Here is a 228627-nt window from a genome sequence, read left to right as displayed (position 1 = left end):
AGGAGAACTCGATGATCGGACGCGGCAGGCGCAGGCCCTCTTCGAGGCCCAGACGTTTCGCCATGGAGCCCGCAGCATAGTTGCGCACGATCACTTCGAGCGGAACGATCTCGCACTGGCGGATCAGTTGCTCACGCATGTTGAGGCGTTTGATGAAGTGGTTCGGAATGCCGAGGTTGGTCAGGCCGTTCATGAAGAACTCGGACAAACGGTTGTTCAGAACACCCTTACCCTCGATCGTCGCCTTCTTCTCGGCGTTAAACGCGGTGGCATCATCTTTGAAATACTGCACCAGAGTTCCCGGTTCCGGTCCCTCGTAGAGAGTCTTTGCTTTGCCTTCGTAGATTTTCTTGCGCCGCGCCATGGGGCCTCCAACCTTTTCTGGGACGGGAATCAACCGCCCGCGTCTCTTGAGAGCGCTCTTTAGGGCAAGGGTCGCTCAAGAGCAAGTTCGGCCATGATATCCCACCTTCAACACCCCCGAAAATAGCGAAAATTTCCGGCCTATTTGATCGATTCACCTTGTCCGCACCCGCGCGCGTGGGCATAATTTTTACAACAGCATGAGGAGGAGCCTGTTATGACCACATTCGACGAACGTGAAGCTGCCTTTGAGGCAAAATACGCGCATGACGCCGAAATGCGGTTCAAAGCCGAAGCGCGCGCAGATCGCAAGATCGCGCTCTGGGCCGCTGAAAAGCTTGGAAAAACCGCAGATGCCGCTGAGGCCTACGTGGTAGAAGTCATCCGCGCCGACATGGAGGAGGCAGGCGCAGAAGACGTGGTCCGCAAGATCACCGCAGACGTCGGAGCGATGACCACCGCAGACGAAGTCCGCGCCCTGTATTCCGCCTATCTCAAAGAGGCGAAGGCAGAATTGGTCGAGGCCTGAGATTGGCGGCTTCGAGCCGGTGAAAACCAAATGAGATCTAATTTGGCCCGCGCGTTCGTGCGGGCCTTATTTTTTGGCTGGCGACGTCGGAAAACCCCGAGTCTCTGACCGCGCAGACCACCGCCAATTCAGATTTGGCTCAACATCTTTATGACCTGTTTGAATTTGATAATTTTCGCCAGACGTGGCACACGGGCGCCAAATCCCCGCTCGGTATACTGCCGCGCGGCCTGATGCGCTGATCCAAGGTGCGCTTTTCGCACCCACAACTCCGGAGCCGAAGATGACCGACGCCCTCACGAAACTGCTTGAAACACGCGACTGGCTTTTGGCCGATGGCGCGACGGGCACCACCCTCTTCAACATGGGCCTCTCGTCCGGTGATGCGCCGGAGCTTTGGAACGTCGACAAGCCGGAGAACATCGAAAAGCTCTATCAGGGCGCTGTGGATGCAGGGTCCGACATCTTCCTGACCAACTCCTTCGGTGGCACGGCTGCGCGTTTGAAGCTCCACAACGCAGAAGACCGCGTGTTCGAGTTGAACAAAGCCGCTGCTGAAATCGGCCGTAAAGTTGCTGACGCCGCCGACCGCCCGATCATCGTCGCAGGCTCCATGGGGCCGACCGGCGAGATCATGGAACCGATGGGATCGCTCACCTACGAGAACGCCGTCGCGATGTTCAAGGAACAGGCCGAAGGTCTCAAGGCAGGCGGCGCAGACGTGGCCTGGATCGAAACCATCTCCGCCCCCGAAGAATACAAAGCCGCCGCAGAAGGCGCCTCTGCCGCAGGTCTGCCGTGGGTCGGCACCATGAGCTTTGACACCGCAGGCCGCACCATGATGGGCGTGACCTCTGCGGAACTTGCCAACATGGTCGAAAAAATGGACACCCCGCCGGTCGCCTATGGCGCGAACTGCGGCACCGGCTCTTCCGACCTGCTGCGCACCGTTCTGGGCTTTGCCGCCCAAGGCCACGAACGGACCATTATTGCGAAAGGCAACGCAGGTATTCCGCGCTATGTCGACGGCCACATCCACTATGATGGCACGCCGGAACTCATGGCCGACTATGCGTGTATGGCGCGTGACGCGGGTGCGAAGATCATCGGCGGCTGCTGTGGCACCATGCCGGAGCACCTGCGCGCCATGCGTGAAGCACTCGAAACCCGTCCGCGCGGTCCACGTCCGACGCTGGAGCAGATCGTCGAGAAACTCGGCGGCTTCTCCTCCGCGTCCGACGGCACCGATGACAAAGGCCCGGCGAAGCGAGAACGCTCCGGCCGTCGTCGTCGCGGCTAACACAAATGGCGGGGCGCAGCTCAGAACAGGGACAGTTGATCACCGGGCCGTGGCGGCACGGCGAAGAGATCTGTTCTGAGCGCGGGCAATCCACGCGAGAGCCCCGTGCGCCCCAATACAATCTCAAAGCGTTTGGCCATCAACTCGGCCCACTCGCCCTCCCCCGTCATCCGCTTGCCCCAGCGGCTGTCGTTGGCCTTGCCCCCGCGCAGCTCATGGACACGGTTCATGACGCGCTTGGCACGGTCGGGGACATGGGTGGCGAGCCACTCTTCAAAGAGCGGAGCCACCTCATTGGGCAGGCGCAGCATAATGTAATTCGCGGCCTTCGCCCCGTGCTGGGCCGCGGCTGTGACAATCGCCTCCAACTCATGATCCGTGAGTGCCGGAATGACGGGCGCGACCATGACGCGGGTCGGAATACCGGCGTCTGCCAAGGCGCGGATCGTCTTGAGACGACGAGCAGGAACGGGCGCACGTGGCTCCAACTGCCGCGACAGGCGCGAGCCGAGGGTCGTCACAGAAACCCCCACCTGCACCAATCCCTTCGCCGCCATCGGCGCCAGAAGATCGAGATCGCGCTCAATGAGCGTGCCCTTCGTGGTGATCGACACAGGATGGTTGTGCTCGCGCAGCACCTCCAAAACCTCCCGCATGATCCGGTCGCGGGCCTCGATCGGTTGGTAAGGATCAGTATTGGTCCCGATGGCAATCGGCGCCACCTCGTATCCGCGCGCGGTCAATTCGCGCCGCAGCGCCTCTGCCGCCCCCTTCTTGCGCGTCAGGCGGGTTTCAAAGTCGAGACCGGCCGACAGGCCAAGGTAGGCGTGGCTCGGACGGGCAAAGCAGTAAGAACATCCGTGCTCGCACCCGCGATAAGGGTTGATGGAGCGGTCAAAAGGGATATCGGGACTGTCGTTGCGCGTGATAATCTTGCGCACGGGTTCATCCACGGTGGTGGTGCGTGCGGTCACATCTTCGACCTCGCTCTCCCAGCCGTCGAGAAAGGTTTCGCGCGCCAGCCGTTCAAACCGGCCGGACGCATTGGACGTCGCGCCCCGCGCCTTGGGAACAAGGCCGAGTGGCAGCGTCTCAGAGAAAAAACTGGATTCGCGGGTCATGCCGTGAAACTAGAACAAAATGAGAACATTTGCCAAGAGGCTCTCCTCCGCCTATCTGGCAAAATTATACAGACGAAAGGAAACGCCCATGTCTGATGAAGAAGACGATCTGATCCTCTCCGAACTCAACGACGAAGAGCTGGTCGAGCAGATGATGGACGACCTCTACGACGGCCTCAAAGACGAGATCGAGGAAGCCGTGGAAATCCTGCTTGAGCGCAAGTGGACGCCTTATGACATCCTCACGAAATCGCTCGTGGCAGGGATGCAGATCGTCGGCGACGACTTCCGCGATGGCATCCTGTTTGTCCCCGAAGTGCTCCGCGCCGCACAAGCGATGAAGGGCGGCATGGCCATCCTCAAACCGCTCTTGGTCGAAACCGGCGCGCCGAAGATGGGCAAGATGGTCATCGGCACCGTCAAAGGCGACATCCACGACATCGGCAAGAACCTCGTCGCCATGATGATGGAAGGCGCAGGCTTCGAGATAATCGATCTCGGCATCAACACCGAGGCCGACAATTACATCGGCACGGCAGAGCGCGAAGGCGCGGATATCATCGGCATGTCCGCCCTGCTCACCACGACGATGCCCTACATGAAGACGGTAATCGAGAGCCTCGCGGAACAAGGCCTGCGCGACAAATACATCGTGCTCTGCGGCGGTGCGCCTCTGAACGAGGAATTTGGTCGTGCCATCGGCGCCGACGCCTATTGCGACGACGCGGCGATTGCCGTGGAAACCGCAAAGAAACTCGTCGCTGCGCGCCATAATCAGGCGTGACAACGGACCAAACGATAACGGATGAGACCCTGCGCGATCAGGGTCTCTCCACGACAGGCACAGGCAAAACGCTCGTGATCGCCTGCGGCGCCCTAGCGCGCGAGGTGCTGGCGCTCATTTCGGCCAACGGGCTGGATCACCTGACACTCACCTGCCTGCCCGCGATCTTGCACAATTCCCCCGCCAAAATCCCAGATGCCGTTGAGGCCGCGATCCTCAAACACCGCGCGGACTATGACCATTTTCTCGTGGCCTACGGAGATTGCGGCACAGGCGGCCAATTGCAAACAGTGTGCGACCGCCTCGGGGCCGAGATGATCGACGCCCCTCATTGCTACGCCTTCTTCGACGGGATCGAGACCTTCGCAACCCGCAACGAGGTAACGAGTTTCTACCTCACCGACTTCCTCGCCCGTCAGTTCGACGCCTTCGTCTGGAAACCGCTCGGCCTCGACCGCTACCCAGACCTGTTGCAGATGTATTTCGGCAATTACGAAACCCTCGTCTACCTCGCACAGACTGAGGATCCGCAGCTGACCGCGACAGCAGAACGCTGCGCAGATCGCATGGGGCTGAAATTCGAACGGCGCTTTACAGGCTACGGAGATCTGGACCGCTTTCTCCGCGCCTGATCTTCTTCTTGGCCAAAATACTCAAAAGTCCGGCGTTACGCCGCGCTTGAAGCCGTCTCGCGAATGCGCTGCACCATGGCACGCAGACCGTTGGAGCGCTGGGAGGACAGGTGCTCATCCAGACCCAAACGCGCGAGTTCCGCAGGCGCATCCACCGCGACCACGTCTTTCGGCGAAAGACCGGCATAGAGTTCATGCAAAACCGCGATGAGACCCTGCACAATCATGGCATCGGACGCGCCCTGAAAATCAAACGTTCCATCCTCGATTGTCGGCACGAGCCAGACCTGAGACGCACAGCCCTCCACCTTTGTCGCCGGCACTTTGAAGGCGTCATCCAGCGGGGGGAATGCTTTGCCCATTTCGATCACATGGCGGTAGCGATCTTCCCAATCGTCCAGAAATTCGAACGTCTCGACCAACTCTTCAAAAGCTTCGTTCGCCATAGGTGCACCCACTCCAATGAAATACTCCGACCACACTTAGTCCCTCGGACTGCGAAGGTCCAGCAACGGACCTTTTCAAGCCTCTGCTTTTTGTGTAGCCCTTGGGCATACAATTGTGCGGGAGGCATTGATGCGTCGTCAGATGATTATTTCGGGTCTGGTTCTGTCCCTGCTCGCGGGCTGTAGCTCTTTTGGTGAGTCACGGTTCAACCCGATGAACTGGTTCGGCTCATCGGAGCCGGTCGAGCTTGACGCAGACGGAAATCAGATCGTCATCCTCCCGACGCTTGCGCCGAAAAAGGGCTACCCTGTTCTGGTCGACATCCGTCAACTCGCGCCAACACTCACCGACATGAGCATGGTACGTTCCGCCTCTGGCGCGATCGTGACCGCCACTGCCGCGCTCCCGTCGACGGGCTACTACGACGCCCAACTCGTGCGCGTCCCAACCGAGAACAACGACACGCTCGCCTTTGAATTCCGCATGCGCGCACCCTCCGGCAGCGCGCCGATCGGCACAGAGGCTCAGCGTCGCATCACCGCCGCAAAATCCCTGTCCTTCGAAGAGCTTGAAGGCATTCGCACCGTGATCGTCATCGCCGCAGATGGCGCACGGCAGGTCCGTAGATAACGCACGGGCGCATCGGCTTTACATCCCCTCTGACGCAAGTCATCGTGCAGGTTCTGATCTTTCATGAGGCCTTCACATGACGCAATTCCCGCGCAAAATCATTATCGACACCGACCCCGGTCAAGACGACGCCATGGCGATCCTTCTGGCGCTTGGCTCGCCCGAGGAGATTGACCTTCTGGGCATCACGGCGGTGGCGGGAAATGTGCCGATCGAGCGCACCTCCGAGAATGCGCGCAAAGTTTGCGAGGTCGCGGGCCGTCCGGATGTGAAGGTCTACGCAGGCTGCGACCGTCCGATGGCCCATACGCTAGTGACGGCGGAACATGTGCACGGCAAAACGGGCCTCGACGGAATTGAACTGCCCACACCGACCATGCCCCTACAGGACCAGAACGGGGTCGATTTCATCATCGAGACCCTGCGCTCCGAGCCTGCGGGCACCGTGACGCTCTGCCCGATGGGGCCGCTGACAAACATTGCAACTGCCTTTGAAAAAGCGCCCGATATCGTGGAACGAGTGCAGGAAATCGTCCTCATGGGCGGGGCCTACTTTGAGGTGGGCAACATCACCCCCGCAGCGGAGTTCAACATCTACGTGGACCCCGAAGCCGCCGAGATCGTCTTCAAATCCGGTGTCAAACTCGTGGTGATGCCGCTCGACGCGACGCACAAAGTGCTCGTGACCGCGCCGCGGCTTCAGGCGTTCAAGGAGTTCGACAACCACCTCGGGGATGTCGTCGCAGGGTGGCTCGACTTCTTCGAACGCTTCGACATCGAGAAATACGGCTCCGAGGGCGGGCCTTTGCATGACCCGACCGTGATCGCCTATCTGATCAAGCCGGACTTGTTCTCCGGCCGCTTTATCAATGTCGAGATCGAGACGAAATCCGAGCTGACTCGCGGCATGACCGTTGCCGATTGGTGGGGGGTCACGGATCGTCCGAAAAATGCGATGTTCATGGGGGATGCGGACGCCGAGGGGTTCTTTGACCTTCTCACGGAGCGCGTGCGGCGGTTGGTGTGAGCCTCCGGCGGGAGTATTTTGCCAAGAAGAAGAGACGAGCTAGGTGACGGGTATGGTACAATTTGACAACAGCTACGCCCGCTTGCCCGATCGGTTCTTCACCAAGATTGCGCCGGAGATGGCCCCTGCCCCCGAGATGGTTCTGTGGAACGCGGGGCTTGCGGAGCTTTTGGGTGTCTCGGACTGGGACGCGGAGATTTGTGCGGGCAATGTGATCCCCGACGGCGCGGACCCTTTGGCGCAGGTGTATGCGGGACATCAGTTCGGCGGGTTTTCTCCGCAGTTGGGGGACGGGCGCGCGGTTCTGTTGGGAGAGGTTCTCTCGGATGCGGGCCGCTTTGACATCCATCTCAAAGGCGCGGGTCGCACGCCCTATTCGCGCAATGGCGATGGTCGGGCGTGGGTCGGGCCGGTCTTGCGCGAGTTTATCGTGAGTGAATTCATGGCCGCTGCGGGTGTACCGACGACGCGGGCGTTGGCCGCCGTGCGCACTGGCGGGCGGGTTCAGCGCGAGCGGGGCTATCCGGGCGCTGTTCTGGTGCGGGTCGCGGCGAGCCATATTCGCGTCGGCACGTTTCAGTTTTTCACGGCGCGGGGGGATAATGACGCTGTGCGTGCGCTCACGGAGCATGTCCGCGCGCGGCATTATCCGGACGCGAGCGACACGCTTGATCTCTATGCGAAAATTGTCGCGGCTCAGGCGCGGTTGATTGCGAAATGGATGGGCCTTGGCTTTGTCCATGGAGTAATGAACACGGACAACATGACGGTGTCGGGCGAGACGATTGATTACGGCCCCTGCGCCTTTATCGACGGGTATTCGCCAAAGGCCTGTTACTCCTCCATCGACCAGCACGGGCGCTATGCCTATGAGCAACAGCCGTCAATCGCGCATTGGAACCTTGCGCAGCTTGGCTCCTGTTTTGTGCCGCAGATGGAAGAGGAACTGGGCGGCGAGCATCAGGCAGTTGAGGCGCTCACCGAGGTTTTGAACAGTTTTCCGGAGCTATATCAGACGGCGTGGGTCGCCGAGTTCGGGCGCAAGCTTGGCCTCGCGGACGCGACGCGTGAGGATGTGCCGCTCATTCAGGGGCTATTGGGCCTCATGGCGGAGCATGGCGCGGATTTCACGAACACGTTTGCCGGACTGCGCGATGGCACGGCGCGGGACTGGTTTCTGGACCGCGCGGCCTTTGATCACTGGGCTGAAGGGTGGACTGCGCGGCGGTCTGCGAATTGGGAGGAGATTGTCGCGAGGGCGAACCCCGCCCTCATCCCGCGCACGCACCGGATTGAGCAGGCTATCCAAGCCTCGCTCGAAGGCGATGACAGCCTCGCCCATCGCCTCGCGGAGACACTTGCAAAGCCCTTCACACTCAAGGACGAGGATCGCGATCTGACCTTTCCACCGACCAAGGACGAGATCGTACCGCAGACCTTTTGCGGCACCTGAGCGCGATTATTTGGAGCGGTATTTGGTGAACAGCCGCGCGTTGCGGGTCACAAAATCACGGATCAGACCCGCAAACGGCGTATCGCGGTCAAAGGCCACGTAAATCGCGCCGGAGATGGCCCCAATCAGCCCGCCGATGGCGTCCACGATCAGATCCCACATCGTGTCTTGTAGGCCGGATTTCTGCATATTCGTGCCAAAAAACTGGTCCATCGAATACTCAAACACCTCCCAGAGCGCACCGACGGACATCGCAAAGCAGAAGGCGAACATGCCGATGGCCCAAGCGGGGGCAGCGTAACGATCGCCTTGGAAGAGCATGAAGATCGCCACGAACCCCACGAGACCAAAGCCCAGCGCCGAGCCTCCGTGGAGCAGAATGTCCCACCACCAGTAGCGATTGTAGAAGTCGCCCACTTCGCCGAGGAAAAGTGTGGCAAAGATGAAGAGCACGATCCCCGCCATGAACGAGCGCGGGATGTAGATGTGAAACCGTCGCGCAAAAAGGATCGGCATGAGCGTGAGGCCGAAGGTGCCTAGCGCGATGAAGGAAGACGTATATCGCGCGGCCACCAGACCAGCCACGAATTCCGCCACAAGAGCCACCCACACGAGCCGCATGACCAACGGTTGCTCGCGCGCGTTGGCCATCATGTCATGCAGGTTTTCTTTCAGGCTCATGGATGAAATCCGACGTTATAGATCATATATCTAGGGCATGATACCGAGAGTGGAAAGTGGCGCGCAACGGTTCGCCTCCTACAACCTGCGCAAATGCAAAGGGACTGACGGGCATCGGGCGCCGGGACGTGTTCTGGATGTGATCAACAGTCTGGAGGCCGATGTCGTTGCGCTGCAAGAGGCAGATATGCGCCTCGGCCCGCGTCCAGCGGCCCTTCCTCCGCGTCTCATTGAAACCCATACAGATTTCATCGCGCTGCCTGTGAATGCCTCTCCCGTCTCTGTGGGCTGGCACGGCAATGCGATCCTCGTGCGCAAGTCGGCGCAGGTCGACGCCGTGCATCAATTCGACCTTCCGGGGCTCGAGCCGCGCGGGGCGGTGGCGGCGGATTTGCCGGGCGTGCGCGTTGTGGGCGTGCATCTCGGCCTGCTCCGCGCCTCCCGTCAGAAGCAACTCCATGCCATCCGTGCGCATCTTTCCAAACTCGACGACCGCCCGACGATCATCATGGGCGATTTCAACGAATGGTCGCGTCACGGGGGACTCGATCCGCTCAGAGACGCATTCTCGATTTTTGCGCCAGGCCGGTCGTTCCATGCCTCCCGCCCGATTGCGGCGCTCGACCGGATTGCGACGACGAAAGAAATCGAGATGCGGGATTCAGGCGTGATGGAGACGGCGCTCTCTCAGCGTGCGTCGGATCACTTGCCGGTTTGGGCGGATTTGATCCTTCATCAAAGCGCATAAGCTTGACAGCCCCCCACCTGTTCGTGGTTTGCTCGATCACTGCCTGAGATAGACCCTCGGAGACCACCGCCCGAAACTCGGGCCAAGACTTGGAGCGGACACCATGACCCGTTACCTCACCTACGACGTCTTCACCGACCAACCCTTTGGCGGCAACCCGCTCGCCATCGTGCCGAACGCGGCGCATATTCCAGAAGACCAGCTTCAGAAAATCGCGCGTGAGTTCAATTACTCGGAGACGGTGTTTCTATACCCGCCGGAGGACTCGCACAATTCGGCGCGGCTTCGTATCTTCACCCCTACGATGGAAGTCCCTTTCGCGGGGCACCCGACCATCGGGGCGGCCGTGGCGCTTGCGCAGATGGGGCACGGATCGCAAATGCGGCTCGAACTCAAGATCGGGATTATTGAAGCCGAAGCCACCGAAGAACGCGCACGGTTTCGCACCCAGACGCCTTTGACGATTGAGGCCTACCCTGCCCGCGCCCTCGTCGCCCGTGCGCTCGGGCTCTACCCTGATCAAATCGGGACGCCTGTGATGGCCGGTGTCGGGCTGGCCTTTACGTTTACCGAAGTGACCTCCCGTGCAGCGCTCTCCAACTGCAAACCGGATGCAGACGCAATGCGCGAGGGTCTGACGGCCTATCCGTCGTCCCTCGACTTCCCGCAGGTTGCCTATGTGCGTGACGGGAACACGGTGCATATGCGCATGTTTGCGCCGCTCGACGACATTCCCGAAGATCCGGCCACTGGATCGGCAGCTGCGGCGCTTGTGCGGCTTTTGGCGGACACGGAGGAGCGCGATCTCTCGCTCACCATCCATCAGGGCGACGACATGGGGCGGCCCTCCGTCATCCATGCGAGCACACGCGGCCCCGACACCCTGATCGAGGGCCAAGCTGTTCAGATCATGGAAGGCGCGCTCGTTATCTAGGCGCTTATCCACATGAAAATGCGCCTCATTCGCAAAATGGCGGAAAACCGGTCTGGACCTCACCGCGCCGGTTTTTTACCCTTTGGCGAAAGACCCACACGGAGCGCCACACCCCTATGACGGACACGATCCTCTCCCGTTGCGAGGCCAAAGGCCTCCGGCTCACAGACCAGCGACGGGTGATTGCATCGGTTCTCGAGGATGCGCATGACCATCCGGACGTCGAAGAGCTGCACGCACGCGCCAACAAACGCGACCCGCGGATTTCGCTCGCCACCGTCTACCGGACGGTGAAACTGTTTGAGGAAAGCGGTATTCTCGAACGCCTCGAATTCGGAGATGGTCGGGCCCGTTATGAGACGGCGGACCGTGCGCACCATGATCACCTGATCGACATGGAAACCGGCAAAGTCATCGAATTCGTCGATCCGGAAATCGAGGCGCTTCAGGAAAAGATCGCGAAACGCCTCGGCTATGAACTCAAGGGCCATCGCCTCGAACTCTTCGGCATCAAGAAAAGCTAAGTCTCCCCCGCATTCGCGCAAATGGGGGTCTGCATTCCGTCCTCTGGTCTTTTCGCTGCTTGATCTGCATGAGAGGCCTTAAAGTGCCGCACATCGTGGCCTGACAGAAAGCGCACCCATGCCGACAGATTCCCGTTCCAATTCGCGAGGTATTCTCCTCGTCATCCTGTCGATGGCGGCATTTGCCGGCGAGGACGCCCTGATCAAACTCCTGTCCGGGGGCTATTCCGTCGGTCAGATCCTGTTGATGATCAACATCCTCGCGGCTGTGTTTTTCGTCATCGTGGCACGCCTCAACGGAGACGCCATCTTTGCGAGACAAAACTGGCGTCCGCTCCTCGTGCTCAGAGCCTCAACCGAAGGCATCGGCGCGCTCCTCTTTGCCACGGCCCTAGCGAAAGTGGAAATCTCCGTCGTTGCCGCCGTGTTCCAGACCACGCCGCTCGCCACAACAATGGGGGCTGCGCTCTTTCTGAATGAGAAAGTCGGCTGGCGGCGCTGGCTCGCCATTATCATCGGCTTCTTTGGCGTGCTACTGATCGTGCGCCCGGGGGGCGAAGCGTTTAATCCCTTTGTGCTCATGGTTCTGGGCACCGTCGTCCTGATCACCGCCCGCGACCTGATCACCCGCAATATGGATGTGTCCGTGCCGTCGTCTGTTGTGGCCTTCCAAGGCCTCGGCGCAATCGCCCCCACAGCGCTTCTCCTGATGCTCCTCTCCGGCTCCGACCTGATCGTGCCAGGGGCCGCCGATATGACGCGCGTTGTTTTCGCTGCCCTCGGGGGCATCATTGGCTACATCACCCTCATCACAGCGCTCCGTATCGCGGATACCGGCGTGATCATGCCCTTCCGCTTCTCGCGTCTCGTGTTCTCGATCCTGTTGGGCGTGCTCATCTTCGCAGAGCGCCCCGACGCGCTCACGATCACCGGCTCGCTCCTCATCCTCGCCTCTGGCCTCTACACCTTCCTGCGCGAACGCAAACTCGCGAAATTGGCCAAGAAAACCGCCGCAGAAGAGCTACAGACGCACGGGTTTTGAGGGCCATCCCCCGCAATTTGCCCCAGATCAGAGCGCCTTACGTGCCTACGTGGCATGCACCGTGCATGAACAACGCTAAATGTTTGCGCCTAAGGTGCCGCTCCGCCTGTTGACCTACCCGCCCCGGCTGGTATCAAGCACGTGACTGGCCCGCCAACCTTAGTACAAAGGGACTACCTCTCATGAGCACCATCATCGACATTATCGGTCGTGAAATCCTCGACAGCCGCGGCAACCCGACCGTGGAAGTGGACGTCATCCTCGAAGACGGCACCATGGGCCGTGCCGCTGTTCCGTCCGGTGCTTCCACCGGCGCACACGAAGCCGTTGAAAAGCGTGATGGCGACAAAGGCCGTTACATGGGCAAAGGCGTGCTCGAAGCCGTCGCTGCCGTGAACGGCGAGATTTGCGAAGCCCTCGTCGGCATGGATGCGACGGAGCAGGAAGCCCTCGACGCCGTCATGATCGAACTGGACGGCACCCCGAACAAAGGCCGGCTCGGCGCCAACGCCATCCTCGGCGTGTCCCTCGCCGCTGCCAAAGCCGCTGCTGACTACTCCGCCCTGCCGCTCTACCGCTACGTTGGCGGTTCTGCTGCCCGCGTTCTGCCGGTTCCGATGATGAACATCATCAACGGCGGTGAGCACGCAGACAACCCGATCGACTTCCAGGAATTCATGATCATGCCGGTGTCGGCAACGAACGTGAAAGAAGCGATCCGCATGGGCGCGGAAGTGTTCCACACCCTGAAAAAAGAGCTCTCCGCCGCTGGCTACAACACCGGCATCGGTGACGAGGGCGGCTTTGCGCCGAACATCTCCTCCACCCGTGAGGCACTCGACTTCGTTCTCGCAGCGATCGAGAAAGCCGGCTACAAACCGGGCGAAGACATCTACCTCGCACTCGACTGCGCCTCGACCGAATACTACGAGGGCGGCAAATACGAGATGAAGGGCGAAGGCAAATCCCTCACTTCCGAGGAAAACGCCGACTACCTCGTCGAGCTGTGCAACGACTACCCGATCATCTCCATCGAAGACGGCATGGCCGAAGACGACTGGGCCGGTTGGAAACTCCTCACCGAGAAACTCGGCGACAAAGTGCAACTCGTGGGTGACGACCTCTTCGTGACCAACCCGGAGCGCCTCGCCTCCGGCATCGAGCAAGGCGTTGCCAACTCCATGCTCGTGAAAGTGAACCAGATCGGCTCCCTCTCCGAGACGCTCAAAGCTGTCGATATGGCCCACCGCGCCCGCTACACCAACGTGATGTCGCACCGCTCCGGCGAAACCGAGGACGCCACCATCGCCGACCTCGCCGTCGCCACCAACTGCGGCCAGATCAAAACCGGCTCCATGTCCCGTTCTGATCGGATGGCCAAATACAACCAGCTGATCCGCATCGAGGAACAACTGGGCGCCACGGCAGAATACGCAGGGACGTCGATCCTGAAGAAGTAATCTTCAACGCTTTACGAATGAAAGAAGCCCCGCCAGATTGGTGGGGCTTTTTGTTTTGATATTTGGAACAGCGATGACAAAAAAACTAATAATTATCGGTAATGGCTTGGGCATGGCACTAGACCCAGATCACTTCTCTTTGATGAAAGCTATGACGCGAGTTTGGGAAAGCGGCACGCTTTCCACGAAAGAAAAAGAATTGATCGGGGCTCTGGAGGGCATTGAAACAGAAACAGGGCCGACATCAGAGGAGGAATTGATCTCAACTCAAATCGCATTGACGCTTTTATCAGATTTCAGAAGCCGTTTGGGCAAAGAAGCTTTGGATACTTGGTTCACTGCTGATGCCAAAGACTTTCCAAACACACTGCGAAAATACATTTTTGAGGTCGCGCACGAACTTTACTCCTACGAAATCTCAGCGGAGAAAGCGAAACAATGGCAAGCCTTCACTCAAAACCTTATCTCCTTCATCGTTACCACATTGAGCCACGTAGCGACTTTGAATTACGACGATCTTCTATATGAAAAAATCGTAAATGGCGTAGAGATGCCTGATGGCACCTTACTAAGACCAAGCAGTCGGCAAAGTGAGAGCGGTCCGCCTTATACAAAAGATGGATTTATCAGTGGCGTATTCAATCCAGATTGCTTCGATTGGAACGGCGAGTGCGGATCCTATCTGCACCTTCACGGAACACCACTTTTCGTTACTAAAAATCGCGTACCGCAGAAGCTGCAAAGACACAGTTTAGATTATTCTCAGGATACGCGTCGTCGCCATATCGTGCTCGCAAACCCAAAAGACAAACGAGAGATAATTGATCAATCCGTAATCTTGAAAAACTTCTGGGATGTTCAACTTCCCCGATGCATCAAAGAAGCAGACGAGATAATTGTATTTGGATATAGCGGTTTAGACGAACATCTGAACGAACTTCTTAGAGACGAGGAAACCACTCCTAAGTGGGTTATTGAATGGTCAGGTTCGCGCCATTTTTCATCAAGCGATGAATTCAATGACGAAGAGGAAATAGAGCCAACGCAGTTTTGGAATTCAGCGCTTGGTGACAACGTCAGCTTGATAAGGCCAGACGACGTCTTGGAATTCACCGATTGGGAAAATCCCTCTGATTTCATTCCTTTCTAACCCCTCACCCCCCGTGGTGCTGCCCCATCATCCGTTCATGCACGGCCATCATGCCCCGTTCGGCCATATCCGATACCTCGGCGGCGTGCACATGTAGGGCGGCGACGATCTCCGGATCGTCTGAGGTTTGCACCACGACGATCCCGTCGTCCGTCACCTCGATCTCCGTGTCTATCGCGCCGGTGCGGGCGAAGAAGATGTCGAGGGTGGGGGACTGGATGAACACCTGAGGGTCGCGGCCTTCTTCGACGCGGTTGGTCATGCCGACGACGTGGCTTACGAGGGCGTCCATGACGGCGGGATCGGACGACCGCGTCACGGTGCGGATACCGTTGGGGAGGTTTTCGACCTCGCGCGAGAGGGTCGTGAAGTTCTTGAACATCACTTCCATCTCAAGGCTTTCCTCAACCGTCGCGTCATAGCCGCGCAGACCGGGCATGTTGACCTCATCATGCCCCGTCCCGTCGGCGCCATGCATGTGGCCCATCCCGTTGTGCGTGGATTGGGCAAAGGCGGGCGCAGCAGTTAGGCAGAAAAGAAGGACGAGGTGTTTCATGTTGGCTCCCTGAACAGTCCACCCCTCGTAGCACACACACGCCCGCCCGAGGGATCAAATTCTCGCGAAAGGGCCCTGTTCCGGATTGCGCCTTCCGTCCGCGCGCGCGGCGTGGTCTACAACGGGGGAGCAAGAGACGAGAGGACCGATGAGCACAGATACCTTCGCCCTGCCGGACGGCATCCACGAATTGCCAGCGGGCAAACTCGCCGCTGTTGTGACCTATCTGGAAATGTTCGCGCGCCCTGCCCCGCGGGATGTCGCCGCGCCCGAAGGTGTGGCGTTCGTGCCGCAACCGGACCCCTCGCCGGAGTTCTACCGCGCGCTCTATCGGCGGATCGGGGAGGACTGGCTCTGGTTCTCTCGCATGTATCTCGATGACGCGGCGCTCTCCGCGATCATCACGCATGAGGACGTCGATCTCTATACTATGCGCAAGGACGGTGTGGACCTCGGGATGCTGGAGCTTGATTTCCGCGATCCTGAGAACACAGAGCTTGCGTTCTTCGGGCTGCATAGCGACCTGATCGGCACGGGCGCGGGGCGCTATCTCATGGAGCAGGCGCTGACGCTTGCGTTCGAGCGGCCGATCAAGCGGCTGTTTGTCCACACCTGCACCCTCGACAGTCCGCAGGCGGTGGGGTTTTACATCCGCTCGGGATTTGTCCCCTACGGCCGCGCCATCGAGATCATGGACGACCCGCGCATCGGTGGCCCTCTCCCGGAGAGCGCGGCGGGGCACATCCCACTGATCAAATGAAAAAGGCCCCGCGCACTGCAGGGCCTCTTCATATCGTATCAACTATGCCTTACGGGCACGGTGCCGTGTAATAGGTGCCGTCGCCATTGGAATACGCACAGGTCGCGGAGTTCGTGTTCTTCGCAACAAGGCTACCAGTCGCAGCGCCCGCGAGGGTCGCAACCGTGGTCCAGTTGTCATTCGCGTCCAGAGCGTCGGCCGTCAGGTAGCCAATGCCTGCGCCTGCGGCGGCGCCAAAGGCGGTGCTCGCGTCCGTGTTGCTCATAGTACATGCGCCGAGAAGCGGTGCAGCGACGGCCATCGCCATAAGAATTGTCTTGGACATCAGAGTGTCTCCCGTATCTTTTGTGTCTGACTATCCAACCCCGCTCGGGCGCATCGGGTTCCGAGATTGTGACCCGACGTGAGCTAAGACGCGCCGAACATAGAAGCAGAGCATTGAAAACATGACAGAAAAAATTTCCGCAGACACTCTGATCGCGACACTCGACCTGACCCCGCACCCAGAGGGCGGCTATTATCGCCAAACGTGGATTGCAGAGAGCGAGGACGGCGCACGGCCTGTGGGCACCTGCATTTATTTCCTGCTCACTGAAGGGGAACGGAGCCATTGGCACCGCGTCGATGCGGTGGAAATCTGGCACTATTACGCAGGCGCGCCGCTCATCCTCTCGATGGCAGAAAAGGATGAGGGCCCCGCCCGAGAGGTGATCCTCGGGCCGGACATCCTCGCCGGGCAATCCCCGCAACTCATCGTGCCGAAAGACCACTGGCAGGCTGCTCAGACGACAGGCGACTGGACGCTCGTCGGCTGCACGGTGTCCCCTGCATTTCAGTTCGACGGCTTTGAACTCGCGCCCGCGGGCTTTGACATCCCTGTCTGACGTCAGTCCGGCAACACCCGACCGACGACACGGCTGGAGAGGAAAAACGCGATCGGCCCGACACCGAGCGAGAAGATGAAGGCGATCGGCCAAGCGGTGATGAAATGGCGCATCCACTCTGCGATCCAGTTCGGATGCAAACCGCCGTCAATCGCAGGCAGGAGCGAGCCGAAAATCAGGGTCATGAAGAACGCCATCATGCAGGAAATGAAGACCTGCGCCAGAATGATGGTGAATTTGTCTTTTTTGCGGGTGTTGTCGTCAATCATGGGTGTCTCGTCTTTCTTAGAGACGGGAAGAGCGCATGAAAAAGGCACCCCTCCCGGTTGGGATGGATGCCGCGGGTTCTGTCGACTAACTCCAGAATCGCACGACTCAGATGCGATTCAGGGGGCGGGATAACCGAACCGCCCTCACGTTTTCCGGCTGGCACTATTTAAGAAATGGAACCAATCCGGTCAAGACGATCCAACTATGCTAAATGGCAAAGAATTTCACGCCACACTTCTGCCATCTTTCCACAAAATGGTATGGATTAACGGACTAGATTACGCAGAGTAATTGGCTATATTGGAGTTGTTAGTCAGTACCGGGGGGGGAACCAGTTAGCACAGTTTCCCACAGTGCCTAGTATCCACGCGCTGGTCGAATAGTTCATGAAGGAAACTTCGTGTTCAATTCGGCTAGTTGCGTTTTGAAATCCCCTAAATTTCATACCGAAAATGCCGTGTCAAACGGCCTGAGCCGCGCTTTTTTCGCTCGCACCGATCTCTTTTTCTGCGATAGCAAAGACTTATGCCGCAGGCGCATCTACACCTTCGGTCGCGTGGGTCTCGCGACGCGACCCACTATGGTCCGGATAGGTCACCGCACTCCGCCTCCCCTACCGTTTCCGTGCCGGAGATAATCATGCACGAAAACACCTCCGGCAGATCCTGTAGGGAGGGACAAATGAATCTGATTACTGCACTCGCCATTTCGATTGGCACCTTGGCCGCCGTGGCCACCTATCTGTGCCTTGGCACATCCGCCGGACTACAGGTCTGGGCACTATTCGTCGGATGGGGCGCATTTTATCACACGGGCGGCGGCGCGGCCTCCATCGGCAAATGCGCGATCAACCATGCGTGGGGCGCGATAGTTGCGACACTCGCCCTCTTCGTCGTCGCGACTGTCGGCGGTTCTGTCGCAGTGACCTCCATTATTGTCGGCGTCTCGGTGGTCGCGCTCGTCCTCGGCGCGCATATTCCGGCCCTCGCGACCATTCCAGCCGCGGTTTACGGCTATGCCTCGACGGCGGCCTTCGCTCTGCTGTCCGGCGTCACCATTGGCGACCTTGGTGCCTCTGCCGGAGCGACAGCGATGGTCCTGGTTTCGATGGTGATCGGCAACCTTTTCGGCTTTGCCTCAGAGAAAGGTGCTGGCCTACTGGTCGGTAAGTCCGACACGGCAGAAGCCGAAACGGCATAAATCCACATGTTTTGAAACTTTAAAGCCCCGCTTTGTCAAATATGCATGCGGGGCTTTATTGCTGCGCCGGATGCGCGACTACTCGGTCGGCTCAGACACACGCCCCCCGCCGATTGGCAGGCGCACCCCCGTCGTCCTGGGCGCAGATGTCGGCAATCCACGCAGAATGCGCACCGCGAGAAAGGCAAAGGCCTGCGCCTCCAACAGATCACCATCAAGCTCGATATCTTCAACCGTGAGAACCGGACATGCGAGCGCCTCATCCAGCATCCCCATCAGTGTCGCGTTGAGCCGCCCACCGCCGCCCACATAGACCGCAGACGGCGGCACAGGACAGAGTTTTACGCCTTCAACGACTGCCGCCACGGCACAGGCGGTCAGCGTGGCCGCCGCATCCTCGTCCGGCAGGTCTTTGACAGCTTCCAAAAGGCTATGAAAATCGTTTCGGTCCAGTGACTTCGGCGGTTCCTTCGCAAAGTAAGGCCGTTCGAGAAACGCCGCGACAATCTCCGCTTCCACCTGTCCAGAGGCCGCCAGAGCGCCATCCTCATCAAACCCGAGGCCCAGACGGCTGAGCATCAAATCATTCACCGGCGCATTCGCAGGCCCCGTGTCAAAGGCGAGCAGCGCGCCCTCCGCCGCGGGATCGACAAAGCTCGGGTCAATCCACGTCAGATTCCCTACGCCCCCCATGTTTAGAAACGCGACCGGTTCTTCCGCCCCGATATGGCGGGCCAGTGCGTGATGATAGAACGGCGCAAGCGGCGCGCCCTGCCCGCCCATCTCGACATCCGCCGTCCGGAAATCCCAAACGACCGGCACGCCAAAGGTGTCTGCGAGCACACTGCCGTCACCCGCCTGATAGGTCCGCCCCTCATGCGGCGCGTGGTTGAAGGTCTGACCATGAAACGCCACAAGATCAAAGGGTTCCCCGATCGCGGTGAGCGCCTCGGCATGGGCACTCTCGATCAGGTCCGTGACCTCTGCGGAGGCCTCCCATGTCCCCAATGCGCTCCTCAGCAGGCTTTGCTCCGCCTCGGTATACTCACGCATATGGCCGGGGCCAAAGCTGACAATCGTCTCGCCATCCGTTTCCAGAATGGCGATATCCACCCCGTCCAGAGAGGTCCCTGACATGCATCCGGCAACTCGGATCGACTTTGCCTGTGTGTTCGCGGTCATCACACTCTTTCCCTTTGCGCCCCGCCCCGATATATCAGGCCACACTGAAGCTTGAAACGGATAAAGAGAGCGATGACCTACCATCCCAAATCGGAATTTCTGCGCGTGATCATCGAGCGCGGATTTCTTGCCGATTGCACCAATTTGCAAGAGCTGGACGAAGCCCTGAACAAAGGGATGGTGACCGCCTATATCGGCTATGATGCAACGGCCGCCTCTTTGCACGTCGGGCACCTTCTCAACATCATGCTGCTGCGCTGGTTCCAGAAAACCGGCAACAAGCCGATCACCCTCATGGGCGGCGGCACCACGAAAGTGGGTGACCCGAGCTTCCGCGCCGACGAGCGCCCGCTTCTGACCCCTGCGCAGATCGACTCCAACATCGACGGCATGCAGCAGGTGTTTGCCCGTTACCTCGACTATGACAATGGCGAAAACGTCGCGCTCATGCGCAACAACGCCGAGTGGCTGGACGAACTGAACTACCTCGATTTCCTGCGCGACATCGGGCGGCACTTCTCCGTCAACCGGATGCTGTCTTTTGAATCCGTGAAATCGCGTCTGGATCGGGAGCAATCCCTTTCCTTCCTCGAATTCAACTACATGATCCTGCAGGCCTACGACTTCCTCGAGTTGAACCGCCGTTACGGTTGTCTTTTGCAGATGGGCGGCTCGGATCAATGGGGCAACATCGTCAACGGGATCGACCTCACCCGTCGTGTCCTCGACAACGAAATTTACGGCCTGACCACCCCGCTTTTGACCACGTCCGACGGCAAGAAGATGGGCAAATCTCAGGGCGGCGCGATCTGGCTCAATGCCGAGATGCTGTCTCCCTACGAGTTCTGGCAGTTCTGGCGCAACACGACCGACGCCGACACCGGCCGCTTCCTCAAGCTCTACACCGAGCTTCCCGTCGAGGAATGCGACCGTCTCGGCGCGCTCGAAGGCTCTGAAATCAATCAGGCCAAAATCATCCTCGCCAACGAGGTGACAAAACTCCTGCACGGCGAAGAGGCCGCGAAAGCAGCTGAGGCCACCGCGCGCGAAGTGTTTGAAAAAGGCGGCATGGGGGACGACCTCCCGACCGTGGAATTCACCGCAGAAGAATTCGGCGAAGGCATCTCCATCGTCCAGCTGTTCGTCAAAACCGGCCTCTCCGGCTCCGGCAAAGAGGCCAAGCGCCTGTTCGCGGACAACGGTGCCAAGGTGAACGATCAGGACCACAAGGACGCGGGCCTGTTTGTCACGCCGGACATGCTCAAAGAGCCGATGAAACTCTCCGCTGGCAAGAAACGCCACGCGCTGGTCGTCCTGAAAGACTGATCTTCTTCTTGGCAAAAATACTCAAAACAAAACGGCGCCCCGAGAGGCGCCGTTTTTCGTAAGAGCGTGTCGTTAGATCGTCGACAGATACCGCCGGATGATGCGGGAGAGCTTTTCCGCCCCGATCGGTGCGGAGGCCTTTGTATGCTCGTGGCTGATATGCTCATTGCCGAGTCCCGCGGCCATATTCGTCACCACAGACACCGCCGCAACTCGCAGCCCGAGAAAGCGGGACAGGATCACTTCAGGCACCGTCGACATCCCCACCGCATCCGCCCCGAGCAGCTTGAGCATCCGGATTTCCGCGGGCGTCTCGAAGTTCGGCCCCGAATACCACGCATAGACCCCGTCAAGGAGCGGTTCACCCTCTTCTTCCGCCGCTTTCGAGAGACCCGCACGGATCGTAGGATCATAAGCTTCTGTGAGGTTCACGAAACGCGCGTCCGTCGGCTCTCCGATGAGCGGCGAACGGCCGGAATAGTTGATGTGATCGCTCAGGAGCATCAGGTTTCCCGGAGGGATGTCTGCACGGAACGACCCGCAGGCGTTGGTGAGGATGAGCTGTTCAATACCCAACTCCTTGAGCACCTCAAGCGGCAGACGCATCGCATCGGCGCGCCCGTTTTCATAGTAGTGCTCACGCCCGCCCAGAACCGCGACTTCGACGCCATTGAGTGTCCCAATCGTTAGCGCCGCCGAATGTCCGGACACACCTGCGTGCGGAAACCCTGCGAGATCGGCATAGGGGATCGACACACCGGACACGGCCTCCGCGAGACTGCCGAGACCGGACCCGAGAATAAAGCCCATACGCGGGGCGGCGTTTGGGGCGGCGGCGCGGATCGTATCGAGGGCGTTGGCGAGGTCGCTCATGGGAACTCCTGTGTTGAGAATCTGACCAATTGGTCCAAGCCAACATGGAGACGAAAAACGGCGCGGAACACAAGGCCCCACGCCGTTTAGAACTCAAATGAACTGCCGATCACTCGGTCGCATCACTCGGTCACCGTGACTTTCACCATGACATCCGGCGCGCCGATGACGGCGCCGTTCGGGCCATCGCCCTTCTTGATCTGCTGAACAACATCCATGCCCTCGGTGACTTGACCGATGACCGTGTATTGGCCGTTCAGGAACGGACCAGGCGCAAACATGATGAAGAACTGGGAGTTGGCAGAGTCCGGATTCTGGCTCCGCGCCATGCCGACGACGCCCGTTTCATACGGCAGATCAGAAAACTCGGCTGGCAGATCGTCATACTGCGACCCGCCCCGACCCGCCATTTGCATGGAGAAGTCGTCTGCGCCCATTTTGCCGAACTGCACGTCGCCCGTCTGTGCCATGAAGCCTGCGATCACGCGGTGGAAGACCACGTTGTCATAGGCGCCCTCAGAGGCAAGCGTCGTGATTTGCGCGACGTGTTTCGGGGCGACGTCTTCGAACAGGTCGATGTGCACGGTGCCGTTGGCCTCACCCGCGATCTCGATGTCGAGACCGGTGGCGAAGGCCGGTGTCGCAAAGAGAGCTGCGACCAGTGCGAGTGCCTTAGACATCTGCGGCCACTTTCACGGAGATCATGCAATCCGGATACATTGGCGGCTCACCACGAGTGATTTTGTCGACGGCTTCCATGCCGGAAATCACGCGGCCATAGACCGTGTACTGGCGGTTCAGGAAGTGGTTGTCGCTGAAGTTGATGAAGAACTGCGAGTTGGCGGAGTTCGGGTTCTGCGAACGGGCTGCGCCGAGCGTGCCGCGGTCATGCGGGATGCCGGAGAATTCAGCCGGAAGATCAGGCAGCTCGGAGCCGCCGGTGCCTGCGCGACGCAAAACGAAGTCTTTGTTCTGGTTGCCGAACTGGACGTCGCCAGTCTGCGCCATGAAGCCATCGATCACGCGGTGAAACACAACACCGTCATAGGCGCCAGCACGCGCTAGTTCTTTCATGCGCTCGGCGTGTTTCGGTGCAATCTCTGGCAGCAGTTCGATCACGACCTCACCGTGCTCAAGTGTCATGATGATCGTGTTTTCTGGATCCTTGATCTCAGCCATGGCGGCCTCCTAACGTGAAATTTGGCGCAGTCTAGTGGCGCAATGCAGGGAGGAAAAGCCCGATCTTGCCCGATCACGTGCCTGCGTCCTCACATCCAGTTGACGTAACGGTGCCGAGCCGTCAAACAAGGGGCGACAGTTGCCCTAACCTTTTTGAAAGGACGCAGAAACATGGCCTGGAAAACGCTCGACGACATGGACCTCAACGGAAAAGTGGTGCTCACCCGCGTGGACATCAACGTGCCCGTGGACGGCGGCAAAGTGACCGACGCCACCCGGATCGAGCGGATCAAACCGACCATTGACGACATCCTCGCCAAAGGCGGCAAACCAGTGCTCATGGCGCATTTCGGTCGCCCGAAAGGTCAGGTTGTCCCGGAAATGAGCCTCGGCCTCATCAAGGACGCGGTTGCAGAGGTGCTCGGCGCGCCGGTAAAATTCGCCAGCGACTGCATCGGCCTCCCAGCCAAAGAGGCTGTTGCGGCACTCGGGGACGGCGAAGTTCTTCTGCTGGAGAACACCCGCTTCCACAAAGGCGAAACCGACAACGACCCGACCTTCGCCGCTTCTCTCGCGGCCCTCGGCGATGTCTATGTGAACGACGCCTTCTCCGCTGCACACCGTGCGCATGGCTCCACCGAAGGCATTGCCAAACTCCTGCCTTCTTGCGCCGGTCGCCTGATGGCGGCGGAGCTCTCCGCTCTTGAAAGCGCGCTTTCCACGCCAGAACGTCCGGTTGTCGCCGTGGTGGGCGGTGCGAAAGTGTCGACCAAGCTCGATCTCCTCGGCAACCTCGTGCGCAAGGTCGACTACCTCGTGATCGGTGGCGGCATGGCCAACACCTTCCTCGCCGCAGAGGGCGTCGATGTGGGCAAATCGCTCTGCGAACACGATCTCGCCGAAACCGCCCGCGAAATCACGAAGAAGGCAGGCGAAGCAGGGTGTGAAATCGTGCTGCCCGTTGACGTCGTGGTTGCCCGCGAATTCAAAGCGAATGCAGAGAATGAGACCGTGCCGACGACCGAGTGCCCGGCAGACGCGATGATCCTCGACGCAGGTCCGAAATCGGTGGAGAAAATCGCGGCCATCTTTGCAGACGCCAAAACGCTGATCTGGAACGGTCCGCTCGGCGCGTTCGAAATCGAACCCTTCGACATGGCGACCAATGCCGCGGCGAGCAAAGCCGCAGAACTGTCCAAAGCGGGCACGCTGATTTCTGTTGCCGGTGGCGGTGACACGGTCGCCGCGTTGAACAAAGCAGGCGCAGCCGACGACTTTACCTACATCTCGACGGCAGGCGGCGCCTTCCTCGAATGGATGGAAGGCAAGGCCCTGCCGGGCGTTGTCGCCCTCGGCTAACGATCCAAACGGCCCGCAGCGATGCGGGCCTTTTTTCGGCCCTGCCCTATGATCCCCGCACAGATCGGCCATTTCTCCCCACTTTGCGCTACATCACAGAACGGTCGGAAAAACGGACGTAGCGTGACGTCGAATCTTCATGCGAGCGCTAGCAACACGACGATTTCAAGTCGTTAGCGCCACCAAGATTGCGAGGCGGGCATCGGTCCGCTAACTCGAATATGTGACCAACTTGCTCCGTGAAAACGCGGGCGAAATTGTGCCAGAGACTGGCGAACAAAGGGAAAGACATGTCTATTCAGGAAATGACCGCAAAGATCGGCGAAGGCCAAGGCTTCATCGCAGCACTCGACCAATCCGGCGGCTCCACGCCGAAAGCCCTGAAACTCTACGGCGTCGAAGAAAGCGAATACTCCAACGACGCGGAAATGTTCGACATGGTCCACGCCATGCGTTCGCGCATCATCCAGTCCCCGTCCTTCACGGGCGAGAAGGTGATCGGCGCGATCCTCTTTGAAATGACGATGGACCGCGAAGTTGGCGGCAAACCGACCTCCCTCTTCCTCTGGGAAGAAAAAGGCGTCGTGCCGTTCCTGAAAATCGACAAAGGCCTCGAAGCCGAAGAAAACGGCGTGCAACTCATGAAGCCGATGCCGGGTCTCGACGACCTGCTCGCCCGTGCCGCTGGCCTCAAAGTGTTCGGCACCAAAGAGCGCTCCGTCATCAACGCTGCGAACCCCGAGGGCATCAAAGCGGTCGTCGACCAGCAGTTCGAAATCGGTGAGCAGGTGATCAAAGCCGGTCTCATGCCGATCCTCGAGCCGGAAGTCACCATCACCATCGCGGACAAAGCCGAAGCCGAAGCCATCCTACGCGACGAAATCCTCAAGCACCTCGATGCCATGGACGAGAGCAAGCAAGTGATGCTCAAGCTGTCTCTGCCGACGGAAGCCAACTTCTACAAACCGCTGGTCGATCACCCGCGCGTTCTCAAAGTTGTGGCCCTCTCCGGTGGCTACGGCCGTGACGAAGCCAACGACATCCTGTCGAAAAACACCGGCATGATCGCCTCCTTCTCCCGCGCTCTCTCCGAAGGCCTGAGCGCCAAGCAGAGCGACGCAGAGTTCGACGCCACCCTCGCCGCCGCCGTCGACAGCATCCAGAAGGCCTCCATCGCAAGCTAACGCGCTATTAGCGCACAGATTTCAAAGGCGTCCCGCCATGGGGCGCCTTTTTTCGTGGGTTCAGACGACCGGATGAACATTTTTTCGCCGGTGATTCGTTTTGGGGATTCACATGACGAATCACCTGTGGCATAAGGTGCCTATGGAGACGCTCCGCCAAAGAGAGGGTCCCGTGAGGCAGTTCGGCATCTTAGATGTCGTATCATATAAAGGTAAGAAGCCTATCATGGCTCATCCGCGTAGAACAGGTCCGCGCAAGCGCCCGTCTTTGATGGTGCTCTTGTATACGGGCGCCGTGGTCACCCTCGGCGCTTACTTCACCTTTGCCGCCGTGCAAGGGGAATACGGACTGTTTCGCCGCTTGCAGATCGAGGCAGAATTGTCCGATCTGCAGGCGGTGAGCGGCAAACTCGACGCAGAGCTTGCCACCATGCGCAACAAGACCCTCCGCATGTCTGACACGTATCTCGACCTCGACCTTCTGGACGAGCAAGCCCGCGATGTGCTGGGCTATTTGCGGTCGGACGAAATCGTTATTCGCTAAACCGTTCAAACAATTGGAAGTGGCCCTCCCATGACACAGATCGCCACCAACAGCCCCGTTTCCACGACCCTGACGCGTCGCAACATGTTGCTCGGCGGCGTCTGCCTTGTTGCACTTGCAAGCTGTAGCGGCGGCAATGGTGGCATGCCGTCGAACCCGGAGGACGCCTGCGCGATCTACCGCGACCGGCCGCACTTCCGAAAAGCGTTTGAAAGCTCGGAGCGCAAATGGGGCGTTCCCGCGTCGTTCCAGATGGCACTGATTTATCAGGAATCCGGCTTCCGCGCGACGGCCCGCCCGCCGAAACGCTATTCCTTCTTCATCATCCCGCGCGGTCGCGCGAGCTCGGCCCGAGGGTATGCGCAGGTGCTCGACGGCACGTGGGACGATTACCGCAACGGCCCCGGCCGTGCAGGCGCGAGCCGCAGCAACATCTACGACTCCGCGGATTTCATCGGATGGTATGTCTCCACGAATAACGCAGCACTTGGCATCTCCAACACAGACGCCCGCAACAGCTATCTCGCCTATCACGAAGGCCGGACAGGTTACGCCCGTGGCTCATACAAGAGCAAATCCTGGCTCCTGAGCACCGCCGACAACGTCGCCGCCCGCGCCGCAAAGTACGAGACGCAGTTGCAGTATTGTAGCCGGTGAGCGGCGCCCGCGCACGCGCCTCTACGGCAATACTTTGACATCATGCAAAAACGTTACGATCTTCACATCAAATAGGAAGATCATTCGAGCGCCACCCGAGCGCCCCTCCGCCATTCCGAAAACGCATACCTGCCTCCCGAAACGCATGACAGAAAACCCGTGCATTTGAGGCATACTAGGTTTATCATATAGTTTAACGTTAAACTATTAGTCGGAATCTTGGAGGAGGAGGCCGCATGGCACCCAGAAAATCAGCATCCAAAACGACGAGTTCGAATGTCTCCAAAGACGAACTCCTCGCGTACTATAAGGATATGCTTCTCATTCGCCGTTTCGAGGAAAAGGCCGGCCAGCTGTATGGCATGGGTCTGATCGGCGGTTTCTGCCACCTCTACATCGGTCAGGAAGCCGTGGTTGTCGGCCTCGAAGCCGCCACAAAAGAGGGCGACAAGCGCATCACCTCCTACCGCGACCACGGGCATATGCTCGCCTGCGGCATGGATGCAAACGGTGTGATGGCCGAGCTGACCGGTCGCGAAGGCGGCTACTCCAAAGGTAAAGGCGGCTCCATGCACATGTTCTCGAAAGAGAAGCATTTCTACGGTGGCCACGGCATCGTGGGCGCGCAGGTGCCGCTCGGCGCCGGTCTCGCCTTCTCCGACAAATACAAAGGCAACGACAACGTGACCTTCGCCTACTTCGGCGACGGCGCGGCCAACCAAGGTCAGGTTTACGAGACCTACAACATGGCAGAGCTTTGGGACCTCCCGATCGTTTTCGTGATCGAGAACAACCAATACGCCATGGGCACCTCCGTCCAGCGCTCCACCAAATCCCCGTCCCTGTGGGAACGCGGTGCGGCCTACGGCATCGAAGGTGAAGAAGTGGACGGCATGGACGTTCTGGCCGTCAAAGACGCCGGTGAACGCGCTGTTGCCTACTGCCGCGCAGGCAAAGGCCCCTACATCCTCGAAGTGAAAACCTACCGCTACCGCGGCCACTCCATGTCGGACCCGGCGAAATACCGGACCCGTGAGGAAGTGCAGAAGATGCGTGAAGAGCGTGACCCGATCGAGGCCGTGCGTTCCATCCTGCTCACCGGCGGCCACGCGTCTGAGGACGATCTCAAAGCGATCGACAAGGACATCAAAGCGGTGGTCAACGAGAGCGCGGAATTCGCCAAGACCAGCCCGGAACCGGCGCTCGAAGAGCTCTGGACAGATATCTACGCCTGATCGGAGACCGGACGGGTGTCGCATATCATCCTTCACAGCAAGAGCTTCTGGTTCGTGCACAACCCGAAAGTGGGCGGCTCCTCGCTGCGCACTCAAATCGGGAAACTGGACGAAACCGGCCGGAAGTTCTTTCATGTGAGTGAGGATCACCCTGTTCTGGGGCCGATCTTCATGGGGCATGTGCCTCTGGACGCGATGCGCACCTATTTCGCCGAGGATTTCGACCGCATCAAAGGGTATGAAACCTTCGCGATGGTCCGTGATCCGATGGACCGGTTCCGCTCTGCCTACGCGCAGCGTTCCAAGCAGTTCACTGACGAACGGATGCGCGATCAGGACACCGCGCGGCGTCAGGCAGGGATCGAAGAGGTGCTCTGCTATCTGGAGACCCGCCCGACCGTGTTCAAGGAAGACTTCTGTCATTTCCAACCGCAGGCCGACTATGTCGAACTCGACGGCCAGCGGTTCATCAAACACCTTTACAGGCTCGAGGAGATCGAGGCCGCGATGCAGGACATCTCTGCGCAGATCGGGGTCACGCTGGAGCCTGTGCAAAAGAACAAATCCTTCGGGATTTCCCAATCGACGGCGCCCGAGCTTCATTCGGACGCCTTGCAATCTTTTGTCGAGGACTACTACGCCCGCGATTATGAAATTTACCGCGCGCTCTCGACACATCCGGCCCTGGCCGGGGCCGAAACAGTTTAAATAGGGAGGACATCGATCCGATGGCGACCGAAATTCTGATGCCCGCACTCTCGCCGACCATGGAGGAAGGCACGCTTGCGAAATGGAACGTAAAAGAAGGCGACACTGTCACCGCCGGTGACATCATTGCCGAGATCGAAACAGACAAGGCCACGATGGAATTCGAGGCCGTGGACGAAGGGATCGTCGGGAAAATCCTCATCGAGGAAGGCACCGAAGGCGTGAAGGTGAACACACCGATCGCAATCTTCGTCGAAGAAGGCGAGAGCACCGATGATCTCTCCGCCGCCAGCGCACCGGCAGAAGCCGCGCCTGCTGCCGAGGCCACGCATGAGAGCGCTCCGGCGGCTGCCAAGCCTGCTGCGCCTGTCGAAGTCGTGTCCAAAGCGTCCCCGGACTTCCCGGAAGGCACGGAGATGAAACAACAGACCGTTCGCGAAGCGCTCCGTGACGCGATGGCCGAAGAGATGCGCCGTGACGAAACGGTGTTCCTCATGGGTGAGGAAGTCGCCGAGTATCAAGGCGCTTACAAAATCTCCCAAGGCATGCTCGACGAGTTCGGCTCCAAGCGCGTGATCGACACCCCGATCACTGAGCACGGCTTTGCAGGGATCGCCACCGGCGCGGCCTTTGGTGGTCTGAAGCCGATCGTGGAATTCATGACCTTCAACTTCGCGATGCAGGCCATCGACCACCTGATCAACTCCGCTGCCAAGACGCTCTACATGTCCGGCGGTCAGATGGGTGCTCCGATGGTGTTCCGCGGTCCGAACGGCGCCGCCGCCCGCGTGGGTGCACAGCACTCTCAGGACTACGCAGCCTGGTATGCGCAAATCCCGGGTCTCAAGGTCGTCATGCCCTACTCCGCTGCCGACTACAAAGGCCTGATGAAAACCGCGATCCGTGACCCGAACCCGGTCATCTTCCTCGAAAACGAGATCCTCTACGGCAAATCCTTCGAGGTTCCGGTTCTGGACGAATTCACCATCCCGTTCGGCAAGGCCCGTATCTGGCGTGAAGGCACGGACGTGACCATCGTTTCCTTCGGCATCGGCATGACCTACGCGCTCGAAGCGGCTGACAAGCTCGCCGAAGAAGGCATCTCCGCAGAGGTCATCGACCTGCGGACGCTCCGCCCGATCGACTACGACACTGTGCTCGCTTCTGTCATGAAGACGAACCGCTGCGTCACCGTTGAAGAGGGTTGGCCGGTCGCTTCCATCGGTAACCACCTGTCCGCGACGATCATGCAGCGCGCATTCGACTACCTCGACGCACCCGTGATCAACTGCACCGGCAAGGACGTTCCGATGCCCTATGCTGCCAACCTCGAAAAACTCGCGCTTGTGACCACTGACGAAGTCGTGGCCGCCTGCAAAGAAGTGACCTACCGCTAAGGAGACCTGACAATGGCTATTGAACTACTGATGCCCGCCCTGTCTCCGACCATGGAGGAAGGCACGCTTGCAAAGTGGCTCGTCAAAGAGGGCGACACCATTTCATCCGGTGACGTGATTGCAGAGATCGAAACCGACAAGGCGACCATGGAATTCGAAGCCGTGGACGAAGGCGTGATGGGCAAAATCATCATCGCTGAAGGGTCCGAAGGCGTGAAGGTGAACGAGGTCATCGCGATCCTTCTCGAAGAAGGTGAAGACGCCTCTGCGATGGACAACATTGGCAAGGCTGCTGCGGCTCCGGCTGCTGCCGAAGCTCCGAAAGCGGAGGCTGCGGCCCCTGCTCCGGCGGCTGCCGCCGCACCTGCTGCACCGGTCTCTGCAAGCGGCGAGCGCATCTTTGCCTCCCCGCTGGCGCGTCGTATCGCGGCCCAGAAGGGTCTCGATCTCTCCGCGATCTCCGGCTCCGGTCCGAAAGGCCGCATCGTCAAAGCGGACGTGGAAAACGCGACCGCTGCGCCGAAAGCCGAGGCTCCGAAAGCCGCTGCACCTGCCGCCGCACCGGCCGCTGCTGCTGCACCTGCCGGTCCGTCCGCGGACGCCGTTGCGAAAATGTATGCGGGCCGCGACTTCGAGGAAGTCAAACTCGACGGTATGCGCAAAACCATCGCCGCGCGTCTCTCGGAAGCCAAACAGACCATCCCGCACTTCTACCTGCGCCGCGACATCCAACTGGATGCACTGCTCAAGTTCCGTGCCCAGTTGAACCACGAGCTGACCGGCTCCGGTGTGAAACTGTCGGTCAATGACTTCATCATCAAAGCGGTCGCCAAAGCGCTGCAAGAAGTGCCTGCCGCAAACGCCGTTTGGGCCGGTGATCGCGTGCTTCAGATGAAAGCCTCTGACGTGGCCGTGGCTGTCGCCATCGAAGGCGGTCTCTTCACGCCGGTTCTGCAAGACGCCGATGTGAAATCGCTGTCCGCATTGTCGAAAGAGATGAAAGACCTCGCCTTCCGTGCCCGCGACCGCAAGCTCGCACCGCATGAATACCAAGGCGGCTCCTTCGCGATCTCCAACCTCGGCATGTTCGGCATCGACAACTTCGACGCCATCGTGAACCCGCCGCACTCCGGTATTCTGGCTGTCGGCTCCGGCGTCAAAAAGCCGGTGGTTGGCGAAGACGGCGAATTGAAAGTGGCAACGGTGATGTCCGTAACCATGTCCGTGGATCACCGCGTGATCGACGGGGCGCTTGGAGCTGACCTTCTGAAAGCCATCGTGAACAACCTCGAAAACCCGCTGAAAATGCTGGCCTGAGGCACTTACATAGAATGAGAAAGCCCCGTGAGCGATCACGGGGCTTTTTTATTTCTAAATCTCGTCAGTCTCTCGGGGCCGCGCAGAGAATTACTTCTCGCGCGCGCCGATCAGTTGGTTCATGGACACGGACGGCTGCGCGCAACCGGCCTCTCCGACGACCTTCGCAGGCACACCGGCAACGGTCGTGGCAGGCGGCACTTCGTTCAGGACCACAGACCCGGACGCGATGCGCGAGCAGCAGCCGATCTTGATGTTGCCGAGAACTTTTGCTCCCGCGCCAATGAGAACCCCGTCGCCGATTTTCGGGTGACGGTCTTCGTCCTCTTTGCCGGTCCCGCCGAGCGTCACGTCATGCAGGATGGACACGTTATCGCCGATCACAGCCGTTTCACCGAACACGAGGCTATGCGCGTGGTCGAGGAAGATGCCTTTGCCGATGCGGCAGGCCGGGTGGATGTCGATGGAGAACTGTTCTGAGTTGCGCATTTGGATGAAATACGCGAGGTCACGACGCCCCTGCCCCCAAAGCCAATGCGCCACGCGGTGCGCCTGCATCGCTTGGAAGCCCTTGAAGAACAGCAGCGGCTGAATGTAGCGGTGGCAGGCCGGATCGCGTTCATACACGGCGACGATGTCGGCGCGTGCGGCTTCGGCCAGCGAATGATCAGAGGCAAAGGCCTGATCCGCAATCTCACGGATCAGCTGTTCGGACATTTCCGGCGAGGCGAGCTTTTGCGCAACGCGGTAGGCCAAGGCGTCCTCAAGCGTGTCATGGTGCAAAATACACGCATGCACGAGACCACCGAGCAGCGGCTCGTCGGCGACAGCCTGACGGGCTTCGGAGACAATGCGATCCCAAACCGGATCGATCGCTTTAAGAGTCGTGCGAATTTTGGCCATAGCAGAACAGGTCCTCTTTTCTTAGAGCCTACTATAGATAGGCCCAAAATCCAAAACACAAGACCACAAGCGTAGGAACATCCCCTGCAAAAAAGCACGGGGATGCCCCTGACGCAGCAAAATTGCGCGTTTTATACCGCTGGAAGGGCAAATTGTGCGCAGTGGATAGCGAGGCGGATATCCCCGCCCGCAAAGTCCCCGCCTTCGGCCGTGAGGAGGAGGTCTTCGGCGCTGTAGTAGGTGATAGGCGTTCCGGTGAGGCCGCGAAGCCAGCTTCCGGCGCTCAGAGAGAGGCCGGAGCCATAGCGGTTCGCGGAACTTGCCACGCCGAGAGAGAAGCCTGTGAGCCCCGTGCCCGTGATGTCGGAGAGCACGCGCCCCGTGACGCCATAGACCACGGACTGCGCAGGCAGCGCGTAGGAGACGGCAGAACTCGCACCTGCGCTCAGTGTATGATCCACCTCGATCACCTTATGGATCATTCCCGCGCCATTTGCGGACAGGGTGACGAGGCCAAGCTGCCAGCTCTCACCGTCATAGCCCGCCCAGCCCGATTGATCCGCGATATAGGCCCGCGTGCCCAGCGCGGGCGGCACAAAGACCCAGCCGCCATTTGCAAAGAGCGCGATTTTGCCCTCCTGACCGGCCCAATCGTTCACGGCGGAGGCGGCAACACCATAAGCATCGCACTCCTGCGGGCTCGCCGGTGGCGTGGTTTCCGTGACCGAGAGCAGGCAAAGCTGCATCAACCCGTCGATCCGTGCGAGGGCCTCGTTCATCGTGACATGCTTTTGCGCCTGTGCGGCCTCAAGCAGCGGGAGGGTAAAGCGGGCTGTCTCACTCATTGATCTCGATCCTTTTGAACAGGCCGGGTCCGAAACTCTCGGACATCTGGGCCACATGAATGTCGTAGGCGCCGGTCACCCCGTCGCCGGTTTTCATCGCGCTGGTGTAGGTCCACGCGGGACTGGAGAGCGTCACTTCGCGCTTCACCGCGCCATTGTGGACAATGCGCAGCAGGTAGGACTCGGAGGCCTCGCCCAGAGGCACATCCACCGACTGCCAGCTATCACCATCGACCCGCGTGCGACGGACCCAGTTCACCTGCGTATCGCCGCCCGCGTCTGTCCGCGCCTTCAGGTGCGCCGGCGCATAGGGGCGCAGACCGATCCCGTCGAAGGCCTCGACGTAGTGGAGATAACTCGGGTCGTCATAGGCCCGCGTCGCTGGCCCGATCCGGTAGTGCCGCGCGAGCCCCCGTGTGGAGAGCGCGAGATCGAGCTGCTTCATCGCGCCGTTGATCAGGAGAAAGCGCGAGCCGGTGGGCCAGCTTGCCTCCAAGCCATCCGTCCCCGCCTGCCCCCGCAGACGCAGGCTCAGGTCATAGGTCTTTGGCCCCACAAGCTCGGCATTGGCGAATTGGAACAGCTCCCAGTTCGCCGCACTTCCGTCCCCGATCGCGGCGAGGTTCGCACCGTTCAGCACATCCGACATCGCCGCAGAGGACAGTTGCCCGCGCGTGAGTTTGACCCGCAGGACCGGCCCGCGATCCCAGACACCGGCTTTCGCCGCCGCCATATCGGTGAGCGTAACTCCAATCGTCGATGGGCTGGAGAGCACCGTATTGAGCGCATAGCCACTGTCCGAGGCCGAGCCATAAACCGCCGCCGATCCGAGCCACGGGTCCGCCGTCACCGCGACATGCGGCGCATGTGGCACCTCGCTCCCCGTCATCAGCGGGAGATCAAGGAACAGCGGATAGACCGGCACCGGCGCGCTAAAGGGCTTGGCCTCGACGATTTCTTCAACGGCATCAGACGGTTCATAGATTTCCGGCTCCACGCGCACGGCGTCAATCTGCTGCTGACTGCCAAGCGTGGCATGGTCGATGCGGTAGCGCACCTGCCCCTCGTCCGTCTCGACCGTGACCACATCCCCCGCGCCCACCGCCATGTGCGACGGCGGCAGTGAAAAGCGCGCCGTGTCGCGGGCAATCCGCGCTTCAGACAGCCAGCGTTCCACAATCTGACGCCCCTCGGAGCGGGTGAGCGCGAGCGGGAGTTGCGATTGGGACACGAGGCGGCTGTGTTCATCAGGGAAGATGGCTTCTTCCGCCCGCGCCTCATAATCGGCGTCCGCATCCACGAAGGTCAGCTGCACCCTGCCCGCGACTTCCGCTTCCGGCGCGCGGGTGCGTTCAAAGAGACCGTCAAGTTCCTCGGAGATCGCAAAGTTTTCCTCGGTCAGATCCACCTTCGCCTTCCCGTCGCGGGAGCGGAAAATGAGCCGCCCGTCGCGTTCAATCGCCTCAAACCCGAAGGCGAGCATCAGCGGTTGAAGCGCGGAGCGTGCGCTTGCCACGTCACTCACGCTATAGCCGCGCACGATGCCCCAGAGTTCGGAGGTATCGATATCCGTCACACCAGAGCGCGCGCAAATCTCCGTCACCACATCGGCGAGCGAGCGCGCCGTAGAACGTCCGTTGAGCCAATGGCCCTTGGAATAGTTCTCGCCGTCCGACCACACAGAGGTCACAGACGGAAACGCCGGATAGGGCCGCGCATCCCACGCCCAGACGTGGGCGCGCGACATGTCGATCATCGCGTCGCGGTAGACATCGGACACCGGATTGTGCGCGGCCTCGCCCCAATATTCCACCATCGCGCGGATGTATTGGAGCTGGATAAAGTCGTCGCGGCGGCCGCTGGAATAACGCGGCAGCGCGCTCTCGGACGATTTCGCATCGAGAAACTTGTTCGGCTCGTTCGTGCCCTTGTCGATGGCTGCACAACCGAACTCGGTGAACCAGACCGGCTTGGACTGCGGCACCCATGGCGTCGCAGTGTCCGAGCGCACCCCATCAATCCGCTCGTGGTGGGCGTTCTCCCACCAGTTGCGAATATCCTTGTAGCGCCAGACCCAAGGCTCCCCATGCGCGTCATCGGTGATCGGCGTGCGGATTTGGGCGGCATCATGGGCGGCATGGGCATAATACCAATCATACCCCTCCCCGCCTTCGATGTTCGCTTTCAGGTAGTCGAGATTGTAGATGGACCCATAGGCCGCATCCGCATGATCATTCCCGTCCCGCCAATCCGAGAGCGGCATGTAATTGTCGATACCGATGAAGTCGATCTCCTCATCGGCCCAGAGCGGGTCGAGGTGGAAATAGAGGTTTCCATCCGCCTGATAGCCGAAATACTCCGACCAGTCGGCGGCATAGCCGATCTTCGTGCCCGCACCCAAAATGGTGCGCACATCGGCGGCGAGTTGGATCAACTGATCCACCGCCGGAAACCCGTCCGCGTCGCGGATTTGGGTCAGGGAGCGCATTTCAGAGCCGATACAGAACGCATCGACGCCCCCCGCGAGCGCGCAGAGATGGGCGTAATGGAGGATCATGCGGCGGTAGGAGAATTCCTCAGCCCCCGTATAGCGCACGGTGTCGCCGGACACGGTGAAGTCAGAGACCTGCGCGGACCCAAAAAACGCCGCGACCTCGTAGCCCGCCACCACGGTCCCATCGGTGGAGCCAGCAACGCCCGGCGCGCGCGACGTCGTGATCCGGCCACGCCACGGCAAAGCGGGCTGGCCCGCCTCTCCGCTCCACGGGTCCATGAGGTCATTGCCGTCTTGCTGATCCATCAGGATGAAGGGATAGAACATCACCTCTTGCCCCGCGTCACGAAGCGCCTGAATGGCTTGCACGACCGACTGATCCGTCGGGGTGCCACCATAGATCACATTACCATCGTCATCGCGCGGAACGAGCGCCGCTGACGTGCGGTTCAGCCCCGACACGGACCATTTCATCTCATCGCCATCGAGTACGTCCTGCTCCACCTTCGGCTGAATGGTGCAAGTCCCGCAGCGCAGATCATCCCCGAACCACGACACCACGAGCGAGGTGGATTTACAGTTCGGCAACTCCCCCGTCTGGGCCGACAGCGAGGTGATAAAATCGGTCTCACCCGAGACGGAATTCATATTGGACACAGAGACAGTGCCCGCGCCGTCGGACACGTAAACCGGCTCCGTCGCCAACGCATATTCGCCCGTGCCGGGGATCATCGCCACCGACGGCACGAGGTGCGTGAGATCGCTTTTCGCGCCCTCAGACTGGTCTGGGCGCATGACTTCGAAGGTGAACTGCGGCACGCGGTTGCCGAAGGGCGTGAGATCAAGGTCTTCGAACACCACATAGGCCATGCCGCGATAGGCCGGCACATTGCCGACACCCTCGACCGCTTCGATCTTGGCATCTGGCAGTTGATCCTCGCTCCCCGAATAGACGCGCATTGACACAGTGCTGCGGTCAATTTCATTGCCATCCGCCCAGATGCGCCCGACACGCGAAATCTCGCCCTCGCAAAGCGCGACGGCCAGAGACACGGAGTAGCTATACTCAGTGATCGTCGTGGACGTGCCTTTGCCCGCGCTTGTGCTTTCGGTGTGCTCAAGGAACTTCGTCGCCCAGATCACCTGACCGCCCACGCGCATACGTCCGTAGACCTGTGCCACGGACGTTCCTTCTGATGCCCCCGTGAGGCGGAAGTGTTCGACTTGGCCGGTTTCCACCGTGCTACTGCCGACGCCCATTAGGCGCTGGTCAATCGCCCGCCCGAGCGTCGCGCCAATCGCGCGCCCGATCACAACAGACGACAGACCAAAGAGACCGCCGCCAACGGATGCGCCAAGCGCGGCCCCCGCCGCAGATAGAACAATCGTCGCCATTAGAGAGACCCCTCTGAACTTGGAACAGGTGGAAAGGCAAACACGCCCGCGACACGCCGCTTCCACGGAATACTAAGCGCGTTCTCGATGACGCCGTGGCCGCTATAGGCGTGGATAAAGCTCGCCTGCGCGCCAACGCGGCCGATGATGCCGAGGTGTTTGGCAACCGATCCCGCCCGCATCCGGAACAGAAGCACATCGCCGGAGGCCATCTGCTCAATCGGTTTCTCGATCAGGTGCGTCTGCGCCGCGCGCAGGAGACGTTCGTCCTGCTGCGGTTCGCTCCAGTCCGGCGTGTAGGGCGGAACAAGCTCTGGCTCCTCGCCATAAACCTCGCGCCAGATGCCGCGCAGGAGGCTTGATGCAGATAAGGTGTGCCGATCCACGCGCGGGCGCGGTCTGCGATCTCAATGGTGCTCATGGTTTATCCCCCTTACGCCGTGCCGCTACCCGTGAGGCTCCCGCCGTCATTGTCGGCGGAACTCACCGGATAGGAGGTGAGCCAGTCATCGCCCGGAATGTGCGGAAAGCCGCGAAAATTCAGGAAGTTGTCGAATTTGAGCCGACAGGTCTCCGCACGTTTGTCACAGCCTGCTTCGATGCGGATGGTGTCTCCGGTCGCGAGAGTGTCGGGCAGCGCTTCCCACAACTCGACCGCACGGCCCGAGGCCGACAGACGGTCGTTTTTGATAAGGCCAATGAGGCCCTTTGCGGCGCCACTCAACACCGTGAGGCGGCCACGTTCGAACCAGCGGTCGTCAAAGCCGGTGAGATCAGAAAAGGTAAAGACCTTGCCCCGCTCGATCTGTTCCACGGCGATCTCCGTCGCGTATCCGGCCTGCGTCGTGTCGAACCGACAGCCCGCACCGCCGAGGATATCGGAGCACACAGAATGGTAGACCCGCCCTTGGCTCTGGTTGAGCGCCTCGGTGAGCCCCCGCAATTCGGCGCGAAAGCCGCCGGAAACGCGGACCAATTCACCGAACGTGCCTTTGAACAACAGCGCGCGCTGGGTCACATCGGCCCAGTTCACGAGCCAGCATTGGATCTCCGCCCCGTCGAACCGCCCCGCACGGATGTCCACCTCCGTGACAGAAGCCGCGCTCAACGCGCCGAGCGCCTCGGTATTGTCCACCGAGAGACCCGTCGATTGTTCGAGCGCATTGGCCGTCAGGCCGGTCTCGGCCTTGAACGTCACCCCGTCAAAGGTCAGGTCGTTGTCGTGATCGGTAAAGCCATAGGTCGTCCCGTCGCGGCGCAGCACCTGCCACGCGCGGCACAGGGTCGTGGTGCCCGTCATGAGATGGGAGTGGAGGCTCTCGGAAAAGGCCATCAGACACGCACCTCCACAACCGGCACATTCGGCACTTCGCCCGCTTGGAAGGAGGCGACAGATGTGGTGATGACGTCGGTGTCAAAGCGGACCGGCACGTCGAACTCGAACCCGGCGGTGATTTGCGCGCCGTCTGTGGGCGGCTCGTAAAAGGTCAAAAGGCCGGTTTCCGTGTCGATCTCCCAGTCGATGGATTGGGAGACCTGCTGATTGCCGATGCCGACTTTGACGGTCGCGAACACAGGTTTCTTGATAGGACGGACATAAGAGATCGCGCCGGAGGTGTAGGTCTTGGTCAATTGGAAGACGGTCGCCTCGCCGTCACCCATCGCGATGTGCTGGTCGCGAAAGCCGACCGTGCCGGACGGTTTGCAGGTTTTGAAATCCGACCAGTCCTTCCACCGGAAGCCGAAAAGCTGGCCTTGGCGGGCCTCGAAAAACGCGATGAGCGCCTCGATATCGTCGAGCGAGCGCATTCCCATCCCTGCGTCAAAACGGCGACGCGAGTGAGCCCAAGGCGTGTTGCGCTCCTCGAACCCGTTGGCCAGCGTCACCACTTCGGTGCGTCGCTCCGGACCGCCGACAGAGCCAAAGCTCAGGTTGGCGGGAAATCTCACTTCATGAAATCCCATGATCTACCCCTCCGTAGAAATCTATTGTGTGACAAGTGGTTACTGATTGCGTGCGCCGAGACTGAGCGCGCGGTTCAGCTGGGCTGCGAGCTGGCTCTGACTGCGTTGGAAGCCCTTCACATCGGGCGTCGAGACATTCATCGTCACCGACACCGAGCGCGCGCCACCTGCGGAGCGCACCCCGAGCTTGCCATCCGCTCCACGGGCGAGCGGCATGATTGCCTCCGCGCCCGCCTCCCCCATGAGGCCCGTGCCGCCACGCATCGGGAAATAGGTCGGGTTGGTCACGACGCCGCCATTGGCAAAGGGTGTCACGCGGCCTTGCGTGAACGCGCCGCCTTTTTCAAACGGCATGAGGCTCTGGATGACACCCTCAAGCCCCGCACCCATGACGGAGCCGACATGCGAGGTCACGGGATTGAGCGCGGCGTTATAGGCGGCGTTGAGCATGCTCTCGCCCAAGCCTTCGAGCGCGGCGGCGAGCGTATCACCGTCGAAAACCAGACCATCAATGGCGCGTTTCAACCCCCGCGAAATCCCGCCTTCGAGTGCCGACACCTCGCGCCGCGTTTCCGCGACCGTGGCCTGAAGGCGCGTCATTTCCTGATTGAACATGGAGGCCATTGCTTCCGCGCCACTGATGGAGCTTTCCATCTGCGCGACCTTGTCCTCGAGCGTATCGAACCCGTCGAGGCCCGCGCCGTTCACTGTGTCAGCCATCGTTTTACCCTTTCGTGTCGCCGTCAGCGTCCGCATCCGGGAACGCCTTGGCGAGTTCTTCGAGGCGCGAGCGCCCCATAGGTGCCGTGCCGCTGCCCGCGCCGAGCATCAGCAGGAGTTCGGCAGGCGTCAGCGCCCAGAAGTCCCGTGGATGGAGGCCAAGCCCCTTGATCCCGAGCCGCATGAGCGCAGGCCAGTCAAAGCCGCCCTCGCGGATCATTCCGCGTGTCTCCATCGCCGCCCTCATCCCGGCACCGTGAAGGCACGGGCGATGAGTTCAGCGCCCACGCGCGCGGCCTCCAGAGGCCCGCCCGCGATCTCGGCAGTGAGAATGTCGTCGTAGCCCCCACGCCAGCCCCCGCCGCGCAGACCGGCCACGACGACGCGCAGCACATCGGCGGAGGAAAACCGGCCCGCCTCGTAGCGCTCCACGAGCCCCACGAGACAATCGGCCTGAAGCCCTGCCTCCAATTCCGCCAAGGCGCCGAGCGTGAGTTTGAGAACGTGTCGTTCCCCGTTGAGCGTGAGCGCGACTTCGCCTTGGAACGGATTGGCCATCAGCGTCTCTCCTTAGGCCGCGACAAAGCTCAGCGCGCCCGCAGACGCCATGGAGAGCTCGTAGGTCGCTTCGCCATTGTAAGAGCCCGCGTATTCGATCGAGGTGATCTGGAACGCGCCTTCGACGGTGCCGTAATCGGGGATGATCACCTGAAAATTCGGAACCTCGCCGTCAAAGAAAATCTGGCGCGCGCGTTCGTCCGTTGCAGCGTCCTTGAAGACGCCGGAGCCGGAGATCGCAGCGCTCTTGACGCCCGCGCCGCCGAGCAGTTCGCGCCAGCCGCCGGAGCTTTCGAGCGAGGTGACATCCACCGTTTCCGCGTTGAACGAGATGCGGGAGGCGCGCAGCCCCGCCACCGTGGTAAAAGAACCGGACCCGGTCATGTCCAGCTTGATCAAGAGGTCTTTGCCGTTTTGGGCAGCCATGGTCATATACTCCGTCTTGGAAGTGTCAGTTGTCTTCGACGCGCGCGCGGAATTTCAGATCGATCCGCCGCACCTCGCTGTCCTGAACGCGCCGGGCCTTGGCCGACACGAAATAAAGCCCGATCAAACGGCCGCGACTGAGCGTCAGAGGCGCATCGACCAGCACATCGGAAATGGCCGCAGCCACCTGTTTCGCCGTCAAAAACCCCGCCGCGTCAGAGACGACAGAAACGGTAAAGTCATGCCGCGCGCCAAAGCCTGTGACGTCCGAGGCGTCGGTGACATCCTCCGGACCGAGGCTCACGTAAAGCGACGGCACAGTGCCCGAGGGCGCGGCGTCATAGATCGCGGTGCCGACGAGAGCGCCGAGTGTGGCGTCCGCCGAAAGGGATTGAAAAACAGCCGCTTGCAACGCGGCCCCTACGCCATAGCTCATGACGTCACCTCCTCACTGACCGTGCAGGTCAGGTAATGGCCAAAGGTATCCGCCTCCGTGACGGCGAGGATGCGAAACACCCGCCCGCCCTCGACAAAGCGCTGTTCCGGTTTCGGGCGGCGTTTGGACCCCACAGGCGCGCCACGCACGATGATCTTTGCCGATACGCGCGACACGGTGAGCAGATCGGACTGCGTTTCCGAACCGGACCCTGCACGGATCTCCGCCCAGAGCGTCCCGAGCTGCACCCAATTTTCGACATAGCCCCCCGCGCCGTCCTGAATGCGTTCAGGAGTCTCGAGCACGAGTTTTCGGTTGAGATGCACTGCCACCGCCATCAGCCACGCCCTCCGAAGAGACGCAAATTGCGATAGCGCTCCAAGAGCGTCGTCACCCCGAACGGCATCACCACCGCACCCACGGCGGTCTCATGGCGATGCTCGTAGTAATGCGCCGCAAGGAGAAACACCGCTTGGGCAAGATCCGCAGGCAGGTCGGCCCAGTCGCTCGCAAAGCCGGCGGTGAAGGACACCTTCGCCTGACCTGCGACCGGAATTTGCGGCAGGATGAACCCCGTCGACACGAGCCGCGGGCGGTGCATGTCCTGTTCGAGCATGTATTTCGACGCCGCGACCTCGGTCTCCGTGCCGGTGCGGTCGACGATGGCGAACCCGTTGAGCGACACAATCGGCGCCACAGGGAGCGTCAGCGCGCTCCAGTCCCGCCATGCGTTCACTGAATAAAGAAAATCACGGACAAGCAGGGCTTTGTTGGTACGCGCCTCGACGGCGGCAATGGCGGCGCGCAGCACGGTTTCCAGAACCGCATCTTGCGCGCCATCGTCCTCAAAGCCGGTGCCCAGGCGCAAATGGGTCGTGAACTCGGCGACCGGCAGGGAGGCACTTGGCACCTGTGTCTGCTCCATCAACATCATGAATAACTCCGTATCCGGCCCCCTGAATTGCGAAATCGGATGCGCGGCCCCCCTTGCTGCTCGGACGGAGGGGGAGCTGCTAGACAACACGGGTCAATGGACCGCGCATCCGCCGCCCTGGCCCCGATTTTCGAGGCCAGAACACGTCAGTCACTTGGGCTTAGGCGATGCCGAACTTCAGGAGTTTGATCGCCGCAAAGTCGGACACATCGCCGCCCACGCGCTTGGTCGCGTAGAAGAGAACGTGCGGTTTCGCAGAGAACGGATCGCGCAGGATGCGGACGTCCGGACGCTCGGCCACGGTGTAGCCGGAGGCAAAGTCACCAAAGGCGATTGCAGCGGCGTCAGAGGCGATGTCCGGCATGTCCTCGGCGATGAGGACCGGATAGCCCATGAGACGCGCCGGTTCGCCCGCTGCGAGACCATCGGACCAGAGGAAGCGACCATCGGCATCCTTGAGTTTGCGCACCTGACCGGCGGTCTTGGAGTTCATCACAAATGTGCCGTTGGCGCGGTACTGCGCGCCCAGCGCGTAGACCAGTTCAACGATCGCGTCCGCCGGATTGAGCGGATCGAAACCGCCATCGGTGCCGGTCGCGACATAGCCCAGAGAGCCCCAGGCCCAGCTGTCATTGTCCACGCGGGTGTGGTTGAGAATGCCGGTCGGCTTGTCGACGCCATCACCGTTGATAAAGGCGGAGGCTTCGGAGGCCACGAACTTGTCCGCGATACGGGCGGCGAGCCAGCCCTCGATATCGAACGCGCTGTCATCGAGCAGACGCTGGGACGCTTTCGGGAGGGCGGACAGCTCGTAGAGCGGGATGGAGATGCGGTCGATGGTCGGGGTGGAAGTCTCACCCATAGAGCCGGTTTCAGTGACCCAGCCGGAGCCGATATCGGTGGTGTCGATCAGCACGTCGTAGGAGGTCGCTTCCACATTGACGACATTCGCGATGGAACGGATCGACGCGGTGGATTTGAGCACCGACTTGATCACATCAGAGGTCTGCGGATCGACGAGATAGCCACCGTCGCCGTTCACCGCTGTGGACATGGATTTGCCTTCGAGGGCGAGGCCGCGCAGCGCATCATCGTCGCCGTTGCGCACATAGGTGGTGAAAGCCGATTTGTGGCTCAGGTCCACCTCTTGCGCAGCAGAGAGGGCCGGACGGCCATAGGTGTGAGATTTACGATCAAGCATGGTCAGTCGCTCTTCCTGGTCTTGGAGTTTCATTTTGATGTCGGTTTGAAAGTCTTTGAGATCACTGACAAATCCGGCCAGCGCGGTTTTAACCTCTGTAGCGGCACCGCTCGGGGGAAACCTCCCGACGCCGACCTCGGTCTCGGTCTTGCTCATCCAAACATTCCTTCGTGTCTGAGGGTGGGGATTGCGGGGGACGCGTAGGCGTCAGTCGTTTTCGGCCAATGCCGCCCGCGCGCCGGTCAGCGCCTCCGCGACGTCACGCAACAGCGTCTCGGTCGCGAGGGCATCGTCGCTCTTCGCCTCGGCCACGAGCCGCGCCTCCGGCAGCATCGGAAAGGTCACGAGCGACACTTCCCAAAGCTCGAGTTCCGACAGCAGGCGGGAGCCTTTCGCATCTCTCTGGGCTTTGACTGTGCGGTAGCCGATGGAGAGGCCATCAATCGCACCGGCCTCAATCAGGGCCACGGCCTCGCGCCCCTTTTGCAGATCCGTGAGCAACCGGCCCTTCACATAGAGACCGCGCGCGTCCTCGCGCACCTCATCCCAAATGCCGATGGGCTGGGCCGGGTCGTGCTGCCAGAGCATCTTTACGGAGCGCCCCTTTGCCGCCAGCGCCGCGAGTGATTTGGCATAGGCGCCCTTGAGCACCACATCGCCACCGGTGTCCTCGCGCCCGAAGAGCGAGGCATAGCCTTCGATCGCGACACCGTCTTTGACCTTCACCTCATCGCCGAGGCGGGCAAATTTGTGCTCTAGGCCGTTTGCAAAATCCTGAGGCATGTCACTGCTCCTCTGCATTGTCGGTATCGTCGGAGTGCGCCTCCACGGGCGGCGCGAGCGGCGGAAGGCCCAGCATCGCGCGCTTTTCCTCGTCCGTGAGGAAGTCCGCCCCCGCGATCCGGTTCCACTGCGCATCCCGTTCGGCGGCGAGCGCGGGCACCTGATCGAGATCGGGTTTGAGAACGACCGCCTCCTCCGTCATCTCGGAGAGCCAATGCCCGATGGCCGCCGTCACCTTCGCCACCATCGGCAGGACGGTCAGACGGTAAAAGGCACGGTTGGCCTCCTGATAATTCGCGTAGGTCATGTCCCCCGGAATGCCCAAGAGCATCGGCGGCACCCCGAACGCCAAAGCAATCTCGCGCCCTGCGGCTTCCTTGGTTTTTTGGAATTCCATGTCGGACGGGCTGAACCCCATCGGTTTCCAGTCAAGACCGCCTTCGAGAAGCATCGGACGCCCCGCATTGCGCGCGCCCTGATGGTGGTTTTCCATCTCGGACAAAAGGCGATCATACTGGTCGGCACTCATCGCGGCCGCGCCATCCGCGCCCTTATAGACAATAGCACCGGACGGACGCGCCGCATTGTCCAAGAGCGATTTGGACCAGCGCGACGCCGCATTGTGGACGTCAATCGCTGTTGCCGCCGCCTGAATGGGCGAGAGGCCGTAATGGTCGTCTGACGGATGAAATGCCTTAATATGGCAAATCGGGGACTGCCCCTCGATCACGTCAAAGCGATGCTTGCGCCCGCCGACCGCGTATTCATAAGCCACCGGCCAGCCGTCCGCCCCGGGAACGAGGTTCATGCGATCAGAGCGCAGCACATGCAACTCCACAGGCGCCTGCCCCCGCTCGCCCACGGCCTCCAGATAGGCGTTACCGCTCAGGAGAAACTGCGCATAGAGCGCCTCAAAGAGTTCCGCACGCCCCTGCGCCGAGTTCGGGCGGGAGATCACGGAGAGCAAAGGATGCTCCTCAAACCGCACCTCACGGTTTTGCAGGATCAGCGGCAGCGCGGACGCGGCCTCTGCAATCAGCTTCACCGCGCGAAAGCCCACCGGATTGCCGACAAAGCCCACACGGGTCAGCGTCACGGCATCGCGCGGGCTCCACGCGACACGGCCCACACCCGACATCGCCGCCACGACCGGACCGGTCGCGGAGGCCTTCGTCTCGGGCAGATCGCTCGCGCCCCGTTTCAGAAAGTCAAACACCATGCCCGCGTCTCTCCTCATTGTGTCTCCGGCGCCTCGCGCCGCTCAAATCCTGTGCCCGGACAGGGGGTAGACGAGCGCCCTTTGCCTCACTCCACCCGCGCCTGCCCGGGCCGTCCCGCGCGGCGTCCAGATCACTGAACAACTCACCGCGCCGTCGGTGAGAGAAGTTCTACGGGAGAGAGAAAAAGAAGTTCTGAGCAGAGCGCACGGTGGGTCGCGCGGGGCGCAACACCCCCAAACAAACGCATGATTTGAAACGAAAAATGCCCCACCGATCCGGCAGGGCATGTAAGAGCGGTCTAAAATGTCATCCCAACGTCCTGATCCGTGGACGCCCCGCACCGGCGGCGGGGAGGATCATCAATTCGTGGATCGCCCAGACGAGCGCGTCGAGGCGGTCGGGGCTGCCTGCGCCCTGATGCCCTTGGGCGGTCATGCGGATCATCTGATCCTCCAAATCCCCAAGCCCAAGCGTATGCACCACCCGCCCCTGATCGTAGAGTGCCGCGACGGGCTCTGCGCGCGCGGCTTTGCCTCGCGTGGCGCGAACGGATTTATAAGGCACGAGCGGATCAATTTGCCGGATCACTGTTTCCACGAGATCCCCGCCTTGGTTCACCTCTGCAACAATCTTGTCACCCTCCCAGCGCTCCAACGCGTGGATCGCTGCCTCTGCCCAGACCGTCGGTGAGGAGGCGGACACCGAGGCGTCCTCCAACACATAGGCCTGCCAATTCTGCGGCGGTCCCTTCGTGACCGCCCCGACCACAACAATCCCGCACTCGTCCGAGCCTTTGTGCCCCGTCACAGGCGGGTCCACGGCGACGACGATGCGGTCGAACGCTGGCGTCTCGGTCGCGCGGGTGCTCTCGATCTTTGAAAGCGACCAAAACGCGCCCTCTTCCTCATCCAGCAGCACGCCGTCGAGTTCCTGCCGCCCGAGCCGCGTGCCCGCATAGCGCACCTTCACCTCTTCAAGGAAAGACGCCGCGAGGTTCGCCGCATTCGCACTCGTGGGCGCATGAGTGGTCACAGTGCTCTCGCGCTCAAGCAATGATTTCAATATGCCCACATTCCGCGGCGTGGTCGTCACCACGGCCCGTGGATCGTCCCCCAAACGCAGACCGAATTGCAGCATATCCCACGCGTCCTGCGGCTTGCGCCATTTTGCCAACTCATCGACCCATGCCGCATCAAACTGCGGCCCGCGCAGCGCCTCGGGATCATTGCCAGAAAACACCGTCGCCTCCGCGCCGTTGGGCCAGATCAGCGTCCGGCGCGTCGCGGACCATTTCGGGCGGCGGTCCGGCGGGGAGCAGGCCAGAATGCCGCTGTCACCAAACACCATCACCTCCCGCGCCTGATCATAGGTCTCACCAATGAGCGCCACACGCCGCGCGCGGCCCGTCTGATAAGCCCGCGGCCCTTCGACCATCGAGCGCACCCATTCGGCCCCCGCGCGCGTCTTCCCCGCACCGCGCCCGCCCATGATCACCCATGTGCGCCACGCGCCCGTCGGCGGCACCTGATGATCAAGCGCCCATGCCTCAAACAGGTAAGGGAGCGCCATCAGCGCCCCCTCGTCCAATCCGTCCAGAAACTCAGTCTGAACCTCGGCTGGCTCTGAGGCGAGCCAGTCGATCAAGGATTTCAGTTCTCGCGGCGTCGAGGTCGATCTCCCCGCTGCCAAGCTCTCCGCGTTTGCGCCGCTCTTCATCGAGTTTCTGCCTTTCGGTAATAGCGGACTGTTGGGCGCGTCTGAGATCGGCGATCAGAGGTTTCACCTCCTTGCCCGCCTTCTCACCGGCCATCAGCCTGTCGATCACATCTTCCAGCGCATCCATGGCCCAGTTCAGGTTGCGGGCCACGGCGGCTTCAATCCGATCAACGGTTTCGAACTCATCCCCCACAGATGACGTCTGTCTCATTTGCTCTGCCTCTCATGCTTGAGTGATCTCCGCACGAGCAACGTAGGGGGTCGCGATGCCCCATCGCGGACCGAACCACCTGCGCCCCCTCAGACGCCGATGCCCCGCTCACCTACGCTTTCCAGCCCCCTCACCATGGCCGAGAACCTGTAAAAAGCGTTAAACACGGCGCACGGTGCGCCCTCTCATCGCAACCCTTTGTTCACACTTGAAATCAGGGGCGTTTTCTCCCATCACCAAAGAAGCAGGGAGAAGGAACACGACAGATGGCCAGCGCGTTTCACGCAAAGCTTCACTCACTCTACGAGGGCGACAGCGACCGCGCCCATGTGTTCCGCTATGCGCTCTTGGCGTTCGACCTCACCACGATCTGCTTTGTGATCGTGACTTCATTCTTCCCGCACTACCTATGGGTCGAGATTGCGGACCTCATTTTCGGCTTTCTGATCCTTCTGGATTTCTCCGCGCGGGTCTATGTGGCCAAACAACGGCTCCACTACATAACGCGGCCTTCCACGCTTGCCGATATTGCCGCGATGGTGTCCTTCCTCGCGCCGCTGGCTGGCGAAGGGCTCGGCTTCCTGCGCATTCTGCGCACGCTGCGCCTCTTGCACACCTATCAGTTGATGAACCGCTTGCGGCAGGATTTTCCGCTGTTCCGGCGGCATGAAGAGGTCGTGGTCGCCGCGATCAACCTACTCGTGTTTATCTTCGTGACCACAGGCCTCATCTACGCGCTCGAACATGGCCACAATGAACACATCGGCAACTACGCCGACGCACTCTATTTCACGATCACGACGCTCACGACGACAGGGTTTGGCGACATCACGTTGCAGGGCACGTCCGGCCGGATGCTGTCCATCGGCGTGATGTTCTTTGGCGTGACCCTGTTCTTGCGTCTGGCACAGGTGCTCTTTCGCCCTTCCAAGGTGCGGTATGAATGCGAGAGCTGCGGATTGATGCTCCACGACGCCGACGCCGTGCATTGCAAACACTGCGGCGCGGTTGTTCACATCGGCACTGAGGGCCTGAGCTAACCCCTACTCCACGGCGGTCCCGAAGAGGGTCACAGCCGCCGCAAGCGCTGTCACAGCGGCAAAGAAGGCGATCTTCGCCGCCGCTTCCCCAGACCGCTTCGCGAGCACGACCGCGATTGCCCCCTGAACCGTGTAATAGGCCGCGAACGCTTTGGACGCCCAAGAGATGATCTGGAACACGTCCAGCCCCCAAGTGAGCACGAGACCCAGCGCCACAAGCACCGCATAGCCCGCCTTTACTGGCACGCGGCCTTTGGTCAGTTCTTCGACCAAGCCCCCTGCCCCCGAAGTATCCGCCACCGCCGCCGAGAACTGCGCCGCCAATGCCGCCGCCACGAGCATCGCGGGCAGGATCGGGGCGACGCGCGCCATCATGTCGATGATCGCTGTTTCCGAGGTCTCGATTTGATCCGGCAGGAACACATAGGCCATGAGCAGCACGTAGACCATGTAAATGAGGCTCGAAATCCACTGGGCGAGCCGCATGGACCGCACCCGCGTCGCCGCGTCGTATTCCTGCCCGAGATAGCGGGAGGTCTCGAACCCCTGCACCGTCACAACCAACCCGAACAGGAGCGTCACCGCCGACCACCCCGTCAGGGAGGCGGGCGTAAAGACGAGCGACGCCTTAGCTGCCTTATCCCCGAAGAACCACGCGAGGCCTACGAGCAAGCCCACGATGATCGAGAGTTTGAGCCCAACGGACACCTGCTCCAGCCGCTCAAGCGCCGCAAACCCCTTGGTCCAGCCTGTGATCAGGATCACGGCAAACACCACCGTCGTCACCATGCGCGCGTCGAACGCGGTGTCCCACGGCGTGAGGCTCACCGCAAATGCGCCGAGCAGGTTCAGGTAGTAGGCAACAGAGATCACATACGCGAGTGAAAGCGCCCAAGACGCGACGGTCTCTAGGCCGGAGGAGACGCGCGTATGCCCCGCGTCATCCAGTGCGGTGATGTTGAACCGCACGACCATCCCGATCGCATAGGCCAACGCACAAAGCAGCGCCATCGCGAGCGGGGTCCATTGACCATAGGCTTGCGCAAGGATCGGCCCCAACACGAGAAATCCCGACCCGATGATCGAGGCGAGCGGCGTCACCGTCGCTTTCCAGAGCGTCGAGCGCGCCAGTCGCGGCCAGATCAGAACCCCGGCCGTGAGGCAAGATGCCAAAAGGATAACAAAGGCTTCCATCACCGCTCCAAACGAGAAAAGGCGCGATCACTCTCGCGCCTTCTCCCTATCTCTTCAATCGCTTATTGATTGGCCCGCTGCGCTTCGATCTCGCGCCACTTGGCAACATTCGCGTTATGCTCTGCGAGCGTCTCCGCGAACGCGTGTCCACCCGTGCCATCCGCCACAAAGAACAGATAAGGCGTCTCGTCGGGGTTCACCGCCGCTTCGAGAGAGGCAAGACCCGGGTTCGCAATCGGTCCCGGAGGCATCCCCGAAATCACATAGGTGTTGTACGGGTTATCCGAGCGCAATTCCGACTGGCGAATGCCTCGCCCGAGGAACCCGCGCCCGTCCGTCACACCGTAGATGACCGTCGGGTCTGTCTGAAGGCGCATGCCCTGACGCAGACGGTTCTCGAAGACAGAGGCCACCTGACGCCGCTCTTCCGCGACACCGGTCTCTTTCTCGATGATCGAGGCCATGGTCAGCATCTCTTCAGGCGTGTCAAAGGGCAGCCCCTCTTCCCGCGCGGCCCAGACAGTCGCAATGCGCTCTTCCTGTGCGGCCACCATGCGGGCGATCAGCTCATCCACATCGGACCCATCCCGCACCTCATAGCTGTTCGGGGCAAGCATCCCCTCGGACGGCATCTCGTCTGCCTCAACGGAACCCGTCAGGAAGTCTGCCTCTTTCAGGCTCTCGACAACGCGCCAGACGGTCGTGCCCTCAGCAACAAGAATACGGTAGCGCGTGTCAGACTCGCCGCGCACTTTCGTGTATTCCTCGGGGATCAGATCGCCCTCGTCACCGGCTTCGCCCGGCTGGAACTCTGCCGTCTCGACATAGTTGCCGCTCGCCGGATCAAGTTCACGCACCTGCATAAGCGCGCGATTGACACCAATCCGGTAGACAACTTCCGTGCCACAGCTCGACGCACCGCCACGGGTCACGAGATCCACGATCTCTTCCATCGACGCGCCTTCCGGCACGAGGAAAGAGCCCGCTTTGAGCAGTTGGGATTTTTCCGTGTATTCCGCACCGATCCGGAAAATCGCAGCGTTCGAAACAGCGCCCTGATCCTCAAGGTTCTCCGCGATGCGAAACATCGTAGACCCCGAAGGCACCCGCAGACAGATCGCTTCTTCAAGCGGCCCCGCCGTGGTATATTCCCCTTTTCCCCATGCAATCACGCCGGCAATCGCGATCAGAACCACGATGCCAAGCGTCAATGCGTTCGAGGCGATGGATCGCCACATATCAGCCGTCCACCTTCTTCATGATCAGAGAGGCGTTGGTGCCGCCAAAGCCGAAGGAGTTGGAAAGCACGACATTGATTTCGCGCTCACGTTTCGCATTCGGCGCGAGATCGAGCTTGGTCTCTGCAGCCATGTTTTCGAGGTTGATCGTCGGCGGCGCAACCTGATCGCGGAGCGCGAGCACACAGAAGATCGCTTCCACCGCACCAGCAGCCCCGAGAAGGTGGCCGATCGAGGATTTCGTGGAGGACATGGTCGCCTTGGACGCCGCATCTCCGAGCAAACGCTCGACAGCCGCCAACTCAATGGTGTCGGCCATTGTCGAGGTGCCATGCGCGTTGATGTAGTCGATATCGGACGGCTCGATCCCTGCGCGGGCCACTGCGGCCTGCATCGCGCGGAAGCCACCGTCACCATCAGAGGACGGCGCCGTGATGTGGTAAGCATCGCCGGAGAGACCGTATCCCACGACTTCTGCGTAGATTTTCGCACCGCGTGCTTTCGCGTGTTCGTATTCTTCGAGAACCACGATACCTGCGCCCTCGCCCATGACGAACCCGTCGCGGTCTTCGTCATAAGGACGGCTGGCGGTCGCCGGATCGTCGGACCGTTTGGTGGAGAGCGCCTTACAAGCGTTGAAGCCCGCAATGCCCAGCTCACAGATCGCGGCCTCTGCGCCACCGGCAACCATCACATCAGCATCGCCGAGCATGATCAGACGGGACGCATCCCCAATCGCGTGCGCACCGGTCGAACAGGCGGTCACGACAGCATGGTTCGGGCCTTTGAAACCGTATTTGATCGAGACCTGACCGGAGATCAGGTTGATCAGAGAACCCGGAATAAAGAACGGAGAAATCCGGCGCGGTCCGCGCTCTTTCAACAGAACAGCCGCATCCGCGATGGAGGACAGACCACCGATGCCGGAACCGATCATCACACCGGTGCGCAGCAGATCGTCTTCGCCTTCCGGCTTCCAATCCGCGTCGGTCAGCGCCTGTTCAGCCGCAGCCATGCCGAAGAGGATGAAGTCATCCACCTTCTTACGCTCTTTGTTCGGCATCCAGTCTTCAGGATTGAACGTGCCGTCTGTGCCGTCGCCGAATTTCACTTCGCAGGCGTAATCCGTGGCGAGATGGCTCGCGTCAAATCGTTGGATCGTTCCGGCGGCAGATTGACCGTCCAGAATTCGGCTCCAAGTTTCCTCAACACCGCAAGCCAGCGGTGACACCATACCCAGTCCAGTGACAACTACTCGGCGCATCCTTAGCCCCCATTTTTTCTCAGTCGCCCCTCATTACACGGCTCGCCCCTCCGATGGAAGCCCGAGACGCGCCTGAAAAGAAAACTGGCAAATTCCCCCTGATCAGCAGCTTAGCATAGAAAAACGGCGCGTCCGAGAGGAACGCGCCGTTTTGAATTCTGGCTCTGATCACAGGCCCCGCGTGGGCCCCAAGAGAGATCAGGAAGCTTCGGTGATGAATTTCACTGCGTCGCCGAAGGTCTGGATGGTCTCAGCAGCGTCGTCCGGGATCTCGATGCCGAACTCTTCTTCGAAAGCCATAACCAGCTCAACGGTGTCGAGGCTGTCTGCGCCCAGATCGTCGATGAAGGACGCGGTTTCGGTCACTTTGTCTTCTTCAACGTCGAGATGCTCGACAACGATCTTTTTCACGCGATCTGCGATGTCGCTCATGTTTCTTCCTCACTCTATGGGGCCCGATGCCCACTTTTAGCTCTGGCCCTCGGGCCGCTCAAAATCCTCAATGACATCAGGAAACGAATTTCACAACCCTATCCGACATCATAGGCCGCGGGTGCAGGACACCCGCCGCAAAATATGCGCTGCTCATAGCACAATCCTCCCCGCTGGCAAATGTTTTGTGATGCCTAATCGGGAAAGGTTCTATGCACTTAGAGCATAGCCATCCCGCCATTGACGTGAAGCGTCGTGCCCGTGGTATAAGCGGCTTCCTGAGAGGAAAGATACAGCACCGCCGCCGCGATCTCTTCCGGCGTGCCCATGCGGCCCGTCGGGATCTGGACGTTGATCTTCTCTTTCTGATCGTCGGTGAGCTTGTCGGTCATCGCGGTCGCAATGAAGCCCGGAGCCACGCAGTTCACCGTGATGCCGCGCGTCGCAACTTCATAGGCCAGAGATTTGGACATCCCGACCATACCGGCCTTGGAGGCCGCATAGTTGCCCTGCCCCGGGTTGCCGGTCGCACCAACGATGGAAGAGATGTTCACAATCCGGCCCCAACGCGCCTTCATCATGCCGCGCAGCACGCCTTTGCACAGACGCATCGTGGAGGTCAGGTTCACGTTCAGAACGCTGTCCCACTCGTCATCCGACATGCGCATGAACAGGTTATCGCGCGTGATCCCGGCGTTGTTCACGAGAATATCCACGGACCCCATCGCCTCGACCGCCGCTTTCGGCAGTGCTTCAACGCTCTCTTTTTCAGAGAGATTGCAAGTGATCACATGCGCACGCTCGCCGAGCTCGGCCGCCAACGCCTTAAGCGGCTCTTCGCGCGTGCCGGACAAAACAACCGTCGCACCCGCATCATAAAGCGCCTTGGCAATCGCCCCACCAATACCGCCAGACGCCCCCGTAATCAGCGCATTCTTCCCAGTCAGGTCAAACATGTTTCTTTCTCCCGAAGCGTCCCGCTTCTTTTGTCCATATATATCCCGGGTGAATTGGCCCAGCGGGCCAAGAGGGCAGCGCCCTTACCCCTTCAGTTTTGCAATATCGTCCGGCGTGCCAACAGCGGAACAGGCAATCGCGCGCTCGATCCGGCGCACCATTCCGGACAGCGCCTTACCAGCCCCGACTTCCCACATCTCGGTCACACCTTCGGCGGCCATGTAGGCGACGCTCTCGCGCCAACGGACAGAGCCCGTCACCTGCTCCACGAGCAGCGACCGGATGAGCGTCGGATCGGTCACGGCAGATGCCCGCACGTTCGCGACGAGCGGCACAGCCGGCGCAGTGATCTCAACATCATCGAGCGCGTTGGCCATCACATCCGCGGCCGGCCCCATCAGGGCACAGTGGAACGGTGCGGAGACCGGCAGGAGAACCGCGCGCTTGGCGCCCTTGGATTTCGCGATCTCGACAGCGCGCTCAACGGCTTCCTTGTGACCGGACACAACCACTTGCCCCGGATCATTGTCGTTGGCGGCCTGACAGACCTGACCTTGGGCCGCTTCTTCAGCAACCTCTTTCACAGCCTCGAAATCGAGACCCAGAAGTGCGGCCATCGCGCCAACGCCCACCGGCACGGCCGCCTGCATCGCTTCACCACGGGTGCGCAGAAGGCGCGCCGCATCCGCAACTGACAGAGAGCCCGCCGCAGCCAGTGCCGAGTATTCGCCGAGCGAGTGACCGGCCACAAACGCCGCATCCGTGATCGCGAACCCTTCGGCCTCGAGCGCGCGCATCGCAGCAAGGGACGTTGCCATGAGAGCGGGCTGTGCGTTCTGGGTCAGGGTCAGGGTCTCAATGTCGCCGTCCCAGATCAGGGCAGACAGTTTTTCGCCGAGCGCGTCATCAACCTCGTCAAAGACAGCTTGTGCGGCCGGATAGGCCTCGGCCAATGCTTTGCCCATACCAATCGTTTGGGCCCCTTGGCCCGGAAACACGAATGCGCGCGTCATGCTCGCCCCTCCAGATTTTTACCTTGGCGGACGGTCTAACGGTCACAGGCCTTCGCGGCAAGCCCGCTCCGCGGGTTTTCCCGCATCAGACGGCTGGCGTTACAAACGAAAACACCGCCCCGCTTCGCATGAAGGAGACGGCGTTCAAGATGATATCAAGGCGCTCCGAGGCGATACTACCTGCCGCGCGTTACCCGCGACGGGCGACGCGAAGCGACGGATTGCCAGAGCGGCGGCGGACCGGCTTAACCGGAGTGACGATTTGGGTGGATTTGGGATGCAAATCAATCGTCAGATCCTTCCAGATGGCGCGCAAAGTCTTGTCCGGCCCCTCAAGAAGCGGGAAAACCCGACGGGTATCGCCATAGCGGAGGACGAGACGCGTGATCCGGATCGGAACGACGCTATGGCTCATAAACACAGACCCGATCTCTTCAAAGGCAAACACCTGCTGAAGCTGCGTTTCACCGCGCATGTTGCGCCATACGATTCGAAGCTGCTCGCGCTCCATATCGACCTGAACCTCGCGGCACATACCGCGGCGGGCGATCGCGCCAATCGCAAAACCGAACAGAATGAACACAACGGAGAGGCCGATCTTTATGCCAAGAGTACCGGTCTCAACCGTTGAACCAGGAACAATCCACAAACCAACGAAGGTGACGAAACACGCAACGCTCACAATCCAAAGAACGACCTCAATGGCGCGTCGAAACTGTTCCCCTTCGGAGAAACACCCGAGTGTGTAACCCCAAGCAGTTTCGCGCCGGACCACACCGCCCTGGAAAAAGCCTCTCGGGGCTTCTTTGGCGGGACCTTTACGCTCGGCCTGTTCTGCAAGATTGGACATAGACATGTGATCGCCCTCCTCCGCTGGTGAAACAAATTTTACTGGAACTGAACTGATCTAAAGGTCGCAACCAATCTGGACCGAAATGAGGCCCGTCAGGGATCATTGTGCGTCACAATTGGTGCCGCTAGGTCAATTTCGCCTAGATTTGCCCGAAATCGCCATATTTCCTAACCAAACCTGACCCGCGCCCGCCCGACCCAACCGCCGTCGAATACTCTATAATAGAGAGGGCATTTCGCACTTGTGTCAGAGCGCCAGATGCGTATAAGGACCCATCCTTTCCGCACGTAATTATGAACCGCGCAGTCTCTCGTGGTCGGGCCGCGGAAAGGCTGAATTGCCCGTCCTATGAAATGCGCTTGAAAATGTACTGGAGCACCCATGCCGCTTTACGAGCATGTCTTCATCTCGCGTCAGGACCTGTCCAACGCGCAAGCCGAAGGTCTCATCGAACATTTTGGCACCGTTCTTTCGGACAACGGCGGTAAAGTCGTCGAATCCGAATACTGGGGCGTCAAAACGATGGCCTACAAGATCAACAAGAACCGCAAAGGCCACTACGCCTTCCTGCGCACCGACGCTCCGTCGGATGCCGTTATGGAAATGGAACGCCTGATGCGCCTGCACGACGACGTCATGCGTGTTCTGACCATCAAGGTCGAAGAGCACAAAGAAGGCCCGTCTGTCCAGATGCAGAAACGTGACGAGCGCGAAGAGCGTCGTCCGCGTCGCAACTGATCTTTAGGAAAGGACCTAACTCATGGCCGCTAAACCGTTTTTCCGCCGCCGCAAAGTTTGCCCGTTCTCTGGCGACAACGCACCGGCGATCGATTACAAAGACACCCGTCTTCTGCAGCGCTACATCTCCGAGCGCGGCAAAATCGTTCCGTCCCGCATCACCGCAGTATCCGCAAAGAAACAGCGTGAGCTGGCTCGCGCCATCAAACGTGCCCGTTTCCTCGCGCTTCTGCCCTACGCAGTGAAGTAAGGAGTAAATCCAATGGAAGTTATCCTTCTCGAACGCGTGGCCAAACTCGGCCAGATGGGTGATGTCGTTTCCGTAAAGGACGGCTACGCCCGCAACTTCCTGCTGCCGCAGGAAAAAGCTCTCCGTGCATCCGACGCCAACATCAAGGCATTCGAAGCTCAGAAAGCCCAACTCGAAGCTCGCAACCTCGAGACCAAGAAAGAAGCTGCAGCTCTCGCTGAAAAGCTCGAAGGTCAGAAGTTCGTTGTGATTCGCTCCGCATCCGATTCCGGCGCGCTCTACGGCTCCGTCACCACCCGTGACGCAGCTGATGCAGCCACCGAGAACGGCTTCTCCGTGGATCGCAAACAGGTTGCTCTGAAAGCTCCGATCAAAGAACTCGGCCTGCACGAAGTTCACGTGATCCTGCACCCGGAAGTCGAAGCCACCATCGTTCTGAACGTTGCACGTTCCTTCGAAGAAGCTGAACTTCAGGCTGAAGGCAAATCCATTCAGGAACTCGCAGCCGAAGCAGAAGCTCAGGCTGAATTCGAAATCGCCGAACTCTTCGACGATATCGGTTCCGCTGCCTCCGACGACGACGATCTCGCAGAGACCGTTGCTGAAGAAGCTGCTGACGAAGAGTAATCCTCTCGTCCGATCGAATATAAAAGCCCCGCTCGATGCGGGGCTTTTTTTATGGGCAACGACTGAAGCCTCAGTGCGTCATCATCGCATGCTCACAAGTCACGTTCGGATTGAACGGCATCAAATCCCCTGCCGGGTTCTCACGGAACAGCCAGACGTGCTGGTCATAATGCGGCATAAATCCGTGCGCCTCATCGGCGTCTGTCGCCGGATCGTCCGCCATGTGATCCCACATACGCCCGTTGAGCATCGGCGGCTCCATGTTCCCCGCCGCTTTCCAGGCGGCCTCGAACACAAGGTTCTCAACCCCCACCAATTCCATCGACCCATCGGCTTGCGGCTCATAGAGCAGGATCGCAGGGGCCATGAAATCGGTGTGCGTGCTCCCGCCGTCCACACGCCCTGCAGGAGGAGCGAGCTTCAAACGCGCCGGATGGATATAGTGAATACCCATCCCGCCCCACTCCGGCGGCAGGCCCTCCATACCGGCATCCACACACATGCCAGACGGGTCCGGAATGTAACCATCAGCCAGCGCCACTTCGACGTCTTTATACTTCTCCGTCATGCTCCGCATCGCATCGAGATCGACGTCCTCCGCCAAAAGCGGCGTCGAAATAGCTGTCAGGATCGCCGCCGCGGCGATCTTAGAAAAAATGTTCATAATGTCCTCCCTTGGTGCAATTTTGCGCTTCTGCACCTCGGACCAGTCTGCGCCTCGAACTGAGTCGACGCAAGGTAAGCGGATTTTTGCATGACCATGCTCCGCCCCACTGACGGAAGTGCACAGCCTCTTGCGAACCACAAAAATTCGACGCAACGTCTGCCCCATGACCCAGATCGCACGCCGCTCCTTCCTTCTCTCCGCGCTCTCCCTCGCAGCCTGTGGCGGCAAGCCGGAGGTCTCGCGGAACTTCAATCCACCGCTCTATCCGAACGAAACACCGGAACTCCGGAAACAGATCAACTACTGGGCGGATCACTACGAAATCCCGCGCGAGCTCGTGCACCGCCAAGCTGTCCGCGAGAGCACGCACCGCCCGTGGGCCCGAAACGGCCCTTACTGGGGCCTCCTGCAAATCCTGCCGCAAACCGCCTACACGATGGGCCACCGAGGCCCCGCCGAAGAACTCCTCGATGCAGATGTAAACCTGCAATACGCGGGCAAATACTTACGCGGCGCTTACCTCGTCGCAGACGGCGATATAGATGAGGCCATGGGATGGTATGCGCGCGGCTACTATTATGAGGCCAAACGGCTCGGCCTGCTCTACGAGACTGGCCTACGCACCTGATCCGACTTCTTTCGTCCTGAAATATCCCGGGGGTGAGCGTAGCGAGGGGGCAGCGCCCCCTGCTCTTCCTGTCACAAGACACTCCTAAACCGAACGAAAAAAGGCCGCCCCATTTCAGGAGCGGCCTTCTGTCCCTCGTGTATCACGAGATGCCCTTTGCGGGCTTATATCTTACTCGTCGTCGAGCGCTTCAACAGCTTTCTCAAGCTCGTCTTTGGAGACCTCTTTCTCGGTCACCTGAGCGTTCTCTGCGATGTAGTCGACAACTTTGTCTTCAAACAGCGGAGCCTGGATCTGCTGACGCATCTGCGGGTTCTGCTGAACGAATTCGAAGAACTGACGCTCCTGCCCCGGGTACTGACGCGCTTGGGTCATGATGGCCTGAGTGAACTCAGCGTCGGTGACCTGGATCTCTTGCTTCTGACCGATGTCAGCGAGCAGGAGGCCGAGACGCACGCGGCGCTCTGCGAGCTTGGTGTGCTCTTCGGTGGTTTCGATTTCCGGGTGATCGTGACCGTGCACGTCCGGGTTCTCTTCGTGCCACAGCTGGTGCGCAATCTGTTTCGCTTCTGCGTCAACGAGCGACGGCGGCAGCTCGAAGGAGACTTTGTCGTCGAGCTGGTCGAGGAGGCCACGCTTCATCACAGCGCGCGCGGCACCTGCGAATTCAGCTTCGAGACGCTCTGCGATTTGACCTTTGAGGGTCTCGAGGTCTTCAACACCGAATTTCTTCGCGAGTTCGTCGTCGATCTCTGCGTCTGCCGGAGCTTTGACAGCTTTGATCTTGCACTCGAAGACAGCGTCTTTGCCAGCAAGGTTCTCTGCGCCGTATTCCTCAGGGAATTTCACTTCGACGTTTTTCTCTTCGCCTGCTTTGGTGCCGATCAGCTGATCTTCAAAGCCCGGGATGAAGGAGTTGGAGCCAAGGGTCAGCGGGTAGTCTTCTGCTGCGCCGCCGTCGAATGCTTCGCCGTCAACTTTGCCGAGGAAGTCGATCACAACCTGATCGCCCTCTTCTGCTGCACCGTCTTTGTCTTCAAAGTTCTGGGCAGTTGCTGCGAGGTTTTTCAGAGCGTCTTCGATTTCGTCAGCACCGGCTTTGACCACGAGTTTCTCGAGGGTCACGGTGGAGAGATCGGCTTCAGGAATCTGCGGCAGAGCTTCGTAGGTCATGGTGACCACAACGTCGTCGCCCTCTTTCCACTCTTCGCCAGCGTCCATTTTGACGTCAGGCTGCATAGCCGGCTTGTCGCCGGTTGCGTCAAAGTGGTCGTTCATTGCGCCATCGACAGCTTCCTGCATGGCTTCGCCGAGAACGCGCGGACCGAATTGTTTCTTGAGGAGCGCCATCGGCACTTTGCCTTTGCGGAAACCTTTCATTTCGACTTCCGGCTGGGCTTCTTTGAGCTTGGCATTGACTTTCTCGTCAAGCTCGGCGGCGGTGATGGTGATCTGATAGCCGCGCTTCAGACCTTCGTTCAGGGTCTCGGTGACCTGCATCTTGGCGTCCTTCTTACGTTCTTACGTCTCATCAGGCCGCTGGACCGCGACCATATAAATCAGACGCCCTTCTAGGGGCAGAATGCCCACGGTGCAAGGCGATTCCGCTCAATTCTGACGTCCCGAACCGGAGCAAAGGCAGAGATGACCACAACGAACGCTATCGCTCTGCCTCGGCACTCTTAGAAAGGCTTCACTCTACCACCCTGAACGCCGCAAAAGACGCAACAAACAGCGGAAAAATCCTCTCGGAACTCACCTTCACGCAACATTTCTTTATAGAGGAGAAAGAGCAAACAGCCTTCACCCCGGTCATAGCCCTGTCACTGCGATTCTCTCCTGCAGAGCACATTCTGCTTTAAGTTGAAAAGCTTAGACGACCAACGAGCGGCATCCTTCCACCTATGGTTAGAAAAATACCATCAGCAACGATCAGCGCGGGCGGGACGCACCGCGTTAGATGAAGTTTTTTAGGAGGCTGACGCTACGTCAATTTACGGAAATCCGAAACGACGACAGAGCACGGCCACCGCTTAATAAATTGTTTTACAAATAGAAAAAAACGAGGCCACAAGCGAAAGTTGTAGCGGCATTTTTTTGACCATGATGTCAGAAAAATTACGCCACATTTCGGACATTTTTCAGTCACGAACCTGTTACAAGACCGCGCCTCGCACATTGCAGAAACGCAAACCACGACAACAAACGCACATCGCAGAACGCACAAAATCATATTGCGATACAAAAAGCTGCAATCAATGCAGCCAGAAGAGAAGGTAACAAACATGTCTGTTAACATCACCGAACTGAAAAACGTCTCCGGTTTCATTGGCGCCTGCCTCGTCGATAGCGAAACCGGTCTCATGCTGAATAGCGAACTCGGTCGTGGCGGCTTTGATATCGAAGCTGCGGCAGCGGCCAACACAGAAGTTGTGCGCGCAAAGAACTCCGCCATGAAAGTGCTCGGACTTGATGGCGACCATATCGAAGACATCCTCATTACCCTCGGCACCCAACTCCACCTGATCCGCCCTCTCTCGGCAGAGCCGACTGTCTTTATCTACATGGCGCTGGACCGCCAGAGCGCAAACCTCGGCATGGCGCGTCTGAGCCTGCGCAAGATCGAAGGCACCCTGAAGATTTAAGGGACACGGAGTTCCCACTCCGAGCGTGAGACTGGGCGCACGAGGCATCAGCCCCGTGCGCCCGCAAATGCGAATAGGCGCACCAAATTGCAGGCCGCATTTTCCAACGTCCAAGACGCGACGCGACCGAACGGGCGCCGAAACGAAAAAATTCTTTCCATTATGCGGCTCAGCAATACATTCTTCTAATATGAAGCAAAAAACCGGATCGCTCTCCCGCGATTCCCGCCCTGTTGAGGAATTTTTCCACCATCAGGAGAGCGCACTCCCGAGATATCCCTCATAGGGTGATTTCGCGCGGCGGACATGAGTTTACGAACAAAAAAAGTGCGGAAATTCACAATGGGCGCCCAATTACGGGAAAATTCACCTTAAGGCTTTGTTTTCAAAGAAAATCAATATATTTAGGTCATATTCAATAAGACGCACCGACACATTTCGGCCTCATTTGTGGGAGAATTTCTCCACAAATCTCCCTTTTCCAAACGTCTTTCGAACATAAGTCTGATCCAAATGGTTTCTCCAAGAGTAATCATTAGCAATAAACCTCCAGAAACGGACCTTTAACGTATGTCTACCAACATCTCCGAGCTTAAGAATGTCACCGGCTTCGTCGGTGCCTGCCTTGTCGACAGTGAAACCGGGCTCATGCTCGAAAGTGAATCGAGCCGCGTGAGCTTCGACCTCGAAGCTGCCGCTGCTGCCAACACTGAAGTCGTGCGCTCAAAGAACGCCGCGATGAAAGTGCTCGGCCTTGACCATGACCACATCGAAGACATTTTGATTACACTCGGCACCCAGCTCCACCTCATCCGTCCGCTGACCGACAATCCGAGCGTCTTTCTCTACCTTGCCCTCGACCGTCAGAACGCGAACCTCGGCATGGCCCGTCTGAGCCTCCGCAAGGTCGAAGGTACTCTGAAAATCTGATGTTCCACGCGTGATGATCTCTTGCGGAGGGCGTATCTCTTTCACTTAACCGAGCCCAATCCGCAACGAGAGATCGCGCGCCGCGCGCAGCCACGATCGCGCCGAAAGTAACCAGTTCAAACCGTTGACTGTTTCCAAATTCCGATCATAATGTTTCCAATTTGGACATTGAGCGAAAGCCCGAAAAAATTAACCTCAGTATAACGGATACGATCATCCAACATCTGACACGTAGAGGCTCTGGATCATGACAACCTCCAAAAACCGAGGTGATGGAGATGGCTGGGGCCCTTGGGTCCTCCATGACGGAAAGGGCTGTCCCGTGCGGCCCGGCACCTTGGTTGAGGTTGTGTTCGAAGATAGGTTCGGATTTTCCATGCGCCAGACGTCTATCGTCTCCGGTGGCAGGTACTCCTCCTGGGATTGGAGCCATTACCCCGAGCTCAAACGCATTCTCCGCTATCGCGAGCGCAAGGCGACCTCTTTCGAGGCGACGGAAGAGGAGATGTTTATGCTTGATACCTCTGAAAAGGTTCAGGCCTTCGCGTACTGACACGGCGCGACCGCCCCTAAAAAAACCTGATTGATTCCTTCTCGCCCCCACCGCCTTCGCCTTCGCGCGCTATTTCCGTGCAGTCACCTTTTCGTGGTGCGTGACCGATAAGGGTTGCGACCACGACAGGCGCACCCATAGTGACCCAACAGGCAACGGATTGAAGGGAGGAGACCCAATGAAATGTGATCTTTTGATCGGCGGCGCAGATGTCGCAGCGGAGGCAGGCAAAACCTATAGCCGCACCGATCCGGTGACGGGCGCTGTGGCGACGGAGGCCGCAGCCGCCTCTGTCGCGGACGCGCTCAAAGCCGTCGCCGCAGCACAGGCCGCTTTTGCGGAATGGTCCGTTCAAGGGCCAGAGGCACGCCGCAAGGTGCTCACAACTGCTGCCGACATTATGGATGCGCGCGCGGGCGAATTCGTCGACGCGATGGTCGAAGAAACCGGCGCGACGGCGATCTGGGCTGGCTTTAACGTCCATCTCGCGGCAGGGATGCTGCGTGAGGCCGGCGCCATGACCACGCAGGTCGGCGGAGAGGTCATTCCCGCGAACAAGCCCGGCACGCTCGCCATGGCGGTCGCCAAACCGCGCGGTGTCTGCCTCGGGATTGCACCGTGGAACGCGCCTGTGATCCTCGGCACGCGTGCGGTCGCGACAGCGCTGGCCTGCGGTAACACCGTGATCCTCAAGTCGTCGGAGCTGTGTCCGCGTGTGCATCGCCTGATTGGCGAGTGCTTGACCGAAGCAGGTCTGCCGAAGGGCGCGATCAACGTGATCTCCAACGCGCCGGAAGACGCCGCCGAGATCGTCAAAGCCCTGATCGAAGCGCCGGAAGTTCGTCACGTGAACTTCACCGGCTCCACAGGTGTAGGACGCATTATTGGCCGTTTGGCAGGCGAAAACCTCAAACCAGCACTCTTGGAGCTCGGTGGCAAGGCGCCGTTCGTGGTGCTCGAAGATGCCGATCTCGAGGGCGCCGTGAACGCAGCGATCTTCGGCTCTTTCATGAACCAGGGCCAGATCTGCATGTCGACTGAGCGCATCATCGTCGTTGAGGCGGTGGCCGATGCCTTCATCGAAAAACTCGCCGCCAAAGCCGCGACCCTGCCCTACGGCAACCCGCGCGAAAAGGTCGTGCTCGGCTCGCTCGTGTCCGAGGGGGCCGCGGAAAAGATGGACGCGCTCATTGCGGACGCGACCGGAAAAGGCGCGAAACTCGTCGCGGGCGGCACGCGGGATGGCGCGATCCATTCGGCCACGTTGCTCGACGGTGTGACGCCGGACATGCGCATCTACACCGAAGAAAGCTTTGGTCCGGTGAAATCCATTATCCGCGTGAAAGACGCGGAAGAAGCCATCGCTGTCGCCAATGATACCGAATACGGCCTGTCGTCTGCGGTCTTCTCGCAAGACATTACCAAAGCACTGGACGCCGCCAACAAAATCCGCAGCGGCATCTGCCACATCAACGGCCCGACCGTCTCCGACGAACCGCAAATGCCCTTCGGCGGTGTGCAGGCCTCCGGCTACGGTCGTTTTGGCGGAAAGGCGGGCATTGCGGAGTTCACCGACCTGCGTTGGATCACAATCGAGAACCCGAAACAGCATTACCCGTTTTGAGGGATACGGGCGGTCCGCGCCAGCGTACGGCTCTCCGCAAAAGACAAGAAGCCCGTGGCACAGTGCTGCGGGTTTTTCTATTTGCGAGACCGCTTCCCCCTCCACATCCTAAAACTTACGCGAAAGCCGCAACCTTACGTTGGGTCAGTCAGTCCAATCCACCCCAAAACCAAGGGACACCTCTTCACATTCACCACGACTCGCGAATTAAAAGAGTCTCAAAACCCATACCTTAGTGACCTTGTTTTTGAATCGGACACCTGATGCCGACCTATGCAATCCAGAGCCCCAGCGACGAAACCCTTTATCCGTTCCGTCTGATCCAGTTTCTGATCCAGGACGGCGCCCCCGTCGAAAAAGGGCAGCCCTTCGCGGTCCTTGAAGTGGACGGTGGCCGCATCGTGCGACAGGCCGCACCAATCTCCGGCATCATACGGCATACGGTCGCAGTTGGTGCGACCTTTAATTCACGGGCAGAGATCACTCGCATTGAGGAGGTCGAAGCCCCCAAAACCCCACCGAAACAGCAGTCAAAGGCCAAGCCCGCGAACGCGCCTCTCTGGAGCGCGCATTTCACCCCGAAACAGATCGACCGGATCGAAGACGCCTATCGCGCAGCCTTTGGCGCCGCTGCCGACGGTCCCGCCGATCTTCATCCCGCCGACCGGCTCGTGGCCGCAGGTGTGTCCTTCCATGGCATCATGGCATTTGAGAAACTCGCCATGGAAGAGGTGCGAAAGGGTCAGGCCACCCGCTCTGAGACGTTGGTGCGTGATGCCGCGATCATCAGAGAACGGGAACGCGTAGACGGCTACTACCCGAACACGTTTGTTTTGGGGTCCGGCGAACAAAAGCTCTTTCTCATACCGGCGTTCATCAAGCCGATCATTGATAAGATCTCACTGAACGTCGGCGTTTTGAAAGCGCTGGAAGTCGGCGCGGGCCACCGTCCGCAATCTATCGAAGACGCATGGGATTACATGCTCCCAGATATCGCTGAGCTGAGACGCATCTGCGCGGAAACGCCGCCGAATTTCGCCCTCAACGATTACAAGGCCGCCGGAGACTTCGGCCGTCAGGAACTCGCGCGGGTTCTGAGAGACGGGTTCTCCGACACGGGCCGTCCGTCTGCCGCGCTCTGGACCCTCTACACCCCGACCATCAAAGGATGGCTCAAGTCCGCGCCCCCCGCCACGCGTCCCGTCGATATGCACCCCGTGGACTATATGGCGAAGAGCGAACGCCCCTTCTCTTCTGGCCGGAGCGAGGCGGTGCTGCGTAAGTTCGAGGGGACGCTCGCGCGTTCCAAGAATGAAAGCGAGCGCCTTCTCTACGACTACCTCGCCAAAGCCTACGACAAACAACTTGAGACCGGTCACACAACCAAACCGTTCCTGTTCTGGAAGAAATACGGATTGGCGCTCACCGTCGTGCCGCTGATCGTGATCGCGTCATTCGTCATCACGATTACGCTTGTCTCCCCACACACCAGCGACCGCATGGGTCGGGATATTGTCAACGGAGCAAAGGACATCACCAGAGCCGTGGCGAAGCCCGTGATCTGGGTCGCGGGGGGTATTGGCGGATTGTTCGGGTCCTCTTCCAACGACGGAGGCGCGACGGTCACCACGGCCAGCACGACGACATGGACGGAGCAGACCGCTCCCTCCTACGCCCCCTCCTCTCTCGCCTCCCTCGACAATGGCAACCGCCCGACGCGCTCCGCAGCAGAACAGGCGAACTTCCAAGCATGGTTGGAGAACTGAAGATGACCCACGTCCTGAAACGCCTCGTCCTCCTCCTCGTGCTCGCCCTCGGCCTCACGCAGCCTGTGACAGCCGCCGACACCTACAGCTTTACCTACAACGACCCCGGCGAAATGGATCCGGAACGGGCCTATAGCTGGGATGCGAAGATTGATCTCTTCTCGCTCCTCGGGGAACCCGTCGTCTCCACACGCTTCCGATATGAAATCGCGCCCGGCTGGACCTATGTCGATCTGCCTGCGCTCGATGGATCGGGCACCTATTTCCGCGTCGGACTGTCCAATCTGCCAACCGAGGCGCAGATGCTCTATCAGGCCTACAACGTCAAAATCGCCTTCCGCTTTCGCACTGGCGAGTCCAACAGCCGCATTGTGAAGGTCATCACCGACGTGGGCGATCCGGGCAAGCCGGATGGCACCACATGGTCGTTCAACGTGCCTGAATCCCCGAACTGGGACAATTTCCTGATGGAGGATAAGGGCTCCGACTTTCTCGGGGCCTCCGACGCGAAAAAGGCCTTTGCCTCGGGCCTGACCCTCGTGGATGCGCACATCGTTTCGATCAACTTTACGGCCTACGACCTACAGGAGTGGTATCGCCGGAACACCGACTGGCCGAGTGTCCGCGCCGCTATCACGGCCTATAACCACCTCGCCGATGGCGTCGAGCGCAGCACAGGTTTCAAGGCGCAGCGCAAACTCGCGAAACCGGCGAACCCGTCCATGAGCAACGTCGGCTACACCAACCTATCCGCCCATCGAAGCACACTGTCGTCGATCATGGAGGACTATAACAAGCTCCTGAACCTGCCCGCAGAATTCCTCTCAGACATGAACCCCGCGCCCTACGAGGCCGCCCGCACCAATGCACCAAACATCCTGTCCCAAGCCCGCGCCATCCAAAGCAACTGGACCCCGCGCGACGTTAATCCTGCATCTCTGAAGAAGGGCTATGCGCCTGCAGGTGCGGGGCCGGAGGTCAAGTTCGTACAAGCCAACGGCTCTTCATATTATCCTGTCATCGACGGTCAAAAAATCACGGCAAGAAGTTACTACATCGCCGACTACCAAAGTCCAGAAAATCAGGAAGTGACCTTCGGTCATCTTTTCCTTTCTGTCGGCGACGACTGCACGTGGCGCTACTATGGCGACACATTCTACGGTGCGACCGCTTGTAATTACCAAATATATGACCTGAGGACCGGCGAACGTCTCCACAAAATCGGACGCGCGATGTCCCTCAACACGGTTGAGCGATATAATGGTTACGACGTCGAGAAGACCGGCACCCTCCGGTCCATTCAGGAACCAACGTTGCGCTTCCTGTCAAACACGCAAAGCAAATCCGAATATGACGTGTTCATTGGAGAGTGCGAATACTGGCGCAAGACTGTCACAGGCGACGAACTTGTGTTCGATCAGCTGGGCAAGCTTATTTCCAATCAAAGAGCAACATACCGTTACTTGATCCTGTTTGATGGCCCGATCGGCTGTCAGATGATCGAAAAAATGGAACGCCTCTGAGGGGCGTGGGCCACGCCGCCCTGTGGACACCCATCGCGTTTGACGGCCGCCAAAGACATCTGGCGCGTCGGCCCCATCGGAACACGCGGCAGATATTAGCTCTGTTTCTTGAGGAATATGGTGCGGGTGGAGGGACTTGAACACATGTTCCAGCCCGTCTCAAATTGATCTTTTATCTATCTATTTTCATTACTTAAATAGAAACACCTGTACCGCTCTATTCCAATTTGACCCGCCCTACCCCACATATTAGGGTGGACTCAGGGGTGGATAATATGACGAGGGAATTGAACAAGCTTTCGGCTCTTCAGATCAAAAATGCGCCGCCAGGGAAGTACTCTGACGGCGGCGGATTGTGGCTGCACAAAAGGCCTGATGGCGGTGGTCAGTGGTTCCTTAGGGTGACCATTCACGGGCGCCGTCGCGAGATGGGGCTGGGCAGCCTGACCTACGTCACACTCAAGGAAGCGCGCGAGGAAGCAAACCGGTGGCGCACCGTCGTGCGCAAAGGCAAAGACCCAATCAAGGAGCGGGACCGCGAGAGGCGTCTCGCCGCACGAGCAGCGCCGACGCTCGAGATGGTTGCGCTGGAAGCTTTTGAGGCCCGGAAGGCCGAGCTCAAGAATGACGGCAAATCCGGTCGGTGGTTTTCACCGCTCGAACTGCATGTGCTGCCGAAGATCGGTCGCGTCCCTGTGGAAGAGATCGACCAGCAGGACATCAAGAACACGCTTGCCCCGATCTGGCACGAGAAAGCCGAAACTGCGCGCAAGGCGATGAACCGTCTGGGGATCGTGATGCGGCACGCGGCGGCCATGGGGCTGGATGTTGATATCCAGGCGACCGAGAAGGCAAAAGCCCTGCTTGGCAAGTCCCGCCACAAGGCACAGCACGTTGCCGCCATGGACTGGCACGAGGTGCCGGCCTTTTATGCGGGCCTCAACGAGGGATCAATTACTCACCTCGCGCTGCGTCTGCTGATCCTGACAGCCGCGCGCTCGGGCGAGATCCGGTTCTGTCACCTCGACGAGATCGAGGGCGATATCTGGACCTTGTCGTCAGAGCGCATGAAGACTGGTAACGAGCATCGGATCCCGCTCTCGGCGGAGGCTCTCAGGGTGATCGAGCAAGCAAAGCCGTTTGCGCGTGACGGCTTTCTGTTCCCGAGCGTGCGCAAGGGCGTCATCTCTGACGCCACCATGGCGCGCTATATGGAGCGCAAGGGTCTCGAGGCGCGGCCCCATGGTTTCCGCTCCAGTTTCCGCACCTGGTGTGCCGAAGAGACCAACACGCCACGCGAGGTGGCCGAGATGGCCCTGGCCCATATTGTTGGCGGAGCGGTCGAACGCGCGTATCGTCGAACAGACTATCTCGATCAGCGGAGGGAGTTGATGGAGAAATGGGCGGCGCATGTGGCGAAGTCATCGTCATAGCCCGAATGGGAGGAAGCACTATGATCGATCAGGACGTTTGGCTCCAAACTGGAGGGGCTCTCTTAAAGTGGCGCGCAGACCTCACTCCGCGCAGAAGACGAGCATACTGGGATATGTTCTATGTGAGTGGCCTGACCCGCTCCATCGAAATGTTGGGCTCGTTTAGGTCTGCAATTGAAACCCTATGGCTCGCTGACGAGCGTATCGTCATTAAACAAGGGGTGTATAAGATTGATGATGCCGCGTTCGAAGAGCTCGCCGAACTCGCCGGAAAAGAGCCAGAGGCATATGATCTCATCCTGAAGATTTGCTCCAACCGTCTTCGCGCGAATTCCAAGCTGTCTTCTGCGCAGCGGCGTGTCGCGGCAGACGCCCTCCAGGGCAAATTTACGCGACCCAAGCCGGTGGGGCGCCCGCGTTCGAATAACTGGAATCGGGATATTCTGATCTACAAAGGCGTTAGCGATGCACTCCGAATTGGATTTAAGAAGGAGAAAGCGGAAGGAAGTCAGTCAGACTGTGCGTTTTCTCTTGTCGAAGAGGCTTTCAAAAACGCAGGCAACCATCTGGTAAACTACGATACCGTCAGGAATGTATACAGAAATGCTGACAGCTCAGGCCTTAAGAAAGAATTCCAGAAAATTAGCTCTCGAAACTGAAAGCGCCTCGACGAAGGATGAATACTACCTTCCTGGATCTTTAGGTTGCGGCCAGCATCGGTAAAAATACCCCATAGTTGCTACCCGTAGCCACATGCAGGCATCGATTCTAATTCTGTTCTGACACAACACGGAGCAGAATGATGCGCCTACTTACCCTGAATGATCTGCGTGCAGTCCTCGGCAATCGGGGGCGGACCACCATCTATCGCGACGTCGCCGCCGGGCGGCTTCCCGAACCGATTAAGATCGGTGGGCGGATCTATTGGCGTGAGGACGACATCGAAGCTGCATTGACCGCGCTCAAAGGAGACAAAAATGCTGACTAAGGATACCATCTTCCGCCTCTCAACCTTTTGCAAAGCCGATGGTCCGCTCAGCAAGTCCATCGCGCTTGGAGACGATGGTCAGCCGCACTCAAACGCGGATGACTGCAGAATGTCGCATGGCACCGCAATGAACTTCGGTTTCCAGAACCTGACGGAACTCGCGGATCATATCAACGATCTGGATAGTGTTCATGCGCTCTCGCTGGGCACGATTGGCGGTCAAGGCGACGATGTGATCGCGGAGATTGTGACGAAAGACAAGCTCACAGCCGATGGCGATGCAATCGCTCGGACCAAAGACTACTTTGCCTTCGAGGAGGGGGAACCAGGTCTGCTTCTGATCGACTTCGACAAAAAGGGGATTTCTCCAGAAATCCTTGAGAGGATCGAAACTGCGGGAGGTCTTTGGGCTCTTCTTTGCGAGATCTTCCCGGATCTTATAAAAGCTGGGTATATCCGGAGGGCTTCGACCTCGGCCGGCCTCTACAACTCGGAGACACGGGAAAAATTCCCTGGATCAGGCGGAGAACATATTTACCTGGCCGTTCAAGAGGCCTCAGACATCCCTCGTGCAACAAAGGTGTTGCACCAACGGCTTTGGTTGGCCGGATTGGGATGGATCTGGATTGGACGCATCGGACAATTGCTGGAGCGGTCGGTCATCGACCAGTCGGTCGGCTCGCCGGAACGGTTGGTGTTTGAAGGCGCCCCCGTCCTGGAACCGCCCCTTGCACAGTCTAAGAAAGCCCGTCGCGCAATTGCCGTTGAGGGGCGCGTGATCGATAGCAAAGCGGTGCTTCCCGATCTCACTCAAGAAGAGGACGCGCGGTATCGGGCCAAGGTTCAAGCCGCAAAAGCGGTCTTGAAACCGGAGGCGAAGACACGCCAGTCCCGCGCCGACAAGCGCTTGGCGAAGAAACTCGCGCGCCGCTCTGGCCTCACGGATGAACAAGCCCGCGCACAAATCAGCCGGCGTCATCAGGGCGAGCTTTTGCCCCTATACCCGCTCGAGTTCGATGATCGCGCGTTGGGGAAAGTCACAGTCGGCGACGTTCTCATGGATCCGGATCGCTTTACTGAGCAGACGCTTGCGGACCCGCTCGAAGGCGTTGGGTACGGGCGCTGCAAGGCGAAACTCTTCAGACGGCCCGATGGCTCGCTTTGGATCAACTCCTTTGCGCATGGCGGTGCGCAGTATGCCCTCCGCCATGATGCCGGCTCCGTTCGCGCGGCACTTGAAGGCCTGGAGAGGGATGCAAGCCCGAACGATATCGTTGCAGCCTTGGCGTCGGCGCGTCTTGAGACGGGCGAAGAGAAGGAATTGCTTCGCGCCATTAAGGACGCGACAGGAGTGACCCTGGGTGAGTTGCGCACATTGCTGAAACGCGCGAAGCGCTTCCGCTCCAACGTTCGGCGCTCGGACGCAAACACGCGACCAGCCGAGGAAGATCCTCGTGTCGCTCTGTCAGCACCTGCCGCAAGTGCAGAACTGACCGATGTCGTGACGCAGATTGACGAGGTCCTAGGGAACGTGGGCGCTGGAATCCCGCCCTTCCGGACGCTTGCGTCTCAACTGGCATACGTCGATCGCCGCCCACCAAGCAAGCTCCATCAATTGGTCTCGGAAGGAGAGGAGCAGCCTCCAGCGCCAGATCAACTCACGATCCAGATTGCCGGAGACGCTGAGGCAACGATGATGATTGAAAAGCATATCCGGTTCGGAGTTGAAGACGAAGAAGACAGCATGCAATCCGCGCCCAAACGCCTGTCTCTGCCGTTTGTCCGTGCCTACATGGGGTGGAAAGAGTCGCAACTTCCACGGGTTCGAGGAATCTCGACATTACCTCTGGTTTTGCCCGGAGGCGTGTTAAAGGCCACGCAAGGTCTAGATCGAGATCTGGAACTCATCTTCGAGCTCGATGACGAGTTGGTCAGACGGCTTGTGAGGACAGAGACGGTGTCACTCCATGAGGCGAAAGAAGCCTATGACTGGCTCCTGAATAATTGGTTGGTTGACGTGGACACACCTGAGGAAGGTAAGGCGATCATCATCGCGCTTGCCCTGACGGTGATCGAAAGGCACTTTCTCTCAGAGTTTCCTGCGTTCTTCGTCTCCGCGGCGCAAAGAGGAAGTGGCAAAACCACCGTCATCAACATGATCTCGACTGCGTTGAGCGGTGTGATGGCATCAGCCGCCTCTTGGTCCTTCGACGAAGAAGAGCGCCGTAAGGCGATCTTCTCGTACCTTCGTGAAGGCGCGCCTTTGGTGACCTATGACAACATTCCACGCGGGTCCGCGATCAGCTGCCCGACGCTCGAGCGCGTCCTGACCGCGCCCGAACTACAGGATCGCGTTCTTGGCGAAAACCGAACGGAAACGGTGCCAGCATCCACCGTGATTGCGTTTACGGGCAACAACATTCACCCGAAAGGGGATATGGCCTCCCGTTCGCTGGTTGCGAACCTCGTGTCGGACCGAACTGATCCGGAAAATCGGGAGTTCGAGCATGAGGACCCGATCGGTTGGACACGAGAAAATCGCAACGCGATCCTGCAGCGCCTGTATCAGATCCTGCTCCTCAAGCGGGACAGGCCGAACCGATCCAAAACACGGTTCAAAACGTGGTGGAATTTGATTGGCCATCCCTTGGAGATAGTCACCGGAGTGGATTTTGAAGATCTGTTCTGCGCCAACGATGTCTTCGATGAGGAGGCACAGGGAGCTGCGGAGTTTGTCAGCCTGATGAAAAGGTACCTAGAGATGGACGGCAAATGCAGTCTTGAGTTCTCGGCATCTGAGGTAGCAAAACTCGCTGATGACAAGTGGCTTGGTTCAGGTTCTCGATCCGCAGATCCAAACGAGCCAGACCCCGCTGCGCTCAAATCGGCGCTCGAGGCAGCCAGCGGGCGACCATTCTCCGGCGGAACGGTGACCGCACATCGAGTGGCGCGTAAGCTCGCTGCCATCGAGGACCGCCCTGTAGAGGTGGACGGCCAGATGCTTCAACTGAAGATCATCCGAGACCACGAAGGAAACCGGTACAGGATTGAACAGCTCGGTTGAGCAAAGGACAAAGTGAAACTGGCGCACCCGGGCCTGCCTGGGTGCGCTTTCGTTTGAGCGTCGGGATTGTCGGGATCCAAACTGCCGCCCGCGCAGGCCTCAAAAAAATTAGAATTAAGAAATATATTTTATTTTTTTCCACATTTTAGAAGGAGGATATCAATCCCGACAATCCCGACGGCGTGTGTATGACTGACGCGCATCAGCGCCTTGGCACCCTCTCCGCAGCAAGGACGGCATGCTGAAGATGGGCCGCGACGTGGGCCCACAACTGAGCGGATGTACTGCGCGGTCCCTGCGATAAAAGTTCGCCAAAAAGCCAATTGTTATGTTATATTATAACAAATGATTTCGAGGATGAGCACATGCCCCCGCGTTCAAAGAGGCCACTGGCCGATAAGATGCTTCAACTCAGCATTCGACAGGTTGTCGAGGCTGGACTGCTGAGTGACAAAGGTATCGTCTCGATCGCAAAAACACCGCAGGGTTTGGACTTCCCGGCCATTGTTGATGGTCATGGCGATTATCTGATCATCACCGTACACGGCGGCTGGGGGAACACATGTGAGGCCGTCGCGATCACCGAGACCCCCTGTCACTTTGGTGGCACGCGGCATTGGTTCTTCTGCCCCTCCTGCGCGCGCCGGTGCGGGGTGCTTTACATCGGTCGCGAAACGATCGCATGCCGCACATGTCATGACCTCGCCTATGCGTCTCAATACGAGGCTCCGCGGGAGCGCATGCTGCGGCAGCTCAAGAAGATCCGCAAAGCCATCGGGGCTGATATGGACATCTACGGCCCGTTCAACCCGCCTCCGAAAGGCATGTCGAAGAAGAGATGGCTGGAGATGATCGAAGAGTTCAAGGCCCTGCGACAGGCCTATTGGCACGAGTGTGAGCGCCCATGCCGGTGGCGCAACGATGCGCCGAAGACGAGAGACTTCCGGAAAGGCAGTACACAATCATCCTAGCGAAACGCGTCCGCAGATCTCGCGAAGTCGTCGTGAACGAGACACGCCCAGCGCGCCACTTGCCAGTTCGCCCGGATCGGCCTAAGCTCACTCTTGCATCAAGAGAAAGGTTCCGGCCTTCACCAACCTGCTCAACCCGGCAAGGTGGTCTCCCGCAAGGGGATGCGGTCGGACCGACAACCAATGGGCAGACCTCATCAACGACCTCGAACCCTGGCCGGTCTCAACACGGAGATCGAACAATGGAACGTCGACACTTTCTTATCACATCAGTGGCCCTCGCTGCGGGCGCAAGCGCTACCCCTCTTTCAAGCGAGGCGGCGCCTACCCTTCCGCTGCAACGCGGACTGCGCAAGCGCACCCTCTATCTGGAACCCCGATCAAGGGGCGGGTTCCTGCTCTACAGCGATGGCGCGCGCGAGCCGCGCAAACTCATCCGACCGGAAGCCATCGATGCGCGGTTCGGAAAAGGCACCCACCACCACCTGCTCCAGCCCGACCACTGGGCCATGATCGATGCGGGCTGGTTTGAGGGCGAAGACCTCTATGGCATCGAGCAAGGACACGAGCGCGAGCTGGAGATCTGGGGCGACTATTACCGCGCCGAATGTGAGGCCTTCGACCTCCTCAGAACGCTGTTCGACGGGCGGGTGGACGGGTTCTTCAGGACTGCGATCCCTGAGTTGGGCCTGCTGTTCGGCGAGCACCCGTGCTCGCCTAGGCTCGCGACAGTGTACCTGGAAAAGGAACATCTTATCGGCAAGCTCGTGTCGACCGTGGCGGGTTTGAGCAAATGGGTGGAGATCGATCCGACGCCGAGAGAGCAGTAAAAGGTGATCACCTCACCCAGCAGCAGCGAGGGAAGGAGAATAGCGGCCTCTTCGCCCTCGCCCTCAGCGGCCGATCAACTGCTTTCAATGACTTTTAGCTTGGCTATCAGCTGTTGATTCAGTTCCTCTCCATTTGCACCGAAATGGATTTCACGATGCGCCGTCGGGCAAATTGCAGCTACATACCTCGGGTCGTCAGGGCCATCGTCTGAGAGGCGCCTCGTGTGGTGAACTTCCAGGTAAGGCTGGCCGGATTTGGTCAGAAATGGGGCCGGCCTCCCCGTGAGCTCACAGATGCCGTTTGCTCGCGCTAGGACATAATCTCGCACAGCCTTGCTTCTTGCGCGATAGTTTGCTGGAGCTTTGCCCCACGCCTGTGCTTGTCTCGGACGCGCAGCAGCGAATGCCCTTTGCCGCAGTCCATATAAATCTGAAATTGAGGATGTTGAGTTCGCATCTTCCATATCGAGACTGGCACCGGCACTCGGCAGTGTCGTCTTTACGAGATGAAATTGGATGCACTCTCGCATATTGCCTGACGTATCTGGGCCCTGAAATGTGTCCCACGATTCACACGCGAACCGACCAAGGTAGCGGACGGGTTTCGATTTCCCGAGAGCTTCAAAAAGCAGAAGATCTTTGCCGTTCAGCGAATGATCGCGGATCGCTTTATTGCCACCCTTGAATTCCATGTCGCCGGATTGCCCCTCCCCCGTGTAGAGAAACACGCCCTCATCACGCCAACCGTCGGAATAGCCATGTTGCTCACCGCTTTTTCCCGTAAAAATGAAAACATACGGCTGCTGTCTGGGAGTGGAGATCCCGCCCTGACGCTGTCCACCAAACACAGTATGGATGTCATGAAGCCTAGAGTACTCTCTACCCTCATCGAACTTAGTCAAAATCAATTGTTTCTTCGCCAATCCCAGGGCATTTCAAACTCACTAGCCCAAATTCCCCGTTTGTTAGAACGGGCTCTATTTTCATGCTCAACGTAGTCGAGCCCGTAGCGCCGGTACGATACCGTCCACCCCTTCTCAACTAGCCAGGCATTGAGATCTTCACCATTCAGGTAGCACTTCGCGACATAACGGCCGTACCGGTCTACATCATTCACGAGGCAGCTCACGGGAGATCGACCTACTTTCTCCGCCAGTGCATTGGCTGCGTCCGCACCGCATCTCCAAGCCACACCGTTTGGAAGATAGCAGCGTTGCCGGCTTTCAATTGCATCAATTGCATGAAGTCGGATTCTGCTACCGTGAATGTCGATGGTGTCGCCATCGATAACGGACGCGGTACCGCTGATCTCTTCAGCCGCGTTTGATGCTCCTGGCCCTAGAAGAGCCAGAAACAGAGATAGCCAAATTACTGTACTAGATTGCATCAATGGCAGTGGACTGTGCCTGTGCTCGTCTGCATGTGGCAGCATTGTCCTTGCGGTGAATTTTTGCGGCAACCGCCACCGTGACCAATTTCCGTCTGATTTGAATAAATGAACTCGACCCCGGCATAGACCGGAGTTGTAAGGGTTGCTGCCAATATTGCTGCTAAAATTTTCGTCTTCATAAAATTCCTCCATGGATTGTGCGATAACATTGGGGTGTCTTAATAGAGCTGACAAGTATGGTTTTCTCTTCGTGATCCACTTCTAGGAGCGAAGTTTTCTCAGACCGGCGTAGCCAAGACTGCCTCCGGCCGCGTGTGGAGCAAATTTTCTTTGGACTTTGAAGTCCCGCTTTCGGCCCAAACCTGCCTTTCACTGATCGGTCAAGTCGCTGCGGCGCGGCGCGTCATTCCGGACGTTCGCTATAAGCGCCCAAAAAGTAACTCATGTCAGCCTCGCAAACCCGAGAGGGTGTCACAATTCTTCGAGTACCGAACCAAAGTCCTCGATGGCTTCAAATTTACGTTCTGCTTTGGTGATCGGGTGTTTGGCGTAGTGTTCATCAAAGACTTTGCCCAGACCTTTGGCATTCACCTTTGTGATAAGCGAGCGGACATCTGGTCCCGCCACCAGTTTGACACTGTAGCGCTTGGTTTCATTGGAAACAGTTTCGGCAAGTTGTAGCGCCTCCTTGGTAAAACCGCCGGAGGTCCAAAACTCGAAGCTGAATACGCGGTTTTGCAATGTCTCTTGCGCACGAAAATGCTTGTTTAGGCGACGCGCCTTGGTTCGAATCCATGCCTCTAGCTCTTCCGCATCCACCCTATGCGTTGGCGCGTAGCCTTTGCACTCGATAAGCCGCACTGTTTCTGCCGAAACACAGAACACATCGACTTCGTACCGCTCGGTAGTGTCGATGACGACCTTTTTCCCAATATCGATTGAACCGCCACCTTGCAGCGTTGCGATATGCCCAACGATCAGTTCGAACAGTGCACCACGCAGATTGCCCGCCGCCCCTTCGATGTGACCCAACTGGCTGAATAGGGTTTCGATGACTTCCGGGTTCTTGGCAGCAATTGCGCTGGCGTTACGAAGGGTTTCCAACAAGCCCGCCAAACCTCGCGCGACATCTCGGCCAAAGAGAGCCGATGGTTTTGTTGCGATAATACCGTTGGAGCGCAATTCGTGAAATGCATCTGGGTGGAAGCCGTCAGCGATTAGTACTGGGAGGAACGGCGGCAACCGCCGCATAGCACGCGAGCTTTCGCACTTGCGTAAGAACGCCTGGGCAGTCGCTTTGTTCAGTTCACCTAAATAGACATCGGCCACGAGAAAACCCGGTTTAGGTTTACCGTCGGCGTAGCGCACCATGGGTGTAAGGTAGCTGGGCGCAACTAGGTCAAAGGCGTGCGTCCCAAACTGTGGTAGCGCTTGGCTGCGCTCTCGTATAGCAACTTTGTTGTAGCTCACCATTCCAAGCTTGCGAGCCCAGTCGGCAACCGTGTCTAAGAGAACACGTTGAACAGTGAGCTGCGCAGCATAACTGTCTAAGTCCACTGGAAAGCCCGAATGGTGGTGAAAGGCTACAACAGGTGTTTCGCCGACATTGAACTCCGTTAGAAACCCTATGCCTTTGAGGCGGGCTAGGACTGCATCGCTGCCTGTCTTCTTTTTCTGTTTCAGCGGCGCACCAGAGATGATTGGGAAGAAATCTTTTGGAATGATCCCGCCCTTCGCAATCATACCGGCTATTGCTGGCCCGTAGGTTGGGCTGCCTCCAGTCAGGGCATCATAAAGCCCGTCCCAATACCAATGGGTTCCGAAGTGTGCCTCGTGAAAATAAAAACGCGCGTTCTTTGGAAAGCTCAGTCCCGATAGAGCCTTTATCGAAGTAGGTCTGCGCTTAAGCCTTTGACGAGCGGTATCGGGTGAGAGTCCCGTTTCCTCAAGGTAGCGAAGGATATCCGAGGTGAGCTTCGGGCCATTCTTCAGAAGATAATTTGATATGTCATTGGTCATTACAGAAACCTAGTGTCACACTGCGCAATTTATAAGAGAACTACAATATAGGGCCGTTTTGCTTTTTGCAGCTTCATGTCCCAATGAATTCAGTGGCTTATCAGATCTTTTCGCTGGCACCTGTCACGCGCCCTGTCACGCGAAATCGCGGAAGACACAAGAATGATTGCCCTAAACATCATTTATCTCCCCATGAAACTTGGGGGTGAGAAGACAACACAGTCACCGACTTCGTCGCACGCGTGAGAGCGACATACCAATCTTCCTTGGTCATTCCATCGTACTCAACAATTATTACATGCTCGAACTCCAAGCCTTTCAACAGAAGTGTACTGCCGACACTCCTTCGGGCGACATGACGGCCTAGGTGCCGGGATTTGGCTTCAATGTCTCCCGCGGATTCGGAAAGCAGAGCACCTGTTGCTCTTGATGTTCGAAGGGCTGCGAGCATCATGCGAAGAAGCTCTCGCCGATAAGGGAAAATGTCGTCTCGGTTCAATATCCCTTCAACAAGCTCCAGCACGTGCAGCAACCCGCCCGGCTTTGCAACTTGGTCGCCGATGTCTATGAGATCACCGAATTTGGCCCGCCCAGCCTTTCCTCCCTTTTGGTGAGACACAACAGATTTTGTGAAGTCAGCCCTGAGCCCAACAACGCATTGCTTCACGAAATCTAAAACTGCGGTAAGCCTATGTTCATCGTTCGCCTCTTCTATGGACTTTGCGTGCTTCCGTAGCGCCTTGCACGAAACTGGTTCAACGACAGCAAACTTCTGCTTTGCAAGATTCTCGGCGATTTTAGCACGCGATCCCTCGGACGCTGATTGTGCCACGACCACCAAAGTGCCTTCTAGGGCCATGGTATCAAGGCAAACCTCTGATACCTTTTTCGACTTTGGGACAGGCCAATCAGGCAACCAATGCCGTTGAATACCCTTGCCATCGACTCTGAAATCCATCGCTTTGCCAGCTTCAAGCTGTGCCCTCAACTCAACCAATCTATCGCCGAGTTCGGCATTTGCATTGTCATTCCTCCAACGCCAAGGCTCGGTCAGCTTTGCGACGTTAGGGAAATCCCTTTCGACAACTTCATACCAATCGACAACACCATCGAACTTGAAGATTGATTGCAGGGGATCCCCAAAGACACAGACGGGAACAAGCCGGTTGAGTTCCACGATTAGCGCATGCTGGCTTTCACTACAGTCCTGATACTCATCAACAAAAACGCAAGCATAGCTGGCAAGGATCACATCATCGATAGCGTGAGAACTGACGAGTTTTTCCGCAGCAGGATACACCGCTGACCAGTCTTTGTTGCTCTGTGGGTTGATGTTTTTGATCTCAGATGTCTTTGGATAGGCCGCTGCAAATCGCAGGCTCCAGCTCGCTATGGTATCGAGCCGGTAAGCGGAGGCGGGCACATTTAGTCTGCGTAACCGCTTCTGCAATACGTCTACGCCCGCAAACGTATGGGTTAAAATGAGACAGCGTTTCGAAACTGTTGGATCATCGCTAATAGCTTTGACAGTGCGTACGATCTGCTCAGTCTTCCCGCATCCAGCGGCCGCGATAATACTACCGGATTTGGTCGCGCGAATGGTTGCCGTTGCTTCCTCTTGGGAAAGTTCAGGCATCGACCCAATGCCTCACCTCATTTATCGTTTTCGCCAGTGGCGTCTGGGGAATTTCTGGTAGACAGCCGAAGACAATCCGTCCCAACTGCTCCCCGTGCGTCATGTTTTTGAACCATGATCGATCTTCTTTGCCCCCTGATTTCCTTTCAACCTTTAGAATGGCGGCCGAGGCCAACCATTCGCGATTAGCGTCAGACTCGGGAAGTGCGTCTAAGGCAGCCCGATCAATGTCCGCTGTACCCTTGTTAGCCAACCGAAGATTGCTCAAAACCCTACCTTCGCCGGAGGTCTCAAGAGCGAAGTCGACTATTTCTCGCACGGTCGCCCATGGAACATCTAGAAAGATCCTACGTTCGATATCGCAGTTGTCCGCCCATTCAGCGATGAGTCCCCCTGCTTCTTCAAATTTTTGTTTGTTCGCTGCGGAGACTACAACATCCGTGTCAAGTAATGCCAAGCAGCAATAGCCGAGTTTCTGCATGTGCAAACCGAGCTTCACGGAATTGTCGTTTCCGCCTCCGTCAATTGCAACGACACCTTGATAGGCGAAGGACTCCTGCTCGTCGGCGCACCAAAGATCATCAAGTCCACGCCAAAAACCAACCTCTGTTCGCCCTTCACCGATCAACAAGCGTGGCGCCAAAAACGCATGAGGACTGGATCTAATGTGCCGTTGTGCTGTTTCCGATTGCCCGTCAGCTGGCTGCGCGCATCTGACGGTGACGCTGCCTGCGCTGTTACGAACGCAATACAGTTCCGCGACATCCAATTCACAAACAACTACCGGTGAATGAGTTGTCAGGAAGGTTTGGTGGACGATAGGCGGTGCTTCGCGCTCTTGTGGGAATCCAGATCGTAGAAAACGCAACAGGCGCATTATGCGATGAGGCTCCAGGCCTAATTCAAGCTCATCCACCAATGTGATGTTCTGCTGCGGGCCTGAGTTTTGGACACCAGCTACCATAAGGCGTGACGAGCCGCTACCGAGCGTTCTCAGCGGCATATTGCCGTCATGCAAAGATACTGCACCTGAAGCGAGCATACCTGAATGGATATCCAATTGGGCTTCATATGCTTGGGCCTTGGGCACCAAAAAGTTCGCACCGACCTTCTCTGTAAGCTTTATAACTTCATTAAACGAAGAACGGTCGCCTGCAGCGAATGATGCCCTTGCCTGCCTAATGGAACTGGCCAAAAGTTCGGACGCGTTCGGCCCTTTTTCCAGCCTGCCGAGTACGGAATTTCGCCCCCACGTAAGGTGGCGGTCCGCGTATTCCCCAAGACGGTTGGGTGCGATGGACTTTGCGTCTTTGAACCCCAACCGAGGAGGCTCACCTTCAATACGCTCGTTGAATATTTCCCATCTCCATTCCAGTGTATCAGGGTCAAGCGCTGCCTTTATTGTCAATGCGACCTGGTCACCTTCAGCCTTTTCATCGTTTAATTTTTGGGCCGTCTCGTTCCAGCCACGCAGGTACAGCCCATATTTTTGCTCCACGATCAAGTCATCCGGTAGATCGACAAGCGTCAGATAAATCTCGGGTTTGCTGGTTGGGTCACAATCAAATAGATCTGGATCGCTTCCAGTGTAACCAAATCGCGGGCTTAAGCCGATCTCAATTGCATCCAAGATCGTTGTTTTGCAGGAGTCACCCGGACCGATCAAACAATTCAAGGATGGTGAGGGTGACCATTCAAGAGATTTGACACCTCGAAACTCTGAAATTGAAATATGCGCAATGTGCATATGAAAAATACCTGGCTAGCCGCGACGATTTTGTAGCTACATACGTAGACGTTAGGTTAGAAACTTTGTTGTGCGCAACCTGTAAGCGAAACAGGTTTCGACTGCCCAAAGTCCGCTTCCAGAGAGATTGTTCGACTTCTCGGCACTCACAGCGAGCGACCGCAATCCGCCCAAATATGTCGAAACATTCTCGACACGCCCGTTGAAATTCTTGTGGAAATGGGCCGTGAGAACAGAGGTGGCTCGCAGGCATTCGGAGCTCAAACCACGAAGCTGCAGGTGATCTAAGGTGGTTGCAGAGGTGGCTTCTTCGATCGGCATCAGAAACAAATTACTAATTTTAAAGCAAAGTCATCAAAATTTACGTGCCCTGCTTGGGAAGCGAATTGACGACCGTTAAATCTCTCAGGCAGCAGTCTTGTAGCCCGCACAGCAAGAGTGGTTACAGCAAGTTGTGCCTTAAACCACTGTCCTTGGATCACTCCCACTGTATGGGTTTAAGGTAGGTAGCGCATCTGAACTGTAAACCTAAAGTAAAGCTCTCAATTGCGCGGGCTTTCTCGGAGCGTAGCATTCCTCAAATTGCTGACTCATCCTTCTCGAGAAACGCTGCAGATACCTTTGCTGCCGCCGATTGCGAAGCAAGAAGACGCCTTGCATATCGCGCGGGCATTTCCGGTGAAGTCCATCGTCCCGCAACCATGATTGAGGACAAATCGCACCCGAGCCTAAATGCATCCTGCACTCCGCCGACGCGAGTGCTGTGGGCTGAAACATCTTTCCTACCAGTGCACCTCCTGATGATACGTGACACGGTGGCTGGGTCTAAAGGGGTCCTCTGCCCACCTTTTTGTGATTTCGTTAGAATAGGATCGTTTGCTTTGAGGCCAGCTTCATCGATCCAGTCAATGACTGCGGCAGTCCCACTACCTGATAGAAAAGCATATGCGCCTTGGCCATCTTGATCAGTCTTAGAACGTGCCAAGAAAAGCAAGCTGCTGCCATCTTCTTGCCGTTGAAGGTCTTTTACTCGGAATTTGCAAATTTCAGATGCGCGGCACCAACTGTCTGTCGCAATCCACAAAACAGCTTTGTCACGTTTTTCAATTCTTGAATCGCCGAGCCTCGCTATTGCGGCCAAGACATCCTTCTTGCCCAGAGGTGGGGCTTGCTTCGTAACTGAACCATATTTGCGCTTAATCGCCTTGAGGCTGAGCTCAACCAATCGATGTGTAGTCGGTGAGGGCAAGAAGTGTGACCGATGGAGCTCAGCAATACCCCACAGTCTAGTTTCAATAGTGTTTGCAGTAAGCTTGCCGCCCATGTCATCGACCCACGCCGCGACCGTTGATGGAGCAATAGGCGGTTGAGGGCTCAAATCTCTTTGCTCACACCATTCACCAAACAACCTAATAATCATACGATAGTTCTTGAGCGTTGCTGGCGCGAACGCTGCTTCTGAACGCACCCGGTATTCTTCAATCAGCTTTTCGCGTTGATTGTCGGGCAATCTCGAAAGCTCGCTAAATAGTTCTGTTCGTTGTGTTTGGCGATCAAACCCTCGGCTCATTGTCTTCCCTCTACAGCTTGACAAGTTAAAGAATTGTTAACCCTTCGTATGTTAAGAGAGCGCAAACGAACGGAGAAAAATATGCAAGATAGAGGTTTATGGCTGTGTATCGATGCCCTTGAGGCCGCGCTTCTTGATTACATCGAGAAGTTTGGCCCAACAGAGAAGGCGAAACGCGCGCTCAATCGCTCCGCGACTTTAAGCGCGGTCAAAAGTAGCATAGAAAAATGAGCATGATGGACCGCTTGGAGCGAGCGCGTAGCCCCCAAGTATCGTGCAATTTGTGGTGGCAAATGCAGCTCGCCTTAGGCTGATGCTCGAAAATCAGAAAAACATGTTTGGTTGCGTCAGAACCACATCATGTCAAAAAATACATATTGATAGGAGAATTTGATTGGATGGGCAAAAAAAACATCAAAGGCTCATAGCACACAATTCTCTAAAGCTATGCAATCTTAAGCAAATGAGAAAAAATCTTAACGGAGAGTCCTTAATGAAAAAGATAATTTCTATACTTGCGATTTCTGCGACCATTGCGGCTTCAGGCTGCGCTAAACCACCGTCAAAAATCGCTCCCGTAGCAGTTTCCAGCAGTGAATATTCAGGAATGAGCTGCCAAAAGCTCAATGCAGAACTGCGTGAGACCACTGACGAGCTTGCAGCGCTCGAGAAGAAGCAAAGAGACAAGGTCGCGGGAGACGCGATCGTTGTGTTTCTGATCCTAGTGCCCCCTTCATCGATGGCCGGCGATTACGAAGCAGAGATTTCACTGAAAAAGGGTGAGGTTGCCGCGATCGAAAGAGCTATGGACAAGCGCGGCTGCTAAAAGGAATCAAGTGTGGACGCATAAGTTGCGTCCACTTCGCCTCCCTCAATTATTCAGGAGATTAAACTATCTCGAAACCAAAATTGCGCATTGCGGTCATTCGTGTGTTCCGCAGAGAAGGTCCCTGATCGCTCTTCATGTCATGCGCAGCGAACGGCCGATTGCGACCGGGTCAGATCCCGGCCCCAAGCGGACGGTCGAGCTACCCCTATGCTATCGAGGCTAACATCCAAAGCCGCCGTTCAATCTCAGTTTCCGTAAACTTTGGTTTCACCGCCTCGCGACGTCAAGAACCACTACGTCAAGCTTGCCCACAAGCTCGACGGGCAGGCCTTCTTCGAGTTTCTTTTTCAGATCAGAAACCTGCACGTTATCGTGGTTCTTCAGACCTGCAATCTTTTCATCGGAACCGAACCAGAGGACCAAGTAAACACCTTGTTCTTCCGCCGTTGGATGTACCGCGTAGCGATCTGCAAGCTGCATCTGGGCCGCCGTGAAAAGCTCGGCATTCCATTGGCCTTTGACTTCCACAACCAGCATCTTCCTCCCTGCGGGGGGCTGGATGGAGGCCGTAATGTCGCATCGATTGCCGTCGGCAAGCTGATGTTCAATTACGTCCACAAACCCAAGGGGCTCCAGTCGAGGTCTCAGCCAGTTCACGATACGCCGTGTTGCGGCATTCTCGCCAAGCCGCTGTCCTTTCTCGTAGAACTGGTCGATCACCCCAAGATCACCGCCAAGGACGTCGTCTTGTAGTCGTCCAAGGAACTCGACAACGACGCGGCGCATGTGTTCGACGCTGGCTGGCCGTCCCTGATCAAGTGCAGCCCTGACAGCTGCGGCGCTCGGTGGGGCAAAGTCGCGTAGAGATATTGTGCGCCTGCTCGCCGCCCGGATACTCCGCAGATTTCTGTGAAACGGTGCCATCCGAGGATCGGCGAGAAGGCCATCCAGAACCGGCAAGACAGCGTCCGTCGTATCCCGTCCAATCATGTAGACGATGTCAGTCAGATAGCGATAGGCGGTTTCAGGCTTCGGGCTACCAATTCCCCAACTTGAAGGAAGTGGGACAGGCGGCCAGCGCTCAATGAACGTGTCCAAGATGCGTGCGATTTTCGCGGCACTCAGGTCGGGCCACGTCGCATCGTCCCCTCTCTGGTCACTTCGGATGTGTTCGAGTTCGAAGATGAAATCAGGGTTCCGATCCAGAACCGACCAAACCGCCGACTGATCGTCGTCCAAGAACCAGAAGTGGCGAAGGAACCAAAAGCGCCTTTGAGCCTCAAGCCTGTGGGGAAGCATACCGGTATCAAGGTCTGCACAGCGCTCCCTGATCAACGAAAGCAAGTCTGCACGATCCCCGTAGCGAACAGCCATATCGAAGAGCCGGTTCAAAGGATGGTGCGCGATGGCCCGAAACTTGCGCAACCATTCCAAAGGACGCGTTGGCAGTAGGAAATGGAACATTGGCTTTCGTTCTAGCCAGCTTACGTCTGCCGTTTCGCTGCCAGAGGCGAGCTGAGCTTCGACGTACTCTGTTATGAATGCGTCTGCGTCGGCAGCATTGCGAAAAAGCGTTGCATCGACCGCTTCCTCGAATCGCTCACGTTCACCCTCACTGCCCCAGTTGTATCCGCCAATATCTGTGCGAACTGCAGCGAGCATGCGCCGATCAATATGCGACAGGTCTGCGGTGACCCTGAACTCGGCTACGCAAGCGGCATGGAGCCTGACAGCGCTTGCCCGCGCCGTGCCCAACGCACACTGTTCCAAGGTCGGAATGTCATCGCCGACGACGCCGAGATAGTTCCGCAGGGCCGCGTCCACGTCGATCAATCCGTGCGTAAGCTCGTCCATGTCATTCGGTTGAACCAGGTAACAGCGCGCGATGTAGGTCAGCCAGCCTTTGTGTTGGCCGGCTTCGATTATGCTGCGATCTCTGGTCAGTGAGCTGATCGCCTTGCCTTCAGCTGCGCGTTCTCGACGCCGCCGACGGGCCTGAAAGCGAAAGCGCCGTTCGCGGTTTTGCTGCCAGCTACGGAATTGTCGGCGTTGCCTTAGTGCCCACCTGGCGAGGAAATCCGGCTTCTGACGCGCTTGCTGCCGCGCATAATTTCGAAGCTCGTCTGGGCCCCTCTCGGCTCGTGCTCGGTAGAAGTCGTGCGAATGAACGAAAAAGTCCCAAAGCTCAACATTTTCTGTCGCGAATGCGTAATCCATCATCGGCCGGATATCGACAGACCTAAAGGACAGGCCCGCATGGCCGTGTCGATCTATTCCTTCATCGATCATGGCCTCCCGCGTGGTTAGCCCTTCGAACATCAGCCGCTGAATTTCTCGACGCAGGTGGTGTTCCTCCTGCAGCACGCGGACTGCTGGGCTATCCTTCCCACTGACCGAGCGATGGAAGTGAAGCGGTTTCAGCCAGCCCCAAATTCTCGCAGGATCCCCCGGCGCCTCGGCGATGTCGAAATACCTGTCTAGGAGATGCCCTGCAATCTTGCTGAAGCCATCCCGGCAGTGACATTCCCATGAACGAGCTCCGCAAGTGCAAGCCAATCCCCGGGTAACCTCATCAAGCAGCCATCCACACAGATCAGCATCGAAATCCCGCACCAGAATTCGTATGAAGTACCGTGATCCGAGCACGCGTTCGCGCTTTCTTGGATCAGTCGGGTACAAGTTGGCGCAGACCAGAAGCAGGTCCCGAAGCTTTTCGCGAGGTTGGCGTCGGACCCCCATGTGGGTAACGATCTTTGCGGCAAGACGCAGTGCCTCGTTCGTTCCAGACGCGATAAGTGGATCGACCATCGGTGCCAGGTCGAGCTCTTCCCGTGCTAGGCAATCGACCGCTGCGTGCCTGCACTGAGGTGTGGCGGTGTCGTCTAGCACGATCGCTTCCAGTTCCGGACGCAGCGGAGTGACTGCAGGCGAACCCGACAGAAGTTCGAGGAGCAACGCGCGCAAGTCTCCTCCGCCTTCGCGCGCGATCATCGGGCGGATCGCATCAACGATGTCGGGAGTAAAGAACCCCGACGTGCTGAAACTTCGCCAGCGATCTACACGGCGGAAGAAGGGATCATCGGCCTCCAGTTTTCCCAGTGCTTCGAGAAGTCGATGTCTGGACCTAACTGAGAGGCGCGATGGATCACCGTTAGAGATGACGGCATAGGGGTCAACATCGATTACCGCATCCTGGACATTTTGGCTTCCCAGTGCTGCCATCCAACCAAGGAGACCACGAAGGTCATCACGGGTGGCGCCGTTTGGTGCTACGATGCTGAGACACTGCTTCACTGTGAATGTATTTGCGGGATCGTCAATCCGTTGGACAAGCGCTCGGGCTGCACAATGCTCAGCAACGATGCGGTGAACGGGTTCATGTCGATCAGCGCCCGCGGAGGGACGGAAGAGGCGGGTATCGAGGATTGAAGCGACCCGTTGGTCGGGCAATCCAAGGTCTTGGATACGGGGAAACGTCGGGCCTTCAGCGAGATCGGTCGTTGATACGCCATCGGAACCTGACAAAAGCAGCCGAGCAAAGACCTCATCCGCAAAAGCGATACGTTGCTCTGCCGTGGGCGCATCACGTGTAGAAACCGACCTATTTGTTTCGCGAGCCAGATAGCGAACCGCGTCGCCGAAGATCTCATGTCGGTTCGTGAATCGGCCTCCGGCCTCAACGAACGCATCCGCGAACAGGTTCAGGAACTCTGGATTGCCAAGGAGATGAGTTAGGTCGTGACGGGCGGCATCGGAGAGGAAATTCTCAAAGCTGGCGTCAGGATGGCGATGGCGAAAAAGCAGCGCCTGCTCGTCTTTATCAAAAGGAACCAATCTGGCGAGGATTGGCTCGACCCCCATGATGTCATGCAGCAGGCTGGTGTCGGCGTCGCTCCATTCCCCAGATCGGCTCGATAGGATTGTCCGATCAGCTCCCGTATGTCGCAGCTCTTTCAACGCACGATGAAGGCCTGTCGGATCAATGCGAGCAACCTCATCAAAGGCATCGACGACGATGCAAGGCGCCGTCGTTCTTTCAAAGATGCTGGCTTTGACTGGCTTGGTGCCGAACCGCGCCGCAAGACTTGCCAGCAGGGCAGATTTTCCTGCTCCTGGCTCGGCTAAGACGATTGCGACGCCAGGTTCAGACAGCAATTCCGCTTCTGGAACGGGTCTATCACCCAACAAAAGTTTACGAGGGATATGAAACGGCGGCAGTAGCTGATCTTTCACATGATTGAGCACCTGACGAGGATGCAACCTGTTGAACTGCGTTGCAAGCTGGAGTGGTGCCACTTCTGCGAACGTATGCTGTGATGGAACTGACCGTCCGATTCCTGCCCACGGTGCTCGGTAGGGCTTCCCAAATCGACCGTCCGCTTTCCGCCCGAGGCAGCCGGCAGGGCCTCAGGTCTCGACCGGCCGCTATCCGCCCCATGCGGCGTGTGGTTTCGGCCCAAAGCCGCCTTTCGATGGGTGGCCGGTCGCCGCATCGCAGCTTCCTCGAAGCCGTTATTCATCCAGACCGCAGAATTCTGGGCGGCCGAACGTCAGGGGGGCGGACAAAATCACTACAATGAGGACTCGACTTTGGCGATATCCTGAAGCGCGTCGCGGATGATGACCCACGACGAATGCAGAAACAGGGCGGCCACGGCAAGAGCGACAACCAGGTCAGGCCATGAGGTCTTTGTGATGCCGACAAGAATGGCCGCGAGAACGACGACGGCATTTCCAATGGCGTCATTGCGCGAGAATAGCCAGACTGCGCGCACGTTCGCGTCGCCGGCTCGATGGGGCACTAAGACTAATGCAGCAGTGACGTTCACCGCAAGTGCGACGAGTGCGATGGCACCCATGAGTTCAGCTTCTACAGGTTGATGCTGGAAGATGCGCCAGACCGTGTTACCGAGCACGCCCAATCCGAGGATCGCGAGGAAGACACCCTGAACCAGTGCGGACCGGGCGCGCCAAAGCAGGCTCCAACTGATTGCCAATACGCCGAGAAAGGTGATTACGCCATCGCCGACGAAGTCGAGGGCATCGGCCTTCAAGGCCTGCGACCCCGCAAGATAGCCTCCAATCATCTCAATCATGCCGTAGCCGAGGTTGAGCATGATGACGATCCAAAGCGCGCGCTTGTACCCAGAAGTTAGATGAGACGGCATATCATCCGTCTCGTTCGAAGCTTCAGGACGAAGTTGATTGAGGTGATAGCCCGCATCCGAAATGGCACGTTCGACGGCTTCAACGCGTGCATCATTGTGAGGAATGTCGAGAGTGAGAATTTGAGTTGCTATCGAAACCACAGGGTTTGCAACACCTGCAGAACGAGCAGCTTTTTCGACTTTCGCTGCGCAAGAGGCACAATCCATACCTGTCACTCGATACTGAAGGGTATCTTCCAACGCGAGCACTCCTTGTCATCAGTTCCAGACAAACGTCCTTTGCCGAGGCTGCACAATGCGAGAGCCGCCTCATTTAAAAGGGCCAAATTGATTGTTAGTTCATTGTCGGCCTCTGGGCCAAGAGGATACCCCTCGTGACTGACGTGGCGAATGGCCGCTGATGATCTGCGCGTCTATGGCCCCATCTCATTCCGCACTTGGATCGAGCGCGTTGACATCGAATGCGGCATCTCCGAAATACTGCGTCTGCGTAGTTAGGCAACATGGGCTCGAAGCGGTCATGCGGCGGCGCGGCGGCCCCATCACGAGGGCCGCGCTACCCTGTCGACGTGTTCGGCCCATACCGGTCATTCATGCGAAACGCAGCAAATGACCGGAGACAGCCCCAAAGCAGACCCTGATGTGTGATGCAGCATCGATCCAAAACCGATATAAATGCCGATCTTGGCAAAACGTTTTCCTTCATCACCGCGACAGCATCAACTCCGGAAGAAACGTTGCCATGCCGGGGATCGCGGCAAGGAGAACAACTCCCAAAATCAAAAGCCCAAAGAAGGGCATAGAGGCCTTGGTAACGGTCCACATATCGCGCCCACTCATGCTGTGAAGAACAAATAGGTTGAACCCGACAGGGGGAGGCAACTGGGCCATCTCAACCACAATGATCAGATAGATTCCGAACCAGATGGGATCGAAGCCTGCCTGAACAACCATCGGCAGGGCGACGGAGGTGGTCAGAGCAATCATCGAGGCGCCTTCCAAAAAGCAGCCGAGAACCAGATAGATCAAGGTGAGAAGCACCAGCAGCATCGCGGGAGACAGGCCGAGTTCTGCGACCCAGGCCGCGAGAGCTGTCGGAATTCCGAGAAACGCCATCCCGACCGACAAGAAGGCAGCGCCAAGGATGATTGCTGTGATCATGCAGCTTGTACGCGTTGCAGCCATGAGGCTGCCGATCAAGCTCTGCCAACTCAGTGTGCCTGTGATCCATGACAAGCCCAGAGCGCCGAGAGTGGCTGCTTCGGTTGGCGTTGCGAAACCTCCATAGATTGAGCCGATGACTGTTGCGATCAAAAGAATGATCGGGATGAGCCGCCGCGAGCGATGAAGCTTCTCAGAAAAAGAGAGACGAGGTCCGGCTTCGGGAACGGCGTCGCGGTTCAAGAGAGACCAAATCATCACGTAGCCCATGAAGAGGCCCATGATGAGCAGGCCCGGTACAATACCGGCAATGAAGAGGCGGGAAATCGATTGTTGAGCCGAAATGCCATAAACGATCATCATGATGGATGGCGGGATCAGGAGACCGAGGGTTACCACGGCAGCTCAGGCCGGTTGCTCTTACAGGCCCATCGTGTCACATGGCCCGATAGAACCTTACTGTTCCAAAATTGTTCGAACCCGAGAGGCTGCGTTTTCGGCCCCATGTTGGAGGTCGTCCCGAACTGAGGTGCGAGACGACCAAATTGGCTACTTTAAGCTTCTTCGAGGAACTCAGAGAACTCTCCATTTTTCCAGGCTGCTGTGAGAAATCGGAGTGGGTAATCCATGTCTGATCTATTCCCCCACGAATAAGTAAGTCCAACTTTGTGAAGCTTGTTCTGATCCGCCTTCTTCAATAGGGACTGAATCTTTGCGGCAAGTGCAACGGGATTAAAGTTCGGTGCAGCTTGATCATGTGATACCTCGGGGGCCCCCAATTCTCCGGCCAGGAGATAAAAATTAATGAGAAACAGGTTCTCGAATTGTTCCATGCTGCCCAAGTATGGGTGAACTTTTTCGTTCTTTTCCAATGCGAGCCCAATATAAGGTTTGATGCGTGAAGTGATATTTTCCAGTGCGCCTTCTGGCGATATGCTCTGTTCGGTTTCCTCACGCGTGATCTGCACGATGTTTGGCAAATCTTCTTGCGCGAAAAAATTAACAATGTGCGGGAAGAAATCTATCGGCATAAGAATGTTGGCGAGCAATCTGTAGGCAAGATTAGGATCTTCACGAAAATACGGCATGTTCTCGATTTCATTTAATAAGGAAAACATACGCGGCATCAGGTTCGCGATCATCAAGGCGGAGGACGGCACGGCATCGTGCTCCCTAATTAGATAGGGGTATTCATAATTTGCGAGTTCACGCCAAAGGTTGGTGATGCATTCGATGCGATACGATAATGACGGGCCATTTTGGGGCTCTGTGGTGTTGCGGAAAATTTTCACTTGGTCGCCAGTCTTCTTTGAGGAAAAATTTTCGTCTTTCGGTGTCATGATAGCCTCATTTTCAGTATCAGCAGCGCTGTTTAGTGGGAAATTGTATGTTGCCCGGCCTCATCTCCGGCCAGTAGGCCGGAGGTCAAAATAGGTTTTTCTATTGGCCTTAGAGGGTATCCAAGAAGCGGGTATCGCCCTCACTCAGGTCGCCAGAACCATTGACGAGGTATTTTGCGCGATCGCGTACCTCATCTGTTCGGCTCGGGTCATCGATGACTGACATCAGGACTTCGCGATCATAGATAGTCATCGTGCGAGCATGTTTGCCCCCGGGCTTGTTGCGGGCGGCGTACTCGTCCATCCGTTGAAGAGCTGCGCGAATATTGCCAGCAGCCCGGGCTCGCCCCTGCGTCATCGGCTTGGAAATAATGTCGTTGAGTGTCGCAACCATGTCTACGCGCTTGGAGGTGGAGGGCATCTGAAAATCCTTTCCTTTTGCTTTGAAACTGAAATGTATTTGCCCCAGCAGTGCTGGGGCAAAAATGCTCAGGCTCTCTCAGAGGGCGTCGTGTCCGAGGTTGCAGCGACAAGCGCCCAAATGATGCTTACAAGCCAAACGAGCGGCGCTCCAATTCCAAAGGAAAAAGGCACGACAACCAATGACACGAGGATCATGACGATACCTCCCTTAACAGATGCATAAAGCAGCCCCAAAGGTCCGAAGAGAACGGATAGAATAAGGGCAGCAATCGCACTTTTCGGCTTTTCCTGTACGATAACCTTGGTGACGGTTTCTTGAGTTGTATCCTGCATCGAATGTCTCCTGTTGTGCGATGGACATTGATGAAGACGCGTCGGATCAGGCCGCATGACAGGTTGCCAATATTTTTTTTAAAAAATCCTGTCACGGGACATTGTTCCTACCATTCTGTCATGCGGGCAGACGGCTGACGTCATCCATTATGACGCAATTGAAAAGGATCCCGCCATGCCTGCTTCCATTCCACTCGGATATCATGTTCAGCCGACAAATCAGAAAATCGGCTTTTGCCCGGCCGGTCGCAACACTCCGATTACGGAGCGACTGATCCGCGACGATAGTGATGCAGGGCTTGTAACGATCGCCGGAACAGGCACAGGCAAAGGTGTATCCCAAGTGATCCCGACGGCGCTCACCTATCCGGGTTCGATGTATGTGATTGATGTGAAGGGCGAGATTGCAGAGGTCACTGCACGCCGCCGCCGCGAGATGGGGCAAAAGGTCATAATCCTTGATCCTTTTGGGGGGGCAAGAGATGCGCTTAATCCCATGGAACTTATCGATCCCCGAACAGAGGATGCGTTTGATCAGTGCAAGCGTCTCGCCCGGATGATGCGGCCTAAGACTTCAGATGAGCGCGATCCGTTCTGGGATGACAGCGCCGAGCATATTGTCGCCGGTACTCTGCTGTTTCTTGCAACCCATATCCACCAAGAGGATCGCGGGTTGTCCCTACTCTACAGAATGTGGGGAGTGGCAGATCATCTCGAGGAAATGCTCTCCTGTATGATGAGCTGCGAGCTTCATGATGGTGCCATGATGGCGGCCGCCAAAACCTATGTGGATGCGCCGGACAAGACTGCCGGCTCCCTTCTAACCACAATTCGTGGTCATCTCGATTTTTTATCTTCGTCGCATGCCAAAAGGAGTGTGGATGGGGGATGGGGTACTTTGGAAAAGATCCGCAAAGGCATGACTTTGACAATCTATATCAGAGTTCCACCGCACATGACTGAAAGCCACGGTAAGCTTTTGCGTCTTTGGCTTGGTGCGATCCTGACTACAGTTGCCGAACGCGACTACCGCCCGGTGGTGCCGGATCTTTTCCTGGTCGACGAGGCTGCCACTCTTGGCTATCTTGAGGAGCTCTTGACTGCTGCCTCGCTTTTGCGGGGCTACGGCCTCAGAACTTGGACGTTTTGGCAAAGCATTGGCCAGATCGAGGGGATCTATGGCAAACGTGCGCGGGATATTCTCGACAATGCTGGCACGGTCTCGATGTTCGGCGCAGCAAATGCAGCGGCTGCCCGGTCCTTGGCCGAGATCACCGGGTACGAAGGGCAGATCTTGGGGATGGCGCGCAATGAGCAAGTGCTTTGCCAGCGCGGCAACCTTCCCGTCCGGGCACACAAGCTGAACTATCTCAAAGATCCGCGCTATCGGGGGCTGTTTGATCCCAATCCTTTCTATCTTGAGGCGCGAGCTCAACAAAGTGAGGTATTTGTGTAATGGAGATCCGGAATCTCAAAGACCTGAATGAGCGGGCAAATCAGATAAGAAACCGCTTCGAGAGTGATGAGTATTATGAAGATACGCTGGCTCAAAGGGTGCGACGTGATCTGCGGGCGTTCGAACGGTTTCCGATCGCAAGGAAACTGCTTGCCCCTATCGAGGAGGGGGATGAGGATCCAGACCTCTCACAGGAGGATCGGCTCGAAATATGCAAAGCTTATTGGTGTCTGCAGGTCGGTGATGTCTTTGAGTTAGGCATCGCCTCGAATTCCGAGGCCCGCCTTGCCATGGCTCGGACGTTCGTCGGCTTCAAATGGGGCCTTGAACTACGATCCGAGCCGATTTTTGAAGTTCGGGAAGAGAAGCCCACGTCCGAAGATCGCGACATGGAGGATGAGATGCAATGGTTTCCAGATGATCCGGGCTTAATCAACCCGGAGAGTACACAGCGAGAAGCGAGCGGCAGAGAAGGCATGCAACTGAGGTACGCCTTCTCCTTTCCAGATTCTGATCAAAAAGAAGATCAAGGCTCCACCGAACTTTCGGCAGAGGACTTAGCGAAAATCTTCGATGATAATGATTGGGGCTCTTCCTCATAGGTGGTGGCGGTAGAGGAGATCGGGGCGAATTTCTACGGCTGGGAAAAGATACCCGATTTGTTTTGATCGCCCCTAGTCGAAATCTGCAAACCAACTTTCGCGGTCAGTCAAAGATGACCGCAACCGACGCAAAACCCAAGTAAGCGCAGCGGCCGCCTTAATCTCTTCGGAACCTCCCTCAAGCGAGAGGTCCTCGAGCTTAAGGCGGCCGCAAGCGTTAGTCAAGTCCAACGGCACGAAGCCTCTCCACACCTTCCAAAAATCAGGAGAAGCTTATGCTCGCCCATAACGGTTCGCGCACCTCTAATGCTGTCATCATCTTTGCTCCGGAAGTTGAAATTTCGAGAGAGAGGTTCAAAAAGGTCGTGTTTGGGGCTCTCAAGAAGTCGAACATGAAGATGGCGACAGCCGCGCAACGCGAGGAACTTATTGCGGACGTGGGAAAACGGCTTACGGTGTTCTTCTCCAAGCCTTCAAATAAGCTGAAATCTAGCCTCACTTCCCTCGTGTACTCGGTCGCCATGAACGCGATCCTCGACATGGGAAAGCGGGAAGCTGCAGCACGTAATTTGCAGCAGAAGATGATCTGCGTCGAGGATGTCGATGAGAGCCAGTTTGCGGCGAGCGCTTCAGCCCCTGCAGAGATGCTTTCTGGAGAAGCCCAATTGATCCGGTCTTCTGAGTGGGCACGCAAGGAAAAGCTGCTGAGGGCTGCAATCCGGAATCTCAAAGAAAGCGATCGCGGTGTGTTGATCGCCAAATTGAGCCGTAAAGAGAGCCTCCCGCGCAACACGCCGCTGGAACGCAAGTCTGCTAATGCGATCTCTAAGGCCGAGGAACGTGCTCTCAAGCGCCTGAAGGCGAATGTACGGGCGGAATTGGATCGAACACTTTGAGAGGGCGCTTTGAAGCGCCCAACCGTGTCGCCCAGACGAAAAAACACGCCCGGGACCATCTGGTCCGGGCAGCCACTGGAAGGATGAGCGAGGGGAGACGGTTCAGCCTACTATCTATAGTTGCCGGTGGGGCAGCAATTGTTGCTGCGGAATTCGATAGTGCGTGGACTTTTCTGCATCAGGAATGGCGTTCCTTTTGTCGTTGGCATGATGGTCTCAATTGCGCGACTGGGGCTTGCTATGCGGAGCAATTCGATTGTTGCGACTGCACTGTCCGGGTAAGGCGTTGTGTGCTTTTTGGAGCATTTAAGCAACTGATTGTAAAAATAAAAATATCTACCCGTGGAAGCCCGAGGGGAATGGCTTATCCCATGTATCAGCGACTCACGAATGAAAGGTTGTCTCGTGACAAACTGTGAAATCGAGCAGAAAGAATTGAAGTATTTGTTTGAGGGGAACGAAGAATATCTCTCCCGGCTCAAAGGTGCGCATTTTGAGCGGTATTTTCCTGATGAAGATGAGCCTCGAAAATACAAAGTCGAGGATGTAAGCGCCGACTGCTCGAAGCTGTACGTCAGACTGGCTAGCCGCCCAGAAGGGGAAGATCGGGAAACAGCATGTGTAGAGGCAGAGTTTCCCGAAAGTAGCGTCTTTTCTGGGGCGGATTGGCTTTTGGATGGGGACGCTGCTGACATCATTCCAGAATTGCAGGAGCGCAAACATATTGAAAAAGAGGCTCGTGCTGAAGAACAGCGTCTCTACAAGGAGATGCTTCAGCAGAAAACTGAAGCCGAACGGGAGCAGTGGGTCCGTGACGAAACTCAGATATATGAAAGACAGGTCGAAGAGGCTCGGGCGACACTGAGTGAATTCAATGAGGACATTTGGGAAGGCAAGCTGACCGTCGCTCACCTGGAAAGGCTTGCTTCGGCCTTGCTCGTTGCGGACACCGTTGAAGCCCATATTAAACGTGAATTTAAGAGATCGGAGAGTTTTCTCAAAAATATGCGGGACCTTGAAAAGAGCCCTCGCGATGGTTGGCCCACGCCTGATCAGTGGAAGTATTTGTATGGATTGGCGAAGAGAAGAATTAGCGACATGCGAAATGGAAATTGGCCTTCATAGGCTCCTTGCCGTTCTCAAACGCCAATCCCCCAATAAATTTAAAATGTGGTCAGAAAGACGTCACGTATGACACAAAAAATGAATGTTGTTTGCCTTGGAGATACCGATTGGTTTTCCTTCTACTTTGACGCTGCAACGCTTGTAGGTTCCCCAAAGGTTTTTGGCACATCCTCTGCCAACCCCTTGGTTGAAACCGCTGGAAACTGGCTCGGTGTGAATCAATGGGACACCATAAAGCACCAAAACGTGCCGGGTCAGGAAATAAGTTTTTCGATGGCTTTGATGGGTGTTTTAAAGGAGCTGGTCGCCGGGACAAAGACATTTGAGCATGCCGTGGCCTCAGGACACAATGCCATTGCCTGTCTTGCGTATCGGGAAAACGGGTGTTCTCCAGAGGTCGAGCCTGAGTATGGATTTCGATTTCTGGGAAGTTTCAGCGTCGATACAGATGACGCTCAGAGCATTGCTGATGCTGCAATGCAGCGGCTTCCCTTGGTTGTGCCGATGCTTCTCGAGGATGCGAAACAGGGCTATTTGCATCCTGATAGCCTTATCTTCCAAAACCTCGTCGTGCCGACCCTTGGTTCGGAAGGTCAACCTGCACAGGTGGCGGAGCCAGCCGGGGTGAAATTCCGAGTATTCACAGACGAAACTGGCCAGGAAAAACTGGCAGTTGTCTGCTACGCGGATCCTGATCAGGCTAAAGCTTGGTCGGAGGCTCCGCGAGTTTCGCTTGAGATCGTTCAGGGGGTCAGTGAGACACCCCATGGGGCGCTCGCTTTCCTGATCTGGGCTATTGGTATCGGCCGCCCCGCCGGGGTTTGCCTCGAACAGTTCGCAAATCCCAGTTTCCTATTAAGTCCGCAATTCTCGATGTTCGCCGCGCAGGAAACTTTCGATTTTGTGATCTTGGATAGGGTCACAGGAGAGCAGGTCAGACACATCCTGTATCCGTCTGAGGGTGTTTTCGAGGAAACGCAGGCCATTGCACAGTCCGCTGTAGGAGGTGGGGGTACCGACATGGGGAAAGCCATCGAGTATTTTGTTCAGACCACGACGCTAAGTGACCTGCTGCCTGAGAGATTGAGGGTCTGATATGAATATCCAAAGAGCCACTGAAGTGGCCCCCCAAAAAACCCATAAGGGGCATGAACCAGCAGCGTGGCTTCTTCGCCTTGACGGCAAAGAAGAGTTGCCATTTTCTACCCTCAATTTGGAGGGTAGGAAATGAGCAGCCCAATTCTTCAAGAAAATATCGAAACTGTAAAACTCTATGCGCCAGGAGATGCAGTAGAGGAGGGCGTTCCAGCCTTCGTTGCCCTCTCTATCAGTTCATTCTCTCCTTGGTGTTTTGACCTCTGGGCGCGGAATGCAGAGCTTCCTTACCAGATCGTTCTTCTGCCCGGCTATCGCCGGCCGTCGAAGCTCGACCCCTACGACATCCACTCGATGTGGTATCACGGTGATGTCACGGAGGAGACGGTCGTATGGGATGGGTGGCGTCTTGATGGTCTCTTCGAGATCATCACGGAGTGCTTCGACCCCTACGACGAGATGAGAGATTTCATCAAGATCCGTGACCGGAAAACAAGAGAGTTTATCCCGGATCCACGATCCGAGGAATTTCTCGCGAAACGCCCGCGCCGCAAATACGAAGGCGATATCCTGAGCATGGAGCGGTATTTCGGGTGGAGAGCGCACAGGAAGGCCCTCGAAAAATATTATGAGGCGAACCCTGATCAGAGGATCTGGAGGATGATCGCGGTTTATTTCAGAAAGCCGAGGATTGGCCGAGAAGAAGTGCTTCGTGAAACCTCCGGATCTGATCAGGAAGATTTCCTGTATCCGGAAGGCGTGAAGAAGCAAGCCATTCCAGGTCTACGTTTTGGTTATGCTCTCTATGAGAAGGAAAAATCCAAACACCCTGAGTGGCACATGGAAAACCTTCGCCTGGAATACATGATCAAGACCGGGGACATCTCGGATGAACTCGAAATCGCAAACTACAAAGCAACGCGCGAGATCCCGATGACGGATCGTGAAATCACGATCTACCGTGCGGAAAAAGCACGCCGCTCGAAGATGACGAAGGACGAGAAACTCGATGAACTGCTTGCGCCGATCAGAGGCAAAAAGCCATCTAAGCCATCTTGGTGGCCCCTGAAAAAATAAGCTTTACCAAGGGCATTATTTTAAAACACGATTGACGCCGGGCCCTTACGGGTCCGGCTTTTCCTGTTCAAACCCGCATTTCTGAATTACCCCTTTCCCGACGCCGTCTTCAATGAAGGCGCCGACAAAGGGGGGGGGATTGCCGCTGCAAATCGGAGTAGGTGCTCAATGTCTGAATTTCGAGCATAGCTCAGTGAAGCGTGCCTTAATTGAGGGTAATATGCTGTTTTTTCAAAGCGTTGAGTTGTGGTCTGATGAGCTTGCGATTATTAGGCTTATAAAGCCTCTTCTGTCTTGGGAGGGCTTCCTCAATTTGGATAAGAAGTAATGTCGGGCCCGAACAAGCAAAGTGTAATCAGCCTATGGCGTGCCAGCGAATTGCTGACAATTCCGGAGATTCCTGAACTAAACGAAGGTGCTTTCTTCTACGCCACCAAATATGGCCGACTTCCTTGGGAGAGTAACAAGACTCCGAGGGCACCTGCGGGTAAAATACTCTTCTATGTTGTTTACTTGGGGGAAATCGGGAAGGCAGAAGCACATGCCCGGATGGCCAATGCTTTCGGAGCCGCAGAGGATGAAGATGACTATCGCCATGCTCGCGAATTTGATGCTGAGTGCTATTCCGCACTCTTGTTCCTGAACGAGGACGGAAAGCTTCTCGACGAGGGAAAGTTCGAGCCATTCCAGATTGCCGACCACGTTTTGGGCTATGCACAGAAACGGAACCCTATATATACAGACGAGAAATTCAGGGGTCTCAGGAAGAAATTCAAGGAGCGCTTCGCGCCCCCGATCGACGCAGATCGAATTATGCAGGTGGATGCGGCTGTTTCCGATTCAGCGACGGTACACGAAGATCCCGCTGTCCGATCCGCTGCCTTCAATTGGGAGATGATAGATCGGGAAGAACGCTATCTGCGGGATCTGGCTCCCGACCTGTTCGCCCCCTGGCCGGAGCGAATTCTCATTCGACGTGTCGAAGCTTCGGACGAGGATGCTTTAGCGAAACTCCGCCCTCTCGGATTGATGCCCAATTTCTACATGGATGATCTGGAGCGGATCGGAGGTCTGCTCCCGAGCGACAATCATGGTGCGCTTGAACATATTCTGAATGGCCCCGATGTCGTAAAACGTTCCGATATTCTGAATAGGGGTTTTGTTGAGTGTCTTTGCGACCTTCTGGCAGCCGAAAAAATGCCTCCTGCACGTTGGCCCTCCAACCCTGAGCACCACCTCATGATGGGGCAGCAAGCCGCGGTAAATTCGATATGGGAACTGTCCGATGTTAAGAAGCCGGAGCTCCGTGCCGTGAATGGCCCGCCAGGCACAGGCAAGACGACTTTGTTGCGGGATGTCATCGCGAACATCATTACCAAGCGGGCGTTCGTGATGGCAAATGCTGACGACAGCTCGAAACTCTTTGAAACGGTCAAAATAAATGGCCACCAGTGTCTCCTTCCGATTGCCGAACTTGGCGACAGCGGCATTGTCGTAACGTCGAACAATAACTCGGCAGTAGAAAACATCTCGAACGAACTTCCCGATGACGGTGCGATCGACGAAACTTTTAAACGCGACGAAAATAAACGCGACGAAAATTTTAAATGGCCATCTTTTTTGCCCCGCTCCGGCACTGCAATCCTAAACGCACGCAAAGATCCGAAAGAACACCCGAAAGATGCCTGGGGGTCCATTTCTGCGGCGCTCGGCAACTCGGGAAACCGCTCAGCATTTGCCAAGGCTTGGCACCCGAAGCCCATGGAAAAAGACGGAGAGGTCGTGCCGCCGCCGCTGGGGCGTGATCTCGAGGCTACAGACGGCAAAGCCACTTTTGAGGAAGCCAAAGAGTATCTGAGCGCTTGCAGGAAGCGAGTCACTGAGATGCAAAAGAAGATGACCGATGTTGCCTATTGCTCAGGTGCTCCCGTTCCGGAGGGTGTGACACTCACAGATTTGGACCTTCTACGCCGCCTCCCGGAAAGCCAGCGACAACTTCTGTCATTCAACGTGAACAAGGAATTCGAGATTGCAAGGGCAGAGCTCTTCCTTGCCGCTCTCGACCTGCACCGTGCTGCGCTTTCTGAAAACTACGGGCGTCTCAGAGGCACACTGACATTGTGTAACACAATGGTAGGCTCCAAAAGCGATGAAGAAATATTACCACATCTTCAGCGACGTCTCTGGGACCTCTTGTTTCTTTGCGTCCCTGTCGTGTCCACATCTCTGGCGTCGATCAGCCGGATGTTCGCTCCATTCCAAGGGGGACAGATCCCGTGGCTGATGATCGACGAAGCCGGGCAGGCGACGGCGGCGTCGGCTGCGGGCGCCCTCTGGCGCGCCAAGCGGGCTGTGATCGTCGGTGATCCACTGCAGGTCGAGCCCGTTGCAACCTTCGAAGACAAGAGCGTGAGCGCGATTGCAAAGGCGTTGGGTGTCGGAAAGGACCTCAACCCTGCGGGGAACTCCGTGCAGACTATGGCCGACTGCGCGATGTCGGTAGGCGCCTATATCGGCGTCGGCGAAAACAAGGTCTGGGGTGGTCTTCCGCTGAGAGCACATCGTCGTTGCGCGGACCCGATGTTCAGCGTGGCCAACGAGATCGCTTATGGCAATCAGATGGTTCAGGCAAACAAGAACGGAGCGGAACTGGATTTCCCGCTCGGAGAGTCATGCTGGATTGATGTCGCAAGCCTGCCCTCAGACGGCCACGTCAACAAGCCCGAGATCGACTTCGTGAAGAAGGTTCGTAAATGGCTTGCCGATGAAGTGTCGGCCAAGCGGCAGATACCTTCCGTATTCTTCATTTCGCCTTTCAAGAAGGTGGCGGTGGCCTGCGGAGGCAGGAAGATCAAAGGTGTCGAGGCTGGCTCTGTCCATGCGTTCCAAGGCAAGGAGGCCGAGGCGGTCTTCATCGTCCTAGGAAGCGCAGCTGGCAGGAGGGGGGTCGGATCTCGGAAGTGGGCAGGACAGGCACCGAACATCCTGAACGTGGCACTCACCCGCGCAAAAAAGCGTGCCTACATCGTTGGTTCGATTGCGGACTGGAGCGGTGTTCCCAACTTTTCCACGCTCGCCCGATACATGAAGGAGAGTGGTCAGGTCATCAGTGTGGAAGAGGCGCTGGATAGGTTTCAGGAAAATCAGGCGGCGTCTGAGGGGGGAGGGCACCTGACATCCGTCGTGTCTGACATTCCTAAGAAAGAGGTCATGCAAAGCGACAAGGAGTTGAGTGTTGCCCGTCTTGCAGAGCGCGATTCCGTGTTGGAATGGCGTCCGCTTTCGAAAATTTGGGAGGAGATGGGAAGCATGGGAAGCAAGGAGGGTTTCAGGGTGGTTAAAAAGGATTGGCAGCGCCGACATACCGGCCTTCAATACACGCTCGTAACTGAGCGGAATGTGAGCGCATCAAACATCGGATTTTCCGGGTCATATACAGTGATCAAAAAGAACCTGGAAGAGCGATGGCCTGTCAATAAAATTAGCAAGCCCGATGAGCCCGTATGGGTGACTCTAGAAGAGGTTCTGTCAGGGCGGTCTTGTCATAAGAACTTGGCTTGAGCGTGGTAGTGCGGTCACGTAGCCTCGAGCCAAGGCCAAACGCTCCCCTTTCAAGGATTTCAAAACCAGTCCCGAGATCATTCGTCTGGCCGTTATGCTCTATGTTCGTTTCCCGCTCTCGCTCCGAAATGTCGAAGATCTACTCCATGAACGTGGCGTGGATGTGAGCCACGAAACGGTTCGCTACTGGTGGCATCGTTTCGGGCCGATGTTCGCTGCAGATATCCTGGTCCTCCCCCACTGACGTGGCCCTCCGTTTTCCTAGCCATTACGGTGGACCACGTCAGTGGGGGAGGACCAGCCAGATCGCAGCCTTTCTGCGCCGTGAAGGCACAACCGTGGGCCGCCACCGCGTGCGCAGGCTGATGGCGAAGATGGGCTTGGAGGCGATCTACAAGCGCCCCCGAACCAGTCAAGGCATTCGCGCCTCGAAGGTCAGCTTCTGTTTATCTCGGACTTTCGAACAAGGCGCGGCGAACGGCAGCTCCCCGCCCGAAACGGCCCCTTCGAAAATAGGCAACTAGCTCACCGCTCAAGAGACCGGCCTCACGCCACGCAAAGGGTGGACAACAGGGTGGTTGTAAAAAATTAAAAACCAACCAAATTACTGATTATAAATATAAATTTAATAAAAAATGGTGCGGGTGGAGGGACTTGAACCCCCACGCCTTGCGGCGCCAGAACCTAAATCTGGTGCGTCTACCAATTTCGCCACACCCGCAGTCTTCGGGCCTTCTAGTCGGGCCTTCTGGAATGGTCAAGCGGGTCCCACATCGAGAGCCGCAAATCTTTCTACGGGGCGTCTTGCCCGAGATCATGGCGAAGTATCTCGGGGCTTGCGACCATGCCCCGAGCAAAGGGGAGGTTGCTATGGGAGAAAGCAGAATTGTCTTCACCATCCTGCTCGGCATTGTCGCGGTGATCACCGGCGGCATCGCGCTTGTGTTGTTCTTTCAGACGCTTTCCGGTCTCGGCACAGGCGGGCTTGGGCTCACTGGCGCGCCGATCCTCGCCTTTGGCGGGGTCGCGGTGCTTTGCGTTGCGGGGATCGTATCGCTGAACGGGAAGTCGTCCGAGACCACTGAGCGCGACGAAGAGCCTTAGAGCCCGAGGTTTCGGAACACTTTCGGGAGTTCTTCGGGAAGGTCCTCTGCGATCAGGCCGGGGCCAAAACTGCGGGCGGCTTCGACATGGAGCCATGCGCCGGTTTCTGCGGCGTCGTGAGGCGCGACCCCGCGCGCCATGAGGCCTGTGATCAACCCCGCCAGCACATCGCCTGACCCAGCGGTCGCGAGCCAAGGCGCGGCGCGGTCGTAGACGGCTGCGTTGATGGAGCATCGTCCGGCGGGCGAGGCAATCACCGTATCAGGGCCTTTGAACAACACGACACAGCCAGCCCGCTTGGCGGCTTCGCGGGTGGCGTCCACTTTGCTGTAGGCGGGGCCTTTAGTTGCGGGGGCGTCGAGTTTCTCGGCGATGTCGGGAAAGAGGCGCTTGAACTCGCCCGCGTGGGGCGTGAGGACGCATTTGTCATGGAGCGCCTCAAACTGCGTCTCGCTCTGCGCCAGCGCCGTCAGCGCATCGGCATCGAGCACGGTGGCACGCTTGGCGGCCAAAACGGAGGGCAGGAACGCCCCTGCCCGCTCCACCCCAAACCCCGGCCCGATACAGAGCGCGTTGAGGCGGTCGTCGGCGAGCACGCGGGTGAGGAGTTCCGGCGTGTCGATCTCCGTCAGCATGAGGGCAGTGATCTGGGCGGCGACCTCGGTCACGACCTCATGCGGGGTGCCAAGCGAGACAAGGCCAGCGCCGACACGGAGAGCGGCGCGGGCGGCGAGACGGGCGGCTCCAGTTTTGCCGGAGAGGCCGGTGAGGATCAGGGCGTGGCCGTGGGTGTATTTGTGGGCGCTGCTCATGTCTTTTTGAGTTCCCAAATAGTCGGGTCTGTAAGCTGCACAGCTTCTTTATGCCTTTCGGTCAAACCGATATCGACAACGACCGTTTTCCCACAGGCATGCGGGCCATCCGCCAAGACATGCCCGAGCTTCATGCGGTGAAAGCTGACCGTTAGATCAGCTCGTATGGATTCGTGATAAGGATCATTGGTAGCGAGATATCGTCCGGAGTCGGCACAAAGACCGCTTGGCGCATCGACCGCGACGACCCTACTTCCGACAAATGCACCCTTTCGAAATTTAGGCGCCATGCGAAATTCAGAAATCTGCGTGTGCCATGCGAATTCATTAAACCCTTCGACGGCTCGGGTCAGCCCCGTCCCAAAGAGGGCATCAAACATGACGCTCGTCTCTCGATACTCTGCCGGATCAAGTTGGAACTCTTCATCAACGTAAGGAGCAACCTCCCCCATCTCCGCCCACCGCTCATAATTCACCTTCGCATCCGGTGGCAGCTTTTCGGGATCGCCATAGAGGAACACCTCCACCTCCCAGCCGCGTTGTTTCAACAGCCGCGTGATGACGAAGCCGTCTCCGCCGTTGTTGCCGGGGCCGCAGAGGACGACGGCTTTATAGGAGGACTGTGCGAGGTCAGGCCATTCTTCGAAAACGGCATTCACGACGCCCGCGCCTGCGCGCTCCATAAGATCCAGTCCTGTGACCTCTCCGCTGTCGATTGCCGCCTTCTCAATGGCGCGCATTTGTGCACTGGTCAGCAATTCTGCCATGTTTTGCCTCAAATGTTTTCAATTTGCCCTTTAATAAGTCGCAACGCACAAATATCGTGCAATTGACTGCGAATCCTGTGGGCACTTTGGTTGCCCTCAGGTTAGTCGATTGTGAGAGCATTTGAGAAATGTTCTGAGGGTGGGCGAATGAAGTTTAGGGAGTCGAAGGTCGATGAAAAAGATTGAAGCTATCATCAAGCCTTTCAAGCTCGACGAAGTGAAAGAAGCGCTGCAAGAAATCGGCGTTCAAGGTCTTTCCGTGGTCGAAGTCAAAGGGTTCGGTCGTCAGAAGGGCCACACAGAGCTTTATCGCGGCGCTGAATATGTCGTCGACTTTCTGCCGAAAGTGAAAATCGAGGTTGTGCTCTCTGACGAGCAGGTCGATGATGCCATCGAAGCCATCGTGGCAGCCGCCAAAACCGACAAGATCGGTGACGGCAAGATTTTCGTTTCGCCTGTTGAACAGGCTATCCGCATCCGTACCGGCGAGTCGGGCGACGACGCGCTGTAAGGGAGGACGCAATTCGCGTGGAAACAGGGACAGAGTTCACGCGATTTCGTCAGAACCACCATCTACTCTTAAAAGAAGGGATAAGGTCGTAAAATGAGCATCCAAGACGTTCTCAAGACCATGAAGGACGAAGACGTCCAATACGTTGACGTGCGTTTCACTGATCCGCGCGGCAAGCTGCAGCACGTGACGCTGCGCCACACGGAAGTGGACGAAGATTTCTTCGAAGAAGGCTTCATGTTCGACGGCTCCTCCATCGCTGGCTGGAAATCCATCGAAGAATCCGACATGAAACTCATCCCGGATCCGGACTCGGCCTACATCGATCCGTTCTACGCTGAAAAAACCCTCTGCGTGCACTGCACCGTGGTTGAGCCTGACACCGGCGAATCCTACGACCGTGACCCGCGTGGCTGTGCACAGCGTGCAGAAGCTTACCTGAAATCCTCCGGCATCGGTGACGCATTCTACTGTGGTCCGGAAGCTGAATTCTTCCTGTTCGACGACGTGCGTTACTCCGTCACCCCGAACAAAGTTGGCTACCAGATCGACGCTGACGGCGCGGCATGGAACACCGACGCTGAGTTCGAAATGGGCAACCTCGGCCACCGTCCGGGTTACAAAGGCGGCTACTTCCCGGTGAACCCGTCCGACGACGGCCAGGACATCCGCGGCGAAATGCTCACCACCATGGCGAACATGGGCATGAAGGTCGACAAACACCACCACGAAGTGGCGACCTCCCAGCACGAGCTCGGCATGATCTTCGGCAAGCTCACCGAGCAAGCTGACAACCTGCAGAAATACAAATACGTGATCCACAACGTGGCTCTCGCATATGGCCGTTCCGCAACCTTCATGCCGAAGCCGATCAAAGGCGACAACGGCTCCGGTATGCACGTGAACATGTCCATCTGGAAAGACGGCAAGCCGCTCTTCGCTGGCGACAAATACGCTGATCTCTCCGACGAGGCACTGTGGTTCATCGGCGGCATCCTGAAGCACGCGAAAGCGCTGAACGCCTTCACCAACCCGTCCACCAACTCCTACAAGCGTCTGATCCCGGGCTTTGAAGCTCCGGTTCTGCGTGCGTACTCCGCTCGTAACCGTTCCGGTTGTGTGCGTATTCCGTGGGCTGAATCCCCGAAAGCAAAACGCGTTGAAGCACGTTTCCCTGATCCGTCCTCCAACCCGTACCTCTGCTTCGCAGCTCTGCTGATGGCCGGCCTTGACGGTATCACCAACAAGATCGATCCGGGCGCAGCTTCCGACAAAGACCTTTACGATCTGCCACCGGAAGAACTGGCCGAGATCCCGACCGTTTGCGGCTCGCTCCGCGAAGCGCTCGAAGAGCTCGAAAAAGACATGGACTTCCTCACCGCAGGCGACGTGTTCACCAAGAGCCAGATCGAAGGTTACCTCGACCTCAAATGGGAAGAAGTGTACGCCTACGAGCACACTCCGCACCCGGTCGAGTACGAAATGTACTACTCCTGCTAATCGGCAGCGGTTTTCAGAATTCGGGAAAGGGCTCCTTCGCGGGGCCCTTTTCTTTTGAGAGCACCTTGTTTGTAACTTCGGGACGCCGCCACTCATGAGCCTCACGACCTTCCTCATCATGATGTTCGCTGCCGCGCTTCACGCGACGTGGAATGCGATCGTCAAAGGCGGGTCGGACAAGTTGATGACAACGGCTCTGGTTACTGGCGCGGGTGCCCTGCTCTCTGCGCTCTTCCTGCCGTTCCTCCCTGCCCCCGCGCCGGAAAGCTGGCCGTTTATTGCGGCCTCATCGGTGATGCAGATCGTCTATTACGTGCTCGTCGCGCAAACCTATCGTTTGGCAGACATGAGCCTCACCTACCCGCTCATGCGCGGGACGGCACCTCTGATCGTGGCTGCGGTGAGTATTCTTCTGGGCACCGAACACCTCGCCCCGATGGCGTGGATCGGAGTTCTGATCATCTGCACGGGCGTTCTGAGCATGGCGCTTGGGCGTCATCCGTCGGATCAGAGAACGGGCCTCCTTCTCGCACTGCTGAACGCCACCGTGATTGCGAGCTATACGCTCGTGGACGGGGCCGGCGTGCGCCGCTCTGATGCGCCTGCGGCCTACACGCTCTGGATTTTCCTGCTGACGGGCGTGCCGATGATCCTTTGGGGGCTCGTTGTTCGAAAAGACTGGTTTGTGGCCTATGCCCGCGCGCAGTGGCACGTCGGCCTTATCGGAGGTTTCGGAACAGTCACATCCTACGGGCTTGCGCTCTGGGCGATGACACTCGCGCCCGTCGCCGTCATTGCCGCCCTGCGCGAGACTTCGATCCTGTTCGGCACCCTCATCTCGCTCTTCATCCTGCGCGAACAGGTCGGCAAGCGCCGGATCATCGCGGCCGTTTGCATCGCAATTGGCGCAATTGCCTTGAGATTGAGTTGATCGTCACGAATGATGGGTCAACCGCCCGAGACGTTCAACCGAGAGACCATGATCCAGTTACGCCCGCACCACCTCCTGTGCCTGCTCACCTATGTGGGGAAAGGCTACTCCCCTGCCTTCGTGAACAACTACGACCGGATTGCCGCGCGGCTGAATGCAGGCGAGAAGATCAGGATCACCGACAAGCCCGACGACATTTGCGCGCCGATTGCGGGCGATCTCACAGAGCACTGCCACGGGCATCGGGTCATCACCCGCGACGATCTGACCGCGCGGGATGTGGGCAAGCTCCTTGGAGTGGACGTTCGGAATGGCACCACGCTCAAACTGACGCCGGAACGGATCAGCATGCTTCGCGCCGCGTTTGCGACGGGGAAAATCCGCGCCGCCTGCAAAGGGTGCCAATGGCATGATCTCTGCACGGAAGTTGCGGATAACGGATATACCAACTGCCGCGTGCTCGCACCACATACACTCCCGAAAGCCGCCAAATCCGGCTTCGCCGGGTTGATCGACGGCCTCTATGGCGCGACGCTTTGGTTCCGGATGGGGGGCGTGGCGTTTCTGCTTATCCTCCTGATCACGCAGGACGATCTGCGCCATGCGCTCATGAATCTCATGTTTCCGCGCTGATCGGTGCAAAGACCGTCGTGCTGACGTAATCCTTGCGCGGTCCTTTCACACGCCACCGCGCGGTCCAGACCGGCCACTCAGAGAAATCATAGGCCACAGAGTAATCATCCGGCGGGCAATCATGATCCGCGGTCGGGCACGCCGATGCGGTCTCGAAGAGGTGAAAGAGCCGCCCGTCGTCGAAATAGACCGCAATACCATTCGGCGCGGACCGCCAGACATATTCGCGCTCTGCATCAAAGGATTGACTCGTGGCCTCCATCTCCAGCCGCCCGCGTTCTGTCATGCGGAGACCGTCGTCCTCTGGTGTGAAGGTGGCTTTGCCGGTCATCCGCGCGCTCTGTCCCGCAAGCGCATCGTCGATTGTCCGCTCGAGGGTCCATTCGCCCTCGAAATCTGTTAGTCTCAGGTCCATCGCGCCACGCTCCTCCCCATCCGGCGCGGACCCTATCATGCGGCTGCCCTCCGGACAAAGCGTTTGCCGCCGACATTTCACCCAGCAAATGCCGCCAAAGTGCACCAAGGCTTGCCCTTTGCCCCCCTTATGCGTAAGAGACCCGCGACAGTTTCCCGTATCACGAAAGGTCCGCCGATGATCCCCCGCTATGCCCGCAAAGAGATGGTCGACATCTGGGAACCCGCTACCAAGTTCAAGATTTGGTATGAGATCGAAGCCCACGCATGTGACGCACAGGCCGATCTGGGTGTGATCCCGCGCGAGAACGCCGAAGCCGTGTGGAAAGCCAAAGACGTCGAGTTCGACGTGGCCCGTATCGACGAGATCGAAGCCGTCACCAAGCACGACGTGATCGCGTTCCTGACGCACCTTGCAGAACACGTTGGCTCCGAAGAGGCCCGTTTCGTTCACCAGGGCATGACCTCCTCCGACGTGCTCGACACCTGCCTCAACGTCCAACTCGTGCGTGCCGCTGACATCCTGCTCGCAGACCTCGACAAAGTGCTCGCCGCGCTGAAAACCCGCGCGATGGAGCACAAAATGACCGTTCGCGTCGGTCGTTCGCACGGCATCCACGCCGAGCCGACCACGATGGGCCTGACCTTTGCCCGTTTCTACGCCGAAATGGACCGCAACAAAGCCCGTCTGCAGGCTGCCCGTGAAGAAGTCGCCACTGGCGCGATCTCCGGCGCTGTTGGCACCTTTGCGAACATCAACCCTGCCGTCGAAGAGCACGTCTGCGCACAGATGGGTCTCAAGCCGGAGCCGATCTCCACGCAGGTCATCCCGCGCGACCGTCACGCGATGTTCTTTGCCGTGCTCGGCGTGATCGCCTCCTCGATCGAAAACATCGCGATCGAAATCCGCCACATGCAGCGCACCGAAGTTCTCGAAGGCGCGGAATTCTTCTCCATGGGCCAGAAAGGCTCTTCGGCGATGCCGCACAAGAAGAACCCGGTTCTGACCGAAAACCTCACCGGTCTCGCTCGCCTCGTGCGCATGACCGTGATTCCCGCCATGGAAAACGTCGCGCTCTGGCACGAACGCGACATCTCCCACAGCTCTGTGGAGCGTGGAATCGGTCCGGATGCGACCGTCACGCTCGATTTTGCGCTTAATCGTTTGGCAGGTGTCGTTGAAAAAATGCTCATCTTCCCGGACAACATGCTCGACAACATGAACAAGTTCCCGGGTCTGGTGATGTCACAGCGCGTGCTCCTCGCCCTGACCCAAGCTGGTGTGTCCCGCGAAGACGCCTACACGATGGTGCAGCGCAACGCGTTGAAAGTCTGGGAAGATCGCGTTGACTTCCGCGAGCAGCTGCTCGCAGACGAAGATGTGGTCAAGGCGCTTGGCGTTGACGGGATCAACGAGAAATTCGACATGGACTACCACACCAAGCACGTCGACACGATCTTCAAGCGCGTTTTCGGCGAGTAAGCCGTCTTAGAAAAAAGCACGATTTGTGATATGGTCTCCCGATAGCGAAACGCTGTCGGGAGATTTTTTATGTTGAAACGCACACTTCTCGCCCTCGCCCTTGTAGCGCCCTTGAGCGCCCCAATCGCCGCCTTTGCGGAATGCAGCGGAGAACAGAAAACGGCCTCCTGCGCGGACGGCTACATGTGGGACAAAGATGCACGCACCTGCGTCAAACAGGTCGTGGGCTGAGACACCAGAAAAGCGGCCACTTAGTCATGGTCCGTTAACCGCCATCGGTCCATCTTGCGATACGCAACGATGATTCAAACGATCGGGATGCCTGATCGACCGAGAGGCCTGTGTGGACGGAGTGCCCCAAATATCCGAAGACCTCGCCGCCCTGCCCGATCTCGGGCTCGGCGGGCCGACGTCCTTCGACACCCCAATGGGTACGACGCCTGTCACGCGGATGCCCACACGCCTGTCGAAAAAGACGAAGGCGGCCATCATCGTCAAACTGCTCGCGGCCCAAGAGGTCAAACTGCCCCTTCATGGCTTTTCAGAAGAGCAGCAGGTCGAACTCGCGCATCAACTGACCGAGTTGCGCTATATCGACAAAGATACACTCGCGCAGGTCGTTGAGGACTTCATTCAAGAACTGGAAGCCATCGGCCTGTCCTTCCCCGGCGGACTAGAAGGCGCGCTCTCTGTGCTCGACGGGGCCATTTCGCCTGCGACGGCGTCCAAACTCCGCTCGAACGCCGGTTTCTCTCTGAGTGGTGATCCGTGGGAGCGGATTGCAGAGGTCGACATGCCGCGTCTTCTCACCATTCTGGAGGAGGAAAGCGTAGAGGTCGGGGCGATCCTGCTGTCGAAACTCAAGGTCTCGAAAGCCGCGAACCTCATGTCGCAACTCCCCGGCGAACGGGCGCGGCGCGTCGCCTATGCCATCTCCCTCACCTCCGGTGTGTCACCGGAGGTCGTGCACCGGATCGGCATATCGCTTGCCTCCCAAATCGACGCCCAGCCGACCGCCGCCTTCCGCGACGAACCGCCGGAACGTGTGGGCGCGATCCTCAACTTCTCGTCCTCCCGCACCCGCGACGGGGTTCTCGAGGGGCTCGATGAAACAGATCAGGTGTTTGCGGAGAAAGTCCGCAAAAACATCTTTACCTTCGCCAATATCGCCACGCGCCTCGACCCGCGGGATGTGGCCAAACTCGTCCGTTCGGTCGAGCAGGATCAACTCATCGCCGCCCTCGCCGCCGCGACTGGAGAGGCCGCAGAATCGACGGAGTTCATCCTGTCGAATATGTCGAAACGGATGGCAGACGGACTGCGCGAGGAGATGGAGAACCTTGGGACGCTGAAGGCCTCGGACGCCGAAGCCGCCATGAACGCAGTGGTCGCTAGCATTCGGGAGCTAGAGAGCGCGGGTGAGATTTTCCTGCTCACTGGGGACGATTGACGCACAGGGGTGGCACTGTGCGTGCGTATGGACAAAGGAGCAGGCTGCGCCTAGCGTCCGCGCATGAATTGGTTCGCACGCCTGCCCGCACAATCCCGCGGCATCATCTTCATGTTGATCTCGGTCACTGTCTTCTCTTCGCAAGACATGGTCGCAAAGATGCTTGGGCAGCGTGTCGACGTCGCCCAAGTGCTCTGGTCGCGCTATGGCGGGCAACTCATCGTCTTAATCATCATCTTCGCCCCGCGCCTGCGCACGGCGCTGCGGACCGAGCATCCGGTGCTCCAAGTGTTGCGCGGCCTGATGCAACTAAGCGCCGCAGCCTGTTTCTTCACGGCTCTGCAAACGCAAGGGTTGGGCGAAGCGACAGCGGTCGCCAACCTCGCACCGGTTCTGATCACACTCGGAGCCGCGCTCCTTTTGGGCGAAGCGGTCGGACCGCGCCGTATTGCGGGGATCGTTGCGGCACTGATCGGAGCCATGATCATCATCCGACCTGGCGCAGACGTGTTCTCTCTCGCCTCGCTCCTGCCCCTCGGAACAGCTGTGAGCCTCGCAGGCTATGCGATTTCAACGCGATACATCGGCCTCAAAGAAAGCCCGCTCACGGGCCTTCTCTACTCCGGCCTGATCTGCACCGGTGTCATGACCCTCATCGTCCCGTTCCGCTGGGTCACGCCGGACGCCCATGCCATCGCGTTGATGTCTATCATCGGGCTACTGGGAACGGTCGGGCAATTGATGATGATCCGCGCCTACGCGGTTGCGGAGGCCTCCGCCGTCGCGCCCTTTAGCTACGCGGGCCTGCTCGCGGCATCCGGCTGGGGCTATCTGGCCTTTGGTGACGTCCCTGACGGGCCAACAATTTCCGGCGCCCTTGTGATCGTCGCGGCGGGACTTTATGTCTGGCAACGCGAACGGCAGCGCGGCGCAACGCCGAGCGTGCCCCCCGAAGAAATGGGACAACCATGAAGATCACCCGCGGCGGCATTGAGGGAAAACCTGGGCACTATGTGCAGAACCTGCTGATGCGCGGGCTGCTGAAACTTGCCCTAACGCTCCCCTATGAGACGCGCGTCCGGTCTATGGGGTGGACCATGGCGCACATCATCGCGCCGCTCGCAGGATATTCGCGCCGCGTGCGCGAGAACCTCGATTACGTCATGCCGGACCTGCCCGCGTCAGAAGTCAAACGCCTCCAGCGAGACGTCGCGGACAATGCAGGCCGCACACTCATCGAGATCTATTCCGGCAAAGAATTTATTGCGCGAATGAAGGACATTGCCTTCGAAGGCCCAGGCGCGGAGATCCTCAAGGATGCCCGAGACACCCGACGCCCTGTGATCCTGCACACCGGACATTTTGGCAATTACGACGTGCCCCGCGCCGCGCTGATTGCGCATGGCTATGACGTCGGCTCTCTCTACAATCCGATGCGCAACCGGTTCTTCAACGAACACTATGTGAAAGCCATCGGAACCATCGGAGAGCCGCTCTTTCCGCGTGGTCGTCGCGGTTACGCACAGATGCTCAAGCATTTGAAATCCGGCGGGATGATTGGTTTTCTCAGCGACGTCTACAAACGCAACGGGGCGCTTTTGTCCTACTTTGGCAAGCCCGCCCGCACGGCGCTCTCCGCTGCGGAACTGGCTCTCAAATACGACGCGCTGCTGGTGCCGATCTATGGTGTGCGTCAGGACGACGGCCTCAATTTCCGCGTCCAGATCGAGGCCCCGATCCCCCACAGCACAGCCGAAGAGATGGCCCAAGCACTGAACGATAGTCTAGAGGCCATCACCCGTGAGCATATGGAACAGTGGTTCTGGATTCACCGCCGGTGGAAGCCGGACCGGCTCACGAAAGAGGAAGAAGAGGCCTTCGCCTCCGAGTAATCGCGCTTACTCAGCCCGCACAGCCGCGAGGATCGGTCCCGGCCCTTGTGGCGTGACAGCCTGCAAGATGATCGCCGTGTGATCCTCGCCTTTGACGTTCACAGTCATCGCGAGAGGGGCCGCGCCTGTCCAATCGGCAATCGGCGTCCATTGGGTCACGATATTCGTGTAGTCCACCGTTTTCCCCGCATTCTCGCCGCGTTCTATCATAACCCGTTCATGCGGATTGAACCGGACGAGTTGCACGCGCATGGCGGGCGGCAAAGGTCCGGACGCCACAGCAGACACCATGAGTTTGTCCCCGTCCCGCGTTGCGCCAAGCATAACCGGAAGCTCCGGCAAGGCGCTAAACCGCATTACGGCTTCGCCGAGGCGCATAGGTTTGACGCCGACAACATGCTCTGCACCCTGCACAATCATCTGCGGCGTATAGATGCTACGTTTGCCCGCAGCGTGCGCATAGGCTTTCTGACGTTCGGTGAACTGCGGCTGTGCGAAATGATCCCTCCAGCCGATGTAATCCCAGTAGTCGACATGCAAGGAGAGTGGCAGAATACCTTCGCGCGTTGCAAGCTCCGCAATCATCGCATCGGCGGGCGGACAGGAGGAGCACCCTTGCGAGGTGAACAACTCCACAACGACGAGCGTGTCATCCGCACTTTCGGCGCGGGCGTCCGTCGCTCCGAACAGAGAGACCGCCGCGATAAAGGCGGCGGTGATCCGCGCGAGCACGCGGTTACGGTTCGGTTTGTAAGCGGCACGAGTCTGTCGCATGAGGGCTCCGTCAGTTGCCCCACTTTTCTACGCAATGGCGCCGTTCAAAGCCAATCAACGAATTGCGAGATGCTGTTACAGGCGCGTCAGGCGTCTTCCCTGCCGAGAATATGTGCGCCTGAACTGAAAAGGGCGACCCCGAGGGGCCGCCCGATCCGAATTTCAAATCGCGCTCGATCTTAGAAGTGAGCGGATTTTGCAGTCGACGGAACCTGCAGCGGCGGTGCGAACTTGGTCAGGTCGATGCCTTCCACTGCATGTTTGTACTCTTCGAGGGTCGGGGTGCGGCCCAGAATTGCGGAGAGCACGACGACCGGCGTGGAGGCCAGAAGGCTCTCGCCTTTCTTGTCGGCGCTGTCTTCCACGACGCGGCCCTGGAACAGGCGGGTCGAGGTTGCGAGCACGGTGTCACCCTTCTCTGCTTTCTCCTGGTTACCCATGCAGAGGTTACAACCCGGACGTTCGAGGTAGAGAGTGTTCTCATACTCGGTACGTGCCTGTGCTTTCGGGAAGAGATCGTCGAACTCGAAACCGGAGTACTTCTGAAGCACTTCCCAGTCGCCCTCTTCTTTCAGCTCGTCGATGATGTTGTAGGTCGGAGCGGCCACAACCAGCGGAGCTTTGAATTCGACCTTTCCGGTCTCTTTCTCGAGGTTCTTAAGCATCTGCGCGACGATTTTCATGTCGCCTTTGTGCACCATGCAGGAGCCAACGAAGCCAAGATCGACCTTCTTCTCAGCACCGTAGTAGGACACAGGGCGGATGGTGTCGTGGGTGTAGCGCTTGGACACATCGGCGTTGTTGACGTCCGGGTCGGCGATCATCGGTTCGTCGATCAGGTCGAGGTCAACAACAACCTCAGCGAAGTATTTCGCGCCTTCGTCCGGGGTCAGAGCCGGTTTCTCACCGGATTTGATCTCTGCGATACGCTTGTCGGCTTTGTCGATGAGACCCTGCAGCGTGCCGGCCTCGTTCTCCATGCCCTTCTCGATCATCACTTTGATACGGGATTTCGCGAGTTCGAGCGAGCCGATCAGCGTGTCGTCGTTGGAGATACAGATGGAGGCTTTCGCCTTCATTTCTGCGGTCCAGTCGGTGAAGGTGAACGCTTGGTCAGCGAGCAGCGTGCCGATGTGCACTTCGATGACGCGGCCTTGGAAGACGTTGTCGCCGCACTGCTTGAGCATCTGTGCCTGCGTGGCGTGAACGACATCACGGAAGTCCATGTAGTCTTTCATTTCGCCTTTGAAGGTCACTTTCACGGACTCGGGGATCGGCATGGTGGCTTCACCGGTTGCCAGTGCGAGCGCCACGGTGCCGGAGTCGGCGCCGAAAGCCACGCCTTTGGACATACGGGTGTGGGAGTCGCCGCCCACGATGATGTCCCAGTCATCCACGGTGATGTCGTTGAGCACTTTGTGGATCACGTCGGTCATGGCGTGATAGTGGTCTTTCGGGTCACGCGCGGTGATGAGGCCGAATTTGTTCATGAAGGCCATCAGTTTGGGGATGTTGGCCTGAGCCTTTTTGTCCCAAACAGATGCGGTGTGACAGCCGGACTGATACGCGCCGTCCACGGACGGGGAAATCACGGTCGCAGCCATCGCTTCGAGTTCCTGCGAGGTCATGAGACCCGTGGTGTCCTGCGAACCAACGATGTTCACTTTGACGCGGACGTCGGAACCGGCGAGGAGCGGGTCTTTCGCGAGCACACCCACTGCGTTGCGGTTGAAGATCTTCTCAACAGCGGTGAGGCCTTGGCCCTCTTTGGTGATCTCTTTGGATGGTGCAAAGACCAGCGGCGCTTCGACGCCGAGGGTTTCGGCGGCGATGGTCTGGAGTTTCTTACCGAAGACGACCGCGTAGGAGCCGCCGGCTTTCATGAACTCGACTTTCTGCGGGGTGAAGGCAGAGGACACATCGACGAGCTCGGTGCCGTCGGCGTCATAGAGTTTCTTTTCTTTGGTGTTGATCGTCAGAACCTTGCCGGTCTCAACGGAGTAAGCCTGTTCAAGGATCGGATCGCCGTTCTCGTCGAGAACCGGCTTGCCGTCTGCGTCGAGTTTCTTGACCCAGTTTTTGAGGTCGAGGCCGATACCACCGGTAACGCCCACGGTGGTGAGGAAGATCGGGGAAATACCGTTGGTGCCTGCAACAACCGGAGCGATGTTGACGAAGGGCACATACGGAGACGCTTGCTTACCGGTCCAGAGTGCGACGTTGTTCACACCGGACATACGGGAGGAGCCAACGCCCATGGTGCCTTTTTCAGCGATGAGCATCACGCGGGCGTCCGGGTGTGCTTTCTGCAGTTCCTGAATTTCGGCCTGTGCTTCCGGCGTGATCATGCACTTGCCGTGCAGTTCGCGGTCGGAGCGGGAGTGAGCCTGATTGCCCGGGGACAGAAGGTCAGTGGAGATGTCACCTTCAGCCGCGATGTAGGTCACGACTTTGATTTCTTCTTCGACTTCCGGAAGGTTGGTGAAGAATTCGGCTTTCGCGTAGCTTTCGAGAATCTCTTTGGCGACGGCGTTGCCAGCCTCGTAAGCGACTTTGAGGCGCTCGGTGTCGGCCTCGTAGAGGAAGACCTGCGTTTTGAGAACGTCGGCAGCTTTTGCTGCGAGAGCTGCGTCATCACCAAGCGCGATGTCGAGCAGAACCTCAACGGACGGGCCACCCTTCATGTGGGACAGCAGTTCGAATGCGAAATCAGGGGTGATCTCTTCGACAGTGACCTCACCGAGGATGATCTTTTTGAGGAAGGCAGCCTTCACACCAGCGGCGCTCGTGGTGCCCGGCAGGGTGTTGTAGATGAAGAACTGGAGCGCGTCTTTGCGGTGCTCGCTGCCAGTGTCCTCGATGAGCGTGATCAGCTCTGCAACCAGGGCACCATCGTCAATCGGTTTCGGGTGGAGACCCTCACCTTTGCGCGTTTCGATTTCGGTTAGGTAGTCGGTATACAAGCTCATGACGATCCCTGCGATTGAGTGACACAAACACCTGAAATCCGGGTCGCTGTAACAGCGGGCGATCCGACTCTCAGATTATTTGTATGCGAAAGTATACCAATCGATTTCAGCTTGCAAGATATTCAACGCTGCTTGGTGAAAACTCTTCTAATGGGGAGCGCCGCCCCGTGTCCACCGCTATCACGACCATCTGGCCTGCACCGCGAGCACGCATTCCATCGAATTGAAGCACAGCACAGGGTCGATCTGCGCAATGGACAAGTGGCCCGAAAGCACTAAGACTTAACCCATACCACGCAGGCAACGCCCGTGCGTCGCCTCGCAGTTCACTTATAGCGAGAGGGCACTCCCATGACGATTACTGTCGGCCTCGACACCGCAAAAACCCGCAAAACTCTCACAGTTGGCGGCAAAAGCATCGATTATTTTTCCATCCCCGCCGCGCAGGAGGCAGGCTTCGGCGATTTTTCCAAGCTCCCTGCGTCGCTCAAAGTGGTTCTCGAAAACATTCTAAGGTTCGAAGACGGCGGGTTTTCCGTCTCCACCGATGACATCAAAGCCTTCGCAGAGTGGGCCGAAAAAGGCGGGCAGAACCCGCGCGAGATCGCCTACCGCCCTGCCCGCGTGCTGATGCAGGACTTCACAGGCGTGCCCGCCGTTGTGGACCTCGCCGCGATGCGCGACGGGATCAAGGCATTGGGTGGCGACGCGAAAAAGATCAACCCACTCGTCCCCGTCGATCTGGTGATCGACCACTCGGTGATGATCGACGAATTCGGCAACCCGCGCGCGTTCCAGATGAACGTGGACCGCGAATACGAGCGCAACATGGAACGCTACCAGTTCCTCAAATGGGGCCAGACCGCCTTTGAAAACTTCCGCGTTGTGCCGCCGGGCACCGGTATCTGCCACCAGGTGAACGTCGAATACCTCGCTCAAACCGTGTGGTCCGACACTGACCAGAACGGGAAAGAGGTCGCCTACCCCGACACGCTCGTAGGCACGGACAGCCACACCACCATGGTAAACGGACTTGCCGTGCTCGGCTGGGGCGTCGGCGGGATTGAGGCGGAGGCCGCCATGCTCGGCCAGCCGATCTCCATGCTAATCCCCGAAGTCGTGGGTTTCAAACTCACCGGCGAAATGGTCGAAGGCACCACCGGCACCGACCTCGTACTCAAAGTCGTGGAAATGCTCCGCGAGCACGGCGTTGTAGGCAAATTCGTCGAATTCTACGGCGACGGGCTGGACCAACTGCCGCTGGCACAACGAGCCACGATTGCCAACATGGCGCCGGAATATGGCGCAACATGTGGCTTCTTCCCGATCGACGCGGAAACGCTCCGCTATCTCGATCAAACCGGCCGCGACAAGGATCGCATCGCCCTCGTGGAAGCCTACGCCAAAGAGAACGGGTTCTGGCGCGGGCCGGATTACGATCCGATCTATTCCTCCACGCTCGAACTGGACATGGGCACCATCGTCCCCGCTATCTCCGGCCCGAAACGCCCGCAAGACTACGTTGCCCTCACGAGCGCGGCGTCGTCGTTTGAGAAGGTCGTCGCGGAGTATCGTGGCGTCGACGTCTCGGACGCCGCCAAAGACATGCTCGAAGAAGGCCCGGCGGCAACCAAACCGATCAACAGCCACAAATCCCAAGCCGTTAAAGGGCAGGATTACGAGTTGCATGACGGCTCCGTCGTCATTGCCTCCATCACCTCCTGCACAAACACCTCGAACCCCTATGTGATGATCGGCGCGGGTCTCGTGGCGCGCAAAGCGCGGGCTCTGGGCCTCAACCGCAAACCTTGGGTGAAAACCTCACTCGCGCCCGGCTCTCAGGTTGTGACCGAGTATCTCGAAGCGGCGGGTCTGCAAGAGGACCTCGACGCCATCGGGTTCAACCTCGTGGGCTATGGCTGCACAACTTGTATCGGCAACTCCGGCCCGATTGCGCCGGAACTGTCCGAGGCCATTGCAGAGGGCGACCTGATCGCGACCTCTGTCCTCTCCGGCAACCGCAACTTCGAAGGCCGCATCTCGCCGGACGTGCGCGCGAACTACCTCGCCTCGCCGCCGCTCGTGGTGGCCTATGCGCTCGCCGGTGACATGAACATCGACCTGACTTCCGAACCGCTCGGACAGGACATCGACGGCAATGACGTCTACCTGCGGGATATCTGGCCAACCAACGCGGAAATTGCGGAACTCGTGGAGAAAACCGTGACCCGCGAAGCGTTCAAGTCGAAATACGCCGACGTGTTCAAAGGCGACGAGAAATGGCAGGGTGTTGAGGTGTCGGGCGGTGAAACCTACGACTGGCCGCCGGAGTCGACCTACATCCAGAATCCGCCCTACTTCCAGGGCATGGGCGCGGATAAAGGGGCCATCGAGAACATCGAAGGCGCGAAGGTTATGCTCATCCTCGGGGATATGGTCACGACCGACCACATCTCTCCCGCGGGCTCGTTCAAGGAAAGCACGCCCGCAGGCAAATACCTCACCGAGCACGGCGTGCCGGTGCGGGAGTTCAACTCCTACGGCTCGCGCCGCGGCAACCACGAGATCATGATGCGCGGCACCTTTGCCAACATCCGGATCAAGAACGAGATGCTCGACGGGGTAGAAGGCGGCTACACCAAAGGGCCGGATGGGGAACAAACCTCCGTCTTTGAAGCGTCTATGGCCTACCAAGAGGCAGGCACCCCGCTCGTGGTCTTTGGTGGTGAACAGTATGGCGCGGGCTCGTCCCGTGACTGGGCCGCGAAAGGCACCGCGCTATTGGGCGTGAAAGCCGTGATCGCGGAGAGCTTTGAACGCATCCACCGTTCTAACCTCGTGGGGATGGGCGTTGTGCCGTTCGAGTTCACCGGTGGCGACACGCGCAAGACGCTCGGGCTCACAGGAGAAGAGAGCGTCACAATCTTGGGCCTCGACAGTGTGAAACCGCTCGAAGTGCTCGACTGCCAGATCACCTATGGGGACGGCAGCACCAAGACCATCAAGGTCAAGTGCCGCATCGATACCGCCCCCGAGATCGAATACATCGAGAACGGCGGCGTGCTGCACTACGTTTTGCGCAACCTCGCCAAATCCTGAGGGAACACTGCAACACATTGGAAAGCCCTGCATTTTTTGCGGGGCTTTTTCTTTTGAGTATTTGAGCCAAGAAGAAGCGCACGTATGGTGTCTCCGAAAAGGAGAGCGTGATGCGGACAGGTTTTTTATGGACGGTGGGATTTGCCCTTTGGTCTGGCGCGGCAGCGGCACAATCGGACTATGACACTTGCGTCGCGCTGAACGCGAACACGCAGCCCGAGGCGACCATCGCGGCGTGCTCAACGGCGCTTGAGGCGCCTCTCTTGGATTTCGAGCGTGCTGAAGCACTCGCGTCTCGTGGGGTCGCATGGCGGCAGCTCGGCGAGAACGGGAAGTCGTTGCGCGATTTGCGGCGTGCGAAGGGCCTAGACGCGACCCCGAATACGCAGCGGATGCTCGCGTGGACGTGGCATGAGCTCGGTTATGACAAGACGGCGGAATGGCTCTACACGCGGGTTCTAAAGGAAGACCCGAACATGCAGGGCTATCTGTCGCGCTGTGTGGTGCGGCTCGATCTCGGGAAGATTGAAGAGGCCTCGACGGATTGTGCAGAGGCGATGGAGCTCGACAGCGAGAGCGAGGATGTCATCTATTTCTATGCCCGCTCCCTGAACCTTACCGGCCTTTTCGAGGATGCGTTGGGGGTCTCCAACTGGGGGCTGGAACTGTTCGGGGAGACGAGTGCGCGTTTGCATGTGGAGAATGCTTTGGCGCTCTATGGGATGGGGCGGGTTGATGAGGCCATCGCGAAGGCCGCTGCAGCGCATGAGGCCTTTCCGGACGATGAGAGCCTCATCCAGTTTCTTGCTCTGACAGAAGGCTTCTAGTCCGCCAAGCGGATCGGGCTTGCGTCCAAGGCTGCGGCTTGCTCCGCGCTCAGGGCGGAGGGTTCGACGACTTGGGTGTGGATGGTGAACACGACGGCGCGGGTTTCCGGCAGGCGGATGAGGCACTGGCGTTCGACGCGGATGAATTTCGACGTTGCCTGTCCGTGGCGATACTCCCCCTCGGACCGCGGATCAGCCAGATGTGCATCAGAGCGTGAGGCTGTGCCGCGCATGAGGCCCCTTCCCGGCTGGACCCCGTCGAGAAGGCGCTGCACACGTTTGCCAAGTTCCGGTGTGTAGACCTCAATCGGTTTGTGAATACGCATCATCGGGCGCATGAATTTTTCCGAGAGGCGCCACCCCGAGGGAAAGCAGAGGATGCCGCCGGTGAGGACGCTTTCGTCCGTTGTGCCGGTCGGGTCGGGCTGCATCAGACAGAGATCGCATTGCAGGAGCCGTCCGAGGGTTTCCAGTGGCGCGGATCGGTCGAGGGGGACTGTCACTCCATCGGGGCGGGTCACACTCTCGGGCGAAACCGTAAATCCCAGTGGAGGTAAAAGCGGCAACACGACATCAAGCAGTTCCTCTGCGGCAGGGCGCGCACTCTCATGCAGGCCCATGACCTCATCGGGCTGCGTTGCGATCAGGTGATCGCGGAGCGCCATCTGCGCAGCATAGGCGGTGTCCACCTCCAGCCAGTCATCCAAGCCGACAGGGATCACCCCAGGCAGACGGTTCGTGCGCGGGTCGGCCCAGGGAGCAAAGCTCAGCTCGGTTTGGAGGATCGGTGTCATATCCGGATGCTGCGCCCGTTTTGGTCCGCCGGAAAGGTCCAGAGACCCCAATCCTTGAGGCCAGAAGTTTAGCCCTTGTAAACATCTTCCAGCGGCGGGGCCGTGAGGACGAATTGGTTGTCCGACCCCACGTAATTGTCGCCGTGCAGACGCGCTATCGGCTGATAGACCTCCGGATTGACGTAGCGCCCCTCGGCGTCGAGACAGTCGCGGCGCACATGCATGTGGACGACCTCACCGATGACGAGGACGCGCGACGGCCAGTCGAGCAGGCGTTCCGTGCGGCATTCAAAGACACATGACGCGCCCTTGATACGCGGGGCGGCGATTTTGGCGCAGGGTTCCGTTTCGACACCAGCAAGTGCGAGCTCATCGACTCCCGACGGCACAGTCAAACCGGCGACGAGCATCGCCTCGGAAAGATCCATATCAACCATATGGATCGCGAATTCCCCTGTGTGCCTGATGTTTGCGGCCGTGTCCTTTTCCTGCTCCGGCTTGGACGCGATCCCGAGCACCAAGAGCGGCGGCTCTGACGACATCACGTTGAAAAAGCTCATCGGCGCCGCATTGTGCGATCCGTCCGGATTGACCGTGGTCACAAGCGCAATCGGACGCGGGCCAACGAAATTGGTCAACAGCCGGTAACGGTCCCGCGTCGGGAGGGTTTCAAAGTCGAATTGCATCTGTGCCTGTTCCTTCTCAGTCGCGCGTAAAGAAACAGGCTTTGACCCGAATGACAATGTAGGATGGCTGCCTCAGAGGACCGAGAGCACCGCCTCCGGCGGACGACCAAGCGCCACGCCCTTCTCCGTTTCGACCACAGGCCGCTCCATCAGGCGTGGGTGCGCGGCAATGGCGTCGAGAATGGCGTCAGGGTCGGATTTCGCTGTGATCCCGAGTTCTTTTGCCTCCGCTTCTTTAGCGCGCAGGAACGCACTCGCCGGAAGACCGGAGCGGTCCACAAACTCTGCGAGCTTCTCCCGCGAAACCGGAGTGTCCAGATAGAGGATGACCTCTGGCGCAACGCCTGCATCCTCCACCAATTTCAATGTCTCACGCGATTTGGAACATCTCGGATTGTGATAAATTTTCGCCATCTCAGCCTCTCAAATCATTGTTGGAAACAGTCTATTTCCACTGAAAATCAAACAAAAGATCAAAATATGCGCCCTTTTTTGATATATTTGTGTGGGGGAGAAAAAAATGAAACACAATCTACCGCACATACCGCTGCCGGTCACCGAACTGATGCTTTTGCTGGCTTTCTTCGCAATGATGGCTCTCGCAGGGTGAGAATACATATCACTGCCTGAATGCGTCGGATTTTCAAGGACTTCACCAGTCATCACTCCTGTTGAACGCGACCCCGCGCCCGCGTAAGCTTGTGCGCAGATTGCGATCTAATTTTAGGGGGGAGGACACAGATGTCCGACAACAATTTCGGATTCGACACGACTCAAATTCACGCAGGAACGGAGCCTGATCCGGCAACCGGTGCCCGTCAGGTGCCGATTTATCAAACGACGGCCTATGTTTTCAAAGATGCAGAACATGCCGCACGGCTCTTCAACCTCGAAGAAGTCGGCTACATCTATTCGCGCCTGACCAACCCGACGGTGGCCGCGCTGCAAAACCGCATTGCCGCTCTTGAGGGCGGTGCCGGGGCTGTGTGCTGTTCGTCCGGTCACGCGGCGCAGATTATGGCGCTTTTCCCGCTCATGGCACCGGGCAAGAATGTCGTGGCCTCAACCCGTCTCTACGGCGGCACGCTCACGCAGTTCACCCAGACCTTCAAACGCTTCGGCTGGTCCGCGAAACTCGTGGATTTTGACGATTTCGACGCGGTGCGCGATGCGATTGATGAGAACACGCAGGCGCTCTTCTGTGAGAGCCTATCGAACCCGGCGGGCGCGATCATGGATCTCGACGCGCTCGGCGAGATTGCCAAGAACGCCGGCATTCCGTTCATCGTCGATAACACGGCCGCGACACCCTATCTCTGCAACCCGATCAAGCACGGGGCCACGCTCGTCGTTCATTCGACCACGAAATACCTGACCGGCAACGGCACCGTCACGGGCGGCGCCATCGTAGATAGCGGCAATTTCGACTGGATGGCCTCGGACAAATTCCCCTCGCTGTCTAAGCCGGAACCGGCCTATCACGGGTTGTGCTTTGCCGAGGCGCTCGGGCCCATGGCCTTCACCTTCCACTCCATCGCCATCGGGCTGCGCGATCTGGGCATGACGATGAACCCGCAGGGCGCGCATTACACGCTCATGGGGATCGAAACCCTGAGCCTGCGGATGCAGAAGCACGTCCAAAACGCACGCGAGATTGCGAACTGGCTCGAAGGTGATGACCGCATCGAGGCAGTGACCTACTCCGGCCTGCCCTCTTCGCCCTACTACGACCGCATGACACGCATTTGTCCGCGCGGTGCAGGTGCTCTGTTCACCGTCGCGCTCAAAGGCGGTTATGATGCCTGTGTCGAGACCGTGGGCAAGCTCAAGCTCTTCTCGCACGTCGCGAACCTCGGAGATGCGCGCTCCCTTGTGATCCATCCGGCATCGACGACGCACCGTCAGCTTGCGCCGGAAGAGCAGATCAAGGCAGGGGCAGGTCCGAACATCCTGCGCCTTTCCATCGGCATTGAGGACGCAAAAGACCTGATCGCCGATCTGGATCAGGCGCTGAGCTAAGCGATCCTACTGAATTTCTAAGAAGCCCGTCATGGACACATGGCGGGCTTTTTCGTGCGCGCACAAAATATGAACATCGGATATCTTGCCAAATCACTTATGGTGAACATACCATGAACACATGAGCAGGTTATCGTTAGAACAAAAACTCGCCATCCTCTCGGACGCGGCGAAATATGATGCCTCCTGCGCGTCGAGCGGGGGGCAGAAACGCAACTCGAGAGACGGCAAGGGCATCGGATCGGTGACAGGGTCCGGCATTTGTCATGCCTACACGCCGGACGGGCGGTGCATCAGCCTGCTCAAAATCCTGATGACCAATTTCTGCATCTATGACTGCGTCTATTGCGTCAATCGGGTGAGTTCGAACGTGCAACGCGCGCGGTTTGCGCCGGAGGAAGTCGTCACGCTCACCCTCGAATTCTATCGCCGGAATTATATCGAGGGGCTGTTCCTGTCGTCGGGCATCATCAAGAGCCCCGATGACACCATGGCCGACATGGTGCGGATCGCCAAACTCCTGCGCACGGAGCACGGGTTTCGCGGCTACATCCACCTCAAAACTATTCCAGACGCCGCACCGCATCTCATTGAGGAGGCGGGGCTTTACGCGGACCGCCTGTCGATCAATGTGGAACTGCCCACCGACAATGGCGTCAAAACATTTGCCCCCGAAAAAGACCCCGTGCAGATCCGCCGTGCCATGCGGGAGGTGAAAGAACAAAAAGACGCCCGCAAGGACCGCAGCCACACCGGAAAGCGCCCGCCGAAATTTGCCCCTGCCGGTCAGTCGACCCAGATGATCGTGGGCGCGGACGGGGCCAATGACACAACGATCCTACGCACCTCAAGCCGTCTCTACACAGGCTACCGCCTAAAACGCGTCTACTATTCTGCCTTCTCCCCCATTCCGGATAGCTCAAGCGCCCTGCCCCTCATCAAGCCGCCTCTGGTGCGGGAGCATCGTCTCTACCAGGCCGACTGGCTCCTCCGGTTCTACGGGTTCGATGTGGAGGAGATCACGGATAGCGGGACGGCGGATGGCAATCTCGATCTCGACATTGATCCGAAACTCGCCTGGGCGCTCAAGAACCGGCATGTATTTCCGGTGGATGTGAACCGCGCGGATCGGGAGATGCTTTTGCGCATCCCAGGCATTGGTCAGCGGAGCGTCGGGCGCATTCTTTCCACCCGTCGGCACCGCACGCTGCGCTATGACGATCTGCGGCGCATGGGGGCCAACCTCAAACAGGCGCGGCCGTTTATATCGCTCTTGGACTGGCATCCGCGCGGGCTCACGGACACGGAACACCTGCGCGCCCGCTTTGCGCCGCAGCCTCAGCAGCTTCAGCTTTTGTAACATGAGCTACCGCATCACCCTGCCTGAGATGGACACCTTCACCGCGTGGCGCGACGTCGCGCGGCGGCTCATCAGTGCGAACATCCCGCCGGAGGAAGTGCTCTGGTCCCGTGGCGCAGGCGAAAAAGACCTGTTCGCCCGTCCCCTGCCCCCGCTCCCCAAGAGCACGATCCCTGTACCGAAGTCTTTCGTCTCGCTCGCGCGTCTTTCGATCTGGCACTGCGATCACACGCGGTTTCATCAGCTTTACGCCCTGCTTTGGGCCTTGCGCTCGGATCGGACGTTGATCGAGGATCGCGGTGACATTCGGATCAGTCGACTGAACCGCATGGCCAAAGAGGTCGGGCGAGACCGGCACAAGATGCACGCCTTCCTCCGCTTTCGCGAGATCGGCGACCCCGATGCCCCGCGCCGCCGCTTTGCCGCGTGGTTTGAGCCGAGCCATTACACGCTCGAACCCGCGTTGCCGTTCTTTACGGACCGGTTCGGGGATATGGATTGGTCCATCTTCACCCCCGACCTGAGCGCGCATTTCGTGGATGGTAAGGTGCAGTTGGCGGAGGGCGTCGACAAACCGGACTTCCCGATAGATGCGACAGAAGACCTCTGGCGCGTCTATTTCCGAAACATCTTCAACCCCGCGCGGGTGAAGCTCACCGCGATGACCTCGGAAATGCCGAAGAAATATTGGGCCAATATGCCGGAGGCATCCGAGATTCCGGACCTTATCGCAACTGCGGAGGCCCGCGTGAGGGCCATGGCCGACGCCGCGCCGACCGTCGCCCCGAAACGCGCGGAAGTCATTAAAGCACGCGGGAAAACGCGTGACGACTAACGATCACTCGGACGCTTTGGCGATTTCCGGCAGGATCTGGTTTTCCATGACCGACACGGTGATTGGACCGGCAAAGCGGAACCGGATGCGCCCCTCTGCGTCCACGACATAAGTCTCTGGCACGCCATACAGACCCCATTCGAGCGCCGTGCGCCCCGGTTCGTCCTGTGCAACCGCATCGAACGGATCGCCAAGCTCGCCGAGGAATTTGACCGCGTTCGTCGCCTCGTCCTTGTAGTTGATGCCGTAGATCGTGACGCCTTGATCGGCGAGCGCCTCAAGCTGCGGATGCTCCGCACGGCACGGCGCGCACCACGACGCCCAATAGTTCACGAGCTTCACGCCCCCATCGCGCAGCATGTCATCTGTCAGCGGTGTCAAATCCGCGAGTGGCGTCACAGCCTCAATTGACGGAGCCACGCGGCCGATCTGCGCCGACGGCAGTTGCTCTGCATCCTCGCGGCCCATGCCGAACATGAACAGGCCCGCAAGCCCGAGGAACAGAACCGGCGGGAGCGCCATGAGAGGGTTGATTTTAGCCATTGCGACGCGCCTCAGCTTCTTTCAATTGACGTTTGATTTTTGTGGACCGTGCGAGTGAGCGCCAGATCAGCGCCGCCAACAACACAAAGGTTGCGCCGTAGGCCATGAGCACATCGCCGGCATATTTTCCTAGATCAGGCATTTTCGGCCCTTTCACGCAGTTCGATGGCATGGAGACGACGGGCGCGGATTTCCGTGCGGGTGCGCAGGAGCACGAGCGCGATGAACAGCAGGACAAACCCCGCAATACACACGAGCGCCGGATACCAATAGACATCCGCGACGTTTTCCTCGGCATCCATGGACAGGGACGCCCCTTGGTGCAGGCCCTGGTTCCAGAAGAGGACCGCATAGCGCGACAGGATCGCAAAGACCGACCCCACGAGGCAGAGCACAGAGGTCAGGTCGGCGGCGGTGTCGGGGTTCTCGACGGCTTCCCAAAGGGCCATGTAGCCGACGTAGAAGAGGAACAGGATCAGAAAGGACGTGAGACGCGGGTCCCATTCCCAATAGGTCCCCCACATCGGTTTCCCCCACACAGCGCCGGTGATGAGCGCGATGAGCGTCATAGTCATCCCGATAGAGGCTGCCGATTTTGCGGCCAGAACGGACACATGGTGGCGCCGAACGATCCAGATGAGCGAGGTGACCAGCATCATGGCCCAGATGTTGATCGCCATCATCGCGGCAGGGACGTGGATGTAGAAAATTTTCACAGTCGCGCCCTGACGATAGTCGTCGGGCGTAAAGAAGAAGCCCCAGACAAGACCCGCCACAAAGACCACCGCCGCGAGCACCGCGACGACCGGCAGGGCTTTGTCGGTCCAGCGCATGAACTTGCGCGGATTGGCCCATTCCCAAATAGAATTCATATTGAACGACATACGAACGTCTCTCTCCCCGATTTCGGGCTCACTTTAGGGATATGATTCCGGCTTCACAACTCACCATGCCGCGAACTTAACGGGCTGCGACTCTTAGCGCAGCCGCCGCAGCGAACGGGAGGAGCGCGATGGCCCCCGCCGTGATCCCCGCTTGAAGCGCGAGCGGCGTGCCGACGAGAAACCCCTCTGCACCTCTACGCACCACTTCAGCGCCGAAAATGAGGGTCGGGATGTAGAGCGGCAGGACGAGAAGGCTCATCAGGAGGCCACCGCGTTTGAGGCTCACCGTGAGTGCCGCGCCGAACGCGCCGATGAAGGAAAGCGCGGGCGTGCCGACCAGCAGCGTGATGATCAGCCATTTGTAGGCCGCCATATCGAGATGCAGCAAAAACCCGAGCGCAGGGGCCGCGATCACGAGCGGAAGGCCCGTGGTGATCCAATGCGCGAGCGCCTTCACAGCAACCACGCCTTCGAGCGGGATCGGCGCGGTCAGGAGCAGATCGAGAGAGCCGTCCTCATAATCAAGCGCAAACATCCGGTCGAGCGACAGAAGACAGGCGAGCAGCGCGCCCACCCACAAGATACCCGGCGCAATGATCTGCAACTGGGCGCTATCGGGTCCGACCCCAAAGGGCACGAGGGTCACGAGGATCAGGAAGAACCCAAGGCCAAGCCCAAACCCGCCGCCGGAGCGGAAGGCGAGCGTGATGTCACGCCAAAACAGCCGGATCATAGGAACGCCCCGTCTTTGTCATCTTCGAAATCGTCAAAGCTTGTATCGAAATCGTTCCGCACCACGTCGTGGCGGGCTTTGAACGGGGTGACGTCGAAAACCGTTTCTTCAAAGCCGAGATCAATATGGGTCGCGATGATTGCGGCTCCGCCTTTCGCCACGTGCTCTTTGACGGCTTCCGCGAAAATCGCGACGGACGCTTTGTCGAGCGAGACAGTCGGCTCGTCGAGCACCCAAATCGGGCGCTGTGTCACCATGAGGCGCGCGAGGCCAAGGCGACGTTTCTGCCCCGCTGACAGGTTCCCCGCCGGACGATCTCGGAGCGCTTCGAGGTTGAAATGCTTGAGTGCGGGGGCGATGTCGCCGCCGCCATAGACGCCAGACCAAAAGCTCAGGTTCTCCGTCACCGTCAACGTCGCCTTCAACCCGTCGGCGTGCGCGGCGTAGGCCACCGCGTCGGGATCGGACGTGACAGCGCCCGCAAACGGCGGCTGTAATCCCGCGAGCGTGCGCAAGAGCGTCGTTTTGCCCGCGCCGTTCGGACCACGGAGCACGAGAATTTCACCGGCCTTAACCGCGAACGTCAGCCCCTCGAGAACCGGAAGCCCGCCGCGCGAGACGGCCAGATCAGTGACAGAAATAAAACTCATGAGGGCCACTCTATAGAGCGTTTCGGCTCAGGCAAACTGATTAGGATCAAACCGGCAAAAGCGCGACCGCAACGCGGCGCCCCTCAGACGCGAGCACATTGTAGGTGCGGGCGGCTGTGGGGGTCGCCATATGCTCTATCCCGAGACCGGCTTCGTCCATCGGTTCACGGAACGCTTTCGGCAGGTGCGTCATTTCGGGCCCCGTGCCGACGATCACGAAATCAACGCGCTCACGGATTTCCAAGAGCGCCTCCGTGTCGGTATAGCCGCCCCAAGGAATGACTTGTTCCCCGAACACGAGGATCGCGCCTTCATAGGCCTTGCCCGCGACGCGAAACATGTTCGGGCCGTAGCCGTCGACCGGCACTGCGCCTTCAAATGGCATCTCGTTGAATTGCATGGCGTCCTCCTAATGTCAGCAAAGGCCCGCAATCGCGGGCCTCTGTGTCTTGGTTGTCTGGTCAGATCAAACGGCGCTGCCGTCGGTCTGGATGCCTTTGGTCGGCTCTTTCTTGTCCCAGTCACGCTTCACACCGAGCCAGAGCAGGATGTTGGAGGCGACGAAGACCGACGACCACGTCCCGACCACCACGCCGAGCGTCATGGCGAACACGAACCCACGGATCACGTCGCCACCGAGCACCAGCAGAGCGATGAGCGCAATCAGGGTGGTGCCGGAGGTCATGATCGTCCGCGCAAGCGTCTCGTTGATCGACATGTTCAGAACGCCGGCGAGTTCGAGCTTTTTATACTTCCGCAGGTTCTCCCGCACGCGGTCGAACACAACCACCGTATCGTTGAGCGAGTAACCCACGATGGTCAGAAGAGCGGCGATGATCGTCAGGTCGAACTGGATGCCGAAGAGCGCGAACACACCAATGGTGATGACAACGTCGTGGACGAGCGCGGCCACAGCACCTAGCGCGAATTGCCATTCGAACCGGAGCCAGATGTAGAAGAGCACGGCAGCAATCGCGGCACAGACGGCCTCGACCGCAGTCCAGATCAATTCACCGGACACTTTCGGCCCCACGGATTCCACACTCGGGAAGGTGATCGACGGATCAACCGTTTGCAGCGCGGCTTCGACGGCAGCGACGGTTTCCGGCGTGATCGCCTCCACTTCGTCCTGGGCCTGAATGCGGACCATGGCGACGTGCTGGTTCTCATCAAAGTTCGGATCGAACACTTCGGTGATGGTGATGTCGCCGAGACCGAGATCTGCGAGCGCGTCACGATATTCACCCACGTCCACAGCCGTTTCAGACTGCGTCCGGATGGTCGTGCCGCCCTTGAAGTCGATACCGAAGTTCAGGCCAATTGCGAGGAATGCGGCCAGAGCGCCTGCGACCAGAAGGCCGGAGAAGCCGAACGAAACTTTGGCGCGTTTGAAGAAGTCAATCGCGGTCTCTGCGGGCACGAGGTGCACGCCGTTGAGCTTCCAGCCCTTACGGTTCTTGCGGCCATACCAGATGACAACCATCGCGCGGGTCACATAGATCGCGGAGAACACCGAGGTGATCAGACCGAGCGCGAGGGTGACAGCAAAGCCCTTCACCGGACCGGAACCCATGACGAACAGGATCGCAGCGGTGATGAAGGTCGTGATGTTCGCGTCCACAATGGCCGACAGCGCCTTTTCATAGCCAAGCTCGATGGCGCGGCCCGTGGATTTGGAGTTTTTCAACTCCTCGCGGATACGTTCGAAAATCAGCACGTTGGCGTCCACGGCCATACCGACCGTGAGGACGATCCCCGCGATACCAGGCAGCGTGAGCGTCGCGCCGATGGCAGACAGAAGGCCAAAGAGCAGCCCCACGTTGATCACGAGGGCGATGTTGGCAAAGATTCCGAACAGGCCATAGGCCAGCCCCATGAACAGCAGCACGGCGGCAAAGGCGACCATCGTCGCAACCTTGCCCGCGTCAATACTGTCTGCACCAAGCTCCGGCCCGATGGTCCGTTCTTCGAGGAAGTTGATCTTCGCCGGAAGCGCACCGGCACGGAGCAGCACGGCCAGTTCCGTTGCCTCTTCGACGGTGAAGGAGCCGGTGATCTGACCGGAGCCACCACGGATCGCGTCCTGAATACGCGGCGCGGAGATCACCTCGTTGTCGAGCACGATGGCAAACAGCGCACCGACGTTTTCAGCCGTGTAATCGCCGAACTTGCGCGCACCCGTCGGGTTAAAGCGGAAGGTCACAGACGGACGCCCGTTCTGGTCAAACGCCGGCTGGCTGTCCGTCAGTTCATCGCCGGAGACAACTGCGGTCTGTTCGAGAATGTAGTACACGCCGCTCTCGTTCAGAGCCGGTGCAATCATGTTGCGCGCGCCCGGGGCTTGATCCGGATCGGTGGTGCGGCCCACGACCGGATGGAACGTCAGCTTTGCCGTGGTCCCGATCAGCGACTTCAATTCAGCCGCAGAGCCAATGCCCGGCACCTGAATGAGAATACGGTTGTCGCCCTGACGCTGGATCGTCGGTTCACGCGTACCGACCTCATCCACACGGCGGCGGATGATTTCGAGCGATTGCTCCATCGTGCGTGTGTCGGTCGCGGCTTTTTCCGCCTCGGACAGTTGCACAGTGATCACGTCATCCACGGCAGAGACGTCGATGTCATCCTCACCGACAGACGACAGCGACACGACCGGAGAGCCAAGTTCGCGCACGGCCCGCAGAGCGGTCTCCATGCCCGACGGTTCCGTGATCCGCACGCGGAGCTGGCCCTCGGGCGCATCCAAACGGCGGATCGTGCCAACAGTGGCGCGTTCATCCCGCAGCGCATCGCGCACATCCGGCCAGAGCGCATCCATACGCGCTGCATAGACCTCTTCGACATTCACCTCACCGAGCAAATGCGCCCCGCCCCGCAAATCGAGACCGAGGTTCACAAGCGCCGATGGCAAAAACGACGGCCATGCATCCCGCGCTGCGGCCCGCTCGGCAGTCTCCCCCGAGGTCTCGATCGCCACGAGAGCATCGTTATGCGACTCAACGCGCGGGTAGAAGATGTTGGGAAGCGCCGTGATCAGGCCGAGGGCAACGAAGCCCCAGATCATGATCCGTTTCCAAAGAGGCATTTGCAGCATGGAGGTGTCCTAAAGACGTCGTATCAGAAATGGAAAAGGCCCGCTCAAGCGGCGGGCCTCAAAAGGTTTGCGTAGATCAGGCCTCTGCCGCAGGCTCGGTCTTGGAGACCACAGCGGCGAGGGTCGCTTTCTGGACCTTCACCTTCACGCCGTCGGCAATCTCGACTTCGACGGTGGCGTCTTCGCGCACCTTGACCACTTTGCCGAGGATGCCGCCAGCGGTCACAACCTCATCGCCGCGACGCACGGCATCAATCATTGCGCGGTGCTCTTTCATCTTTTTCTGCTGAGGACGGATCATCAGGAAATACATGATGGCGAAAATCGCGATCAGCGGCAGGAATTGGAAAGCTGCGTTGGGCGCACCGGCACCTGCGGCCTGGGCATAAGCGGGGGTCACGAACATGGTTTGGTCCCTTTATTGGTAAGGCGGATGGCCCCTCGCCACCCGTGAATTTGGCGCGCACCCTATCCGCGTGTTTGACCCTTGTCCAGCAAGAGCCCGCCGCGATGACAGGGCTTTGATCCGGCTCAGAGGAAACGCCCGCCGCGCTGGATCACTTCGATCTTGTAGCCGTCAGGGTCCGTGATGAAAAAGAACTTCGCCACACGGGTCCCAGCAGGCGCAAAATCGACAATCTTGCCCGGCGCCAACCCCGCTTCCGTCAACCGCGCATGTTCGGCCTCAAGGTCCGCCACCGACACCGCAAAATGCCCGTAGCCGTTGCCGAGGTCATAGGGCTCCACGGTGCCCTTGTTCACCGTCAACTCCAGCTCGAACGCACTCTCGGGGTTCGACATGTAAATCAGGGCAAAGTCAGGGAAATCCAGCTTGTCCGCCACCATCAACCCGAACGCTTCCTGATAAAACCGCACCGACCGCTCCTCATCGAGCACACGGATACAGGAGTGAATGGCTTTCGCAGTCATAGGGCAAGTCCTTTGGGGTTCTCAGATCAGATGTTTGGTGGTGATATAGGGGCGATCACCTGATTTTACAGAGCCTTTGCATGACTGATTTTAAAGTTACGCTAACTGATGAGCTGAATTTGGTCATAAAAGAGTATCCCTCCGCCTACGTCCCCCACAACTCCGCACTCCCTAACCCTAACTCCCCGTTGATCCCCCTCGCGCCCTGAGGCATAAGCCTCCGTGACATTCAACCACCCAAGGGACCAGACCGATGCATGACATCAAGGCCATTCGTGAAAACCCCGAAGCGTTCGACGCCGCTATGGCGCGCCGTGGACTGTCCGGGGTGTCCTCCGAGGTCCTGGGGCTCGATGCTGACCGCCGCGCGAAAATCGCCGCCGCCGAGGAAGCCAAGGCAGAGCAGAACAAAGCATCGAAACTCGTGGGCGCGGCCAAGGCCAAAGGCGACGAGGCCGAGTTTGAACGCCTCCGCGTGCTTGTGGCCGAGAAAAAGGCCGAAATCGCCCGCCTGAACGAGGAAGCCAAAGAAGAAGACGCCCGTCTCACCGAGATGCTCATGGGCCTTCCGAACATCATGTATGACGACGTGCCGGACGGGGCGGATGAGAACGACAACGTCGAGATTCACCGCTGGGGCACGCCGCGCAGCTTCGATTTCACGCCGAAAGAGCACTACGAACTCGCCGGTGTTGTGGACGGTATGGATTTCGAATCCGGTGCGAAACTCGCCGGTGCGCGCTTTGTCGTGCTGTCCGGCGCTGTGGCCCGCATCCACCGCGCGCTGGCGCAATTCATGCTCGACACCCACGTCGACGCGCATGGCCTGACCGAAGCCATCACGCCCGTCATGGTGCGCGAAGAGATGATGTACGGCACCGGCCAGCTCCCGAAATTCGGCGAGGACAGCTACAAAACCACCAACGGCTGGTGGCTGATCCCGACGGCGGAAGTGACGCTGACCAACCTCGTGAACGGCGAAGTTGTGGACGAGGCCAAACTGCCCATGCGCTACGCCGCGCACACCCAGTGCTTCCGCTCCGAGGCAGGCTCCGCCGGACGCGACACCGCCGGTATGCTTCGCCAGCACCAGTTCGAAAAGGTCGAAATGGTCTCCATCGTCCACCCGGACGAATCCGAGGCCGAACATGCCCGCATGACCGAACAGGCGCAAAACATCCTTGAGGCGCTGAACCTGCCCTACCGCACCGTGAAACTCTGCTCCGGCGATCAGGGCTTCGGCATGAAACGCACCCACGACCTCGAAGTCTGGCTGCCCGGTCAGAACAAATATCGCGAAATCTCCTCCGTCTCCACCGCAGGCGACTACCAAGCCCGCCGCATGAACGCCCGTTTCAAACCGAAAGACGGCGGCAAGCCGGAATTCGTACACACGCTCAACGGCTCCGGCCTCGCGGTCGGTCGTACGCTCATCGCGGTGCTAGAGAACGGCCAGAACGAAGACGGCTCTGTCACCCTGCCAGAGGCTCTGTCGCCCTACCTGCGCGGCAAGCTGACGCTGACCGCCGAGGGCACCCTCGCCTGATCTTCTTCTTGGCACAAATACTCATTCAAAGGCGCCCCATCGGGCGCCTTTTTTCATGCTGTTTTCAAACAGAAATGAACCAAACACGGGCCTCGCGCGTTTTCTTCCCAAAGAGGAAAATCCCATGCGCCTGACACCCCTGCTCGCTTTCATCTCCGCCCTCGCCTTCGCCATCGTCGGCCCTCTCATCGCGCCGGATTTCAAAGGCTATGACCCCGCCGACTTCCCGATCCCGCAAACGAATGCGCCAATCGGACCCGCGGGCTATGCGTTTTCCATCTGGGGCGTGATTTACCTCTGGCTGATCATCTCCACCGGCTTCGGCCTCTTCCGCCGCGCAACTGCGACTGACTGGGAACCCATGCGCGCGCCACTGATTGCGGCCCTCGTCATCGGCACACCGTGGCTCACCATCGCGACCATGTCCCCGATTGCAGCGACCGTGCTGATCTACCTGATGCTCCTCGGCGCCATTATCGCGATGCAGAAGGCGCCCGTCCTTGATCCGTGGCTGGCCCGCGCCCCCGTCGCGCTCTTTGCGGGTTGGCTCACAGCCGCCTCCTTTGCCTCCCTTGGTTATGTCGGCGCGGGCTATGGCATCTTCTTCGGGGACGTCACATGGGCCTATATCTGCCTCGCCGGTGCGCTCCTGACCACCATGCTCGTCGCACGCACCCGTCCGGATGCGCCGCTCTATCCGCTCGGCGTTGCGTGGGCACTGATTGGGATCGTCGTAAAGAACTGGGGATCTGAATGGGGTGTGGCGATCTTTGCCGGTCTCGGGGCGCTCTGGCTGCTTGCCTACGCGCTCAGAGGTCTGCGCCGCCATGAGATGCAACCGCATCATGTGTGAGCGCCCGCTCGGCCAGCGCGACAACACCGTCGGAGAGCGGCAGAGCGCCGCTCTTCATATCATCTAAGCTGCTCCAACACACAGCGGCGGCATCATCCGCGGCAACAGCCTCTCCCACTGCATCCGCACAGAGGATCGCGATAAGGAGAAAGTTATGATCCGGCGTGATCAGGCTGCGCTCTCCGAGTGAGGTCACACCCCGCGCGGTGATCCCCGTCTCCTCGAATAGCTCGCGCTCCGCCGCCTCTGTGATGCTCTCGCCAAGCTCGACATGACCGCCCGGAAAGCCCCATTTGCCGAGGTCTGGTTCCTTGCTGCGCTGGACGAGCAAAAACCGCCCGTCCCGCACACAGACCGCAAGCGCGCCAAGTTTCGGCAACTGGCTCACAGTGTGGCTCACTCTGCGGCTTTCTGTTTGGTTTTCTTAGACTTTCCGCGAGTCGCGATCTTCTCCAACATCGGCTTGAGATACCGCCCCGTATGAGACGCCTCAACCGCCGCGACTTCTTCCGGAGTGCCGGTCGCCACAATGCGCCCGCCGCCATCGCCGCCCTCGGGACCGATATCGATGATGTGGTCGGCGGTCTTGATGACGTCAAGGTTGTGTTCGATGACGATCATCGAGTTGCCCTGATCCACCAACTCGTGCAGCACTTCGAGTAGCTTCTTCACGTCTTCGAAATGCAGACCAGTCGTGGGCTCATCGAGGATATAGAGCGTCCGGCCCGTGGAGCGTTTCGCCAACTCCTTAGACAGCTTAACGCGCTGCGCCTCCCCGCCCGAAAGCGTGGTCGCCTGTTGGCCGACTTTGATATAGCCGAGGCCCACACGCATGAGCGCATCCATCTTTTCACGGATGCTCGGCACGGCTTTGAAGAACTCCTGCGCGTCCTCGACTGTCATGTCGAGCACGTCCGCAATGCTCTTGCCCTTGAACTGGATTTCGAGCGTCTCGCGGTTGTAGCGTTTGCCCTTACAAGTTTCGCATTCGACATAGACGTCGGGGAGGAAGTGCATCTCGATCTTGATCACCCCGTCGCCCTGACAGGCCTCACACCGCCCGCCTTTGACGTTGAAGGAGAAGCGCCCCGGTTTGTAACCCCGCGCCTTCGCCTCCGGCAGACCGGCGAACCAGTCGCGGATCGGGGTGAAAGCCCCTGTGTAGGTGGCTGGGTTGGAGCGCGGTGTGCGACCGATGGGACGCTGGTCAATGTCGATGACTTTATCGAGATGTTCCAAACCCTTGATCGTCTCGCAGGGCGCAGGCGTCTGGCGCGCGCCATTGAGCTTCATGGAGGCGGTTTTGAACAGTGTCTCGATGGTGAGCGTCGATTTCCCGCCACCCGACACACCAGAGACCACGAGGAACTGGCCGAGCGGGAAGTCCGCCGTCACCTCTTTGAGGTTGTTGCCGGTCGCTTTTACGACGGTGATTTTCTTGCCATTGCCCCTGCGCCGTTCTGCGGGCACCGCGATCTCGCGCGTGCCGGACAGGTATTGACCGGTGAGAGAGGCGGCATCGCCTTCGATCGCTTTCGGCGTGCCCTTGGACACGACCTGACCGCCGTGGACACCCGCGCCCGGCCCCATGTCGAAGACGTAGTCGGCTTCGCGGATCATGTCCTCGTCATGCTCGACGACGATCACGGTGTTGCCCTGATCGCGGAGGTTCTTGAGCGTGCCGATCAGACGGTCGTTGTCACGCTGGTGCAGACCGATGGACGGCTCGTCGAGCACATAGAGCACGCCCTGAAGGCCGGAGCCGATCTGCGACGCGAGGCGGATACGTTGGCTTTCCCCGCCCGACAGCGTCCCCGCATTGCGCGACATGGTGAGGTATTCGAGACCCACGTTGTTGAGAAACCCGAGGCGTTCGCGGATTTCCTTCACGATGGCGCGGGCAATCTCCTGCTTCTGCGGGCTGAGGGTCTCCATCACGCCGTCGATCCACGCGTAGGCCTCTCGGATCGACTTTTCGACCACCTGCCCGACGTGATGCTGGTCGATCTTCACCGCCAGCGCCTCTTCGCGGAGACGATAGCCGCCGCAATGCCCGCAAGGGCGGTTGTTCTGATAGCGTTCGAATTCCTCGCGCACCCAGCTCGAGTCCGTCTCGCGGTAGCGGCGTTCCATGTTGGGGATCACGCCCTCGAAAGTGCGCTCCACCTGATAGACGCGGCCTCCATCGTCATAGCGGAACTGGATTTCCTCCTCGCCGGAACCGTAGAGGAACATTTTCTGAACCTTGGCAGGCAGGCTCTTCCAAGGGGTCGAGGGTTTGAACCCATAGTGTTTGGCCAGTGCTTCGATGGTCTGGAGGAAATAGGGCGTCTTGCCTTTGCGCCATGGCGCAATCGCACCATCGGCCACTTTGAGCGCCGCATCCGGCACGACGAGACGTTCGTCAAAGAATAGTTCAACGCCCAAACCATCGCAGTGAGGGCACGCACCGAAGGGCGCGTTGAACGAAAACAGGCGCGGTTCGATTTCCGGAATCGTGAACCCCGACACCGGGCAGGCGAAGTTTTCGGAAAAGGTAATGCGCTCCGGTTCGCTGTCGTCGCGCGGCGCGGTCTCTAGGATCGCGATCCCGTCTGCGAGATCAAGCGCTGTGCGCATGCTGTCTGCCAGTCGTGTCTCCAAACCTTCACGCACGACGATCCGATCCACGACCACGTCGATGTTGTGGCGGAACTTTTTGTCGAGGGTCGGCGGTTCATCGAGGTCATAGAACTCGCCATCGACCTTCACACGCTGGAAGCCCTGCTTGCGCAGTTCGAGAAACTCTTTGCGGTATTCCCCTTTGCGGTCACGGACGATGGGGGCAAGGAGATAGCCGCGCGTCCCCTCTTCGAGCCGCATGGTGATGTCCACCATGTCCTGCACCTGCTGGGCCTCGATCGGCTCTCCTGTGGCGGGGCTGTAGGGCGTTCCTGCGCGGGCAAAGAGCAGACGCAGGTAGTCGTAAATCTCCGTCACTGTGCCGACAGTCGACCGCGGGTTTTTCGATGTGGTCTTTTGCTCGATCGAGATCGCGGGAGACAGACCGGAGATGTGGTCCACATCCGGCTTGCCCATCATGTCGAGGAACTGACGCGCATAGGCGGAGAGGCTCTCCACATAGCGGCGCTGGCCCTCTGCGTATATCGTATCAAAAGCGAGAGAGGACTTGCCGGATCCGGACAGCCCCGTGATCACCACGAGCTCATCGCGCGGGATATCGACATCCACGCTCTTGAGATTGTGCTCACGCGCGCCGCGCACTTCGATAGACTTTAATTCGGCCATGGCCCCATCCGCTCTTTCTGAACATGTCCTATCTAGGAGAGGACGCGCATCTATCCAACCAGAAACTGAGAACATAACAAGAACTTTTGATCGTCTCGCAAGAAATTTCATCCGTTTTGCGGAGGAGACGGACCTGCGTGCGGCTCTAGGTGACTTCATCACAGACAGAGCCCCCGTGCAGCCGTAAAACGAAGGCAACTGAAAAGACATGACTGCAAAGGAAATGCACTATGTTCGGATTGTTTGGCGGCGGGCCGAAAATCTCCGTCGAAGATGTGAAGGCCGGTCTGGATGCTGGCACGACCGTGCTCGTGGATGTGCGCGACAAAATGGAGCTGCACATGTCCGGAACCGCGAAGGGCGCGATCCACGCCCCGCTCCCCGACCTGCAGCGTCTCTGTGATCCCAACTCACCGACCTGCCTGCCGGAAATGAAAGACACCAAGACGAAGAAGGTTCTCTACTGCGCCTCCGGCGCCCGCTCTTCGAGCGGAGTGAGCCTCCTGAAACGTCTCGGTCATGAGGACGTTGAAAACCTCGGCGGCCTGCACAACTGGGTCTCCGGCGGCGGTGAGCTGCACAACGTCTGAGGGGCATAGGCCCCACAAAAGATAACGCGCCACATCATCCTCCCGACGTGGCGCGTTTCATTTTCTGTGATCGAAGATCCGAACCGCTAAGCCGCCTTCACAAAGCTTCGGGCCTTTACTGGGCGGCCTCGGACACTGTGCCTTCAAGCTTGGCACCGTCAGAGCGCGTCGCAGTGTCTGAAGCTTCGTCATCCGGTCCCATGTAGAGTGAACGCCGCGCTGTAAATCGACCGGCGATAAAGCGCATGAACTCTGTCACACGGGGCACGTGGCGCAAGTCGGGGTGCGTGAGAACCCAAACCGGAGTGTGATCCGACAAAGGAATGCCCGGCACACGCACGAGCCCCTGATCGGACTCGCCGAGGAAGTTCGACGTGCGCACCATGCCGACACCTTTGCGGGCAAGCGCCATGGCGGACAACATGTCATCGGTTTTGATCGCAGGCCGACACGGCGGCAGGTCGGAGAACAACCCGGCAGGCGAAGTCGCAAACCATGCGGAGAATGCGATGTAGGGCAGCACGGTGTCCGTGTCCTTGCGGTCGAGCACATCCTGATATTTCTCGATGAACTCGGGCGACGCGAACCAACCGGCGCGCTGGCGCGTGACCATTCGGCCCCAAAGGCTTTCTTCCGGCGATTGCGTCACACGGATCGCAACATCGGCTTCACGGCGGTGGAGGTTCAGAACCTCTGTCGCGCCGAGAAGATGCACATCGATCCCGGGGTGTAGGCGTTTGAATTCGCGAATGTCATCCGCAAAATGATCACCGGACAAGAGCGGCGGCGTCGTGATCTTCAGTTCACCCTGTTCGGTCTCGTCGCGCGCAGCCAGAGCCATGTCGAGGGCGACCATGCGCGCTTCGACTTCTTCGGCGTGGGCAATTGCGACCTGACCAGCCTCCGTGGCCTGAAGGCCGGAGGCAAGACGGGTGAAGAAGCGCACACCGGCGGCATCTTCGGCCTTTGCAAGTTGGCGGGACACGGTGGCGTGGTTGACACCAAGCACGCGAGCGGCGCCGGACAGGCCGCCCTCACGCGCAACCGCGAGAATGTAACGAAGAGAATCCCAATCAGTCATGTAGGTCAGATTACATGACCCGCATTTATGCACAAGAGGGGCGCGAATTATTAAGAGCATCACAGATCGTGATGAATGCGCGCGAGGGGTGCATGAATTTATGCAAATCCACCCAAAAACGTATGAAAGGCGTCCACTTCTCTTCAGACGCCTTTCAAAATCCTTAAATGCGTTTCCGCACTCCGATCAAATGTGGAGCGCGCGACCGTAGGCTGCGAGCACGGATTCGTGCATCATTTCGGACATGGTCGGGTGCGGGAAGACGGTTTGCATGAGGTCTTCTTCGGTGGTCTCCAACTGACGGCCGATGACGTAGCCCTGGATCATCTCGGTCACTTCCGCGCCAACCATGTGCGCACCGAGAAGTTCGCCGGTCTTTTCGTCGAACACCGTTTTCACGAGACCTTCGGCCTCTCCCATTGCAACGGCCTTGCCGTTGCCGATGAAGGGAAATTTGCCGACTTTGACTTTATAGCCCGCTTCTTTCGCCTTTTCCTCGGTCAGACCGACGGAGGCAACCTGCGGGTGACAGTAGGTGCAGCCAGCAATGGTGTTCGGCTTGATCGGGTGGGCTTTCTCGCCTGCGATCAGTTCTGCGACCATCACACCCTCGTGCGAGGCTTTGTGGGCGAGCCACGGCGCGCCTGCGATGTCGCCGATCGCGAACAGACCATCCACACCGGTGCGACAGTATTCGTCGGTCACGACGTGGGTGCGGTCGATTTTCACGCCCGCTTCTTCGAGGCCGAGCCCCTCCACGTTGCCAACGATGCCGACTGCGGAGATGACCGTGTCAAACTCTTCGGTCGAGGTTTTGCCGCCCGCTTCAAAGTGAGCAACGACCTTGCCATTGCCGCGGTCGAGTTTCTTGACCGTGGTTTTCTGCAGGATTTTCATGCCCTGCTTTTCAAACTGCTTCTTCGCAAACGCGGAGATGTCTTTGTCCTCGACCGGAAGCACGCGGTCCATAACCTCGACGACCGTCGTCTCTGCGCCGAGCGTGTTGTAGAAGGACGCGAATTCAATGCCGATGGCGCCGGAGCCGATCACGAGGAGTTTCTTCGGCATCCGTTTGGGGACGAGCGCATGGCGGTAGGTCCATACGAGATCGCCGTCGGCCTCAAGTCCCGGAAGTTCGCGGGCACGCGCGCCGGTTGCCACAATGATGTTCTTTGCGGTCAGGGTCTCTTCGCCCTTGTCGGTTTTGACGGAGACCTTGCCTTTACCGGCGAGTTTCGCCTCACCCATGATCGAGGTGACTTTGTTCTTCTTGAACAGGCCCTTGATCCCCGCGTTCATCTGCGCGGACACGCCGCGGGAGCGTTTGACGATGGCATCGAGGTCGAAGCCCACATTCTCCACCGACAGGCCGAACTCTTTGGCGCGGTGCATGTTGTGGAAGACTTCAGCCGAACGCAGCAGCGCCTTCGTCGGGATACAGCCCCAGTTCAGACAAATGCCGCCGAGGTTCTCACGCTCTACACAGGCGACTTTCAGGCCAAGCTGTGCCGCACGGATCGCAGCAACATACCCACCAGGGCCAGCCCCGATTACAACGAGGTCGAAGTTCGTTTCAGCCATAAAGTCCTCCCAGGATCTTCGAGTAGAGCGAATAACAAAGTCTATCGCGTGAATCGTCTGCACCTCAACGGCGCGTCGAATATTAGTTTGATATTAAACTATCCCCAAAAACGGAGCAACTTTTTAGACGCGGCCCGCATGAAAGGCTGCATCCCGCTATGCGCATAGCTGCTCCTGGAAACGCATAGATGGCGCGTCTTCCGATTAGGAAACGAAAAGACCCGCCGCTGGTCAAGCGACGGGTCCAATACCTTGAGGCCAGCTAGCGCGAGTTATGCCGCGCGGACCTCGTTCAATCCGTTGTAGACGGCCGCATAGCCGCCACCAGACAGGAACGCGGCTTCCGGTGCCGTGGTCGAGCGGGACAGGGCCTCATTGCGATACGGGAAGCGACCGAACAGGCGGATCACCTCGCGGTGCGCTTTGGCGTGCAGAAGGTTGCTCTCACCGCCTTCGAGGCGCTCACACATCAGGCGCACACAACGCTCCTGATCCATGAGACTCTCTGAGTGCATGAGCGGCAAGTAGAAGAACTGACGCGCGGGCGAGTCAATGCGCAGATCCCACCCTTTGTCGATCGCAGCCTTCGCCGCCGCGCGGGCGGCGTTATCCATCGCAAATGCACACGCGTCGCCGCGGAACATATTGCGCGGCATTTGGTCCGTCAGGATGATGTAGGCAAGCGCTCCGGAAGGATACGTGAGCCAAAGAGAATACGCACCCTCCTGAGCCTTTTCCCATGTTGGAAGGAACTCGTCACGGATGCGCTGGTCGAGATCGGCGTCAGCCTTATACCAGTCAGCCGGCGTCAGCCCATCCAGCCAGAAGGCCAGAATATCTTCCGGGGTTTTCTCTTGTGCCTGTGCGTTTGCCATCTTCCTCACTCCTTTTGACGGCATGTCTTTACACAAGCGTTACAAAAGGAATGAAGACCGGCAAGTTAATTATGCGCGACATTGGGTCACGTTATCAGATGTTGCGTAAAAACACCTTTACGAGCGTTCCTCTGCATTTTCTTCGAGCGCTTGTGCCTCTTCTGCCATCTCAATGGCAACTTCTTGCGCGACTTCCGCAACCACAGGCGTGGACGACGGCGAGACGGCGACATAGGCGCTGCTGTCCTCGACAGAGACCGATGCGCGTCGGGTCATACGCCACATCGCATAGAGGGCGAGCCCCCCCATGAGCACGAATTGGAAGAGCCAGTACCCGCGCGGGCCCACGGCTCCCATCAGCCAACCTGCGATGAGCGGACCACCCACGGCGCCAACCCCGTTGATAAAGATCAGACCGCCAGACGAAGCCGCCATATCTTCCGGTTCGAGATAGTCATTGGTATGCGCGATGAGCAGGGAATAGAGCGGACTTGCCATCCCGCCTGCGACAAAGCCCGCGGCGAGGATAAAAATGTAGGTGCTAGAGAAAAGCGTCCCGAAGAGACAGGCCAAGGCCCCGACACCGGCTGCCCCGAGGATCACTTTACGACGGTCGGAGTGGTCCGACAGCCAGCCGATCGGAAGCTGAAGCACGAGCGCGCCGAGGTAGATTGCGGCCACAAAGCCGGAAATCTGCGCGAGGTTAAAGTTGGCCTGCCCGCCGTAGACTGCGGCCATGGCCATCTGTGAGGCAAAGACACCGCCCATCAGGAACATCCCGACACAGCCGAGCGGTGAAGCGCGCAGCAACTCGCGCAGCGTCATCGGCTTTGTCGTATCGAATGCCGGCGTTGGTGTCACCGCCAGAAGGATCGGCGCGAACGAGATCGACACGAGCACAGATGGAATGATGAAGAGCACGTAGCCGGACGGGTCGCCTTGGGCGAGGATCACCTGAGCGACGATGATGCCGAGCGTCTGCACCAGCATATAGGCGGAGAGCACCTTGCCGCGCTGGTCATTCGACGTGGAGTTATTCAGCCAGCTTTCCGCCGTCACATACACCCCCGAGAAACAGAACCCGAGCGCGATACGCAGCGCGGTCCAGACCCACGGGTTCGTCGCCACGGGAAAGAGAATGAGCGCGGCCGAAATAAACGAGGCCAGCGCCGCAAACACGCGCACGTGCCCGACGCGCCGGATCAGGCGCGGCGCGGCCTGAGATCCCCCGAGAAACCCCGCGAAATAGCCGGACATGACAATAGAGATCTCGAAGGTAGAGAACCCTTCGGCGGTGCCGCGGACACCCAAAAGGGTGCCTTGTAGACCGTTGCCGATCATCAAAAGCATGATCCCGAGAAGGAGCGGAGAGGTTGTGCGCAATACGTGTGTCATTGGTCCTGCCTGACAGATTCGACCCTTTGGTAAAAGGGGGATCAGGGTATGAGAAGCGAAGCATCGCCATAAGAGAAGAACCGATACCGGTCCTCGACCGCGTGGGCATAGACCTCACGCATCCGTTCCGTGCCCATCAAAGCAGAGACGAGCATGAGAAGCGTCGACTTCGGCAGATGGAAATTTGTCATGAGCGCATCAGCGATCCGGAACTCGTATCCCGGTTTGATAAAGATATCCGTGTCACCGAGAAACGGCGCGATCACGCCGGGCTGAGGTGCCGCGGATTCAATGAGGCGCAGAGCGGTGGTTCCGACAGGGATCACCCGCCCGCCGCGCTGTTTGGTGGTGTTGATCTCGATGGCCGCACCCTCGGAGACCTCGCCCCATTCCGAGTGCATCTTGTGCTCGTCCACATTGTCGACCTTCACAGGCAGAAAGGTCCCTGCCCCGACGTGCAACGTCACATGAGTGAATTCGACGCCCTTCTCGATCAGACGTTTGAGCAGCGGTTCGTCAAAATGGAGGGATGCGGTCGGGGCTGCGACAGCGCCGAGATTACGGGCCCAGACGGTCTGGTAGTCTTCCTTGTCCTGCGCGTCGGCTTTGCGCTTGGCTTCGATATATGGCGGGAGCGGCATGGAGCCTGCCTCCGCCAGCGCGCGATCAAAATCCTCGCCGGTGAGGTTGAACGCCACATAGGCCGCGCCCTCCTCTTTCGCGGTAAGCGTTGCGGACAGATCGTCGGAAAAGCGGATTTCCTCGCCTTCCTTCACCTTCTTGAGCGGTTTGATCAGCGCACGCCACACGCCGCCCTCTGCCTGAGGCTCCAGAAGCGTGACTTCGATCTTGGCCTCTTGCCACCCCTGCGCCGTATCGCGCCCGCGTTTGCCCGTGAGACGCGCGGGCAGCACCTTTGTGTCATTGAGCACCAGACGGTCGCTGGGATTAAGCCAGTCCACCAAATCCGTTACATGGCCGTCGTGCATCGCATCCGGCGTCGCAACCAGCAGTCGGGCAGACGAGCGCGGCTTCGCCGGGCGCGTGGCAATCAGGTCTTCTGGCAGATCAAAATCGAAATCAGAGAGTTTCATGACAGTCTTTCTGGGCCCTAAGGCTCGCCCGCCGGTTTCGAGCGGAAGATTTCGCGGAACAGGCCGGGTGTCAGAATCGAGAGCGGGTTGACCATGATCGACGGGGACCTCGCCGGTCCCGTCAATGTGTAGGTGAAGCCAAACAAGCCCTCGCCTCTCCGCGACACGACCTGACCGAGCGCGTTGATGAAATAGACCGGAGAGATCACGCCCTGCATGTCCAACCGGTTTGCCGCGCCGTCATAGAGGCCTTCCATGGAAATGCCAAGCGACGGCCCCTCTGCCGTGCCGTCACGGACTGTGATCGTGCCAGGCCGGATCGTCAGATCGGCCTGTACGGTGCTAAAGAGGATGCCGCCACCAGACGCCATCTGATCCAGCAGCCCCACGACCGAAACAGCCGAGAGCAATTCCGCCAACGTCGAAGCAGAGCGCACACGGATGTTTTTGATTTCCGCACGGCCCTGATATCCGCCATCTTCAGGTAAGGCCGTGAGCGTCGCGGCCAACGACCCGCCCGCTGCTTTGCCAAGCACGCCGGATGCCGTCACGACAGACCCTGCATCCTCGGACCGCACCTGAATTGTCGGACCGTAGGCCCCGGGACTGAGCGTTCCGGTCAGAGCCCCTGTGCCATTGAGATAGCCACGGAAGTCCCCGTTCACCCCGAGCGGCCCCGCGGTGAGCTGCGCCAAAACGCCTGTCAGATACTGGGTTTTCGCAAACGTCAAGCGATCGAGAGTGGCCACGATTGGCACTGACGCGCTGCCGCCGCCAGCCCCGAAGGTATTGCGTGTGAGATCAATGCTGCCACCGTTCACAGAGATGCGAACAGGGCGATCGGGCCCCTGACTCTCGATGAGGACAGGCACATCCAACCAGTCAAAGAGGGCCAGACGCGCGAAACTCACATCCCGAAAGATGCCATTGTCGAGCGTCACCGCCCCACCCTCAGCAGAGAGGCCCGCGCCAGCAATTTCCAGTCGAGTGACTTCGGGCGCAGGACCCGCCATTCCGGCGAGTTCGAACTCGCCCTGGGTGCCGGAAGCCTTTGCCCACCCGAGCGCCGGTATGCTCAAACGCGTCCCGATAAGATCGGAGATTAAGCTGAACGCTGGCGGTTCCCCTTTGCGGAGTGCGACTGTCAGCGCCGCATCCGACACCCCGGAAACCATGCCCTCCGGCAAAAGGATGTTGAACGTGTCGAGGAGGTTCTGATCAAGGCGGGCGATGCCCGTCATGTCAGAGCGCCCCCTGTGCTCCGGCCCGAAATTCTTGCGCCACTGGCCGCTCATCTGCGCGGTGCCAATCTTCGCCGCGCCGGAGATGGCGACACCGGAGGGATCGACGACGAGACGGAGTTGATCCGCGCTCAGAACCTGACCGGGCATCAGTTGGTCGGAAGCCACGTCATTCAGGTTGCCCGTCAGCAAAAAGTTGACATCTTCCGTCATCACCTTCTGGATCAGCGGGAAGGAAATCTGCCCGCGCAGCTCCGCAAATCCCGTCGCAACGTCCGGCCCGAACACGGCCTCTCTCAGAATGCTGAACGGCGGCTCCGCCATGAGCGACAGGCCAGCCTCAATGGGCGACGCCGTCCGGAGCGCGATGTCCATGCGCGCTGGCTTGACCGAAATATCGGGGATGGTGAGCACGGTGCCGGCCATATCGACCATGCCGCCTTGGGGCGCCATGACCTCGCCACCATCGACCGCAATCGTCAGGCGATTATCAAAAATCGCGCCGTAGCCATGCCCCCCTTTGACATTCGGAAGGGTCTTGATGAATCGCAGGTCGAGATTGTCGAAATCCCAATCGAGTGCGAGTGTCGGCTTCGTCTGCCCCGGTGCGAACCGGAACGCGAGATCTAGGTCGCGATAGGTCGCCGATTTGATATTGTCCGCCAGCCACAGGCGCGTCTTTGAAACAGCCGCTGGAGGCCAAAGCGCGAGGAGATCGGACTGCTCCAATTCCTCAGCGTTCAGGTCGAGCCCCGCAACCCAGCCCTCCGGCGTTGCCGCCGCCCGCCCCCGCCCACGCAGCCAAACGCCGTCGCGTTCGAGCGCGAACTCCCCCACGTCGAGCGTGAAGGGAGACAGTCGGAGTTTCGCCGAAGTGGAAAAGGTATCGAACACCAGAGGCGCATCGAACATGCCCTCCGGATCAACCTTAAGCTCCGAGAATTGCCACTGGCCGGTGAATGCTTGTGGCCAGTTGCCCTCGAATTCGGACAGCAGGACATGCCCCCGTCCCGTCATCTCCAGAGCGTCGGTCGAAAGCTTGATCTCGGGAAAGGTGATCCGTTCACGCTCTGGGTCATAGTCGAAATAGCCATGCGCGCCCTCGAAGGCGATCGGGTCTGCGCCCTGCCCCGCGTTGATCCGGCCTGCATCGATCGACAGGGTGCCGGAGTAGGAACTGAGCAAGCCCTCGCCGTCGATCTCCGCACGCATGGAGGCTGACACCGGCGCCTCGACAACAGACAGGAAGGACAACGCGGGGCTTTGAAGGGCAAAGTCCTGCGTGGGGGCATCGGTCATGTTGAGCGAAACCGAGGTCGCCAGAGAGCCCTTATGTGAAGTGAACCTCAGCTCGATTTCCGAGAGGTCCTCTGTCCCGTTGAACAGTTCGAAGTTCAGGCCGATTTCAACCGCTGTCTCCGTATTCGACAGCGTGACGACAGCATCGGTCGCCTGCCAAATCCGGTCAGAGCGTGCATCCTCGAGCGTGACAGTGATGTCGCGTGCCTCAACCGTGCGAATGGTGTTGAGCGGCTCGTCGGAGAACACCTTATCCAAGCCTTCGAGCACATCCGCACCGGATCCTGCGAGGCCACCTGCGCCTCCGAAATCAAGCGAGAACGCCCCATCTTCGCGCCTCCGCACGGTGATCTGCGCACCACGGAGCCGAAGCGTATCGGGGCGCAGCTGCCACTCTTTGAGAGCATCCCGCGACAGAACGGCCCGCAATTCGTTGAAGCGCGCGATCTCTGCGCCGCTCGCATCAATAAACCCGACATTGCGCGCCGTGACGCGCGGGACGAAATTGCGCTCGACAAGTGTAACAACCTGACCGATCGACACTTCCGGACCGTTCAGGTCGCGATTGATCTGTTGTTCGATCTGTTGGGTGATCGTATCCGGCAGAATAATTTGCCGCCCCGTGAAGGCCAAAAACGCCACACCCGAAGCAACCGTGAGAACGAACAACAGGATCAGAGTCCAGATGACGATCCGGTGATGAATCTTGCGCTTTCGTCGTGCCTCTCGGCGCGCTTTTCGCCTCGCCTCTCGCGCAGCCTCGGGCGTTTCCACAGCCGTCACATCCGCTTTGGTCTCGGCGGTCTCAGGCGGAGTTTTCTCCAGCTCTGGTGTGGCGGGGTCTTGGGACAACGGTTGGTCTCGCACGCGGTTTTCGGGCGGTCACTGCAGAAAATGCGCGACCGTGTTTTATCTTCTCTCAAAGCGCCCTAAAACGAAAGCTGATCTGCTTGCAACTCACGATTTAGACGAGAAGGACGACGGACATGTTGGAGATTGGCTCGACCGCACCGGATTTTACCCTGCCCCGCGACGGAGGTGAGGATGTGACCCTCTCCGCATTGCGCGGACAGAAAGTTGTTCTCTATTTCTACCCGAAGGACAACACACCGGGCTGCACCACCGAAGCGCTCGATTTCACCGCGCTCAAGGACGAATTCGCTGCTGCGGGGGCGCTCGTGTTCGGGGTCTCCAAAGACAGCGTCAAGAAACACGAAAACTTCTGCGCCAAACATTCGCTTGGCATCCCGCTGTTGTCTGATGAAAACGGCTCCGTTTGCGAAGATTACGGCGTCTGGCAGGAAAAGAGCATGTACGGGAAAACCTTTATGGGAATCGTCCGCGCCACCTTCCTGATTGATGAGGACGGAAAGGTCGCGCAGGTCTGGCCGAAGGTCAAAGTCGCGGGCCATGCGGCAGAGGTGCTTGAGGCCGTCAAAGCATGAGCCTGACCCTCGCGCAAATGGCGGAGGCCGTTTTGCGGACTGCGGATGGGCGCGAGAAAACCGCGCTCAGCCATCGCTACGCGGAGATGTGGCGCGAGAGCCGTTCGGCGGGCACCCCGATCGAGATCGGCACTGCCTCTCCGCCCCTTCAGCCGTCACGTCCGGAAAAACCGGAACTCCTGAACCCGCGCGATGTGCCAAAGCGCAAGCCGGGTAGCCCCGAAGGCCGCATCGCGATCCTGCACGCCATCGCGCATATCGAACTGAACGCGGTTGATCTGCATTGGGACATCGTGGCGCGGTTCACGGATATCGACATGCCGCTCGGGTTCTATGACGACTGGGTGAAATCGGCGGATGAGGAGAGCAAACACTTCAACCTCGTCTGCGACCGGTTGGAGGCGCTTGGGTCGTTCTACGGCGCCCTGCCTGCGCACGCGGGCATGTGGCGCGCAGCGGAGGATACCGTGGACGACATCATGGGCCGTCTCGCTGTGGTGCCCATGGTCCTTGAGGCCCGCGGTCTTGATGTGACACCGGGTATGATCAAGATCTTCACGCAAGCCAAAGACAAAGAGACCGTCGCGGCGCTCGATGTCATTTATGCTGAGGAAGTCGGGCACGTGGCCTATGGCGCCAAATGGTTCAACTTCCTCTGCGGGCGTCAGGGGATCGACCCGAAAGACGAATTCCACGCCCTCGTCCGCCGCTATTTCCCCGGAGGCACGAAACCGCCCTTCAACGAGGAAAAGCGCGCCGAGGCCGGTATGCCACCGGACTTCTACTGGCCGTTAGCGGATGAACTGCCGCCGGCATGGGCCTGAAAACATTGAGTTGTCGGGGCGTTCACTCGCTGCTTCGCCCCGGCAGCGCCTAATCGTTTGGCGAAAACATAGGCAAAAAACCGCCAATAATGAGTGGTTTCCGGCGCATAGCACAAGAATGCGGCAAATCACGGGGCAAAATCGTTGCCCCCTCCCCCCTGCTTCGTTATCAGACTTGCAACCGCTTGGGAGTGGTAGGGAAAGGTCGCGTAGACGGCTCCTCCTGCGCCTTTGGCACACACCTTCGAGCGGATCAGAGGGACGGGATTTAGGACGGTTTCAGTTCAGCCATGATCAGAAAGCTCAACCACATGCTTGAGCGCACATTCCCCGAACGACGGGTCTTTGTGCGATCGGATGACGACACCCGCTATCTGCGGATCACCCCGGTAACGCAATTGGTCGCCTTCACCGGCTCGACAGTCTTTGCGGCGTGGATGATTATCGCAACCGCGATCATTCTCATGGACAGCATCGGCTCCGGTAACCTGCGCGAGCAGGCGAACCGCGACCTTGTCCTGTTTGAAACCCGTCTGGCCGAGCTCGCCTCCGAGCGCGACATGCGCGCCGAAGAGGCCGCCGCCGCCCAACAGCGCTTCACAACCGCCCTCGAACAGATCTCCGAGATGCAGAGCCAGTTGCTCGCCTCCGAAGAGCGTGTGCGGGAATTGGAAAAAGGCGTCGACGTCGTGCAGGCCAACCTGCGCCGCGCGCTCAAGGATCGCCAAGACGCAGAAGCCGAAGTTGCCCAACTCGTAGCCCAGATTAATGGAGAGAACGCGGATCAGCGTGGCATGTCCGATCAGGATATGCTGACGACGCTCGACACGCTCACGGTCGCGCTCTCCACCACAGCCGTTGAACGCGACGACATGGTGATCAACGCGAACCGCGCGCTACAGCAGGCGGAAGAGCTGGAGACCGATCTGCGTCTGATGGAAGAGAAGAACGACCGCATCTTCTCGCAACTCGAAGACGCCGTGACGGTCTCCGTTGCACCGCTCGACAAAATGTTCAAAGCCGCCGGCATGGACCCTGACCATCTGATTGAGACGGTCAAGCGGGGCTACTCCGGTCAGGGCGGCCCGCTCACGCCGATTACCTTCTCGACGCGCAATGGCACACCGGACCCCGACAGTTCCCGCGCCAACGCGATCATTGAACGTATGGACGCGCTCAACCTCTACCGCATTGCGGCGCAGAAAGCGCCCTTCTCCCTGCCGATCAAGGGCAGCTTCCGCTACACCTCGGGCTTCGGCCCGCGTTGGGGCCGGATGCATGAAGGCACCGACTTTGCGGCCGCATACGGCACACCGATTTACGCGACGGCTGACGGCGTTGTGACTTTTGCTGGGTGGCAATCCGGTTATGGTCGTCTCGTGAAGATCCAGCACGAATTTGGCATCGAAACCCGCTACGCCCACCAGTCCCAGATTCTGGTCAAAGTGGGTCAAAGGGTCTCGCGTGGAGACCAAATCGGTGCTATGGGGAACTCTGGCCGGTCCACCGGCACGCACCTTCACTACGAAGTGCGTGTGGGCGGCAAGGCTGTCAATCCGATGACTTATATTAAGGCTGCCAACGATGTTTTCTAAAAGCAGAATCAACGAACCGGGCCCGAAACAGGGCGAGGACGCAAAGAAACCCGAGGCGGCTCCGGCCAAGCCTGCAACGCCGAAAAGCCCTGCGCCCGATTTCAAATCGGCCCCTGCTGCAAAGGCAAAGCCGCCGGCATCCGTGCTGTCTCAGGACCTGACCGTTGTGGGCAACCTGCGCACCACCGGTGACATCCAGATCGAAGGCACCGTTGAGGGCGACATTCGTGCGCACCTGCTGACCGTTGGCGAAACCGCCACGATCAAAGGCGAAGTGACCGCAGACGACGTCGTCGTAAACGGCCGCATCATCGGTCGCGTGCGTGGTCTCAAAGTGCGCCTCACCTCGACCGCAAAGGTCGAAGGCGACATCATCCACAAAACAATCGCCATCGAATCCGGTGCGCATTTTGAAGGGTCTGTGCAGCGCGCTGACGATCCGCTTGCAACCGGCAGCAAAGCCGCTGCATCCGCACCGACCGCGTCCGAGTAATCGCGACAGCAGTCTCGAGTTCAAAGGCGGCCGCATGAGGCCGCCTTTTTCAATGGAGTTTCCCTCATGCCCCTCGACGCGCTCAAACAGCTTGAAAAGGTGAAAAACCTCTACCTCGCGGATTTCCGTATGGGGCGCATGGATGAACGCCGCCTGACCGCGATTTTCGACGAGGGCATTCCGGGCGAACCCGGTCCTGCGGGCACGGGCAGTTCAGTGGTCGACGACATGCTCGGGCCGGTTTCAATTATCGAGGTCCGCCCGGGGTCGCGTCGGTTCACACTTCGCTTCGATGAATACGTCTCGTTCAAGATCACCGACGAGAGCCAAATCCGTCCGGGCGAGAATGAAACCTACGCAAGCCTCTTTCGCGAGAACCCCTCTGCCGTGTTTCTTCGCCACGTGCAGAAAGACCTTCTCTCCATGGAAGACAACATCGCGCTGCACCACTATTGCGTGGTGGCGCTGAACCATGTGCTCGAAGTCGTGACACCCCTGCCGCCGGATGTCGAATGTCAGGTGCTCAGCGCGGACGATTTGAAGTCCTAAGACCTCTAGTCGTAGCCACCTCTTCATGCCCCACGCACTCCATTCACACGAGGCGCTGAAAGCCGGCAACCTGAAAGGTGCCGCGCTCATGGTGCTGGCGATGGCCTGTTTTGCGCTTGAAGACATGGCCATCAAACAGGCGTCACAGCATCTGCCCGTGGGTCAGGTGCTCACGCTCTTCGGACTGGGGGGCGCTCTGGTCTTTGGCGTCCTGACCCTCAAACACCGCGAACGCCTCATCCACCCCGTGATGGGCGCCCCTGTGATGATCCTGCGCGCGGGGTTCGAGATCACGGGACGTCTCTTTTTCACCCTCTCGCTCGCGCTCACCACGCTGTCTGCAACCTCTGCCATCCTACAGGCGACACCGCTGGTCGTGGCCGCAGCGGGCGTCATCTTCTTCGGTGAAAAGGTGAGCCGTGGGCGGTGGGCGCTCATTGCGTTGGGCTTCGTGGGCGTGCTCTTCGTCATCCGGCCCGGCCTCGACGGGTTCACACCGTTGTCGATCCTCGCGGTGCTCGGAATGCTCGGCTTTGCGGGGCGTGATCTGACCACGCGCGCCTCCCCCGCCGTTCTCTCCTATGCGCAGCTCGGCGTGACGGGATTTGCTGCGCTGATCGTGGCGGGGCTCGTGCTCACGGTCAAAGATGGCGGCTGGGTCTGGCCCGATGCCGCCGCCTCCGGCATGTTGGTGCTGGCGACAGTCATCGGTGTGATGGCCTATACGAGCCTCACCATGGCGATGCGGATGGGGGAGCTGTCGGTCGTAACGCCCTTCCGCTACATCCGCCTGCTGTTCGCAATGATCCTCGCAGCCCTCGTGTTCGGGGAGCGTCCAGATGCGCTCGAACTGCTCGGCGGGGCGATCATCGTTGCCTCGGGCGTCCTGCTGATGATCACCGCCCGCCGCCGTTAAGCGTCACCCATAAGCGTCAGACAAGCGCACGGCGGTAGAGATGCCATGTCGCGTGGCCGAAGACCGGCAGAACGATGAACAGCCCAAGAAACAGCGGCACCATCGCCAAAAGAGACGCAGCCGCAATCATCGCAGCCCAGACGAGCATCACGACCGGGTTCTGCTTCACGACTTGCACCGACATGAGCATCGCAGTCACGAAGTCGACTTCTTTGTCCAAAAGGTGCGGAAGGCTCGTCACCGTCAGGGAAAAGAGGATAAAGGCAAGGATACTCCCCACACCCAATTCCACGGCAATCATGGTCAGCCCGTTCTGGGTCAGAAAGACCTCGTAGGACGTCGAGACATTGGTCATAACCGACAGGCCCATAAAGAGCGCAAAGATCATGTGGGCGAGGAAAGACCAGAACAAAACATAGATGACGATGATCGCGCCCATCCACGGGATTTGGCGGTCCTTTTCGGCCACCACAACAGAGAGGATTTTATACCAGTCCATCGCCTCCCCTGCTTCCAGCCGTCGGGAGACCTCGTAGAGGCCGACAGCCGCGAAGGGAGCAAAGAGCGGAAATGCCAGAGAGATCGCGAGCGTCCACATCATCGTGCCCGCGCCGAGCAGCACGAAGCTTAGCCCGATGAGCGCGTAGATCAGCGAAAAGAAAAAGCCGAAGCTCTTGGCGCGGCGGAAATCTTTCCACCCTGCGGCCAGTGCCGCCCGTAAATCAGATAGCGTCAAACGCGCCACTTCCGGCAGTGGCGCAGCCGCCACCACAGTCGTATCCGTCATAGAAATGTCCTCCCTGCCGGTTTTCACCGGTCTACGGGAGAATTGGATGACAAAAGGTCGCAGGGTGTCAAGAAAATCGTTACGGCGACGAGCCTTGGATCCCTGCCCCCTGCCCGATCATTTTGCGTTGCGCGTCAGGAGGTAGGACAGCGGGACGATGGTCACAGACGCCGCCCGATTGCCCAAGGACCACTCCGCGAGTGCCTGGATCGTTTCCGGTTTCGACCGCCCTAAGAGCACAACGGTTTTTCCGGATCCCGCCTGAAGCGCCGCATTCTCGATAAACCGTTTGATCGTCGCAACGTCCTGCCCCTCTCCGTCAATGTCCCGCAGGACGAGCGCGGCAGGTGCGTTTGCGCGGGTGGCTTCCTGTTCGAGGGAGTTCAGACCGTGCGGAAAGGTGACGACGGCACGCCCGGTGCTCTGCGCGGTCGCAATGACCTGCGCCGCAACTTGACGCGAGGACTGGAACGACGCGGTCAGCACATCGAGGAACCCGATCGTGTTCGGCACGATCTCGGCCACGCGATCAAGGGTTACGGCAGCATCCTGCGGCGATGCCCCTTCGGGCAGACCGATCATTGCCAACACCTCAAGCCCCTGACGCCGATAGGCGCCCACACGCCCCTCCGCCTTTTCAGACAGAGCATCCACGGCAAAGGTGACAGGAAACGGAAGATTGGAGATGGTTTTGTCTCTCGGGTTCAGCTCCGCAATGTCGACGAGAATGAGGCTCATCACCGGCCCGCGCGGCGCATCGGTGAAGCGCACGGAATGAGCCGAAAGTGCCGACACTTTGTTGCTGGTGACAACATGTTCGGGGGCGTTTGCAGGTGCGGCATTTGAAATAGAGGGAAGACGCGTGGACACGCGGCTGTCGTCTCGCTCCGTGAACGATCCGACCTTTTCCCCGAGCGTTCCGGTTTCCACGTCGGTCGGCGCGGAGGGCGTCCCCTCGATGATACGTTCTTCGACCTCGGGCTCGATCACGTCAAGTTCGACCAAGGGCGCCTCTTCCAACGGCGCGGGGGCCTCCGGCTCGAGCATCGGCGCTTCGGTTTCTGCCTCTTTCACAGGGGCTGGTGTCGGCTCGCTCTCGGGCATGACGGGTGGTGTGGTTGGCTCCGGCGTGCTCGGGGCCTGCACAGGCGCAACTGGCGTCATCTTGACGGGAACAAGAAATTCGTTTGCGCCAACCAAAATCGCAAAACCCGCGACCGCACCAAACAGAACGCCCCTGAGAACTCCAAGGTCCATGCTCATCTCTCCTCAACCGTCTTGTGGCCAACACTGGCGCGCGGTTTGTGTCTTGTCGTCTCCACCCAGTTGCGCAAGACAACCGGATGAATCTCGTGGCCGGATCGCGGCCTGCCCTTGACCCTTTGCGACCCATGTGAACATGTATAACGCGGCTTGAAGGCGGGAACATCCCCTTATCATGCCGTTGGCTCCTTCGGAGCTTTTTTCGTTTAACACCGCGCGTCTTGCTGCGACCACAAGGGTTCGGACCATGCTGCTCCTGATCGATAACTACGACAGTTTCACCTACAACCTCGTCCACTACATCGGCGAGTTGGGGTGGCAAGCAAATGTGGTCCGCAATGATGCGCTCAATGTGCAGGAAGCCATGGCCCTGCGCCCGTCAGGTATCGTGCTGTCGCCCGGACCGTGCACCCCTGCGGAAGCGGGCATTTGCGTGCCGCTCGTGCATGCGGCGGCAGATGCGGGCATTCCGCTCTTTGGCGTCTGCCTCGGCCATCAGTCCATCGGCGAGGCGTTTGGCGGCAATGTCGTCCGGTGCCACGAAATCGTGCACGGCAAGATGGGTGAGATTTATCACGAGGGCAAAGGCGTCTTCGCCGGTCTGCCCTCCCCGCTGCAGGGCACGCGCTATCACTCGCTCGTGGTGGACCGCGACACCCTACCCGACTGTCTCGAAGTCACGGCAGAGTTGAAGGACGGGACCATCATGGGCCTGCGCCACAAAGAGCTGCCAATCGAAGGTGTGCAATTCCATCCGGAAAGCATCCGGTCCGAGCATGGACACGACATGTTCCGGACCTTCCTGAACCAACTCAAAGAGGAAGAAGCGGCATGAGCGACGCAATGAAACCCCTGATATTCGCCGCGTCCGAAGGCCCTCTGAGCCGAGGTCAGGCGGAACAAGCGTTCGATCTTCTGTTCAAGGGCGAAGCAACGCCTGCACAGATGGGCGGTCTTCTGATGGCGCTCCGCGCGCGGGGCGAGGCCGTGTCCGAGTATGCCGCCGCCGCCAAAGTGATGCGCGAGCACTGCATTTCCGTGAAGGCCCCCGAGGGCGCGATGGACATTGTCGGCACGGGCGGTGACGGGCTTGGAACGTTGAACATCTCCACCGCCACGGCCTTTGTCGTCGCGGGCGCAGGTGTGACCGTCGCCAAACACGGCAACCGCAACCTGTCGTCCAAATCCGGCTCCGCAGACGCGATGTCGGTCAACGGCATCAACGTCCTGGTCGGCAAGGACATTGTCGAAGAAGCGATCAACGAGATCGGCATCGGTTTCATGATGGCCCCGATGCACCACCCTGCGATGAAATACGTTGGGCCTGTGCGCGTCGAGCTCGGCTGCAAGACGATCTTCAACATCCTCGGCCCGCTCACCAACCCCGCGGGCGTGAAGCGCCAACTGACCGGCGCCTTTGCACCGGACCTGATCTGGCCGATGGCCGAGACGCTTCAGATGCTCGGCTCCGAGAAAGCGTGGCTCGTCTATGGCCACGACGGGATGGACGAAGTCTCGATCACGGGCGCGACCTCTGTGGCCGCTCTGGAAAACAACCAGATCGAGTCCCGCGAAATCCACCCTGAAGACGCCGGTCTGCCGGTGCACCCGCTCAAAGACATCCTTGGCGGCACGCCGGAGGAGAACGGCAAAGCGATGCTGAACCTTCTGAACGGGGAAACGGGCGCCTATCGCGATGCGGTTCTGATGAACGCGGCGGCGGCCCTCGTTGTCGCGGACAAGGCCGCAAACCTCAAAGAAGGCGTCGAGATCGCCAAAGAGAGCATTGCCTCCGGCGAGGCGGTCAAGCGTTTGCAGGCCTTGGCAGAACTCACGTCGCGCCACTAATCGCAGGCATTTTTGAATAGAGAAACGGCGCGTCCACTAGGGCCGCGCCGTTTCTTTTTGAGTATTTGGATCACGAAAAAGACGGGCCCGAAGGCCCGCCCCTATCAGTTCGTGATGATCTCCGGCCCCATCAGTGTGGTGGGGAGGAAGGTCGAGATCGCCGGCACATAGGTGACGAGGATCAGGAAGACGAAGAGGATCGCGAGGAACGGCAGGGCTGCGCGGACCACGGCCATCATCGGCATTCCGGCGACACCGGAGGTCACAAAAAGGTTGAGGCCAACTGGCGGGGTGATCATGCCGATTTCCATGTTCACGACCATAATGATGCCGAGGTGGATCGGGTCGACGCCAAGTTCGATGGCAATCGGGAACACCAGCGGTGCGACGATCACGATGAGGCCCGACGGTTCCATGAACTGGCCACCGATGAGCAGGATCACGTTGACCATGATCAGGAACATGATCTTGCCAAAGCCTGCGGAGAGCATGGCCTCTGCGATCTGCTGCGGGATTTGTTCGTCGGTCAGCACGTGTTTCAGGATCAGCGCGTTGGCGATGATGAACATGAGCATGATCGTGAGCTTGCCCGCATCGAACAGGGTGTGACGGGTGTCCTTGTGGAAGAACGCGGTCACGAGCGCATGCGGTTTCGACATCAGCGGCACGGGGCCGGTGCCGTCGCGGTCTGCGAGCGGGCCCATGTCACGGTAGACAAAGGAGGCCACAAGAAACGCATAGACGGAGGCCACAGCGGCAGCTTCGGTCGGGGTGAAGATCGCCCCTGTGATGCCCGGAACACCGTAGATGCCGACCATGATGATGACGATGAGCATCAGGCCCCAGAAGGCGTCTTTGAAGGCGGAACCAATCTCGCCCCAGCCGGCCCATTCACCCTTCGGCAGCTTTTTGATCCGCGCAATCACGTAGATCGCGATCATGAGCATGGTGCCTGCGAGGATGCCCGGGATCACACCGGCGAGGAACATACGGCCCACAGAGACGTCAGTTGCGGAGGCGTAGACCACCATCACGATGGACGGCGGGATCAGGATGCCCAAGGTGCCCGCGTTGGCGATGACGCCTGCGGCGAAGTCCTTGGAGTAGCCCATTTGACGCATTGCGGCGATCACGATGGAACCGATGGCAACCACGGTCGCGGGAGACGACCCGGAGAGCGCGGCGAAGATCATACAGGCGAACACACCTGCAATCGCGAGACCGCCGTGGAAGTGGCCCACACAGGCGATCGCAAAGCGCACGATGCGTTTGGCCACACCGCCCGTCGACATGAAGCTTGATGCAAGGATGAAGAACGGGATGGCGAGGAGCGTGTAGTGCCCTGCCATGGCCTGATAAAGAGACTGGGCCACGGACGCGAGAGAGGTGTCCGAGAAGGCCAGCAGGAAGATCATGGAAGACAGGCCGAGCGAAACCGCGATCGGCACACCGATCAACAGTAGGCCAATCACCATGGCGAAAAGAAAGACGACATCCATTGTTGTTATTCCTCGTATTCGCCGTGCGCGACGCGCTCGACCTCGTCCTCGGCTTCATGCGAGACGATCAGGGATGCTTGTTTGCCGGCGATGATGCGGATCGTGGCCTGAACCACGCGCAGAAGGATCAGCGCGGCGGAGAACGGAATCATGGCGTAGGGGACAACGCGCGGGAGCTTGTCATAGCTGTCGCCGTAGTTGATCGCGTCTTCGAGCCAGCGGAAAATCCCGAGCATCGGCACCTGATCGGTGACGTAGAATGCACGGTCGCGGACGTTCTCGGTGAAGCCCAGCGGGAACCAGCGGCCCTCGGTCGGCTGAAGCGCCGCAAACGGGGCCCAGTAGTCCCACGCGCCTTTCATCAGGAGCGCGGCATAGACTAGACAGGCCGCAGCAGAGATGAGCGCCAAAACGCGCTGACCGCGATGCGGAAGCACGTTGATCACGGCATCGACGCCGAGGTGCGATGTCTTTTTGAAGCCGTAGGAAATCCCCAAAAGCACGAGCCACGCGAAGAGGATCAATACCACTTCGAGGCCCCAGATCAGGGAATGGTTAAACACGTAACGCAGAACCACGTTGGTAAAGGTGATGAGCGTCATCACACCGAGGATGAGCGCGATGATGTTTTCTTCGAGACCATCGAAGAATTTCGCCATCGCGGATTTCGGCAGATTGTCTTGATATTGTGTCATGATGAGTGACCCCTTTTGCCCCTCTCTCCGGCCCCTCACGAACCGGAGCACCCGGTTGTCGGGTGCAGATGCGGCCCCATCCCGCGAGGAGACAGGGCCGCACAGTCGTTTCAAACCAAATTAGTGCTTGGCGTTGATTTCTTGTGCGGCGGCGATGTTGTCGGCGCCTACGTCACCTTCAAACTCGGCCCAAACCGGTTTCATCACATCAACCCATGCCTGACGCTGCTCAGCGGTCAGTTCGCGGATCACGCCACCAGCGTCGAGCACGGCCTGACGGTTGTCGGCGTCCACTTCTGCGATGGCTGCGTTACGCTCGGCGGTGACTTCATTCATGATGGTTGCGAGCTGGTCACGGATGTCGGCGTCGAGCCCTTCCCACCAGTCAACGGAGGTCACAACCATGTAGTCCAGAAGACCGTGGTTGGTTTCGGTGATGCCGTCCTGAACCTCGAAGAACTTCTGACCGTAGATGTTGGACCAGGTGTTTTCCTGACCGTCCACAACGCCGGTTTGCAGCGCGCCATAAACCTCGGAGAAGGCCATCGGCTGCGGGGAGGCGTCGAGGGCGTTCATCTGGGCAACGAGCACGTCAGACGGCTGGACGCGGAACTTGAGGCCTGCTGCGTCCGTCGGCTCGATGAGCGGCTTGTTCGCGGAGAACTGCTTCAGACCGTTGTGCCAGAAACCAAGGCCGAGAAGTCCGCGGCGCACCATGGCTTCTTTCATGTTCTGACCGGCTTCAGAGGATTGGAACTCCTCCACGGCGTCCATGTTTTTGAACATGAAGGGCAGGTCGAAGATGCGGTAGACTTTGGAGAAGGTTTCGAACTTGGACAGGGACGGAGCAGCCATCTGCACGTCGCCCTGAAGCATGGCTTCGAGAACCTGGTCATCGTTGTAGAGCGTGGAGTTCGGGTAGACCTCGACACAGACCTTGCCGTCCATCTCGGCGTTCACGCGTTCCATGAACAGGTTCGCGGCGATGCCTTTGGGGTGTTTGTCGGTGTTGGTAACGTGGCTGAACTTGATGACCATTTCGCCATCGTCGCAGGCTGCGAAGCCAGCGGTTGCAGTCACGGAAAGAGCAAGAGCCGTAGCGGCGGTTGCGAGAAATTTCATGGGTGTCCTCCCTGTCATGAAATCAACAATGTTTAGCGATGGAGGGGGATGAACGCCTCCCGTCGCCCTCGGACTGGAGAAAACAGAGGGAGGCTTTGCGCATCAAGGGGAGGTTAGAAAAAACTGAATATTTCTGAATTTCCGTTATATTTCAAAATTGTAAACTGCGCACGCGCCGCATATCAGCTATGCTGCAATTGCATGGTGTGCGATTTCCCGCACGGGGCAAATTTGCGTGTGTGCGACTTTCCACACACTGCGACTCAAATCATTTTAGTCCGATGGCAGCAAAAAAGGGCGGCGCATTGCTGCACCGCCCTCTCCCCACAACTCGGGATTTCAGAACGCGACGTTGAAAGAGACCTCGAGACCGTGGCTCTCATACCCGTCCCCGAAGGCCCCGTGGTATCCGGCACTCAGAGTGCTCGACCCCGATGCACCAGAGGCAAGCGTGGTCGAGACGCCGAAATCAACACCGATCCATTGATCGTCGAACCCGTCCACAGGAAGGGCCGTATCAAAGAGACCGACCAAGCCAACGCTCACAGCATCGTTGTCGCCCGCCGAAGAATTGAGCGACAGCCCACCCGTCAGACGGGTATCCTGTGCCGAGAACGGCAGCTCGTATTCGCCCCAGAAGCCGGCGGAGGCAATGAGCGTTTCGCTGTTCTGCTTGCCAACGGAGAGGTTCCAGGCCCCTGCCCCCGTTTCGTCATAGGCATCGACGCTTTGCTTGTAGTATTCGAGCGAAGCACGCGGACCATAGGTGAAGGCCCCGTTCCGGTAGGTGTAGTCCGCCGAAAGCGCCGCAAATATTTGCGAGCCGTCGGTCTCGCCGAGGGCCGTTGTCGCCAAGGCCGTGCCGCTCAGCACTTCGCGGGTGCTGTCGAATGTCAGCGCCTGATAGCCAATCACACCGGTCATGGTCCCACCGGTCCCAAAGGCCTTGCGGGCGAACAAACCGATACCAACGCCATCCATATCAATGGTGCCACGGTTCCCGTCTGCTTCGACAGAGCCATTGCCGCCACCGAGCATCACACCCCAAGAGAGCGACGGATCGACCTGCCACTCAATACCGCCGGTGAAGGTCACAGCGTCGGTATCATAGCCAACGCCATTGAGGGTCGCGTCATAGCTCGACATGCTGGACTGTGCGCTGACAAAGCCATAGCTCATTTCGCCGATGGACCAACTGTCGAGCATGTTGCGCGTGGAGAGCGTCGCCCCGTCATTCGAGAACTCGACTGCGCGATCCGGCAGTGCGGAAACAAACCCGCGACCGAGATCATAGCCAAGCGCGCCATAGCCTCCGAGGAAGCTGAACCCGACGCTCTCGAGGGCGTCCAGTTGCGCTGCTTCATCGAGTGCGAGCAACCCAGTGACTGCTGAGCCGTAGAGCGCTGCGTTTCCTGTGTCGAGATACGGGATTTCCGCCGCCGCATCGAGCATGCCCGCGATCTTGAACTGATACTCGGTGTAGGTCTCGGACACGAGTTGCGAGAAGACAGGCGTCAGGCGCAATGTGACCTGATTGCCCGCCACATCGCCAAGTTCGATCATGAAGTTCAGGTTGAGGTTGCGAAGATCCTCAATCGCATCGACCTCGAAGAGACCGTTGGCTTCGAGTGCCGCGACGACATCCGCAGGAACCTCGCCGCCCGCGACATAGCCGATATCGAACCCGAATTCGGCCTCAGCATAGGTGACAACCTCGTCGTCTACATTGCCATAGACCCAAGCCCCCTCGCTCACGTTATACCACGCGAGGAGCGCCGGCTCATCGGCATCGACCTCATAATCGGTGACATCGAAGAAGTAGCCATCCGGAATTTGCGAGTCGTCGAGATACCCGTTCCCGAAGAGCGCCGTGTAAACCGCATTGCTCGAAATCTCGCCGAGTTCGATGAGCGCGGCAGTGAGGGTATCGGTGTTCATCTCTGCCTGAGACGCATCATCAAAGAAACCGGCATCGCTTTCCTGTCCGCCGTCGCCGAACAGGCCGTCGGGCAGGTTAAAACTCCCGTCAGTGAACTCGACATCAAACAGAGCTGCAAAAGTCGGGTCATTGGTTGTGAACGCAGTAAAATCATCCCCCGTCCCTGTCCCAATCTCGAGCTGGTATCCCGTCATCCGTGCGCCAGAGAGGTTGGAGGTTTTGCCGAAGAAGTAATATTCCGTGACATCCCCCGTGCTTTCGGTGCTCAGCGAGATGTCCATCCCGTCTTTGCCGGTCAGCCGCGTTTTGATCCGCTTGCCGGAGCCGCTCGGGGCGTTGCAGAGCAGATCAGGGTTGGAGGCCATCAGGCAGTTCAGCACGCCCTGCGGGTTTTCCGTATTCGGATATTCCGCGCCCGGCTCTTCGGTGATGGATTTGATCCCCGGAGGGAGCACGCCCTCCTCAGGATCAGCGAACACATACCCGTCGCCGGTCACATCAATCACCGGCGACGCATCAAACGCGCCTGCGAGAACCGGCGTCCCGACCAGCGCGAAAAGCGCGGCCGACGCAGTGGTGAGTTTGAGCAATTTGGCGTTCATGAGTTCCTCCATTTTTGTCCCCCCCAAAGACCCGATGTCTCATCGTCGCCTTTCAGGTCTCGCGCACGCACCTCATCGTCACGCGCAAATTATCATTAAATTTACTTTTATGAATATATATCACAATCGGGGAGACAAATGGATGATCAGGGTCAATATTTCACATAATGTGAGGAAAAATAATCACACGAAACCGGATAAGTGCACGCATTTTCGCACACCAAAATCCGCCTGCAAAAGCGTCTTGGTCAGAACTCTTCTATTGATGCACAGCTGCTTCAGGCGCGATAAAGCTCTGCCTTCACGCCATGTCGCGTGAGCTTGTCATAGAACGTCTTACGCGGGAGTTTGAGCCCCTTGGCGGCCTCGGTGGCGTTGCCGCTGTGGCGCTGAAGCGCGGCGATCAGGAGACTGCGTTCGACCTGCGCAAGTTGCTCGGCGAGGCCAAGCTCCTCTTGCGACTCCCCTTCCGTAAGCCCCATGGCAAAGCGCATCGCCGCATTCATGAGCGAGCGCGCGTTTCCCGGCCAATCCTGTGAAATCAATCGCGCGATGACGTCCGGCGTGATTTCCGGCACGGGCAGGTCGCTTTGTTCGCAGGCAATATCGACGTAGTGGCGAAAGAGAACCGGAATATCCTCACGCCGTTCGCGCAGCGGCGGGATGCGGATCACGGCGGCCTCGAGCCTGTAGAAAAGGTCCGGCGAGAAGTGTCCTTCTGCTGCCTCCTGTCCGAGATCGGCATAAGTGCCCGCAATCAGGCGCGGGCGGTCATGGCCTTCCAAAAGCTCCAGCAGAGCGAATTGCGCAGGACTGGACAGCTGGGCGATCTCGTCAATAAAAACAGACCCGCCCTGCGCGCGCTCGAACGCCTGTGCAAGACTCTCGGGCGTGAGGGCAGAAGCCGAAAATTTAAAGAACGGCGCCATGGAACCCGCCGACAGAAGATGCACGACCTCCGCCATTTTCGCAGTGCCAACTCCCGGTTCGCCCGTGACCAACACATCGGAACCGGACCGCGCCACCGTGCGGGCAGCCTCTCGCATTTTGCGCGAAATCTCGGAGGTGCCGCGGAGCAGACGTGCTGCGGCATCGCCCTGTTCAACCTGACGTTTGAGACGACGGTTTTCCAAGACAAGCGCACGGGTCTTGAGCGCCTTTTCGACCACGGCAATCAGATCACTCGGCGCGCAGGGCTTTTCGAGGAAATCAAACGCCCCCGACGAAATCCCGCGCACGGCCATGGGCACGTCGCCCTCTCCGGTGAGCAGGATCACAGGAAGTTCCGGATCGACGCTTTGGGCAAATTCCAAGAGGGCGAACCCGTCTTTGCCCGGCATCCGGATATCAGTCACGACCACCCCCGGAAAAGTTCGCGAAATGTGGTCCTTCGCTTCGATATAGCTGCCCGCCAGCGTCGGCGCGAGATCGGCCAGTTCAAGCGTCTGCCCGAGCGCCTCCCGCACGGAGGCATCGTCATCCACGAGGAGAACGCGCTCAATATGTGCCATCGTCTTGGACCTCCATGCGTGCCTCTGCGGGCTGTAATTCGATTGTAAACTCTGCCCCGCCCTCGGGTCGGTTGGCTCCACGGATACGTCCGCCAAAGCTCTGCACCAACCCGTAGGAAATGGACAGCCCAAGGCCCATCCCTTGCGCAGCACCGACTTCCTTCGTGGTGTAGAACGGATCGAAAATCTTTTCCGGCTCCGAAATCCCCGGCCCCGTGTCCGCCACCGTGATCCGCACCGGATCGCCCGGCTCGATGCGGATAGAGACCGTTTTCTCCTCACAGCCCTGCGTCGCATCGACGGCGTTGGACAGGAGGTTCATGACGACCTGCTGAAGCCGCACTTCACCGCCACGCACCCAAACCGGACCATTGGGCGTCCAGTCGAGCGTCACATCCCCACGCGAAATTTTGCTCTGTGTCATCTCGAGCGCGGCCTCAACCACAGCAGTGAGATCGACATTGGTGAGGCTCTCTGTGTCCTGCCGAGCGAAGGCGCGCAGGTTCTTGATGATCCGCCCCATCCGGCGGGCAAGTTCGGAAATGCGCCCGAGGTTATCGGCAGCGCGGTCGGGCTTGTCGCGATCGAGGAAGGCCTGAGCATTCTCCGCAAAAGACCGGATCGCCATCAGGGGCTGGTTCAATTCGTGGCTGATCCCCGCCGACATCTCGCCCAGCGCGGAAAGTTTACCGGCCTGCACGAGATCGGCCTGCGCGCGTTTGAGCCGCGCTTCCGCCTCCTCACGTTCCGCCACCTCTCGCAACAGTTCGCGGTTCGCAATCTCGAGGGCCTCGGTCCGCGCCGCAACACGGGCTTCAAGGCGGGTGTTCGCTTCTGCGAGGGTGCGACGCCGTTCCATCGCGAAAAAGAGCGAGGCCGCAAACACGAGCGCGAGCGCCGCCGCCATCCCGCCCTGCAATCCCGCGAGGGCCATCACAGGGCGAAGATCCATCAACATTTCGGCCTCGAGATCGAGCACAGGCAGAGGCTTGGTCAGATGAAGCGCGGGCGACGGGACATAAGGCCCGAGAGCATGCGTCCAAATCTCCTGCCCCGCGATCTGATATGTTGCGGAGACAGGGATCGGCCCCGCCGAGCCGCCCTTGAGCACGAGTTCAGATCGGTTGGCGACGAAGACCACGCCATACTCGTCGGTGAAGTAGACGGCTGCGGCCTCTGCGGGCCAGCCCCATTCGAGAAGGTCGATATCGACGGTCACGACCACGGCGGCGAGCGGCGGGCCGCCATCGAACACAGGCGCAGCAAACGCATAGCGTCTGCGCCCCTCCCGATCCACGAAATGCGCGATCCCGAGCGCCCCGCCCAGCGCACGGTTGAGCGCGGCTTGGGTGCCTTTGGCGATCTGATCCTCTCCGGCACCAGAGAGCAACTCCCCGTCCCGCCCGACAACAAGCATCGACCGAGCACCGGTTTTATCGACAAAACCCTGCAAAAGATCATCGGTCGCCAGTTCATCCCCGCGCCCCTCGGCGCGTTCCAAGACGGCGGGGTGATCTGAAATAAAGACCGCAAGTTCGCGGTAACGCTGCAATCCCGACGTCAGACGGTCCGCAGAAAGTGTGAGATCGGAAGAGCCCCGCTCCGCCGCCTGATCGAGTTCCGCGCGAAAAGAGAGCGCAAAGACTGAAAGGCCAAACAGCACAACCGCCAACAGACCAAGGACCACCGTCAGACTGCGTCTGCGGTAGGGGCGTGCGTCCGTTTCGGATGGAGATGTGCTGTGCGTTGTCATCACAGGGGACGTTATCAAATGCAGGCTTGCAAAGGAAAGCGCTTCCGCTCACGTTGCGCCGCATGAAGCGCATCCACCTCTCCCCGCAAGACCCCTCTTTCGTTCAGAACCCCTATCCATTTTACGACAAGGTTCGGAAAATGGGGGAAATGGTTTATTGGGAAGAGCTCGGCAAACCCGTGATTGCGGGCTATGACGGCGTGTCGATGGCGCTCCGCGACAACCGGTTTGGCCGCGAGGCGCCGGAGGGGTTTGCGCCGGATATCCCCGAGAATCTGATCCCGTTCTACGACATCGAGGCGCATTCGATGCTTGAGTTGGAGGGTGACCGTCACGCGCGGCTGCGCTCCCTCGTGCTACGGGCCTTTACCTCGCGGCGGATCCGGACGCTCGCGCCGGATATCGAAGAGATCACCAACACGCTTATCGATGCGTTTCCTGCACACGGGGAGAGTTTCGATCTGCTCCCCGCCTTCTGCCGCGAAATCCCGATCCGTGTGATCTGCCGGATGCTGGGCGTGCCGGAGGACATGTCCGAGGACCTTCTCGAATGGTCCAACGCAATGGTCGCGCTCTACACGCCCAATCGCACCCCCGCCGTTGAAGAGGCCGCAGTCAAAGCGGCCAACGAGTTTTCTGCCTTCATGCGCGACTATGTGGAGAGCCGCCGCAAATCGCCCGCAGATGATCTCATCACATCGTTGATCGCCGCAGAGGAAGAAGGCGAGCGCCTCTCTACCGATGAGTTGATCACGACCTGCATTCTGCTCCTGAACGCAGGACATGAGGCGACCGTGCATAGTCTCGGGATCGCGGTCAAAACCCTTTTGGAGCAGAACTGCGTGCCCGATGCCCTCGCGGAGGACCGGATCGACGGCGCAATCGAAGAGACCCTGCGCTTTGATCCGCCCCTGCATTTCTTTGACCGCTGGGTCTACGAGGACACCACGTTCCTCGGGGTTGATCTCAAACGCGGGGACAAGATCGGCCTCTTGCTTGGCGGTGCGAACCGTGATCCAGACGCCTTCCTGCATCCAAACACGTTCGATCCCACGCGGAAGATCAAACAGAACACCTCTTTCGGTGCGGGCATCCACTTCTGCGTGGGCGCACCGCTTGCGCGGATGGAGATGCGGATCGCCCTGCCCCTGCTGTTTGAACGCTGCCCCAACTTGCGCCTGACAGAGACGCCGACCTACGCCAACACATGGCACTTCCACGGCCTCTCGAAGCTACTGGTCGAGACCTGATCGACACACCAAACCCCACAAAAGAAAACGCACCGGAGGTCCATTCCGGTGCGTTTCTGTTTTAAACCCCTCCGATCATGGTCCGCGACCGGAGAGGTGCCTGATTTTCAGTCCGACTTAGCGGTAGGAGAACATGTACATGCCAACCAGCTCGGCGTTTTTCGGCGTGGAGTATTCGAAGCCGTAGTATTCACCGTATTTCGGGCGCAGCACGTCGGTGGCGTATTTGCCGACTTCTGCAATCCATGCGGAGAGGTAGGCGGTGTGGGCGTTCAGCTCTTCCGGAGCTTCGATCCCTGCACCCCACGGCACGTTGCCGAGAGCTTGACCAACAGCAGCTTCGAGATCGTCGAGGAAGGTCTGGTAGAACTCGACATCCGCACGGGAGCCGACGTTGCCGTGACCACCGGAGAGGTAATCCCATTCCAGATCACCGATGTGGTCGATCATGTCGGAGTAACCCATGTAGCCTTCGGCACCTGCGAAGGACCAGAACGGCGGCTGATCAGGGTTGATCACGTCCGGCACGTGCACCACACCGGTGCCTTCGAGGACATACATAGCGTGGTCATGTGCGTGGGCGGTCTCGGCGAAAGGCACGACGCGCACGGTCAGGTCTTCGAACGCGAAGCTGTTGACGGCCGGATCGATGATTTCAGTCGGGCGCGGAATGTTGGAGCCGGTTGCATCCATGACTTCAACGGTGGCCTCCGTGGCGATGACGCGAGCGTCGGGGAAGCTTTCGAGCAACTTGCTGGCGTCTGCGATGTGGTCGGCGTGGTCGTGGGAGTAGAGGATTGCGGTGATCGGCAGGTCGGTGACTTCTGCGACAGCGGCTTTGATCGTGTCAGCGCGGCCTTCGAGCGCGTCGATCATCAGAACGCCTTCGTCACCGACGTAGAAGATCGTGCCGTAGAACTGGCGCTGGTAGAAATACACGCGGTCCGTCAGCTTTTGCAGGATGTAGTCTTGGGAGACGTTCTTGGTGAAGAGGTTTTCGATTTTCTCGCCCGGAGCCAGAGCTTCGGTTGCGGATTCGGCAACATAGGTGGCGTTTACGGTCGAGGGAGCTTCCTTAACGCCCTGTGCGAGAGCGGGAACTGCGAGAGCGGCGCTGAGAGCCAGAGCCGAGGTGAGAGCTTTGATACGAAACATTGGCGCGTGTCCTTGTCTAATTGGTGCAAGTTCGTGTGTTAGGCGGAAGGCTTGGTCCGTTTGCCTCCGTTGAGAGTGATTTAGAACACACCAACTATCCAAGAAATGGTTACATTGAGGAATGACTTGGCCCAATTTGTTCTCAATAAACTCATAGCCTTCACCGACCTTCCTGACACTGCCAGCGGGCTCGGAAGAGAGACCGGTTTTCTCGTCTTCCCTTGATCGCCCGCACGCTGTATCACCTCCGCATGGTTACAGTTCTCGACAAAATCAAAGCTTATAAGCTTGAAGAAGTGGCTGCGGCGAAAGCGGCGGTTTCGCTTTCCGCCCTTGAAGACGAAGCCAAGGCCCAGAGCGCCACGCGCGGGTTTGCCTCGGCTTTGCAGTCCGCTGCGCAAACCGGCTACGGCCTCATTGCGGAGATTAAAAAGGCCTCCCCGTCCAAAGGGTTGATCCGGCCTGATTTCAATCCGCCCGCAATCGCCCGCGCCTATGAGGCCGGTGGCGCGACCTGTCTGTCGGTTCTAACCGATACGCCGTCGTTCCAAGGCGCGCCGGAGTTCCTGAAACAGGCCCGCGCTGAGGTGTCCCTGCCTGTTCTGCGCAAGGACTTTATGTATGACACCTATCAGGTGACCGAAGCCCGCGCTTGGGGTGCGGACGCGATCCTGATCATCATGGCCTCTGTCGAAGATGCCCAAGCTGCCGAGCTCGAGGCCGCAGCAACCGAGTGGGGCATGGATGTCCTCATCGAGGTGCACGACGAAGAGGAACTGGAACGCGCGCTTCTGTTGAAATCGCCGCTTCTCGGCGTCAACAACCGGAACCTCAAGACGTTTGAGACCTCACTGGACAACACCCGCAGGCTCTCCAAACTCGCGCCTTCTGACCGCACCCTCGTCTGCGAAAGCGGGCTGTTCACGCCGGAAGACCTCGCGGATATGGCCGATTATGGCGCGCGTTGCTTCCTGATCGGCGAGAGCCTCATGCGTCAGGACGATGTCGAGGCCGCGACCAAAGCTCTCCTCGCCAATCCGGTGCCCGCGTAATGGCGGATCTCACCCACTTTGACGAGGGCGGCAACGCGCACATGGTTGACGTGTCGGAGAAGTCCGTCACCGACCGCCTCGCGGTAGCCGAAAGCGCGATCAAGATGACGCCAGAGACGCTTGCCCTCATCACCGAGGGGACGGCGAAGAAAGGCGACGTGCTTGGCGTGGCCCGTCTCGCGGGGATCATGGGGGCGAAAAAGACCTCTGATCTCATCCCTCTGTGCCATCCGCTGCCGATCACCAAAGTGACGCTCGATCTCACACCCGATGCGTCGCTCCCCGGCGTGCGAATTCGTGCCACCGTGAAGACCTCCGGCAAAACCGGCGTCGAGATGGAGGCGCTTACCGCCGCTTCCGTTGCTGCACTCACCGTCTATGACATGCTCAAAGCCGCAGAAAAGGGCATGGAGATTGTTCACACCCGCCTCCTCCGTAAAGAAGGCGGCAAATCCGGACTATACGAGGCTGACTGATGATTTCCGTAAATGACGCGCTTTCGCACCTCTTCGCCCTGTGCCAGCCCGTCGGACGTGAAACAGTTGCCCTGCGTGAGGCGAACGGGCGCGTTCTGGCCGCCGATGTAATCGCCCGCCGCGAACAGCCCCCCTTCTCCGCCTCGGCGATGGATGGCTACGGGGTCCGCGATCAGGACACCGAAAAGGGCGCGCAGTTTACAGTCATCGGAGAATCCGCGGCCGGTCACGGCTATTCTGGCACGATTTCCAAGGGCGAAGCCGTCCGCATTTTCACCGGCGCCCCGATCCCTATGGGGGTCGACCGTGTAATCATCCAAGAAGACATCGCCCGCGACGGCGACGTCATCACCCTCACCGCCCCCGTCTCCGAGAACCGCAACATCCGTCCCTCCGGTGGTGATTTCAAAATCGGCGATACAATCACCGCCCCGCGCCGCCTCTCGCCGCGCGATCTGGCGCTGATTGCATCTATGAACGCGCCCGAGGTGACCGTCTCCCATCGCCCCGATGTGGTGCTGATTGCGACGGGGGACGAACTCGTCATGCCCGGCGACACGCCCGGCCCGGATCAGATCATCTCGTCCAACTCTTTCGGCCTCGCCGCCTTGATCGAAGACGCGGGCGGCATCGCGCGTATGCTGCCGATTGCGCCCGACAGCGAAGACATTTTGCGCCAAACCTTTGAAATGGCTCAAGGCGCCGATCTGATCGTGACCATTGGCGGGGCCTCTGTCGGGGACCACGACCTCGTCGGCAAGGTGGCCGCAGAGATGGGTCTCGACCGCGCGTTCTACAAAGTCGCGATGCGCCCCGGAAAGCCGCTCATGGCCGGACGGATGGGCGAGTCGGTGATGCTTGGACTGCCGGGCAATCCTGTTTCCGCAATGGTCACGGCGCAGCTCTTCCTCATCCCAATGCTCAAGGCGATGCAGGGCCTTCCGGCCGAGGCCGCGCCGCGCGAACAGGTGACGCTGCTCGAAGACATCTCCTCCAACGGTCCACGCGAACACTACATGCGCGCAACTGTGACGACCGAAGGCGTCGCGCCGTTTTCGCGTCAGGACAGTTCGCTCCTGTCGATCCTCTCGGACGCCAACGCCCTCCTCGTGCGCCCGCCGCATGATCCCGCACGTTCCGCTGGCGACACGGTCGAGATCATTCGCCTCTGAGGCGCGGGCAGCTTAACCCGAATTTAACCACGTTCCCGCACGCTCCCCTCCAAATCGGCCCGAAAGCGGCAAAAGGAGAGGGATGTTGACACAATACGAGAACAGTGGCAGAACATTATCAGAACATATTGCGAAATCTGTCCCGACGACGGAGTTAATCGGCGGCCCGGTCCGCTTTGGCGCGCAGGAGCGACTCGATGATCCGCACCATCGCACAGAGATCGGAGCGGGATCGACGATCCGTCTGGCGGGTGCCATTGCGCCCGTGCCCGTCCTTTGGGTGCGTCGTGACGAGGTTTCGCCAAAGATCATTGACCGGCCCGCGCGTCAAAGGACCGAGGAGAGGAACGAGCATATGCTGACGAAGAAACAGCTTCAGCTGCTGGAATTCATCAACACCCGCATGCAAAAAGACGGCGTGCCGCCCTCTTTCGACGAAATGAAAGAGGCACTGGACCTGCGCTCCAAATCCGGCATCCATCGCCTGATCACCGCCTTGGAAGAGCGCGGCTTCATCCGTCGCCTTGCCCACCGTGCCCGGGCCATCGAGATTGTGAAACTGCCGGAATCTCTCGGCGGCGCGCCGTCTGCGCCGGTGTCTCAGGGCGGCTTCACCCCGCGCGTGATCGACGGGGACCGCCCGTCCTCGCCGCCGCCGTCGAATGCGTTTGATGTCGAGGTCGCAACCGCGATCAACCTCCCGATCATGGGCAAGATCGCCGCCGGTGTGCCGATTGAGGCCGTGTCCGATGGCGCCGTCAATGTGGCCGTTCCCGGCTCTATGCTCTCGGGTCAGGGAAATCACTACGCGCTTGAGGTCAAAGGCGAATCCATGGTCGAGGCGGGTATCAACCACGGCGATATCGTGGTGATCCGCGAGACGAGCCAAGCCAAAGACGGCGATATCGTCGTCGCTATGGTCGAAGGCTACGAAACCACGCTCAAACGCTACAAACGCATGGGCGACCGCATCGCGCTTGAGGCGGCGAACCCTGCGTTCGAGACCCGCATCCTGCCTGCGGATCGCGTCGAGGTTCAGGGCCGCCTTGTTGGCCTGATCCGGAGCTACTGAGCCACCAACGAAATTCTGACAATGCGCCCGCCGGTTTCTGGCGGGCGTTTATTTTTGCAGGATCATCGCATAGCCGTTTGGAACGTCCTGCCCTGCCTCGTCGTGCGGGAAGTGTAGCCCCAGCGATCCTGCGATGAGGTCGGCCCGCACCTGCTCCGCAGACGCTCCCTTGGCGCGCCGAAGCGCGTTGGAATTCCAAAGCCGCACACCCGATGCCCCCGTTGCCGTGACCAATTCCACCGCGTCGCCTGTCCGCCAGAACGCCAAAGACCCACTTACACGCATAAACCTCTGATCCAAAAGGAGGCATGGACCCGCGTCTGGACCCTCCCACGTCTGGTTCACAATGACGACATCGGCTTCCGCGCAATCGCGAAGCACCGCGTCATGCCAGCCTCTCCCCGTCACATTTCGAACGCTCAGACCGTCGACATCGAGAGTGCTCACCTTCCGCGTCGCCGCCGTCGCCTGATCAGCAAAGTCTCCGTCGTTTTCGAGCCAGACCATTGCCGCGAAACCCGATCCTTTGGGCTTGGACAGCGCCCGCCCTTCGATGGTCATCCGTCCGACCAGCCCGCCGTCTTCAGAGACGAGCAACGCAGGACGGTCCGCCACGGCCCAGAGCCACGCGCCGCACAGAACGGGGATCGCCCCGACATACTGCGCCCTTCCCCGCCAGAGCAGGATGAAGAGCGCCCCAATCGCAATTATTGGCAACACGAGCGAGGGCGGTGTTTGGATATATCGCACCGCCCCATCCCAACCGGACACCGTCTCGGCGACCCAGAGAATCCAACGGATGCCCCAACCCATCATCGTGAGCGCGACGCCTTGCAGCCCCAGAGGTGTCAACACGACCGCGAGGATCGCGGCGGGCATGACCAAGAGGCCCATGAGCGGCACGGAGACAACGTTTGCGATCAGGCCATACTCGGCGATCCGGTTGAAATGTGCGGCGGCGACGGGGGCTGTCGCCAGCCCCGCAACCGCCGAGGACAGAACAACGGTGGCCACCGCACGGGCGGGACGCGGCCATGAGCGCATGATGTTGTGCCGCCGGACGAGAGCGAAGACGGCGACGAGCGCGGTGGTGGCTGCAAACGACATCTGAAACCCCGGCTCTGGCAGGATTTCGGGTGTGATTGCGAGGAGAAGGAGCGCCGCGAGGGCGACAGCGCGCAGGGTCAAGGCCTGCACATCGAACAGCACCGCAATGAGCATGACACAGACCATCACATAGGCCCGTTCCGTCGAGACCGCGAAGCCGGAGAGCGCGAGGTAGAAGCCGCCAGCGAGCAGAGCGCCCACGGCGGCGAATTTCTTGATCGGCCATTTGAGCGCCGCACCCGGGATCAGCGCCAACAGGAGCCGGAGCGCGAAGAAGACGGACCCTGTCAAAAGCCCCATGTGCAGACCCGAGATCGCAAGGAGGTGTGACAGGTTCGCGCCCCGCAGGTTCTCGGCGGTTTCCGCAGAGACGCCGGATCGGTCGCCTGTGAGCACCGCCGCAGCAAAAGCACCGACTTGGCCTTCCAATCGCGTCTGAAGCGTGGACGAGAGCGATTGCCGGAGTTTGTGCACCCAAAACGCGGCGCTTGCCGTCTGTTCTGAGGCGAGGAGCACGGGCGTCCGTGTATAGCCGACGGCACCGAGACGGTCGAACCACGCCATCCGCCGGAAGTCGAAGCCGCCGGGTTCAGCCGGTCCGGGCGGTGGGGAGAGGTTTGCAGTCATCGCGTAACGCTGGCCCGGCTCGGGGGTGACAAAGCTCGCAGCGTCTCCGTGGAGCGATATTCGGACCCGCGCGGGCGTGCGCTCCGGAGTGGTGTCCGAGAGCGTGACCCGATCGAGCGTCAGGCGCAGGGCCCGAGAGGCGGAGCGGTCAATCTTGATCACGCGGCCTTCGACGGGGCCGTAGTAACGAAAGCCCAAGACCGGCTCCGCGACCATATGGGTGCGCAGACTCGCGTTGAGAAACCCGAGTGTGACGGTCAGAACCGCGATCACGAGGGGACGAGCCTGGGGAGGGATCCGCATCAAAAGGATCAAACCCACGATAGAGAAGACGCAAAGCGGCGCAATCAGCCCCCGTCCCGGTTCGAGCGGCGCAGCAAAGAACAGGCCAACCCCGAGTGCAAAGAGCACGGGCAACCACAAGAACAGCCGCCCGCGTTGTGCATCCACAGTGTCGAGGGTCCTTTGCCATGTAGACGCAAGTCGGCGCACCCTTGTTTCCCTTTGTCCCATCCCGTATTCGGTGTGGGAAAAGCATCTGCAAACATGGTTACCAAAGGATTAACATCCCCATGTCCGAGACATCCCAAGTCGTCACACGTATCGCCCCATCCCCCACCGGAGACATGCACATCGGCACCGCCCGCACGGCGCTGTTCTCCTGGCTCTATGCACGGGGGCGCGGAGGTAAGTTCCTTCTGCGTATCGAAGACACTGACCGCGCACGCTCGACGCCGGAGGCAACGCAGGGCATTCTCGACGGCATGCACTGGCTGGGCCTCGACTATGATGGCGATGTGGTGAGCCAGTTTGAGCGCGCGGACCGTCACGCGGAAGTTGCGCGTGAGATGCTCGCCGCGGGCAAGGCCTACAAATGTTTTGCGACGCAGGAAGAGATCGAAGCCTTCCGCGAACAGGCGCGCGCGAACAAGGAAAGCACGCTCTACCGGAGCCCGTGGCGCGATGCCGATCCGGCGACCCATCCGGACGCGCCCTATGTGATCCGCGTCAAAGCCCCGCGCGAAGGGGCGACCGTCGTCAAAGATCAGGTGCAAGGGGACGTGACCTTCCGTAATGATCAGCTCGATGACATGATCCTGTTACGCTCTGATGGCACACCAACCTACATGTTGGCTGTTGTTGTGGATGACCACGACATGGGTGTGACCCATGTCATTCGCGGGGATGATCACCTCGCCAATGCCGCACGCCAAATGACGATCTATGAGGCGATGGGTTGGCCCCTGCCCGTCTACGCCCACATCCCGCTGATTTTCGGACCGGACGGCAAGAAGATGTCGAAGCGCCATGGCGCAACCGGCGTGGCCGAATATCAGGCCATGGGCTATCCGGCGGCCGGCATGCGCAACTATCTCGCGCGTCTGGGTTGGAGCCACGGCGACGACGAATTCTTCTCCGACGCGCAGGCAATGGAATGGTTCGATCTGTCGGGAATCAACAAAGCCCCTGCCCGATTTGACACCAAGAAGCTTGAGAATATCTGTGGTCAGCACATGGCTGTGATGGCGGATGATGAAATCATGAGCGAAATCGACGGGTATTTGGCTGCGGCGGGTGAGCCTGCTCTGGAAGACGGTCAAAAATCACGTCTGAAAGCGACTTTGACCTATGTCAAAGGTGCATCGAAAACATACCCACAACTGATTGAAAAATCACGATTTGCACTGGTTTCCCGCCCCTTCGATATGGACGAGAAGGCACAAAAACAGGTCAACTCTGTATCCAATGGTATACTGGAAGAATTGACGCCGCACTTGCAAAGTGCTAGCTGGGAGCACGACGCTTTGGAGGAGGCCGTTGGCTGCGTCATGGCAGCGCGTGAGATCGGGTTCGGGAAAGTTGCCGCACCCTTGAGATCCGCGCTCGCCGGTCGCGCTGTCACCCCCAGTGTCCTTGATATGATGCTGGTGCTTGGCCGCGACGAAACGCTGGCCCGTCTGGCAGACTTTAAGGCAGCGTGCGAAGATAAGTGACCGAGGCGACGTTTCGAGACGGTCACGATTAGGAAATTGCCGTTCCCATCTCATGTGGGAACGGAACACGCCTGACGGTCGTGGAAGCGTTCCACATCCCGACGGCATGTTTTTAGGGTCCTGACACATACATCCGGACCCGAGCCGAACTGGCGCTTTTTTGTGAGCGCCCGCGTGACCACCAGTGTTCTGTTTCCGGCCCACGGGACAGCGACGCTGACAACCGAAGGAACGAATATGCCTGAATCTACAAAGACAGCGACCCTGACGCTCGACGGCAAATCTTACGACCTGCCCGTCTTTTCGCCGACTGCCGGCCCCGATGTGATCGACATCCGCAAACTCTACGCTCAGGCCGATGTCTTTACTTACGATCCGGGCTTTACCTCGACCGCATCCTGCGACAGCGCGATCACCTACATCGACGGTGAAGCTGGCATCCTTTTGCACCGCGGCTATACCATCGGTGAGCTTGCCGAGAAGTCCCACTTCCTCGAAGTTTGCTACCTCCTTCTTTATGAAAAACTGCCGACCGCAGCCGAAATGGAGAAATTCGAGAACCTCGTGACCCGCCACACCATGGTGCACGAGCAGATGCTCAAGTTCTTCTCCGGCTTCCGCCGCGACGCACACCCGATGGCCATCATGGTCGGTGTGGTTGGCGCTATGTCCGCCTTCTACCACGACTCCATCGACATCGCAGACGCGCACCAGCGTGAAGTGGCGACCATCCGCCTCATCGCGAAGATGCCGACGATTGCGGCTATGGCCTACAAATACACCATCGGTCAGCCGTTCGTGTATCCGCGCAACGATCTCGACTACGCGTCGAACTTCCTCAACATGTGCTTCTCTGTTCCGGCCGAGAAATACGAGGTGAACCCGATCCTGTCGCGCGCTATGGACCGTATCTTCACGCTCCACGCCGACCACGAGCAGAACGCCTCCACCTCCACGGTGCGTCTGGCGTCCTCTTCCGGCGCGAACCCGTTCGCCTGTATCGCTGCAGGTATCGCTTGTCTCTGGGGCCCGGCACACGGCGGCGCAAACCAGGCATGTCTCGAAATGCTCCGCGAAATCGGCACTGTTGACCGTATTCCGGAATTCATCGCCCGCGCGAAAGACAAGAACGATCCGTTCCGCCTCATGGGCTTCGGTCACCGCGTCTACAAAAACTTCGACCCGCGTGCGAAGGTGATGAAACAGTCCGCAGACGAAGTTCTCGAACTGCTCGGCGTTGAAAACAACCCGACCTTGCAGGTCGCCAAAGAGCTCGAAAAGCAGGCTCTGGCCGATCCGTATTTTGCAGAGAAGAAACTCTTCCCGAACGTCGACTTCTACTCCGGCATCATTCTCGAAGCCATGGGCTTCCCGACTGCGATGTTCACCCCGATCTTCGCGCTATCGCGCACCATCGGCTGGATTTCCCAGTGGAAAGAAATGATCGAAGATCCGGCAATGAAAATCGGCCGTCCGCGTCAGCTCTACACTGGCGAGAACGAGCGCAACTATGTGAACGTCGAAGATCGCGACTAAGTTCGCTCCGAAACAAGAATAGAAAACCCGCCGGAAACGGCGGGTTTTTTCGTCTCTGTGGGTGAGTGTGTGGCGTGTTCAGACGCGCAGCGCCTCAATTTGCTGCGCGAGGTCTTCGGCGTGGGCGGCGACGCGGTCCGTCAGGCCCTCTTTTTCCAATTGCACACGCAGCCCGAACACAAAACTCAGCATCCGCATCGCGAGCAAGTCTGTATCCGCATCCGGCGCAATTTCCCCGAGGTCTCGCGCACGGTCGAACACAGCTTTGAAATCCGCCTCATTGGCATCGAGGAACCCGCGCGCTTTTTGGCCAAGCTCGCCCTCACGACCGGACAGCTCCAGAAGCGTCTTGATCAGCATACAGGCCCGCCCCGGCCCCTGCACAGTCGGAGACCCGCCACCGAGATCACGCAGGAAATTCGCAAGCGACGACAGTGGGCTATCGTACCCGCCTCCATTTTCGGCCCAAAGCTTTTTGGACCGCGCGGCGTAACGATCAAGCGCGGCTTCGAACAGCGCATCTTTGGAGCCGAAGGCCGCATAAATCGAACCGGGGTTCATTTTGAGCGCGGCTTCGAGGTCCTTGAGAGACGTCGCGTGATAGCCCTTGGCCCAGAAGGTCTCCAAGGCCTGATCAAGTGCAGTCTCGCGGTCATATGATGGTGGGCGTCCCATAGGGAGTATCTAGGCGCTCCACTCGATTTGGGAAAGAAAAATCACGTGTGCTCATTTTTAAGTGATTGCTCAAATATATTATTGAGCGATCACTTAAAAACTGATTACAAGAGTCCCAATTGAAGACACAGACATCCAAAGGACACGCACATGAGCAATTTCCCAAAACTGACCAAAGACACCGCCCCCACCGAGAGCCTCCCCTTCATGGAGCGCTCGGAAAAAGCCTTCGGCCGCCTCCCCGGCCTCCACGCCGTCATGGCAGCCGCACCAGGGCTGCTAGAGGGCTATCAGGAGTTGCACCGCCTCTTCCTCGCCACGAGCTTTGATAACGACGAGAAAACCGTTGTCTGGCAGGCGATCAACGTCGAACACGCGTGCCATTACTGCGTCCCCGCGCATACGGGGATCGCGAAGTCGATGGGCGTGGACGATGCGATCTCGAACGCGCTACGCGATGAAACACCGCTGCCGACCGCGCGTCTTGAGGCGCTTCGGGACTTTACCCTCACGATGGTGCGGAGCCGTGGGAACCCGACCGAGGCAGATCTGAAGACCTTCTTTGAGGCGGGGTATTCTGAGCGTCACGTCCTAGAAGTCGTGCTCGGCGTCGCGCAGAAGGTGATGAGCAACTACACCAACCACCTCGCAAAAACGCCAGTCGATCCGATCATGCAGAAATTCGCGTGGGAAAAGGCCGCTGTTCCGGCCTAAAGCGAACCGCGAGGGGCCTTACCGCCCCTCGTATCGCGGCTTGCGCTTTTCAAGGAAGGCAAGGACCCCTTCCTTGAAATCGCGGGTCTGCCCGCAGTGGTTCTGGAGTTTCGCCTCGAGCCCGAGTTGCTGCTCTAGTGTGTTGTCGTAGGAGGCGTGCATGGCCTCTTTGATATGGCGATAGGCCACCGTCGGACCCTTTGCCAGATGGGCCGCCCTCGCGCGCCAGTGCGCCTCGAAATCTCCCTCTGGCACCGCCTCGTAGATCATGCCCCACTGAACCGCCTGCGCCGCCGTGATTTCATCGGCAAAGAGCGCAGCGCCCATGGCACGGGCAAGGCCGACAAGACGCGGCAGAACATAGGTCCCGCCCGCATCCGGAATAAGGCCGATCCGCGAGAAGGCCTGCACAAAGATCGCCGCCTCGCTCGCAATCACCACGTCGCACGACAGGGCCAAAGACGCGCCCGCTCCCGCAGCTGCGCCATTGACCGCCGCCACAGTCGGCACGGGGCAATCATGGATCGCGTAGAGCATTGGCTCGTATTCGTCACGCAACGTGCGTTCAAGGTCGGCGGTGTTGGCATTCACCCCGTCGCCGAGGTCCTGACCGGAGCAGAACGCGGAGCCTTCGCCCGTCAGAACCACCACCCGCGCCGTTTTCGACGCGTCGCGCACAGCGTGCGTGATCTCCGCGCGCATCTGGGTGTTCAGCGCGTTTTTGACCTCTGGACGATGGAGGGTGATCGTGGCGACGCCGTTTTCGTGGCTGACACGGATGGTATCGTAATGCATGGGGCGCCTCTCTCCCTGTGTTCGCTCCCAAGATATGGACTTGGAAAGCAAATGAAAGAGAGACGCCCCGTCACTTCTTATTTTGCCGCGTCTCGCCGTCGCAAAGCCACAGCGCGGATCACAGCCTTGGCAGTTTCGTCCGGCACAGCCTCAACGCGCGTGTAGACCGATCCGTCGATTGTGCGCGTCAAAAGCCCGTCCTCGATGAGAGAGCGCCGGATTTGCGCCGGATCGCGGAACACGGTCATCGTGTCGAACAGGTCCGAAATCGTGCGTTCTGTGAACTCGGTGCGCGGCGGCACCTGTGCCCAGAGCGCCCAGAGACAATGCTGACGCACCTTGCGCTTGGTGGACCAACTTTCCAACAGACCACCCTCTGTGAACCGCGCAAGCGCGCGTGTGACGGCGCGCCCTTCGGCGGGTTCGACTGGCTCCGCCATGCTCTGCGTGGCTTTCAGGTGCTGGAAATTGCGGTATCCCCCTGCCCGCGCGATGGCGTTCAAGAGGGTTTGGTGTCCGGGGGAGGCGTCCCCCAGATCGGATTTGAGCGTGCGCGCGAATGCGGACACGTCGGGAAGAGTGAGAGAAATGGCCTCACGAGTCATCGGTCTATCTCCGTTGATCGCGTCAGTATGGTCGTGCGGGGAGCTGCCCTTGGCCCACGCGTGACGCGCGGAAAACCGGATGGTCGTAAAGAAAAGCAGGTTCAGCGTAGTCCCAAGGGGACCGGCAGCGACTCGGTGAACTGCAGACCGATGCCCCAGATATAGAAACCCCGCCGACTTGGTGCAAGCGGCGGGGCAAATCAGGCGGACTGGAGGGGCGGTCACTCGTGCAAGAGCGCGTCGAGGCGTTTCTGTTCATCTTCGGAAAGCGCCACCTCGTCCTCGGTCGCGACCGAGCGGCGACGGATAAAGGAGATGCCAATACCCAGAGCGATCAACAGCATGACCGGCCCAGCGACCCACAGGAGTTTGTTGGCACCCGTGAGTGTCGGTTTCAGCAGCACATATTCACCGTAGCGGTTGACCACATAGTCCACGACCTCCTCATTGGTGTCGCCTTCCACGAGACGCTCACGGACAAGCAAACGCAGGTCTTTGGCGAGCGTCGCGTTGCTCTCGTCAATGTTCTCGTTGCGGCAGACGAGACAGCGCAGGCCCTGCGAAATGTCACGCGCGCGCTCTTCGAGAACGGGGTCGGAGAGGACTTCGTCAGGCTGCACAGCCATGACCGGCGAGGCCATCAGGAGTGCGAGGACCAGAAAGAGACGTTTCATTCGGCGGGCACTCCGGCTGTGGTGGTTTTCACTTTGCGGGCGCCTGCGGCGACGCGATAGCGACGGTCAGAGAGCGACAGGAAGCCACCCAGCGACATGATGATCGAGCCGCCCCAGATCCAGTTTGCCAGAGGCTTGATATAGGTGCGGACAGCCCAGCCGCCGTTGGATTGGATATCGCCGATCACGAGATAGACGTCCCGCAGGAAGCCGTTGTCGATACCGGCTTCGGTCGTGGGCATTTGAGCCACCGGATAAGAGCGTTTTTCCGGATGCAGGGTCGCGATTTTCTTGCCTTTCTGGAAGACGGCGAGGGACGCCATCGTGGACACGTAGTTCGGCCCTTGCACCCGCTCCACATCTTCGAGCGCGATGGTATAGCCCGCGACCTCGAACGTCTCGCCAACTTGGACGACGCGAATATCTTCGACGGTCCAAGCAGTCAGGCCCGCAATGCCCGCCATGGTGATCCCGAGACCGCCATGCGCCAACAAACGCCCGCAATCCGCACGCGGCAGACGCCAGAGGCGGGAGAAGTTCACCTTCTTACCCGTGCGAAGAAGAATGTCCTGCACCGCGCCCGCAAGGAGCCATGTGCCAAGCGCGAGACCAATCGGCCCCAGCAGCGTCTTCTGCGTCTGGATCGACCAGATGAGACCGAGCACAGCGAAGGCGAGGATGATCGACGGCACGAGTTTCTTGACCGTCGCGCCGAGCTTCGCACGCTTCCACGGCAGGATCGCCCCGATGGGCAGGATGATCGCCAGAATGGTGAAGAACGGCGTAAAGGCGGCGTTAAAGAACGGCGGGCCGACAGAAAGTTTCCGCGCCCAGAAGGCCTCCGCCACGAGCGGCCAGATGGTGCCGATGAACACGACCATGGCCGCAACCGCGAGCAGGATGTTGTTCATCACGAGCGCGCTTTCGCGCGACATCAGGGAGAACACGCCCTTCGCCTGCATGGAGGCCGCGCGGACGGTGAAAAGGGTCAATGCGCCGCCCATGAAAATCGCGAGGATCAGCAGAATGAAAATCCCGCGTTCTGGGTCGTTGGCGAAGGCGTGGACCGAGGTAATGACCCCCGAGCGGACGAGGAAGGTCCCGATCAGGGAGAAGCCAAAGGCCATAATGGCGAGCAGAATGGTCCAGCTTTTGAGCGTCTCGCGCTTTTCCACCACGATGGCGGAGTGCAGCAGAGCCGCCGCGAAGAGCCACGGCATGAAGGAGGCGTTTTCGACCGGATCCCAGAACCAGAACCCGCCCCAGCCCAGCTCGTAATACGCCCACCACGACCCGAGGCCGATACCGATGGTCAGGAACACCCACGCCGCAAGCGTCCATGGCCGCACCCAACGCCCCCATGCGGCATCCACGCGCCCTTCGAGGAGGGCAGCGACGGCAAAGGAGAAGGTCATGGAGAGGCCCACATAGCCGAGATAGAGGAACGGCGGGTGGAAGGCCAAACCAGGGTCTTGGAGCAGCGGATTGAGGTCCTCGCCGTTCATCGGGGGAAATTCGAGCCGCAGGAACGGGTTGGACGTGAATAGAATGAAGGCGAGAAACGCCACACCGATAGACCCCTGCACCCCGATCACACGGGCGCGGAGCGTCTCCGGCAGGTTCGTGCCAAAGAGCGCCGCCGCGCCACCAAACAGCGCGAGGATCAGCACCCAAAGAAGCATAGAGCCTTCGTGGTTCCCCCATACGCCGGAGACTTTGTAAAGCATCGGTTTGAGCGTGTGGGAGTTATCGACCACGACTTTGAGAGAGAAATCGGAGGTGACGAACGCATAGGTCAGCACGCCAAAGGAGAACGCAATCAACACGAGTTGCACGAGCGCCGCAGGTTCTGACACCGCCATCATCGCCCGATTGCCAGTCTGCGCGCCCCAAAGCGGCAGAACCGTTTGCGCGATTGCCACAACGAAGGCCATCACGAGGGCAAAATGTCCAAGTTCTACGAGCATATGCGTGTCTCCCTTTTCAGGAGGTTTTACCGTGTTCGAGCGGCCCCGCCAATGGGTTGCGCTCACCTGTCGCATCTCGACTTTCGTAGGGAACATGTGAGAAAGGGGCCGGATCGGCCCCTTCCCCGCCTCTTCCCACCAGCTTTGCCCGCATTAAAAGAGCAAAAGCACCCCGAAAGAGACACTCCAAGCACCCAAAACAGGCCAAAGAAAGCGCAGGCCGGAAAATCCGAACGTGCCCTGAATCACCGAAAAGTGAAGCACCGCGCCCGCCATCAGCAGGGAAAGGAAGGCAAAAAGGGCCGCGAGATCACCGCTGCGGGTGGCGGCTTCGGCGGACTGGACACCCCAAAGCCAACCGAGCGTGAGACCGGACCCCGCCCACGACAGCGACATCCCGAGAGCGAGCGGCGTCGCGCGCACTCTCCACAGCCAGAAGAACGTGCCCGAAATCATAAGTGCCATGAGGGCAATCGCCCCGAGCATCAAGAGCAGCGCCGGACGGGGGCCAAGAAGGACGACAGCGAAACCTGCAGCCGTGAGAATGGCCGCGTAAAGCATCAGTATCTTTTTCATTGCTTCAACATCTCCTTTACAACGGCATCGAGCGCCAAGGCCGCTTCGTGATTGCGCCGGAGTGCCGCGTCCACGGTCTCGCCGCGCGTGATCTGGCGCAGGCCATTCAGAACTTTGCAAAGATAGGGGATCATCGGCATCACCCCCTCGGCAGGCGTTCGCGGATCATCGTGGTCATCTCCACGAGAATCTGGGTGTTCTTGTCGAGGACGGAGCGTGTCGCCTCATCCTTTTGCAGGTCGCGGTAGAGCAGGAAAAACACCATGAGCACCCACGGCCCATGCTCTGCCAGCGCGCTGATTAGGGTGTCACTCATCACAACGATCCCTTCCACGCCGCCAGCGCCGGATTGGGCGCGTCTTCACCCGGCACTTCAGCCCGCTCCTCTTCCGCCTCGGCCACCTCTTCGCCTAGCTCTGTGAGCGCGGCAATGTTGTCCCGCACCATCGGCGCGCGGACGAGTGTGGTCGCAATAGAGCGCTGGAATTCCTGCGATTTCACCTGAAACCGCGCGCCGAAGTAGAAGGAGACGATTGTCCCGAACAGCCACCAAAGCGGTTCCGGGATGAGGGCAACCCCCTGCATCCGCGCGGCAAACCAGATCGGATTGACCATTGCTGTGACCATCAACCCGATGGTGCCGAAGGCCATCATCGGTCGCGGCACACGGTTCAAAGCATCCATAAATCGGTCAAACCAGCCTTTGCGTTCGACGGCGAACTCGGCCGCGAACTGCTGCATGGCGGCAGCGCGATAGGCGGCTTCGCGGGCGGAAGAGTTTTCCTTGTTTTCGAAGAACACTTCCGCCGTCTCTTTCACGACATTGCGCCCGTCACCGAACACAGCGTCCCACATGCTCGAAATCACCCCCATGACGCCACCCGTGCCGCATGTTCTGCGTCCGTGAGGTGATAGCGAGTGGCGATGAAGGCCTCCGCGCGTACGATCCAGCCACCTTTGCCGCCGTCCTGTCGACGGGCGTATTTGCGCGAACTGGGGCGACGGTCCGCCAACGCGTAATAATAGTTCCGCCGCGCGATCCCGTAGGCATCGGCGAGATACTCCGGCGCGAGCGACTGGGCGATCTGCGCGGCATCAATGGTCTGCGGGCCGATCATGCCATCAATGGCGATCCGCTGGCCCATGTCGTTGAGCAGCCGCTGCAATATCCGCACCGCGTTGCTGCCCGCATTCACATACATGTCGAACACGCTTGGCTGCAAAACCGGCGGCAATTCGTCGATGCGGGGGTGCTGGAAATAGTGTTCGATGAAGATATCCCGCGCCTGCGTGCGGCTCAGACGTTTCAGGTCCGTCGCCGTCACCTGCCCGTCTCCATCCAGATCAATCCCAAGCCGTGACAGCGTCCCGATGGTCACGCCATAATTTGTCGCCCCGCCCGGATCATCAGGGTCGTTCACATAGCCCCCCTCACGGGCGACAATTTCCGTTGCGATTTGCTGAACTGTTTGCATCTGCCTCAATCCCACCAAGTGTCGGGATCAGGCTCTCGCAAAATAGTTAACGCCGCTCATCCAGAGCGGACGGCGGCGTTAGGGATTTGATTATGGTTTAGAGGAGAAGAGGTTAGCTCTCTGGCTCCTGATAGACGCCCTGCTCTTTGAGCGCATCCATGACCTCTTTCGGCATGTAGGTCTCGTCGTGTTTGGCGAGAATTTCGGAGGCAACAAAAACGCCATCCTGGAGCGTACCGGTGCCGATCATGCCCTGGTTCTCGCCGAAGAGGTCCGGCAGGACGCCTTCGAAGGTCACGGGGATCGTTGCGCCGCCGTCGGTCACGGAGAAGGTCACATGGGTCCCCTCCCCGCGCACGAGAGAGCCTTCTTCCACGAGGCCACCAATGCGGAACACTTCCCCGGCGCGCGGCGGTTCTTCCGCGACTTGGGTCGGAGAGCGGAACAGGTTGATCCCGTCCCGCATCGCATAGCCGATGAGAGATGTAGCGACGATCAGCGCCACCACCGTCAGCGCGACGATCTGAATGCGGCGCTGTTTCTTCAGGTTTTTCAAACCGGCCATGGGGTCTCCTCCTCAAAAGTCCCGAGTGCGTTACGGATGAGTTACGGATAAACGGGCACGTTCAGAAGACCCTCGGTCTCCGGCAGGCCCAGCATCAGGTTCGCGTTCTGGATCGCCTGACCGGACGAGCCTTTGGTCAGGTTGTCGATGGTGCCATAGACAATCGCGCGGCCCGAGATACGGTCCTCGACGACGCCGATGTGACAATAGTTAGAGCCGCGCACATGCTTCATCGCCGGTACTTGACCGAGCGGCAGCACTTGGATGAACGGCTCGTTCATGTAGGCATCAGCCAATGCATAGTGGATCGCGGAGGCTTCGCCCTGCACATAGCAGGTCGCAAGGATGCCGCGCGTGGCGGGCACGAGGTGCGGGGTGAACTGGATGCGGACATCGCGGCCTGCGATCTTGGAGAATTCCTGATCGAACTCGCCGAGGTGACGGTGCTTGCCGCCGACCGAGTAGCCGAACGCGTTGTCTTCGAGCTCACCATAGAGCAGGTGCTCTTTGAGAGACCGGCCCGCGCCTGACACCGCGACTTTCAGATCAAGGATGATCTGGTCGAGATCGATCACACCGGCGGCGATCAGCGGGCGCAGGATGAACTGACCCGTCGCGGCGTTACAGCCGGTGCCGGCCACGAGGCGCGCGTTTTTGATCTCGTCGCGGTAGAATTCGGTCAGGCCGTAAACCGCCTCTTTTTGAAGATCGACGGCAGAGTGCGGCTTGCCATACCATTTCTCGTACTCAGAGGGATCACGCAGACGGAAGTCAGCGGAGAGATCGACAACTTTGGTGGTCTCCGGCAGCTCTTTGATCACGGCCTGCGACGTCGCATGCGGCAGCGCGCAAAAGGCGAGGTCGACATTCGCAAAGTCGATGTCCTCGATCTTGCAAAGGTCCGGCAGGTCCATGTGGCGCAGGTGCGGATAGACTTCGGACATCGCCATACCGGCTTTTCGATCGCCGGAGAGGGCCACGATCTCCATCGACGGATGGGTGGCAATCAAACGAACGAGTTCGGCGCCCGTGTAACCGGAGGCTCCGAGAATGGCGATTTTCTTTGTCATAACGGTCATCTTTCCTATCGGCGGGGCGGCTCCATACTCGTTGCGAGCGTCTCGGGTCCGCGACCAGACTTGAACTTAAAAGATTTCAGGTGGCCCCGCAATTGCGACAGGTGCGCACGGTCACAGGGCGAAGGGATACACGAAGGTCAGGCTTTGACGAAGTCCACTTTTCGTCGCAGAAACTGCGTCGCGCCGCGGGAGACCTTTGCCGGATCGCCCGTCGTGAGGAACATGCTTTCCGTGCCTGGCCCTACCATCACGGGGTGTCGGACGAGATAATCCGCGAGGCTTTCGGCCACGAGATTGGCCTGAGAGAAGACTTTGACGTGATCGCCAAGCGCTTCCTGAAACTCGGTTTCCATGATCGGATAATGCGTGCAGCCGAGGATGGCGGCGTCAGGATTGGGCATTTTGCGTTTGAGCGCATCGACGTGCGAGCGCACGAGCGCATCAGCGAGGATCATGTCCCCGTCCTCAATCGCGTCGACCACGCCGCCACAGGCCTGTGCTTCCACATCCACACCGATCGCGCGGAAAGCCAGCTCACGCTGGAACGCGCGGGACGCCACAGTCGCAGGCGTTGCAAAGAGCGCGACGTGCTTCACCGCCACTTCGCGCGGTGGGCTGTTGTCGCCCCAGTGGCGTTCGGTCAGGGCCTCAATCAGCGGCACGAAGACACCGAGAACACGCTTGTTCGGGGGAATCCAGCTTTCCTGCATCCGGCGCAGAGCCGCAGCGGAGGCCGTATTACAGGCGAGAATGACGAGATCGCAGCCTGCCTCCCAAAGACGCTCCACAGCCGCGGTCGTGAGATTATAGACATCATCGGCATCGCGCACGCCATAGGGCGCGTGGGCATTGTCCCCGAAATAGACAAAGGGCACGTCCGGCAGACGTTTGGTCACGGCGTCCAATACCGTCAACCCACCCAAGCCACTGTCAAAAATGCCGACTGCCATGATCTTATTCCGGTTCTTTCAGATGCCGCGCGGGAACGCCCCCTCCGACGCACCTGATGATTCACTTGTTCAAGCCTCTCCCGGTTGCATGAACCAATGCACGCGCCAGACGAAGCCTAGTAGATAGTGAATAGGTGTCACGGCCCAGAAAATCCATCCAATTTTTTTGAACTGCCCCATCACCATCGCGTCCGAGCGCCGCCCAACTGCCTGAAAAAAGCGCAGGCCGAAAAAAACATCTCTAAATTTGTGTTAGCGCAAAGCTATCGGGTTGCGGTCTGTTCAAAAAAAAAGAAAGAAACCGCCGAAACATTCGCATCGCGCCGCGCTTAGCCTATGTTAGGTTGGTAGAGTGCAAGAGTAGCCTGAGACAGGTGTAGGTATGGACTGGGACAAGCTTAGAATTTTCCACGCTGTGGCGGACGCGGGGTCGTTGACCCACGCGGGAGATACGCTGCACCTGAGCCAGTCCGCCGTGTCGCGTCAGATTCGCGCCCTCGAAGAATCGCTATCCACGACATTGTTTCACCGTCACGCGCGGGGTTTGATCCTCACTGAACAAGGGGAGCTTCTGTTTGAAGCCACGCGTTCGATGGCGAAACGGCTCGACGCAGCCGCCGCGCGAATTCGTGACAGTGAGGAAGAGGTCTACGGTGAGCTTCGTGTGACAACGGCAACAGGCTTTGGCACGCTCTGGCTCGCACCGCGCCTGTCCCGTCTTTATGAAAAGTATCCGGAACTCAAAATCGACCTGATGCTCGAAGAGCGCGTGCTCGACCTTCCGATGCGTGAGGCTGATGTCGCCATCCGCATGAAAGAGCCATCGCAGGCCGACCTGATCCGCAAACGTCTGATGAATATCCGGATGCGTCTGTTTGCGACCCGTGAATATCTCGATGCGAACGGCACCCCCGAAACGCTCGACGATCTCTCGACGCACCGTCTGATCTGTCAGAACCCGAATGCGCATCAGGTCTCCGCCGGCGCGCGTCTGATCGAGGAACTGAACGAGCACGATATCCGCTCGAAGCTCTTCGTTAATAACTACTTCGGCGTTCTTCAGGCCGTTTTGAACGATCTTGGCGTCGGGGTTCTCCCGGATTATCTCGTACAGACGGCACCAAACCTCGTGCGCGTGCTTCCGGACTTGGAGAGCGGCGAAGTTCCGGTGTTCCTCGCCTACCCAGAAGAGCTGCGCCACTCCAAGCGTATCGAAGTGTTCCGCGATTTCATCATCGAGGAAATCAACGCGCACCGCCGCGTGATGCGCGACGAAGAGTCCGCGAGCTGATAGCGCTCACTCCGAATCTCCCCCCTAAGCACCTGAAACTACTAGCTATGCGTCGTCCGCATGGCAGGATTGCAATGCAGGTGCAGAAAAAACCTTGATCGATTCACAAACTGCCCCTAAATGCAGCATCGAAGCCGCTAATTGAGGAAACTCTTGGCGGTTTTACCTCCCTGTTGGACTTAGGCCGAGCTCTGCTCGGCCTTTTTTTTGTCTTCGGCTATATACGGCCTCTTTTCGCACTCTCCCTTCCGAAGAGCCGTCGCCCGAACCGCTCGGATTCCGGAACAGGCATCGGACCAGAACCGCCGCCCTGGACCAAATTCACCTGACATTAGGGCGAAAGACGGCTTTTGTAGCCCCAATAGCCCCTTCCCCAAACGCCCCAACTGTCCTATGAGGACGCGCAAGACAAAGCTGCCGCTTAGAGGACCCCCTATGACCGAGCCTGCCATCACCGAAGAGATCATTTCTGCACATGGTCTCAAGCCGGAAGAATATGCCGAAATCCTGCGCATTCTGAACCGTGAGCCGACGTTCACCGAACTGGGCATCTTCTCGGCGATGTGGAACGAGCACTGCTCCTATAAGTCCTCCAAAATCCACCTGCGCAAACTGCCGACCGATGGCCCTCAGGTCATCTGTGGTCCGGGCGAGAACGCGGGCATCGTGGATATCGGCGACGGCCAGTGCGTGGTCTTCAAAATGGAGAGCCACAACCACCCGTCCTATATCGAGCCCTACCAAGGTGCGGCCACCGGTGTAGGTGGCATCCTGCGCGACGTGTTCACCATGGGTGCACGTCCGATTGCGGCGATGAACTCTCTCTCCTTTGGTCTGAAAGAGCACAAGAAAACCAAACAGCTCGTTCACGGTGTGGTCGAGGGCGTTGGCGGCTACGGCAACTGCTTCGGCGTTCCGACTGTTGGCGGCGAAGTGCGCTTCCACGCGGCCTATAACGGCAACTGCCTCGTGAACGCATTCGCGGCAGGTCTCGCTGACACAGACAAGATCTTCTACTCCGCAGCCTCGGGCGTCGGTATGCCCGTGGTCTACCTCGGCGCGAAAACCGGCCGTGACGGCGTTGGCGGCGCGACGATGGCCTCCGCTGAATTCGACGACACCATTGAAGACAAACGCCCCACCGTTCAGGTTGGTGACCCGTTCACCGAGAAATGCTTGATGGAAGCAACCCTCGAACTCATGGCCACCGGCGCCGTGATCTCCATTCAGGACATGGGTGCGGCTGGTCTCACCTGTTCTGCTGTGGAAATGGGCGACAAGGGCAAACTCGGCATCCGTCTCGATCTCGAGAACGTGCCCCAGCGCGAAGCCAACATGACCGCCTACGAGATGATGCTCTCCGAGTCTCAGGAACGTATGCTCATGGTCCTCAAGCCGGAGAAAGAGGCCGAAGCCCGCGCCGTTTTCGAAAAATGGGACCTCGATTTCGCCATCGTCGGCGAAACCATCTCCGAAGACCGCTTCCTCATCATGCACAACGGCACTTGCATGGCCGACCTGCCGCTGTCGACGCTGGCGTCGTCCGCGCCGGAATACGACCGTCCGTGGGTCCCGACGCCTGCGGCCGAGCAAGTCACAGATGTGCCGCAGATAGACCCGATCGACGGCCTCAAAGGCCTGATCGCGTCCCCGAACTACGCGTCCAAAGCCTGGGTCTACGAACAGTATGACACCCAGGTAATGGCCGACACGGTGCGCGCACCGGGCCTCGGCGCAGGCGTGATCCGCGTCCATGGCACCGACAAACTGCTGGCCTTCACCTCTGACGTGACCCCGCGTTACGTCAAAGCGAACCCGACCGAAGGCGGCAAACAGGCAGTGGCAGAAGCCTACCGCAACCTGTCGTCTGTTGGGGCCAAACCGCTCGCAACCACCGACAACCTGAACTTCGGCAACCCCGAGAAGCCGGAAATCATGGGCCAGTTCGTCGGCGCTCTCGACGGCATCGGTCAGGCCGTGGCCTTCCTCGACATGCCGATCGTCTCCGGCAACGTCTCGCTCTACAACGAGACCGACGGCGAGGGCATCCTGCCGACCCCGACCATCGGTGCCGTGGGCCTCATCGCCTCCGCTGATGATTTGATCTCCGGCGTTGCTCAGGACGGCGATGTCGCGATCCTCGTTGGCGAGACCAAAGGCCTGCTCGGTCAGTCCGCCCTGCTCTACGAAGTCTTCAACCGCGAAGACGGCGATGCACCGCACGTTGACCTCGCCGCTGAGAAAGCACATGGCGAATTCATCCGCGCCAACGGCTCCCTGTTCAGCGCTGTGACCGACTTGTCCGACGGCGGCCTCGCCCTCGCAGCGTTTGAAATGGCAAACGAAGCTGGCGTTGGCGTCCAGATCGACGAAGACAACACTGCGCAACTCTTCGGCGAAGATCAGGCCCGCTACCTCGTGGCCTGCACCTTTGACCAAGCCGAAGCGCTGATGGCCGCAGCTTCCCAAGCTGGCGTACCTGTCGCAACCGTCGGCAAATTCGGTGGCGACACCGTGAAATTCGGCGCATCCGAGGCGCCGCTTTCCGAACTGTCCGCCATCTATAGCGGCACATTCGGCGAGATTTTCGGCTGATCGTCTTTTTCGTGATCCAAATACTCAAGAGGCCCGCGCATCGCGGGCCTTTTTGCTTTAGGCTCCCCACATGACCGACCTTCCCGACCTCAACTCCGATTGCAGCCAATGCGCGGCGCTCTGCTGCGTTGGCCTCACCATCGACAAAGGCGACCTGTTTTCGTTCGACAAACCGGCGGGAACGCCCTGCCCGAACCTGACCGGCCATCTCTGCCGTGTGCACGAAGATCTCGAAACCATCGGCAACCATGGCTGCGTGCTTTATGACTGCGCGGGTGCGGGTCAGCGCGTCACGCAAATGCGGTTCAACGGCGAAAGCTGGCAGGATGACCCCACGCTCCTCCCCGCCATGCTGCGTGACTTTGCCGCCCTGAAACCGCTCCACGAACGGATGCGCCACCTCGTTGAAGCAGAACACATGAACCTGCCCGACACATTGGAGACCGACCGCCAGCGCCTTTTGCGAAAATGCGCGCGTCTATGGAGCGACACCCCCACCCTTCGTGCAGATTTCGAAACCTTTTTGACCGCGCTCGCACAGTTGCCCCGTGCCTGAGCGCTTGCAGCGCCGTGAGCCAGAGCTTACATTCCACTTCAAACAAAGCAACGACGCCAAGGAGCGCCACGTATGGCCATCACACCCGCAGATATCGAGCATCTGATCCGCGAAGCCCTGCCCAACGCCGAAATCACCATTCAAGGTGACGACGGTCAGCATTTCGCTGCAGAAGTTATTGATGCCTCTTTCGCCGGGATGAACCGAGTTCAGCAGCAACGTCTGGTGAATGCAGCCTTGAAAGAAAAAATCGACAGCGGCGAGCTGCACGCTCTCGCCCTGACCACGCGCGCACCGGAGTAACCGGCAGCCCCGCTTCCCAGATTCTCCGAAAGGACACAAAATGACTGCTCAAGAGACCATTCAGAAAACCGTCGATGACAATGAGGTCGTGCTCTACATGAAGGGCACCAAAATGATGCCGCGTTGCGGGTTCTCCTCGAAAGTTGCAGGCATCCTCAACTTCATGGGCGTCGACTATATGGATGTTGACGTCCTCTCCGACGAAGCCATCCGTCAGGGGATCAAGGAATTCTCCGACTGGCCGACCATCCCGCAGCTTTACGTCAAAGGCGAGTTCGTCGGCGGCTGTGACATCGTGATCGAGATGACCCTCTCCGGCGAACTGGACCAGATGCTCGCTGATAAGGGCGTGAACTTCGACAAAGAAAAAGCCGACCAGATCCGCGCGGCAAACGCCTGATCTGAGCATCACACCAAAAAGAAAGCGCGCCCTGTGGGGCGCGCTTTTTGCATTCCGAGTTGGCCGAACTTATTCGGCTGATGCGTCTTCGACCCCGCCAAGGCGCTCTTCAAACGCGGCAGCCATACTCTCTGCGCGCGCCGCCAATTCCGCGAGGCTATCGGTGACATCAGAGGGAATAACCGGCACCTCGACCTTTTCAGGTTCGGGCGTCGGACGCGACTTTAATTCTTCAATCAGAGTCTCATGCGCCGCGAGTTTGGTCTCCAGCGCACGCATTTGTTCTTCGAGACCCGCGGTTTTATCGGCGAGCATCAGCCCCGCCATCAACAGCATCCGTTCGGCGGGCAGGCGTCCAATCTGGCTCGCGAGCACGGAGGCCTCGTTGTCCAAAAGGGCCGCTGCGGATTGCAGAAAGTGCTCCTCGCCTTCCTGACAGGCGACTTCGAATTCACGGCCACCGATTGAGATATTCACTTCGGGCATCTTCAGACCTCCTCGACCGGCGTTTGCTCGTCATCTTCACCAAGGTCTTCGGCCCTGGCTACCATATCACGCAAATCGGTCAGAATGGCATTCATCTCTGTTGTGTCGGCCTCGCGGGAGGTCTTGAGCGCATCCAACTCTGTTTGCAAAGAGGTGTTGATGAGGGAAGGATCCGCAAGCCCGTCGGCATTCGCGGTCCGCAAGGCAATGTTCACATCCCGCAGCTTGCCATTCATCTCTCGCAGTTTCTGGAGCGCTGTATCGTGATCCATCAGCTGGCTACGTAGCTTCTCAACCTCGCCCTCAAGCCCTGCGACGTGGATTTCCTGACGGCGTTGGATTGCCTTTACTCGCGCCTCAAGGCGCGCATTTGCTTCTCGCTCTTCCGCGAGCTCTTTCTCGAGCGCTTCGAGTTTCTCGGTCTGCGCGTCGTCGCCGTCTACCTGAGTTGGTGCGGCCACCTGTCCCTTTTCAGCGACGGCAACAGCCCGCCCGATCCGCTCCAGCGCGGCCGTGATCCGTGCTTCGAATTCGGAAATCTCGCTCATGGCAACGTCCCCACAATCTGCTCTACGGTTCTGATTTCTTATTTATTTTGCCCGTGTGAGGGTAAACAAACCCTTCCACTGCCCTTCAGATTAGAAAAGCCGAATTGTTTCTCGGGCTCAAGGGGTAAGAGCAATGATCATCGCCTTTTTGCGTCCTTGATTCGACAGAAGTGCCCAGTGAGCACTGATAGACCGGGGAAATGCGGCCGAAGCCTCTCAAACAGGGCCTGATTGCGCTATTTACCGCCCAGATCACACCATTGCTTGCACTTTGCCCTCACATCGGTAACAGAGGGCGCGAATGCCGGACTCGAGGAGGAGTCGGCACATTTCTGGGAGTCCAAAAGGAGATCCGCCCGTGGATATCGCTCACCTGCGCGAGGCGCACCCCGACCACTGGATGAAGGCTGCTGCCATCCGCACTCTGACGCTCGACGCTGTTGCCGGCGCCAATTCCGGTCACTCCGGCATGCCGATGGGTATGGCCGACGTCGCGACTGTTCTCTTCGAGAAACACCTTAAGTTCGACGCCGCTGCGCCGACCTGGCCGGACCGCGACCGTTTCATCCTGTCCGCTGGTCACGGCTCCATGCTGATCTACTCCCTGCTCTACCTCACCGGCTACAAAGAGATGCCGCTCGAGCAGATCAAAAACTTCCGCCAGATGGGCGCGAAAACCGCCGGTCACCCGGAAAACTTCCTGCTCGATGGCGTTGAGACCACCACCGGTCCGCTTGGTCAGGGCATCTCCAACGCTGTTGGCTTTGCCATGGCAGAAGAATCCCTGCGCGCCCGTTTCGGTGCTAAGCTCCAGAGCCACTACACCTACGTGATCGCGGGTGACGGTTGCCTCATGGAAGGCGTGTCCCAAGAGGCCATCGCCCTCGCAGGTCGTCAGAAACTCGGCAAGCTGATCGTCTTCTGGGACAACAACAACATCACCATCGACGGCACCGTGGACATTTCTGACCGCACCAACCAGCCGCAGCGCTTTAAAGCCGCCGGTTGGCACGTGATCGAAATCGACGGTCACGATCCGGAGCAAATCGACGCCGCGATCGAAGCTGCGAAAAAGTCCAAGAAGCCGTCCATGATCGCCTGCAAAACCCACATCGCTCTGGGTCACGCGGCACAGGACACCTCCAAAGGCCACGGCGCGCTCACCGACGCCGACGCCCTCAAAGCCGCCAAAGAAATCTACGGCGTAAACTGGGGTCCGTATGAGGTCGCAGCCGACGTCAAATCCCAGTGGGAAGAAATCGGTTCCAAAGGCCGTGAAGAGCGCGTTGCTTGGGAAGCCCGTTTCGAAGAGCAGTCCGAACGCCGTCAGGCCGAGTTCAACCGCGTCTTCGCGGGCGAAGCTCCGAAGAAACTCTCCGCGACGATCAAAGCCTTCAAAAAGCAGATTTCCGAAGAGCAGCCGAAACTTGCAACCCGCGCATCCTCTCAGAAGGTGCTCGAAGTTGTGAACCCGGTGATGCCGGAAACGCTCGGTGGCTCCGCTGACCTCACCGGCTCCAACAACACCCTGACCGCTGGTCTGGGCACGTTCGACGAGACCAACCGCAAAGGTCGTTACGTCTACTACGGAATCCGTGAGCACGGCATGGCCGCTGCGATGAACGGCATGGCGCTCCACGGCGGCATCCGTCCATATGGTGGCACGTTCTTCTGCTTCACCGACTACGCGCGCCCGGCGATGCGTCTGTCCGCTCTGATGCAGATCCCTGTGACCTACGTCATGACCCACGACTCCATCGGCCTCGGCGAAGACGGTCCGACCCACCAGCCGGTCGAACACCTCGCCATCTGCCGCGCAACGCCGAACACGATGACCATTCGTCCGTGTGACACCGTTGAGACCGCAGAAGCTTGGGAAATCGCGCTGACGTCGCAGAAGACGCCGTCCGTTCTCGTTCTCACCCGTCAGGGCGTTCCGACGCTCCGCACCGAGCACAAGAACACCAACCTCGTCTCCAAAGGCGCCTACGTTCTGGCCGAAGCTGAGGGCAAACGCGAAGCGATCCTCATCGCAACCGGGTCCGAAGTGGCCATCGCTATGGAAGCCCGCAAGATCCTGCAGGAAAACGGCATCGGCACCCGCGTTGTCTCCATGCCCTGTATGGAGCTCTTCGCAGAGCAGGACGAAGCCTACCGCCGCAAGGTGCTTCCGGCTGGTCCGGTGCGCGTTGGCATCGAGGCCGCTGTCCGCGAAGGCGGCTGGGATCGCTGGCTCCTCGGCGAGCGTGGCCGCGAAGCGAAACAGGCGTTTGTCGGCATGACCCGCTTTGGCGCCTCCGCTCCTGCAGAAGAGCTCTACGAGAAGTTTGGCATTTCTGCCGACAACGTGGTGGCTCAGGTCAAAGCGCTTCTGGGTTAATCCCCGACACACTCAAAGTTCAAAAGCCCCGCCTCAGTGCGGGGCTTTTTCTCATTGGGGCGACATCACACGATCACAGCACCAGCACTTCCCGAGGGTTTCACAACCAATAGGCGCTTCTTTCGCCCTACCTTCGAAACAAAAAACACCTCTTCAGAACCATCTACATTTACGACATAGCGGAGACGTCCAAGGCGATAAACTTCGCCCCTAATTTCAACATTATCGTGATCCTTGTCGAAATTCACATCAGCGCGTTCAAGGGATAGCTTCGTAAAAACATTTCGATTTGCTCGCTCCTCAAAGGCACGGATCTCGTCAATAATTCCCTTGACTCCAATCGGATCGAGCCCTCCTTTTTCACGCTCCTCATTGATTTGCGAGAGTTTTCTCTTTGAAATGAGGTACCCGATGCCGACTGTCGCTGTAGAGGCAGCGCCCGCCACGACCCAACCCACAGGCGTCAGGCCGAGGAATGTTACAGGAACCAGCCCCAACGACTGAGCAAGACCTCCAAGTCCAACCGCGGATAGAGTTGCTCCAACAAATGCGCTCGATGAAGAGGCGGCAACGCTAGCAGCAGCCGCAAGACCTGTCGCAGAAACGAGTCCAGATGATGTGAGCAGCCCTGCATTTCCGAGAATGAAGGCGCCAACCCATGTCGACGACAATGTGCCTGCCACGTAACCCGATGCGGCGGTTGAAGCGATCCACGCACCGGATGAATGAAGAACGGGTATAGCCAAGACTGGAAGCATATCAAAAACTTTCAATAAATTATGATTGTGGAAAGCCTAGACACTAGGTGTTTCCCATACAACCATTTGCAGGAGCAAATTGTGAGAACGAATACGCTGAGCAATTGTCGCAAAATTTATGGCTTAAGCCCCGCCTCAATGCGGGGCTTTTTTGTGCACCTTTTGCGCATGACACAGAATGCGAGCGCTAACCTCTCGATTTTCCACAAAAGTCCTCTTGCCAGACGCCAAATCATCCGGCAATCACATCAGCAGAGCGACCCCACGACATCAGGGGCGGATGTTTTCGCTAACGCAACATGTTGTCGCTAACATCGCATGTTTACGCTAACATGTTGGCGTTAAAAGCTTTTCCACCATAGCACACCGTCGTATACGACCAGCCAAGCTATCCCTGTCGCTGTTGGAGACGCACATGACCATCAAACTTGGCATCAATGGCTTTGGCCGTATCGGACGCTGCACCTTGGCTCACATCGCCGAGGCTGGCTTGAACGAGGTCGAAGTCGTCAAGCTGAACGCCACTGGCCCGATCGAAACCAATGCACACCTCCTGAAATACGACTCCGTGCACGGCCGTTTCGGCGGTGAGGTTCGCGTTGAGGGCAACACGCTCGACATCGGCCACGGCCCGATGCAAGTGATGTCCACCTACGATCCGAACGAACTGGATTGGGAAGGCGTTGACGTCGTGCTCGAGTGCACCGGCAAATTCAACGACGGCCACAAAGCCAACGTCCACCTCGAACGCGGCGCAAAGAAGGTTCTGATCTCCGCACCGGCGAAAAATGTGGACCGCACCGTTGTGTTCGGCGTGAACCACCGCGAACTGCGCGAGAACGAGCGCATGGTGTCGAATGGTTCCTGCACCACAAACTGTCTCGCCCCGCTCGCCAAAGTGCTCAACGACGCCATCGGCATCGAGAGCGGTATCATGACCACGATCCACAGCTACACCGGTGATCAGCCGACGCTCGACCGCCGTCACAAGGACCTGTATCGCGCCCGCGCAGCCGCCATGGCGATGATCCCGACGTCCACCGGCGCGGCGAAAGCCCTGAGCGAAGTGCTCCCGGAACTGACCGGCAAGCTCGACGGCTCCGCGATCCGCGTCCCGACGCCAAACGTGTCCGCCGTTGACCTGACATTCCAGGCGTCCAAAGACGTCACGGTCGCAGATGTGAACGAAATCATGCGTGAGGCCGCCGAAGGCCACATGCGTGCGGTCCTCGGCTATGACGAAGAGCCGAAGGTCTCGATCGATTTCAACCACACCACACAGTCGTCCATTTTCGCTCCGGACCAGACCAAAGTGATCGGCCGCACCGTGCGCGTTCTGTCCTGGTACGACAACGAATGGGGATTCTCTGCGCGGATGGCCGACGTTGCCGCCGCAATGGGCCGTCTCTGAGAAGGGCCCCGCAGGCGGGCGGCAGGAGGAGCCCCCGCCTGTGTTTTCCAACACACTCTCCGAAACTCCGGCATGTAGGTGCCCGGAGTTTTCTCTGTTTTTTGATCTGACCCCTTTCCTTCTTTGTGCCTCTGACGCAAAGTGCCGCCAAGACGAAGCAACAGCGACAGATATGACCAACCAGATCGCCCTCGGGCTTGCCATCGTGATCTTGATCGTCCTTGGCCTCGATTTTGGGCTGAATGAAGGTGACGGAACCGTCTTTATGTTCCGCGAACTTCTCGATCTGATTGATTTAATCGCATTCTGGCGCTGAGCCGTCTTGTGCGTGTTTTTCTGATTTTTTGGGAACACGCCTGCACAATTTTCTGAGACGGACATGCCCGTCTCGGCTCACACAAGAAGGGACATCCTCCGTCTCTTCTCCAGCCAAAGCGTCAAGGAGGTGCTGTAATGGCCGTGAAAGTCGCAATCAATGGATTTGGTCGTATCGGACGTAACGTGCTGCGCGCGATCATCGAATCGGGACGTACCGATATCGAGGTCGTCGCGATCAACGATCTGGGTCCGGTTGAAACGAATGCCCATCTGCTCCAGTTCGACTCGGTGCATGGCCGTTTCCCGGTCGAAGTGAAATTCACCGAAGATACCATCGACGCGGGTCGCGGCCCGATCAAGGTGACGGCGATCCGCAATCCGGAAGACCTGCCTTGGGGTGATGTGGATATCGCGCTCGAATGCACCGGTATTTTCACCGCGAAAGAGAAAGCAGAGCTGCACCTCAAAAACGGCTCCAAACGCGTTCTCGTCTCCGCACCCGCCGCCGGCGCAGACAAGACCGTCGTCTACGGGGTCAACGACTCGGTTCTCACCGCAGACGATATCGTGGTGTCCAACGCGTCCTGCACGACGAACTGCCTGTCTCCGGTCGTGAAGGTTCTGAACGACGAAATCGGAATCGTGAAAGGGTTCATGACCACGATCCACAGCTACACGGGCGATCAACCGACGCTCGACACGATGCACAAGGATCTCTACCGCGCACGTGCCGCCGCTCTGTCGATGATCCCGACCTCCACCGGCGCCGCGAAAGCCGTTGGCCTCGTTCTTCCGGAACTCGCCGGCAAACTGGACGGTGTTGCGATCCGCGTTCCGACGCCGAACGTTTCTGTTGTCGACCTGACCTTCGAAGCTGCGCGCGAGACCACTGTCGAAGAAATCAACGACCTGATCCGCAAAGCCGCAGACGGCCCGCTCAAAGGCGTGCTCGGCTACACCGATCGCAAGCTGGTCTCCACCGACTTCAACCACGATCCGCACAGCTCTATCTTCCACACCGACCAGACCAAGGTCATGGAAGGCACCATGGTGCGCATCTTGACGTGGTACGACAACGAGTGGGGCTTCTCGAACCGCATGGGCGACACTGCCGTTGCGATGAGCAAGTTCCTCTAAGACACACAGAGAGCGGGGGCCTCGGCCCTCGCATATAGCTATCCCGCGCGAACGGGAGAGGAGCGCTCCGAAGGTTTTTCCTTCGGAGCGTTTGCTATATCCGGTGACGCTCCTTATGTGATGCCTCAGTGGCCATGCGACAGGCCGCCCTCCTCCATAGCCCTCCTTACGCCCGCGTTCTGCGCCAGATCGATATCCATGCCAAACATCTCGACGCTCCTCAGCGAGTTCATCACCCTTTGGGTCGTCATTGACCCCATCGGCACCCTCCCCGTCTTTATCGGCGCCACCGCGAGCCTGCCGGCCAAATACGCGCGCAAGGTCGCCTTCCGCGCTGTTCTGATCGCGTTCTGCATCCTCTTGGCATTCATTCTGCTCGGGCAGATTATTCTCGAAGCCCTCGGGCTCGGGCTACCGTCCTTCCAGATTGCGGGCGGGCTCGTCCTGTTTCTCTTCGCGCTCACCATGATCTTTGGCGACGGCAAACCATCCCAAGAGGCCGCACAGGTTGAGAAGCCACTGAAAGATAAGAAAGCGCAGGCAAAGCGCGCAGCGGTCTTTCCGCTCGCCATGCCATCCATCGCCTCACCGGGCGCGATGTTGGCGGTCGTCATGCTCACCGACAATGACCGATTCTCCATCGCCCATCAGGCGATGACGGCATCCATCATGTTCATCGTGTTGTTCATTACCCTGTTGATCCTGGTCGCGGCACAACCGATCCTGCGCGTGCTCGGAGAAACCGGCGCGGCCATCGTTTCACGGGTGATGGGAATGGTTCTCGCCGCCGTCGCGGTGGACACCGTGCTCAAAGGCTTCGTCGCCATCGGAGTCATTCCGGCGTTCTGAGGCGGCGTTAGGCGCGACGACGCGCCCAACGTGTCAGGCGTTGAATTTCGCGATCAGGCGCTCTTTGACCGCAGGCGAAACGAATTTCGAGATGTCTCCGTCAAGGCGCGCGATCTCTTTCACGAGCTTGGAGGCAATCGCCTGATGGCGGGCATCGGCCATGAGAAACACGGTCTCGATCTTGTCATCGAGCGCGCGGTTCATGCCCACCATCTGATATTCGTATTCGAAATCAGCAACAGCGCGCAGACCACGCAGAATGATCGTCGCATTCACGTCGCGCGCGCATTGGATGAGGAGGTTCTCGAACGGATGTACGACGATTTCGCAGCCAGTGGTGTCAGAGAGACCCGCAGTATACTCTTTGAGCATCTCCACGCGCTCTTCGAGCGAAAACAGAGGCCCCTTGTCACGGTTGATTGCGACCCCAATCACGAGACGATCCACAAGCGCACAGGCCCGACGGATGATATCGCCATGACCGTGAGTAACGGGGTCGAATGTCCCGGGGTACAAACCAATACGCATGTGGGTCTCCTCTTTGATGTGCACGCAACATTATTGCACACGCAAAATCAAGGCCCTTCGGAACAAACACCCCGTCAAAGGTCACAAATATTTTGCAATCAGCCTGACGACCGTCAGTGCCCCATGATCATGCCTTCAAGGGCATTGTTTTCCATGGCGAGTTCATCAAGACGCGCTTTCACGACATCTCCGATGGACACAAGCCCGATCATCACGTCACCGTCCATAACCGGCATGTGACGGAACCGCCCCGTGCTCATCCGTTCGAGGACGGCAAGCGCGGTGTCATTGGGGCTACAGCTCACGAGCTTGCGCGTCATGAAATCGGAGACTTTGTTATTGAGAGCAGACGGCCCAGATTTGCCAAGCTCGCGGACCACATCGCGCTCTGAGAGAATGCCCTCGGGCGTGCGCGGGTTCGTGGCGACGACCACGGCACCGATCCGACGTGCAGAGAGCAACGTCGCTGCCTCTCCGATTGTGATATCCGGACGGATGGTCACGGTTTCTTTGATGGCTTTGTTTTTGAGAATCTGACCGACGAGCATATTTCCTCCCTTGGATTGACCCGACCGAACAGAAGAGACGAACCGAAAAACGGCCAACCTTCTGTTCTTACGCTTAAATACGCGACGCGACCTCCCAATCGCATTCGCACTCCTCTATGTGAGCGTTCACTTCCTGCGACAATCTGTCAAGCGTCAGCTTCGAGTTGACCCACAACTTCGCGCATGGTTTTCGCGAAAAGATCACAAAAACGGCCCAGACGTTCGACTTTTCGGTCGTCTTCATGGCGCACAAGGTAGAAGCTCCGATGTAAACGGATGGTTTCCGGCATCACGCGCTGCATCTGCGAAACATAGGGCAGACAAAAGTCGTGAACGATTCCCAACCCGAGCCCGGCGCGGATCATATTGAGCTGCACCGAGACGGAATTAGATGAGAAATCAACGCGGTTTACGCCGATTTCCTCCAGATAATCCAATTCCTTATCGAAAATCAGATCTGGCACATAGCCAATGATCTTGTGCGGGGCGAGAGAGCTAATATCCGTGATTGGCGCGTGTTTTTTCAGATACCAATCCATCGCGGCCAAGGAGAGGTGGTAATCGGTGATTTTCTGCACGAGCACACGCCCCGACGTCGGCAGTGAAACGCTCACAACAACGTCGACTTCCCTCTTTGACAGGTTGAACAGGCGTGGATGGGCGATGATTTGCACGTTCAGAGCGGGGTGCAGCTCCACGATTCGGGCGATGACCCGCGGCAGGACGTAGTTGGCGGCCCCGTCCGGTGCCCCCACGCGGATCACACCGCTGAGGCTGTCCCCTTCGTTGCTGAGAGCCTCGGTCCCGAGAAAAACGGATTGCTCAGCACGTTCCGCATGTTCGAGCAATCGTCCGCCATCACGGGTCAACTCATACCCCTGCGGCGACTTCGCAAAGAGTGTCACCCCGAGCGCCTCTTCCAAACGACTGATACGCCGCCCAACGGTAGCAGGGTCAATCCGCAGCTGCTTGCCCGCGCCGGAGAGGCTCTCTGTGCGGGCAACCGCGAGAAACACCCGAAGGTCATCCCAGTTCGTCGACATTTTCTTTCCTCCCTTGGCCGTCGCTCAAATCTTGCGGGCGCCATAAGACCGTAAGCTTACTTGCGTGAGGACATGCAAAATTGCAAAATGTTTTTGGAAAATTCGATCTTTTTTAGACAAAAACGCAAGACTAGAGTGCCGGTCAAACAGGAGGATCTCTAATGGAAGAGCTCAAGCATTTTATCGACGGCAAGCTGGTCGCAGGCACCTCTGGCCGCTTTTCGAAAGTCCGCAACCCGGCAACGGGCGAAGTGATCGCAAAGGTTCCGCTGGCAACGCCCGCCGAACTGGACGCGGCTGTTGAACGCGCAGCAATCGCCCAGAAAGAATGGGCTCAGGTGAACCCGCAGCGCCGCGCGCGCGTCTTCATGAAGTTCGGCGCCCTCATCAACGAAAACATGGACCGCCTCGCAGAGTGTCTCTCCCGTGAGCACGGCAAAACCATCCCCGACGCGAAAGGCGACGTGCAGCGCGGCCTCGAAGTGGTCGAGGTCTGCATGGGCACACCGTCCCTGATCAAAGGCGAATACACCGCCGACGCAGGCACCGGCATCGACCTTTACTCCATGCGTCAGCCGCTCGGCGTTGTAGCAGGCATCACGCCGTTCAACTTCCCTGCGATGATCCCGCTCTGGAAAATGTCTCCGGCCATCGCATCCGGCAACGCAATGATCCTGAAGCCGTCGGAGCGCACTCCGATGACCTCCCTGATGCTCGCTGAAATCTTCAAAGAAGCCGGTCTTCCGGACGGCGTTCTGCAGGTTGTGCACGGCGATAAAGAAGCTGTGGACGCAATCCTCGATAACGATACGATCCAGGCGGTTGGCTTCGTCGGCTCCACCCCGATTGCGCAGTATATCTACGGTCGCGCCGCCACCAACGGTAAACGCGCCCAGTGCTTCGGTGGTGCGAAGAACCACATGATCATCATGCCCGACGCAGACATGGACAAAGCGGCCGACGCACTCATCGGCGCAGGCTATGGCGCTGCTGGCGAACGCTGCATGGCGATCTCCGTCGCTGTTCCGGTTGGAAAAGAGACCGCAGACGCTCTGATCGAACGCCTCGTACCGAAAATCGAAAAACTCAAAGTTGCGCCTTACACCGGTGGCGACGATGTTGATCTCGGTCCGGTCATCACCGCACAGGCGAAAGCTCGCATTGAAGGTCTGATCGACTCCGGCGTGGAGCAAGGCGCAACACTCGTAACCGATGGTCGCGGCCTGAAAATTCAGGGCTATGAAGAAGGCTACTTCGTTGGCCCGACCCTCTTCGACGACGTCACGCCGGATATGGACATCTACAAAGAAGAGATCTTTGGTCCGGTTCTCTCGATGGTGCGCAAAGACAGCTACGACGATGCGCTTCAGCTCATCCTCGACAACCAATACGGCAACGGCACCGCAATCTACACCGGTGACGGCGATGTGGCCCGTGACTTTGTGAACCGTGTCGAAGTCGGCATGGTTGGCGTCAACTTCCCGATCCCGGTTCCGCTCTCCTACTACTCCTTCGGTGGTTGGAAGAAATCGGCCTTCGGCGATCTCGATCAATACGGACCGGACGCGTTCAAGTTCTACACCAAGACGAAGAAAGTCTCCGCCCGCTGGTTCTCCGGCATCAAAGACGGCGTGGCACTGAACTTCAAAGCCATCGACTGATTAGTTCTCCCCCCACTGATTACGTTGGGCCCGCTCCATAGCGGGCCCTTTTTCGTATCCGGCGCCGACGTTTGGTATCTCGGGCATGCAATCCTAGGGCTGTGCAAATTTTCGGGGTAAGATCAAAGACAGGTTTTTCATGCGCATATGATGATGCGATTGGAAAATCGTATTTCAATGACTGGAGGATCTCCACGATGACCAAAAATGTTGGCGGAATTGACCGTATCATCCGCGTTGTAGTCGGCCTGGCCCTGATTGCGGGCTTTTTCATGAACCCTGACGCATCCATGCGTTGGCTCTATCTGATCGGGATCATCCCGCTCGTGACAGGGCTCATCAACTTCTGCCCGCTCTACACCATTATCGGCGTGAACACCTGCAAACGCTGACGCATTAGCCGGAGTGCGCGAGTGCGGAGAGCGCCTCGCGATCTGTGAGCGTGACAACGCCGCGCGCGGTTTCCACCCATCCGCGGCGTTGGAATTCCTGTAGCTGACGCGAAATAACTTCCCGCGCGGTCCCCAATTCGGCGGCGAGTTGGGCGTGAGTGGCTTTGAGTTGCGCCTTGCCTGCCGCAAGTTGCAGCAGCTTGGCCGCTAACCGGATATCGACCTTTTGAAAGGCGATTTCCTCGATCACATGGAATAGGTCGGTGATCCGCCGCGAATAGGCCGAGAACACGAAATTCCGGAAATTCTGCGACGTGGCGACGAGATCGTCGAACACACGGCGCGGGATGGCGACGGCTTCGACCTCAGTCTCCGCGATGCCCTCTGCCGCGTAGTCCTCATAGGCCAAGAGACACGCGGTGGTCAGGACGCAGCTTTCCCCTGCATGGACACGATAGAGGACGATCTCCCGCCCGCCTTCGGTCGTTTGCTGAACACGCACGGTGCCGTCCAATAGGAGCAGCAAGTTTTCAGGGCTCTTCCCCGGACCGAAGAGGATCGTCTTCTCAGGCAAATGGACGATTTGAGATTGCGCCACGAGACGCTCCCGCACCCGTGGCTCAAGGCCCGCGAGCCCCTCAAAGCGATCAATCCAGTCCATGTGACGCGCGTCCCCTTCTGGTCAGACACGCATGTTTTAGAAGCTTGTTGCCTCTTCGACAATCTCGGTCAGCAAATCTTCGACCGCTTGCATGCTCCCCTCGGGATAATTCGGGAAGCCAATGGTCACCTTGCCGTCGCGATCTGCAACGTAGATCGAGTAGGGACAATAGACGATGTTGGACGGATCGGCCTCCATCACTTGCCGCGAGACCTTCGCAGAACAGAAGAGAAAGATATCCGCACCATCGAACAGCACCACGTCGGAGCCGACATCCTCACGCGTCCGTTCGAGCATTTCACCCGTGTGGCTGCGGTAGTCGATGACGAGACCTTTGGAGATGATCGCATCCTCGACGGCGAAGGTCGCATCCTCGAACGTGCCGTCATACTCATAGGTGATCGCGGCATCGTTGGCGAATACGGGCGTGGCCATCAGGCAAAGCGCTAAAGTCTTGAAAAGTTTCATGACATGTCCTCCCTAAGAGACAGCATAGCATAAAAAGGGCGCCCCGAGGGACGCCCTTCCCAGTCCCCACCTTACTGAGAGACTGATTTCAGATATTCAATGACCGCTGTGACGTCCTCTTCTTTGCGCAGACCGGCAAAGGACATCTTGGTCTTTTTGTAGACGCCTTTCGGCTTCGCGATGAACTCTGCCAGATGCGCGTCATCCCAGACCACACCGGACGCATTCGCGTCGAGCAGGTCATTGGAGTATTTGAACCCGTCCACATGGGCGACCGGCGCGCCGTAGACGCCATTGAGAACCGGACCCGTCTTGTTCTTCGCGTCTTCACCGACCTGGTGACAGGCTTTACACTTCTTGAAGACGTTTTCGCCCTCTGCCGCCAATGCCGCATCGAAAGACGCTGCCATCGGCGCTTCCTCCATCGGCTCGGGGGCAGGAGCCTCCTCTGCCGCTGCCATTTCAACAGGCTCTTCCATTGCAGGTTCGGCCTCGGCGGTCTCTTCCTCCGGCGTCACATCGAGAACCGTCGCACGCTTCGTGATTTCAACGTTTTCCTTACAGTTCTCGTAGCAGGCGTTGGCCTCCGTGAAGATCGTGTATTCGGTTTCCGCCCGATCATCGACAATGAAACCCTCTGCGTTCGGCATTTCCACATCGAGGAAGTTCTCGTTGGAGAGCACAAAGTCGTCTTCGACGAGATAGTTCGAATAGAGGATATAGGCCGTGATCGCGTAGACATCGTCGTCCGACATGGTTTGCGCGGCGCCGAATGGCATGGAGCGGCGGACATAGTCGTAAACCGTCGAAAGGTAAGGCCAGTAGGACCCGACCGTCTTGAGCGGGTCTTTGTCCGCGAGAGTCCCGTCACCACCGGCGAGCTTGGGCCAGTTACCAGCGCCTTCCGCGAATTCACCGTGACAGACTGCACAGTTCTCGGAAAAGATCATTTCGCCGTCTTCGACAGAGCCGGACCCGACCGGAAGACCGTCGCCATTCGGAGAAATGTCGAGGTTCCACGCTGCGATCTCTTCAGGCAGAGCCGCTCGTCCGAGACCGAAGCCTTCGGCGAAGGCCGGCACGGAGAAGGTCGCGACGAGAGCCGTCGCCGTCATGAGTTTAGGAAGAAACTTCGACATTCTCTGCCTCCCCGTTGGTTTTGACATGCCATGTCTGGATACAGTTGTTGTGATAGACGGAGTTCTCGCCGCGGACCTCGCGCAGCTGCGCTTTGGTCGGCTGAACATAGCCCGTCTCATCGTGCGCACGGCTCTGGAGCAGCATCTCTTCGCCGTCCCACGTGGTGTCGAGATAGAACCGCGTGAGGGCCATCGGCTGACCCGGGTTTGCGAGACGGGCTTTCTCCCACGTCTTGCCGCCGTCTTTGGAGACATCAACACCGGTGATCGCGCCGCGACCGGACCATGCGAGGCCAGTAATGACGAGCGGGCCTTTGCCGTGCTTGATCGGCATTTGCGGGCTCGGAGAGGTCACAACGGATTTCGCATCCATCACCCACGTCCATTTGCGCGAAGTGCCGTCGGCGAGCGTGTCGGTGTATTTTGACGTCTCTTCACGGGACTCGATGGCCTGCGCCGTCACTTCGATGCGGCGGAGCCATTTGACCCACATGTTGCCTTCCCATCCCGGAACGACGAGGCGCACCGGATAGCCATGCTCCATACGCAGCGCTTCGCCATTGGCTTTGAAGGCGATCATACAATCGTCGAGGGCCTTCTCCATCGGGATGGAGCGACCATTGGAGGACGCATCCGCACCTTCGACATAGACCCATTTGTCCGACAGATCGCCCGCCGCGTCGAGGCCTGCCTCTTCGAGAAGGGTGCGCAGCGTCACGCCGGTGTATTCCATATTGTGGATCATCCCGTGGGTGAACTGCGAGCCATTGAGCTGGGCACCTGCCCATTCCATGCCGGTGTTCGCCGCACATTCGAGGAAGAAGGTCTTGTTTACACGCGGGAAGCGTTCGAGATCTTCGTAAGAGAAGACGAGCGGCTGATCCACGAGACCGTTGATCATCAGGCGGTAGTCTTCTTTCTTCAACTCGATTGCGCCGGAGTGGTGGCGTTCAAAGGCACAGCCCTGCGGCGTGATCGTCCCGTCGAGCGCATGGATCGGCGTGAAGTTGATCGACGAGATCGGATCGGCGGTGAGCCACGGCACGTTGCGGCGGATCACGTCTTCCTCGAATTTGATCGGCAGACCATAAGGCGTCGCATCGACACCATCGCCGAGGCCCATGGCCCAATCCTGTTTCTCGGTGATCAGCGGATCAGGACCCGATTGCGCCGACGCGCCGGTTGCTGCCAGACCCACACCTGTGGCCGCAGCCCCGCGCAAAAACGCGCGGCGGGACGGGCCTTCTCCGGTGATGTCATTGGGGGTGTCACTCATTCTCGTGTCTCCCTTTTGAGGTTGTGCGTTGCGGGCCGTGCGGCCCAAATCATATTGCGTTGGATCAGGCGCCGACGACCTCGACAGAGGTGTTCGGATTGACGGTGACGGTGCCTTGCGTGCGGATGTGGTCTTCAACGACATCCCAAATTTGCGGCCCCTCGGTGTCCTCATTCACAGAGGCCCAGCCCGCGACGGTGTAGGATTTTGCGGGATCGAGTTTCTCGCCCGTTTTCAGAAGGGTCAGTTCGGAAATCCGCTCGCCCTGCGGCTTGGTGATGTCGATGCGGTAGCCGAGACCACCCATGCGCACCATGTCTCCACCCTGTTGGTAATAGGGGTCAGGGTTGAAGATGTTGTCGGCCACGTCTTCCATGATGGTGTGGATGAACTCACCGGTCATCTCGGAGCGATAGGCCTTGCCATAAGTCATAGAGGTCGCGTTCCAGATGTCCTCGCGGGTGATCTTGTCCCCCGGCAGAAGACTCGGGCCCCAGCGCACGCCCGGAGACATGGCGATATCGGCCTCACGCTCACTGAGAAGCGCGTCACAGATCAGGTCATCCCATGTGCCGTTGAAGTTACCGCGGCGGTAGAGAAGGCTGTCGGTTTCTCCGATGACTTCGGACATCGCGTCCACATAGGGCGCGCGCTGCTCATCAATCAGGGCTGCAACCTCTTTGTCCGGCTCGATCACGTCGGAGAAGATCGGGATCAATTTGTGGCGGAAGCCCATCATGCGACCATCGCGCACGTCGAGATCGACGCGGGACACGAACTTGCCGTTGGAGCCGGAAGCGATGATGATCGTGTCACCAACGAGAACCGGTTCCGGCAGCGCATCGTGGGTGTGGCCGGACAGAACGACGTCGATCCCCGTGACGAGGGATGCCATTTTCTTGTCCACGTCGAAGCCATTGTGGGACAGCAGAACCACGAGTTCCGCACCCATGCCGCGCACTTCGTCTACGACTTCCTGCATCCGCTCGGTGCGGATACCGAAGGAGTATTCAGGGAACATCCAGCCGGGGTTTGCAATCGGCATGTAGGGGAAGGCTTGACCAATAACGGCAATCTTCACGCCGCCACGCTCGAAGAACTTGTAGGGTTCGAAATCTTCGGCCGGTTCATCCCACTCCGCGTCAAAGATGTTCGCACCCAGAGCGGCAAACGGCAGCTCAGCGACGACCTCACGCACACGGTCGGACCCGAGGGTGAATTCCCAGTGGAAGGTCATCGCATCCGGCTTGAGCGCGTTCATGACATTGACCATGTCCTGCCCTTCAGTGTGGTAGCAGGTGTAGGAGCCGTGCCATGTGTCACCACCATCGAGGAGCAGAGCATCCGGACGCGCCGCGCGGATCGAGTTGATCACAGTTGCCACACGGTCGAGACCGCCGACCTTGCCATAGGCTTTGCCAAGCGCTGAGAAGTCGCCAGAGGACAGAGCGTAGTGATAGGGGGACCCGTCCTCAACGCCGTAGAGCTTGCGGAAGTCCGCTCCGGTCACGTGCGGCACCGCGCCCTTGTTCTCCCCTACCCCGAGGTTGATCGACGGCTCACGGAAATAGATCGGCTTGAGCTGGGCATGGATGTCCGTCACGTGGATCAGGGAGACGTTTCCAAAGGTATCAAACTCGAGAAGTTGGTCCTGAGTGAGGGCCTGTTGGGCGGCGAGACGGGCCCAGTTTCCGAAACCGGACGCCCCGACGAGGGCGGAAGCGGCCATTGAGACCTGAAGGAAATCACGACGATTGAGCATACATGCTACTCCACTGTCTGCCGCACGAACCGTCGAACGATCCCATGCGCAAAATTGAATATATTGGAGGGAGGAAAGCCCCGCTCACGCCAGCAAGCGGGGCCGTCCAATCAGATCAGTTACGAACCGACGGACCTTCGATCGAAAGACCATTGCCGCGGGACGCGACATAGAGTTCGAGCGCGATGAACTCGGGCGAACCCGGAGAGAACGTCTCGGCACGCGTGTCACGCACACAACCTTTGAAGCGACCTTGGACACCGTTGAGTTTGGCATTTTTCAGACGGTAGGCAGGAAAGCCGTTGATCTGGCCTTGGGACAGGTGGTCGGCACGGATCATGTTTCCGTAGTTCTGCTCATGGCAGTTCGCGCAGGACAGTTCGAGCTGGCCGAAACGGGTGTAGTAAATCTCTTTACCCTTTTCCCATGTCTCAGCCGCCGGACCATCAATCGCTACATTCACCGGAAGACCACGCGCCACAGAAGACAGCGCCGCCTCGAGGTTCAGCATGTTGTTGCTGTCATATTTCTCTGCTTCAGCGCCCATGCGCCCCGTGAGACAGTCATTGATCTGCATCTGCATCGTGCGGACTTCGCCTGCGCCCTCATTCCATTTCGGATAGGTCGGACGCACGTGCGAGAGGCTCTCGAGATCTGTGTGGCAGTCCGCACAGGATTTGCCCTCACTACCCCAAGCCGTTTCAAACAGCTCCATACCAGCTTCGGCCCCCAGCATCGCCGGGTTATCGAAGTCATCCATCTGCATGGCCTGTGTGTCGTCAGAACGGAAGCGCCAGCCGGACAGAATCTCGTCGAGATGACCGTCAAGATGGGCAGGGGCCGTTGTCTTTGTGACAATCTCGATCTCGTCATTGATGACGAGTTCTGCCTCTTCGTCAGCCATCGCTGGCGATGCGAGGCCGATGGCCAGCAGAACCGCCGCTGCGCTGTGCGTGTATTTGAATTTCATGCATTTTCCTCCCTGGGTGTTGCCCACGCCCCTCTCCTCTCGAGGGGCGTGCGCGACCTTGGTCAGCCGATGGCGATGGCTTTCGTTTCCTCGTAGACGGAGCCGTCGTCATCGTACCAGGTGAACTTGAAGTCACCTGCTTCGGGCACCATCGACTCGAACTCGAAGTACGGGTTCGTGGAAATCGCGGCCTCGAGGGTCACGTCGATCACAAGCTCGCCGTTAAACTCGCAAGTGAAGCGGTTGATGATCGAGCGCGGGATGATGTTGCCGTCGCCATCTTTGCGCTGGCCGGATTCCATAGGATGGGAAATCAGGGTTTTGATCGTGATCACGTCGCCAGCAGCAGCCGACTTCGGGACCTTAACGCGGGGTTTGACACCAGATGCCATTGTGTTTGTCTCCTAATTGAAGTCGTTGGTGTGGATCAGCCGCCGCAGCCGCCGATGGTGACCTTCACGGTCGAGGATGTTTTGACGAAAGAGCCGTCGGCCATCTTTGCGACCGCAACCACATCCTGCGTGCCAGCGAGACGGATGCGGGTCGAGGCGGACTGGCTGCCGGCGAGCGGACCGAAGTTGAAGGTCGCAACCCCCGGTGTCGGGTTGCCAGCTGCATAGACTGCAATGGCCACTGCGCCCGGTGCGTCCACAGAGATCGGAACCGTGTTGCCGTTTTCGGCGATTTCCGGCGCGGTGAGAGTGATCCCGCCTTCGCCAGCTTCCATGCCACCTGTGAAAGCGGCGATTGCGTCATCGGCGGCAGCCGAGGCACGGAACGGCAGAAGCGAAGCAGCCGTTGCCCCGAGACCGAGCGCCAGAGCGTCACGTCGTGTGAGTTTCATGAAATGCTCCTCAGATTAGAGTGTTACAAAGACGATCAGTCGTCTTTCAGTGTCATCAGATAGGCGACCACATCCTCGACCTGCTGGGCCGACAGGATCGGCGGCAGATCGGCCGGTGCGGCCTTGCCCGTGTAGGCGTCTCCTGGACGGGTGAACCCGTCGACTTTGTAGAACGCCGGCATCACTGTTCCCTCGAACGTCATTTTTGCGTTCACCACGAGGCCACGAAGTTCCGCTTCGGACCAACGGTCGCCTGCCCCATCGAGCCAGGGGCCAACCTCGCCGTGGAACGGGACGTCTGCGTAGGCGTCTGCCGCGTGGCAGGACACGCAGTTGCCCATGGACTTCGTCGTCATGATCACGCGGCCCTGTTCAGGGTCTCCCGGCGCGCCGGTGAGTGACATCTCGACGGCCCCGTAATCGTCAAACTGAACGTCACCTGCGGCGATTTCCGCCTGGGCTGCAACGGTGCCGAGCGCGAGCGCGGCAAAGCTGATTGCGATACGTTTCATGTCTCCTCCCTAAGACTGAAAAGGTCTGTGCTCTTCGAAATCCGCATATCTGCGTTGTTCTTGATGCATACCGTAGCGTGCCGAATTGACGCATGGCAAGATACAAATTCATATAATCGAATTTTTCTGCATTGCCGCATGAAATCGACCGAATTGTGCAGGCGCAGAAAGTGCAAATTCGACCTTAGTCGGAGACCGCAAGAGACCCGCTCTCCTGCTGCTTAAACACCTGACGCGCATGGTATTTCTGGAAGGGCTCATCCCCCTCATACCCATGATCGAGCACCCATTGCATCATGTTGTACGTAGTCAGCCGACCGAAGGCACCGGGCACTACGGCGACCGCCGCTTGCTGTGCAGAAATGTCGTCAGGCACCTCTTCAGGGAAGAACATATTCGTAGGCGTGAACAGAGCGCCCCACTTTTGAACCATCTCTTTTTCGGGCAAGGATTCGCCGTCAAAGTCGGTCACCTCGACGTCTCCAAACATGTTAATCTGGATGACGAAGAAGTTGTCTTCGATCATCTGTGTGATCTCCGGATCGGGATAGATCTCCTCATGCATCTTGGTGCAGTAGATGCATCCGCGCTGCTCGATCATCACCAATAGGCGCTTGCCCTCCGCGTTCGCCTCCTCGAGGTCCTCACGCAGGTCTTTGAACGTATCGCGCTGCCACGGTGTCTTGTGCAGCCCGTCATCCCCCATCTCGACCGCGAGGGCCGGAAAGGCAAACGCGGAAAGGCCAAGTGCCAGAATTGTCCGTCGTGCAAGTTTCAACATGTCAGAGACTCCCGTTTGAACCGATTTTCGTGAAGGCGGGGAATGTTTCGAGCATCCAGGCCGCGATCACATTCACCGAGTTTGTGATGATCAAAATCGCGAAGAGGATGAGGAACACCCCCATAAGCTTTTCGACCTTCGGCAGGTGCCGCCGGAACTTGGCGGCAAATTTGAGGAAAGGCCGGATGAAGATCGCGGCGACCACAAAGGGCGCCGTCATGCCGATCCCGAAGAGAATCATCAGGATGAGACCACGGGTCGCCGTCGCCTCGTTCGAGGCCATCATCACGACCCCGACGAGCACACCCCCCACGCAGGGCGTCCATCCGGCGGCAAAGGCAAGCCCCACCAGATAGGACGACCAGATCGTCATGTTCGACGTATCCCCGCCCTGCATCTGGAACTGGCGATTGAGAAACCCGATGCGGATCACGCCAAGGAAGTGAAGACCAAGCACAAACACAATCGCGGCGGAGGCAATCCGAAAGAGATCCTGATGGCTCCGAAACGCCTGACTGAGCGAAAAGGCCGCAGCACCGAGCAACACGAAGACGGTGATAATTCCCAATGAAAACATAATGGACGACAGCACCGCGCGCTTGCGCGCGCCGGGTGCGAGTTCTCCGTCCGCGTTGATTTCGGACATCGACGTGCCCGCCATGTAAGAAAGGTAGAACGGCACAATCGGCAGAATGCAGGGTGAGAAAAACACCACAAGTCCGCCCAAAAGGGCCGATAGAAACGTCACGTCGAGCATATAGTCCTCCCAAGCGGAACGACCCGTTTCCGTGACCCGATCAGGCGTCTCCCGCGCCCGTTGAGACCGTGTCGTCCACCACCGAAATACGTAGCGGCTTGAGTCATTCACATATTCAAATTATGTTTATTGTAATGCGCAGGTCAATCGGTATGCAAAATGATGCTAAGAATTTTACCAGTTCTGATCACCATCTTGCCGGTGTTTTTCACCGCTATTCTGCCTGCCGCGGCCATGGAACTCGTGATGGTCGAGCGAAAAGGCTGCGTGTATTGCGCCCGCTGGGAAGCTGAAATCGGACCGATTTACCCGAAGACACCCGAGGGCGCATTTGCCCCGCTCCGACACATTGATCTGGGCGCCCCGATGCCCGAAGACCTCACATTCAAAGGACCGGTGATCTTCACGCCGACCTTTGTTCTGGTCGATGAGGGCGAGGAAATCGGACGGATCGAAGGCTATGCTGGTGACGAACTTTTCTGGGCCATGCTGACTGTGACACTGCGCGACAAGGCCGGGTTTATCGTGGAGGAGACGCCCGCCGTACCGATCACAAATTAAGGGAGGAAACTGAATGAAGTCTTTTAAAATCATGGCGCTATGCGCCTGCCTCGTTGCGCCGCCCGCGCTCGCGCAGGACGACGGGGCCTTTGTGACCTTCAAGGTTCTCAAACCCGAAGTCGCCCTCACCGCCGCCACCGCCGCGATGGAAAGCTGCCGTGACGCGGGCTATCAGGTGGGCGTCATGGTCGTTGATCGCTTCGGCATTCCGCAGGCCTATGTGCGCGACCGTTTCGCGGGGCTGCATGTCTTTGAAACTGCCCGCCGCAAGGCCTGGACCGCCGTCTCCTTCCGCACCGACACACTCTCGCTCGGCGAATTGACGGCGCCCGGAGAGATGATGGCCGGAATTCGGGAACTCACAGAACCACTTGCACTTGGCGGCGGACTTGTGATCGAGTCATCAGGCTCTATAGTAGGTGGGATTGGAGTCTCCGGCGCCCCCGGCCCCGATCTCGACGCGGACTGTGCCGAAGCAGGCATTGATGCAATCATGGATGACATTGCCTTCTGACACTGTAACGGCCAGAATGGCGCCGAAAAAACAAGGACTAGTGAGGTGGACAACGTGAATTCGCCTTTACCAATCATCTCCGACAACATGTCCGACGAAGACATGGACGTCATGATGGCAAATGCGTGCGATGCGTCGCAACTGCTCAAAGCGCTGTCCCATGAGGGACGGCTGATGATTTTGTGTCATTTGGTCACCGGTGAAAAATCGGTAACCGAACTCGAAGAACTCCTGTCCGCGCGTCAGGCTGCGGTGAGCCAACAGCTCGCGCGTCTACGCCTCGAGGGTCTCGTCACACCGAGACGTGAGGGAAAGGCGATCTACTACTCCTTGACGGACGATCGCCCGAAACGCATCCTCGAAGTGATTTACGACATGTTCTGTTCCTTCGAGCCGAAAGAGGGCAAAACCTCCGAGTAACTCGAAACACAGAATGGCAGCGGGCGTAGGGAGGACGCATGCTCGAACTTCTGGAACCAGGGACGCTTGCGGCCCTGATCGGTCTGTTTGGCGGACTGATCCTCGGACTTGCGGCCCGTTTGGGCCGGTTTTGCTCTATGGGAGCCATCGAAGACGCACTTTACCAAGGGTCTAACGTTCGCGCTCGGCAATGGGCGCTTGCCCTTGGCGTAGCCCTGATCGGAACCTTCGCGCTCATTGGATCCGGCCATTTTGATCCCACCGGAACCGTCTACCTCGCCCTGAAATGGTATCCTCTGGCCTCAATCACGGGCGGGCTGCTCTTTGGCTACGGCATGGCGCTTGCGGGCAACTGCGGGTTTGGCGCGCTGGCGCGGCTCGGCGGCGGGGACCTTCGTAACTTCGTGATCGTGCTCGTGATGGGCCTGTCCACTTATGTCACCCTGAATGGCCCACTTGCGGCGCTTCGCGTCGCGCTCTTCCCGACCGTTCCGTCCGAGGGGGCAACGCCAGGTCTCGCGCATGGTCTCGGGGAAAGCCTCGGACTGCCTGTCGCGGCCATTGGCCTCCTAATTGGCGTGGCCTTCATCGCGCTCGCGCTCTTCTCCGCAGAGTTCCGCAAAAAGCGCGCGATGATGTTTTGGGGCGTCGCGGTCGGTCTCGCGATTGTGTCTGGCTGGGCGGGCACTGCTTGGCTCTATGAGGCGAGTTTCGAGGCGGAACCCCTCTCCTCCCACACCTTCGCGGCCCCCATTGGCGACACGCTCTTCTATCTGATGACGTCCTCTGCCAGCAGCCTGAACTTTGGCGTCGGCTCGGTCGTCGGCGTTCTCGCTGGCGCGGCTATCGGGTCGCTGATCAAGGGGCATTTCCGCTGGGAAGCCTGCGAAGACGCACGTGAACTCAAGCGGCAGATCATCGGCGCGGCCCTTATGGGCATCGGCGCGGTCGTGGCCTTCGGCTGCACGGTCGGACAGGGCCTCTCGGCCTTTTCTGTGCTCGCCTACTCGGCCCCGATCACCATTGCGTCCATTGTCGCTGGCGCGGCTTTCGGGCTGCACCAGCTCATTTACGGTTTCTCGTTCATGCGGGCGAAAGGCTAAACGCGCGCTTAGCGGCGGATCATCACCTGAAGGTCCGCCACATTGGTGCCCGTTGCCCCAATCTGGAGCAGATCACCTGCGGCTTGTAGACCGTGATAACTGTCGTTGCGCTTGAGCACCTCTTCCGGTGACAGACCAACGGACCGCATCCGATCGAGTGTTCCCGGATCAACCAGCCCACCCGCTGCATCCGTCGGACCATCGCGCCCATCGGTGCCACCAGAGAGAAACACGTAATCCGTGATCCCCGCCTGTTCCGCCAAAAGCGCCACGCGCAGGGCCAATTCCTGATTGCGCCCGCCCATACCATCGCCTTCGAGCTTCACAGTGGTTTCCCCGCCAAAGAGATAAATCCCCGGCTCTTTGGCCGCTGCGATCACGGCTTCGGCGGCCTCAGCAACATCACCTTCGAGCGGCTCACCCGCGACGACGGCCTCCGGCGCGGCCTCTGCCATGGCGGATACAGACAGCTTGTTCGACCCGATCAACTCAACTTCGCTCTCGGGCAACGGCCCGAGGTCCGCTTGCGGACGGGACAGATGCGCGGTCACGGAATGCGGAAGCTTGTCCCAAACGCCGAGATCTTGGAGCACTTTCGCAGCATCTTCGCGCGTGCCGATGGGTGAGACCGTCGGACCGGACGCAATGGCACGTAGGTCGTCAGACACCACATCCGAGAGCAAAAGCGCCGTCACCTTCGCAGGCGCAGCCGCCCGCAACAGACCGCCACCTTTGAGGCGCGACAGTTGTTGGCGCACGAGATTCATCGTCACGATATCCGCACCCGAGGCGAGCAGCAGGCGGTTCACTTCCGCCTTATCCTCAAGAGACACCCCAGGGACCGGCGCGGGCAAGAGCGCGGAGCCACCACCAGAGATGAGCGCTATCACGTCGCCCTTCGCATGGGAGAGAATACCCTCAATCGTGAGCGCTGCACGTGCGCCCTCTGCGTCTGGCACGGGGTGTCCTGCGGCACGGACCTCTGCGCCCTCGATGGGGCGCGCGTTCTCATAGTTCGTCACGACAATCACAGGATCGGCAGACACATGGCGCATCGCGGCCTCGGCCATCGCACACGCCGCCTTGCCGACACTGATCAGAACCGGATCGTGAAACCTCTTTCCTTCGAGGGCGGCTTCAACGGCCCTTTCGGGGTCGGCTGCCTCTACACCTTTGAGAAAAATATCACGCGCCTGCTGACGCATGGTTTCGAACGGGGCCGATGACGGGGAGGTGTTTTGAATCATGGCGCGATGTAATCACGGCCTGCCTGCGGCGTCCAGAACCCTTGTCTTTCCGATCACTTCCGGTCAGGTTTTGCCTTACGGGCAGGCATTTATGACCGTCCGTATCTGCGAGAGGTGCGAGAGATGCATGAGCTTCCCCTGACACGCGAACTGGTTCTGATCGGCGGCGGGCACAGCCATGCGCTTTTGCTAAAGCGCTGGGGGATGTCTCCGCTGCCGGGGGTGCGTGTCACCGTCATCAATCCGGGCGCCGTCGCCGCCTACTCCGGCATGCTCCCCGGATTTGTGGCAGGGCACTATGAGCGCGGGGAACTTGAGCTTGATGTCATCCGTCTCGCCCGTTTCGCAGGTGCACGCGCCATTCTCGGTCGCGCGGTCGGGATCGACAGGGTCCGACGGCTGATCCAGATCGAGGGGCATCCGCCGGTCTACTACGACTTCGCCTCCATCGACATCGGCATCACCTCCGCGATGCCTGAACTCGAAGGGTTTAGCGAGCACGGGATCGCCGCCAAACCGCTCGAAGCCTTTGCGCAGTCATGGGACAGCTATCAGGATGCCGTTCGAGCGCGGACTATGCCGCGGAAGATGGCGGTCATAGGTGGTGGCGTCGCGGGTGCGGAACTTGCGATGGCGATGGCACATCGTCTCCGCGACATTCCAGAGAAAGAAATTACGCTCATCGACCGCGGCGAGATCGCCAAAGAGATGTCGCCCAAGACGCGGCACCGGATGTTGCAGGCGCTCGCCGATCTGAACGTCACCTTGCGCCCGCAGACCGAGGTCACACAGATCGCGGAGGACGGACTGCACCTCTCAGATGGCTCCGAAATCGCCAGCGTGTTTACCCTCGGCGCGGCGGGGGCGCGGCCCTATAAGTGGCTCGAAGAAACAGGATTGGACCTCCATGAGGGGTTTGTGACCGTCTCGGAACATCTCCAATCGTCCGATCCGCGCATCTTCGCCGCCGGGGACTGCGCCTATCTCTCTCATGCGCCACGCCCGAAGGCGGGTGTCTACGCCGTCCGCGAAGCGCCTGTCCTCTACGAAAACCTCCGCGCCGTTCTGAGCAAGGGTCTCAAATCGGCGCACTTGCGCACCTACACGCCCCAAAAAGACTATCTCAAACTCATCTCCCTCGGTGGCCAAGACGCCCTCGCCGACAAGGCTGGCGTGCGGTTTTCCGGTCCGTTGATGTGGCGCTGGAAGGACCACATCGACCGGAAATTCATGTCGAAGCTCAAAGACCTGACGCCGATGAAGCCCCCCGCCCTGCCCGAGCACGTAGCAGACGGGTTGCGCGAAGAGGTAGAGGGCAAAAAGCCGATGTGTGGCGCCTGCGGAGCGAAGGTCGGCGGGGAAATCCTCTCTCGCGTTCTGCAAGACCATCCGGGGCCGGAGCGTCCCGACGTTCTTCATCTCGATGGCGACGACGCAGCGATTTTGACCCACGGCGACACGTGGCAGGTCGCTTCCGTAGATCATCTGCGCGCTTTCGTCGAAGACCCTGTGCTCATGACGCGGATCACGGCGCTCCATGCGCTCGGTGATATCTGGGCCATGGGCGGTGCGCCTCAATCGGCCCTCGCCACAGTCACGCTGCCCAAAATGACCGAACCGCTTCAGGAAGCGTGGCTCACCGAGATCATGGAAACCGCGCGGGACACGTTCGAGGACGCGGGCGCGGAGATCATCGGCGGGCATACAGCCATGGGGGCAGAGTTTTCCATCGGGTTCACCGTCACGGGTCTGATTGGTCAGCCCATCACGCTCAAAGGCGCACGGGCGGGCGACCAGCTCATCCTGACGAAGCCGATTGGGACGGGTGTGATGCTCGCGGCGGAGATGGAAATGAAGGCCGACGGTCGGGATATGGTGACAACATACGCCTCCATGTCGCAAAGCTCTGGCGAGGCGTCCCGCATCTTGGAGAACGCGCACGCGATGACGGATGTGACAGGGTTCGGCCTCGCCGGCCACTTGCTCGGCATGTGCCGCCGATCCGACGTCGGGGCAGAGATTCACCTGTCGAAAGTGCCGGTGCTTTCGGGGGCCTTGGAACTCTCGAAGCAGGGCGTGCGGTCGACCATCTTCCCAGCGAACCGTGCCTATGCGGCGGAGTATGAGGGGCCGGACAGTGCCTTGTCCGATCTTCTGTTCGATCCGCAGACCGCTGGCGGGCTACTGGCCGCTGTCTCACCGATGCGGGCGGAGAAATGTCTGACGGCGTTGCGCGAGGCAGGCTACGAGGCCGCAATCATCGGGGAAATCACCGAAGGGCCGGTTTCGCTCCGCGTCCTCAGTTAAAGCTCAGCCAATCGTGTCACGATCCGGCTCGCCACGTCATCGCGCGCCGCCTCACCCATGTCGCAAAGATCAAAGTCCGCGATGAATTCCGGCGCGTGGCGCGCGCGGGATTTTTCGTAGCGCGGGTCATAGTGGTAGGCCATCAGAGCGCCTGCGAGGTCGATGTAATCGCCGCGCTTGGCCATATCGATCCACGCCTCGACGCGGGCATGTCCTTGCAAAGACACGAGTTGATGCAATCGCGCCTCCATGACCGCGCGGTCCTCCACGAGATCGGCATAAGCCTCCGCAAGGAACGCCGCCCGCGCGCTTAGATGCGCGTGCACCTTAATCCGAGGCGCGGCACACATCGCGGCCCAGACAGACGACGGCAGGGAAATGTCGCCGATCTTTGAGCTTTCCGCCTCCACGAGCACCGGACGCGCGGGATCGAGGTTGACGAGCGCTTCGGCCAAGCGGCTCTCAAATCCCTTCTGCGCCGGTTGTGCCCCCATCGGCCCGAAGATGGACCCGCGATGGTTGGCCAACCCTTCGAGATCAAGCACCTGCCCACCGCGCTCCGCCACGCGTGCGAGAATGTCTGTCTTGGCCGTGCCTGTGTTGCCGTCGAGCAGGACAAACCGATGCGGCAGGGGCGTCTCGTGCAGCATCCCGATCACGAGCTTTCGCCACGATTTGTACCCGCCGTCGAGCACCTCTACCCGCCAGCCGATCTGTTTGAGGATCGAAGCAAAGGAATTGGACCGCTGCCCTCCACGCCAGCAATAGACCAACGGGCGCCAGCCGCCTTCCTTCTCGAACAATCGCTCTTCGATATGCTTTGCGGAATTGCGGGCGACGAGGGCTGCACCAATTTTTCGGGCGAGGAATGGCGACTCCTGCACATAAATCGTTCCGACCCGCGCACGTTCTTCGTCGTCGAGAACAGGCAAGTTAATTGCCCCCGGCACGTGGTCCTCCGCGAATTCAGCGGGGGCGCGCACGTCGATGATCGTGTCAAAGGAAGAGCCCAATAGGTCGGAGGCGGAAGAAAATGCTATGCTCATGCCAAATTTCTAACGCCGAACGCGCACGGGGAACAGTCTGATTTCCATGGAGAGAGATTTGCGTCTCAGACGCACCGCTCTAGGAAATCAAAGAGAAAAAGGCAAACTGACAGCACACTTACAATGACTTGAAAAACATGATGAATAAAAGCTTGATACCTGAAAGGTATCATCGGATATCCGCGCGAGCATTGAGAGAAGGGCAAGTTCCTCGCAAATAGGGATCGAAAGTTACAGACGGGAGGAGACGTCATGCGAAACATTACGATCGAAAACATCACCGATGCCGTCATCAATTCCATGGAAGAGGGCATCCCTGCCCGCAACCGTGAGATTATGGTGGCCGCACTCAAGCACGTTCACGAGTTCATGAAAGAGGTCAACCTGACCTATGATGAATGGCTCGAAGCCATGGAGTGGATGCGCCGCGCCGGTGAGATTTCCAGCGACGCTCGTAACGAGTTCATTCTGATTTCCGACATCATCGGCGTCGAAGTGCTCGCCGATATGCTAGACAAGAAACCTACCCACGGCGAAACCGTCACCACGGTGCTCGGGCCGTTCTACCGCGAAAACCCGCCGGTCCTGCCGAAAGGCGCATCGATCATCCAGAAGGATTTCGAAGGCCAGCAAACCGTCCGCGTCTCTGGCACCATCTGCGACACGCAGGGCAATCCGGTTCCGGGCGTGATCATGGACGTTTGGGAAGATGCGCCGAACGGTCTCTACGAACAGCAGGACCCGGATCAGCCGGACTACAACCTGCGCGGCCGTTTCGAAACCGACGAGAACGGCGAATATTCCTTTGTCGCAATCCGTCCGGTCCCCTACCCGATCCCGTATGACGGTGCGGCTGGCGAACTCCTGAACTACATGGGTCACCACCCATGGCGCCCGGGCCATATCCACTTCATGATCATGAAAGACGGCTACAAAACGCTGATTTCCCAGATCTACGACAGCGAAACCGAATACCTCGACAACGATAGCGTGTTTGCCGTGAAAGAGGACCTCATCGGCGAACTGAAAGCAGCACCGGAAGGCGCTGACACCGATCTGGTCATGTCTTTTGATTTCGTCATCCGTGACAACGCACTGGTCGAGAGCATCGCCGCAGAGTGATCTCTCCCACATGACGGGGCTAGCATTGGCCCCGTCTTATTCCTATTTCGCGCCTGACGGTTCAGACGCACCCATCGCCGGATACGAAAGACGCCCGTTATGTCCATTGCCCCAGCCACATCCACGCTCATCTCTCCGGAAGATGCCGGTTTCGCATCGCTGCAGGCAGAGACAGCCATCCGGTCGATTTCCGCCCGCATCATCGCCGCGCCGACCCGCCGCAAGCACAAGCTCTCCAACACCTCCGTGAACCATCAGGGGTATATCTTCGTCGAAGTGACGCTGGAAAATGGTGTGGTGGGCTATGGCGAAGGATCAACCCTCGGAGGTCCGCGCTGGGCCGAAGAAAGCGTCGAGGCGATGAAAGCCAATATCGACGCCTATATCGCCCCTGCCCTCATCGGCCATCCGGCGTGCGAGCTGGAGCGTGCCGCCAAACTCATGGCAGGCGCGTGCAAACGCAACAACTCCGCGAAATCCGCCGTCGACATGGCGCTGCTGGATGCGACGGGCAAGACGCTCGGCGTGCCGGCGCATGTCCTTTTGGGCGGCGCGCAACATCAGTCCTTCTCCGCAATCTGGGCGCTTGCCTCCGGTGACGCGGCTCAAGAGGTCGAAGAAGCTCAAGGCATGATCGAGAAGGGATGGTTCAACCGCTTCAAGATCAAACTCGGCTTTGCTGACCCCGCGACCGATCTCGGCCGCCTCGCCGCCCTGCAAAAGGCGCTGCCTGCAGGCACCGACATCATCGCCGATGTGAACCAGGGCTGGTCGGAGGCGGACTGCATCCGCTACCTGCCGCGCCTTGAAGACCTCGGCGTGAGCCTCATCGAGCAACCCCTCCCTGCGGATCAGATGGCAGGAATGGCGCGTGTCGCACAGCGTTCCGCGATCCCGATCATGATGGACGAAGGCGTGTTCACCCCCGCCGAGGCTTTCGACGGGTGCGCGAAGGCTGCAGGCTCCGTGATCTCGCTCAAACTCTGCAAACACGGTGGCGTTCACCAGCTTAAACAGGTCGCAGGGATTGCCCGTGCCGCTGGCGTGCAGCTTTACGGTGGCTGCCTGTTGGAGAGCTCCATCGGCGCATCCGCCCACCTCCATGCCTTCTCGACGCTTCCGGCGCTCGAATGGGGCACCGAACATTTCGGACCGAAGATCCTCGTCGAAGACCTGACCCGTGAGGGCCTCGTCTACGAGAATTTCCGCGTCCATCTTCCCGAGGGACCGGGACTCGGCATCACGCCCGATCCGGACCGCCTCGACCGCTACGAAATCAAAGACTAAAGGAAACCACTCATGGATGTGGCCAACCTGCGCGCCCGGTTTGAAGACATGGGCGACCAACTCTCCCGTCGCCCCCACCTTTTGCGCCTCGGCGCGCTGTTTAGCGAAACCGTGCTGATCGAAGTCGACGGCAACGAGTTCTACCTGACATTCCACCGTGGTCTGCTCGAAAAGGTGACCGAGGGCCCGAGCCGTCAAACCCCGTGGCGCTTTGCGCTGCGTGTGGACAGCGCGTCCCTTGAGAAGTTCTGGGAACCGATCCCCGAAGCCTTCTATCACGACATTTTCGGCTTTGTGAAAACGGGCCGTGGCCGGATCGACGGGGATATCCTCGCGCTCGTGAAAAACCTCCGGTATTTCAAAGAATTCATGGCCTTGGGCCGCAAGAAGGAGGCCGTGCAATGAACGCTCCGACCGCATTCGAACCCATCATCGGCCGCTACCTGACCATCGAGGTCGCAGGCCGCAGCTATCGTATTTATGTCGAGGAAGCCGGACAGGGTCAGCCTGTCATCTGTTTCCACACCGCAGGCGCAGACAATCGCCAGTGGCGTCACATCCTCAACGATGCGGAACTGACGTCGCAGTATCGCTTCATCGCGCCGGACCTTCCATGGCATGGCAAATCTCTTCCCCCCGAAGGGTTTGAAGAAGAAGAATACCTCCTCACAACCGAAGTATACGTCGAAACCGTCCTGAAATTCGTTGAGGCCATGGGGCTTGAGAACCCGATCTATGCCGGTTGTTCCATGGGCGGGCGTATTGCGCTCCAACTCGCGCTGAACAATCCGGAACCGTTCAAAGGCTTCATCGCGATCGAGGCGTCCGATTTCCAACCTGCATGGTATGACATCGATTGGTTCCACCGCCCCGACGCCCACGGCGGCGAAATGGGCGCGGCGCTCGTGAGTGCAAACATCGCCCCGCAATCTCCGCGAGCGGAGCGTTGGAACACCCAGTGGATGTTCATGCAGTCAGGTCCGGGCGTGTTCCGTGGGGACCTGAACTTCTACACCAAGGACGACAGCCTCGTCGGCAAGCTCGGCGGCATCGACACCTCGAAGACCCCTGTGCACATCATGGTCGGCACCTACGACATGACCTGCACACCGGAGGATGCCAAGCGCACAGCGGATCAAATCCCCGGCGCCACTCTTGCCGTGATGGACGGGATCGGGCACTTTCCGATGAGCGAAAACCCCGCCACCTTCCGCCCGCATTTTGTCGAGGCTCTGTCCAAGATGGACTAAGGGGCGGGCCGGAGGTCCGTGTTTGGAATTCAAACGCCTGAAATACTTTATCGCCGTGGCCGAAGAACTCCACTTCGGCCGCGCCGCCGCGCGTCTCGATATGGCGCAACCGCCGCTCTCGCGCCAAATTGCCATCCTCGAAGACCAGCTTGGCGTCAAACTCTTTGACCGCGCGCGCAATCAGGTGCAACTGACCGATGCGGGCGAAGTGCTACTGGATCGCGCCCGCGAAATCCTCGCTGACCTCGACAGCGCCTATCGCGAGGCCACGCTCATCGGCCAAGGCGGTGCAGGACGTCTGCGCGTCGCCTTTGTCGGCACAGCCACCTACGGCCCCCTGCCCAATCTCATCAAGTCTTACCGCTCGCATTATCCGAACGTCGATCTGGCGCTGTCGTCCATGAACAACGCCGAACTCGAACGCGCCCTGATCCAGCGTGAAATCGACATTGCGGTCGCGCGACCGCGCCTCGGGGGTGATGCCTTTCGTTCTGTGGTGCTTCATCAGGAGCCGCTGATCGTCGCGGTCCCGGATGGCTCGACTGCGGCACGCCGCGCGGACCCGTTGCAGTTGAAGGAGATCGCAGAGGAAACCTTCCTCCTCTACCCGCGCCGCCCGCGGCCCTCCTTTGCAGACCACGTTCTCGGCGTCTGCGCCGAGGAAGGCTTCACCCCGAGCGAACAGATTTTCGTCCAAGACTTCCAAACCGCAATCTCGATGGTATCCGTCGGCGTAGGTGTCGCATTGGTCCCCGAAAGCGTGTCCCACTCGCCAAAATCAGGCGTCACCTACCGCAAATACGCAGGATACAATCCCGGCACGACCCTCACCGTCCACGCCCGCTCCGACAACCAGAAACCGCACGTGTTGAACTTCTTCAGCCTCTTGCAGAAGTTCGTAAAAACCGCAGCGAACTATTGACCTCAGCCATAGCCAAGCGCGGTTCTTGCATTTTTTTAGTGGTGAGAAATGGTGCCCCACACGGTGGGCTGTTTAGTTGGCTTCCCGTTACAGGCACCGCCTCAGCTGGTAACTCCAGTAAAACATGGGGTATCAGCGACAGCCCGCCCAGGTCAACAGGCACCATCTGGTCTACGGTATGGTCTACGGTGCTAGCTGCAGCTCAAGCCTCTGCTGATCGCCTGACAGACGCACACAGACCCCTCATGTTCAGCGCTGGGCTAAGACCCTGCCCAGCCAAGCGAGAGCGCCCCCCCTGCGGGGGGAAGCTCCAGACGTAACAATAGTGGTAAGCCGCTCAGATTTTTGAGGTTAAAATTTGCCGTATGACGCTTCGATCTGTTCCTTATCGCAAACCTCTCCCGTTGGAGGTTCCGGAGCGATACCCCTGACAACATCTTTGACACTGGCGTTCCAGACCCGCCAGCAAAAGCGATTTGCTGCTTGTGATATGGTCAAGTGGGTTTTGGGGCTGTTTCTCCAGAACAGGCTGCGTCTCGTGGCATCTGGCTTGAGCAAGGCGGGCATCGTCAAAACCTTTCGGGTGCGCGGTGACACCCCGCTTCTAGCGAGATCGACAATATCATTTAGGTAACCAAGTCGTTGACCTGGCGGCATCGTGTACAGCCGTTCAGCCATTCTCATGGCTAGGTCGAAGGTTTCCAGTTGGTCTCTCTGGACCCAACGACTATGTTGCGCGTTAGCTGGAGTTCTTGTGCGAGCTTTGTCCTGCGAGCTGAGTTTACGGCATGTCGCTGAACAGAAGCGCTTGTTGCTGCGAAACGGAAAGTGCGCCCCGCAAAGAAGGCAGATGCTGTGATCCATTGTGAAGTTCCTTGAGGTTTTCCCCTCGAGGCACAGACAAGCCCACCCGTTGAGAACCCCCGGCGAGAAGCGAGGCGACAGGTGACAGGATGAGGGGGCGGTGAATGGGAGGACATCCCCGCGCCAAAATGCGTCATCAGTATTTATAGAAGAGCAACCAGAGCTGGTCGCTGGGGAACGCAGCTAGTTCAAAAGCCACTGAATCGGGAACGAGGATATCGCGCTATGCTGATGGTGGAACTTATTCAGCCGCCTCAACTCCTCAACCTCGTCACGACCGAAAGAGGGAGGTCGACGCTAGACCTGTCGTAAGGGGCACTTAGCTCACCCATCATTCATCGCCCCACAATCGCCACTCGAACAAAAGGTTGGCGCTGCACCATGAGCGTACAGCTTCCGTTCGGGACTTCTTGTGGGGGGGCTGGACGGGAAATAGAAGAAGTGTCGGGCATGAGCGACCACACCATCTCGATCATCGCCAGAATGAAAGCCAGAACAATTAAAGCCGAGACTGAGGTCGACACGAACATACGCCCACATGCAAATTATGCAGAAATCTTGTTTCGTTCGATGCGTTGCTTTGCTGGGTTGTCGCAATACTGGAAGAGAGTGCCGTTTTCGATAGGCGCTCCCGCTTCGGAAACATGTTTAGGGAAAACATTAAACCACTCGGAAGAATAGACCTTCCTGTCAAAATGGTCGGTGATACTCAAGGCTTGCTGAGCCTCCCCATTTGAACGGGTCCACCCCTATGTTTAGGAAATGGAGGACCAGCTATGGCAAACAAGCGACCGAAG

223 protein-coding genes, 1 tRNA gene, 4 pseudogenes and 1 riboswitch (1 of these 229 only partly in view) are annotated in these 228627 nt (G+C 58.9%); of the genes and pseudogenes, 109 read left to right on the top strand and 119 right to left on the bottom strand.

Going from position 1 to position 228627, the window contains the following annotated elements; genetic code table 11:
* Window positions 1-364: the 5' end (the start) of a phosphoribosylaminoimidazolesuccinocarboxamide synthase gene (purC, locus tag LA304_RS14725; RefSeq protein WP_224503924.1), read on the bottom strand. 401 nt of this gene lie to the left of the window's left edge; 364 of the gene's 765 nt are visible here — the first part of the coding sequence; its start codon is at window positions 362-364; the stop codon falls past the left edge of the window.
* A 216-nt stretch (window positions 365-580) separates the two neighbouring features.
* On the opposite strand from purC, the gene LA304_RS14720 reads away from it, so the two are divergent.
* Both LA304_RS14720 and bmt read left to right on the top strand, forming a co-directional pair.
* Window positions 581-892, top strand: a complete 312-nt coding sequence (locus LA304_RS14720; RefSeq protein ID WP_224503923.1) for a DUF1476 domain-containing protein — start codon at window positions 581-583, stop codon at window positions 890-892.
* Between the two features lie 283 nt (window positions 893-1175).
* Window positions 1176-2192, top strand: a complete 1017-nt coding sequence (bmt, locus tag LA304_RS14715) for a betaine--homocysteine S-methyltransferase (protein ID WP_224503922.1) — start codon at window positions 1176-1178, stop codon at window positions 2190-2192.
* 20 nt (window positions 2193-2212) lie between these two features.
* On the opposite strand, the gene LA304_RS14710 is transcribed toward bmt, so the two are convergent.
* A complete protein-coding gene (locus tag LA304_RS14710) occupies window positions 2213-3313 on the bottom strand; it encodes a PA0069 family radical SAM protein (RefSeq protein WP_224503921.1) in 1101 nt (366 codons plus the stop codon).
* Between the two features lie 88 nt (window positions 3314-3401).
* Here LA304_RS14710 and LA304_RS14705 point away from each other — a divergent pair, with 88 nt between their 5' ends.
* The gene (locus LA304_RS14705; protein ID WP_224503920.1) at window positions 3402-4097 is read left to right on the top strand and encodes a corrinoid protein; all 696 of its coding nucleotides are present in this window, start codon (window positions 3402-3404) and stop codon (window positions 4095-4097) included.
* Complete coding sequence (locus LA304_RS14700; RefSeq protein ID WP_224503919.1) at window positions 4094-4729, top strand: DUF1638 domain-containing protein; 636 nt, start codon at window positions 4094-4096, stop codon at window positions 4727-4729. The genes LA304_RS14705 and LA304_RS14700 overlap by 4 nt, the downstream gene beginning before the upstream one ends.
* Before the next feature lie 35 nt (window positions 4730-4764).
* Here LA304_RS14700 and LA304_RS14695 read toward each other — a convergent pair whose 3' ends face one another.
* Entirely contained in the window at window positions 4765-5175 is a 411-nt protein-coding gene (locus LA304_RS14695) for a SufE family protein (RefSeq protein ID WP_224503918.1), read from the bottom strand.
* A gap of 130 nt (window positions 5176-5305) precedes the next feature.
* Between LA304_RS14695 and LA304_RS14690 the strand changes: the two genes are divergently transcribed.
* The 3 genes from LA304_RS14690 (at window position 5306) to LA304_RS14680 (ending at window position 8286) form a co-directional block, all read left to right on the top strand.
* The gene (locus LA304_RS14690) at window positions 5306-5806 is read left to right on the top strand and encodes a hypothetical protein (RefSeq protein ID WP_224503917.1); all 501 of its coding nucleotides are present in this window, start codon (window positions 5306-5308) and stop codon (window positions 5804-5806) included.
* Window positions 5807-5882: 76 nt separating this feature from the next.
* Window positions 5883-6833, top strand: a complete 951-nt coding sequence (locus LA304_RS14685) for a nucleoside hydrolase (RefSeq protein WP_224503916.1) — start codon at window positions 5883-5885, stop codon at window positions 6831-6833.
* Between the two features lie 52 nt (window positions 6834-6885).
* Window positions 6886-8286, top strand: a complete 1401-nt coding sequence (locus LA304_RS14680; protein ID WP_224503915.1) for a protein adenylyltransferase SelO — start codon at window positions 6886-6888, stop codon at window positions 8284-8286.
* A gap of 6 nt (window positions 8287-8292) precedes the next feature.
* Here LA304_RS14680 and LA304_RS14675 read toward each other — a convergent pair whose 3' ends face one another.
* Entirely contained in the window at window positions 8293-8967 is a 675-nt protein-coding gene (locus tag LA304_RS14675) for a hypothetical protein (RefSeq protein WP_224503914.1), read from the bottom strand.
* A 37-nt stretch (window positions 8968-9004) separates the two neighbouring features.
* Here LA304_RS14675 and LA304_RS14670 point away from each other — a divergent pair, with 37 nt between their 5' ends.
* The 6 genes from LA304_RS14670 to LA304_RS14645 all read left to right on the top strand — a co-directional run bounded on the left by LA304_RS14670 (window position 9005) and on the right by LA304_RS14645 (window position 14825).
* Window positions 9005-9715: an endonuclease/exonuclease/phosphatase family protein gene (locus LA304_RS14670; protein ID WP_224503913.1), complete on the top strand. Its 711-nt coding sequence runs from the start codon at window positions 9005-9007 to the stop codon at window positions 9713-9715.
* A 103-nt stretch (window positions 9716-9818) separates the two neighbouring features.
* Entirely contained in the window at window positions 9819-10649 is an 831-nt protein-coding gene (locus LA304_RS14665) for a PhzF family phenazine biosynthesis protein (protein ID WP_224503912.1), read from the top strand.
* 116 nt (window positions 10650-10765) lie between these two features.
* Entirely contained in the window at window positions 10766-11173 is a 408-nt protein-coding gene (locus LA304_RS14660; protein WP_224503911.1) for a Fur family transcriptional regulator, read from the top strand.
* A 118-nt stretch (window positions 11174-11291) separates the two neighbouring features.
* Window positions 11292-12215: a DMT family transporter gene (locus LA304_RS14655; protein WP_224503910.1), complete on the top strand. Its 924-nt coding sequence runs from the start codon at window positions 11292-11294 to the stop codon at window positions 12213-12215.
* A 182-nt stretch (window positions 12216-12397) separates the two neighbouring features.
* A complete protein-coding gene (gene eno, locus LA304_RS14650) occupies window positions 12398-13675 on the top strand; it encodes a phosphopyruvate hydratase (protein ID WP_224503909.1) in 1278 nt (425 codons plus the stop codon).
* Between the two features lie 40 nt (window positions 13676-13715).
* Window positions 13716-14825 carry a hypothetical protein gene (locus LA304_RS14645; protein WP_224503908.1) on the top strand — a complete coding sequence of 370 codons (1110 nt, stop codon included), beginning with the start codon at window positions 13716-13718 and terminating at the stop codon, window positions 14823-14825.
* Window positions 14826-14829: 4 nt separating this feature from the next.
* Here the strand turns inward: LA304_RS14645 and LA304_RS14640 are convergent, their stop codons facing one another.
* Entirely contained in the window at window positions 14830-15381 is a 552-nt protein-coding gene (locus LA304_RS14640; RefSeq protein ID WP_224503907.1) for a hypothetical protein, read from the bottom strand.
* Window positions 15382-15529: 148 nt separating this feature from the next.
* On the opposite strand from LA304_RS14640, the gene LA304_RS14635 reads away from it, so the two are divergent.
* Entirely contained in the window at window positions 15530-16141 is a 612-nt protein-coding gene (locus LA304_RS14635; protein ID WP_224503906.1) for a GNAT family N-acetyltransferase, read from the top strand.
* A gap of 49 nt (window positions 16142-16190) precedes the next feature.
* On the opposite strand, the gene LA304_RS14630 is transcribed toward LA304_RS14635, so the two are convergent.
* Window positions 16191-16466 carry a glucose-6-phosphate isomerase gene (locus tag LA304_RS14630; RefSeq protein WP_224503905.1) on the bottom strand — a complete coding sequence of 92 codons (276 nt, stop codon included), beginning with the start codon at window positions 16464-16466 and terminating at the stop codon, window positions 16191-16193.
* A 133-nt stretch (window positions 16467-16599) separates the two neighbouring features.
* Here LA304_RS14630 and LA304_RS14625 point away from each other — a divergent pair, with 133 nt between their 5' ends.
* The gene (locus tag LA304_RS14625; RefSeq protein WP_224504249.1) at window positions 16600-17025 is read left to right on the top strand and encodes a cupin domain-containing protein; all 426 of its coding nucleotides are present in this window, start codon (window positions 16600-16602) and stop codon (window positions 17023-17025) included.
* 2 nt (window positions 17026-17027) lie between these two features.
* On the opposite strand, the gene LA304_RS14620 is transcribed toward LA304_RS14625, so the two are convergent.
* Window positions 17028-17294, bottom strand: coding sequence for a DUF2798 domain-containing protein (locus LA304_RS14620; RefSeq protein WP_224503904.1), 267 nt, complete (start codon window positions 17292-17294; stop codon window positions 17028-17030).
* Between the two features lie 682 nt (window positions 17295-17976).
* Between LA304_RS14620 and LA304_RS14615 the strand changes: the two genes are divergently transcribed.
* On the top strand, window positions 17977-18495 hold the full coding sequence (locus tag LA304_RS14615) for a DUF1097 domain-containing protein (protein WP_224503903.1): 519 nt from the start codon (window positions 17977-17979) through the stop codon (window positions 18493-18495).
* Between the two features lie 78 nt (window positions 18496-18573).
* Here the strand turns inward: LA304_RS14615 and LA304_RS14610 are convergent, their stop codons facing one another.
* On the bottom strand, window positions 18574-19677 hold the full coding sequence (locus tag LA304_RS14610; protein ID WP_224503902.1) for an anhydro-N-acetylmuramic acid kinase: 1104 nt from the start codon (window positions 19675-19677) through the stop codon (window positions 18574-18576).
* A gap of 72 nt (window positions 19678-19749) precedes the next feature.
* Here LA304_RS14610 and tyrS point away from each other — a divergent pair, with 72 nt between their 5' ends.
* A complete protein-coding gene (tyrS, locus tag LA304_RS14605) occupies window positions 19750-21003 on the top strand; it encodes a tyrosine--tRNA ligase (protein WP_224503901.1) in 1254 nt (417 codons plus the stop codon).
* Between the two features lie 72 nt (window positions 21004-21075).
* Here tyrS and LA304_RS14600 read toward each other — a convergent pair whose 3' ends face one another.
* The 3 genes from LA304_RS14600 to LA304_RS14590 all read right to left on the bottom strand — a co-directional run bounded on the left by LA304_RS14600 (window position 21076) and on the right by LA304_RS14590 (window position 23055).
* Window positions 21076-21876, bottom strand: coding sequence for a purine-nucleoside phosphorylase (locus LA304_RS14600; RefSeq protein ID WP_224503900.1), 801 nt, complete (start codon window positions 21874-21876; stop codon window positions 21076-21078).
* A 122-nt stretch (window positions 21877-21998) separates the two neighbouring features.
* A complete protein-coding gene (locus LA304_RS14595; protein WP_224503899.1) occupies window positions 21999-22556 on the bottom strand; it encodes a peptidylprolyl isomerase in 558 nt (185 codons plus the stop codon).
* The gene (locus tag LA304_RS14590) at window positions 22549-23055 is read right to left on the bottom strand and encodes a peptidylprolyl isomerase (RefSeq protein WP_224503898.1); all 507 of its coding nucleotides are present in this window, start codon (window positions 23053-23055) and stop codon (window positions 22549-22551) included. Before LA304_RS14590 ends, LA304_RS14595 begins: the two co-directional genes overlap by 8 nt.
* A gap of 171 nt (window positions 23056-23226) precedes the next feature.
* Between LA304_RS14590 and LA304_RS14585 the strand changes: the two genes are divergently transcribed.
* The 8 genes from LA304_RS14585 (at window position 23227) to LA304_RS14550 (ending at window position 31456) form a co-directional block, all read left to right on the top strand.
* Complete coding sequence (locus LA304_RS14585; protein ID WP_224503897.1) at window positions 23227-24414, top strand: phosphoglycerate kinase; 1188 nt, start codon at window positions 23227-23229, stop codon at window positions 24412-24414.
* A gap of 290 nt (window positions 24415-24704) precedes the next feature.
* On the top strand, window positions 24705-25598 hold the full coding sequence (locus tag LA304_RS14580) for a fructose bisphosphate aldolase (RefSeq protein ID WP_224503896.1): 894 nt from the start codon (window positions 24705-24707) through the stop codon (window positions 25596-25598).
* 226 nt (window positions 25599-25824) lie between these two features.
* Window positions 25825-26142 carry a septum formation initiator family protein gene (locus LA304_RS14575; RefSeq protein ID WP_396022197.1) on the top strand — a complete coding sequence of 106 codons (318 nt, stop codon included), beginning with the start codon at window positions 25825-25827 and terminating at the stop codon, window positions 26140-26142.
* A gap of 84 nt (window positions 26143-26226) precedes the next feature.
* Complete coding sequence (locus tag LA304_RS14570) at window positions 26227-26799, top strand: transglycosylase SLT domain-containing protein (protein ID WP_396022203.1); 573 nt, start codon at window positions 26227-26229, stop codon at window positions 26797-26799.
* Window positions 26800-27035: 236 nt separating this feature from the next.
* Entirely contained in the window at window positions 27036-28034 is a 999-nt protein-coding gene (gene pdhA, locus LA304_RS14565; RefSeq protein ID WP_224503894.1) for a pyruvate dehydrogenase (acetyl-transferring) E1 component subunit alpha, read from the top strand.
* 15 nt (window positions 28035-28049) lie between these two features.
* A complete protein-coding gene (locus tag LA304_RS14560; RefSeq protein WP_224503893.1) occupies window positions 28050-28742 on the top strand; it encodes a sulfotransferase family 2 domain-containing protein in 693 nt (230 codons plus the stop codon).
* A gap of 20 nt (window positions 28743-28762) precedes the next feature.
* Window positions 28763-30139: a pyruvate dehydrogenase complex E1 component subunit beta gene (locus tag LA304_RS14555; RefSeq protein ID WP_224503892.1), complete on the top strand. Its 1377-nt coding sequence runs from the start codon at window positions 28763-28765 to the stop codon at window positions 30137-30139.
* 12 nt (window positions 30140-30151) lie between these two features.
* Window positions 30152-31456 carry a pyruvate dehydrogenase complex dihydrolipoamide acetyltransferase gene (locus tag LA304_RS14550; protein WP_224503891.1) on the top strand — a complete coding sequence of 435 codons (1305 nt, stop codon included), beginning with the start codon at window positions 30152-30154 and terminating at the stop codon, window positions 31454-31456.
* Window positions 31457-31546: 90 nt separating this feature from the next.
* Here the strand turns inward: LA304_RS14550 and cysE are convergent, their stop codons facing one another.
* From cysE to LA304_RS14460, 18 genes and pseudogenes are all read right to left on the bottom strand, one after another.
* Entirely contained in the window at window positions 31547-32359 is an 813-nt protein-coding gene (gene cysE, locus LA304_RS14545) for a serine O-acetyltransferase (protein ID WP_224503890.1), read from the bottom strand.
* 131 nt (window positions 32360-32490) lie between these two features.
* Complete coding sequence (locus LA304_RS14540) at window positions 32491-33204, bottom strand: DUF2793 domain-containing protein (RefSeq protein ID WP_224503889.1); 714 nt, start codon at window positions 33202-33204, stop codon at window positions 32491-32493.
* Window positions 33197-37093 carry a baseplate multidomain protein megatron gene (locus tag LA304_RS14535; protein WP_224503888.1) on the bottom strand — a complete coding sequence of 1299 codons (3897 nt, stop codon included), beginning with the start codon at window positions 37091-37093 and terminating at the stop codon, window positions 33197-33199. The genes LA304_RS14540 and LA304_RS14535 overlap by 8 nt, the downstream gene beginning before the upstream one ends.
* Window positions 37093-37514: pseudogene (locus LA304_RS14530) on the bottom strand (peptidase). Before LA304_RS14530 ends, LA304_RS14535 begins: the two are co-directional and overlap by 1 nt.
* Window positions 37515-37526: 12 nt before the next feature.
* A complete protein-coding gene (locus tag LA304_RS14525; RefSeq protein ID WP_224503887.1) occupies window positions 37527-38426 on the bottom strand; it encodes a DUF2163 domain-containing protein in 900 nt (299 codons plus the stop codon).
* Complete coding sequence (locus LA304_RS14520) at window positions 38426-39058, bottom strand: DUF2460 domain-containing protein (protein WP_224503886.1); 633 nt, start codon at window positions 39056-39058, stop codon at window positions 38426-38428. Before LA304_RS14520 ends, LA304_RS14525 begins: the two co-directional genes overlap by 1 nt.
* Before the next feature lie 39 nt (window positions 39059-39097).
* A complete protein-coding gene (locus tag LA304_RS14515) occupies window positions 39098-39778 on the bottom strand; it encodes a phage tail tape measure protein (protein WP_224503885.1) in 681 nt (226 codons plus the stop codon).
* 4 nt (window positions 39779-39782) lie between these two features.
* The gene (locus LA304_RS14510; protein ID WP_224503884.1) at window positions 39783-40013 is read right to left on the bottom strand and encodes a rcc01693 family protein; all 231 of its coding nucleotides are present in this window, start codon (window positions 40011-40013) and stop codon (window positions 39783-39785) included.
* A gap of 8 nt (window positions 40014-40021) precedes the next feature.
* Window positions 40022-40336 (bottom strand): gene transfer agent family protein, encoded by a 315-nt coding sequence (locus tag LA304_RS14505; protein ID WP_224503883.1) that lies wholly within the window; start codon window positions 40334-40336, stop codon window positions 40022-40024.
* A 12-nt stretch (window positions 40337-40348) separates the two neighbouring features.
* Window positions 40349-40762 carry a phage major tail protein, TP901-1 family gene (locus LA304_RS14500; protein ID WP_224503882.1) on the bottom strand — a complete coding sequence of 138 codons (414 nt, stop codon included), beginning with the start codon at window positions 40760-40762 and terminating at the stop codon, window positions 40349-40351.
* A 25-nt stretch (window positions 40763-40787) separates the two neighbouring features.
* Window positions 40788-41198, bottom strand: a complete 411-nt coding sequence (locus LA304_RS14495; protein WP_224503881.1) for a DUF3168 domain-containing protein — start codon at window positions 41196-41198, stop codon at window positions 40788-40790.
* Window positions 41195-41536: a head-tail adaptor protein gene (locus LA304_RS14490; RefSeq protein ID WP_224503880.1), complete on the bottom strand. Its 342-nt coding sequence runs from the start codon at window positions 41534-41536 to the stop codon at window positions 41195-41197. Before LA304_RS14490 ends, LA304_RS14495 begins: the two co-directional genes overlap by 4 nt.
* Entirely contained in the window at window positions 41536-42132 is a 597-nt protein-coding gene (locus tag LA304_RS14485) for a head-tail connector protein (RefSeq protein WP_224503879.1), read from the bottom strand. Before LA304_RS14485 ends, LA304_RS14490 begins: the two co-directional genes overlap by 1 nt.
* 160 nt (window positions 42133-42292) lie before the next feature.
* Window positions 42293-43489, bottom strand: a complete 1197-nt coding sequence (locus LA304_RS14480) for a phage major capsid protein (RefSeq protein WP_224503878.1) — start codon at window positions 43487-43489, stop codon at window positions 42293-42295.
* Window positions 43490-43540: 51 nt separating this feature from the next.
* Window positions 43541-44116: an HK97 family phage prohead protease gene (locus tag LA304_RS14475; RefSeq protein WP_224503877.1), complete on the bottom strand. Its 576-nt coding sequence runs from the start codon at window positions 44114-44116 to the stop codon at window positions 43541-43543.
* A 1-nt stretch (window position 44117) separates the two neighbouring features.
* Window positions 44118-45335 carry a phage portal protein gene (locus LA304_RS14470; protein ID WP_224503876.1) on the bottom strand — a complete coding sequence of 406 codons (1218 nt, stop codon included), beginning with the start codon at window positions 45333-45335 and terminating at the stop codon, window positions 44118-44120.
* Between the two features lie 307 nt (window positions 45336-45642).
* Entirely contained in the window at window positions 45643-47052 is a 1410-nt protein-coding gene (locus tag LA304_RS14465) for a DNA-packaging protein (RefSeq protein ID WP_224503875.1), read from the bottom strand.
* Complete coding sequence (locus tag LA304_RS14460) at window positions 46937-47263, bottom strand: hypothetical protein (RefSeq protein ID WP_224503874.1); 327 nt, start codon at window positions 47261-47263, stop codon at window positions 46937-46939. The genes LA304_RS14465 and LA304_RS14460 overlap by 116 nt, the downstream gene beginning before the upstream one ends.
* Window positions 47264-47529: 266 nt before the next feature.
* Here LA304_RS14460 and LA304_RS14455 point away from each other — a divergent pair, with 266 nt between their 5' ends.
* Window positions 47530-48303, top strand: coding sequence for a potassium channel family protein (locus tag LA304_RS14455; RefSeq protein ID WP_224503873.1), 774 nt, complete (start codon window positions 47530-47532; stop codon window positions 48301-48303).
* 3 nt (window positions 48304-48306) lie between these two features.
* Here LA304_RS14455 and LA304_RS14450 read toward each other — a convergent pair whose 3' ends face one another.
* From LA304_RS14450 to LA304_RS14420, 7 genes are all read right to left on the bottom strand, one after another.
* Window positions 48307-49497, bottom strand: coding sequence for an APC family permease (locus LA304_RS14450; protein ID WP_224503872.1), 1191 nt, complete (start codon window positions 49495-49497; stop codon window positions 48307-48309).
* Window positions 49498-49559: 62 nt separating this feature from the next.
* Window positions 49560-50735: an endolytic transglycosylase MltG gene (gene mltG, locus LA304_RS14445; RefSeq protein WP_224503871.1), complete on the bottom strand. Its 1176-nt coding sequence runs from the start codon at window positions 50733-50735 to the stop codon at window positions 49560-49562.
* Between the two features lies 1 nt (window position 50736).
* Complete coding sequence (gene fabF, locus LA304_RS14440) at window positions 50737-51999, bottom strand: beta-ketoacyl-ACP synthase II (RefSeq protein WP_224503870.1); 1263 nt, start codon at window positions 51997-51999, stop codon at window positions 50737-50739.
* Window positions 52000-52197: 198 nt separating this feature from the next.
* Complete coding sequence (locus LA304_RS14435; RefSeq protein WP_009571390.1) at window positions 52198-52431, bottom strand: acyl carrier protein; 234 nt, start codon at window positions 52429-52431, stop codon at window positions 52198-52200.
* Between the two features lie 218 nt (window positions 52432-52649).
* Window positions 52650-53387: a 3-oxoacyl-[acyl-carrier-protein] reductase gene (gene fabG / locus LA304_RS14430; protein WP_224503869.1), complete on the bottom strand. Its 738-nt coding sequence runs from the start codon at window positions 53385-53387 to the stop codon at window positions 52650-52652.
* An 84-nt stretch (window positions 53388-53471) separates the two neighbouring features.
* Entirely contained in the window at window positions 53472-54401 is a 930-nt protein-coding gene (fabD, locus tag LA304_RS14425) for an ACP S-malonyltransferase (protein WP_224503868.1), read from the bottom strand.
* 190 nt (window positions 54402-54591) lie between these two features.
* Window positions 54592-55257, bottom strand: a complete 666-nt coding sequence (locus tag LA304_RS14420; RefSeq protein WP_224503867.1) for a hypothetical protein — start codon at window positions 55255-55257, stop codon at window positions 54592-54594.
* Window positions 55258-55635: 378 nt separating this feature from the next.
* Between LA304_RS14420 and rpsF the strand changes: the two genes are divergently transcribed.
* The 3 genes from rpsF to rplI are packed head-to-tail and all read left to right on the top strand — an operon-like array spanning window position 55636 to window position 56869.
* On the top strand, window positions 55636-55992 hold the full coding sequence (rpsF, locus tag LA304_RS14415; RefSeq protein WP_224503866.1) for a 30S ribosomal protein S6: 357 nt from the start codon (window positions 55636-55638) through the stop codon (window positions 55990-55992).
* A gap of 22 nt (window positions 55993-56014) precedes the next feature.
* The gene (gene rpsR / locus LA304_RS14410) at window positions 56015-56242 is read left to right on the top strand and encodes a 30S ribosomal protein S18 (protein WP_005852865.1); all 228 of its coding nucleotides are present in this window, start codon (window positions 56015-56017) and stop codon (window positions 56240-56242) included.
* Window positions 56243-56254: 12 nt separating this feature from the next.
* Entirely contained in the window at window positions 56255-56869 is a 615-nt protein-coding gene (gene rplI, locus LA304_RS14405) for a 50S ribosomal protein L9 (RefSeq protein ID WP_224503865.1), read from the top strand.
* A gap of 70 nt (window positions 56870-56939) precedes the next feature.
* Here the strand turns inward: rplI and LA304_RS14400 are convergent, their stop codons facing one another.
* Entirely contained in the window at window positions 56940-57533 is a 594-nt protein-coding gene (locus LA304_RS14400; RefSeq protein WP_224503864.1) for a hypothetical protein, read from the bottom strand.
* 166 nt (window positions 57534-57699) lie between these two features.
* Here LA304_RS14400 and LA304_RS14395 point away from each other — a divergent pair, with 166 nt between their 5' ends.
* Window positions 57700-58164, top strand: coding sequence for a lytic transglycosylase domain-containing protein (locus LA304_RS14395; protein ID WP_224503863.1), 465 nt, complete (start codon window positions 57700-57702; stop codon window positions 58162-58164).
* Between the two features lie 171 nt (window positions 58165-58335).
* Here LA304_RS14395 and tig read toward each other — a convergent pair whose 3' ends face one another.
* On the bottom strand, window positions 58336-59664 hold the full coding sequence (gene tig / locus LA304_RS14390; RefSeq protein ID WP_224503862.1) for a trigger factor: 1329 nt from the start codon (window positions 59662-59664) through the stop codon (window positions 58336-58338).
* Between the two features lie 785 nt (window positions 59665-60449).
* Here tig and LA304_RS14385 point away from each other — a divergent pair.
* From LA304_RS14385 to LA304_RS14330, 12 genes are all read left to right on the top strand, one after another.
* The gene (locus LA304_RS14385; RefSeq protein ID WP_224503861.1) at window positions 60450-60809 is read left to right on the top strand and encodes a roadblock/LC7 domain-containing protein; all 360 of its coding nucleotides are present in this window, start codon (window positions 60450-60452) and stop codon (window positions 60807-60809) included.
* Between the two features lie 570 nt (window positions 60810-61379).
* The gene (locus LA304_RS14380; RefSeq protein WP_224503860.1) at window positions 61380-61739 is read left to right on the top strand and encodes a roadblock/LC7 domain-containing protein; all 360 of its coding nucleotides are present in this window, start codon (window positions 61380-61382) and stop codon (window positions 61737-61739) included.
* 247 nt (window positions 61740-61986) lie between these two features.
* A complete protein-coding gene (locus tag LA304_RS14375; RefSeq protein WP_224503859.1) occupies window positions 61987-62292 on the top strand; it encodes a hypothetical protein in 306 nt (101 codons plus the stop codon).
* 178 nt (window positions 62293-62470) lie between these two features.
* Window positions 62471-63916: an aldehyde dehydrogenase gene (locus LA304_RS14370; RefSeq protein WP_224503858.1), complete on the top strand. Its 1446-nt coding sequence runs from the start codon at window positions 62471-62473 to the stop codon at window positions 63914-63916.
* A gap of 263 nt (window positions 63917-64179) precedes the next feature.
* The gene (locus tag LA304_RS14365) at window positions 64180-65682 is read left to right on the top strand and encodes a hypothetical protein (protein ID WP_224503857.1); all 1503 of its coding nucleotides are present in this window, start codon (window positions 64180-64182) and stop codon (window positions 65680-65682) included.
* 2 nt (window positions 65683-65684) lie between these two features.
* Window positions 65685-67205, top strand: a complete 1521-nt coding sequence (locus LA304_RS14360; RefSeq protein ID WP_224503856.1) for a hypothetical protein — start codon at window positions 65685-65687, stop codon at window positions 67203-67205.
* 275 nt (window positions 67206-67480) lie between these two features.
* Entirely contained in the window at window positions 67481-68638 is a 1158-nt protein-coding gene (locus tag LA304_RS14355) for a tyrosine-type recombinase/integrase (protein WP_224503855.1), read from the top strand.
* 20 nt (window positions 68639-68658) lie between these two features.
* Window positions 68659-69297: a hypothetical protein gene (locus tag LA304_RS14350; RefSeq protein WP_224503854.1), complete on the top strand. Its 639-nt coding sequence runs from the start codon at window positions 68659-68661 to the stop codon at window positions 69295-69297.
* Window positions 69298-69440: 143 nt separating this feature from the next.
* Entirely contained in the window at window positions 69441-69626 is a 186-nt protein-coding gene (locus LA304_RS14345) for a helix-turn-helix transcriptional regulator (protein ID WP_224503853.1), read from the top strand.
* A complete protein-coding gene (locus tag LA304_RS14340; protein WP_224503852.1) occupies window positions 69616-72690 on the top strand; it encodes a hypothetical protein in 3075 nt (1024 codons plus the stop codon). The genes LA304_RS14345 and LA304_RS14340 overlap by 11 nt, the downstream gene beginning before the upstream one ends.
* A 365-nt stretch (window positions 72691-73055) precedes the next feature.
* Window positions 73056-73661 (top strand): hypothetical protein, encoded by a 606-nt coding sequence (locus LA304_RS14335; protein WP_224503851.1) that lies wholly within the window; start codon window positions 73056-73058, stop codon window positions 73659-73661.
* Window positions 73662-73751: 90 nt separating this feature from the next.
* Window positions 73752-73855, top strand: a riboswitch (SAM-I-IV-variant riboswitch).
* A 48-nt stretch (window positions 73856-73903) separates the two neighbouring features.
* Window positions 73904-74491, top strand: a complete 588-nt coding sequence (locus tag LA304_RS14330; RefSeq protein WP_224503850.1) for a hypothetical protein — start codon at window positions 73904-73906, stop codon at window positions 74489-74491.
* Window positions 74492-74565: 74 nt separating this feature from the next.
* Here the strand turns inward: LA304_RS14330 and LA304_RS14325 are convergent, their stop codons facing one another.
* From LA304_RS14325 to LA304_RS14300, 6 genes are all read right to left on the bottom strand, one after another.
* Window positions 74566-75414: an HNH endonuclease gene (locus LA304_RS14325; protein ID WP_224503849.1), complete on the bottom strand. Its 849-nt coding sequence runs from the start codon at window positions 75412-75414 to the stop codon at window positions 74566-74568.
* On the bottom strand, window positions 75396-75878 hold the full coding sequence (locus LA304_RS14320; protein WP_224504247.1) for a thermonuclease family protein: 483 nt from the start codon (window positions 75876-75878) through the stop codon (window positions 75396-75398). The genes LA304_RS14325 and LA304_RS14320 overlap by 19 nt, the downstream gene beginning before the upstream one ends.
* A 474-nt stretch (window positions 75879-76352) precedes the next feature.
* Window positions 76353-77900, bottom strand: a complete 1548-nt coding sequence (locus LA304_RS14315; RefSeq protein WP_224503848.1) for a hypothetical protein — start codon at window positions 77898-77900, stop codon at window positions 76353-76355.
* 178 nt (window positions 77901-78078) lie between these two features.
* Window positions 78079-79536 (bottom strand): UvrD-helicase domain-containing protein, encoded by a 1458-nt coding sequence (locus LA304_RS14310; protein ID WP_224503847.1) that lies wholly within the window; start codon window positions 79534-79536, stop codon window positions 78079-78081.
* Window positions 79529-81166 (bottom strand): ATP-dependent nuclease, encoded by a 1638-nt coding sequence (locus LA304_RS14305; protein ID WP_224503846.1) that lies wholly within the window; start codon window positions 81164-81166, stop codon window positions 79529-79531. The genes LA304_RS14310 and LA304_RS14305 overlap by 8 nt, the downstream gene beginning before the upstream one ends.
* A 694-nt stretch (window positions 81167-81860) precedes the next feature.
* Window positions 81861-82793, bottom strand: coding sequence for a tyrosine-type recombinase/integrase (locus tag LA304_RS14300; RefSeq protein WP_224503845.1), 933 nt, complete (start codon window positions 82791-82793; stop codon window positions 81861-81863).
* A 553-nt stretch (window positions 82794-83346) separates the two neighbouring features.
* Here LA304_RS14300 and LA304_RS14295 point away from each other — a divergent pair.
* Entirely contained in the window at window positions 83347-83679 is a 333-nt protein-coding gene (locus LA304_RS14295; protein ID WP_224503844.1) for a hypothetical protein, read from the top strand.
* Window positions 83680-83949: 270 nt separating this feature from the next.
* Here LA304_RS14295 and LA304_RS14290 read toward each other — a convergent pair whose 3' ends face one another.
* From LA304_RS14290 to LA304_RS14265, 6 genes are all read right to left on the bottom strand, one after another.
* Window positions 83950-87978: an NACHT domain-containing protein gene (locus LA304_RS14290; protein WP_224503843.1), complete on the bottom strand. Its 4029-nt coding sequence runs from the start codon at window positions 87976-87978 to the stop codon at window positions 83950-83952.
* Between the two features lie 275 nt (window positions 87979-88253).
* On the bottom strand, window positions 88254-89099 hold the full coding sequence (locus LA304_RS14285) for a cation transporter (protein WP_396022196.1): 846 nt from the start codon (window positions 89097-89099) through the stop codon (window positions 88254-88256).
* Between the two features lie 456 nt (window positions 89100-89555).
* The gene (locus tag LA304_RS14280) at window positions 89556-90410 is read right to left on the bottom strand and encodes a TRAP transporter large permease (protein WP_224503841.1); all 855 of its coding nucleotides are present in this window, start codon (window positions 90408-90410) and stop codon (window positions 89556-89558) included.
* Between the two features lie 155 nt (window positions 90411-90565).
* Window positions 90566-91351 carry a hypothetical protein gene (locus tag LA304_RS14275; protein WP_224503840.1) on the bottom strand — a complete coding sequence of 262 codons (786 nt, stop codon included), beginning with the start codon at window positions 91349-91351 and terminating at the stop codon, window positions 90566-90568.
* Window positions 91352-91460: 109 nt separating this feature from the next.
* On the bottom strand, window positions 91461-91772 hold the full coding sequence (locus tag LA304_RS14270; protein WP_224503839.1) for a hypothetical protein: 312 nt from the start codon (window positions 91770-91772) through the stop codon (window positions 91461-91463).
* Between the two features lie 68 nt (window positions 91773-91840).
* Complete coding sequence (locus LA304_RS14265; protein WP_224503838.1) at window positions 91841-92107, bottom strand: hypothetical protein; 267 nt, start codon at window positions 92105-92107, stop codon at window positions 91841-91843.
* Window positions 92108-92282: 175 nt separating this feature from the next.
* Between LA304_RS14265 and LA304_RS14260 the strand changes: the two genes are divergently transcribed.
* From LA304_RS14260 to LA304_RS14220, 9 genes and pseudogenes are all read left to right on the top strand, one after another.
* Window positions 92283-93563, top strand: coding sequence for a type IV secretory system conjugative DNA transfer family protein (locus LA304_RS14260; RefSeq protein WP_224503837.1), 1281 nt, complete (start codon window positions 92283-92285; stop codon window positions 93561-93563).
* On the top strand, window positions 93563-94165 hold the full coding sequence (locus tag LA304_RS14255; RefSeq protein ID WP_224503836.1) for a hypothetical protein: 603 nt from the start codon (window positions 93563-93565) through the stop codon (window positions 94163-94165). Before LA304_RS14260 ends, LA304_RS14255 begins: the two co-directional genes overlap by 1 nt.
* 275 nt (window positions 94166-94440) lie before the next feature.
* Window positions 94441-95061 carry a hypothetical protein gene (locus LA304_RS14250; RefSeq protein WP_224503835.1) on the top strand — a complete coding sequence of 207 codons (621 nt, stop codon included), beginning with the start codon at window positions 94441-94443 and terminating at the stop codon, window positions 95059-95061.
* Window positions 95062-95451: 390 nt separating this feature from the next.
* Window positions 95452-96186 carry a hypothetical protein gene (locus LA304_RS14245; protein ID WP_224503834.1) on the top strand — a complete coding sequence of 245 codons (735 nt, stop codon included), beginning with the start codon at window positions 95452-95454 and terminating at the stop codon, window positions 96184-96186.
* A 66-nt stretch (window positions 96187-96252) separates the two neighbouring features.
* Complete coding sequence (locus LA304_RS14240) at window positions 96253-97281, top strand: hypothetical protein (protein ID WP_224503833.1); 1029 nt, start codon at window positions 96253-96255, stop codon at window positions 97279-97281.
* 132 nt (window positions 97282-97413) lie between these two features.
* Window positions 97414-98358, top strand: coding sequence for a hypothetical protein (locus LA304_RS14235; RefSeq protein ID WP_224503832.1), 945 nt, complete (start codon window positions 97414-97416; stop codon window positions 98356-98358).
* Between the two features lie 327 nt (window positions 98359-98685).
* The gene (locus tag LA304_RS14230; protein ID WP_224503831.1) at window positions 98686-101919 is read left to right on the top strand and encodes a DEAD/DEAH box helicase; all 3234 of its coding nucleotides are present in this window, start codon (window positions 98686-98688) and stop codon (window positions 101917-101919) included.
* Window positions 101920-102013: 94 nt separating this feature from the next.
* Window positions 102014-102136, top strand: a pseudogene (locus tag LA304_RS14225) (IS6 family transposase); the annotation flags it as partial.
* 91 nt (window positions 102137-102227) lie between these two features.
* Window positions 102228-102332: pseudogene (locus LA304_RS14220) on the top strand (IS3 family transposase); the annotation flags it as partial.
* 223 nt (window positions 102333-102555) lie between these two features.
* Here LA304_RS14220 and LA304_RS14215 read toward each other — a convergent pair.
* A tRNA-Leu gene (locus LA304_RS14215) sits at window positions 102556-102640 on the bottom strand.
* 149 nt (window positions 102641-102789) lie between these two features.
* Between LA304_RS14215 and LA304_RS14210 the strand changes: the two genes are divergently transcribed.
* Window positions 102790-103023 carry a hypothetical protein gene (locus tag LA304_RS14210; protein WP_224503830.1) on the top strand — a complete coding sequence of 78 codons (234 nt, stop codon included), beginning with the start codon at window positions 102790-102792 and terminating at the stop codon, window positions 103021-103023.
* Here LA304_RS14210 and LA304_RS17950 read toward each other — a convergent pair.
* Window positions 103020-104602: pseudogene (locus LA304_RS17950) on the bottom strand (NAD(P)H-hydrate dehydratase). The gene LA304_RS14210 and the pseudogene LA304_RS17950 overlap by 4 nt on opposite strands.
* A gap of 172 nt (window positions 104603-104774) precedes the next feature.
* On the opposite strand from LA304_RS17950, the gene LA304_RS14200 reads away from it, so the two are divergent.
* The 4 genes from LA304_RS14200 (at window position 104775) to LA304_RS14185 (ending at window position 108177) form a co-directional block, all read left to right on the top strand.
* The gene (locus LA304_RS14200) at window positions 104775-105113 is read left to right on the top strand and encodes a P-II family nitrogen regulator (protein ID WP_224503829.1); all 339 of its coding nucleotides are present in this window, start codon (window positions 104775-104777) and stop codon (window positions 105111-105113) included.
* 93 nt (window positions 105114-105206) lie between these two features.
* Window positions 105207-106613 carry a type I glutamate--ammonia ligase gene (gene glnA / locus LA304_RS14195; RefSeq protein WP_224503828.1) on the top strand — a complete coding sequence of 469 codons (1407 nt, stop codon included), beginning with the start codon at window positions 105207-105209 and terminating at the stop codon, window positions 106611-106613.
* 94 nt (window positions 106614-106707) lie between these two features.
* Window positions 106708-107544: an EamA family transporter gene (locus LA304_RS14190; protein WP_224503827.1), complete on the top strand. Its 837-nt coding sequence runs from the start codon at window positions 106708-106710 to the stop codon at window positions 107542-107544.
* A 48-nt stretch (window positions 107545-107592) separates the two neighbouring features.
* Window positions 107593-108177, top strand: a complete 585-nt coding sequence (locus tag LA304_RS14185) for a DUF1284 domain-containing protein (protein WP_224503826.1) — start codon at window positions 107593-107595, stop codon at window positions 108175-108177.
* Here LA304_RS14185 and LA304_RS14180 read toward each other — a convergent pair.
* On the bottom strand, window positions 108161-108592 hold the full coding sequence (locus LA304_RS14180) for a DUF6314 family protein (RefSeq protein ID WP_224503825.1): 432 nt from the start codon (window positions 108590-108592) through the stop codon (window positions 108161-108163). The two genes, LA304_RS14185 and LA304_RS14180, sit on opposite strands and share 17 nt — an antisense overlap.
* A gap of 177 nt (window positions 108593-108769) precedes the next feature.
* Here LA304_RS14180 and purB point away from each other — a divergent pair, with 177 nt between their 5' ends.
* The 5 genes from purB (at window position 108770) to LA304_RS14155 (ending at window position 113416) form a co-directional block, all read left to right on the top strand.
* Window positions 108770-110074, top strand: coding sequence for an adenylosuccinate lyase (gene purB, locus LA304_RS14175; RefSeq protein ID WP_224504246.1), 1305 nt, complete (start codon window positions 108770-108772; stop codon window positions 110072-110074).
* A gap of 69 nt (window positions 110075-110143) precedes the next feature.
* Entirely contained in the window at window positions 110144-110305 is a 162-nt protein-coding gene (locus tag LA304_RS14170; protein ID WP_224503824.1) for a hypothetical protein, read from the top strand.
* A 121-nt stretch (window positions 110306-110426) separates the two neighbouring features.
* Window positions 110427-111524, top strand: coding sequence for a flagellar motor switch protein FliG (locus LA304_RS14165; RefSeq protein WP_224503823.1), 1098 nt, complete (start codon window positions 110427-110429; stop codon window positions 111522-111524).
* A gap of 63 nt (window positions 111525-111587) precedes the next feature.
* A complete protein-coding gene (locus tag LA304_RS14160; protein ID WP_224503822.1) occupies window positions 111588-112496 on the top strand; it encodes a DMT family transporter in 909 nt (302 codons plus the stop codon).
* On the top strand, window positions 112493-113416 hold the full coding sequence (locus LA304_RS14155; protein WP_224503821.1) for a lysophospholipid acyltransferase family protein: 924 nt from the start codon (window positions 112493-112495) through the stop codon (window positions 113414-113416). Before LA304_RS14160 ends, LA304_RS14155 begins: the two co-directional genes overlap by 4 nt.
* 6 nt (window positions 113417-113422) lie before the next feature.
* Here LA304_RS14155 and LA304_RS14150 read toward each other — a convergent pair whose 3' ends face one another.
* Both LA304_RS14150 and LA304_RS14145 read right to left on the bottom strand, forming a co-directional pair.
* A complete protein-coding gene (locus LA304_RS14150; RefSeq protein ID WP_224503820.1) occupies window positions 113423-114190 on the bottom strand; it encodes a DUF1223 domain-containing protein in 768 nt (255 codons plus the stop codon).
* A 179-nt stretch (window positions 114191-114369) separates the two neighbouring features.
* Window positions 114370-117159: a bifunctional aconitate hydratase 2/2-methylisocitrate dehydratase gene (locus LA304_RS14145; protein WP_224503819.1), complete on the bottom strand. Its 2790-nt coding sequence runs from the start codon at window positions 117157-117159 to the stop codon at window positions 114370-114372.
* A 351-nt stretch (window positions 117160-117510) separates the two neighbouring features.
* Between LA304_RS14145 and acnA the strand changes: the two genes are divergently transcribed.
* Together acnA and LA304_RS14135 are read left to right on the top strand one after the other, a co-directional pair.
* Complete coding sequence (acnA, locus tag LA304_RS14140) at window positions 117511-120258, top strand: aconitate hydratase AcnA (RefSeq protein ID WP_224503818.1); 2748 nt, start codon at window positions 117511-117513, stop codon at window positions 120256-120258.
* Between the two features lie 110 nt (window positions 120259-120368).
* Window positions 120369-121085: a tetratricopeptide repeat protein gene (locus LA304_RS14135; protein ID WP_224503817.1), complete on the top strand. Its 717-nt coding sequence runs from the start codon at window positions 120369-120371 to the stop codon at window positions 121083-121085.
* Here LA304_RS14135 and LA304_RS14130 read toward each other — a convergent pair.
* From LA304_RS14130 to arsC, 3 genes are all read right to left on the bottom strand, one after another.
* A complete protein-coding gene (locus LA304_RS14130; RefSeq protein ID WP_224503816.1) occupies window positions 121082-121879 on the bottom strand; it encodes a heme-dependent oxidative N-demethylase family protein in 798 nt (265 codons plus the stop codon). The genes LA304_RS14135 and LA304_RS14130 overlap by 4 nt on opposite strands.
* 68 nt (window positions 121880-121947) lie before the next feature.
* Window positions 121948-122565, bottom strand: a complete 618-nt coding sequence (locus LA304_RS14125; protein WP_224503815.1) for a flavin reductase family protein — start codon at window positions 122563-122565, stop codon at window positions 121948-121950.
* Between the two features lie 72 nt (window positions 122566-122637).
* Window positions 122638-122979 (bottom strand): arsenate reductase (glutaredoxin), encoded by a 342-nt coding sequence (gene arsC / locus LA304_RS14120; RefSeq protein WP_224503814.1) that lies wholly within the window; start codon window positions 122977-122979, stop codon window positions 122638-122640.
* A gap of 327 nt (window positions 122980-123306) precedes the next feature.
* Between arsC and LA304_RS14115 the strand changes: the two genes are divergently transcribed.
* From LA304_RS14115 to LA304_RS14105, 3 genes are all read left to right on the top strand, one after another.
* Window positions 123307-124584, top strand: a complete 1278-nt coding sequence (locus LA304_RS14115) for an O-acetylhomoserine aminocarboxypropyltransferase/cysteine synthase family protein (protein WP_224503813.1) — start codon at window positions 123307-123309, stop codon at window positions 124582-124584.
* 121 nt (window positions 124585-124705) lie between these two features.
* Window positions 124706-125944, top strand: coding sequence for a putative DNA modification/repair radical SAM protein (locus tag LA304_RS14110; RefSeq protein WP_224503812.1), 1239 nt, complete (start codon window positions 124706-124708; stop codon window positions 125942-125944).
* A 1-nt stretch (window position 125945) separates the two neighbouring features.
* Window positions 125946-126779 carry a TIGR03915 family putative DNA repair protein gene (locus LA304_RS14105; RefSeq protein WP_224503811.1) on the top strand — a complete coding sequence of 278 codons (834 nt, stop codon included), beginning with the start codon at window positions 125946-125948 and terminating at the stop codon, window positions 126777-126779.
* A 3-nt stretch (window positions 126780-126782) separates the two neighbouring features.
* On the opposite strand, the gene LA304_RS14100 is transcribed toward LA304_RS14105, so the two are convergent.
* The 9 genes from LA304_RS14100 to LA304_RS14060 form a co-directional block, all read right to left on the bottom strand.
* The gene (locus LA304_RS14100; protein ID WP_224503810.1) at window positions 126783-127322 is read right to left on the bottom strand and encodes a DsbE family thiol:disulfide interchange protein; all 540 of its coding nucleotides are present in this window, start codon (window positions 127320-127322) and stop codon (window positions 126783-126785) included.
* Complete coding sequence (gene ccmD, locus LA304_RS14095; RefSeq protein ID WP_224503809.1) at window positions 127315-127464, bottom strand: heme exporter protein CcmD; 150 nt, start codon at window positions 127462-127464, stop codon at window positions 127315-127317. Before ccmD ends, LA304_RS14100 begins: the two co-directional genes overlap by 8 nt.
* Window positions 127457-128194 carry a heme ABC transporter permease gene (locus LA304_RS14090; RefSeq protein ID WP_224503808.1) on the bottom strand — a complete coding sequence of 246 codons (738 nt, stop codon included), beginning with the start codon at window positions 128192-128194 and terminating at the stop codon, window positions 127457-127459. Before LA304_RS14090 ends, ccmD begins: the two co-directional genes overlap by 8 nt.
* Window positions 128195-128282: 88 nt before the next feature.
* Window positions 128283-128939 carry a heme exporter protein CcmB gene (gene ccmB, locus LA304_RS14085; RefSeq protein ID WP_224503807.1) on the bottom strand — a complete coding sequence of 219 codons (657 nt, stop codon included), beginning with the start codon at window positions 128937-128939 and terminating at the stop codon, window positions 128283-128285.
* Window positions 128936-129589: a heme ABC exporter ATP-binding protein CcmA gene (gene ccmA / locus LA304_RS14080; RefSeq protein WP_224503806.1), complete on the bottom strand. Its 654-nt coding sequence runs from the start codon at window positions 129587-129589 to the stop codon at window positions 128936-128938. The genes ccmB and ccmA overlap by 4 nt, the downstream gene beginning before the upstream one ends.
* Window positions 129590-129635: 46 nt before the next feature.
* Window positions 129636-129989: an Mth938-like domain-containing protein gene (locus LA304_RS14075; RefSeq protein ID WP_224503805.1), complete on the bottom strand. Its 354-nt coding sequence runs from the start codon at window positions 129987-129989 to the stop codon at window positions 129636-129638.
* A 66-nt stretch (window positions 129990-130055) separates the two neighbouring features.
* Window positions 130056-132683: a protein translocase subunit SecD gene (gene secD / locus LA304_RS14070; protein ID WP_224503804.1), complete on the bottom strand. Its 2628-nt coding sequence runs from the start codon at window positions 132681-132683 to the stop codon at window positions 130056-130058.
* A 76-nt stretch (window positions 132684-132759) separates the two neighbouring features.
* Window positions 132760-133089 (bottom strand): preprotein translocase subunit YajC, encoded by a 330-nt coding sequence (gene yajC, locus LA304_RS14065; RefSeq protein ID WP_224503803.1) that lies wholly within the window; start codon window positions 133087-133089, stop codon window positions 132760-132762.
* A gap of 125 nt (window positions 133090-133214) precedes the next feature.
* Entirely contained in the window at window positions 133215-133613 is a 399-nt protein-coding gene (locus LA304_RS14060; protein WP_224503802.1) for a VOC family protein, read from the bottom strand.
* Window positions 133614-133866: 253 nt separating this feature from the next.
* Between LA304_RS14060 and serS the strand changes: the two genes are divergently transcribed.
* Complete coding sequence (gene serS, locus LA304_RS14055; protein ID WP_224503801.1) at window positions 133867-135159, top strand: serine--tRNA ligase; 1293 nt, start codon at window positions 133867-133869, stop codon at window positions 135157-135159.
* Between the two features lie 124 nt (window positions 135160-135283).
* Window positions 135284-136012: a hypothetical protein gene (locus tag LA304_RS14050; protein WP_224503800.1), complete on the top strand. Its 729-nt coding sequence runs from the start codon at window positions 135284-135286 to the stop codon at window positions 136010-136012.
* On the opposite strand, the gene LA304_RS14045 is transcribed toward LA304_RS14050, so the two are convergent.
* Window positions 135969-136412 carry an NUDIX hydrolase gene (locus tag LA304_RS14045; protein ID WP_224503799.1) on the bottom strand — a complete coding sequence of 148 codons (444 nt, stop codon included), beginning with the start codon at window positions 136410-136412 and terminating at the stop codon, window positions 135969-135971. The genes LA304_RS14050 and LA304_RS14045 overlap by 44 nt on opposite strands.
* Window positions 136409-139300 carry an excinuclease ABC subunit UvrA gene (gene uvrA, locus LA304_RS14040; RefSeq protein WP_224503798.1) on the bottom strand — a complete coding sequence of 964 codons (2892 nt, stop codon included), beginning with the start codon at window positions 139298-139300 and terminating at the stop codon, window positions 136409-136411. Before uvrA ends, LA304_RS14045 begins: the two co-directional genes overlap by 4 nt.
* 230 nt (window positions 139301-139530) lie before the next feature.
* Between uvrA and LA304_RS14035 the strand changes: the two genes are divergently transcribed.
* On the top strand, window positions 139531-139890 hold the full coding sequence (locus LA304_RS14035; RefSeq protein ID WP_224503797.1) for a rhodanese-like domain-containing protein: 360 nt from the start codon (window positions 139531-139533) through the stop codon (window positions 139888-139890).
* A 115-nt stretch (window positions 139891-140005) separates the two neighbouring features.
* Here the strand turns inward: LA304_RS14035 and LA304_RS14030 are convergent, their stop codons facing one another.
* The 6 genes from LA304_RS14030 to LA304_RS17905 form a co-directional block, all read right to left on the bottom strand.
* On the bottom strand, window positions 140006-140971 hold the full coding sequence (locus LA304_RS14030; RefSeq protein ID WP_224503796.1) for a LysR family transcriptional regulator: 966 nt from the start codon (window positions 140969-140971) through the stop codon (window positions 140006-140008).
* Window positions 140972-141157: 186 nt separating this feature from the next.
* Complete coding sequence (lpdA, locus tag LA304_RS14025) at window positions 141158-142552, bottom strand: dihydrolipoyl dehydrogenase (RefSeq protein ID WP_224503795.1); 1395 nt, start codon at window positions 142550-142552, stop codon at window positions 141158-141160.
* A gap of 272 nt (window positions 142553-142824) precedes the next feature.
* Window positions 142825-143427, bottom strand: a complete 603-nt coding sequence (locus LA304_RS14020) for a DUF924 family protein (protein WP_224503794.1) — start codon at window positions 143425-143427, stop codon at window positions 142825-142827.
* A gap of 117 nt (window positions 143428-143544) precedes the next feature.
* Window positions 143545-144822: an MFS transporter gene (locus LA304_RS14015; RefSeq protein WP_224503793.1), complete on the bottom strand. Its 1278-nt coding sequence runs from the start codon at window positions 144820-144822 to the stop codon at window positions 143545-143547.
* A gap of 41 nt (window positions 144823-144863) precedes the next feature.
* The gene (queA, locus tag LA304_RS14010; RefSeq protein WP_224503792.1) at window positions 144864-145916 is read right to left on the bottom strand and encodes a tRNA preQ1(34) S-adenosylmethionine ribosyltransferase-isomerase QueA; all 1053 of its coding nucleotides are present in this window, start codon (window positions 145914-145916) and stop codon (window positions 144864-144866) included.
* Between the two features lie 17 nt (window positions 145917-145933).
* Window positions 145934-149323, bottom strand: coding sequence for a YhdP family protein (locus LA304_RS17905; protein WP_224503791.1), 3390 nt, complete (start codon window positions 149321-149323; stop codon window positions 145934-145936).
* A 119-nt stretch (window positions 149324-149442) separates the two neighbouring features.
* Between LA304_RS17905 and bcp the strand changes: the two genes are divergently transcribed.
* The 6 genes from bcp to LA304_RS13975 all read left to right on the top strand — a co-directional run bounded on the left by bcp (window position 149443) and on the right by LA304_RS13975 (window position 154278).
* Window positions 149443-149901, top strand: coding sequence for a thioredoxin-dependent thiol peroxidase (gene bcp / locus LA304_RS14000; protein ID WP_224503790.1), 459 nt, complete (start codon window positions 149443-149445; stop codon window positions 149899-149901).
* Window positions 149898-150725: a ferritin-like domain-containing protein gene (locus tag LA304_RS13995; protein WP_224503789.1), complete on the top strand. Its 828-nt coding sequence runs from the start codon at window positions 149898-149900 to the stop codon at window positions 150723-150725. Before bcp ends, LA304_RS13995 begins: the two co-directional genes overlap by 4 nt.
* 290 nt (window positions 150726-151015) lie before the next feature.
* The gene (locus tag LA304_RS13990; RefSeq protein ID WP_224503788.1) at window positions 151016-152320 is read left to right on the top strand and encodes a M23 family metallopeptidase; all 1305 of its coding nucleotides are present in this window, start codon (window positions 151016-151018) and stop codon (window positions 152318-152320) included.
* Window positions 152310-152813, top strand: a complete 504-nt coding sequence (locus tag LA304_RS13985) for a bactofilin family protein (RefSeq protein ID WP_224503787.1) — start codon at window positions 152310-152312, stop codon at window positions 152811-152813. The genes LA304_RS13990 and LA304_RS13985 overlap by 11 nt, the downstream gene beginning before the upstream one ends.
* Window positions 152814-152879: 66 nt before the next feature.
* Window positions 152880-153362, top strand: coding sequence for a hypothetical protein (locus tag LA304_RS13980; RefSeq protein ID WP_224503786.1), 483 nt, complete (start codon window positions 152880-152882; stop codon window positions 153360-153362).
* Window positions 153363-153387: 25 nt separating this feature from the next.
* Entirely contained in the window at window positions 153388-154278 is an 891-nt protein-coding gene (locus LA304_RS13975) for a DMT family transporter (protein WP_224503785.1), read from the top strand.
* 16 nt (window positions 154279-154294) lie between these two features.
* Here LA304_RS13975 and LA304_RS13970 read toward each other — a convergent pair whose 3' ends face one another.
* Window positions 154295-155065, bottom strand: coding sequence for a DUF2189 domain-containing protein (locus LA304_RS13970; RefSeq protein ID WP_224503784.1), 771 nt, complete (start codon window positions 155063-155065; stop codon window positions 154295-154297).
* Between the two features lie 117 nt (window positions 155066-155182).
* Entirely contained in the window at window positions 155183-156322 is a 1140-nt protein-coding gene (locus LA304_RS13965; protein ID WP_224503783.1) for a divergent polysaccharide deacetylase family protein, read from the bottom strand.
* Window positions 156323-156575: 253 nt separating this feature from the next.
* On the opposite strand from LA304_RS13965, the gene LA304_RS13960 reads away from it, so the two are divergent.
* On the top strand, window positions 156576-157163 hold the full coding sequence (locus LA304_RS13960) for an anthranilate synthase component II (RefSeq protein WP_224503782.1): 588 nt from the start codon (window positions 156576-156578) through the stop codon (window positions 157161-157163).
* Window positions 157160-158176 carry an anthranilate phosphoribosyltransferase gene (gene trpD / locus LA304_RS13955; protein ID WP_224503781.1) on the top strand — a complete coding sequence of 339 codons (1017 nt, stop codon included), beginning with the start codon at window positions 157160-157162 and terminating at the stop codon, window positions 158174-158176. Before LA304_RS13960 ends, trpD begins: the two co-directional genes overlap by 4 nt.
* Before the next feature lie 104 nt (window positions 158177-158280).
* On the opposite strand, the gene LA304_RS13950 is transcribed toward trpD, so the two are convergent.
* From LA304_RS13950 to LA304_RS13925, 6 genes are all read right to left on the bottom strand, one after another.
* On the bottom strand, window positions 158281-159675 hold the full coding sequence (locus LA304_RS13950) for a TRAP transporter large permease (RefSeq protein ID WP_224503780.1): 1395 nt from the start codon (window positions 159673-159675) through the stop codon (window positions 158281-158283).
* 5 nt (window positions 159676-159680) lie between these two features.
* On the bottom strand, window positions 159681-160370 hold the full coding sequence (locus LA304_RS13945; protein WP_224503779.1) for a TRAP transporter small permease: 690 nt from the start codon (window positions 160368-160370) through the stop codon (window positions 159681-159683).
* A gap of 120 nt (window positions 160371-160490) precedes the next feature.
* Window positions 160491-161492: a TRAP transporter substrate-binding protein gene (locus LA304_RS13940; protein ID WP_224503778.1), complete on the bottom strand. Its 1002-nt coding sequence runs from the start codon at window positions 161490-161492 to the stop codon at window positions 160491-160493.
* A gap of 339 nt (window positions 161493-161831) precedes the next feature.
* Window positions 161832-164033, bottom strand: coding sequence for a choice-of-anchor F family protein (locus tag LA304_RS13935; protein ID WP_224503777.1), 2202 nt, complete (start codon window positions 164031-164033; stop codon window positions 161832-161834).
* Window positions 164034-164311: 278 nt separating this feature from the next.
* Entirely contained in the window at window positions 164312-165544 is a 1233-nt protein-coding gene (locus LA304_RS13930; protein ID WP_224503776.1) for a sigma-54-dependent transcriptional regulator, read from the bottom strand.
* Complete coding sequence (locus LA304_RS13925) at window positions 165531-167297, bottom strand: sensor histidine kinase (protein ID WP_224503775.1); 1767 nt, start codon at window positions 167295-167297, stop codon at window positions 165531-165533. The genes LA304_RS13930 and LA304_RS13925 overlap by 14 nt, the downstream gene beginning before the upstream one ends.
* A 62-nt stretch (window positions 167298-167359) precedes the next feature.
* On the opposite strand from LA304_RS13925, the gene LA304_RS13920 reads away from it, so the two are divergent.
* Entirely contained in the window at window positions 167360-168547 is a 1188-nt protein-coding gene (locus LA304_RS13920) for a cytochrome P450 (RefSeq protein WP_224503774.1), read from the top strand.
* 117 nt (window positions 168548-168664) lie between these two features.
* Here LA304_RS13920 and LA304_RS13915 read toward each other — a convergent pair whose 3' ends face one another.
* On the bottom strand, window positions 168665-169702 hold the full coding sequence (locus LA304_RS13915; RefSeq protein ID WP_224503773.1) for an MBL fold metallo-hydrolase: 1038 nt from the start codon (window positions 169700-169702) through the stop codon (window positions 168665-168667).
* 251 nt (window positions 169703-169953) lie between these two features.
* Here LA304_RS13915 and trpC point away from each other — a divergent pair, with 251 nt between their 5' ends.
* Genes trpC through LA304_RS13900 form a run of 3 tightly spaced genes read left to right on the top strand, consistent with a single transcriptional unit; the run spans window position 169954 to window position 172402 of the window.
* Window positions 169954-170754, top strand: coding sequence for an indole-3-glycerol phosphate synthase TrpC (gene trpC, locus LA304_RS13910; protein ID WP_224503772.1), 801 nt, complete (start codon window positions 169954-169956; stop codon window positions 170752-170754).
* A complete protein-coding gene (moaC, locus tag LA304_RS13905; protein ID WP_224503771.1) occupies window positions 170754-171230 on the top strand; it encodes a cyclic pyranopterin monophosphate synthase MoaC in 477 nt (158 codons plus the stop codon). The genes trpC and moaC overlap by 1 nt, the downstream gene beginning before the upstream one ends.
* A complete protein-coding gene (locus LA304_RS13900; RefSeq protein ID WP_224503770.1) occupies window positions 171230-172402 on the top strand; it encodes a molybdopterin molybdotransferase MoeA in 1173 nt (390 codons plus the stop codon). Before moaC ends, LA304_RS13900 begins: the two co-directional genes overlap by 1 nt.
* 154 nt (window positions 172403-172556) lie before the next feature.
* Here the strand turns inward: LA304_RS13900 and LA304_RS13895 are convergent, their stop codons facing one another.
* Window positions 172557-172757 carry a hypothetical protein gene (locus tag LA304_RS13895; protein WP_224503769.1) on the bottom strand — a complete coding sequence of 67 codons (201 nt, stop codon included), beginning with the start codon at window positions 172755-172757 and terminating at the stop codon, window positions 172557-172559.
* Here LA304_RS13895 and lexA point away from each other — a divergent pair, their 5' ends adjacent.
* Window positions 172758-173474 carry a transcriptional repressor LexA gene (lexA, locus tag LA304_RS13890; RefSeq protein ID WP_224503768.1) on the top strand — a complete coding sequence of 239 codons (717 nt, stop codon included), beginning with the start codon at window positions 172758-172760 and terminating at the stop codon, window positions 173472-173474. It abuts the gene before it with no gap.
* 48 nt (window positions 173475-173522) lie between these two features.
* Here lexA and LA304_RS13885 read toward each other — a convergent pair whose 3' ends face one another.
* On the bottom strand, window positions 173523-175658 hold the full coding sequence (locus LA304_RS13885) for a ComEC/Rec2 family competence protein (protein WP_224503767.1): 2136 nt from the start codon (window positions 175656-175658) through the stop codon (window positions 173523-173525).
* A gap of 122 nt (window positions 175659-175780) precedes the next feature.
* Between LA304_RS13885 and gltX the strand changes: the two genes are divergently transcribed.
* Both gltX and gltA read left to right on the top strand, forming a co-directional pair.
* Window positions 175781-177202: a glutamate--tRNA ligase gene (gene gltX / locus LA304_RS13880; protein WP_224503766.1), complete on the top strand. Its 1422-nt coding sequence runs from the start codon at window positions 175781-175783 to the stop codon at window positions 177200-177202.
* Window positions 177203-177439: 237 nt separating this feature from the next.
* Entirely contained in the window at window positions 177440-178738 is a 1299-nt protein-coding gene (gltA, locus tag LA304_RS13875; protein ID WP_224503765.1) for a citrate synthase, read from the top strand.
* A gap of 78 nt (window positions 178739-178816) precedes the next feature.
* Here the strand turns inward: gltA and LA304_RS13870 are convergent, their stop codons facing one another.
* Window positions 178817-179413: a TetR/AcrR family transcriptional regulator gene (locus tag LA304_RS13870; RefSeq protein ID WP_224503764.1), complete on the bottom strand. Its 597-nt coding sequence runs from the start codon at window positions 179411-179413 to the stop codon at window positions 178817-178819.
* A gap of 150 nt (window positions 179414-179563) precedes the next feature.
* Here LA304_RS13870 and LA304_RS13865 point away from each other — a divergent pair, with 150 nt between their 5' ends.
* Complete coding sequence (locus LA304_RS13865) at window positions 179564-180127, top strand: carboxymuconolactone decarboxylase family protein (protein WP_224503763.1); 564 nt, start codon at window positions 179564-179566, stop codon at window positions 180125-180127.
* 18 nt (window positions 180128-180145) lie between these two features.
* On the opposite strand, the gene LA304_RS13860 is transcribed toward LA304_RS13865, so the two are convergent.
* From LA304_RS13860 to murI, 12 genes are all read right to left on the bottom strand, one after another.
* Entirely contained in the window at window positions 180146-180922 is a 777-nt protein-coding gene (locus LA304_RS13860) for an enoyl-CoA hydratase-related protein (protein WP_224503762.1), read from the bottom strand.
* A gap of 77 nt (window positions 180923-180999) precedes the next feature.
* Window positions 181000-181527, bottom strand: a complete 528-nt coding sequence (locus tag LA304_RS13855; RefSeq protein WP_224503761.1) for a DUF2087 domain-containing protein — start codon at window positions 181525-181527, stop codon at window positions 181000-181002.
* Window positions 181528-181748: 221 nt separating this feature from the next.
* Window positions 181749-182201 (bottom strand): cytochrome c-type biogenesis protein, encoded by a 453-nt coding sequence (locus LA304_RS13850; RefSeq protein WP_224503760.1) that lies wholly within the window; start codon window positions 182199-182201, stop codon window positions 181749-181751.
* Complete coding sequence (locus LA304_RS13845; RefSeq protein ID WP_224503759.1) at window positions 182198-184168, bottom strand: heme lyase CcmF/NrfE family subunit; 1971 nt, start codon at window positions 184166-184168, stop codon at window positions 182198-182200. Before LA304_RS13845 ends, LA304_RS13850 begins: the two co-directional genes overlap by 4 nt.
* A gap of 153 nt (window positions 184169-184321) precedes the next feature.
* A complete protein-coding gene (locus LA304_RS13840) occupies window positions 184322-184744 on the bottom strand; it encodes a hypothetical protein (RefSeq protein ID WP_224503758.1) in 423 nt (140 codons plus the stop codon).
* On the bottom strand, window positions 184741-184878 hold the full coding sequence (locus tag LA304_RS13835; protein ID WP_224503757.1) for a hypothetical protein: 138 nt from the start codon (window positions 184876-184878) through the stop codon (window positions 184741-184743). The genes LA304_RS13840 and LA304_RS13835 overlap by 4 nt, the downstream gene beginning before the upstream one ends.
* Window positions 184879-184883: 5 nt before the next feature.
* Window positions 184884-185060 carry a hypothetical protein gene (locus LA304_RS13830; RefSeq protein ID WP_224503756.1) on the bottom strand — a complete coding sequence of 59 codons (177 nt, stop codon included), beginning with the start codon at window positions 185058-185060 and terminating at the stop codon, window positions 184884-184886.
* Window positions 185060-185617, bottom strand: a complete 558-nt coding sequence (locus LA304_RS13825; protein ID WP_224503755.1) for a holin family protein — start codon at window positions 185615-185617, stop codon at window positions 185060-185062. The genes LA304_RS13830 and LA304_RS13825 overlap by 1 nt, the downstream gene beginning before the upstream one ends.
* The gene (locus LA304_RS13820; RefSeq protein ID WP_224503754.1) at window positions 185608-186219 is read right to left on the bottom strand and encodes a holin-associated N-acetylmuramidase; all 612 of its coding nucleotides are present in this window, start codon (window positions 186217-186219) and stop codon (window positions 185608-185610) included. The genes LA304_RS13825 and LA304_RS13820 overlap by 10 nt, the downstream gene beginning before the upstream one ends.
* A 112-nt stretch (window positions 186220-186331) precedes the next feature.
* Window positions 186332-186775 carry a cytochrome c maturation protein CcmE gene (ccmE, locus tag LA304_RS13815; protein WP_224504245.1) on the bottom strand — a complete coding sequence of 148 codons (444 nt, stop codon included), beginning with the start codon at window positions 186773-186775 and terminating at the stop codon, window positions 186332-186334.
* Between the two features lie 50 nt (window positions 186776-186825).
* Window positions 186826-187854, bottom strand: a complete 1029-nt coding sequence (argC, locus tag LA304_RS13810) for an N-acetyl-gamma-glutamyl-phosphate reductase (protein WP_224503753.1) — start codon at window positions 187852-187854, stop codon at window positions 186826-186828.
* Window positions 187855-188000: 146 nt separating this feature from the next.
* Window positions 188001-188813 (bottom strand): glutamate racemase, encoded by an 813-nt coding sequence (gene murI, locus LA304_RS13805; RefSeq protein WP_224503752.1) that lies wholly within the window; start codon window positions 188811-188813, stop codon window positions 188001-188003.
* A gap of 382 nt (window positions 188814-189195) precedes the next feature.
* Between murI and LA304_RS13800 the strand changes: the two genes are divergently transcribed.
* The 5 genes from LA304_RS13800 to grxD all read left to right on the top strand — a co-directional run bounded on the left by LA304_RS13800 (window position 189196) and on the right by grxD (window position 193958).
* A complete protein-coding gene (locus LA304_RS13800) occupies window positions 189196-190104 on the top strand; it encodes a LysR family transcriptional regulator (protein WP_224503751.1) in 909 nt (302 codons plus the stop codon).
* Window positions 190105-190539: 435 nt separating this feature from the next.
* Window positions 190540-192699: a phosphoribosylformylglycinamidine synthase subunit PurL gene (gene purL / locus LA304_RS13795; protein ID WP_224503750.1), complete on the top strand. Its 2160-nt coding sequence runs from the start codon at window positions 190540-190542 to the stop codon at window positions 192697-192699.
* A gap of 70 nt (window positions 192700-192769) precedes the next feature.
* Complete coding sequence (locus LA304_RS13790; RefSeq protein WP_224503749.1) at window positions 192770-193255, top strand: hypothetical protein; 486 nt, start codon at window positions 192770-192772, stop codon at window positions 193253-193255.
* Window positions 193256-193327: 72 nt separating this feature from the next.
* Window positions 193328-193558, top strand: coding sequence for a BolA family protein (locus tag LA304_RS13785; protein ID WP_224503748.1), 231 nt, complete (start codon window positions 193328-193330; stop codon window positions 193556-193558).
* 40 nt (window positions 193559-193598) lie between these two features.
* On the top strand, window positions 193599-193958 hold the full coding sequence (gene grxD, locus LA304_RS13780; RefSeq protein WP_224503747.1) for a Grx4 family monothiol glutaredoxin: 360 nt from the start codon (window positions 193599-193601) through the stop codon (window positions 193956-193958).
* A 69-nt stretch (window positions 193959-194027) separates the two neighbouring features.
* Here the strand turns inward: grxD and LA304_RS13775 are convergent, their stop codons facing one another.
* Both LA304_RS13775 and LA304_RS13770 read right to left on the bottom strand, forming a co-directional pair.
* Window positions 194028-194444: a cell division protein ZapA gene (locus LA304_RS13775; RefSeq protein ID WP_224503746.1), complete on the bottom strand. Its 417-nt coding sequence runs from the start codon at window positions 194442-194444 to the stop codon at window positions 194028-194030.
* 2 nt (window positions 194445-194446) lie between these two features.
* Window positions 194447-194992: a hypothetical protein gene (locus LA304_RS13770; protein ID WP_224503745.1), complete on the bottom strand. Its 546-nt coding sequence runs from the start codon at window positions 194990-194992 to the stop codon at window positions 194447-194449.
* 358 nt (window positions 194993-195350) lie between these two features.
* Here LA304_RS13770 and tkt point away from each other — a divergent pair, with 358 nt between their 5' ends.
* Window positions 195351-197372: a transketolase gene (tkt, locus tag LA304_RS13765; RefSeq protein ID WP_224503744.1), complete on the top strand. Its 2022-nt coding sequence runs from the start codon at window positions 195351-195353 to the stop codon at window positions 197370-197372.
* A gap of 65 nt (window positions 197373-197437) precedes the next feature.
* Here tkt and LA304_RS13760 read toward each other — a convergent pair whose 3' ends face one another.
* The gene (locus tag LA304_RS13760) at window positions 197438-198118 is read right to left on the bottom strand and encodes a hypothetical protein (RefSeq protein ID WP_224503743.1); all 681 of its coding nucleotides are present in this window, start codon (window positions 198116-198118) and stop codon (window positions 197438-197440) included.
* A gap of 427 nt (window positions 198119-198545) precedes the next feature.
* On the opposite strand from LA304_RS13760, the gene gap (LA304_RS13755) reads away from it, so the two are divergent.
* The 4 genes from gap (LA304_RS13755) (at window position 198546) to LA304_RS13740 (ending at window position 201845) form a co-directional block, all read left to right on the top strand.
* Window positions 198546-199541: a type I glyceraldehyde-3-phosphate dehydrogenase gene (gene gap, locus LA304_RS13755; RefSeq protein ID WP_224503742.1), complete on the top strand. Its 996-nt coding sequence runs from the start codon at window positions 198546-198548 to the stop codon at window positions 199539-199541.
* 172 nt (window positions 199542-199713) lie between these two features.
* Window positions 199714-199857, top strand: coding sequence for a glyceraldehyde-3-phosphate dehydrogenase (locus LA304_RS13750; RefSeq protein ID WP_224503741.1), 144 nt, complete (start codon window positions 199714-199716; stop codon window positions 199855-199857).
* Window positions 199858-199994: 137 nt separating this feature from the next.
* A complete protein-coding gene (gap, locus tag LA304_RS13745; protein ID WP_224503740.1) occupies window positions 199995-200996 on the top strand; it encodes a type I glyceraldehyde-3-phosphate dehydrogenase in 1002 nt (333 codons plus the stop codon).
* A gap of 198 nt (window positions 200997-201194) precedes the next feature.
* Complete coding sequence (locus LA304_RS13740; RefSeq protein WP_224503739.1) at window positions 201195-201845, top strand: MarC family protein; 651 nt, start codon at window positions 201195-201197, stop codon at window positions 201843-201845.
* Window positions 201846-201878: 33 nt separating this feature from the next.
* On the opposite strand, the gene coaD is transcribed toward LA304_RS13740, so the two are convergent.
* From coaD to LA304_RS13725, 3 genes are all read right to left on the bottom strand, one after another.
* Window positions 201879-202373 carry a pantetheine-phosphate adenylyltransferase gene (coaD, locus tag LA304_RS13735; RefSeq protein ID WP_224503738.1) on the bottom strand — a complete coding sequence of 165 codons (495 nt, stop codon included), beginning with the start codon at window positions 202371-202373 and terminating at the stop codon, window positions 201879-201881.
* A 113-nt stretch (window positions 202374-202486) separates the two neighbouring features.
* Window positions 202487-202921: a CBS domain-containing protein gene (locus tag LA304_RS13730; protein ID WP_224503737.1), complete on the bottom strand. Its 435-nt coding sequence runs from the start codon at window positions 202919-202921 to the stop codon at window positions 202487-202489.
* A 146-nt stretch (window positions 202922-203067) separates the two neighbouring features.
* Window positions 203068-203964 carry a LysR family transcriptional regulator gene (locus tag LA304_RS13725; protein WP_224503736.1) on the bottom strand — a complete coding sequence of 299 codons (897 nt, stop codon included), beginning with the start codon at window positions 203962-203964 and terminating at the stop codon, window positions 203068-203070.
* Between the two features lie 161 nt (window positions 203965-204125).
* Here LA304_RS13725 and LA304_RS13720 point away from each other — a divergent pair, with 161 nt between their 5' ends.
* Complete coding sequence (locus LA304_RS13720; protein WP_224503735.1) at window positions 204126-205625, top strand: CoA-acylating methylmalonate-semialdehyde dehydrogenase; 1500 nt, start codon at window positions 204126-204128, stop codon at window positions 205623-205625.
* A gap of 197 nt (window positions 205626-205822) precedes the next feature.
* Window positions 205823-206017, top strand: a complete 195-nt coding sequence (locus LA304_RS13715; protein WP_224503734.1) for a YgaP family membrane protein — start codon at window positions 205823-205825, stop codon at window positions 206015-206017.
* Between the two features lie 4 nt (window positions 206018-206021).
* On the opposite strand, the gene LA304_RS13710 is transcribed toward LA304_RS13715, so the two are convergent.
* The 11 genes from LA304_RS13710 to LA304_RS13660 form a co-directional block, all read right to left on the bottom strand.
* Window positions 206022-206678 (bottom strand): Crp/Fnr family transcriptional regulator, encoded by a 657-nt coding sequence (locus LA304_RS13710; RefSeq protein WP_224503733.1) that lies wholly within the window; start codon window positions 206676-206678, stop codon window positions 206022-206024.
* 36 nt (window positions 206679-206714) lie between these two features.
* A complete protein-coding gene (locus tag LA304_RS13705; protein ID WP_224503732.1) occupies window positions 206715-207146 on the bottom strand; it encodes a DUF302 domain-containing protein in 432 nt (143 codons plus the stop codon).
* 71 nt (window positions 207147-207217) lie between these two features.
* The gene (locus LA304_RS13700) at window positions 207218-208285 is read right to left on the bottom strand and encodes a c-type cytochrome (protein WP_224503731.1); all 1068 of its coding nucleotides are present in this window, start codon (window positions 208283-208285) and stop codon (window positions 207218-207220) included.
* A complete protein-coding gene (soxC, locus tag LA304_RS13695) occupies window positions 208266-209561 on the bottom strand; it encodes a sulfite dehydrogenase (protein WP_224503730.1) in 1296 nt (431 codons plus the stop codon). The genes LA304_RS13700 and soxC overlap by 20 nt, the downstream gene beginning before the upstream one ends.
* 64 nt (window positions 209562-209625) lie before the next feature.
* Window positions 209626-211323 carry a thiosulfohydrolase SoxB gene (soxB, locus tag LA304_RS13690; protein ID WP_224503729.1) on the bottom strand — a complete coding sequence of 566 codons (1698 nt, stop codon included), beginning with the start codon at window positions 211321-211323 and terminating at the stop codon, window positions 209626-209628.
* A 115-nt stretch (window positions 211324-211438) separates the two neighbouring features.
* Window positions 211439-212293, bottom strand: coding sequence for a sulfur oxidation c-type cytochrome SoxA (gene soxA / locus LA304_RS13685; protein ID WP_224503728.1), 855 nt, complete (start codon window positions 212291-212293; stop codon window positions 211439-211441).
* 62 nt (window positions 212294-212355) lie between these two features.
* Window positions 212356-212685 (bottom strand): thiosulfate oxidation carrier complex protein SoxZ, encoded by a 330-nt coding sequence (gene soxZ, locus LA304_RS13680; RefSeq protein WP_224503727.1) that lies wholly within the window; start codon window positions 212683-212685, stop codon window positions 212356-212358.
* Window positions 212686-212720: 35 nt separating this feature from the next.
* Window positions 212721-213137 (bottom strand): thiosulfate oxidation carrier protein SoxY, encoded by a 417-nt coding sequence (gene soxY / locus LA304_RS13675; protein ID WP_224503726.1) that lies wholly within the window; start codon window positions 213135-213137, stop codon window positions 212721-212723.
* Window positions 213138-213172: 35 nt separating this feature from the next.
* Entirely contained in the window at window positions 213173-213649 is a 477-nt protein-coding gene (gene soxX / locus LA304_RS13670; RefSeq protein WP_224503725.1) for a sulfur oxidation c-type cytochrome SoxX, read from the bottom strand.
* A gap of 184 nt (window positions 213650-213833) precedes the next feature.
* Window positions 213834-214430 (bottom strand): thioredoxin family protein, encoded by a 597-nt coding sequence (locus tag LA304_RS13665; protein ID WP_224503724.1) that lies wholly within the window; start codon window positions 214428-214430, stop codon window positions 213834-213836.
* A gap of 1 nt (window position 214431) precedes the next feature.
* Window positions 214432-215187: a cytochrome c biogenesis CcdA family protein gene (locus LA304_RS13660; protein WP_224503723.1), complete on the bottom strand. Its 756-nt coding sequence runs from the start codon at window positions 215185-215187 to the stop codon at window positions 214432-214434.
* 162 nt (window positions 215188-215349) lie between these two features.
* On the opposite strand from LA304_RS13660, the gene LA304_RS13655 reads away from it, so the two are divergent.
* The 4 genes from LA304_RS13655 (at window position 215350) to LA304_RS13640 (ending at window position 217785) form a co-directional block, all read left to right on the top strand.
* Window positions 215350-215748 carry a thioredoxin domain-containing protein gene (locus LA304_RS13655; RefSeq protein WP_224503722.1) on the top strand — a complete coding sequence of 133 codons (399 nt, stop codon included), beginning with the start codon at window positions 215350-215352 and terminating at the stop codon, window positions 215746-215748.
* Between the two features lie 13 nt (window positions 215749-215761).
* Window positions 215762-216262: a GlcG/HbpS family heme-binding protein gene (locus LA304_RS13650; protein ID WP_224503721.1), complete on the top strand. Its 501-nt coding sequence runs from the start codon at window positions 215762-215764 to the stop codon at window positions 216260-216262.
* A gap of 87 nt (window positions 216263-216349) precedes the next feature.
* Window positions 216350-216682 (top strand): ArsR/SmtB family transcription factor, encoded by a 333-nt coding sequence (locus LA304_RS13645; protein ID WP_224504244.1) that lies wholly within the window; start codon window positions 216350-216352, stop codon window positions 216680-216682.
* Between the two features lie 38 nt (window positions 216683-216720).
* The gene (locus LA304_RS13640; RefSeq protein ID WP_224503720.1) at window positions 216721-217785 is read left to right on the top strand and encodes a YeeE/YedE family protein; all 1065 of its coding nucleotides are present in this window, start codon (window positions 216721-216723) and stop codon (window positions 217783-217785) included.
* Between the two features lie 8 nt (window positions 217786-217793).
* Here the strand turns inward: LA304_RS13640 and LA304_RS13635 are convergent, their stop codons facing one another.
* A complete protein-coding gene (locus LA304_RS13635; protein ID WP_224503719.1) occupies window positions 217794-219032 on the bottom strand; it encodes a glycerate kinase type-2 family protein in 1239 nt (412 codons plus the stop codon).
* Window positions 219033-219155: 123 nt separating this feature from the next.
* On the opposite strand from LA304_RS13635, the gene selD reads away from it, so the two are divergent.
* Window positions 219156-221339, top strand: a complete 2184-nt coding sequence (gene selD, locus LA304_RS13630; protein WP_224503718.1) for a selenide, water dikinase SelD — start codon at window positions 219156-219158, stop codon at window positions 221337-221339.
* On the opposite strand, the gene mnmH is transcribed toward selD, so the two are convergent.
* On the bottom strand, window positions 221336-222385 hold the full coding sequence (mnmH, locus tag LA304_RS13625) for a tRNA 2-selenouridine(34) synthase MnmH (protein ID WP_224503717.1): 1050 nt from the start codon (window positions 222383-222385) through the stop codon (window positions 221336-221338). The two genes, selD and mnmH, sit on opposite strands and share 4 nt — an antisense overlap.
* Window positions 222386-222637: 252 nt before the next feature.
* Between mnmH and LA304_RS13620 the strand changes: the two genes are divergently transcribed.
* From LA304_RS13620 to LA304_RS13600, 5 genes are all read left to right on the top strand, one after another.
* The gene (locus LA304_RS13620) at window positions 222638-223507 is read left to right on the top strand and encodes a dioxygenase family protein (RefSeq protein WP_224503716.1); all 870 of its coding nucleotides are present in this window, start codon (window positions 222638-222640) and stop codon (window positions 223505-223507) included.
* Between the two features lie 99 nt (window positions 223508-223606).
* Complete coding sequence (locus LA304_RS13615) at window positions 223607-224794, top strand: muconate/chloromuconate family cycloisomerase (protein WP_224503715.1); 1188 nt, start codon at window positions 223607-223609, stop codon at window positions 224792-224794.
* Between the two features lie 12 nt (window positions 224795-224806).
* Entirely contained in the window at window positions 224807-225199 is a 393-nt protein-coding gene (locus LA304_RS13610) for a hypothetical protein (RefSeq protein ID WP_224503714.1), read from the top strand.
* Window positions 225196-226044 carry an alpha/beta fold hydrolase gene (locus LA304_RS13605; RefSeq protein ID WP_224503713.1) on the top strand — a complete coding sequence of 283 codons (849 nt, stop codon included), beginning with the start codon at window positions 225196-225198 and terminating at the stop codon, window positions 226042-226044. The genes LA304_RS13610 and LA304_RS13605 overlap by 4 nt, the downstream gene beginning before the upstream one ends.
* Window positions 226045-226066: 22 nt before the next feature.
* A complete protein-coding gene (locus tag LA304_RS13600; RefSeq protein ID WP_224503712.1) occupies window positions 226067-226966 on the top strand; it encodes a LysR substrate-binding domain-containing protein in 900 nt (299 codons plus the stop codon).
* A gap of 351 nt (window positions 226967-227317) precedes the next feature.
* On the opposite strand, the gene LA304_RS13595 is transcribed toward LA304_RS13600, so the two are convergent.
* Window positions 227318-227644, bottom strand: coding sequence for a hypothetical protein (locus tag LA304_RS13595; protein WP_224503711.1), 327 nt, complete (start codon window positions 227642-227644; stop codon window positions 227318-227320).
* A 636-nt stretch (window positions 227645-228280) separates the two neighbouring features.
* On the opposite strand from LA304_RS13595, the gene LA304_RS13590 reads away from it, so the two are divergent.
* Complete coding sequence (locus LA304_RS13590; RefSeq protein ID WP_224503710.1) at window positions 228281-228511, top strand: hypothetical protein; 231 nt, start codon at window positions 228281-228283, stop codon at window positions 228509-228511.
* The last annotated feature ends 116 nt before the right edge of the window (window positions 228512-228627 follow it).

Source organism: Celeribacter litoreus (assembly GCF_020165855.1).
Lineage (GTDB): Bacteria > Pseudomonadota > Alphaproteobacteria > Rhodobacterales > Rhodobacteraceae > Celeribacter > Celeribacter litoreus.
Note: the sequence above shows the minus strand (reverse complement) of the source record. Positions and strands in the feature narration are given on the sequence as shown.

Coding starts and splice junctions, on each gene's coding strand:
- lexA (WP_224503768.1), top strand. CDS start 172,758: ATGCTGACGAAGAAACAGCTTCAGCTGCTGGAATTCATCAACACCCGC.
- LA304_RS13975 (WP_224503785.1), top strand. CDS start 153,388: ATGCCCCACGCACTCCATTCACACGAGGCGCTGAAAGCCGGCAACCTG.
- serS (WP_224503801.1), top strand. CDS start 133,867: ATGCATGACATCAAGGCCATTCGTGAAAACCCCGAAGCGTTCGACGCC.
- LA304_RS13825 (WP_224503755.1), bottom strand. CDS start 185,617: ATGGGGGTGATTTCGAGCATGTGGGACGCTGTGTTCGGTGACGGGCGC.
- murI (WP_224503752.1), bottom strand. CDS start 188,813: ATGGCAGTCGGCATTTTTGACAGTGGCTTGGGTGGGTTGACGGTATTG.
- soxA (WP_224503728.1), bottom strand. CDS start 212,293: ATGAAATTCAAATACACGCACAGCGCAGCGGCGGTTCTGCTGGCCATC.
- LA304_RS13970 (WP_224503784.1), bottom strand. CDS start 155,065: ATGACGGATACGACTGTGGTGGCGGCTGCGCCACTGCCGGAAGTGGCG.
- LA304_RS13640 (WP_224503720.1), top strand. CDS start 216,721: ATGCTCGAACTTCTGGAACCAGGGACGCTTGCGGCCCTGATCGGTCTG.
- LA304_RS13660 (WP_224503723.1), bottom strand. CDS start 215,187: ATGCTCGACGTGACGTTTCTATCGGCCCTTTTGGGCGGACTTGTGGTG.
- LA304_RS14485 (WP_224503879.1), bottom strand. CDS start 42,132: ATGATGTTGATGGAGCAGACACAGGTGCCAAGTGCCTCCCTGCCGGTC.
- LA304_RS13705 (WP_224503732.1), bottom strand. CDS start 207,146: ATGAAACTTTTCAAGACTTTAGCGCTTTGCCTGATGGCCACGCCCGTA.
- LA304_RS14400 (WP_224503864.1), bottom strand. CDS start 57,533: ATGAACATTTTTTCTAAGATCGCCGCGGCGGCGATCCTGACAGCTATT.
- LA304_RS13895 (WP_224503769.1), bottom strand. CDS start 172,757: ATGCTCGTTCCTCTCCTCGGTCCTTTGACGCGCGGGCCGGTCAATGAT.
- gltX (WP_224503766.1), top strand. CDS start 175,781: ATGTCCGAGACATCCCAAGTCGTCACACGTATCGCCCCATCCCCCACC.
- LA304_RS13900 (WP_224503770.1), top strand. CDS start 171,230: ATGATTTCCGTAAATGACGCGCTTTCGCACCTCTTCGCCCTGTGCCAG.
- purB (WP_224504246.1), top strand. CDS start 108,770: ATGATCCCCCGCTATGCCCGCAAAGAGATGGTCGACATCTGGGAACCC.
- LA304_RS14475 (WP_224503877.1), bottom strand. CDS start 44,116: ATGCCTCAGGATTTTGCAAACGGCCTAGAGCACAAATTTGCCCGCCTC.
- LA304_RS14670 (WP_224503913.1), top strand. CDS start 9,005: ATGATACCGAGAGTGGAAAGTGGCGCGCAACGGTTCGCCTCCTACAAC.
- LA304_RS14620 (WP_224503904.1), bottom strand. CDS start 17,294: ATGATTGACGACAACACCCGCAAAAAAGACAAATTCACCATCATTCTG.
- LA304_RS13775 (WP_224503746.1), bottom strand. CDS start 194,444: ATGCCCGAAGTGAATATCTCAATCGGTGGCCGTGAATTCGAAGTCGCC.
- LA304_RS14380 (WP_224503860.1), top strand. CDS start 61,380: ATGTCTACCAACATCTCCGAGCTTAAGAATGTCACCGGCTTCGTCGGT.
- LA304_RS14580 (WP_224503896.1), top strand. CDS start 24,705: ATGTCTATTCAGGAAATGACCGCAAAGATCGGCGAAGGCCAAGGCTTC.
- LA304_RS14595 (WP_224503899.1), bottom strand. CDS start 22,556: ATGTCTAAGGCACTCGCACTGGTCGCAGCTCTCTTTGCGACACCGGCC.
- LA304_RS14555 (WP_224503892.1), top strand. CDS start 28,763: ATGGCGACCGAAATTCTGATGCCCGCACTCTCGCCGACCATGGAGGAA.
- eno (WP_224503909.1), top strand. CDS start 12,398: ATGAGCACCATCATCGACATTATCGGTCGTGAAATCCTCGACAGCCGC.
- LA304_RS13960 (WP_224503782.1), top strand. CDS start 156,576: ATGCTGCTCCTGATCGATAACTACGACAGTTTCACCTACAACCTCGTC.
- LA304_RS14345 (WP_224503853.1), top strand. CDS start 69,441: ATGCGCCTACTTACCCTGAATGATCTGCGTGCAGTCCTCGGCAATCGG.
- LA304_RS14510 (WP_224503884.1), bottom strand. CDS start 40,013: ATGGAGACACGCGGAATGATCCGCGAGGGCGGCTTTGACTGGCCTGCG.
- LA304_RS13865 (WP_224503763.1), top strand. CDS start 179,564: ATGAGCAATTTCCCAAAACTGACCAAAGACACCGCCCCCACCGAGAGC.
- LA304_RS14720 (WP_224503923.1), top strand. CDS start 581: ATGACCACATTCGACGAACGTGAAGCTGCCTTTGAGGCAAAATACGCG.
- rplI (WP_224503865.1), top strand. CDS start 56,255: ATGGAAGTTATCCTTCTCGAACGCGTGGCCAAACTCGGCCAGATGGGT.
- LA304_RS14395 (WP_224503863.1), top strand. CDS start 57,700: ATGACCCAGATCGCACGCCGCTCCTTCCTTCTCTCCGCGCTCTCCCTC.
- fabF (WP_224503870.1), bottom strand. CDS start 51,999: ATGCGCCGAGTAGTTGTCACTGGACTGGGTATGGTGTCACCGCTGGCT.
- LA304_RS14015 (WP_224503793.1), bottom strand. CDS start 144,822: ATGACACACGTATTGCGCACAACCTCTCCGCTCCTTCTCGGGATCATG.
- LA304_RS14525 (WP_224503887.1), bottom strand. CDS start 38,426: ATGGCCTTTTCCGAGAGCCTCCACTCCCATCTCATGACGGGCACCACG.
- LA304_RS13980 (WP_224503786.1), top strand. CDS start 152,880: ATGCCCCTCGACGCGCTCAAACAGCTTGAAAAGGTGAAAAACCTCTAC.
- bcp (WP_224503790.1), top strand. CDS start 149,443: ATGTTGGAGATTGGCTCGACCGCACCGGATTTTACCCTGCCCCGCGAC.
- LA304_RS14585 (WP_224503897.1), top strand. CDS start 23,227: ATGGCCTGGAAAACGCTCGACGACATGGACCTCAACGGAAAAGTGGTG.
- LA304_RS13655 (WP_224503722.1), top strand. CDS start 215,350: ATGCTAAGAATTTTACCAGTTCTGATCACCATCTTGCCGGTGTTTTTC.
- LA304_RS14050 (WP_224503800.1), top strand. CDS start 135,284: ATGCGCCTGACACCCCTGCTCGCTTTCATCTCCGCCCTCGCCTTCGCC.
- LA304_RS14615 (WP_224503903.1), top strand. CDS start 17,977: ATGAATCTGATTACTGCACTCGCCATTTCGATTGGCACCTTGGCCGCC.
- pdhA (WP_224503894.1), top strand. CDS start 27,036: ATGGCACCCAGAAAATCAGCATCCAAAACGACGAGTTCGAATGTCTCC.
- LA304_RS13930 (WP_224503776.1), bottom strand. CDS start 165,544: ATGGCACATATTGAGCGCGTTCTCCTCGTGGATGACGATGCCTCCGTG.
- LA304_RS14455 (WP_224503873.1), top strand. CDS start 47,530: ATGGCCAGCGCGTTTCACGCAAAGCTTCACTCACTCTACGAGGGCGAC.
- yajC (WP_224503803.1), bottom strand. CDS start 133,089: ATGTTCGTGACCCCCGCTTATGCCCAGGCCGCAGGTGCCGGTGCGCCC.
- LA304_RS13870 (WP_224503764.1), bottom strand. CDS start 179,413: ATGGGACGCCCACCATCATATGACCGCGAGACTGCACTTGATCAGGCC.
- LA304_RS14550 (WP_224503891.1), top strand. CDS start 30,152: ATGGCTATTGAACTACTGATGCCCGCCCTGTCTCCGACCATGGAGGAA.
- gltA (WP_224503765.1), top strand. CDS start 177,440: ATGCCTGAATCTACAAAGACAGCGACCCTGACGCTCGACGGCAAATCT.
- LA304_RS13785 (WP_224503748.1), top strand. CDS start 193,328: ATGGCCATCACACCCGCAGATATCGAGCATCTGATCCGCGAAGCCCTG.
- LA304_RS13800 (WP_224503751.1), top strand. CDS start 189,196: ATGGACTGGGACAAGCTTAGAATTTTCCACGCTGTGGCGGACGCGGGG.
- gap (WP_224503742.1), top strand. CDS start 198,546: ATGACCATCAAACTTGGCATCAATGGCTTTGGCCGTATCGGACGCTGC.
- LA304_RS14635 (WP_224503906.1), top strand. CDS start 15,530: ATGAGCACAGATACCTTCGCCCTGCCGGACGGCATCCACGAATTGCCA.
- grxD (WP_224503747.1), top strand. CDS start 193,599: ATGACTGCTCAAGAGACCATTCAGAAAACCGTCGATGACAATGAGGTC.
- LA304_RS13590 (WP_224503710.1), top strand. CDS start 228,281: ATGAGCGACCACACCATCTCGATCATCGCCAGAATGAAAGCCAGAACA.
- LA304_RS14250 (WP_224503835.1), top strand. CDS start 94,441: ATGCTCGCCCATAACGGTTCGCGCACCTCTAATGCTGTCATCATCTTT.
- LA304_RS14540 (WP_224503889.1), bottom strand. CDS start 33,204: ATGAGTGAGACAGCCCGCTTTACCCTCCCGCTGCTTGAGGCCGCACAG.
- LA304_RS13740 (WP_224503739.1), top strand. CDS start 201,195: ATGCCAAACATCTCGACGCTCCTCAGCGAGTTCATCACCCTTTGGGTC.
- LA304_RS13710 (WP_224503733.1), bottom strand. CDS start 206,678: ATGGACTGGATTGATCGCTTTGAGGGGCTCGCGGGCCTTGAGCCACGG.
- argC (WP_224503753.1), bottom strand. CDS start 187,854: ATGACAAAGAAAATCGCCATTCTCGGAGCCTCCGGTTACACGGGCGCC.
- LA304_RS14235 (WP_224503832.1), top strand. CDS start 97,414: ATGAGCAGCCCAATTCTTCAAGAAAATATCGAAACTGTAAAACTCTAT.
- acnA (WP_224503818.1), top strand. CDS start 117,511: ATGACGATTACTGTCGGCCTCGACACCGCAAAAACCCGCAAAACTCTC.
- LA304_RS14240 (WP_224503833.1), top strand. CDS start 96,253: ATGACACAAAAAATGAATGTTGTTTGCCTTGGAGATACCGATTGGTTT.
- LA304_RS14575 (WP_396022197.1), top strand. CDS start 25,825: ATGGCTCATCCGCGTAGAACAGGTCCGCGCAAGCGCCCGTCTTTGATG.
- LA304_RS14210 (WP_224503830.1), top strand. CDS start 102,790: ATGGGAGAAAGCAGAATTGTCTTCACCATCCTGCTCGGCATTGTCGCG.
- LA304_RS14710 (WP_224503921.1), bottom strand. CDS start 3,313: ATGACCCGCGAATCCAGTTTTTTCTCTGAGACGCTGCCACTCGGCCTT.
- LA304_RS13940 (WP_224503778.1), bottom strand. CDS start 161,492: ATGAAATTTCTCGCAACCGCCGCTACGGCTCTTGCTCTTTCCGTGACT.
- LA304_RS14470 (WP_224503876.1), bottom strand. CDS start 45,335: ATGGTGTTTGACTTTCTGAAACGGGGCGCGAGCGATCTGCCCGAGACG.
- LA304_RS14365 (WP_224503857.1), top strand. CDS start 64,180: ATGCCGACCTATGCAATCCAGAGCCCCAGCGACGAAACCCTTTATCCG.
- LA304_RS13635 (WP_224503719.1), bottom strand. CDS start 219,032: ATGATTCAAAACACCTCCCCGTCATCGGCCCCGTTCGAAACCATGCGT.
- LA304_RS14340 (WP_224503852.1), top strand. CDS start 69,616: ATGCTGACTAAGGATACCATCTTCCGCCTCTCAACCTTTTGCAAAGCC.
- LA304_RS14360 (WP_224503856.1), top strand. CDS start 65,685: ATGACCCACGTCCTGAAACGCCTCGTCCTCCTCCTCGTGCTCGCCCTC.
- LA304_RS14180 (WP_224503825.1), bottom strand. CDS start 108,592: ATGGACCTGAGACTAACAGATTTCGAGGGCGAATGGACCCTCGAGCGG.
- LA304_RS14420 (WP_224503867.1), bottom strand. CDS start 55,257: ATGTCTATGTCCAATCTTGCAGAACAGGCCGAGCGTAAAGGTCCCGCC.
- LA304_RS13645 (WP_224504244.1), top strand. CDS start 216,350: ATGTCCGACGAAGACATGGACGTCATGATGGCAAATGCGTGCGATGCG.
- LA304_RS14170 (WP_224503824.1), top strand. CDS start 110,144: ATGTTGAAACGCACACTTCTCGCCCTCGCCCTTGTAGCGCCCTTGAGC.
- LA304_RS14160 (WP_224503822.1), top strand. CDS start 111,588: ATGAATTGGTTCGCACGCCTGCCCGCACAATCCCGCGGCATCATCTTC.
- LA304_RS14610 (WP_224503902.1), bottom strand. CDS start 19,677: ATGACCGCGAACACACAGGCAAAGTCGATCCGAGTTGCCGGATGCATG.
- mnmH (WP_224503717.1), bottom strand. CDS start 222,385: ATGAGCATAGCATTTTCTTCCGCCTCCGACCTATTGGGCTCTTCCTTT.
- soxC (WP_224503730.1), bottom strand. CDS start 209,561: ATGAGTGACACCCCCAATGACATCACCGGAGAAGGCCCGTCCCGCCGC.
- soxX (WP_224503725.1), bottom strand. CDS start 213,649: ATGAAACGTATCGCAATCAGCTTTGCCGCGCTCGCGCTCGGCACCGTT.
- LA304_RS14520 (WP_224503886.1), bottom strand. CDS start 39,058: ATGGGATTTCATGAAGTGAGATTTCCCGCCAACCTGAGCTTTGGCTCT.
- LA304_RS14265 (WP_224503838.1), bottom strand. CDS start 92,107: ATGCAGGATACAACTCAAGAAACCGTCACCAAGGTTATCGTACAGGAA.
- LA304_RS13820 (WP_224503754.1), bottom strand. CDS start 186,219: ATGCAAACAGTTCAGCAAATCGCAACGGAAATTGTCGCCCGTGAGGGG.
- LA304_RS14375 (WP_224503859.1), top strand. CDS start 61,987: ATGACAACCTCCAAAAACCGAGGTGATGGAGATGGCTGGGGCCCTTGG.
- LA304_RS13985 (WP_224503787.1), top strand. CDS start 152,310: ATGTTTTCTAAAAGCAGAATCAACGAACCGGGCCCGAAACAGGGCGAG.
- LA304_RS14125 (WP_224503815.1), bottom strand. CDS start 122,565: ATGCAATTCGACTTTGAAACCCTCCCGACGCGGGACCGTTACCGGCTG.
- LA304_RS14030 (WP_224503796.1), bottom strand. CDS start 140,971: ATGACTGATTGGGATTCTCTTCGTTACATTCTCGCGGTTGCGCGTGAG.
- LA304_RS14675 (WP_224503914.1), bottom strand. CDS start 8,967: ATGAGCCTGAAAGAAAACCTGCATGACATGATGGCCAACGCGCGCGAG.
- moaC (WP_224503771.1), top strand. CDS start 170,754: ATGGCGGATCTCACCCACTTTGACGAGGGCGGCAACGCGCACATGGTT.
- LA304_RS14435 (WP_009571390.1), bottom strand. CDS start 52,431: ATGAGCGACATCGCAGATCGCGTGAAAAAGATCGTTGTCGAGCATCTC.
- LA304_RS13925 (WP_224503775.1), bottom strand. CDS start 167,297: ATGACAACGCACAGCACATCTCCATCCGAAACGGACGCACGCCCCTAC.
- LA304_RS14155 (WP_224503821.1), top strand. CDS start 112,493: ATGAAGATCACCCGCGGCGGCATTGAGGGAAAACCTGGGCACTATGTG.
- LA304_RS13855 (WP_224503761.1), bottom strand. CDS start 181,527: ATGACTCGTGAGGCCATTTCTCTCACTCTTCCCGACGTGTCCGCATTC.
- LA304_RS13665 (WP_224503724.1), bottom strand. CDS start 214,430: ATGTTGAAACTTGCACGACGGACAATTCTGGCACTTGGCCTTTCCGCG.
- LA304_RS13835 (WP_224503757.1), bottom strand. CDS start 184,878: ATGATCCCCTATCTTTGCAAAGTTCTGAATGGCCTGCGCCAGATCACG.
- LA304_RS14655 (WP_224503910.1), top strand. CDS start 11,292: ATGCCGACAGATTCCCGTTCCAATTCGCGAGGTATTCTCCTCGTCATC.
- LA304_RS14185 (WP_224503826.1), top strand. CDS start 107,593: ATGATCCAGTTACGCCCGCACCACCTCCTGTGCCTGCTCACCTATGTG.
- LA304_RS13605 (WP_224503713.1), top strand. CDS start 225,196: ATGAACGCTCCGACCGCATTCGAACCCATCATCGGCCGCTACCTGACC.
- tyrS (WP_224503901.1), top strand. CDS start 19,750: ATGACCTACCATCCCAAATCGGAATTTCTGCGCGTGATCATCGAGCGC.
- LA304_RS14255 (WP_224503836.1), top strand. CDS start 93,563: ATGGAGATCCGGAATCTCAAAGACCTGAATGAGCGGGCAAATCAGATA.
- ccmA (WP_224503806.1), bottom strand. CDS start 129,589: ATGAGTTTTATTTCTGTCACTGATCTGGCCGTCTCGCGCGGCGGGCTT.
- gap (WP_224503740.1), top strand. CDS start 199,995: ATGGCCGTGAAAGTCGCAATCAATGGATTTGGTCGTATCGGACGTAAC.
- LA304_RS13915 (WP_224503773.1), bottom strand. CDS start 169,702: ATGTTTCGTATCAAAGCTCTCACCTCGGCTCTGGCTCTCAGCGCCGCT.
- LA304_RS14245 (WP_224503834.1), top strand. CDS start 95,452: ATGAAAGGTTGTCTCGTGACAAACTGTGAAATCGAGCAGAAAGAATTG.
- mltG (WP_224503871.1), bottom strand. CDS start 50,735: ATGTGGCGATCCATCGCCTCGAACGCATTGACGCTTGGCATCGTGGTT.
- bmt (WP_224503922.1), top strand. CDS start 1,176: ATGACCGACGCCCTCACGAAACTGCTTGAAACACGCGACTGGCTTTTG.
- LA304_RS14660 (WP_224503911.1), top strand. CDS start 10,766: ATGACGGACACGATCCTCTCCCGTTGCGAGGCCAAAGGCCTCCGGCTC.
- LA304_RS13700 (WP_224503731.1), bottom strand. CDS start 208,285: ATGTCGAAGTTTCTTCCTAAACTCATGACGGCGACGGCTCTCGTCGCG.
- LA304_RS14310 (WP_224503847.1), bottom strand. CDS start 79,536: ATGCCTGAACTTTCCCAAGAGGAAGCAACGGCAACCATTCGCGCGACC.
- LA304_RS14060 (WP_224503802.1), bottom strand. CDS start 133,613: ATGACTGCGAAAGCCATTCACTCCTGTATCCGTGTGCTCGATGAGGAG.
- uvrA (WP_224503798.1), bottom strand. CDS start 139,300: ATGGCCGAATTAAAGTCTATCGAAGTGCGCGGCGCGCGTGAGCACAAT.
- LA304_RS14535 (WP_224503888.1), bottom strand. CDS start 37,093: ATGGCGACGATTGTTCTATCTGCGGCGGGGGCCGCGCTTGGCGCATCC.
- LA304_RS14665 (WP_224503912.1), top strand. CDS start 9,819: ATGACCCGTTACCTCACCTACGACGTCTTCACCGACCAACCCTTTGGC.
- LA304_RS13620 (WP_224503716.1), top strand. CDS start 222,638: ATGCGAAACATTACGATCGAAAACATCACCGATGCCGTCATCAATTCC.
- LA304_RS13840 (WP_224503758.1), bottom strand. CDS start 184,744: ATGAAAAAGATACTGATGCTTTACGCGGCCATTCTCACGGCTGCAGGT.
- LA304_RS14690 (WP_224503917.1), top strand. CDS start 5,306: ATGCGTCGTCAGATGATTATTTCGGGTCTGGTTCTGTCCCTGCTCGCG.
- selD (WP_224503718.1), top strand. CDS start 219,156: ATGCATGAGCTTCCCCTGACACGCGAACTGGTTCTGATCGGCGGCGGG.
- LA304_RS14295 (WP_224503844.1), top strand. CDS start 83,347: ATGAAAAAGATAATTTCTATACTTGCGATTTCTGCGACCATTGCGGCT.
- soxB (WP_224503729.1), bottom strand. CDS start 211,323: ATGCTCAATCGTCGTGATTTCCTTCAGGTCTCAATGGCCGCTTCCGCC.
- LA304_RS14515 (WP_224503885.1), bottom strand. CDS start 39,778: ATGGCTGACACAGTGAACGGCGCGGGCCTCGACGGGTTCGATACGCTC.
- LA304_RS14150 (WP_224503820.1), bottom strand. CDS start 114,190: ATGCGACAGACTCGTGCCGCTTACAAACCGAACCGTAACCGCGTGCTC.
- cysE (WP_224503890.1), bottom strand. CDS start 32,359: ATGGCCAAAATTCGCACGACTCTTAAAGCGATCGATCCGGTTTGGGAT.
- coaD (WP_224503738.1), bottom strand. CDS start 202,373: ATGCGTATTGGTTTGTACCCCGGGACATTCGACCCCGTTACTCACGGT.
- LA304_RS14630 (WP_224503905.1), bottom strand. CDS start 16,466: ATGTCCAAGACAATTCTTATGGCGATGGCCGTCGCTGCACCGCTTCTC.
- LA304_RS13830 (WP_224503756.1), bottom strand. CDS start 185,060: ATGAGTGACACCCTAATCAGCGCGCTGGCAGAGCATGGGCCGTGGGTG.
- LA304_RS14505 (WP_224503883.1), bottom strand. CDS start 40,336: ATGGCCAATCCGTTCCAAGGCGAAGTCGCGCTCACGCTCAACGGGGAA.
- LA304_RS14020 (WP_224503794.1), bottom strand. CDS start 143,427: ATGGCAAACGCACAGGCACAAGAGAAAACCCCGGAAGATATTCTGGCC.
- LA304_RS14110 (WP_224503812.1), top strand. CDS start 124,706: ATGAGCAGGTTATCGTTAGAACAAAAACTCGCCATCCTCTCGGACGCG.
- LA304_RS13950 (WP_224503780.1), bottom strand. CDS start 159,675: ATGGATGTCGTCTTTCTTTTCGCCATGGTGATTGGCCTACTGTTGATC.
- LA304_RS14035 (WP_224503797.1), top strand. CDS start 139,531: ATGTTCGGATTGTTTGGCGGCGGGCCGAAAATCTCCGTCGAAGATGTG.
- LA304_RS13790 (WP_224503749.1), top strand. CDS start 192,770: ATGACCGACCTTCCCGACCTCAACTCCGATTGCAGCCAATGCGCGGCG.
- LA304_RS14385 (WP_224503861.1), top strand. CDS start 60,450: ATGTCTGTTAACATCACCGAACTGAAAAACGTCTCCGGTTTCATTGGC.
- trpC (WP_224503772.1), top strand. CDS start 169,954: ATGGTTACAGTTCTCGACAAAATCAAAGCTTATAAGCTTGAAGAAGTG.
- LA304_RS14190 (WP_224503827.1), top strand. CDS start 106,708: ATGAGCCTCACGACCTTCCTCATCATGATGTTCGCTGCCGCGCTTCAC.
- purL (WP_224503750.1), top strand. CDS start 190,540: ATGACCGAGCCTGCCATCACCGAAGAGATCATTTCTGCACATGGTCTC.
- LA304_RS13920 (WP_224503774.1), top strand. CDS start 167,360: ATGAAGCGCATCCACCTCTCCCCGCAAGACCCCTCTTTCGTTCAGAAC.
- fabD (WP_224503868.1), bottom strand. CDS start 54,401: ATGACGCGCGCATTCGTGTTTCCGGGCCAAGGGGCCCAAACGATTGGT.
- LA304_RS14230 (WP_224503831.1), top strand. CDS start 98,686: ATGTCGGGCCCGAACAAGCAAAGTGTAATCAGCCTATGGCGTGCCAGC.
- LA304_RS14495 (WP_224503881.1), bottom strand. CDS start 41,198: ATGAGCTATGGCGTAGGGGCCGCGTTGCAAGCGGCTGTTTTTCAATCC.
- LA304_RS14320 (WP_224504247.1), bottom strand. CDS start 75,878: ATGCAATCTAGTACAGTAATTTGGCTATCTCTGTTTCTGGCTCTTCTA.
- LA304_RS13860 (WP_224503762.1), bottom strand. CDS start 180,922: ATGCATTACGATACCATCCGTGTCAGCCACGAAAACGGCGTCGCCACG.
- LA304_RS14135 (WP_224503817.1), top strand. CDS start 120,369: ATGCGGACAGGTTTTTTATGGACGGTGGGATTTGCCCTTTGGTCTGGC.
- secD (WP_224503804.1), bottom strand. CDS start 132,683: ATGCTGCAAATGCCTCTTTGGAAACGGATCATGATCTGGGGCTTCGTT.
- LA304_RS14680 (WP_224503915.1), top strand. CDS start 6,886: ATGGTACAATTTGACAACAGCTACGCCCGCTTGCCCGATCGGTTCTTC.
- LA304_RS14145 (WP_224503819.1), bottom strand. CDS start 117,159: ATGAGCTTGTATACCGACTACCTAACCGAAATCGAAACGCGCAAAGGT.
- LA304_RS13990 (WP_224503788.1), top strand. CDS start 151,016: ATGATCAGAAAGCTCAACCACATGCTTGAGCGCACATTCCCCGAACGA.
- LA304_RS13965 (WP_224503783.1), bottom strand. CDS start 156,322: ATGGACCTTGGAGTTCTCAGGGGCGTTCTGTTTGGTGCGGTCGCGGGT.
- LA304_RS14350 (WP_224503854.1), top strand. CDS start 68,659: ATGATCGATCAGGACGTTTGGCTCCAAACTGGAGGGGCTCTCTTAAAG.
- trpD (WP_224503781.1), top strand. CDS start 157,160: ATGAGCGACGCAATGAAACCCCTGATATTCGCCGCGTCCGAAGGCCCT.
- soxY (WP_224503726.1), bottom strand. CDS start 213,137: ATGAAACTCACACGACGTGACGCTCTGGCGCTCGGTCTCGGGGCAACG.
- LA304_RS14105 (WP_224503811.1), top strand. CDS start 125,946: ATGAGCTACCGCATCACCCTGCCTGAGATGGACACCTTCACCGCGTGG.
- LA304_RS13610 (WP_224503714.1), top strand. CDS start 224,807: ATGGATGTGGCCAACCTGCGCGCCCGGTTTGAAGACATGGGCGACCAA.
- rpsF (WP_224503866.1), top strand. CDS start 55,636: ATGCCGCTTTACGAGCATGTCTTCATCTCGCGTCAGGACCTGTCCAAC.
- LA304_RS14355 (WP_224503855.1), top strand. CDS start 67,481: ATGACGAGGGAATTGAACAAGCTTTCGGCTCTTCAGATCAAAAATGCG.
- LA304_RS14090 (WP_224503808.1), bottom strand. CDS start 128,194: ATGAATTCTATTTGGGAATGGGCCAATCCGCGCAAGTTCATGCGCTGG.
- LA304_RS13725 (WP_224503736.1), bottom strand. CDS start 203,964: ATGTCGACGAACTGGGATGACCTTCGGGTGTTTCTCGCGGTTGCCCGC.
- LA304_RS13945 (WP_224503779.1), bottom strand. CDS start 160,370: ATGACACAATATCAAGACAATCTGCCGAAATCCGCGATGGCGAAATTC.
- LA304_RS14480 (WP_224503878.1), bottom strand. CDS start 43,489: ATGAGCAAGACCGAGACCGAGGTCGGCGTCGGGAGGTTTCCCCCGAGC.
- LA304_RS14685 (WP_224503916.1), top strand. CDS start 5,883: ATGACGCAATTCCCGCGCAAAATCATTATCGACACCGACCCCGGTCAA.
- LA304_RS14100 (WP_224503810.1), bottom strand. CDS start 127,322: ATGGCTAAAATCAACCCTCTCATGGCGCTCCCGCCGGTTCTGTTCCTC.
- LA304_RS13935 (WP_224503777.1), bottom strand. CDS start 164,033: ATGAACGCCAAATTGCTCAAACTCACCACTGCGTCGGCCGCGCTTTTC.
- LA304_RS14460 (WP_224503874.1), bottom strand. CDS start 47,263: ATGAGACAGACGTCATCTGTGGGGGATGAGTTCGAAACCGTTGATCGG.
- LA304_RS14500 (WP_224503882.1), bottom strand. CDS start 40,762: ATGGCTGCCCAAAACGGCAAAGACCTCTTGATCAAGCTGGACATGACC.
- LA304_RS14600 (WP_224503900.1), bottom strand. CDS start 21,876: ATGAGCGACCTCGCCAACGCCCTCGATACGATCCGCGCCGCCGCCCCA.
- LA304_RS13715 (WP_224503734.1), top strand. CDS start 205,823: ATGACCAAAAATGTTGGCGGAATTGACCGTATCATCCGCGTTGTAGTC.
- ccmB (WP_224503807.1), bottom strand. CDS start 128,939: ATGATCCGGCTGTTTTGGCGTGACATCACGCTCGCCTTCCGCTCCGGC.
- LA304_RS14640 (WP_224503907.1), bottom strand. CDS start 15,381: ATGAAACACCTCGTCCTTCTTTTCTGCCTAACTGCTGCGCCCGCCTTT.
- ccmD (WP_224503809.1), bottom strand. CDS start 127,464: ATGCCTGATCTAGGAAAATATGCCGGCGATGTGCTCATGGCCTACGGC.
- lpdA (WP_224503795.1), bottom strand. CDS start 142,552: ATGGCTGAAACGAACTTCGACCTCGTTGTAATCGGGGCTGGCCCTGGT.
- LA304_RS14200 (WP_224503829.1), top strand. CDS start 104,775: ATGAAAAAGATTGAAGCTATCATCAAGCCTTTCAAGCTCGACGAAGTG.
- fabG (WP_224503869.1), bottom strand. CDS start 53,387: ATGTTTGACCTGACTGGGAAGAATGCGCTGATTACGGGGGCGTCTGGC.
- LA304_RS14590 (WP_224503898.1), bottom strand. CDS start 23,055: ATGGCTGAGATCAAGGATCCAGAAAACACGATCATCATGACACTTGAG.
- queA (WP_224503792.1), bottom strand. CDS start 145,916: ATGAAACTCTCTGATTTCGATTTTGATCTGCCAGAAGACCTGATTGCC.
- LA304_RS14315 (WP_224503848.1), bottom strand. CDS start 77,900: ATGACCAATGACATATCAAATTATCTTCTGAAGAATGGCCCGAAGCTC.
- LA304_RS14370 (WP_224503858.1), top strand. CDS start 62,471: ATGAAATGTGATCTTTTGATCGGCGGCGCAGATGTCGCAGCGGAGGCA.
- LA304_RS14275 (WP_224503840.1), bottom strand. CDS start 91,351: ATGACACCGAAAGACGAAAATTTTTCCTCAAAGAAGACTGGCGACCAA.
- LA304_RS13650 (WP_224503721.1), top strand. CDS start 215,762: ATGAAGTCTTTTAAAATCATGGCGCTATGCGCCTGCCTCGTTGCGCCG.
- glnA (WP_224503828.1), top strand. CDS start 105,207: ATGAGCATCCAAGACGTTCTCAAGACCATGAAGGACGAAGACGTCCAA.
- LA304_RS13770 (WP_224503745.1), bottom strand. CDS start 194,992: ATGAGCGAGATTTCCGAATTCGAAGCACGGATCACGGCCGCGCTGGAG.
- LA304_RS14260 (WP_224503837.1), top strand. CDS start 92,283: ATGCCTGCTTCCATTCCACTCGGATATCATGTTCAGCCGACAAATCAG.
- arsC (WP_224503814.1), bottom strand. CDS start 122,979: ATGGCGAAAATTTATCACAATCCGAGATGTTCCAAATCGCGTGAGACA.
- tig (WP_224503862.1), bottom strand. CDS start 59,664: ATGCAGGTCACCGAGACCCTGAACGAAGGTCTGAAGCGCGGCTATCAG.
- LA304_RS14270 (WP_224503839.1), bottom strand. CDS start 91,772: ATGCCCTCCACCTCCAAGCGCGTAGACATGGTTGCGACACTCAACGAC.
- LA304_RS13720 (WP_224503735.1), top strand. CDS start 204,126: ATGGAAGAGCTCAAGCATTTTATCGACGGCAAGCTGGTCGCAGGCACC.
- LA304_RS14115 (WP_224503813.1), top strand. CDS start 123,307: ATGTCCGACAACAATTTCGGATTCGACACGACTCAAATTCACGCAGGA.
- LA304_RS13845 (WP_224503759.1), bottom strand. CDS start 184,168: ATGCTCGTAGAACTTGGACATTTTGCCCTCGTGATGGCCTTCGTTGTG.
- LA304_RS14490 (WP_224503880.1), bottom strand. CDS start 41,536: ATGGCGGTGGCAGTGCATCTCAACCGAAAACTCGTGCTCGAGACTCCT.
- LA304_RS13850 (WP_224503760.1), bottom strand. CDS start 182,201: ATGAAACGTCTCTTTCTGGTCCTCGCACTCCTGATGGCCTCGCCGGTC.
- LA304_RS14695 (WP_224503918.1), bottom strand. CDS start 5,175: ATGGCGAACGAAGCTTTTGAAGAGTTGGTCGAGACGTTCGAATTTCTG.
- LA304_RS14075 (WP_224503805.1), bottom strand. CDS start 129,989: ATGCAATTCAACGAGATGCCATTTGAAGGCGCAGTGCCGGTCGACGGC.
- LA304_RS14570 (WP_396022203.1), top strand. CDS start 26,227: ATGTTGCTCGGCGGCGTCTGCCTTGTTGCACTTGCAAGCTGTAGCGGC.
- LA304_RS13615 (WP_224503715.1), top strand. CDS start 223,607: ATGTCCATTGCCCCAGCCACATCCACGCTCATCTCTCCGGAAGATGCC.
- LA304_RS14705 (WP_224503920.1), top strand. CDS start 3,402: ATGTCTGATGAAGAAGACGATCTGATCCTCTCCGAACTCAACGACGAA.
- rpsR (WP_005852865.1), top strand. CDS start 56,015: ATGGCCGCTAAACCGTTTTTCCGCCGCCGCAAAGTTTGCCCGTTCTCT.
- LA304_RS13750 (WP_224503741.1), top strand. CDS start 199,714: ATGACCAACCAGATCGCCCTCGGGCTTGCCATCGTGATCTTGATCGTC.
- LA304_RS14465 (WP_224503875.1), bottom strand. CDS start 47,052: ATGAAGAGCGGCGCAAACGCGGAGAGCTTGGCAGCGGGGAGATCGACC.
- LA304_RS13595 (WP_224503711.1), bottom strand. CDS start 227,644: ATGGCTGAACGGCTGTACACGATGCCGCCAGGTCAACGACTTGGTTAC.
- LA304_RS14450 (WP_224503872.1), bottom strand. CDS start 49,497: ATGGAAGCCTTTGTTATCCTTTTGGCATCTTGCCTCACGGCCGGGGTT.
- LA304_RS14330 (WP_224503850.1), top strand. CDS start 73,904: ATGGAACGTCGACACTTTCTTATCACATCAGTGGCCCTCGCTGCGGGC.
- LA304_RS14335 (WP_224503851.1), top strand. CDS start 73,056: ATGCCCCCGCGTTCAAAGAGGCCACTGGCCGATAAGATGCTTCAACTC.
- soxZ (WP_224503727.1), bottom strand. CDS start 212,685: ATGGCATCTGGTGTCAAACCCCGCGTTAAGGTCCCGAAGTCGGCTGCT.
- LA304_RS13730 (WP_224503737.1), bottom strand. CDS start 202,921: ATGCTCGTCGGTCAGATTCTCAAAAACAAAGCCATCAAAGAAACCGTG.
- LA304_RS13995 (WP_224503789.1), top strand. CDS start 149,898: ATGAGCCTGACCCTCGCGCAAATGGCGGAGGCCGTTTTGCGGACTGCG.
- LA304_RS14130 (WP_224503816.1), bottom strand. CDS start 121,879: ATGACACCGATCCTCCAAACCGAGCTGAGCTTTGCTCCCTGGGCCGAC.